The 230,686-nt window shown below is 55.3% G+C and carries 193 protein-coding genes, 1 tRNA gene, 1 other RNA gene and 2 pseudogenes (1 of these 197 running past the window's edge); 78 read left to right on the plus strand and 119 right to left on the minus strand.

The features are described from left to right. Positions 1-145: 145 nt before the first annotated feature. Positions 146-772 carry a serine protease gene (locus tag AC6I8A_RS15750; protein WP_256697283.1) on the plus strand — a complete coding sequence of 209 codons (627 nt, stop codon included), beginning with the start codon at positions 146-148 and terminating at the stop codon, positions 770-772. Between the two features lie 170 nt (positions 773-942). Here AC6I8A_RS15750 and AC6I8A_RS15755 read toward each other — a convergent pair whose 3' ends face one another. The 9 genes from AC6I8A_RS15755 to prfB form a co-directional block, all read right to left on the minus strand. Next, positions 943-1,614 (minus strand): DUF1989 domain-containing protein, encoded by a 672-nt coding sequence (locus AC6I8A_RS15755; RefSeq protein ID WP_061719875.1) that lies wholly within the window; start codon positions 1,612-1,614, stop codon positions 943-945. A 13-nt stretch (positions 1,615-1,627) separates the two neighbouring features. Continuing rightward, positions 1,628-2,293, minus strand: a complete 666-nt coding sequence (locus tag AC6I8A_RS15760) for an amino acid ABC transporter permease (RefSeq protein WP_265299299.1) — start codon at positions 2,291-2,293, stop codon at positions 1,628-1,630. Then, positions 2,293-2,943: an amino acid ABC transporter permease gene (locus AC6I8A_RS15765; RefSeq protein WP_497818755.1), complete on the minus strand. Its 651-nt coding sequence runs from the start codon at positions 2,941-2,943 to the stop codon at positions 2,293-2,295. Before AC6I8A_RS15765 ends, AC6I8A_RS15760 begins: the two co-directional genes overlap by 1 nt. Positions 2,944-2,946: 3 nt before the next feature. Then, positions 2,947-3,594, minus strand: coding sequence for an urea carboxylase-associated family protein (locus AC6I8A_RS15770; protein WP_497818756.1), 648 nt, complete (start codon positions 3,592-3,594; stop codon positions 2,947-2,949). Then, positions 3,578-4,210, minus strand: a complete 633-nt coding sequence (locus AC6I8A_RS15775) for a DUF1989 domain-containing protein (protein ID WP_008108219.1) — start codon at positions 4,208-4,210, stop codon at positions 3,578-3,580. The genes AC6I8A_RS15770 and AC6I8A_RS15775 overlap by 17 nt, the downstream gene beginning before the upstream one ends. Positions 4,211-4,212: 2 nt before the next feature. Beyond that, positions 4,213-5,049, minus strand: a complete 837-nt coding sequence (locus AC6I8A_RS15780) for a transporter substrate-binding domain-containing protein (protein ID WP_497818757.1) — start codon at positions 5,047-5,049, stop codon at positions 4,213-4,215. Between the two features lie 262 nt (positions 5,050-5,311). Beyond that, positions 5,312-6,163 (minus strand): MurR/RpiR family transcriptional regulator, encoded by an 852-nt coding sequence (locus AC6I8A_RS15785; protein WP_293794488.1) that lies wholly within the window; start codon positions 6,161-6,163, stop codon positions 5,312-5,314. A 249-nt stretch (positions 6,164-6,412) separates the two neighbouring features. Further along, entirely contained in the window at positions 6,413-7,933 is a 1,521-nt protein-coding gene (gene lysS, locus AC6I8A_RS15790; RefSeq protein ID WP_436333257.1) for a lysine--tRNA ligase, read from the minus strand. 9 nt (positions 7,934-7,942) lie between these two features. Then, a protein-coding gene (prfB, locus tag AC6I8A_RS15795) for a peptide chain release factor 2 (protein ID WP_102135998.1) occupies positions 7,943-9,041 on the minus strand; the annotation gives its coding sequence in 2 pieces (ribosomal slippage) (positions 7,943-8,965 and positions 8,967-9,041; 1,098 coding nt in all). 554 nt (positions 9,042-9,595) lie between these two features. Here prfB and AC6I8A_RS15800 point away from each other — a divergent pair. Then, a complete protein-coding gene (locus AC6I8A_RS15800; RefSeq protein ID WP_497818758.1) occupies positions 9,596-12,358 on the plus strand; it encodes an autotransporter domain-containing protein in 2,763 nt (920 codons plus the stop codon). Between the two features lie 52 nt (positions 12,359-12,410). Here AC6I8A_RS15800 and recJ read toward each other — a convergent pair whose 3' ends face one another. From recJ to xerD, 3 genes are read right to left on the minus strand one after another with little or no spacing between them, the layout of a single operon-like run. Then, positions 12,411-14,135, minus strand: a complete 1,725-nt coding sequence (gene recJ, locus AC6I8A_RS15805) for a single-stranded-DNA-specific exonuclease RecJ (protein ID WP_312183077.1) — start codon at positions 14,133-14,135, stop codon at positions 12,411-12,413. Between the two features lie 9 nt (positions 14,136-14,144). Beyond that, positions 14,145-14,858, minus strand: a complete 714-nt coding sequence (gene dsbC, locus AC6I8A_RS15810; protein WP_154155349.1) for a bifunctional protein-disulfide isomerase/oxidoreductase DsbC — start codon at positions 14,856-14,858, stop codon at positions 14,145-14,147. A 22-nt stretch (positions 14,859-14,880) separates the two neighbouring features. Further along, the gene (gene xerD / locus AC6I8A_RS15815; RefSeq protein WP_256697292.1) at positions 14,881-15,774 is read right to left on the minus strand and encodes a site-specific tyrosine recombinase XerD; all 894 of its coding nucleotides are present in this window, start codon (positions 15,772-15,774) and stop codon (positions 14,881-14,883) included. A gap of 100 nt (positions 15,775-15,874) precedes the next feature. Here xerD and fldB point away from each other — a divergent pair, with 100 nt between their 5' ends. Continuing rightward, a complete protein-coding gene (gene fldB / locus AC6I8A_RS15820) occupies positions 15,875-16,393 on the plus strand; it encodes a flavodoxin FldB (protein WP_265299272.1) in 519 nt (172 codons plus the stop codon). Here the strand turns inward: fldB and AC6I8A_RS15825 are convergent. Continuing rightward, a complete protein-coding gene (locus AC6I8A_RS15825; protein WP_265299268.1) occupies positions 16,390-16,809 on the minus strand; it encodes a protein YgfX in 420 nt (139 codons plus the stop codon). The genes fldB and AC6I8A_RS15825 overlap by 4 nt on opposite strands. Next, entirely contained in the window at positions 16,784-17,050 is a 267-nt protein-coding gene (gene sdhE, locus AC6I8A_RS15830; protein ID WP_061719865.1) for an FAD assembly factor SdhE, read from the minus strand. The genes AC6I8A_RS15825 and sdhE overlap by 26 nt, the downstream gene beginning before the upstream one ends. A 218-nt stretch (positions 17,051-17,268) precedes the next feature. Here sdhE and ygfZ point away from each other — a divergent pair, with 218 nt between their 5' ends. After that, entirely contained in the window at positions 17,269-18,252 is a 984-nt protein-coding gene (gene ygfZ, locus AC6I8A_RS15835; protein ID WP_256697295.1) for a tRNA-modifying protein YgfZ, read from the plus strand. 49 nt (positions 18,253-18,301) lie between these two features. Here the strand turns inward: ygfZ and trhA are convergent, their stop codons facing one another. From trhA to AC6I8A_RS15880, 9 genes are all read right to left on the minus strand, one after another. Next, a complete protein-coding gene (trhA, locus tag AC6I8A_RS15840) occupies positions 18,302-18,955 on the minus strand; it encodes a PAQR family membrane homeostasis protein TrhA (protein WP_256697296.1) in 654 nt (217 codons plus the stop codon). Positions 18,956-19,195: 240 nt separating this feature from the next. Then, positions 19,196-19,939 (minus strand): SDR family oxidoreductase, encoded by a 744-nt coding sequence (locus AC6I8A_RS15845; RefSeq protein ID WP_497818759.1) that lies wholly within the window; start codon positions 19,937-19,939, stop codon positions 19,196-19,198. Positions 19,940-20,003: 64 nt separating this feature from the next. Next, positions 20,004-22,877: an aminomethyl-transferring glycine dehydrogenase gene (gene gcvP, locus AC6I8A_RS15850; RefSeq protein ID WP_293794464.1), complete on the minus strand. Its 2,874-nt coding sequence runs from the start codon at positions 22,875-22,877 to the stop codon at positions 20,004-20,006. Between the two features lie 99 nt (positions 22,878-22,976). Further along, positions 22,977-23,363: a glycine cleavage system protein GcvH gene (gene gcvH, locus AC6I8A_RS15855; protein WP_008108250.1), complete on the minus strand. Its 387-nt coding sequence runs from the start codon at positions 23,361-23,363 to the stop codon at positions 22,977-22,979. 22 nt (positions 23,364-23,385) lie between these two features. Continuing rightward, a complete protein-coding gene (gcvT, locus tag AC6I8A_RS15860) occupies positions 23,386-24,483 on the minus strand; it encodes a glycine cleavage system aminomethyltransferase GcvT (RefSeq protein WP_265299256.1) in 1,098 nt (365 codons plus the stop codon). A gap of 421 nt (positions 24,484-24,904) precedes the next feature. Next, positions 24,905-26,107 carry an FAD-dependent 2-octaprenylphenol hydroxylase gene (gene ubiI / locus AC6I8A_RS15865; RefSeq protein WP_479486157.1) on the minus strand — a complete coding sequence of 401 codons (1,203 nt, stop codon included), beginning with the start codon at positions 26,105-26,107 and terminating at the stop codon, positions 24,905-24,907. 20 nt (positions 26,108-26,127) lie between these two features. Beyond that, positions 26,128-27,306, minus strand: a complete 1,179-nt coding sequence (gene ubiH / locus AC6I8A_RS15870) for a 2-octaprenyl-6-methoxyphenyl hydroxylase (protein WP_479486158.1) — start codon at positions 27,304-27,306, stop codon at positions 26,128-26,130. Further along, positions 27,303-28,625: a Xaa-Pro aminopeptidase gene (pepP, locus tag AC6I8A_RS15875; protein ID WP_497818760.1), complete on the minus strand. Its 1,323-nt coding sequence runs from the start codon at positions 28,623-28,625 to the stop codon at positions 27,303-27,305. Before pepP ends, ubiH begins: the two co-directional genes overlap by 4 nt. Before the next feature lie 50 nt (positions 28,626-28,675). Next, positions 28,676-29,257: a YecA/YgfB family protein gene (locus AC6I8A_RS15880; protein ID WP_008108255.1), complete on the minus strand. Its 582-nt coding sequence runs from the start codon at positions 29,255-29,257 to the stop codon at positions 28,676-28,678. Positions 29,258-29,427: 170 nt separating this feature from the next. On the opposite strand from AC6I8A_RS15880, the gene zapA reads away from it, so the two are divergent. The 3 genes from zapA (at position 29,428) to AC6I8A_RS15895 (ending at position 30,657) form a co-directional block, all read left to right on the plus strand. Continuing rightward, the gene (gene zapA, locus AC6I8A_RS15885; protein WP_007890288.1) at positions 29,428-29,757 is read left to right on the plus strand and encodes a cell division protein ZapA; all 330 of its coding nucleotides are present in this window, start codon (positions 29,428-29,430) and stop codon (positions 29,755-29,757) included. Positions 29,758-29,796: 39 nt separating this feature from the next. After that, a non-coding RNA gene (ssrS, locus tag AC6I8A_RS15890) (6S RNA) lies at positions 29,797-29,980 on the plus strand. Positions 29,981-30,060: 80 nt separating this feature from the next. Next, positions 30,061-30,657: a 5-formyltetrahydrofolate cyclo-ligase gene (locus tag AC6I8A_RS15895; protein ID WP_479486159.1), complete on the plus strand. Its 597-nt coding sequence runs from the start codon at positions 30,061-30,063 to the stop codon at positions 30,655-30,657. Positions 30,658-30,695: 38 nt separating this feature from the next. Here the strand turns inward: AC6I8A_RS15895 and serA are convergent, their stop codons facing one another. After that, positions 30,696-31,934 carry a phosphoglycerate dehydrogenase gene (gene serA / locus AC6I8A_RS15900; protein ID WP_008108257.1) on the minus strand — a complete coding sequence of 413 codons (1,239 nt, stop codon included), beginning with the start codon at positions 31,932-31,934 and terminating at the stop codon, positions 30,696-30,698. A 279-nt stretch (positions 31,935-32,213) separates the two neighbouring features. Continuing rightward, positions 32,214-32,873, minus strand: a complete 660-nt coding sequence (gene rpiA / locus AC6I8A_RS15905; protein WP_008108258.1) for a ribose-5-phosphate isomerase RpiA — start codon at positions 32,871-32,873, stop codon at positions 32,214-32,216. A 181-nt stretch (positions 32,874-33,054) separates the two neighbouring features. Here rpiA and AC6I8A_RS15910 point away from each other — a divergent pair, with 181 nt between their 5' ends. Next, positions 33,055-33,960 carry a LysR family transcriptional regulator ArgP gene (locus tag AC6I8A_RS15910; protein WP_007890292.1) on the plus strand — a complete coding sequence of 302 codons (906 nt, stop codon included), beginning with the start codon at positions 33,055-33,057 and terminating at the stop codon, positions 33,958-33,960. A 38-nt stretch (positions 33,961-33,998) separates the two neighbouring features. Here AC6I8A_RS15910 and AC6I8A_RS15915 read toward each other — a convergent pair whose 3' ends face one another. After that, a complete protein-coding gene (locus AC6I8A_RS15915; protein WP_061719855.1) occupies positions 33,999-34,727 on the minus strand; it encodes an oxidative stress defense protein in 729 nt (242 codons plus the stop codon). Between the two features lie 217 nt (positions 34,728-34,944). Between AC6I8A_RS15915 and AC6I8A_RS15920 the strand changes: the two genes are divergently transcribed. Then, positions 34,945-36,252: an MFS transporter gene (locus tag AC6I8A_RS15920; protein WP_497818761.1), complete on the plus strand. Its 1,308-nt coding sequence runs from the start codon at positions 34,945-34,947 to the stop codon at positions 36,250-36,252. Here the strand turns inward: AC6I8A_RS15920 and AC6I8A_RS15925 are convergent. Further along, complete coding sequence (locus AC6I8A_RS15925) at positions 36,239-36,937, minus strand: IclR family transcriptional regulator (RefSeq protein WP_293794450.1); 699 nt, start codon at positions 36,935-36,937, stop codon at positions 36,239-36,241. The two genes, AC6I8A_RS15920 and AC6I8A_RS15925, sit on opposite strands and share 14 nt — an antisense overlap. 57 nt (positions 36,938-36,994) lie before the next feature. Here AC6I8A_RS15925 and AC6I8A_RS15930 point away from each other — a divergent pair, with 57 nt between their 5' ends. Beyond that, entirely contained in the window at positions 36,995-39,253 is a 2,259-nt protein-coding gene (locus AC6I8A_RS15930; RefSeq protein ID WP_497818960.1) for an FAD-dependent oxidoreductase, read from the plus strand. On the opposite strand, the gene argO is transcribed toward AC6I8A_RS15930, so the two are convergent. The 6 genes from argO to tkt form a co-directional block, all read right to left on the minus strand. Then, the gene (argO, locus tag AC6I8A_RS15935; protein WP_061719851.1) at positions 39,250-39,873 is read right to left on the minus strand and encodes an arginine exporter ArgO; all 624 of its coding nucleotides are present in this window, start codon (positions 39,871-39,873) and stop codon (positions 39,250-39,252) included. The genes AC6I8A_RS15930 and argO overlap by 4 nt on opposite strands. 128 nt (positions 39,874-40,001) lie before the next feature. Then, positions 40,002-40,877: a small-conductance mechanosensitive channel MscS gene (mscS, locus tag AC6I8A_RS15940; RefSeq protein ID WP_256697311.1), complete on the minus strand. Its 876-nt coding sequence runs from the start codon at positions 40,875-40,877 to the stop codon at positions 40,002-40,004. Positions 40,878-41,065: 188 nt separating this feature from the next. Then, entirely contained in the window at positions 41,066-42,145 is a 1,080-nt protein-coding gene (fbaA, locus tag AC6I8A_RS15945; protein WP_256697312.1) for a class II fructose-bisphosphate aldolase, read from the minus strand. A gap of 104 nt (positions 42,146-42,249) precedes the next feature. Beyond that, on the minus strand, positions 42,250-43,413 hold the full coding sequence (pgk, locus tag AC6I8A_RS15950; protein ID WP_256697314.1) for a phosphoglycerate kinase: 1,164 nt from the start codon (positions 43,411-43,413) through the stop codon (positions 42,250-42,252). 51 nt (positions 43,414-43,464) lie between these two features. Further along, positions 43,465-44,484 (minus strand): erythrose-4-phosphate dehydrogenase, encoded by a 1,020-nt coding sequence (epd, locus tag AC6I8A_RS15955; protein WP_497818762.1) that lies wholly within the window; start codon positions 44,482-44,484, stop codon positions 43,465-43,467. Positions 44,485-44,824: 340 nt separating this feature from the next. Next, positions 44,825-46,816 (minus strand): transketolase, encoded by a 1,992-nt coding sequence (gene tkt, locus AC6I8A_RS15960; protein WP_497818763.1) that lies wholly within the window; start codon positions 46,814-46,816, stop codon positions 44,825-44,827. 273 nt (positions 46,817-47,089) lie between these two features. Here tkt and loiP point away from each other — a divergent pair, with 273 nt between their 5' ends. Then, positions 47,090-47,842 carry a metalloprotease LoiP gene (gene loiP, locus AC6I8A_RS15965; RefSeq protein WP_436333195.1) on the plus strand — a complete coding sequence of 251 codons (753 nt, stop codon included), beginning with the start codon at positions 47,090-47,092 and terminating at the stop codon, positions 47,840-47,842. A 175-nt stretch (positions 47,843-48,017) separates the two neighbouring features. On the opposite strand, the gene AC6I8A_RS15970 is transcribed toward loiP, so the two are convergent. The 8 genes from AC6I8A_RS15970 to speA all read right to left on the minus strand — a co-directional run bounded on the left by AC6I8A_RS15970 (position 48,018) and on the right by speA (position 74,243). After that, positions 48,018-48,422 (minus strand): YidB family protein, encoded by a 405-nt coding sequence (locus tag AC6I8A_RS15970; RefSeq protein WP_497818764.1) that lies wholly within the window; start codon positions 48,420-48,422, stop codon positions 48,018-48,020. Between the two features lie 54 nt (positions 48,423-48,476). Further along, a complete protein-coding gene (speB, locus tag AC6I8A_RS15975; protein WP_007890305.1) occupies positions 48,477-49,397 on the minus strand; it encodes an agmatinase in 921 nt (306 codons plus the stop codon). 146 nt (positions 49,398-49,543) lie between these two features. Beyond that, the gene (locus tag AC6I8A_RS15980) at positions 49,544-50,770 is read right to left on the minus strand and encodes an HlyD family type I secretion periplasmic adaptor subunit (RefSeq protein ID WP_256697320.1); all 1,227 of its coding nucleotides are present in this window, start codon (positions 50,768-50,770) and stop codon (positions 49,544-49,546) included. Next, positions 50,767-52,938, minus strand: a complete 2,172-nt coding sequence (locus tag AC6I8A_RS15985) for a type I secretion system permease/ATPase (protein ID WP_497818765.1) — start codon at positions 52,936-52,938, stop codon at positions 50,767-50,769. The genes AC6I8A_RS15980 and AC6I8A_RS15985 overlap by 4 nt, the downstream gene beginning before the upstream one ends. After that, on the minus strand, positions 52,935-54,386 hold the full coding sequence (locus AC6I8A_RS15990; RefSeq protein ID WP_256697322.1) for a TolC family outer membrane protein: 1,452 nt from the start codon (positions 54,384-54,386) through the stop codon (positions 52,935-52,937). Before AC6I8A_RS15990 ends, AC6I8A_RS15985 begins: the two co-directional genes overlap by 4 nt. 74 nt (positions 54,387-54,460) lie before the next feature. After that, a complete protein-coding gene (locus tag AC6I8A_RS15995) occupies positions 54,461-70,552 on the minus strand; it encodes an Ig-like domain-containing protein (RefSeq protein WP_497818766.1) in 16,092 nt (5,363 codons plus the stop codon). Between the two features lie 307 nt (positions 70,553-70,859). Continuing rightward, positions 70,860-71,549 carry an EAL domain-containing protein gene (locus AC6I8A_RS16000; RefSeq protein WP_293794360.1) on the minus strand — a complete coding sequence of 230 codons (690 nt, stop codon included), beginning with the start codon at positions 71,547-71,549 and terminating at the stop codon, positions 70,860-70,862. A 714-nt stretch (positions 71,550-72,263) separates the two neighbouring features. Next, on the minus strand, positions 72,264-74,243 hold the full coding sequence (gene speA, locus AC6I8A_RS16005; protein ID WP_101761914.1) for a biosynthetic arginine decarboxylase: 1,980 nt from the start codon (positions 74,241-74,243) through the stop codon (positions 72,264-72,266). Between the two features lie 782 nt (positions 74,244-75,025). On the opposite strand from speA, the gene metK reads away from it, so the two are divergent. The 8 genes from metK (at position 75,026) to ruvX (ending at position 82,394) form a co-directional block, all read left to right on the plus strand. Next, on the plus strand, positions 75,026-76,180 hold the full coding sequence (gene metK, locus AC6I8A_RS16010; protein WP_061720231.1) for a methionine adenosyltransferase: 1,155 nt from the start codon (positions 75,026-75,028) through the stop codon (positions 76,178-76,180). A 478-nt stretch (positions 76,181-76,658) separates the two neighbouring features. Continuing rightward, the gene (locus AC6I8A_RS16015) at positions 76,659-78,053 is read left to right on the plus strand and encodes a sugar porter family MFS transporter (RefSeq protein ID WP_256697325.1); all 1,395 of its coding nucleotides are present in this window, start codon (positions 76,659-76,661) and stop codon (positions 78,051-78,053) included. Between the two features lie 118 nt (positions 78,054-78,171). Further along, on the plus strand, positions 78,172-78,684 hold the full coding sequence (locus tag AC6I8A_RS16020) for a SprT family zinc-dependent metalloprotease (RefSeq protein WP_256697327.1): 513 nt from the start codon (positions 78,172-78,174) through the stop codon (positions 78,682-78,684). Positions 78,685-78,797: 113 nt separating this feature from the next. Continuing rightward, entirely contained in the window at positions 78,798-79,505 is a 708-nt protein-coding gene (gene endA / locus AC6I8A_RS16025) for a deoxyribonuclease I (protein WP_256697328.1), read from the plus strand. Between the two features lie 73 nt (positions 79,506-79,578). Continuing rightward, positions 79,579-80,310, plus strand: a complete 732-nt coding sequence (gene rsmE, locus AC6I8A_RS16030; protein WP_265299202.1) for a 16S rRNA (uracil(1498)-N(3))-methyltransferase — start codon at positions 79,579-79,581, stop codon at positions 80,308-80,310. Positions 80,311-80,387: 77 nt separating this feature from the next. Further along, positions 80,388-81,332 (plus strand): glutathione synthase, encoded by a 945-nt coding sequence (gene gshB / locus AC6I8A_RS16035; protein WP_008107250.1) that lies wholly within the window; start codon positions 80,388-80,390, stop codon positions 81,330-81,332. Positions 81,333-81,414: 82 nt separating this feature from the next. Beyond that, positions 81,415-81,978: a YqgE/AlgH family protein gene (locus AC6I8A_RS16040; protein WP_497818767.1), complete on the plus strand. Its 564-nt coding sequence runs from the start codon at positions 81,415-81,417 to the stop codon at positions 81,976-81,978. After that, positions 81,978-82,394: a Holliday junction resolvase RuvX gene (gene ruvX / locus AC6I8A_RS16045; protein ID WP_497818768.1), complete on the plus strand. Its 417-nt coding sequence runs from the start codon at positions 81,978-81,980 to the stop codon at positions 82,392-82,394. Before AC6I8A_RS16040 ends, ruvX begins: the two co-directional genes overlap by 1 nt. Before the next feature lie 51 nt (positions 82,395-82,445). On the opposite strand, the gene AC6I8A_RS16050 is transcribed toward ruvX, so the two are convergent. Beyond that, entirely contained in the window at positions 82,446-83,438 is a 993-nt protein-coding gene (locus AC6I8A_RS16050) for a type IV pilus twitching motility protein PilT (RefSeq protein WP_497818769.1), read from the minus strand. Between the two features lie 16 nt (positions 83,439-83,454). Here AC6I8A_RS16050 and AC6I8A_RS16055 point away from each other — a divergent pair, with 16 nt between their 5' ends. From AC6I8A_RS16055 to hemW, 4 genes are read left to right on the plus strand one after another with little or no spacing between them, the layout of a single operon-like run. Further along, complete coding sequence (locus tag AC6I8A_RS16055) at positions 83,455-84,162, plus strand: YggS family pyridoxal phosphate-dependent enzyme (RefSeq protein WP_497818770.1); 708 nt, start codon at positions 83,455-83,457, stop codon at positions 84,160-84,162. Positions 84,163-84,174: 12 nt separating this feature from the next. Further along, complete coding sequence (locus AC6I8A_RS16060) at positions 84,175-84,729, plus strand: YggT family protein (RefSeq protein WP_008107240.1); 555 nt, start codon at positions 84,175-84,177, stop codon at positions 84,727-84,729. A 20-nt stretch (positions 84,730-84,749) separates the two neighbouring features. Beyond that, positions 84,750-85,343: an XTP/dITP diphosphatase gene (locus AC6I8A_RS16065; protein WP_265299192.1), complete on the plus strand. Its 594-nt coding sequence runs from the start codon at positions 84,750-84,752 to the stop codon at positions 85,341-85,343. Continuing rightward, on the plus strand, positions 85,336-86,478 hold the full coding sequence (hemW, locus tag AC6I8A_RS16070) for a radical SAM family heme chaperone HemW (RefSeq protein WP_497818771.1): 1,143 nt from the start codon (positions 85,336-85,338) through the stop codon (positions 86,476-86,478). The genes AC6I8A_RS16065 and hemW overlap by 8 nt, the downstream gene beginning before the upstream one ends. A 34-nt stretch (positions 86,479-86,512) precedes the next feature. Here the strand turns inward: hemW and AC6I8A_RS16075 are convergent, their stop codons facing one another. The 3 genes from AC6I8A_RS16075 to trmB all read right to left on the minus strand — a co-directional run bounded on the left by AC6I8A_RS16075 (position 86,513) and on the right by trmB (position 88,468). Next, complete coding sequence (locus tag AC6I8A_RS16075) at positions 86,513-87,229, minus strand: YggN family protein (protein WP_256697339.1); 717 nt, start codon at positions 87,227-87,229, stop codon at positions 86,513-86,515. A gap of 193 nt (positions 87,230-87,422) precedes the next feature. Beyond that, complete coding sequence (locus AC6I8A_RS16080; RefSeq protein ID WP_008107231.1) at positions 87,423-87,749, minus strand: YggL family protein; 327 nt, start codon at positions 87,747-87,749, stop codon at positions 87,423-87,425. Further along, on the minus strand, positions 87,749-88,468 hold the full coding sequence (trmB, locus tag AC6I8A_RS16085; protein WP_008107230.1) for a tRNA (guanosine(46)-N7)-methyltransferase TrmB: 720 nt from the start codon (positions 88,466-88,468) through the stop codon (positions 87,749-87,751). The genes AC6I8A_RS16080 and trmB overlap by 1 nt, the downstream gene beginning before the upstream one ends. A 154-nt stretch (positions 88,469-88,622) precedes the next feature. Between trmB and mutY the strand changes: the two genes are divergently transcribed. From mutY to mltC, 3 genes are read left to right on the plus strand one after another with little or no spacing between them, the layout of a single operon-like run. Further along, positions 88,623-89,708, plus strand: coding sequence for an A/G-specific adenine glycosylase (mutY, locus tag AC6I8A_RS16090; protein ID WP_256697340.1), 1,086 nt, complete (start codon positions 88,623-88,625; stop codon positions 89,706-89,708). Next, positions 89,708-89,980: an oxidative damage protection protein gene (locus AC6I8A_RS16095; protein WP_007890330.1), complete on the plus strand. Its 273-nt coding sequence runs from the start codon at positions 89,708-89,710 to the stop codon at positions 89,978-89,980. Before mutY ends, AC6I8A_RS16095 begins: the two co-directional genes overlap by 1 nt. A gap of 54 nt (positions 89,981-90,034) precedes the next feature. Next, positions 90,035-91,114, plus strand: a complete 1,080-nt coding sequence (gene mltC / locus AC6I8A_RS16100) for a membrane-bound lytic murein transglycosylase MltC (RefSeq protein ID WP_008107227.1) — start codon at positions 90,035-90,037, stop codon at positions 91,112-91,114. 101 nt (positions 91,115-91,215) lie between these two features. Here mltC and AC6I8A_RS16105 read toward each other — a convergent pair whose 3' ends face one another. Continuing rightward, positions 91,216-93,366, minus strand: coding sequence for an ornithine decarboxylase (locus AC6I8A_RS16105; protein WP_265299182.1), 2,151 nt, complete (start codon positions 93,364-93,366; stop codon positions 91,216-91,218). Between the two features lie 289 nt (positions 93,367-93,655). Here AC6I8A_RS16105 and acuI point away from each other — a divergent pair, with 289 nt between their 5' ends. Beyond that, positions 93,656-94,639 carry an acrylyl-CoA reductase (NADPH) gene (gene acuI / locus AC6I8A_RS16110; RefSeq protein WP_256697343.1) on the plus strand — a complete coding sequence of 328 codons (984 nt, stop codon included), beginning with the start codon at positions 93,656-93,658 and terminating at the stop codon, positions 94,637-94,639. Positions 94,640-94,754: 115 nt separating this feature from the next. On the opposite strand, the gene AC6I8A_RS16115 is transcribed toward acuI, so the two are convergent. From AC6I8A_RS16115 to AC6I8A_RS16135, 5 genes are read right to left on the minus strand one after another with little or no spacing between them, the layout of a single operon-like run. Beyond that, positions 94,755-95,534: a heme ABC transporter ATP-binding protein gene (locus AC6I8A_RS16115; protein WP_479489214.1), complete on the minus strand. Its 780-nt coding sequence runs from the start codon at positions 95,532-95,534 to the stop codon at positions 94,755-94,757. Continuing rightward, on the minus strand, positions 95,531-96,529 hold the full coding sequence (locus AC6I8A_RS16120; protein ID WP_497818772.1) for a FecCD family ABC transporter permease: 999 nt from the start codon (positions 96,527-96,529) through the stop codon (positions 95,531-95,533). Before AC6I8A_RS16120 ends, AC6I8A_RS16115 begins: the two co-directional genes overlap by 4 nt. Continuing rightward, positions 96,522-97,343, minus strand: coding sequence for a heme/hemin ABC transporter substrate-binding protein (locus AC6I8A_RS16125; RefSeq protein ID WP_436333186.1), 822 nt, complete (start codon positions 97,341-97,343; stop codon positions 96,522-96,524). The genes AC6I8A_RS16120 and AC6I8A_RS16125 overlap by 8 nt, the downstream gene beginning before the upstream one ends. Then, positions 97,340-98,362 (minus strand): hemin-degrading factor, encoded by a 1,023-nt coding sequence (locus AC6I8A_RS16130; RefSeq protein ID WP_497818773.1) that lies wholly within the window; start codon positions 98,360-98,362, stop codon positions 97,340-97,342. Before AC6I8A_RS16130 ends, AC6I8A_RS16125 begins: the two co-directional genes overlap by 4 nt. A gap of 48 nt (positions 98,363-98,410) precedes the next feature. Then, entirely contained in the window at positions 98,411-100,744 is a 2,334-nt protein-coding gene (locus AC6I8A_RS16135) for a TonB-dependent receptor domain-containing protein (protein ID WP_436333184.1), read from the minus strand. Between the two features lie 221 nt (positions 100,745-100,965). Between AC6I8A_RS16135 and AC6I8A_RS16140 the strand changes: the two genes are divergently transcribed. After that, positions 100,966-101,253, plus strand: a complete 288-nt coding sequence (locus tag AC6I8A_RS16140) for an Rdx family protein (RefSeq protein WP_192412075.1) — start codon at positions 100,966-100,968, stop codon at positions 101,251-101,253. 59 nt (positions 101,254-101,312) lie between these two features. On the opposite strand, the gene AC6I8A_RS16145 is transcribed toward AC6I8A_RS16140, so the two are convergent. From AC6I8A_RS16145 to AC6I8A_RS16155, 3 genes are all read right to left on the minus strand, one after another. Then, a complete protein-coding gene (locus AC6I8A_RS16145; protein ID WP_256697352.1) occupies positions 101,313-101,852 on the minus strand; it encodes a PadR family transcriptional regulator in 540 nt (179 codons plus the stop codon). 89 nt (positions 101,853-101,941) lie between these two features. Beyond that, a complete protein-coding gene (locus AC6I8A_RS16150) occupies positions 101,942-102,724 on the minus strand; it encodes a siderophore-interacting protein (RefSeq protein WP_497818774.1) in 783 nt (260 codons plus the stop codon). Positions 102,725-102,967: 243 nt separating this feature from the next. After that, complete coding sequence (locus tag AC6I8A_RS16155; protein WP_162129952.1) at positions 102,968-103,111, minus strand: hypothetical protein; 144 nt, start codon at positions 103,109-103,111, stop codon at positions 102,968-102,970. On the opposite strand from AC6I8A_RS16155, the gene AC6I8A_RS16160 reads away from it, so the two are divergent. After that, the gene (locus AC6I8A_RS16160) at positions 103,112-103,168 is read left to right on the plus strand and encodes an SEC-C metal-binding domain-containing protein (RefSeq protein WP_137386906.1); all 57 of its coding nucleotides are present in this window, start codon (positions 103,112-103,114) and stop codon (positions 103,166-103,168) included. Positions 103,169-103,363: 195 nt separating this feature from the next. On the opposite strand, the gene AC6I8A_RS16165 is transcribed toward AC6I8A_RS16160, so the two are convergent. The 4 genes from AC6I8A_RS16165 to AC6I8A_RS16180 form a co-directional block, all read right to left on the minus strand. Continuing rightward, entirely contained in the window at positions 103,364-104,230 is an 867-nt protein-coding gene (locus AC6I8A_RS16165; protein WP_436333179.1) for a helix-turn-helix domain-containing protein, read from the minus strand. 222 nt (positions 104,231-104,452) lie between these two features. Continuing rightward, on the minus strand, positions 104,453-104,620 hold the full coding sequence (locus AC6I8A_RS16170) for a DUF2474 domain-containing protein (protein ID WP_101761885.1): 168 nt from the start codon (positions 104,618-104,620) through the stop codon (positions 104,453-104,455). A gap of 1 nt (position 104,621) precedes the next feature. Then, positions 104,622-105,626 carry a cytochrome d ubiquinol oxidase subunit II gene (cydB, locus tag AC6I8A_RS16175; protein WP_293794398.1) on the minus strand — a complete coding sequence of 335 codons (1,005 nt, stop codon included), beginning with the start codon at positions 105,624-105,626 and terminating at the stop codon, positions 104,622-104,624. Between the two features lies 1 nt (position 105,627). Next, entirely contained in the window at positions 105,628-107,049 is a 1,422-nt protein-coding gene (locus tag AC6I8A_RS16180; protein ID WP_101761884.1) for a cytochrome ubiquinol oxidase subunit I, read from the minus strand. 563 nt (positions 107,050-107,612) lie between these two features. Between AC6I8A_RS16180 and yghX the strand changes: the two genes are divergently transcribed. Then, positions 107,613-108,503 carry a YghX family hydrolase gene (gene yghX, locus AC6I8A_RS16185; RefSeq protein WP_293794400.1) on the plus strand — a complete coding sequence of 297 codons (891 nt, stop codon included), beginning with the start codon at positions 107,613-107,615 and terminating at the stop codon, positions 108,501-108,503. Between the two features lie 32 nt (positions 108,504-108,535). Here yghX and AC6I8A_RS16190 read toward each other — a convergent pair whose 3' ends face one another. After that, positions 108,536-108,898 carry a winged helix-turn-helix transcriptional regulator gene (locus AC6I8A_RS16190; protein WP_256697359.1) on the minus strand — a complete coding sequence of 121 codons (363 nt, stop codon included), beginning with the start codon at positions 108,896-108,898 and terminating at the stop codon, positions 108,536-108,538. Positions 108,899-108,995: 97 nt separating this feature from the next. Between AC6I8A_RS16190 and AC6I8A_RS16195 the strand changes: the two genes are divergently transcribed. Then, on the plus strand, positions 108,996-109,850 hold the full coding sequence (locus tag AC6I8A_RS16195; protein ID WP_265299155.1) for an SDR family oxidoreductase: 855 nt from the start codon (positions 108,996-108,998) through the stop codon (positions 109,848-109,850). 412 nt (positions 109,851-110,262) lie between these two features. Continuing rightward, positions 110,263-111,921, plus strand: coding sequence for an alpha,alpha-trehalase TreF (gene treF, locus AC6I8A_RS16200; RefSeq protein ID WP_052026007.1), 1,659 nt, complete (start codon positions 110,263-110,265; stop codon positions 111,919-111,921). Between the two features lie 122 nt (positions 111,922-112,043). On the opposite strand, the gene AC6I8A_RS16205 is transcribed toward treF, so the two are convergent. Next, positions 112,044-112,991 carry a sensor domain-containing diguanylate cyclase gene (locus AC6I8A_RS16205; RefSeq protein ID WP_256697362.1) on the minus strand — a complete coding sequence of 316 codons (948 nt, stop codon included), beginning with the start codon at positions 112,989-112,991 and terminating at the stop codon, positions 112,044-112,046. 311 nt (positions 112,992-113,302) lie between these two features. Here AC6I8A_RS16205 and AC6I8A_RS16210 point away from each other — a divergent pair, with 311 nt between their 5' ends. The 4 genes from AC6I8A_RS16210 to AC6I8A_RS16225 all read left to right on the plus strand — a co-directional run bounded on the left by AC6I8A_RS16210 (position 113,303) and on the right by AC6I8A_RS16225 (position 119,072). Next, positions 113,303-116,575, plus strand: coding sequence for a transporter substrate-binding domain-containing protein (locus AC6I8A_RS16210; RefSeq protein ID WP_497818775.1), 3,273 nt, complete (start codon positions 113,303-113,305; stop codon positions 116,573-116,575). Then, positions 116,572-117,282 carry a response regulator gene (locus AC6I8A_RS16215; protein ID WP_256697364.1) on the plus strand — a complete coding sequence of 237 codons (711 nt, stop codon included), beginning with the start codon at positions 116,572-116,574 and terminating at the stop codon, positions 117,280-117,282. The genes AC6I8A_RS16210 and AC6I8A_RS16215 overlap by 4 nt, the downstream gene beginning before the upstream one ends. A gap of 111 nt (positions 117,283-117,393) precedes the next feature. Further along, positions 117,394-118,458, plus strand: coding sequence for a mannonate dehydratase (uxuA, locus tag AC6I8A_RS16220; protein WP_497818776.1), 1,065 nt, complete (start codon positions 117,394-117,396; stop codon positions 118,456-118,458). A 200-nt stretch (positions 118,459-118,658) separates the two neighbouring features. Beyond that, a complete protein-coding gene (locus AC6I8A_RS16225; protein WP_265299143.1) occupies positions 118,659-119,072 on the plus strand; it encodes an ester cyclase in 414 nt (137 codons plus the stop codon). On the opposite strand, the gene AC6I8A_RS16230 is transcribed toward AC6I8A_RS16225, so the two are convergent. The 12 genes from AC6I8A_RS16230 to AC6I8A_RS16285 all read right to left on the minus strand — a co-directional run bounded on the left by AC6I8A_RS16230 (position 119,055) and on the right by AC6I8A_RS16285 (position 129,475). Continuing rightward, entirely contained in the window at positions 119,055-119,477 is a 423-nt protein-coding gene (locus AC6I8A_RS16230) for a MarR family winged helix-turn-helix transcriptional regulator (RefSeq protein WP_265299140.1), read from the minus strand. The genes AC6I8A_RS16225 and AC6I8A_RS16230 overlap by 18 nt on opposite strands. Before the next feature lie 43 nt (positions 119,478-119,520). Further along, positions 119,521-120,783 carry a beta-ketoacyl-ACP synthase II gene (gene fabF / locus AC6I8A_RS16235; protein WP_312179256.1) on the minus strand — a complete coding sequence of 421 codons (1,263 nt, stop codon included), beginning with the start codon at positions 120,781-120,783 and terminating at the stop codon, positions 119,521-119,523. 35 nt (positions 120,784-120,818) lie between these two features. After that, positions 120,819-121,361 carry a winged helix-turn-helix transcriptional regulator gene (locus AC6I8A_RS16240; RefSeq protein WP_312179254.1) on the minus strand — a complete coding sequence of 181 codons (543 nt, stop codon included), beginning with the start codon at positions 121,359-121,361 and terminating at the stop codon, positions 120,819-120,821. Positions 121,362-121,524: 163 nt separating this feature from the next. Continuing rightward, complete coding sequence (locus AC6I8A_RS16245) at positions 121,525-122,217, minus strand: amino acid ABC transporter permease (protein ID WP_497818777.1); 693 nt, start codon at positions 122,215-122,217, stop codon at positions 121,525-121,527. 15 nt (positions 122,218-122,232) lie between these two features. Beyond that, a complete protein-coding gene (locus tag AC6I8A_RS16250) occupies positions 122,233-122,919 on the minus strand; it encodes an amino acid ABC transporter permease (RefSeq protein WP_293794437.1) in 687 nt (228 codons plus the stop codon). Between the two features lie 82 nt (positions 122,920-123,001). Further along, the gene (locus AC6I8A_RS16255; RefSeq protein ID WP_256697371.1) at positions 123,002-123,817 is read right to left on the minus strand and encodes a transporter substrate-binding domain-containing protein; all 816 of its coding nucleotides are present in this window, start codon (positions 123,815-123,817) and stop codon (positions 123,002-123,004) included. Between the two features lie 20 nt (positions 123,818-123,837). Next, positions 123,838-124,575: an amino acid ABC transporter ATP-binding protein gene (locus AC6I8A_RS16260; protein WP_265299132.1), complete on the minus strand. Its 738-nt coding sequence runs from the start codon at positions 124,573-124,575 to the stop codon at positions 123,838-123,840. A gap of 10 nt (positions 124,576-124,585) precedes the next feature. Further along, entirely contained in the window at positions 124,586-125,152 is a 567-nt protein-coding gene (locus AC6I8A_RS16265) for a peroxidase-related enzyme (RefSeq protein ID WP_497818778.1), read from the minus strand. Next, positions 125,149-125,631 (minus strand): CMD domain-containing protein, encoded by a 483-nt coding sequence (locus tag AC6I8A_RS16270; protein WP_497818779.1) that lies wholly within the window; start codon positions 125,629-125,631, stop codon positions 125,149-125,151. Before AC6I8A_RS16270 ends, AC6I8A_RS16265 begins: the two co-directional genes overlap by 4 nt. Further along, positions 125,628-127,082, minus strand: coding sequence for an NAD(P)-binding domain-containing protein (locus tag AC6I8A_RS16275; protein WP_497818780.1), 1,455 nt, complete (start codon positions 127,080-127,082; stop codon positions 125,628-125,630). The genes AC6I8A_RS16270 and AC6I8A_RS16275 overlap by 4 nt, the downstream gene beginning before the upstream one ends. A 296-nt stretch (positions 127,083-127,378) precedes the next feature. Then, complete coding sequence (locus AC6I8A_RS16280; RefSeq protein WP_293794412.1) at positions 127,379-128,338, minus strand: LysR family transcriptional regulator; 960 nt, start codon at positions 128,336-128,338, stop codon at positions 127,379-127,381. A gap of 228 nt (positions 128,339-128,566) precedes the next feature. Beyond that, positions 128,567-129,475 carry a LysR family transcriptional regulator gene (locus AC6I8A_RS16285; RefSeq protein WP_265299123.1) on the minus strand — a complete coding sequence of 303 codons (909 nt, stop codon included), beginning with the start codon at positions 129,473-129,475 and terminating at the stop codon, positions 128,567-128,569. Between the two features lie 130 nt (positions 129,476-129,605). Here AC6I8A_RS16285 and AC6I8A_RS16290 point away from each other — a divergent pair, with 130 nt between their 5' ends. From AC6I8A_RS16290 to AC6I8A_RS16320, 7 genes are all read left to right on the plus strand, one after another. Further along, complete coding sequence (locus AC6I8A_RS16290; RefSeq protein ID WP_497818781.1) at positions 129,606-130,916, plus strand: MFS transporter; 1,311 nt, start codon at positions 129,606-129,608, stop codon at positions 130,914-130,916. A gap of 14 nt (positions 130,917-130,930) precedes the next feature. Beyond that, positions 130,931-132,019: a tartrate dehydrogenase gene (locus AC6I8A_RS16295; RefSeq protein WP_256697379.1), complete on the plus strand. Its 1,089-nt coding sequence runs from the start codon at positions 130,931-130,933 to the stop codon at positions 132,017-132,019. A gap of 140 nt (positions 132,020-132,159) precedes the next feature. Next, positions 132,160-133,566, plus strand: a complete 1,407-nt coding sequence (locus tag AC6I8A_RS16300) for an MFS transporter (protein ID WP_256697381.1) — start codon at positions 132,160-132,162, stop codon at positions 133,564-133,566. 411 nt (positions 133,567-133,977) lie between these two features. Next, positions 133,978-134,160 carry a con-10 family general stress protein gene (locus AC6I8A_RS16305; RefSeq protein ID WP_007893075.1) on the plus strand — a complete coding sequence of 61 codons (183 nt, stop codon included), beginning with the start codon at positions 133,978-133,980 and terminating at the stop codon, positions 134,158-134,160. A gap of 69 nt (positions 134,161-134,229) precedes the next feature. Continuing rightward, entirely contained in the window at positions 134,230-134,742 is a 513-nt protein-coding gene (locus AC6I8A_RS16310) for a ferritin-like domain-containing protein (RefSeq protein ID WP_265299114.1), read from the plus strand. 129 nt (positions 134,743-134,871) lie between these two features. Further along, a complete protein-coding gene (locus tag AC6I8A_RS16315) occupies positions 134,872-135,489 on the plus strand; it encodes a glutathione S-transferase family protein (RefSeq protein ID WP_256697385.1) in 618 nt (205 codons plus the stop codon). 10 nt (positions 135,490-135,499) lie between these two features. Next, positions 135,500-137,542, plus strand: a complete 2,043-nt coding sequence (locus tag AC6I8A_RS16320) for a 2Fe-2S iron-sulfur cluster-binding protein (RefSeq protein WP_497818782.1) — start codon at positions 135,500-135,502, stop codon at positions 137,540-137,542. 51 nt (positions 137,543-137,593) lie between these two features. On the opposite strand, the gene AC6I8A_RS16325 is transcribed toward AC6I8A_RS16320, so the two are convergent. Beyond that, positions 137,594-138,508 (minus strand): hypothetical protein, encoded by a 915-nt coding sequence (locus AC6I8A_RS16325; protein ID WP_479490390.1) that lies wholly within the window; start codon positions 138,506-138,508, stop codon positions 137,594-137,596. A 463-nt stretch (positions 138,509-138,971) separates the two neighbouring features. Here AC6I8A_RS16325 and AC6I8A_RS16330 point away from each other — a divergent pair, with 463 nt between their 5' ends. Next, positions 138,972-139,208, plus strand: coding sequence for a hypothetical protein (locus AC6I8A_RS16330; protein ID WP_256698478.1), 237 nt, complete (start codon positions 138,972-138,974; stop codon positions 139,206-139,208). Positions 139,209-139,217: 9 nt separating this feature from the next. Further along, entirely contained in the window at positions 139,218-139,376 is a 159-nt protein-coding gene (locus AC6I8A_RS16335; RefSeq protein ID WP_436333309.1) for a hypothetical protein, read from the plus strand. A 180-nt stretch (positions 139,377-139,556) separates the two neighbouring features. Here AC6I8A_RS16335 and AC6I8A_RS16340 read toward each other — a convergent pair whose 3' ends face one another. Continuing rightward, positions 139,557-140,243 carry a ZIP family metal transporter gene (locus AC6I8A_RS16340; protein WP_265299104.1) on the minus strand — a complete coding sequence of 229 codons (687 nt, stop codon included), beginning with the start codon at positions 140,241-140,243 and terminating at the stop codon, positions 139,557-139,559. A 148-nt stretch (positions 140,244-140,391) separates the two neighbouring features. Continuing rightward, entirely contained in the window at positions 140,392-140,964 is a 573-nt protein-coding gene (gene mntP / locus AC6I8A_RS16345; RefSeq protein WP_436333308.1) for a manganese efflux pump MntP, read from the minus strand. A 272-nt stretch (positions 140,965-141,236) separates the two neighbouring features. Between mntP and cybB the strand changes: the two are divergent. Next, positions 141,237-141,761, plus strand: a pseudogene (cybB, locus tag AC6I8A_RS16350) (cytochrome b561). A gap of 397 nt (positions 141,762-142,158) precedes the next feature. On the opposite strand, the gene AC6I8A_RS16355 reads toward cybB, so the two are convergent. The 3 genes from AC6I8A_RS16355 to AC6I8A_RS16365 are packed head-to-tail and all read right to left on the minus strand — an operon-like array spanning position 142,159 to position 144,711. Beyond that, the gene (locus tag AC6I8A_RS16355) at positions 142,159-142,596 is read right to left on the minus strand and encodes a hypothetical protein (protein ID WP_372340038.1); all 438 of its coding nucleotides are present in this window, start codon (positions 142,594-142,596) and stop codon (positions 142,159-142,161) included. A 49-nt stretch (positions 142,597-142,645) separates the two neighbouring features. Continuing rightward, positions 142,646-144,034: a sensor histidine kinase gene (locus AC6I8A_RS16360; protein WP_256697397.1), complete on the minus strand. Its 1,389-nt coding sequence runs from the start codon at positions 144,032-144,034 to the stop codon at positions 142,646-142,648. Further along, positions 144,034-144,711 carry a response regulator gene (locus tag AC6I8A_RS16365; RefSeq protein ID WP_265299096.1) on the minus strand — a complete coding sequence of 226 codons (678 nt, stop codon included), beginning with the start codon at positions 144,709-144,711 and terminating at the stop codon, positions 144,034-144,036. The genes AC6I8A_RS16360 and AC6I8A_RS16365 overlap by 1 nt, the downstream gene beginning before the upstream one ends. A 206-nt stretch (positions 144,712-144,917) precedes the next feature. Here AC6I8A_RS16365 and AC6I8A_RS16370 point away from each other — a divergent pair, with 206 nt between their 5' ends. Continuing rightward, positions 144,918-145,754, plus strand: coding sequence for a MipA/OmpV family protein (locus AC6I8A_RS16370; RefSeq protein WP_256697399.1), 837 nt, complete (start codon positions 144,918-144,920; stop codon positions 145,752-145,754). Between the two features lie 70 nt (positions 145,755-145,824). Here the strand turns inward: AC6I8A_RS16370 and AC6I8A_RS16375 are convergent, their stop codons facing one another. After that, entirely contained in the window at positions 145,825-146,709 is an 885-nt protein-coding gene (locus AC6I8A_RS16375; protein ID WP_256697400.1) for a LysR family transcriptional regulator, read from the minus strand. 129 nt (positions 146,710-146,838) lie between these two features. Between AC6I8A_RS16375 and AC6I8A_RS16380 the strand changes: the two genes are divergently transcribed. Then, positions 146,839-148,236, plus strand: a complete 1,398-nt coding sequence (locus AC6I8A_RS16380; protein WP_256697401.1) for an amidohydrolase family protein — start codon at positions 146,839-146,841, stop codon at positions 148,234-148,236. A 14-nt stretch (positions 148,237-148,250) separates the two neighbouring features. Then, positions 148,251-148,464 (plus strand): annotated as a pseudogene (locus AC6I8A_RS16385) (hypothetical protein). Between the two features lie 288 nt (positions 148,465-148,752). Here AC6I8A_RS16385 and AC6I8A_RS16390 read toward each other — a convergent pair. Beyond that, positions 148,753-149,436 (minus strand): hypothetical protein, encoded by a 684-nt coding sequence (locus AC6I8A_RS16390; protein WP_256697402.1) that lies wholly within the window; start codon positions 149,434-149,436, stop codon positions 148,753-148,755. Between the two features lie 215 nt (positions 149,437-149,651). Between AC6I8A_RS16390 and AC6I8A_RS16395 the strand changes: the two genes are divergently transcribed. Further along, positions 149,652-150,089 carry a VOC family protein gene (locus AC6I8A_RS16395; RefSeq protein WP_256697404.1) on the plus strand — a complete coding sequence of 146 codons (438 nt, stop codon included), beginning with the start codon at positions 149,652-149,654 and terminating at the stop codon, positions 150,087-150,089. A 298-nt stretch (positions 150,090-150,387) separates the two neighbouring features. Here the strand turns inward: AC6I8A_RS16395 and AC6I8A_RS16400 are convergent. Next, positions 150,388-150,463: transfer RNA gene (locus AC6I8A_RS16400), tRNA-Phe, on the minus strand. Between the two features lie 195 nt (positions 150,464-150,658). Between AC6I8A_RS16400 and AC6I8A_RS16405 the strand changes: the two genes are divergently transcribed. The 5 genes from AC6I8A_RS16405 to AC6I8A_RS16425 all read left to right on the plus strand — a co-directional run bounded on the left by AC6I8A_RS16405 (position 150,659) and on the right by AC6I8A_RS16425 (position 154,966). Beyond that, positions 150,659-151,981 (plus strand): methyl-accepting chemotaxis protein, encoded by a 1,323-nt coding sequence (locus tag AC6I8A_RS16405; RefSeq protein ID WP_497818783.1) that lies wholly within the window; start codon positions 150,659-150,661, stop codon positions 151,979-151,981. A 99-nt stretch (positions 151,982-152,080) separates the two neighbouring features. Continuing rightward, positions 152,081-153,304, plus strand: a complete 1,224-nt coding sequence (locus AC6I8A_RS16410; protein WP_312665301.1) for a SpoIIE family protein phosphatase — start codon at positions 152,081-152,083, stop codon at positions 153,302-153,304. Between the two features lie 9 nt (positions 153,305-153,313). Further along, on the plus strand, positions 153,314-153,865 hold the full coding sequence (locus tag AC6I8A_RS16415; RefSeq protein WP_497818784.1) for a SiaB family protein kinase: 552 nt from the start codon (positions 153,314-153,316) through the stop codon (positions 153,863-153,865). 7 nt (positions 153,866-153,872) lie between these two features. After that, positions 153,873-154,259, plus strand: coding sequence for a DUF1987 domain-containing protein (locus AC6I8A_RS16420; protein WP_008103278.1), 387 nt, complete (start codon positions 153,873-153,875; stop codon positions 154,257-154,259). After that, a complete protein-coding gene (locus AC6I8A_RS16425; RefSeq protein ID WP_265299481.1) occupies positions 154,259-154,966 on the plus strand; it encodes a GGDEF domain-containing protein in 708 nt (235 codons plus the stop codon). Before AC6I8A_RS16420 ends, AC6I8A_RS16425 begins: the two co-directional genes overlap by 1 nt. On the opposite strand, the gene mrdA is transcribed toward AC6I8A_RS16425, so the two are convergent. The 11 genes from mrdA to AC6I8A_RS16480 all read right to left on the minus strand — a co-directional run bounded on the left by mrdA (position 154,967) and on the right by AC6I8A_RS16480 (position 167,746). Beyond that, complete coding sequence (mrdA, locus tag AC6I8A_RS16430; RefSeq protein ID WP_497818785.1) at positions 154,967-156,841, minus strand: penicillin-binding protein 2; 1,875 nt, start codon at positions 156,839-156,841, stop codon at positions 154,967-154,969. Between the two features lie 223 nt (positions 156,842-157,064). After that, the gene (gene deoD / locus AC6I8A_RS16435) at positions 157,065-157,778 is read right to left on the minus strand and encodes a purine-nucleoside phosphorylase (protein WP_008103284.1); all 714 of its coding nucleotides are present in this window, start codon (positions 157,776-157,778) and stop codon (positions 157,065-157,067) included. Positions 157,779-157,811: 33 nt separating this feature from the next. Further along, positions 157,812-159,035: a phosphopentomutase gene (gene deoB, locus AC6I8A_RS16440; RefSeq protein ID WP_265299082.1), complete on the minus strand. Its 1,224-nt coding sequence runs from the start codon at positions 159,033-159,035 to the stop codon at positions 157,812-157,814. 94 nt (positions 159,036-159,129) lie between these two features. Further along, complete coding sequence (gene deoA / locus AC6I8A_RS16445; RefSeq protein ID WP_265299080.1) at positions 159,130-160,452, minus strand: thymidine phosphorylase; 1,323 nt, start codon at positions 160,450-160,452, stop codon at positions 159,130-159,132. Between the two features lie 62 nt (positions 160,453-160,514). Further along, complete coding sequence (deoC, locus tag AC6I8A_RS16450; protein ID WP_497818786.1) at positions 160,515-161,294, minus strand: deoxyribose-phosphate aldolase; 780 nt, start codon at positions 161,292-161,294, stop codon at positions 160,515-160,517. A gap of 292 nt (positions 161,295-161,586) precedes the next feature. Next, positions 161,587-162,366 (minus strand): TatD family hydrolase, encoded by a 780-nt coding sequence (locus tag AC6I8A_RS16455; protein ID WP_256697414.1) that lies wholly within the window; start codon positions 162,364-162,366, stop codon positions 161,587-161,589. Continuing rightward, positions 162,363-163,415: a patatin-like phospholipase family protein gene (locus tag AC6I8A_RS16460; RefSeq protein ID WP_497818787.1), complete on the minus strand. Its 1,053-nt coding sequence runs from the start codon at positions 163,413-163,415 to the stop codon at positions 162,363-162,365. Before AC6I8A_RS16460 ends, AC6I8A_RS16455 begins: the two co-directional genes overlap by 4 nt. A 179-nt stretch (positions 163,416-163,594) precedes the next feature. Next, entirely contained in the window at positions 163,595-163,756 is a 162-nt protein-coding gene (locus tag AC6I8A_RS16465) for a DUF1328 domain-containing protein (RefSeq protein WP_007893192.1), read from the minus strand. A gap of 93 nt (positions 163,757-163,849) precedes the next feature. Then, positions 163,850-164,464, minus strand: a complete 615-nt coding sequence (gene osmY / locus AC6I8A_RS16470) for a molecular chaperone OsmY (protein WP_101761824.1) — start codon at positions 164,462-164,464, stop codon at positions 163,850-163,852. 261 nt (positions 164,465-164,725) lie between these two features. Further along, positions 164,726-166,315 (minus strand): peptide chain release factor 3, encoded by a 1,590-nt coding sequence (prfC, locus tag AC6I8A_RS16475; protein ID WP_265299058.1) that lies wholly within the window; start codon positions 166,313-166,315, stop codon positions 164,726-164,728. A gap of 327 nt (positions 166,316-166,642) precedes the next feature. After that, entirely contained in the window at positions 166,643-167,746 is a 1,104-nt protein-coding gene (locus tag AC6I8A_RS16480) for a M20 peptidase aminoacylase family protein (RefSeq protein ID WP_265299056.1), read from the minus strand. Between the two features lie 238 nt (positions 167,747-167,984). Here AC6I8A_RS16480 and ftnA point away from each other — a divergent pair, with 238 nt between their 5' ends. Then, entirely contained in the window at positions 167,985-168,491 is a 507-nt protein-coding gene (gene ftnA / locus AC6I8A_RS16485) for a non-heme ferritin (protein ID WP_256697419.1), read from the plus strand. Between the two features lie 60 nt (positions 168,492-168,551). Here the strand turns inward: ftnA and AC6I8A_RS16490 are convergent, their stop codons facing one another. The 5 genes from AC6I8A_RS16490 to olsF form a co-directional block, all read right to left on the minus strand. Continuing rightward, positions 168,552-171,395, minus strand: coding sequence for an EAL domain-containing protein (locus AC6I8A_RS16490; protein ID WP_497818788.1), 2,844 nt, complete (start codon positions 171,393-171,395; stop codon positions 168,552-168,554). A 202-nt stretch (positions 171,396-171,597) separates the two neighbouring features. Continuing rightward, on the minus strand, positions 171,598-173,334 hold the full coding sequence (locus AC6I8A_RS16495) for an ABC transporter permease (protein WP_265299052.1): 1,737 nt from the start codon (positions 173,332-173,334) through the stop codon (positions 171,598-171,600). Positions 173,335-173,336: 2 nt separating this feature from the next. After that, positions 173,337-174,326 (minus strand): ABC transporter substrate-binding protein, encoded by a 990-nt coding sequence (locus tag AC6I8A_RS16500; protein WP_497818789.1) that lies wholly within the window; start codon positions 174,324-174,326, stop codon positions 173,337-173,339. A gap of 25 nt (positions 174,327-174,351) precedes the next feature. Then, on the minus strand, positions 174,352-175,419 hold the full coding sequence (locus AC6I8A_RS16505) for an ABC transporter ATP-binding protein (protein WP_497818790.1): 1,068 nt from the start codon (positions 175,417-175,419) through the stop codon (positions 174,352-174,354). A 142-nt stretch (positions 175,420-175,561) separates the two neighbouring features. Then, positions 175,562-177,262 (minus strand): bifunctional ornithine lipid synthase OlsF, encoded by a 1,701-nt coding sequence (gene olsF / locus AC6I8A_RS16510; protein WP_497818961.1) that lies wholly within the window; start codon positions 177,260-177,262, stop codon positions 175,562-175,564. A 277-nt stretch (positions 177,263-177,539) separates the two neighbouring features. Between olsF and AC6I8A_RS16515 the strand changes: the two genes are divergently transcribed. Both AC6I8A_RS16515 and AC6I8A_RS16520 read left to right on the plus strand, forming a co-directional pair. After that, entirely contained in the window at positions 177,540-178,160 is a 621-nt protein-coding gene (locus tag AC6I8A_RS16515) for a response regulator (RefSeq protein WP_293796224.1), read from the plus strand. An 85-nt stretch (positions 178,161-178,245) separates the two neighbouring features. Further along, positions 178,246-179,013, plus strand: coding sequence for a capsular polysaccharide synthesis protein (locus AC6I8A_RS16520; protein ID WP_265299043.1), 768 nt, complete (start codon positions 178,246-178,248; stop codon positions 179,011-179,013). Positions 179,014-179,056: 43 nt separating this feature from the next. Here the strand turns inward: AC6I8A_RS16520 and AC6I8A_RS16525 are convergent, their stop codons facing one another. The 6 genes from AC6I8A_RS16525 to AC6I8A_RS16550 all read right to left on the minus strand — a co-directional run bounded on the left by AC6I8A_RS16525 (position 179,057) and on the right by AC6I8A_RS16550 (position 184,890). After that, positions 179,057-179,761: a proteasome-type protease gene (locus AC6I8A_RS16525; RefSeq protein ID WP_497818791.1), complete on the minus strand. Its 705-nt coding sequence runs from the start codon at positions 179,759-179,761 to the stop codon at positions 179,057-179,059. 17 nt (positions 179,762-179,778) lie between these two features. Then, the gene (locus tag AC6I8A_RS16530; protein ID WP_265299041.1) at positions 179,779-180,579 is read right to left on the minus strand and encodes a transglutaminase family protein; all 801 of its coding nucleotides are present in this window, start codon (positions 180,577-180,579) and stop codon (positions 179,779-179,781) included. Further along, a complete protein-coding gene (locus AC6I8A_RS16535; RefSeq protein ID WP_256697427.1) occupies positions 180,576-181,505 on the minus strand; it encodes an alpha-E domain-containing protein in 930 nt (309 codons plus the stop codon). The genes AC6I8A_RS16530 and AC6I8A_RS16535 overlap by 4 nt, the downstream gene beginning before the upstream one ends. Then, positions 181,499-182,938, minus strand: a complete 1,440-nt coding sequence (locus tag AC6I8A_RS16540) for a circularly permuted type 2 ATP-grasp protein (protein WP_256697428.1) — start codon at positions 182,936-182,938, stop codon at positions 181,499-181,501. Before AC6I8A_RS16540 ends, AC6I8A_RS16535 begins: the two co-directional genes overlap by 7 nt. A gap of 110 nt (positions 182,939-183,048) precedes the next feature. Beyond that, positions 183,049-183,663: a cupin domain-containing protein gene (locus AC6I8A_RS16545; protein WP_256697429.1), complete on the minus strand. Its 615-nt coding sequence runs from the start codon at positions 183,661-183,663 to the stop codon at positions 183,049-183,051. Positions 183,664-183,975: 312 nt separating this feature from the next. Beyond that, positions 183,976-184,890, minus strand: coding sequence for a flagellar motor protein MotB (locus tag AC6I8A_RS16550; protein ID WP_372340028.1), 915 nt, complete (start codon positions 184,888-184,890; stop codon positions 183,976-183,978). Between AC6I8A_RS16550 and AC6I8A_RS16555 the strand changes: the two genes are divergently transcribed. Next, a complete protein-coding gene (locus AC6I8A_RS16555; RefSeq protein ID WP_256698448.1) occupies positions 184,865-186,577 on the plus strand; it encodes a flagellar biosynthesis protein FlhA in 1,713 nt (570 codons plus the stop codon). The genes AC6I8A_RS16550 and AC6I8A_RS16555 overlap by 26 nt on opposite strands. 184 nt (positions 186,578-186,761) lie before the next feature. Here AC6I8A_RS16555 and AC6I8A_RS16560 read toward each other — a convergent pair whose 3' ends face one another. Beyond that, entirely contained in the window at positions 186,762-187,097 is a 336-nt protein-coding gene (locus AC6I8A_RS16560) for an endonuclease domain-containing protein (protein ID WP_256697431.1), read from the minus strand. A gap of 174 nt (positions 187,098-187,271) precedes the next feature. On the opposite strand from AC6I8A_RS16560, the gene AC6I8A_RS16565 reads away from it, so the two are divergent. Then, positions 187,272-187,754, plus strand: coding sequence for a YlaC family protein (locus tag AC6I8A_RS16565; RefSeq protein ID WP_256697432.1), 483 nt, complete (start codon positions 187,272-187,274; stop codon positions 187,752-187,754). Here the strand turns inward: AC6I8A_RS16565 and AC6I8A_RS16570 are convergent. After that, positions 187,751-189,163 (minus strand): aminotransferase-like domain-containing protein, encoded by a 1,413-nt coding sequence (locus AC6I8A_RS16570; protein ID WP_293796233.1) that lies wholly within the window; start codon positions 189,161-189,163, stop codon positions 187,751-187,753. The two genes, AC6I8A_RS16565 and AC6I8A_RS16570, sit on opposite strands and share 4 nt — an antisense overlap. A 200-nt stretch (positions 189,164-189,363) precedes the next feature. Between AC6I8A_RS16570 and AC6I8A_RS16575 the strand changes: the two genes are divergently transcribed. Together AC6I8A_RS16575 and AC6I8A_RS16580 are read left to right on the plus strand one after the other, a co-directional pair. After that, positions 189,364-191,658, plus strand: coding sequence for an Ig-like domain-containing protein (locus AC6I8A_RS16575; RefSeq protein ID WP_497818792.1), 2,295 nt, complete (start codon positions 189,364-189,366; stop codon positions 191,656-191,658). Between the two features lie 286 nt (positions 191,659-191,944). Further along, complete coding sequence (locus AC6I8A_RS16580) at positions 191,945-194,236, plus strand: Ig-like domain-containing protein (protein WP_497818793.1); 2,292 nt, start codon at positions 191,945-191,947, stop codon at positions 194,234-194,236. A 73-nt stretch (positions 194,237-194,309) separates the two neighbouring features. Here the strand turns inward: AC6I8A_RS16580 and AC6I8A_RS16585 are convergent, their stop codons facing one another. Then, a complete protein-coding gene (locus AC6I8A_RS16585; RefSeq protein WP_256697436.1) occupies positions 194,310-196,412 on the minus strand; it encodes a putative bifunctional diguanylate cyclase/phosphodiesterase in 2,103 nt (700 codons plus the stop codon). A gap of 156 nt (positions 196,413-196,568) precedes the next feature. After that, positions 196,569-198,671: a putative bifunctional diguanylate cyclase/phosphodiesterase gene (locus AC6I8A_RS16590; RefSeq protein ID WP_497818794.1), complete on the minus strand. Its 2,103-nt coding sequence runs from the start codon at positions 198,669-198,671 to the stop codon at positions 196,569-196,571. A gap of 548 nt (positions 198,672-199,219) precedes the next feature. On the opposite strand from AC6I8A_RS16590, the gene AC6I8A_RS16595 reads away from it, so the two are divergent. From AC6I8A_RS16595 to AC6I8A_RS16615, 5 genes are read left to right on the plus strand one after another with little or no spacing between them, the layout of a single operon-like run. After that, on the plus strand, positions 199,220-199,789 hold the full coding sequence (locus tag AC6I8A_RS16595; protein ID WP_265298938.1) for a spore coat protein U domain-containing protein: 570 nt from the start codon (positions 199,220-199,222) through the stop codon (positions 199,787-199,789). A 38-nt stretch (positions 199,790-199,827) separates the two neighbouring features. Beyond that, positions 199,828-200,322, plus strand: a complete 495-nt coding sequence (locus AC6I8A_RS16600) for a Csu type fimbrial protein (RefSeq protein ID WP_246862566.1) — start codon at positions 199,828-199,830, stop codon at positions 200,320-200,322. A 24-nt stretch (positions 200,323-200,346) separates the two neighbouring features. Then, positions 200,347-201,045 (plus strand): fimbrial biogenesis chaperone, encoded by a 699-nt coding sequence (locus tag AC6I8A_RS16605; protein ID WP_497818962.1) that lies wholly within the window; start codon positions 200,347-200,349, stop codon positions 201,043-201,045. Next, positions 201,045-203,480: a fimbria/pilus outer membrane usher protein gene (locus tag AC6I8A_RS16610; protein ID WP_497818795.1), complete on the plus strand. Its 2,436-nt coding sequence runs from the start codon at positions 201,045-201,047 to the stop codon at positions 203,478-203,480. The genes AC6I8A_RS16605 and AC6I8A_RS16610 overlap by 1 nt, the downstream gene beginning before the upstream one ends. Beyond that, positions 203,477-204,442: a Csu type fimbrial protein gene (locus tag AC6I8A_RS16615; protein WP_497818796.1), complete on the plus strand. Its 966-nt coding sequence runs from the start codon at positions 203,477-203,479 to the stop codon at positions 204,440-204,442. Before AC6I8A_RS16610 ends, AC6I8A_RS16615 begins: the two co-directional genes overlap by 4 nt. A 167-nt stretch (positions 204,443-204,609) precedes the next feature. On the opposite strand, the gene AC6I8A_RS16620 is transcribed toward AC6I8A_RS16615, so the two are convergent. From AC6I8A_RS16620 to exbB, 3 genes are all read right to left on the minus strand, one after another. Beyond that, positions 204,610-205,956: an MFS transporter gene (locus AC6I8A_RS16620; RefSeq protein ID WP_497818797.1), complete on the minus strand. Its 1,347-nt coding sequence runs from the start codon at positions 205,954-205,956 to the stop codon at positions 204,610-204,612. 178 nt (positions 205,957-206,134) lie between these two features. After that, positions 206,135-206,557: a TonB system transport protein ExbD gene (gene exbD / locus AC6I8A_RS16625; RefSeq protein WP_008103349.1), complete on the minus strand. Its 423-nt coding sequence runs from the start codon at positions 206,555-206,557 to the stop codon at positions 206,135-206,137. Between the two features lie 5 nt (positions 206,558-206,562). Beyond that, positions 206,563-207,291, minus strand: a complete 729-nt coding sequence (gene exbB / locus AC6I8A_RS16630) for a tol-pal system-associated acyl-CoA thioesterase (RefSeq protein WP_071531643.1) — start codon at positions 207,289-207,291, stop codon at positions 206,563-206,565. 260 nt (positions 207,292-207,551) lie between these two features. Between exbB and metC the strand changes: the two genes are divergently transcribed. Together metC and AC6I8A_RS16640 are read left to right on the plus strand one after the other, a co-directional pair. Next, positions 207,552-208,742 carry a cystathionine beta-lyase gene (gene metC, locus AC6I8A_RS16635; RefSeq protein WP_497818798.1) on the plus strand — a complete coding sequence of 397 codons (1,191 nt, stop codon included), beginning with the start codon at positions 207,552-207,554 and terminating at the stop codon, positions 208,740-208,742. A gap of 98 nt (positions 208,743-208,840) precedes the next feature. Then, on the plus strand, positions 208,841-209,503 hold the full coding sequence (locus AC6I8A_RS16640) for a DedA family protein (protein WP_256697444.1): 663 nt from the start codon (positions 208,841-208,843) through the stop codon (positions 209,501-209,503). Here the strand turns inward: AC6I8A_RS16640 and AC6I8A_RS16645 are convergent, their stop codons facing one another. Beyond that, on the minus strand, positions 209,504-210,415 hold the full coding sequence (locus tag AC6I8A_RS16645; protein WP_256697445.1) for an AraC family transcriptional regulator: 912 nt from the start codon (positions 210,413-210,415) through the stop codon (positions 209,504-209,506). It lies immediately after the preceding gene. Between the two features lie 205 nt (positions 210,416-210,620). On the opposite strand from AC6I8A_RS16645, the gene dkgA reads away from it, so the two are divergent. Beyond that, positions 210,621-211,448, plus strand: a complete 828-nt coding sequence (gene dkgA, locus AC6I8A_RS16650) for a 2,5-didehydrogluconate reductase DkgA (protein WP_008103359.1) — start codon at positions 210,621-210,623, stop codon at positions 211,446-211,448. Between the two features lie 134 nt (positions 211,449-211,582). Here dkgA and ftsP read toward each other — a convergent pair whose 3' ends face one another. The 3 genes from ftsP to parC all read right to left on the minus strand — a co-directional run bounded on the left by ftsP (position 211,583) and on the right by parC (position 216,179). Further along, positions 211,583-213,010 (minus strand): cell division protein FtsP, encoded by a 1,428-nt coding sequence (ftsP, locus tag AC6I8A_RS16655; protein ID WP_154155114.1) that lies wholly within the window; start codon positions 213,008-213,010, stop codon positions 211,583-211,585. Between the two features lie 119 nt (positions 213,011-213,129). Next, complete coding sequence (locus AC6I8A_RS16660; protein ID WP_061720484.1) at positions 213,130-213,867, minus strand: 1-acylglycerol-3-phosphate O-acyltransferase; 738 nt, start codon at positions 213,865-213,867, stop codon at positions 213,130-213,132. A 41-nt stretch (positions 213,868-213,908) separates the two neighbouring features. Next, complete coding sequence (gene parC / locus AC6I8A_RS16665; RefSeq protein ID WP_256697446.1) at positions 213,909-216,179, minus strand: DNA topoisomerase IV subunit A; 2,271 nt, start codon at positions 216,177-216,179, stop codon at positions 213,909-213,911. 407 nt (positions 216,180-216,586) lie between these two features. Between parC and AC6I8A_RS16670 the strand changes: the two genes are divergently transcribed. The 6 genes from AC6I8A_RS16670 to AC6I8A_RS16695 all read left to right on the plus strand — a co-directional run bounded on the left by AC6I8A_RS16670 (position 216,587) and on the right by AC6I8A_RS16695 (position 221,932). Beyond that, positions 216,587-218,149, plus strand: coding sequence for a BglG family transcription antiterminator (locus AC6I8A_RS16670; protein WP_497818799.1), 1,563 nt, complete (start codon positions 216,587-216,589; stop codon positions 218,147-218,149). 17 nt (positions 218,150-218,166) lie between these two features. Beyond that, a complete protein-coding gene (locus AC6I8A_RS16675; RefSeq protein WP_061720482.1) occupies positions 218,167-218,637 on the plus strand; it encodes a PTS sugar transporter subunit IIA in 471 nt (156 codons plus the stop codon). A 24-nt stretch (positions 218,638-218,661) separates the two neighbouring features. After that, positions 218,662-218,976 carry a PTS fructose transporter subunit IIB gene (locus AC6I8A_RS16680; RefSeq protein WP_256697450.1) on the plus strand — a complete coding sequence of 105 codons (315 nt, stop codon included), beginning with the start codon at positions 218,662-218,664 and terminating at the stop codon, positions 218,974-218,976. A gap of 11 nt (positions 218,977-218,987) precedes the next feature. Further along, entirely contained in the window at positions 218,988-220,079 is a 1,092-nt protein-coding gene (locus AC6I8A_RS16685) for a PTS fructose transporter subunit IIC (protein ID WP_256697451.1), read from the plus strand. A 9-nt stretch (positions 220,080-220,088) separates the two neighbouring features. Beyond that, the gene (locus tag AC6I8A_RS16690; protein WP_497818800.1) at positions 220,089-220,940 is read left to right on the plus strand and encodes a class II fructose-bisphosphate aldolase; all 852 of its coding nucleotides are present in this window, start codon (positions 220,089-220,091) and stop codon (positions 220,938-220,940) included. A 128-nt stretch (positions 220,941-221,068) separates the two neighbouring features. Continuing rightward, entirely contained in the window at positions 221,069-221,932 is an 864-nt protein-coding gene (locus tag AC6I8A_RS16695) for a ketose-bisphosphate aldolase (protein WP_061720478.1), read from the plus strand. Between the two features lie 61 nt (positions 221,933-221,993). On the opposite strand, the gene AC6I8A_RS16700 is transcribed toward AC6I8A_RS16695, so the two are convergent. Next, entirely contained in the window at positions 221,994-222,755 is a 762-nt protein-coding gene (locus AC6I8A_RS16700; protein ID WP_256697454.1) for a transporter substrate-binding domain-containing protein, read from the minus strand. Positions 222,756-222,916: 161 nt separating this feature from the next. Between AC6I8A_RS16700 and AC6I8A_RS16705 the strand changes: the two genes are divergently transcribed. Together AC6I8A_RS16705 and AC6I8A_RS16710 are read left to right on the plus strand one after the other, a co-directional pair. Further along, positions 222,917-223,495 carry an NAD(P)H-dependent oxidoreductase gene (locus AC6I8A_RS16705; protein ID WP_497818801.1) on the plus strand — a complete coding sequence of 193 codons (579 nt, stop codon included), beginning with the start codon at positions 222,917-222,919 and terminating at the stop codon, positions 223,493-223,495. Between the two features lie 31 nt (positions 223,496-223,526). Further along, entirely contained in the window at positions 223,527-223,835 is a 309-nt protein-coding gene (locus AC6I8A_RS16710) for a putative quinol monooxygenase (RefSeq protein ID WP_256697456.1), read from the plus strand. A gap of 85 nt (positions 223,836-223,920) precedes the next feature. On the opposite strand, the gene AC6I8A_RS16715 is transcribed toward AC6I8A_RS16710, so the two are convergent. From AC6I8A_RS16715 to AC6I8A_RS16730, 4 genes are all read right to left on the minus strand, one after another. Beyond that, positions 223,921-227,073 (minus strand): Ig-like domain-containing protein, encoded by a 3,153-nt coding sequence (locus AC6I8A_RS16715; protein WP_497818802.1) that lies wholly within the window; start codon positions 227,071-227,073, stop codon positions 223,921-223,923. Positions 227,074-227,278: 205 nt separating this feature from the next. Next, entirely contained in the window at positions 227,279-228,148 is an 870-nt protein-coding gene (locus AC6I8A_RS16720) for an OmpA family protein (RefSeq protein WP_256697458.1), read from the minus strand. Positions 228,149-228,218: 70 nt separating this feature from the next. Continuing rightward, positions 228,219-230,408 (minus strand): Ig-like domain-containing protein, encoded by a 2,190-nt coding sequence (locus tag AC6I8A_RS16725; protein ID WP_265298898.1) that lies wholly within the window; start codon positions 230,406-230,408, stop codon positions 228,219-228,221. A 266-nt stretch (positions 230,409-230,674) separates the two neighbouring features. Continuing rightward, positions 230,675-230,686 carry the end of a LysR substrate-binding domain-containing protein gene (locus AC6I8A_RS16730; protein WP_256697461.1) on the minus strand. It continues 888 nt past the right edge of the window, so 12 of the gene's 900 nt are visible here — the last part of the coding sequence; its start codon lies off the right edge, out of view — the gene reads right to left on this strand; its stop codon occupies positions 230,675-230,677.

The following is a 230,686-nucleotide window of genomic DNA, read 5'->3' on the forward strand; positions in this document are numbered from 1 at the left end:
TCCGCGCTACGCTTGAAAAGGATGTGATCGTTATCACAGTGAGTCAGCTTTTGACGCAAAATCAAACAGTAAAGGATGGACGTGCACTGCCGATACCTCAATGGATTGCCCGGTTATGGGGTGTCAAAAATCGAGGGGAAAGCGTATGCGATGGCTCATCGCGCTAACGGTTGGCTGCCTGAGTGGCTGCTCTGTTGGGCATTACGAATACAGCAAAGAAGCAGCAAAACGCGTCGATATGACCGTCACCGGCATTCCAACGGTGCTGGGCATTGGTGCGCTTGGCACCACCATTCCTCTCACGCCCGAATACAGCCTGACGGCGGCCCACGTGGCCAGGTATTCGCTCTATCGGGTGAAAGCCTGGCATCCCGAATGCGATATCGCCGTGGTGTACCACAAAAACAGCGAAGCCAATCTGCCACCGCCGTTCCGCAATAGCCACATTGGCGATGACGTGAATCTGTATGGCTACAGCTTTATTTCGGCGATGCCGGTGGCGTCGAGCGGCAAGAATCTGATTAACACCACGCTGGCAAATGACTGGAACAAAGCCAGCTGCGTGGTGGTGGCGGCCAATGCCGGCGTGGTGAAAGGCATGTCCGGCGGCGCGGTGTATAACGCCAGCGATGATACGCTGGCGGGCGTGATTGTCGGTTACAGCAGCCAGATTGATGACAATAAAAGCGGTAAGACGCTGTTTAAGAATGTGGCGCTGTATGTGCCGTATGCACGGTTTCAGGCGTGGCTGGATGGGGTGGTGAAGTCTTAGAGCGTGCGCGCTGTCCCCCATCCCGGCCGGTGCTGGCTGTCCCCCTCCTCGGTCCTCCCCCATAAATGGGGGAGGAAGATGTTGCAATATGATAGTTGGGGAGCTGCATGTGGCAGCGTCTCCTTCCCCCGCGAGCGGGGGAAGGTCGGGATGGGGGACAGCGTGCACAGTCACGCCGGAACCCACGCCCCCTTCAACTGCACCTGCGGGAATCCGCTGGTCAAAATACGCAGTTCGGCATCGCGCGGGGTGTTGTCGCCCTGCCCCTGAATGCTGACGATATCCTGCGGACAGGCGGAAAACGCCACAAAACAATCCATCTCGGCGCGCAGCACAATATAGTCGCCCGGCTTCGTGACCACTGGCAGCGTCTTCAGCGTGATGCCATCCGGCTGCACCTGAATATTCATAAAGATATTAAACGAGGCCAGATTGCCGTGCGGCAGCGTCACGCCCAGCTCGCTCATGCCTTCAAACAGGTTGTCATGACAGTTGCGATGCGGTTCGGTGCAGCCGAGCAGCTCATAACGACGTGCGTCGCAGGCCGCCATAAAGGTGTCGTGCACGCCTGGCGAGGTATCTGCCACCAGCGTCAAAATCGGGTGGCGCTGGCTGGTGATAAAGCTGTCGCCCACTTTGGGATTGAGACGCTGATTCCACACGCGCGTCGCCTCCATACACATATATTCACTCACGTCTTCGGCGTTATACGCCCAGCAATCCACCACCTGCGTGCCGTGCAGATTAATCACCTGCACCGCTTCACCTTTCTGCAGACGCACCGCTTTGCCGTAGCGCGCCGGGATGGTCATCGCTTCACGATGCTGAAATTCAGCCGACATGTTGTTCTCCTGATTAATGCTGCATGGCACGACGGTAGCGCGTCATGCGAGATTCAAGGCAGCGCGCCAGCCAGTCGATAACGCTGTTGAGCAGCCAGTAACAGAGCGCCACCGTGAGATAGATCTCCAGCGGCGCGTAGGTATCCGAAATCGCCTGTTTGGCGGCGTACATAAACTCCTGCACCGAGACAATCGACAGCAGCGCGGAGTCTTTAATCAAACCAATCATCAGCCCAACCAGCGGCGACAGCATCTGCGGCAATGTTTGCGGCAGCACCACGTCGCGCAGTTGTTCACTGCGGCTCAGGCCCAGCACGCGACACGCTTCCCACTGCCCTTGCGGCAGCGCATCAATCGCCGAGCGGATCACCTGCGCAATATAGGGCGCGTAGTAGAGCGTTAGCGCCAGCACGCCCACCACCGGCGACGACAGCGTGATGTCATATTCCGGCAGCACAAAGTAGAGCAGATAGATCACCACCAGCAGCGGCAAGGCGAGCGTTAAACCACTATAAAGATTGAGCAAACGCAGCCAGAACGGCGAGGCGCGCATTAGCAGCACGGCCAATAGCGCGCCCCACAGCAGCGAGCAGAGCGCCGCCACCAAACAGAGCTGCAAGGTGGCGAGCAAGCCGTCACCCAGCGACGGCAAAGAGGTGATAATTGCCTGCCAATCCATTATGCCAACCTCCGTTTCGCTTCCAGACGACGCGCCGCCGCAATCAACGGCATGGCGATCAGCAGATAACCGGCCGCCACTAGCAGCAACACCTGCGTGGCTTCGTAGGTGCGGGCGATGACGATCTGTCCGGCGTAGGTCAGTTCGGTGAGCGCCACCACCGACGCCAGCGGCGTGGTTTTCAGCAGAATGGTGAACTCATTGACCAGCATTGGCAGACTGGCGCGCATCACTTGTGGGTTGATGACGTACCACCACGTCAACAAGCGGCTCAGGCCCAAGGTGCGCGACACTTCAAGCTGTCCGCGCGTCACCAGACTGCGATTGACGCGCAGGATTTCCGCCACGTAAGCGCCGCTGTTAAGACCAATGGCAATCACCGCCGCCAGCATTGGCTGACCGCCCAATCCCAGCCGTGGCAAGGTAAAAAACACCACAAACAGCTGCACAATCGCCGGCGTTCCGCGCATCACGCTGACATAGAAACGCCCGATGGCGCGCCAGATCCAGGCACGACGCAGTTGCAGGAAGCAGCCGAGCTGCCCCATTACTACGCTGACTAACGACGCCAGCACGGTCAGCACCAGCGTCATCAGCAGGCCGTGTCCGAGTTCCGGCAGCGCGGCCACTACCTGTTGATCCAGCCCCATGCGTTACTCCGCGTTAAAGTCGTGCAGGTTTTCCGCCACCGACAGCAGCAGCGGCGCGGGACGATCGTTGCCCTCAATGCCGGTGTTGCAGGCGGAGACGATGAACTGCGTGTCCATCACCACGCGACAGGTAATGCTGTCACCGGCTTTGGTCAGGTTGGTTTCCGGCAGAATATCGCCTTCCCGCGTCAGCTTGACGTGCATAAACAGGTTGATGGGATCCGGCAGCTTCGGTACCACCATGCCCAGACGCGCCAGCTCGCCACGCAGCGCATCGAGGCAACCTTCGCCCTGATGGCCGCGTTCAATGAGAAACGCCGTGGTGGAAGCCGGCAGCAGCAGGTCGTGACGTTTCACGCTGTCTTTACCCAGCACCATCATCGGACGGCGACGGTTATTCACCAGACGCATACCGGAACCGAGCAGGTAGCTGTTGCTGAACACCCGCGTGTGATGCACCGACAGCCACACGGCGGGATCGGCCAGGCTAAAGCCAAACAGCGAAGCCACCGCACCGTCGCCCTGTGCGGTGATGCGCAGTAACTGGCCACGCAGCACGCGAATCGAACCGATGCTGCCCGGCGCAACCTGCACCGGTTCAGCCAACGTGCGCACAGCGGTTTCTTCAAAACTTTCACGCATTAACAGCATGATTCATCTCCTGAGCGTGAAAATGGTCGCTGACCACGATGTCGATGGGCGTCACCTGCAGGCCGTTGCCGGGAATGATGTCCTGCGGGCAAGATGACACCGAGCAGATGAGATCGCACAGTGCTTCAAAGGTGATGCTGTCGCCCGCTTTGCTGTTGGGATCGGTGACTTCCATGCGGCCATCGGCGGTGACCGGGCCGTTCTGGAACAGGTTGAACGGCTCTGGCAGCGAGAAGTAGGTGACGCCAAACTCTTTCATCCCTTCCAGCAGGTTATCCACGCAGTTGCGATGCCCTTCTACGCCGAAATCGATGCTGAAACGGGTGCGATCGCAGGCGGGCACGTTGGCGTCGTGGATGCCGATGCTGTCGGCAAGGATGCGCAGCATCGGACGGTTTTCACTCGACCACAGCGCGTCGCCCGGCTTGAAGAACAGCGAGCGCAACTGTTGACGCGTGTGCACCGGCGACAGCTTCTCGTTCAGGTCATCGGCATTCACCGCGACGAAATCGGCCGCCTGCTGCCCTTCACTGTCAATCACGGTAATAAACTGGCCCTTGCGCACGCGGAAGGTTTTGCCAAAGCCGGCAGGCACCGTCAGGTTGGACTGGCACATAATTACTCCTGCGGAATGAAGTCGCTGGCGGGCACGGTAAAGGTGGTGCCGAGATACTGCTGCTGCAGCTTGGTCAGTTCGCCCTCTTTCTGCATCGCAAGGATGTGGTCGCTAATGGCTTTGTTCAGGCTGCCATCTTCTTTACGCGTCGCCCAACCCATCCACTGCGACGGGCCCACTTCGCCCACCTGCGCCACTTTACCGGCGTATTTTTTGGCTACCGGCGCTAACACCGAGATGTCGTCATAAACGAAGTCGGCGCGTTTAGTCATCAAGGTGCTGACGGTTTGATCCAGTGAATCGACGTTAATGATGGTGATCGGTTTTTTACCCTCTTTCTTCAACTGCTCGTTGAAGCCCTTCAGCAGTTGCTCTGGCACGCTGGCGGTTTTCACCGCGCCGCGCAGACCCGACAAGCTTTCCGGACTCAGGGTTTTGCCGCTGAAGGTTTTCGCCTCGGCTTCACGCACCAGCACGCCATTAACGGTTTTGCTGTACGGCACGGTGAACAGCACTTTTTTCGCGCGTTCCGCCGTGACGTTAAGGGATGAACCTTCGGCATTGAAAGAGCCGGAAATCAGGCCCGGCAGAATGCCGCTGAAGGCGGTTTTCTGAAACTCAAGTTTCACACCGAGCTCGTTGGCGAAGGATTGCATAATCGCCACGCTGTAACCGGTGATCTCACCTTTGTCATCGGTGTATTCGTAGGGAGGAAAGGTTGGATCGATACCGACGGTGATTTTGCCGCTGCTTTTGATGTCGGCCAGCGTGTCGGCTTGCGCCTGCGCTAAGGTGCCTACGGAGAGAAGAGCGGCAATCAGCAGTGCTGTTTTTTTCATTATGGTGTTTCCCTGGTGTTGGTGAAATGTCTTTTTCTACTGAGCATATTTTGTGCCAGTTTTTTCACCACTACGCAGGGAAACCCACAACAACTCATTCTTTAGGTAATAAAATCAACTGGAAACATTTGTTTCTTGTTTTTTATTTTTAATTTCTACTATTTCACATGATGCAGAATGGGGATGGATGGATTGGCGGAGGGTGGACAGAATTGCACCGTTTTGGTGATTTTTCTGGCGCACCCTGCGCCAGCACGGCGCATTATTCGAGTTCGTCGAGGGATTGGTGCAGCGCTTCGATTTGCGCGAGATGATCGTTGCTGGCTTTACCCATTTGTCGGGCCACCAGTGAACAGAGCAGATTACACACGCCGGAGAGCGCGGCGGTGCTGTCGAAGATAAGGCTGCTGTCGGTGTGACAGCGGATTACCCACTGCGCATGGCGCGCCGGTTTGCCAGAAAGTACATCGGCGATATACAGCATCGGCACGTTGCGCTCGGCTAGCGCGTTCATCGCCGCTTCCAGCGCGGGCATGCGTCGACGCAGACCGACGCAGATCACCACATCTTCAGCGGTCAGAGCCGCCATATGTTCCGCCAGCGAATCACCGGGACGCGGCAGCAGACGCACGTCGGAGTGAATATGGATCAGATCACGATAGATCAGATGCGCGATGGTTTGGCTGTGGCGCCAACCCATCACCACCACGCGACGCGCCTGGCTGATGGCGATGACCGCCTGCTGCAGCTGTTCGCTGTCCAGCGTGCGATAGCTGTTGACCAGGTTGGCAATCTCTTTTTCCAGATGCTGCTGCATGATGCTGGCCAGCGGCGACGCGCTGGGTGCCGGTTGCAGGTAGAGCGGTGATCCGCTGCTCTGCATTTCACGCGCCTGGCGACGTGCGGCTTCATAGTTTTCGTAACCAAGATGGCGGAAGAAGCGCGTGGTGGTGGCTTTGGACACGCCCGCGCTGTGCGCGAGCTCGGTGGCGGTGTTCATGGCTAACTGGCCCGGTGCGGCGAGTAGCACATCGGCAAGTCGCTGCTCGTGGCTGGAGAGTTGATCCCAGTGCTGACGAATCCGGCCCTCTAACGTTGCCGCTTTTGCACTCATGGTGATTCCCTGAAAATGAAAAAAACCATCCTGCACAGAGCGTGCCGGGTTGTCATCAGGAATTTTGTTTTGGGGGGAAGTGTGCTTGCTGTCCCCCATCCCGGCCTTCCCCCGCAAGCGGGGGAAGGAGACGCTGCCATATGCAGCTTAAGAACTAACATTTTGCAGCATCTTCCTCCCCCATTTATGGGGGAGGACCGAGGAGGGGGACAGCCAGCACAGATCGAAGTCGTTGACAGCGACTCCGTATTACTTACCGGTCGGGCGCAGTGCCGGGAACAGAATGACGTCTCGGATGGTGTGGCTGTTGGTGAACAGCATCACCATACGGTCGATACCAATGCCCAAACCAGCGGTTGGTGGCAGGCCATGTTCCAGCGCGGTGACGTAGTCTTCGTCGTAGAACATCGCTTCGTCATCGCCAGACTCTTTCGCATTCACCTGCTGCAGGAAACGCTCAGCCTGATCTTCTGCATCGTTCAGCTCTGAGAAGCCGTTTCCGATTTCACGGCCGCCGATGAAGAACTCAAAGCGGTCGGTGATTTCCGGGTTCTCGTCGTTACGACGCGCCAGCGGTGACACTTCAGCCGGGTATTCGGTGATGAAGGTTGGCTGAATCAGGTGCGCTTCGGCGGTCTCTTCAAAGATCTCCGTTACTACGCGGCCCAGGCCCCAACTCTTCTCGACTTTGATGTGCAGCGATTGAGCAATCGCTACCGCTTTATCGAAGTCTTCCAGATCGCTCAGGTCAGTTTCCGGACGGTATTTCTTGATCGCTTCACGCATGGTGAGCTTCTCGAACGGCTTACCGAAATCGAAGCTGTGATCGCCATACGGCACTTCGGTGGTGCCCAGCACATCCTGCGCCAGGGTACGGAACAGACTTTCAGTCAGCTCGATCAGATCTTTGTAATCCGCATACGCCATATAGAGTTCCATCATGGTGAACTCTGGATTATGGCGCGGCGAAATACCTTCGTTACGGAAGTTACGGTTGATCTCGAACACGCGATCAAATCCGCCCACCACCAGGCGCTTCAGATAAAGCTCTGGCGCAATACGCAGGTACATATCGATGTCGAGCGCATTGTGATGGGTGATAAACGGACGCGCAGACGCGCCGCCAGGAATCACCTGCATCATCGGAGTTTCTACTTCCATAAACTCGCGGTTAACCATGAACTGACGAATGCCGGCCATGATTTGTGAGCGAATTTTGAAGGTTTTGCGCGAATCGTCGTTGGAGATCAGATCGAGATAACGCTGACGATAACGGGTTTCCTGATCGGCCAGGCCGTGGAATTTGTCCGGCAGCGGACGCAGCGCTTTGGTCAGCAGACGCAGCTCAGTGATGTGGATCGACAGCTCACCGGTTTTGGTTTTGAACAGCTTACCGCGCGCACCGAGGATATCGCCGAGATCCCACTTTTTGAACTGCTCGTTGTAGACGCCTTCTGGCAGATCGTCACGTGAGACGTAGATCTGAATCTGGCCGCCGACATCCTGTAGGGTAGCAAATGACGCTTTACCCATGATGCGGCGCGTCATCATACGACCGGCCACGCTCACTTCTACGCCCAGCGCTTCCAGCTCTTCGTTCTCTTTAGCGTCATAGCTGGCATGCAGCACATCAGACGTGGTGTCGCGGCGGAAATCGTTAGGAAACGCCACGCCTTTTTCACGCAGCGCGCTGAGTTTTTCGCGACGCGCTTTCAGTTCGTTGTTTAACTCAAGGGCGGCATCAGCGCTCTGCGGTTGTTGTTCAGACATGTCGGTTCCTTATAGCCCTGCTTTTAAACTTGCTTCAATAAAACGATCGATATCGCCATCCAGCACCGCTTGGGTGTTGCGGGTTTCTACGCTGGTGCGCAGATCCTTGATGCGTGAATCGTCGAGAACATAAGAACGGATCTGGCTGCCCCAGCCAATATCAGATTTGTTATCTTCCGCTGCCTGCTTGTCCGCGTTTTTCTTCTGCATCTCATATTCGTACAGCTTGGCGCGTAACTGCTTGAAGGCCTGATCTTTGTTCTTGTGCTGTGAACGGTCGTTCTGGCACTGCACCACAATGTTGGTCGGCAAGTGGGTAATACGCACCGCAGACTCGGTTTTGTTAACGTGCTGGCCGCCCGCACCGGAGGCGCGGTAAACGTCGATACGCAAATCGGCGGGATTGATATCGATATCGATGTTGTCATCCACTTCCGGGTAGATAAACACCGAACTGAATGAGGTATGACGGCGGCCGCCGGAATCGAACGGGCTCTTACGCACCAGGCGATGAACGCCGGTTTCGGTGCGCAGCCAGCCAAACGCGTAGTCGCCGATGATTTTAATGGTGGCGGATTTGGTTCCGGCCACTTCACCGTCTGACTCTTCGATAATTTCGGTTTTATAGCCTTTGGCTTCCGCCCAGCGCAGATACATGCGCAGCAGCATGCTGGCCCAATCCTGCGCTTCGGTGCCGCCGGAACCGGCCTGAATATCCATGTAGCAGTCGGCGCTGTCATATTCGCCTGAGAACATACGACGGAATTCCAGTTCGCCCAGCTTCACTTCCAGTGCATCAAGCTCGGCAACCGCTTCGTTGAAAGTTTCTTCGTCGTCGGCTTCCACCGCCAGATCCAGCAAGCCTTGCACATCTTCCAGGCCCTGACGCATGTGATCTAAGGTTTCCACCACCGCTTCCAGTGAAGCGCGTTCTTTACCCAGCGCTTGCGCGCGCTCAGGTTCGTTCCAGACGTCAGGCTGTTCCAGCTCGGCGTTTACTTCTTCGAGGCGTTCTTTCTTGGCATCGTAGTCAAAGATACCCCCGAAGAACGTCGCTGCGCTCACTGAGGTCCTGGATACGATTTTTGACCGGATTAATTTCAAACATGGCTTTTCAGTCTTTTTTGACGATTCGGTGAAAGGAGATAAAAACTAACGCGCTAGTTTACCCGAAAGTGTGCGTACTTTGTAGCATTGCACGCAGTGTGAGTGAGTACGCACGCGCCGCGAGAAAAAAAGTTCTCAACCTTCTGGAAAGCCGCATTCGTTATGTTTTCCAAAACACCCCAGCAAACACCTCTCCCTCAGAACCTTCTTAGGAATTTTCCTGCAAATTTTAGGCGATTAGCGCTGAAAGACGTCATTAAAGATCATGATTTATAACGATAAATCATTAAGAATTGCCTTGTGAGAAATTTCCTGCAAGAAAGCAGACACGTCTCAAACAACGCCATTAAGCAGCTGATATTCAGCCTATCGATTTGTTAGCGCCCTTTTATCATTTTGCTCAATGACTATCCCCCCGATGGACATCACTAACGTCCAGACCGTTTGTCACCACGACCGCCAGGAATGCGCAGCTTTGACAGGGAATGACACAGTAATCAGCGCCCGTAAACGTGAGCGGGCACAACATGTCCTGAGAGACATGAAGGAGTATCGATGTTTATTCCCGGTTTGCGCACTTCTCCGCGCCTGCTTGCCTTGTTGATGCCTTTGTTACTCGCCGCCTGCGGTGGCGGAGGTGGAGGTGGAGGCGGCGGTAGCGCGACAACCTCGCCCACCACCGGCACGCCTGAGACACCCACGCCAGCTCAGCCCGGCGCGTCAGGCAATGCCAGCAAAGTGGGCATTATTGATTCGGGGTTATCGCCCGATCGCAGTGAAGTTAATTACGCCAATGTGCAGTTCACCAGCTACGTTGGCGGCGGTAGCAGTTTGAATGATAACCAGGGCATTAACGGTCACGGCACCGTGGTGGCGCTGACGTTATTGGGCCTGTCGCCGGGTAGCGCACTGTATGTGGCGCAGGCATCTCAAAACAATATTTTTCAATACGACGATACCGCGCGAGCGGTGAGCGGCCTGCTGAGCCAGGGCGTGCGGATTTTCAATATGTCGTACGCCTCCAGCGAACGTTTAACCACCGCGCAGGCGTTAACCGATGCGCAGCCGCACTATCAGGTACTGGTGCAAAGCATGCGTGAGATTGCGGCGGCTAACGGCCTGGCGGTGGTGATCACCGGCAATGGCGGCACCGCCACACCTTCTCCTAACGCCCAACTGCCGCTGATTTATCAGGACAGCGCGCTGCAAAAGAACATGCTGGCGGTCACCGGCGTGATGGACAGCACCTCATACGACACGGCGAACCGCGCGGCCTTAACCGGGCCGTTTGATGCCTGCGGCAACGCTGCCGCATGGTGCCTGAGCGCACCGGGTTACAGCGATTATCGTTTTCAGAATAGCGACGGCACCTGGGTGAATGCGCGTAGCTACGGCACCTCATTTGCCGCACCGCGCGCTGCAGCGGCGGCTTCGCAAGTGTTGCAGCGCTTTCCGTGGATGAGCGGCTACAACCTGCAGCAAACGCTGTTGACCACCGCCACTTATCATAGCGATGCGTATGCAGGCGCTGCGGATAGCGCCAACGGGAGGCCTTACAACGATACCTTCGGCTGGGGCGATCTCAACCAGGCGAAAGCGCTGAACGGTCCGGCGATGTTTTGGGCCAATGATTTTCACGCCAGCCTGGATGCGGGCAGCTATGTTTTCTCGAATGCCATCAGCGGCGATCGCGGTCTGATCCTTGACGGCGCGAATAATGGCGGCGTGCTGCAGTTAACCGGCAACAACAGTTACCTCGGCCAGACCAGTGTCTCGGCCAATACATTGCTCATCGATGGTGCGATTGCTGGCAGTGCCAACGTCAGCGGCAGCGGCATCCTGGGTGGCAGCGGCGTGATTGGCGGCAGCTTACTCAATCAGGGCTCGGTCAACGGCGGCTTGCAGGTGCACGGCGATTACCAGCAACGCAGCAACGGCGTGCTGAATATTGCGCTGAACAGTCCGCTGCGCGTAGCGGGCCATTCGACGCTGGACGGCATGCTAAACCTCGCGCCACCGTCATCGACCTATGTGGTGAAACAGCAGGAAACGCTGCTGACCAGCGATGCGGGCGTCAGCGGCCAGTTCAGTCAGGTCAACACCGGCGTGTTTCTTGAGGGTTCGGTCAGCTACAACGCCAACAGCGTCACCGGCCAACTGACGCGTAAAAATACTGCGGCAGCAGCGGCAGCGATGGGCATCAACGGCGCCAGCACCCAGCAAACGGCCGTGAATCTGGAGCAGGCATTTAGCGTGGCGGATAGCTGGCAGCAACAGGGATCGCTCAGCAGTGCGCAGCAGTCGGCGCTGGTCGCGGCCGGCGCGTTCCAGACGCTGGCGGATGCCAGCAATGCTCAGGCTGCCATCAATTCCCTTTCCGGTCAGGCGCACGCCTCCAGCAATGCGGTGCTGTTTAACGCGCTGGATTATCAAAGCCGCCTGTTAAGCAACCGTATCGCCGACGCCAGCGCCGACAATCGTTACGGTTTCTGGATCGAAAGCGGTCAACTGCGCGGTTCACTGGATCAGGCGGGCTACCTCGGTACCGATTATCGCAACACGCTTACTGCGTTGGGCGTAGATAGCGATTTGGGCGTTTCTGGTCTGCGCGTGGGCGTGGCGTGGACGCAGAACCAGATCGATTCCACCTACGACCAAACCGGCGGCACCAGCCGTAATCGCCTGCAAGGCGCGATGCTGTATGGTCGCTACGATCTAACGCCAGAATGGTATCTGCAGGGCAATCTAAGCTATCAACATGGTCGCGATGAGTTAAAACGCCTGATATTACTGGATGAAGCTTCGCCGGTGTCATCGACCACCAGCAGCAACAGCTGGCAGGCGGCACTGCAAAGCGGCTATCGCTGGACAATTGAGGATAACTATCGCCTCGAACCGTATCTCGGCTGGCGTGAGACCGGGCTGGATACCGGTGCATTTGAGGATAAAGGCAGCGCGTTTGGTCTGAGTGGTGACGGCGACAGCTATCGACGCAGCGTCGGTTATAGCGGTTTGAGTATCAGCGCACGGCAGGATTGGTCGGCTGGATTGTGGAGCATGCTGAGTCTGTATGGCGAATATCAGTACGCGTTCAACAATCCGTCGATGGATGTCAGCGCACGCTGGGGTGGCTTTGGCGATGACCAGAACCGTTTCACGATTCCCGGTATGCAGCTCGATCGCCGGTCGCAGTGGTTAGGTGTGCGGTTGGATGTGGCGCAGACGTCTCGTGCGCGCCTGTTCCTGCGCGCCGACCAGCACTTCGCCGATCATGGTGACGAGAAAGTGCTGCGCGGCGGTGTGGATGTGAGTTTCTGAGTGCTGCGCACCCAACGGTGTAGGGTCGCCATTCATGGCGACCTCACGCACCTTACATCGGCCAGATATGATCGATGATCAACTGCACCGAACGGTTACCACGATACTCGTTAATATCCAGCTTGTAGGCCAGTTGCACCTGACGCACGCTGCTGTCTGGCCACAGCGTGGTATCCACGTTGAAGGCAATCCCATCTAACAGCGGGCCGCCGCCGAGCGGCTCGACCATCACTTTTAAATGGCGCTCGCCCACTAACCGCTGTTGTAGCAGCTTGAACTTGCCATCGAACACCGGCTCCGGGAACGCCTGGCCCCACGGACCGGCTTCTCGCAGCATTTCGGCGGTGTGCAGCGTAAACTCCTGCGCATGCAGTTCGCCGTCCGACCAAATCACGCCCTGCAGCGCTTCGCCATCCAGCCACTCATCAATCAACGCGGCAAAACGCGCACGGAACTCCTCGTACTTCGCGGTTTCCAGTGACAATCCGGCGGCCATGGCGTGACCACCAAATTTGATCATCAAACCCGGGAACAGCGTGTCGAGACGCTCCAGTGCATCGCGCAGATGCAAACCGGCAATCGAGCGGCCAGAACCTTTCAGCGTGCCGTCTCCGGCAGGCGCGAAAGCGATCACCGGACGATGAAAGCGCTCTTTTAATCGCGACGCCAGAATTCCGACCACGCCCTGATGCCACTCTGGATGGTAGAACGCCAGACCCAGCGGCAGATCGGTGTGCTGGCGCTCCAGCTCATCGCACAGCGCCAGCGCTTCACTCTTCATGCCCTGCTCAATCTCTTTGCGCGTCTGATTCAGCGCATCGAGCTCATTGGCCAGCATGCGCGCCTCGGAGATATCTTCGGTGAGCAGCAACGCCACGCCAACCGACATATCGTCCAGACGACCGGCGGCATTAAGACGCGGACCGACAGCAAAACCGAGATCGCTGGCAGCAAGTTGACGCGCATCGCGATTGGCAATCTCCAACAGCGCGCGAATCCCGGCGCGGCATTTTCCGGCGCGGATACGACTCAAACCTTGCCACACCAGAATGCGGTTGTTGGCATCTAGCGGCACCACATCGGCTACGGTGCCCAGCGCCACCAGATCGAGCAGTTCCGCCAGGTTTGGCTCGGCGCGGCTATCGCTAAACCAGTTTTGCTGACGCAGATGCGCACGCAGCGCCAGCATCAGATAGAAGGCCACGCCAACACCCGCCAGCGAACGTGAAGGGAATTCGCTGTCGTTGAGGTTGGGGTTCACAATCGCTTCGGCGGCGGGCAAGGTTTCGCCCGGCAAGTGGTGATCGGTAACCAGCACCGGAATGCCGTGCTGATGCGCGGTATCGACTCCAGCATGTGATGAGATGCCGTTGTCGACGGTGAGAATCATCTCCGCACCGCGCGCTTTGGCCTGCTCGACCACTTCCGGACTTAAGCCGTAACCATCTTCGAAACGGTTTGGCACCAGATAATCAACGTTGCCACCAAGGCTGCGCAGCGCCAGCACGGTTAACGCGGTGCTGGTGGCGCCATCGGCATCGAAATCGCCTACCACCACGATGCGCTTGCCTGCCAACAGCATCTGATGCAGCAGCGTCACGGCGGCTTCGATGCCACCCAGCGTTTGCCATGGCAGCAGATGTTTAGCGCCGCGCTCCAGTTCCAGCGCCTGTTTCACGCCGCGTTGCAGATACAAGCGGCGCAGCAAAGGGGGCAAATCAGCGGGTAGGCTGGCTTCGGTCTCGGCTTCGCGCCGACGCAATTCAACAGAATGCATCACTGTGCGTTAACCGCCACGCTTCTGGCCGTCAAGCACCTGCTTCAGCTCTTGCGGTCCCTGATAGCCAGGAATCATCATGCCGCTATCCGTGAGAATGGCTGGCGTGCCCTGAATGCCAAACAGGATGCCGAGTTTGTACTGCTGCTCGATATTGATTTTGCAGGTCGCTGGCGCATCCATCTGCGGCGCATCGCCTTTCATCGCTGCATCGAAAGCTTTGTTACGATCGGCGCTGCACCAGATGGCGCGCATGGCTTTTTCAACCTGGCCGTTGAGACCTTCACGCGGGAAGGCCAGATAGCGCACGGTGATGCCGAGCGCGTTGTAGTCGGCCATCTGCTCATGCAGCTTGCGGCAGTAGCCGCAGGTGATATCGGTGAACACGGTGATCACGTGCTGCTCTTTTGGCGCTTTGTAGACAATCATGTCTGGCGCCAGCGCCGTGACTTTTTTGTCCAGCAACTGGTTAGTGACGTTGACCGGTTGGCTGCCGCTGACATCATACAGCGGCCCCTGAATCATGTGTTTGCCGTCTTCGGAGACGTAGAGCACGCCGCTTTCGGTCAGCACCGTTTTGATGCCCGGCAGCGGTGACGGCTGGATTTCAGCCTGCTGCAATCCCAGTTTTTTCAGCGTTTGCTGAATGGCGTTGTCATCGGCATGCGCCAATCCAGTGAATGCACTGACCAGCAGAGCCAGCATCGTTAGCTGCTTTTTCATCTTAAATCCTTGTTACCGCATCTCAAGCGCGCGGATGATGCTGTTGATGTAACAGACGCAGGCGCTCAGTGGCGACGTGCGTATAAATTTGGGTGGTCGAGAGGTCGCTGTGCCCCAGCAACATCTGTACGACGCGCAAATCGGCGCCATGGTTCAGTAAATGTGTGGCAAATGCGTGGCGCAGCACGTGCGGCGACAGCTTTTCGCTATCAATACCGGCAAGGGTCGCATAGTGTTTGATGCGATGCCAGAAGGTCTGCCGCGTCATTTGCTGTGCGCGCTGGCTGGGAAACATCACGTCCAGCGTTTGCCCGTTGAGCAGCCACGGCCGACCATGTTCCATATAGTATTCAATCCAGTACACCGCTTCTTCACCTAACGGCACAAGGCGCTCTTTGTTGCCTTTACCGATCACGCGCACCACACCCTGACGCAGGCTGATATCGCTGATGGTTAAGCCCACCAGCTCCGTCACGCGTAAACCGGTGGCGTACAGCAATTCCAGCATCGCCTTGTCACGCAGTTCAAGCGGCACATCAATGCTCGGCGCCTGCAACAAGCGTTCGACCTGGTTTTCACTGAGATCTTTCGGCAGACGCTGCGGCAGTTTCGGTGCCGACAGCAGCGCGCTGGGATCGTCACTGCGCAATTTTTCCCGATAGAGATATTGGCACAAGCGGCGAATGGCGCTGAGGGTGCGCGCCGAGCTGGTGGCTTTGTAACCTCCCTCAACGCGTTCGGCGAGAAACTGCTGCAAATCAAGCGCTTCCAGCGTTAAGAGCGTGCGATCGTGGTGATGCAGCCAACCGGTGAGCGTTTGCAGATCCTGCCGATAAGAGGCGAGCGTATTTTGCGCCAGATTACGCTCAATCCAAAGCGCATCCAGAAACTGTTCGATCAGATCGCTGTCCTGCACTGTACTCTCCGCCCGTGTGAAATCGTGCTCATTATGCCTGAAAGTAGCCTGCTTCTGGTACAATTGCCCCCGAGTCAGTTTCAGACAGAGCATTAATTGCATGAATATCGGTTTGTTTTATGGTTCGAGCACCTGCTACACCGAGATGACGGCGGAGAAGATCCGCGACTTTATCGGTGAAGAATTAGTCACGCTGCACAATTTGAAAGATGACGATCCGTCGCTGATGGAGCAGTACGATTTGCTGATCCTCGGTATTCCGACGTGGGACTTCGGTGAATTGCAGGAAGATTGGGAAGCGATTTGGCCGCAGATTCCGGCGCTGAACTTGCGCGGGAAAATCGTGGCGCTGTACGGCATGGGCGATCAGGGCGAATACGCCGAATGGTTCCTGGATGCGCTCGGCATGCTGCACGAACTGTTGCAGCCGATGGGCGTGCAGTTTGTGGGTTACTGGCCGCTGGAAGGCTATGAGTTTACCAGCAAAAAACCGCTGACCGCAGATGGCTCGCAGTTTGTCGGCCTGGCGCTTGACGATGTTAACCAGTTCGAACAGAGCGATGAGCGCGTCGAACAGTGGTGTGAACAGATTCTGACGGAAACCGCAGCGCTGCTTTAAGGCAGCGTTTGCCCCTCGCGCAGAAAACAGCAGGCGCGTAACGTGCGCCATTCACCGGGCGGCAGGTTGTCGTGCATCAACCACAGCCGCCAGCGCTTCCCCTGCTGGTTACGCAACACCAGCAAAACGCCATACGGTAACCAATCTGCCCTGCGTTCTGCTCGCCAGCGCACGCCGCGCCACAGCCAATTGCCCTTCATGTCTAGCGCCAGACGACCTACGCGCTGCACCAAACGGCGCTCGTTGCGCCAGCATTCTGCCAGCAGCAGCACTAACACCGGCGCTTTGCTCCACGCCCACGCCTCAGGCCACTCAAGCGCCAGCAGCAAACCGGCGCACAGTAGCGAGAGCGTCACATTCAGTGCGCGCGCACTGCGTGACGCCCGCAGATTACATTGCCACCGGACCGCGTTCACGGTTGCGCTGCTGAATCAGTTTCACCATGCGTTTGAACTCGGGATCGACCGGTTCACCGTGATTCATTAACCAGTTGAACAGATCGGGATCGTCACTCTTTAACAGCGCGATAAACACCTGCTTATCGGTGTCGTCCAGCGAATCATATTCGAATTTGAAAAACGGCATGATAGCGATATCCAGCTCCAGCATGCCGCGACGGCATGCCCATTGGACGCGGGCTTTGTCGTTAATTTCCATGTCTCAGGTTCCATGACTAAAAACAGTGGCGCTCAGTGTACCTGCTTTTTTTTCTCGCTGCAGGCGCTGTGCTTATCCCTGTGCAATGCCTCGGCGTTACATCCCCCAATTTGCAATGGGTATCACGCGATTTGTGCGCCATATTCAGTAAACAGGTTGCAAAGCCGCACTGCTCTTTTACCATTGCAACCTATTACCTCATTAATCAGGAAAGAGACATGTCGATTTTTACCCTTCCACCTCGCCAGCCTGCTGCATCGTCACGCCTGCCTTTGACCCTGATTTCGCTCGACGAATGGGCGCTGGTAAAGGTGCAGGGCAATGACAGCACGTCTTATCTGCAAGGTCAGCTAACGCTGGATGTCGCGGCGATGGGCGAGACGCAACATCGTCCCGCCGCGCACTGCGATGCCAAAGGCAAAATGTGGAGCAACATTCGTCTGTTCCATCGCACCGAAGGTTACGCGTACGTGGTGCGCCGCAACTTGCGTGAGCAGCAGCTTACCGAGCTGAAGAAATATGCGGTGTTCGCCAAAGTCACCCTCGTTGCGGATGATGAAGCGGTGCTGCTGGGCGTTGCTGGTTTCCAGGCGCGCGCCGCGCTGGCGGGCGTGTTCAGCACGCTGCCGGATGCCGAAACGCCAGTGGTGCAGCAAGGTGACAGCACGCTGCTGTGGTTTGCCCAGCCAGCCGAACGTTTCCTGCTGGTGACCACGTCAGAACAGGCGAATGCGCTGAAAGAAAAACTGGCGGGCGAAGCGCAGTTCAACGACAGCTTGCAATGGCTGGCACTGGATATCGAAGCGGGCATTCCGGTGATTGAAAGCGCCACCAGCGCGCAGCTGATCCCACAAGCCACCAACCTGCAGGCGCTGGATGCCATCAGCTTCAAAAAAGGCTGCTACACCGGCCAGGAGATGGTGGCGCGGGCCAAATTCCGCGGCGCTAACAAACGCGCACTCTATTGGCTGGCGGGCAAAGCCAGCAAAGTGCCGGACGTTGGCGGTTCGATGGAGCTGCAGATGGGCGATAAATGGCGCCGCACCGGCACGGTATTGAGCGGTGTGCAGCTGGATGACGGCAGCGTTTGGGTGCAGGTGGTGATGAACAACGATTTGGAGCCGGAAAGCGTACTGCGCGTGGAAGGCGATGAAAGTGGCAAGTTGACCATTCAACCACTGCCGTATTCATTGGCAGAATAATTGCGCACCAAGCCCGCAGGGTCGCCATTCATGGCGACCTGAATCGAACTTACATCACATAAAAATAAATTGCGCAGAAGTGCAGCACGCTGCCGCCGAGCACAAAACCATGCCAGATGGCGTGACTGTAAGGAATGCGGCGTGAGACGTAGAAAATCACCCCCAGCGAATAAACAATCCCACCGGCAGCCAGCAGCCAAATCCCGCCCGGCGACAGTTTGATCGCCAGCTGATAAATCACCACCAGCGACAGCCAACCCATACCAAGATAAGTCACCAGCGACAGCGCTTCAAAGCGATGAGCAAAGGCGATTTTGAACAGGATACCGGCCAGCGCCAGACTCCAAATCACCACCATCAAACCTTGTGCCAGCGGCGAATTGAGCCCCACCAACAAGAACGGCGTATAAGTGCCGGCAATCAACAGATAGATGGCGCAGTGGTCAAATTTCTTTAGCCAGTATTTGGCTTTTTGATGGGGAATGGCGTGATACAGCGTTGAGGCGAGATAGAGCAAAATGATGCTGCTGCCGTACAGGCTGTAACTGGTGATCGCGGTGATGTTAGCTTGGGATTCAACGGCTTGTGTCAGCATTAACACCAGCCCGATAATACCGAAAATGCAGCCGATTCCGTGGCTGATACTATTGGCAATCTCTTCTGCCAACGAGTAGCCCTGGGCAATAACTGGGGTTTGTACCATGAAGTGATTCCTGAACAACGGAAAAAGCAAGTGTGCTATTTCTGAGCAACCAGAGTAACCGGGATAATTTTCAGAGTACACATGTACGCTAAATTAAATCTGTGAGTGGGTGTGACAGGTGAGAGATTGATTAAGTCGGTCGCCATGAATGGCGACCCTACGGGGATTTGGAGGGTTTTATACGTAAAGGATCATCGTTTTTGGGTTTTGTAGGGTCGGTATTTATGCCGGCCTGGTTAATTATCGCCCGCCAGCCGCATCAATAAAGGTGCCCGTCACATACGACGCGGCATCGCTCGCCAGCCAGACAATCGCTGCAGCAATCTCTTCGGCCCGACCGCCGCGTCCCATTGGCAACATGCTTGCCAGCCGATCGACTCGGCCCGGCTCGCCGCCGTCGGCGTGCATTTCAGTATAAATAAGGCCAGGACGCACGCTGTTGACGCGAATGCCCTGCGCCGCCACTTCCAGCGATAAACCTGTGGTCAGCGTATCCATCGCTCCTTTTGAGGCGGCATAATCCACATATTCACCCGGTGCACCGAGACGTGACGCAGCGGATGACACATTGACGATAGCACCCCCTTTGCCGCCATGATGCGTCCCCATGCGTTTCACCGCTTCACGACAGCAAATGAATGTACCGGTGACGTTGGTAGCGAACACGCGTTGAATACGTTCGGCATCCAGATCTTCCACCCGGCATTGGGTAAACAAAATACCGGCATTATTCACCAGCACACGCAGTTCGCCCTCTTGCTGATCCAACTCGGCAAACATACGCATAACCTGTGTTTCATCGGCGATATCGGCCTGCAGCGCAATCGCACCGCCGCCCTGCGCTTCAATCTCTGCCACCACGCTTGCCGCTTCGGCTTGACGCTGGCGATAGTTGATCGCCACGCGATAACCCGCCTGCGCCAACAATAACGCGGTTGCGCGGCCAATCCCACGACTACCACCGGTAATCAAAGCCAGATCCATTTTTGCCTCCAAAAAAAAGGGCCGAACAGTCGGCCCTTTCATAAATACTTCCCGTAACTTTAGCCTAAATATATTCGCTCATTGGTACACACGAACAGAAGACATTGCGGTCGCCAAATACATCATCCAGACGTTTCACCGTCGGCCAGTATTTGTTAGCGCTGCCAGCCGGGAACACCGCCAGTTCGCGGGTGTACGGATGCGCCCAGTCGCCAACGATTTCTGTCTGCGTGTGCGGCGCGTTCACCAGCGGGTTATCTTCCAGCGGCCATTCGCCATCGGCAACGCGATCGATTTCCATGCGGATGGCCAGCATCGCATCGATAAAGCGATCCAGCTCGATTTTGCTTTCTGATTCCGTTGGTTCAACCATCAGCGTTCCCGCCACCGGGAATGACATGGTTGGTGCGTGGAAACCGTAATCGATCAGACGTTTAGCAATATCCAGCTCGCTGATGCCGGTCTGCTCTTTCAGCGGACGAATGTCGAGAATACATTCGTGCGCCACGCGGCCATCGCGGCCCGCATACAGAATCGGATAGGCAGACTGCAGACGGCTGGCGATGTAGTTGGCGTTCAGAATCGCCACCGAACTGGCTTGTTTCAGACCTTCTGCGCCCATCATGCGGATATACATCCAGCTGATTGGCAGAATCGATGCACTGCCAAACGGTGCGGCAGAAACCGCGCCCTGCTGCGTCAGCACGCCATCAATTTGCACCACGCTGTGACCCGGCACGAACGGTGCCAGATGCGCTTTCACGCCAATCGGGCCCATACCTGGACCGCCACCGCCGTGCGGGATGCAGAAGGTTTTGTGCAGGTTCAGGTGCGATACGTCCGCGCCAATGTAACCTGGCGTGGTGATACCGACCTGCGCGTTCATGTTGGCGCCGTCGAGATACACCTGTCCGCCGTGCTGATGCACGATCTGGCACACTTCGCGGATGGTTTCTTCATAAACGCCGTGCGTTGACGGATAGGTCACCATGATGCACGACAGCTGCTCACCGACCTGTGCGGCTTTCTCACGCAGATCGCCAAGGTCGATGTTACCTTGTTTATCGCAAGCCACCACCACCACCGACATGCCCGCCATTTGTGCAGATGCGGGATTGGTGCCGTGCGCCGAGCTTGGGATCAGGCAGACATTACGTCCACCTTCGTTGCGGCTTTCGTGGTAACGACGAATCGCCAGCAGACCCGCGTATTCACCCTGTGCGCCCGAGTTGGGCTGCATGCACAGCGCATCGTAGCCGGTCAGTTGCACCAGCCATTGCGACAGCTGGCCAATCATCTGCAGATAACCCGACGCCTGCTCAGCCGGGCAGAACGGATGCAGTTCGGCGAATTCCGGCCAGGTGATCGGAATCATCTCCGCCGCAGCGTTGAGTTTCATGGTGCACGAACCAAGTGGAATCATCGCCTGGTTCAGCGCCAGATCCTTTTTCTCCAGGCTGTGCATGTAACGCATCATCTCAGTTTCGCTGTGATGACGGTTGAACACCGGATGGGTGAGGAAGGCGCTCTCACGCACCTGACCGGCCGGAATCGCGCTGTTTTCCGCAGCAACAGCGGCATCCAGCGCATCAATGTCCTGGCCGTGCGCATCGCCCAGCAGAATCGCGAATAGCGCCAGCACATCTTCACGTGCGGTGGTTTCATCCAGCGTAATGCCGACGGCATTGTGGATATCGCTGCGCAGGTTGACGCCAAAGCTCTGCGCACGGTTCAGCACCGCCGCTTTATCAGCCACTTCAACCGTCAGCGTATCGAACCAGCTGTTGTGACGCAGCTTCAAACCACCGTTTTGCAGGCCTGCAGCCAGAATGCTGGTCAGACGGTGAATACGGGATGCAATGCGTTTCAGGCCAACCGGACCGTGATACACCGCGTAGAGACCGGCGATATTCGCCAGCAGCACCTGCGATGTACAGATGTTGGAATTGGCTTTCTCACGACGAATATGCTGCTCGCGGGTTTGCATCGCCATGCGCAGCGCGGTGTTACCGGCGGCATCGCGCGATACACCAATGATACGGCCAGGCATCGAGCGTTTATGCTCGTCGCGGCTGGCGAAGAACGCGGCGTGTGGTCCGCCGTAACCCATCGGCACGCCGAAACGCTGGGCAGAACCGAAGACGATATCTGCGCCCTGCTTGCCTGGCGCTTCTAACTGCACCAGCGCCATGAAATCTGCGGCTACGCTCACCACCACTTTGCGGCTTTTCAGCTCGGCAATCAGTGCGCGGTAATCGTGCACTTCACCGTGCGTGCCAACCTGTTGCAGCAACACGCCGAACAGATCGTCGTGATCTAATACCTTATCAGCACTATCAATAATCAGTTCAAAACCAAAGGTTTCTGCGCGGGTGCGCACCACATCCAGCGTCTGTGGATGAATGTCATTGGCGATGAAGAATTTGCTGGCGGTTTTCAGTTTGCTGACGCGCTTGGCCATCGCCATCGCTTCGGCTGCAGCGGTCGCTTCATCCAGCAGTGACGCGGAAGCGATATCCAGACCGGTCAGATCCAGCGTCAGGGTTTGGAAGTTCAGCAGCGCCTCAAGACGGCCCTGTGACACTTCTGGCTGATACGGCGTATATGCGGTGTACCAGCCTGGGTTTTCCAACATGTTACGCAGGATAACCGGCGGTGTAATCACCGCGCTGTAGCCCATGCCGATCCAGGATTTGTAGCGTTGGTTCTGACTGGCAATGGCTTTCAGCTCTGCCAGCGCTTGCTGCTCGGTCGCGGCGTCGCCCACTGCCGGCGGGCCAGGCAGTTGGATATCGGCAGGCACGATAGAACTGATCAATGAGGAGAGCGAACTGGCACCGATCGCTTTCAGCATTAAGTCCTGTTGTTCCTGCGTAGGACCGATGTGGCGCTCAATGAAAGCACCGTTGTGTTCAAGCTGGCTGAGAGTCTGGGTCATTTGCAGTAAATCCTGAATCGGGCTGGGTTACAAAAATGGCGTTAAATCAGGCAGATAAAAAAGAAGGTGGCGCAGCGCGTCACCTTCTAAAACTACCGGTTACTCGTCGATCGCGGCTTTGTAGGCATCAGCATCCAGCATGGCGTCGAGCTCTGACGCGTCGCTGGCTTTGATGCGGAACAGCCAACCATCGGCGTACGGCGCGCTATTCACCAGCTCTGGCGAATCGCCCAGTTGGTCATTCACCGCAACAATTTCACCGCTCAGTGGCGCATAGATGTCTGAAGCCGCTTTCACCGACTCCGCAACGGCGCAGTCATCACCGGCCGCGAAGGTAGCACCAACGTCTGGCAGATCGACAAACACCATATCGCCCAGCAATTCCTGTGCATGTTCGGTGATACCAACAGTAAAGGTGCCGTCGGCTTCTTTACGGACCCACTCGTGGCTATCGCGGTATTTCAATTCACTTGGCACATTGCTCATTGGCCATTTCTCCTGAAAAAAATTACTGGGCGACCGGCTTACCGGCGCGAACAAAAATCGGTTTGGTGACGTTTACTGGCATTTCACGGTTGCGGATTTCCACAATCGCCTGCTCACCAATTCCGGCTGGCACACGCGCCAGCGCGATGCTGTAACCCAGGGTTGGTGAGAAGGAACCACTGGTAATAATACCTTGCTGCGGCTGACCTTGTTGATCGGTGAAACGCACCGTTAAGCCGTTACGCAGCACGCCTTTTTCGGTCATCACCAGGCCAACCAGCTTCTCGGTGCCGTGCTCGCGCTGCGCCTGCAGGGCATCACGACCAATGAAATCGCGATCGGCAGGTTCCCAGCTGATGGTCCAGCCCATATTGGCGGCGAGCGGCGAAACGCCTTCATCCATCTCCTGACCGTACAGGTTCATGCCCGCTTCCAGACGCAGCGTGTCACGCGCACCAAGTCCTGCCGGTTTAACGCCTGCGGCCAACAGCTGCTGCCAGAAAGCGGCGGCCTCATTCGCAGGCATGGCAATCTCATAACCCGCTTCGCCGGTATAACCGGTAGTGGCGATAAACAGGTTTTCTGCCTGCACGCCAAAGAAGGGTTTCATGCCGTCAACGGCATCACGCTGAGCAGCGCTAAATAGCGTTTGTGCTTTCTGCTGCGCATTTGGGCCTTGCACCGCAATCAGCGCCAGATCGTCACGCTCGGTCAGCTCCACGCCAAACGGCTGCGCATGCTGTTTAATCCACGCCAAATCTTTCTCACGCGTGGCGGAGTTCACCACCAGACGGAAGAAATCTTCGCTCATAAAGTAAACAATCAAATCATCAATGACGCCAGCGGAGGCATTCAACATGCCGGTATACAGGGCTTTGCCCGGTTGGGTCAGCTTGGCGACATCGTTCGCCAGCAGATAACGCAGGAATTCGCGGGTACGTGCGCCGCGCAGATCGACAATGGTCATGTGGGAAACATCAAACATGCCGGCATCGTTACGCACCGCGTGATGCTCATCCATTTGCGAGCCGTAATGCAGCGGCATCATCCAACCGTGGAAGTCCACCATGCGCGCACCGCTTGCCTGATGCTGTTCGAATAGAGGCGTTTGCTGAGTCATAACCATCCTGTGAATACAAGTGAGTGTGACGCGCCTGCGTCGCCTTCGCAGGCTGACGCAAACGTTCTCTTTATGCTGAAGTTATCACCTAATGCGGCAATTAACCATGAGGAAAACGAGGGCGAAACACTACCACCTTTCGATGAGCCACCGAACAGCCACCAGCATAAATCACTGCATTATTGTGATTAGCCTCGCACAAAATACGACTAAATTACTTTCACGCAGCAAATTGAGGGAATAGACGCCGCAGGTTTAAGAAATGGTCCGGCATGTGAAAAGTTATTGCATGAATTAATCTAATGCGAATTAAGGGGTAAAATTAGAATAAATCAAATGAGGCGCGATTGCGGTGCAGCGCTGCATCATTGCGGTGCAGCAAAGAAAACGGCGCCTATTTAGGCGCCGTTGGCAGAGATGATTAGCGTATCCAGCTGGGTAGATCGTTAAGCCCCATCGCCTGTTTTAGCATCAGCGGTTTGACGCCCGGCAAAGTATCGGCGAGCTTGAGGCCAACATCACGCAGCAGCTTTTTCGCCGGATGGGTACCGGCAAACAATTCGCGGAAGCCTTGCATCCCCGCGAGCATCATCGCCGCGCTGTGCTTGCGGCTGCGCTCATAGCGACGCAGATAGAGATGCTGACCAATGTCTTTGCCTTCCTGATGCAGGCGGCGAATTTCACCAATTAATTCGGCTGCATCCATAAAACCAAGATTCACGCCCTGCCCGGCCAGCGGATGGATAGTGTGGGCGGCATCGCCGACCAGCGCTAAACGGTGCGCGGCAAAGTTACGCGCATAACGTGCCGTCAGCGGGAAAGTTTTACGTTCGCTCTCGACCTGACACAAGCCAAGACGCATATCAAACGCCACCGACAGTTGCTGATTAAATAGCGCTTCCGGCATCGATTGCACGCGCGCCGCTTCCTGCGGCGAGAGCGACCAGACGATTGAGCATAAGTGCGGATCCTGCATCGGCAGAAACGCCAGAATACCGTCGCCATGGAACACCTGACGCGCAATGGCGTCATGCGGCATATCGGTGCGGATATTTGCCACCAGCGCGTGATGCTCGTAATCCCAGAAGGTCAGCGGAATATCCGCTTTGTCACGCAGCCACGAATTCGCGCCGTCGGCAGCAACCAGCAAACGGGCGCTCATCATGCTGCCATCTTGCAGCGTAATAAAGGCTTCGTTGTCGCCAAATGCCACTTGCTGCAACTGCGCCGGGGCAAACAGCGTGATATCGCTGCTCTGACTGGCACGCTGCCACAACGCACTATGAATCACTTCATTTTCAATGATATGACCGAGATGCGATAAACCTTGCTGCTCATCATCAAAGCTGATCGAACCGAAGCTGTCCTGATCCCACACTTCCATGCCGTGATAGGCACTGGCACGCAGCGCCAAAATGCTCGACCAGACATCGAGCTTTTGCAGCAGACGTTCGCTGGCAGCGTTGATGGCGGAGACGCGAATCGACGCCTTGGCCGCCGGATCAAACTGTGGCTCGGGTGCTTTTTCCAGCACGGCAATGCGTAAGCCGCTACCTTGTAGTCCGCAGGCGACGGCCAAACCCACCATGCCGCCTCCGGCAATTGCCACATCAAAAGTTTGCATTGCTGCCCCTTAATTCGTGCTTAACGCTTAACCCAGCCGAGCGTGCGCGCGGCAAGCGGATTTCGTAGCCAAGGCAGATGGTCCATTGCCACCAGCCCAAGATTTCGTCCTGCTACCAACGGCGCATAGCGGTTAGCAAACAGTCGGACTAAACCGTCAGTGACGCCAATAGTGGCGGCACGATCGGGCTGACGTCGCGCGGCAAAATGCTGCAATATCGCGAAACTGCCGGGATCTTGCTGCTGACGATGTGCGCCCGCCAGCGTTTCTGCCAGTGACATCACATCGCGCAAACCCAGATTGAAGCCTTGTCCGGCAATCGGATGCAGCGTTTGTGCCGCGTTGCCCACCAGCGCCAGACGATGCGTCACCTGACGTTCAGCAGTTTGCAGCGCCAGCGGATAATGTTCGCGTTGACCGGTGTGCGTGAAACGCCCCAACCGCCAGCCAAATGCGCGCTGCAGTTCTTGCAGGAAGGTGGCATCGTCCCACTGCTTAACCGTTGCTTGCGCCTCAAGCGGATGGCACCACACCAGCGACATGCGGTTGCCGGACATCGGCAACAGCGCCAGCGGGCCGTGTTCGGTAAAGCGCTCAAAGGCGCGGCCCTGATGCGGTAACTGCGTCGACACGTTGGCAATCACCGCCAGCTGCTGATAATCGTCGCGCTGCCAGGTGATGCCGCAGGACGCGCCTAAAGGTGAACGCGCACCGTCGGCGGCCACCAGTAATGCGCCTTCCAGTTGTTCGCCGCTGTTCAGCGTGACCTGCACGTTATCTGCGGTGCGTGATACCGAAGTTACGCGATCCGGGCAGCGCAGCGTGACGCCAGGCGCTTTCTGCAGGCGTTGAAACAGTCGCTGGCCGACATCAAACAGTTCGACCACCTGGCCGAGCGCCGGAACCTGATGATCTTGCGCTTTAAGCGAAACAAAACCGGTATGACCGCGATCGGAAACGTGAATATCGGTAATTGGCGTGGCGCAATCGGCCAGCGAGCGCCACAGATCGATATCCGCTAACTGCTGACAGGTGCCTGCCGCCAGCGCAATCGCACGTCCGTCGAAGCCGGGATGTGCGCGGCTGTCGGGCTGGCTGCGTTCAATCAGCGTAACCGGCAGTTGGCCTTGCGTCAGATGTGAAATCGCCAGCGCAAGGGTCGCGCCGGTCATGCCGCCGCCGGCAATCAAAATGCTCATGCGTGACGTGCCGCCGCCATCAGAGCTTCAATCGCGTCGGCGTCTTTCACTACGCTGTCGGTGAGATTTTCGTTGCCGTCAGCGGTGATGACGATGTCATCTTCGATGCGAATGCCAATACCGCGATATTGTGCCAGCACTTTGGCATCTGGCGCGATATACAAGCCTGGCTCAACGGTCAGCACCATGCCCGGCTCAAGTAAGCGGTCGCGGCTTGGCGTGCCGTAATGGCCGACATCGTGCACATCCAGCCCCAGCCAGTGGCCCAAACCGTGCATGAAGAACGGACGATGCGCCTGCTCTTCAAACAGCGTATCGATGTTGCCATCCAGAATGCCGAGATCGACCAGCCCGGTGATCATGATGCGCACCACTTCGTCATTGACGTCATGGATGCTGATGCCCGGACGGAACATCGACAGCGCTTTGTAGAGCGAGGCCAGCACGATGTCGTAGATGGCGCGCTGCGGTTCACTGAAGGTGCCGTTGACCGGGAAGGTGCGGGTGATATCGCCCGCGTAGCCGTGGAATTCACAGCCTGCGTCGATCAGCACTAAGTCGCCATCACGCATTTCACATTCGTTTTCGGTATAGTGCAGAATGCAGCCGTTTTCGCCAGAACCAACAATGGTGTTGTACGAGGGGAAACGCGCGCCGTGGCGATTGAATTCGTGATGAATTTCGCCTTCCAGCTGATATTCAAACATGCCTGGACGACAGGCTTGCATCGCTCGCGTATGCGCCAGCGCGCTGATTTTGCCGGCGCGGCGCAGAATCTCAATCTCTTCTGCGCTTTTGAACAGGCGCATTTCATGCACCCACGGACGCCAGTCGGTAAGCGTATCCGGCGCGCTGAGGTTTTGACGGAAGCCGCGACGTAGTTTTTCCAGCGCGCTGAACACCAACTGATCGGCTTCTGCGTATTCGCCCTGCGCGTGGTAAACCACATCCAGCCCGTTAAGCAGTTGATGCAGCTGCTCGCCAATGTCATCCCACGGCAAAGCGCGATCGACACCCAGTTTCGCCGGTGCGGCATCCTGGCCTAGGCGGCGACCAAACCAGATTTCGGCCGTCAGGTCACGCACGCGATTGAACAGCACGCTGTGATTATGCTTATCATCGCTTTTGATCAATACCAGCAGCGCCTGCGGTTCGTTAAAACCGGTGAAGTACCAGAAGTCACTATTTTGCCGAAAGTTGTATTCGGTGTCGTTGCTGCGCGTCACTTCAGGTGCAGCAAAAATCAATGCCGCGCTGCCTGGCGCCATGCGGGCAATCAGCGCCTGACGACGTTGTTGAAACGTATCCAAGGTAATCATGTTTGCACTCCCTGTTGAAGACGGGCCACAACGCACCCGCATTGACGCGCTTAGTGTAACGTAGGCTTCTGTACTTCTGGTGCGGTTGGCTGATGCTGACGCGTGAAGGTGTCATGGCACAGCAGAGCGGCAACGCGCACGTATTCAATCACCTCTTCAAGCGACTGCTCCAGCTCTTCCTGATCTTCATCTTCGTCATAGCCAAGCTGTGCAATAGTACGCAGATCGTCAATCGCTTCGCCGGTTTCACCGGTCACTTTCTCCAGCTTAGGCTGAGTGACGCCCAAACCGAGCAGGAAGTGGTTTACCCAACCGGCCAGTGCATCCGCGCGATCGAATACCGTGATGTCATCATCTTCCGGCAACATCAGCTGGAACATAAAGCCTTCATCTTCCAGCGTGGTCGCCAGGCTTTCATGCAGCGCTTGCAACGGCTGAGACAGGCTCTGCGAAAACGCCATGCCTTCGTTGGTGAGATCGTGAACCATGGTTTTCCAGCTGGTATCCTGATTGCCGCCGCACAGAATCCCGGAAAGAAGACCATGCATTTCGGCTGGCGTCATGCCCACGCCCTGCTGTGAAAGGGCCGCGGCCAGCGCGTTGTAACTCGGCGTTGCGTTCTGTAAAGACATAAGCTTTGGTCGTCGTTGGCGGAATAAGTTCGTGTTATGCTACCACCAGGTGCCTCTGGGTTTCCAGAAAAGGGGTTGTAACTTATAACTCGGGTATATATAGTTTCGCACCTCCCAACCCATTGACCGGTAAGGGAGATGCGATCGAAGTAATCAGTTAGGATGGTGGCATGTCTGCACAACCAGTAGATATTCAAATTTTTGGTCGTTCGTTAAGAGTGAATTGCCCGCCTGAACAGCAAGATGCGCTGAATCTGGCCGCAGAGGATCTCAATCAACGGTTGCAAGATTTAAAAGTTCGCACTAGAGTCACCAATACAGAGCAGCTGGTGTTCATCGCCGCGTTAAACATCTGCCACGAGTTGGCACAAGAGAAAGGTAAGACGCGCGACTATGCAGCAAACATGGAACAACGTATCCGCATGCTGCAACAGACCATTGAACAAGCGTTAGTAGAGCAAGGTCGCATAACTGACCGCCAGGGCCCTAATTTTGAATAACACTTCATGGTCCTCATGCTAGAGTGACGGTGAAGTAAATTTTCTCTGAGATGTTTGCAAGCGGGCCAGTCCCCTGAGCCGATATTTCATACCAACAGAATGTGACGCTCCACAATTTGTGCGCATGCTCGGTCCGTCCGAGAAGCCTAATAGTTGTGACGGCATGTTCACCTTGAACCAAGGGTTCAAGGGTTACAGCCTGCGGCGGCATCTCGGAGATCTCCATTTAGTAGCAAGTCTGATTCCCCGGTTCGCATGATATAATCGCTTTTAAGAAGCGATTATTCCGGGGATTTAGATATCATGTCAGCGCCCTCACTTCTCGACCGTCAAGACATCCGACAGCATGTGCGCCATTTGCGCCGTAATCTCACATCTGAACAGCAAGAACAGGCCGCCGATCAGTTGGCTGAACACGCCATCAACATTGCGCCGATCGCTAATGCTCAACGCATTGCGCTGTTTTTGTCTGTCGATGGTGAGATCAATACCCGCCCGCTGATCGCCAAACTGTGGCAGCAGAAAAAGCAGGTCTATCTACCGGTGCTCCATCCCTTCTCGCCTGGCAATCTGTTGTTTATCCGTTACACGCCAGAAACTTCACTCACGCCAAATAAGCTACGCATTCCGGAACCGCCGTTAGACATCACGCAGTTGGCAACGCTGGATCAACTCGATGTGATGCTGGTGCCGCTGGTGGCGTTTGATCATGCGGGTCAACGTTTGGGGATGGGTGGCGGATTTTACGATCGCACGCTGCAACACTGGCAGCAGCATGGTTTTCTTCCGGTGGGGATCGCACATGATTGTCAACGCGTAGAAGCGCTGCCAGTCGCTGCATGGGATGTGCCGCTACCCGCGATACTGACGCCATCGAAACTGTGGCAATGGGAATCGTAAACAGGAAAAACAAAGGGCGCCGATGGCGCCCTAATTAATCAGTACAGCAGACGGGCGCGGATGGTGCCCGGAATCGCCTTCATCGCCTGCAGCGCTTTATCCGCTACATCTTTTTCCGCATCGATATCAATCACCACATAACCCATCACCGGCGTAGTTTGCAGATACTGAGCCGCGATGTTGATACCCTGCTCGGCAAAGATCAGGTTAATGGCCGTCAATACGCCTGGACGGTTTTCGTGGATGTGCAACAAACGGCTCGCGCTCGCCGCATGCATTGGCAGCGAAACTTCCGGGAAGTTAACCGCAGACAGCGTAGAACCGTTATCCGAATACTTCGCCAGCTTGCCAGCCACTTCGATACCGATGTTTTCCTGCGCTTCCTGTGTTGAACCACCAATGTGCGGCGTCAGAATCACGTTGTCGAACTCGCACAACGGAGAGTTGAATGGATCGCTGTTGGTGGCAGGCTCAACCGGGAACACGTCGATGGCGGCACCTGACAGATGTTTGTTCGCCAGGGCATCACACAGTGCCGGAATATCAATAACGGTACCGCGCGCGGCGTTGATCAGCAGCGCGCCTGGCTTCATCAGCGCCAACTCTTCGGCACCAATCATGTTCTGGGTCGACTGGGTTTCAGGAACGTGCAGGCTCACCACGTCGCTCATGTTAAGCAGATCGGAGAGATGACGCACCTGCGTCGCGTTACCCAGCGGCAGTTTGCTTTCGATATCGTAAAAGAACACGTGCATACCGAGGCTTTCTGCCAGCACACCCAGTTGCATGCCGATGTGGCCGTAGCCGATGATACCCAGTTTTTTGCCGCGTGCTTCGAACGAACCGTTGGCGACTTTATTCCAGATGCCACGGTGCGCTTTGGCGTTAGCTTCCGGAATGCCACGCAGCATCAGCAACATTTCGCCAATCACCAGCTCAGCCACTGAACGGGTGTTGGAGAACGGTGCGTTGAACACCGGCACGCCGCGTTTCGCCGCAGCACCGAGATCAACCTGGTTGGTACCGATACAGAAACAGCCGACTGCCACCAGCTTTTCTGCGGCAGCGAAGATCTCTTCGGTCAGTTGGGTACGGGAACGGATACCAATGAAGTGCGCATCGCGGATGGAGGATTTCAGCGACTCCGCATCCAGCGCCCCTTTGTGAAACTCGATGTTGGTGTAGCCTGCTGCACGCAGGTTTTCCAGCGCACTCTGGTGAACGCCTTCCACCAGCAGGAACTTAATCTTGTCTTTTTCCAGTGATACCTTTGCCATTTCCCGACCCTATTCAGAATTCAATGAGGACTACCATAAGGTAGCCTTCTGTCAAAATATCAAAAATTTCGTGCGCAGCAATACAAACGATTGCCTGGGAGCCAGCACGCGCCCACGCGGAGACAGCACAATGCCGTACAAAATCGTGACATCCTGAGTGGACGAAGTACGAACTCACTGCTGATGAATATTTTGTGACATAAGTCACCAAATTTCAGCCTGGCGAGAAAAGATGTTTTGCGGATGGAAATAACCGGCGCATGACGCGCGCCGGACAGATCATTTTACGATGGTTTTCACGCCGTCGGCGGTGCCAATCAGCGCGACATCGGCGCCACGTCCTGCAAACAGGCCAACGGTCACCACGCCAGGCAGCGCGTTGATGGTTTTTTCCAGTTCGATGGGGTCGAGAATTCGCAGATTATGCACGTCGAGAATAATGTTGCCGTTGTCGGTAATGACGTTCTGGCGATACTCCGGCAAGCCGCCGAGTTTAACCAGTTCACGCGCCACATAAGAACGCGCCATCGGAATCACTTCAACCGGCAGCGGGAAATTGCCCAGCACATCGACTTCTTTCGATGCATCGGCAATGCAGATGAATTTCTTCGCCACCGCCGCAACGATTTTCTCTCGCGTCAGCGCTGCGCCACCGCCTTTGATCATCTGCATCTGCGGATTGATTTCATCGGCACCATCGACGTAAACCGACAGCTCATCAATTTCGTTGAGATCGAAGACGTGAATGCCTAACGCTTTCAGTTTCTCTGTCGAGGCTTCCGAGCTGGAAACCGCACCTTCAATCTGATTCTTCATGGTGCCGAGTGCATCAATGAAATGCGCTGCCGTTGATCCGGTGCCTACGCCGACAATGGTGCCGGGCTCTACGTACTGCAGGGCTGCCCAACCTACCGCTTTTTTCAGTTCATCCTGGGTCATGGTATGTTTAAAACCTGTGCGACATCGAAGTGCGCGTAGTATAAAACAAGGCGCTGCAAAAAAGCGCGACTGTTAGACAGCCGATTTAACGCTTTGGAAGCCAGCCCGCAAAAATGCGCCGCAGCACAATTTGACAGTTTTATGGCATAGTAACGTCCACCCTGAACGAGAGAGAACAACAATGAAACGCCCGGATTATCGAACGCTTCAGGCGCTGGATGCTGTGATTCGCGAGCGCGGCTTTGAGCGTGCGGCACAAAAACTCTGCATTACCCAATCTGCGGTTTCGCAGCGTATTAAACAGCTGGAAAATTTATTTGGTCAGCCGCTGCTGGTGCGCACCGTGCCGCCGCGTCCGACCGAGCAGGGACAAAAATTACTGGCGTTGTTACATCAGGTTGAACTGCTGGAAGAGGAGTGGCTAGGTGATGACAACGGTGGAACCACGCCGCTGTTGCTGTCGCTGGCGGTCAACGCCGACAGTCTGGCAACCTGGCTGCTGCCCGCGCTGAAAGATGTACTGGCCGATTCGCCGGTGCGCCTGAATTTGCAGGTAGAAGATGAAACCCGCACGCAGGAACGTCTGCGTCGTGGTGAGGTGGTCGGCGCGGTGAGTATTCAGCCACAGCCGCTGCCCAGCTGCTTAGTGGATCAATTGGGCGCGCTCGATTATCTGTTCTGCGCCTCGCCTGATTTTGCTGCACGTTACTTCCCAAATGGCGTGACGCGCTCTGCGCTACTGAAAGCGCCGGCGGTGGCGTTTGATCATCTGGATGATATGCATCAGGCGTTTTTACAGCAGAATTTTGACCTGTCGCCGGGCAGCGTGCCCTGCCATATCGTTAACTCGTCAGAAGCCTTTGTGCAGCTGGCGCGTCAGGGTTCGGTGTGCTGTATGATTCCGCATCTGCAGATTGAGCGCGAGCTGGCGCAAGGTGAGCTGGTGGATTTGACGCCAGGCCTGTATCAGCGTCGTATGCTGTACTGGCACCGGTTTGCGCCGGAAAGCCGCTTGATGCGCAGCGTCACCGATGCGCTGATTGCGCACGGACATCGCGTGCTGCGTCAGGATGTGTTGCCGGCGTAAAGATCAGGTCGCCATTAATGGCGACCTGATATACAAACTTACGGTGTATTCGGTTTGATTTCGAACACCACATCCACCTGATCGTCAAAGTGAATGCTCTGCTGCTCGTAAGTTTGCTGCGCGGTGGTATCAGCGGGTGCAGCGGCGGCTTTGTACATGCGCGCCATCGGCATCGGCTGGTAGTTCGCAACGTGATAGCGGATGCTGTAAACCGAACCTAACTTAGCATTGAACCCTTCTGCCAGCGCATTGGCCTGCTGCGTAGCATTAGCGATTGCCACTTTACGTGCCTTCTCTTTATAGCTGTCAGGATTCGCCACACCCAACTCGACGGAACGGATTTCATTCAGGCCAGATTTTAACGCGCCATCCAGCAGCTCGTTCAGCTTGTCCAGCTGACGCAACGTCACCTGCACCTGACGCTCGGCACGATAGCCTTTCAGTACCGACTTACCTTCTTTGGTGTAATCATACTCTGGCTGAGTACTGAGGTTTGCAGCATCAATATCTTTTTTCTCGATGCCGTTCTTTTGCAGGAAATCGAAATATTGCGCCACGCGGTCATCAGCTTGTTTCTTCGCTTCTGCCGCGTCTTTCGACGAAACATTCACCACAATAGCGAGCGTCGCGAGATCTGGCGTGGCATCAACGCTTGCCTGTCCAGACGTCACCACATGCGGTCCATTCGGCAATTCGCCTGCCTGAACTAAACCGGACAGTGCGCCGGTGCTCATTACGGCGGCCAGCGCCAGTGCTTTCAGTTTCACGAAAGTCCTCCTTGAGGGATTCAATTTGCAGGTTGCCATTATGGCTAAACCCAAAACACATTAACATGTGTGCTTATCTGATTAGTAAACAGCTCAAAAGTTCGAGCAATCTCCTTTTTAACGTAGCCGCGATCGCAAATTCAGCTGTACGGATTCGCCTATTAAGCACTTATTCGTTTCTATTAAAGAAACACTTCTGGGTTCGGGAGAGTTGCCAATGACAGAACAGCCGCTTAGCCAAACAGCCGTCAGCGTTCGCGCTGGACGCACGCGCTTTCTGATGCTCGCTCTGGTGTTTATTAATATAATTATCAATTACATGGATCGTACTAACCTGTCGGTTGCCGCTACCGCAATGGCGGGTGAACTGCGCTTCACGCCGATGGAGATGGGATTGATCTTCTCTGCTTTCGGCTGGATCTACGCTGCACTGCAGATCCCCGGCGGCTTCCTCATCGACCGCCTTGGCGCGCGCGTGGTCTATGGCGTCGGTTTATTTGCCTGGTCATTGATTACCGCGCTGCATGCGCTTGCCAACAGCTTTGGCGCACTGTTTGGTCTGCGGCTCGGCGTGGGAGCGTTTGAAGCGCCGGTGATGCCCTCCAATAATCGGGTAATTTCCAGCTGGTTCCCGGAGCAAGAGCGCGCCAGTGCGATCGGTATTTACTCCTCAGCGCAGTTTGTCGGCCTCGCCTGTATGACGCCGCTGCTGTTTCATCTGCAGGATGCATTTGGCTGGCGCGGGCTGTTTTTGATTACCGGAGTCGCGGGGATGATTTGGGCGCTGGTGTGGTATTGGCTCTACCGCGAGCCAAATCAGCATCAAGGCGTGTCCGAAGCTGAGCTCAACTATTTGCGCGACAACGGTGCGCTGCTGGAGAGTCGGCAGAATACGCAGCAACCCAAAGCGCGCTGGAGTGATTTGGCGCAGATGTTCCGCAGCCGAAAATTGGTCGGCATCTATATCGGCCAGTTCACCATTTCTGCCACCTTCTGGTTCTTCCTCACCTGGTTCCCGACCTATCTGGTTGAGTATCGCCACATGGGCTTCATCAAAAGCGGATATGTGGCTTCGGTGCCCTATTTCGCCGCCTTCTGCGGCGTGCTGCTGGCCGGATTTGCCTCGGATCGCATGATACGCCGCGGCATTTCTGCCAGCGTGGCGCGCAAGCTGCCGGTAATCCTGGGTCTATTCCTGACGCTGTTTATTCTTGGTGCCAACTACACCGATGATTCCACGCTGATCATCCTGTTTATGTCGCTGGCATTTTTCGGCAACGGACTGGCAACCATTACGTGGGTGTTTGTCACGGCGCTGGCACCGTGCCATTTGATTGGTCTGGCGGGCGGCGTATTTAACTTTACCGGCGCGCTCTCCTCCATCGTGGTGCCGATTGCTATTGGTGCGTTAATCGACGGCGATAACTTCGCGCCAGCACTGGCGTTTATCGCCGTGCTGGCCGCGATTGGCATCTGCAGTTATCTGTTTATTGTCGGGAAAATCGATCATGTTAGCGCGGGGTGATGACGGTTTGCGCCAGCGATTGCAGCTGTTGCAGCCGCTGCGCGAGATGCGCCTCATCGTCCTGCCAGATTTTGGCAAACGCCAGTGCAGCGCGATTGTTATCGATCGGCTGCGCCATGCTGATTTCGCCGTCATCACGGTGCCAGATCAGGTAACTCTCAGCACGCTTACGCGCCAGCAGCGGCGCAATTTGCAACCACTGTTCGTCGTTAAAACGCGGGCGCAGCGCCTCATCGCTCTCCGCCGCCAGCAACGACACGCCAATCACCGATTTCCATGCGGGCAGCATGCGGAAACCGGCCAGCGCCTGGCTGGCGTTGATGCGTTCACCGGGTTCCGAGTGCCAGATGTAGATCACCTGATCTTCCCACAGCACGCCCAGCGCCACCACGATATCACGCGGCGCGTGCCGTTCCAGCTGCGGCAACGCCTGCGCAAACAGCGAAGATCCGCGAATCGCCTGTGCCGCCAGCGCGTGAATACCGGGGCCGGGCAAATAGCGTCGATGCTCATCCTGCGTGGTCAGTCCAATCGAGGCCATGGTCATCAGCAGGCGATTCACGCGCGTGCTGTTCATCCCCATCTGGCGCGCCAGTTCACGGCAACCCACGGCTTTATCACTGGACACCAGATATTGCAGGCAGCGAATACCGTCAATCAAGCTTTGGTTGGGTTGAGAAGACATAGATCACCTGCGGCGGGAAAAATCCAATCTTAGCCTTAGAGTCAGAGGAATGAAATGATGCAGACTTTCTCTACGCAAAATGTGCGCGACTTTCCGCAACAACGGCTACAAGCGGAGTTGCTGATCGTCGGCGGTGGACTGGCGGGCGTATGTGCCGCACTCGCCGCCGCACGCGATGGCCTTGATGTGGTGCTGATTCAGGATCGTCCGGTACTGGGCGGCAACGCCTCCAGCGAAGTGCGCTTGTGGGCCAACGGCGCCACTTCGCACATGGGCAATAACAATCGCTGGGCGCGCGAAGGCGGCATCATGGGCGAGATCATGGAGGAGAACCTGTGGCGTAACAAAGAGGGCAATCCGGTACTGTTCGATATGGTGCTGCTGGACATGGTGCAGGCACAGCCCGGCCTGACTTTGCTGCTCAATACGGTTGTTACTGAGATCGAAAAGTCGGGCCGCCGCTTGCAGTCAGTGCAGGCATTCAATGCCATCAATCAAACGCGTTATCAGGTTTCGGCGTCACAATTTATCGATGCCAGCGGCGATGGCGTGTTGGGCTATCTGGCCGGTGCGGCGCATCGTGTAGGTGCCGAATCCGTGGAGGAGTTCGGCGAGAAAATGGCGCCGGGCGAGAATTTTGGCCACAAGCTCGGGCATTCCATATACTTCTACACCAAGCGCGCAGCGCAATCAGTACGCTTCGTTGCGCCCACTTTCGCCTTGAAAGAGATTACCGCCATCCCGCGCTATAAACGCCTGAGTTCAGAACTGAACGGCTGCGATTTATGGTGGCTGGAATGGGGCGGACGGCTTGATACCGTGCACGAGAGCGAAACCATCAAGTGGGAGCTGTGGAAAATTGTCTGGGGAGTGTGGGATTACATCAAAAACTCCGGCGAATTCCCCGATGCCGATAACCTCACCATCGAATGGGTTGGCCTGATTCCCGGCAAGCGCGAGAGTCGGCGTTTTCTCGGCGATACCCTGCTTTGCCAGCAGGACATCATCGAACAGCGCGACCACTACGACGCGGTGGCGTATGGCGGCTGGTCGATTGATCTGCATCCGGCCGACGGCGTCTACAGCGAACACGATGGCTGTCGTCAGTTCCACAGCAAAGGCACTTACACCATCCCCTTCCGCGCGCTCTACAGCCAGTCGCTGGACAATCTGTTGTTAACTGGCCGACTAATCTCCGCAACGCACGTCGCCTTTGGCAGCGCTCGCGTTATGTGCACCTGCGGCGTGCTGGGCGAAGTGGTGGGTCGCGCGGCAGCGCTGTGCCAGCAAATGCAGAACACGCCCGCCGAACTGGCGCAGCCAGACCGCGTTGGTCAGCTGCAGCAGCATCTGCTGCGTCAGGGCGCGTTTTTTCCACGACATCCGTTGGCAAACCCCGCGCGTGATGCGCATGTCACGGTGAGCAGTACCTTACAGCTGCGCGCCCTGCCCGCTGATGCCGGTTGGCAGCCGCTAAAATCCCGCTGTGCATTACTGCTGCCACTTAAAGCGGGTGAACGCTTGCCGACGATTAGCGTGCAGTTACGCGCCGCATATGCGCAGAAATTACAGGTATCGCTGCTCTCCAGCGCTAATCCGGCCAATATCTGCGGCGATTGCCATCTGGCCACGCAAAGCATCACGGTTACTGAGCAAGGCACGTATCGACTGAGCTTTGATTATCGTGCCGATTGCGATCGCTATGTGTTTATCACCTTTGAGGAGAACGCCGCGATTGAAGTTGCGCTGACCAGCCAGCGTTTGCCGGGCGTGATGATGGTCTTCAATAGTTTGAATCCGCGCGTGGCGAAGCGCACCCGGCAGATTAACGATGGCGATTACGGCGTTGATGAGTTTGATTTCTGGCTGCCGCGCCGTGCCCCGCAGCAAATCCTGCTGGCCTTTGCGCTGGACATGCCGCTGCAACTCTGGCACCGCGACTACCTGCTCAACGGCAAGCTACGCCCGGAACAGCACACCAATTGCTGGGTGCCCGCGCAGGATGATGCGCATCCCTACGCGTGCTGGCTCTGGAACGAACCGCAACGGGCAAAACAGATTACCTTGCTGTTCGACAACGACTTCGATCATGCGATGGAAACGGTGCAAATGGGGCACGCACAGGCGGTGACGCCGCACTGCACCACGCATTATCGGGTATGGCTGGATGAGATGCTCTTGGCGGAGGTGACGGAAAATCATCACTCGCTGTGTCATCACGCGGTGCCAAAAGGCGTGAGTTTTAGCCAGATTCGGCTGGAGTTGCTCGCCAGCGCGGGCGCGCTACCCGCACTGTACGGATTACATCTGCATTAGAGAGCGGCAATGCCCTGACGCGCCAGCTGAATGGCGATAAACCACATCACGCCGCCGACCAGCAGATTGATAATGCGCTGCGCCCGCACGGTGCGCAGCCGCGGCGACAGCCACGCTGCCAGTAGCGCCAGGCCGAAGAACCAGATGATTGAGGCGCTCACGGTGCCAAATGCAAACCAGCGACGCGCATCTTCAGAGGGAAGCTGGCTACCGAGGCTGCCGAGCACCACAAAGGTGTCGAGATAGACATGCGGATTGAGCCAGGTGACTGCCAGGATGGTGGCGATAATGCGCCAGCGCCCTTGTTTCAGCTCTGCGTCAGAAGCCAATGAAACATCGCCCTTCCACGCACTGCGCAGCGCGCCCCAGCCGTACCACAGCAGAAACGCCACGCCCGCCCAGGTGATCAGCATCAATAAGATCGGCGATTGATTCAACAACGCGCTGCCGCCAAAAATCCCACCGCAGATCAGCGCAATGTCGCTAATGGTACACAGCGATGCGGTCATCAGATGGTAGTGGCGTTTGATGCCCTGATTCATCACGAAAGCATTTTGCGGCCCTAGCGGCAGAATCAGCGCAGCACCAAGAGCAAGCCCTTGTAAATAAACAGATAACACGGAAACAATCCTAAAAAATGGGGAGATGCGATGCAGTATAGTGACGCGAGGATATTAGAGGAAATTGAAATATTTAATCGGCCATTAGAATAAGTAATAAAAAAGGCACCCGCAGGTGCCTTTCTTATTTACTCAGTGCGCGCAGGTTGCTGTTGCTCGCTCTTCACCTGATGCAGATGCACATCCATCTGCGGATAAGGGATTCCGATGCCGTTCGCGTCCAGCGTACGTTTGAAGTTCTTCATCAGATCCCAATAGACGTTTTGCAGGTCGCTGCTTTTGCTCCAGCAACGCACCACAAAGTTGAGCGATGACGCAGCCAGTTCATTCAGGCCGATTTGGATACCCAAGTCTTTCAGTACACGCTCATCCGCTTCAACCACTTCACGGAAAAGTGCAATTACCTGATCAACATCCGCATCGTAAGCGACGCCAATAATGAATTCGTTGCGACGGATCGGTTCGCGCGAATAGTTAATGATATTACCCGCGATGATTTTACCGTTTGGTACCACGACAATTTTGCCATCAGCCGTTTTCAAGGTGGTGGAGAAGATCTGCACGTTTTGTACCGTGCCCATCACGCCACCGAGATCAACAAACTCACCGGTTTTGAACGGGCGGAAGGTCACCAGCAATACGCCTGCAGCCAGGTTGGATAGCGAGCCTTGCAGCGCCAAACCCACCGCCAAACCGGCAGCACCCAGCACGGCAATCACGGAAGCGGTTTGCACCCCAACGCGTCCCAGTGCAGCGATGACGGTGAAAGCGATAATTCCGTAGCGCACCATTGCAGAGAGGAAATCTGCCACTGTCGCATCAATGTGACGCGCCAGCAGAACGCGATTAATTGCATTGGAGACGATGCGGGCAATGAACATACCAATGATGATGGTAACAATCGCCGCCACAATATTGACCGCATAGCTCAGGATCAGCGCCTGATTACGTACCAGCCATCCACCCGCACTATTAATGCCGTCGACGACGTTTAAGTCTTCCATTTGTTAGCCCTGTTGTTGAGTTTCCCGCAGGAAATTGCCAAAAACTGCCAGATTGACTCCGGCATTCCGATTACAAGGGTAAACAAAAATAGGGCGAAGCGCCAAAAATGGCCTGAATTCGTGGGATTTTCCGGACGAGACGCATAAAAAAAGGCCCTTGCGGGCCTTTTTGCTACTGTAAGGAAAAATTACAGTACGTCGACAGCGTTAAGCTCTTTGAAAGCCTGCTCGAGGCGAACAACCATTGAAGCCTGAGCAGAACGCAGCCACACGCGTGGGTCGTAGTATTTCTTATTCGGGCTATCCACGCCAGTCGGGTTACCCAACTGCGCTTGCAGATAGTCTTCGTTCTTTTTGTAGTACTGCAGAATACCGTCCCATGTTGCCCATTGGGTGTCGGTATCGATGTTCATCTTGATCACGCCGTAGCCGATAGACTCTTCGATTTCTGCAGCAGAAGAACCTGAACCACCGTGGAACACGAAGTCTAGCGCGTTGTGCGGCAGATTGTGTTTCTTGGCCACGTATTCCTGAGAATCACGCAGGATGGTTGGAGTCAGTTTCACGTTGCCTGGCTTGTACACGCCGTGCACGTTACCGAATGAAGCCGCGATGGTGAAACGTGGGCTGATTTTGCTCAGCTCGGTGTAAGCGTAATCAACGTCTTCTGGCTGAGTGTACAGAGCAGAAGCGTCCATGTGGCTGTTGTCCACGCCGTCTTCTTCGCCACCGGTGCAACCCAGTTCGATTTCCAACGTCATATCCAGCTTGGCCATGCGCGCCAGATACTTAGCAGAGATCTCGATGTTCTCTTCCAGTGACTCTTCAGACAGGTCGATCATGTGAGAAGAGAACAGCGGCTTACCGGTTTTCTTGAAGTGCTCTTCGCCCGCGTCCAACAGACCGTCGATCCACGGCAGCAGTTTCTTGGCGCAGTGATCGGTGTGCAGGATAACTGGCACGCCGTACTGTTCAGCCATCAGATGCACATGGTATGCACCCGCGATAGCGCCGAAGATTGCCGCGCCCTGAGGTTTGTCGGTTTTGAAACCTTTACCGGCGATGAAGGCAGCACCACCATTGGAGAACTGAACGATGACCGGCGCTTTCACTTTGGCCGCAGCTTCCAATACCGCGTTGATAGAGTCCGTGCCGACGCAGTTAACTGCTGGCAGAGCGAATTTGTTCTCTTTCGCTACCTGGAAAATTTTCTGAACGTCGTCACCAGTGACAACGCCGGGTTTTACGAAATCAAAAATTTTAGACATGTTTGTGTCCCGTTTCGTTACCGTTCATCCCCGAAGGGATTGCGATTTGATTGCCCCATACAGGGCTAGCCTTCAGGCGACGCCAAAGCGCCGCCCCCAAAGAGTTACTGCTTGGCGCGCTCTTCCAGCATAGCAACTGCTGGCAGTTTTTTGCCTTCCACGAACTCGAGGAATGCGCCGCCGCCGGTAGAGATATAAGAGATCTTATCTTCGATACCGAACAGGTCGATTGCAGCCAGCGTATCGCCGCCACCTGCCACTGAGAACGCATCGCTATCGGCGATAGCATTCGCCACGATTTCGGTGCCTTTACGGAAGTTCGGAAACTCGAACACGCCAACCGGGCCGTTCCACAGAATGGTTTTCGCGCCTTTCAGAATCGCGGCCATTGCCTGAGCGGTTTCGTCACCGAAGTCCATAATCTCTTCGTTATCCGCTACTTCGGAAACCTTTTTCACGGTAGCCGGCGCAGTTTCAGAGAATTCCGTGCCTACGCGAGAATCGGTAGGAACCGGGATGCCATGCTCGTCACGCAGCTTTTTCGCTGCTTCAACGAAGTCTGGCTCAAAAAGTGATTTGCCGACGTTGTTGTCGATAGCCACGAAGGTATTCGCGATACCGCCGCCCACAATCACGGTGTCAGCAATTTTCACCAGCGACTGCAGCACATCAAACTTGGTCGACACTTTAGAACCACCAACCACAGCAACTAATGGACGCTCTGGGTTGCTCATCACTTTGCCCAGCGCTTCCAGCTCAGCTGACAGCAGCGGACCGGCACACGCGATTGGTGCGAACTTGCCTACGCCGTGGGTAGAAGCCTGTGCGCGGTGCGCAGTACCAAACGCATCCATCACAAACACGTCGCACAGCGCGGCATATTTCTTCGACAGGCCTTCTTCGTCTTTTTTCTCGCCTTTGTTAAAGCGCACGTTTTCCAGCACAACCAATTCGCCCGCGCCGACTTCAACGCCGTCGAGGTAATCTTTTGCCAGGGTAACGTTGGTGCCGTTCAGTTTGTCTTTCAGGTAGTTAACAACCGGCAGCAGGGAGAACTCTTCGTTGTATTCACCTTCGGTCGGACGACCCAGGTGAGAGGTAACCATCACTTTCGCGCCCTGTTTCAACGCCGCTTCGATGGTAGGCAGAGAAGCACGAATACGTGCATCTGACGTCACTTTCCCTTCTTTCACTGGCACGTTGAGATCGGCACGGATCAGAACGCGTTTACCAGCAAGATCCAGATCGGTCATCTTAATTACAGACATGGTGAACCCTCTCGTTGATTCTCATAAGTTTTGCCAGACGCAGTCCGCGTCTTACCTGAAACCGCTTGCGGTCATTGCTAACGTGGTGTCGATCATGCGGTTAGCAAAGCCCCATTCGTTGTCACACCAAACCAGCGTTTTGATAAGGTGATGACCACTGACCCGCGTTTGCGTGCCATCGACTATGGCACTGTGCGGATCATGGTTAAAATCTACTGAGACTAACGGTAATTCCGTATAGTCAACTATACCACGAAACGCCCCTTCTGACGCATTTCGCAACAAGGCATTAACCTCGCAGGCCTTCACCGCTTCGCGCACCGAGACGCTCAAATCAATGGCTGTCACGTTGATGGTGGGCACGCGCACCGCAATCGCCTCAAAGCGATCGTTAAATTTCGGAAAAATACGGGTAATGCCAGCAGCAAGACGCGTATCTACCGGAATGATCGATTGGCTGGCGGCGCGGGTACGACGCAGATCGCTGTGGTAGGCGTCAATCACCTGCTGATCGTGCATCGCCGAGTGAATGGTAGTCACGGTGCCCGACTCAATGCCAAAGGCGTCATCCAGCAACTTGATCACCGGAATAATGCAGTTGGTGGTACAGGATGCGTTGGAGACAATGTGGTCAGTTTGTTTAAGAGCTTGTTCGTTAACACCGAATACGACAGTAGCATCGAGATCGTTACCGCCCGGATGCGAGAACAACACTTTCTTCGCACCTGCTGCCAGATGGGCTTCGCCATCAGCGCGGCTGCCGTACACGCCGGTGCAATCCAGCACGATATCCACATTCAGTTCGCGCCACGGCAACACATCGATTTCCGCCTGATGCAGGATGCGAATGGTGTCGTCGCCAACAAACAGCTGATCGCGCTCCTGGCGCACATCAAAGGCAAAACGGCCGTGGCTGGTGTCGTACTTCAGCAGATGCGCCATCCCGGCGGCATCGGCCAGCTCGTTAATGGCGACCACGGTGATCTCAGCCCGGCGACCGGTTTCATACAGAGCGCGCAACACGTTACGCCCGATACGACCAAAACCATTTATTGCTACGCGAACGGTCATTTCTACCTTCAACAACACCCGAAAAAACGTGCCGATTAGCCTGAGCGTTTCACACCGTTTTGTACAGGGAATTATTGCCTGCTCTCACCGGCAAGATGCACGTTTTCGCTGGAGACTGAAACGGTTCAGCTAGAGTAATGCAAGAGAGGAATAACGGGAATGATTGCGATCAAGTGAGTGGCGGAATATTGGATCTACGTCACAATTTTTGCACTGCGGAATTATTACTACAGGAATAATTGAACCGTTTCAGGTTGGAGGTGGTGAATCAATAAGGGCGCCCCAGCTGGGACGCCCTTTATACCCGCTGTGTACGGTCGCCATTGATGGCGACCTCAAATCACAGAATCGATTTCGCCGTTTTAACCACGTTCTCAACGGTGAAACCAAACTCTTTGAACAGCTGATCCGCAGGCGCTGACTCACCGAAGGTGGTCATGCCGACGATCGCCCCGTTCAGGCCGGTGTATTTGAACCAGTAATCCGCGATCCCCGCTTCAATCGCCACGCGTGCGGCAACCGCTTTTGGCAGCACGGATTCACGGTACGCCGCGTCCTGCTTGTCGAAGGCGTCAGTGGATGGCATAGACACCACGCGCACTTTGCGTCCTTCCGCCGTCAGCTGCTCATAAGCAGCCACCGCCAGCTCCACTTCTGAACCGGTAGCGATCAGGATCAGCTCTGGTGTGCCTTCACTGTCCTTCAGCACGTAACCACCACGCGCCACGTTCGCCAGCTGCTCAGCGCTGCGATCCTGCTGCGCCAGGTTCTGACGCGAGAAGATCAGCGCCGACGGGCCGTCAACACGTTCAATGGCATATTTCCACGCCACCGCTGACTCAACCTGGTCGCACGGGCGCCACAGGCTCATGTTTGGCGTCACGCGCAGGCTGGCCATCTGCTCAACCGGCTGGTGCGTCGGGCCATCTTCGCCCAGACCAATCGAGTCGTGGGTGTAGACCATGATCTGACGGATTTTCATCAGCGCGGCCATACGTGCGGCGTTGCGCGCGTACTCGACGAACATCAGGAAGGTCGCAGTGTACGGCAGGAAGCCGCCGTGCAGCGCGAGGCCGTTGGCGATGGCGGTCATACCGAACTCGCGCACGCCGTAATGGATGTAGTTGCCCGCCGCGTCTTCATTGATTGGCTTAGAACCGGACCACATGGTGAGGTTGCTTGGCGCCAGGTCAGCGGAGCCGCCCAGATATTCCGGCAGGATTTTACCGAAGGCTTCGATGGCGTTCTGCGAGGCTTTACGACTGGCGATTTTCGCCGGATTGGCCTGCAGCTGCTCGATGAACTTCTGCGACTCAGTGGCCCAGTTAGCTGGCAGCTCGTTGTTTACGCGACGTTTGAACTCTGCAGCCAGCTCCGGATGTGCAGCGGCATAGGCAGCAAACTTCTGGTCCCACGCGGACTCTTTCGCCTGGCCGGCTTCTTTGGCATCCCACTGCGCGTAGATGTCGGAAGGGATTTCAAACGGACCGTGGTTCCAGCCCAGCTGCTTGCGGGTCAGCGCGATTTCGTCGGCACCCAGCGGCGCGCCGTGCGAGTCGTGCGTACCGGCTTTGTTCGGCGAACCGAAGCCAATCACGGTTTTGCACATCAGCAGCGAAGGCTTGTCGGAAACCGCTTTGGCCTCTTCAACCGCTTTCTTAATCGCGTCGGCATCGTGACCGTCCACGCCGCGCACCACGTGCCAGCCGTAGGCTTCAAAGCGTTTAGCGGTGTCGTCGGTGAACCAGCCGTCAACGTGACCGTCGATGGAGATGCCGTTGTCATCATAGAAGGCAACCAGTTTGCCCAGCTTCAGGGTGCCGGCGATAGAGCAGACTTCGTGTGAGATGCCTTCCATCATGCAGCCGTCGCCCATAAACACGTAGGTGTTATGGTCTACGATGTCATGACCCGGGCGGTTGAACTGCGCCGCCAGCGTGCGCTCGGCAATGGCAAAACCCACTGCGTTCGCAATGCCCTGACCCAGCGGGCCGGTAGTGGTTTCAACGCCTGCGGTGTAACCGTATTCCGGGTGGCCTGGAGTTTTAGAGTGCAGCTGACGGAAGTTCTGCAGCTCGCTCATTGGCAGATTGTAGCCAGTGAGGTGCAGCAGGCTGTAAATCAGCATTGAGCCGTGACCGTTCGACAGCACAAAGCGGTCGCGATCTGCCCACAGCGGGTTAGTAGGGTTATGGTTCAGGAAGTCACGCCACAGTACTTCGGCGATGTCCGCCATGCCCATCGGGGCACCCGGATGTCCCGAATTGGCTTTTTGTACTGCATCCATACTTAACGCGCGAATGGCGTTGGCAAGCTCTTTACGAGAGGGCATCTTCTACTCCAGGTCGGATTAATGCTCCGCCACGCTTAACTTATTGTAATTAATCAGTTATAAGGCGAAGCGAGAAAAAAGTCGCACATCAATGTACATGAAAATCAGGACAAAAGTACATGCATCTGGATGCTAAATCACGGGTAACCGTTTGCATTTCCGGCCTTGTCTGCTAGCCATTGCACAACATGCGAGCTATAACCAAATCGTTTAAACACCTGTGACGGTTTCAGGTGTTTGTTTTATTTACCTTGTTACCCAAAGGATGCCGATATGAAAATGAGAGCTACCATTGTTGCTCTGGGAATGGCTTCGTTGCTGAGCGGCTGCGAAGGATTTGATAACAACGCGCTGCTGCAATCTGGTGCGCAGGCTTATCAGGCCTACGCGCTGAATGATGCGCAAGTGAAAGAGTTAAGCGATCAATCTTGTGCGCAGATGGATAAAGACAATCAGGTTGCACCCGCCAACAGTGAATATCAGCAGCGCCTGAACAAAATCGCTGCGGCGTTGGGGGATAACATCAACGGCGTGCCTGCCAACTACAAGGTTTACCAGACCAAAGACGTCAACGCCTGGGCGATGGCCAACGGTTGTATCCGCGTCTACAGCGGGTTGATGGATATGATGACCGACAACGAAGTTGAAGGTGTGCTTGGTCATGAGATGGGCCACGTCGCACTGGGCCATACGCGTAAAGCGATGCAGGTAGCGCTGACGACCACTGCAACGCGCACCGCTGCGGCTTCCGTCGGCGGCGTGATTGGCTCGCTGTCACAATCGCAGCTGGGTGAGATGGGCGAGAAACTAGTGAATGCGCAGTTCTCACAAACCCAGGAAACACAAGCCGATGATTACTCGTTTGACCTGATGAAAAAGCGCAGTATTGATCCGATGGGATTAGCGACCAGCTTTGAGAAGCTGGCGAAGCTGGAACAGGGGCGCCAGAGTTCGATGTTTGATTCGCACCCGGATTCGGAAGCGCGCGCCCAGCATATTCGTGAGCGCATTGCCGCTGGGAAGTGAATTGTGCTGGCTGTCCCCCTCCTCGATCCTCCCCCATCAATGGGGGAGGAAGATGTTGCAATATGTACGCTCAGAGGCTGCATATAGCAACATCTCCTTCCCCCGTTAACGGGGGAAGGCCGGGATGGGGGACAGCAAGCAAAGACCAAGCAAGCAAAGATCAAGCAAGCAATAATCAACGCTTAAACAATCCATCCACCATCGCACCCAAATCCTGGGTATTCGACGTCTTAATGTGGCCCTGCGGCGATAGCTTATCAATCACCTGCGGCAATAAGGCAGCCAGCGTACCGGACGCACCATGTACATCGGTGCCGAGCTTATCCGCCAGCGACTGCAGCTGATCCTGGCCAAGCGCATTTTGAATCTCGCCGCCATCAACCGACTGATTACTGCCGCTGCCAAGCCAGCTATTCAGCACCTGCCCAAGTCCGCCCTGCTGAAATTTCTGCAGCAGCACTTCGACGCCACCCTGCTCCTGCACCCAGTTCCAGATAGCCATCAGCTGTTGCAGCTGATTACTCTGCCCGCTTCCGTTGCTGTTTCCCAGCGATCCCACTAAATCGTCCAGTAAACCCATAGTCGCCTCCGCAGATTAATTAACCGCCAGTAAGTGTAGCCGCAAGCAAAAGGATTAACCTTTATTTGCCGCCTGCACGTGCAGCATATCCAGCGCCAGTGTGGCTGCTGCCAGCGAGGTTAGATCGGCGTGATCGTAGCCCGGCGCCACTTCCACCAGATCCATGCCAACGATGTTCATGCCCTGTAAACCGCGAATCAGCTTAGTGGCTTTATCACTGCTCAGACCGCCAATCACTGGCGTACCGGTGCCCGGTGCATGAGCGGGATCGAGGCAGTCGATATCGAAGGTCAGATACACCGGCAGATCGCCAACGGTGCGCTTCACTTCCGCCAGAATGTCATCAACGCTGCGGTCATTGACCTGCGCGGCATCCAGCACGTTGAAGCCGAGGCTCTTATCGAACTCAGTACGAATACCGATCTGCACAGAGTGTTGCGGATCGATCAACCCCTCTTTCGGCGCGGTGAAGAACATGGTGCCGTGATCGAAGGTTGGGCCATTGGAATAGGTATCGGTATGCGCGTCGAAATGCACCAGCGCCATTTTGCCGAAGTGCTTAGCGTGCGCGCGCAGCAGCGGCAACGTAACGTAGTGGTCACCGCCAAAAGTCAGCATACGCTTACCGTTTGCCAGCAGTTTCTCGGCATGCGCCTGCAGTTTGTCAGAGAGATCCTGTGAATCGCCGAAGGCATAAACTAAATCGCCGCAGTCCACCACGTTCAGACGTTGACGCAGATCGAAGTCCCACGGCCAGCGGCAGCCTTCCCACGCCAGGTTGGTTGAGATCTGACGAATCGCGCCCGGCCCTAAACGACTGCCCGGACGGCCTGAGGTTGCGGCATCGAAAGGAACACCGGTGATCACCCACTCAGCGTCGCTGTCGTATGGCTGGAAGTTCAGCGGGAAGCGCATGAAACCGAAGGCGTTAGAAACCAGGGAGTTATCGTACTGATTGCCCAGGGTGTTATACATAATTCGTCCTCATTAAGGCGGTAATCGTTTCACCAGTTTAGGAGATAAATAAAAAATCCCCTCCGCGTCGTTAGGCCCGACGAGGAAGGGATTGATTGGCGCGATTATCGCGGAGATTTTAGCGCCCTGCAATCGGACAGCATCAATCACCGCTCCCGCATCGCCTCCTTCCCCTTATTAAACGGCTTGATCAGATAATCCATCACCGTCTTCTCACCGGTCTTAATATCCACGGTAGAAACCATGCCGGGACTGATGGAGAAGCGCTTACCGGCTTTATTCTGCACATAGTCGTTATCGGTGCGGATAAACACGCGGTAGTAGTAAATTTCCGGCTTCACCTCATCCTGAATGGTATCCGGCGAGATGCTCTCCACCACGCCGTTCAGGCCGCCATAAATGGCGTAGTCATAAGCTGAGATCTTCACTACCGCCCGCTGGCCGGGATGAATAAAGGCGATATCGCGCGGTGACAGGCGTGCCTCAATCAGCAGCCGATCGTTCATTGGCACGATGTTCATCAGCTCGCCATTCGGTGGCACCACGCCGCCCACGGTCGAGACTTTGATGTTTTTCACGATGCCGCGCATCGGCGAACGGATGGTTAATCGCGTCACCGTGTCTTCGCGTCCTCTCACTACTTGCGCCATGCTGTCTGCCTCGGCATTGGCTTTCGCCAGCTCCTCGCGCGCCTGCACGTAATATTGCGAACGCATATCGGTGAGTTTCAGCTCCAGATCCGACTTATCGCGCTGCAAACGCAGCACTTCCACGCTACTGGCGGCGCCGGTTTTCGCCAGGCGCTGCGTGATGGCCAGCTCGCGGTTGGCCAGCGCCAGCGACTCTTTGAACTGCGCGGTGGCATCAGTCAGCTGCGCGCGGCGGGTTTTGTACAGCCGCGTTTCTGAGGCGATCAGATCGGGAAACTTATTCAGCTCCGCCGGGAAACTCAGCGGCTGATCGTTCACTTCAGCATTAAGGCGCGAGGCGGCAGCCAATGCCGCACGATAGCGCGCCGCACTTTCGCCCACATTGGATTCCGATCGCGTGGCATCCAGACGCGCCACCACTTGTCCGGCCTGTACCTGATCGCCTTCATGCACATACAGCTCGGTGAGAATGCCGCCTTCCAGCGATTGCAGCACCTGATCGCGCGAACTGGGGATCACTTTGCCGGTACCGGTTGAGACTTCATCCAGCACGCCAAACCATGCCCAAATCACCGTAACGAGGATCAGTGCGGTACTGATGACGATCAGTCGCACCGCGCCGGTGTAATGGGTTTCGGATCGCAGTTCACCCAGCAGATCGTCGGAGGAATCCACTTCTGCCGCCGTGACTAAACGCAGTCTTGCCGGTAATTGTTTGATCATGATTGCGTCTCCGGCGGAATGCCGTTCGCACGCGGTGCCGGCAAGGCGTTCTCTTTCGGGCTATCCATCACCAGTTGTCCCTCTTTCAACACCAGCACACGATCCACCAACGCGAGGATCGCCGCACGGTGCGTCGCCACGATCAAGGTGCGGCCGTTGAGCCACTGTCCGAGCCGTTCGATAAACTCTTTCTCGGTATGATCGTCAAGCGCCGCCGTCGGCTCATCCAGCAGGATAATGTTGGGATCGCGCAGCAGCATGCGCGCCAATAGCAGCGACTGACGCTGACCACCAGAAAGCCCAACGCCGCCTTCCATGATCGGATGATCAAGGCCGAGCGGCAGACGACGAATGAAATCCGCGCCGCCGCTGACGGTGAGTGCGCCGAAGATGGCATCATCAGTGGCGTGCGCCGCGCCCATGGTGAGATTTTCTCGTAACGTGCCGTGGAACAAGCGCGCGTTTTGCGTCAGCAGGCCCACGTTGCGCCGCACATCTGCTACATCTATGTGCGGCAGGCTGAGGTTATCCAGCCGCAGTTCACCGCCGACCAAATCGATGCCGCCGATCATCGCCTGCAGCAAGGTTGATTTGCCCGATCCGTTACGTCCCAGCACCGCAATGCGCTCGCCCGGTTTGATGGTCAGGCTTTTAATGCGCAGCGCGATGTTCAGCGAATCGGTGTAGTAACGGAACATCGCATCGGTGAATTGGTAGTGACCAAACAGCACCGGCGTGTGAATGCGCGTTTCATCTTTGCTGTTTTCCACCGGCAAATTCATCAGCGCATCAAGACTGCCTTTCGCCGCTTTCACCTGTTGCCAGCGCGCCAGCACGCCGCACAGCGTGGCCATCGGCGCAATCATGCGGGAAGAAAGCAGCGACGCCGCCACAATCGCACCGGTGGTGATGTCGCCGTTGATCACCATCGGCGCACCGATCACAATCACGCTGGCATACACCAAGCCCTGCACGGTGACGCCCCAGGTAATCAACGAGTGCATCACTTTGCGCATCTCCACGCCGGATTGCGCGGTAATGCGAATGTAGCTGTTCCACTGTTGCAGGAAGCGATCTTCCGCCTGCATCAGCTTGATATCCTCCAACCCTTGCACGCTCTCCACCAGCACCGCATTACGCAGCGTCGACTCTTTCAGGTTTTGCTGCGCCAGCTTCGAAAGCTTTTTCTGGCTCAGCACGCCCGGCAAGATCATCAGCAGCACCGCCACCGGCGCAATCCACGCCAGCTGCGGCGCGATAATCGCCATCACCAGCATGAACAGCAGGAAGAACGGCATATCAACAATCGCGGTCACTGTGGTTGAGGTGACCATTTCGCGGATCGCTTCCAGCTCACGCAGCTGCGAGATAAAGGTGCCGGTCGAACGCGGCACCGCGCTGTTTCGCAGCCGCAGTGCGTGCCCAAATACCCGATCGGAGACGCGCATATCGGCGCGCTTGCCCAGCAGATCGGTCACGTGATCGCGCCCGACGCGCAGGATGTAAGTGAACACCACCGAGATGATCACGCCAATATACAGCACGTAGAGCGTGGGATAGGACTGCGCCGGAATCACCCGATCGTATACCTGCATTGAGAAGATAATGCCGACCAGCGCCAGCAGGTTGATCAGGAAGGATCCGAGCATCACGTAGCCGTACGGCCGCAGATCGTGCAGCACCAGACGGCGCAGCCAATCCGGTTTCACCGTGGCGAGATAGCGATCGACGCGGCTGTCTTTGGCCGCAGTAACCGGACGCAGCGCGGCGGCAAAACGGATTTCCGGCAGCAAGGTTTCCAGCGCAATCGGCGCGGGCTGTTCATCACCGGCGAAATGCACCCGCACTTCATCATCGCCATCAAACTGGGTGATCACGCCCACCTGACCGTCGGCCAGTTCGATCGCCAGCGGCAAGCGCCAGCTGGTGATCTCCCACTTGTTCTCTTCATACAGCTGCAACGATAAACCGGCCTGGCGCGCCAGATGGCGCAATGCTTTATCGCGCGACTGTTTGCCCTGCCATTCGGCAGCAGCCATGATCATACCCGGCGAACAGGGCAAGCGATAATGGGTGGCAATCAGGATGATCGCGGTGGCCCATCCGTGTAAGGGCACGTTTCCCCCGGACGCGCTGTCGGGCGCGTCGGGGATCTGTAATTGCGTCATGGCTGGATCTCCACGGACTGGATCCGCTGATTATTCAAGGCAAACGCCGACCGCATATGCCCGGTGCTGTAGAGGCAATCGAGCTGCAGTGAGCGCAACTGGCTGATGGTTTGCTGGAGTGTAAAACGGGTCTGGAACACTTCCTGCTCGGCGTTGAGTACATCCAGCAGCGGACGCGTGCCGAGTTGCAGATACTGATCCTGATAGAGCGACTGGGTTTTCTCACCCAGCGCCTGTTGCCGTCCCATGATCGCCAGGCTGAGCGACAGGCTTTGCGATTCGTTTTGCGACTCGCTCAGCTGCTGACGCGCTTTAAGCCGCGCCGAGTTAACCGCGGCATTGGCCGCCTGCAGCGCATTGGCGGCTGCGTCACGGCTGGCGGTGATGCCGCCGCCCTGATAAAGCGGCATTTCCACTTTCACAAATGCCGAATATTGCGTGCGATCCAGCGTTTCGCTGCCGGAGTAGTGATTGTTGAGATAATGCGTCACCTGCGGTTCCAGCGAGATGGTCGGCATGTTTTGCGCGTTAGCATTATCGAGTTTGGCCTGTGCCTGATTAGCCTGCGCCCAGGCGGCCAGCACCGACGGATTGAGCTTGTCATCGGCTTTCGCCACCTGACAGGATTGGGTGAGTTTGGTGGGGAAATCGTCGCTGACTTTTTTCACCAGCGGCCAGCCAAGATAGGTCGCCAGCGTGGCGCGCCAGCGGTCGAGGTTGGCTTGATACTGCGTTAAGGTGGTGCGTGCGCCTTCGATACGCGCATCGGTTTGCGTGGCATCCGAAAGCGATGCCGCGCCCTCTTCATTACGCTGGCGCGCCAGATCGCCAATCTTGCTCAACGCCGTGAGCTGCTGTTGCGCAATGATCACCAGTTGCTGATAACCCTGCACTTCCACCAGCGCTGCGGCGGTATCGTGCGCCACGGTATCAATGCTCACCAGCACGTTGGCCTGCTCCTGCGCCACGCCCGCTTCGGCGGATCGCACTGAACTGCTGACCTTGCCAAAGTCATACAGCATCTGTGAAACCGACAGCACAAACGACGGGCTGAAACCCTTTTCGCTGTAAGCGTTGCTGTAGCCGTTGTTCATGCCCGCGCTGATTTGCGGATAATATTTGGCTTTCGCCACATCAACCTGATTGGCCTGCTCCAGCATTTTCCCTACCGCCTGCGCGATATCGGGATGCCACTGAATGGCGCGCTGCACCGCCTGGTTGATGGTCAGAAAATCGGGGACATTAGCGAGGGCGGGTTCCGCCACCTCACCGGTTAATGAAGGCAGTTCTTGCTGTTGCGCTAAACCTGCTGAGGTGATTTGCCCCGCGCGGGTTAACGCCTCACTGGCCGCTAAAAGTTGAGAACTGTAAAGTAAAGCCATGCCCGCACAGAGAACGCCGAGCTTAAACGAACGGCGAAAAGTTGCGCCTGAGTGCATCAGTTCCATCGATAGTCCACCAGTCAATAAAGAGAAAGGGGCACATCCCTGTGCCCTCACTGCATCCCTGCATCACATAGCCATTAGGCCGTGTGGTTTTGGTGCGGCTGTTGCAGCAGTTCCTCCAGTGAAACGTTCACGCCTTCCAGCGTAATCAGTTGAGTACTGCTGTAACCCGTACCGGTACCATCACGATCGATCGAGAGCACCGTATTGCCATCTGAAGTATGGTCCACTTTCACGAAATCATTAATATTACTTGTGGAATCATTCCAGCCGATAAGCAAGTTACTGACGTCAATTTTGTCGCCTTGCGCAACATTGAAGTCGGTCCAGGTATCGTGACCGTTACCGCCAGTCGCATCCGCGCTCGCCAGCAAGTGATAAACCAGGGTATCTGCGCCGGCACCGCTGGTGATGGTGTCGTCGTAGGCACCGCCGGTCAGCGTGTCAGCCCCCGTGGTTCCTGTGATGGTTGGATGCAGCTCGATGGTGAACGACTGCGTGGTGATGGTGCCATCGCTCGCTGCCAGGGTGTAACTGAACACCTCTTTATGGGTAATGGATTGTCCATCCACGCCCGCATTCAGTGAGTAGGTGTAGCTACCGTTGGCCGCAATACTCAGCACACCAAAGTCTCCCGCAACCGACGTATTACCCACGCTGTGAACCGTGGTGATATCACCGTGTTCATTAGTGATACTCAAGGTTCCGGTATGCGTGCCGGTTGACGAGCCATAGATGCTGCCGCTGGCGTCGTGGTCGCTGGTGTTTTCCGCCACCAGGCTGTTAGTCGCCAGCAGCGTGCTGGTTGACGCACCGTTGTGCAGGTTCACCGTCAGGCTGGCCGAGGTCACCGCGCCGCTGGCATCACGCACCGAATAGGTGAAGGTGTCAGCGGCTGGCAGGGTATCGATGTTCAGGCCCGCCTTGAGGGCATAGGTATAATTGCCATGAGAATCAATGGTCAGCGTACCGTAGCTGCTATTGATTACCGTGTTACCCGTTGCACTCACCACATTGTCAGAGACCGTTGTCACCGCCGTTCCGGAAGGTATGGTGCCCGCCAGCGAACTGGTGTCGTTCGTCAGCAGGTTGCCCGTGACGGTCGCCGCCACGGTTACCGCCAGGGTGGTGATATCCGACACCGTTGAAATGGTGGAGGTCGGTAGCAGGCTAACGTTAACCGTTGAACCAACTATCACCGCATAGGTGCCGGTACCCAGGTTGTTATAGGTCACGTTGGCCCCTTTCAGGGTGCCAAGCGATAGCACGGCTCCAAGGTAGTTGGAGGTGATATTCACCAACAACCACGTGCCGTTGCTTTGCTGCTCGTAAAGGTTCAATGAGTAGTTGGTCAGCAAGCCAACACTGCTTATTGAGCCGTTCAACGTTACCGTACGCGTATCGTCAGGACCGACGTTGAAAATATAGGCATTGCCACTGGACAATACGCTCGCCTGCAGCACGTTACCGAGCCCCACAGTAAGTAGCGCGGTGTGTGAGACACTGGTGGTGCCATTGTTAAGGGTGCCAATTTGGGTGGTGTAATCCACTTCATTGACATCATTGGCCGCCACGATACGAATCGCACCGGTCAGTGACGAGCTGGTCGATACGTTGCCCGCGCGGTCGGTCTGAATCACCGACAGCGACGCTCCGGTGGTTTGCGCCGTGCTCAGGCTCACCGACCACGTACCGCCACTGCTAACCGTCGCCGTACCCAGCGCGTTACCGCCCGCATCACGTACCGTTACCGTTGCCCCCACTTCACCGCTACCGGTGACCGTGGTACCGGCATCGTTGATCGCCAGGCCGCTGACAGCCGCCGGTGGCACGGTATCAACGTTCACCGTCACCGCCGTGTTACCGGTACTGACGTTACCCGCCGTATCGGTAACCGTTACGCTCAACGGATGCGCGCCGTTCGCCAGTGCGGTTGTGGTGTAAGTCCAGCTGCCACCCGCACCAACGGTTACCGAGCCAAGCGCGGTGGTGCCATCATAGATAGTGACAATTGCCCCCACTTCCGCCGTGCCGTTCAATACCGGCGTGGTATCACGGGTGTACGCGCCATTGGTCAGCGTCACCGGCGTGCTGCCAGCGTCGTCGGTAATGGTGAGCGTACTGGCCGCTGGCGCAATGGTGTCGATGGTCAGCGTGGTTGAGGCATTCGGGCTCACGTTGCCTGCCGCATCGGTCGCCGTCACGTTCAGCGTGTGCGTGCCGTTGCTCAGGGTAGTCGAGACGAAGCTCCAGGTGCCGCCGCTGCCCACGGTGGTGGTGCCGAGCAATGTGGTGCCGTCGTACACGCTGATCCTTGCGCCGACTTCGCCGTTACCGGTCAACAACGGCGTGCTGTCGTTGGTGATGCCATTGTTCGGGATGGTCACCGCCGTGCTGCCGTTGTTATTGGCGGCAACAAGGTTGGTCACCGCCGCTGGCGGCGTGGTATCGATAATCACCGAGGCCGACGTCGTGCCGCTGACGTTACCGGCAGCATCTGTCACCGTCACGCTCAGTGGATGCGTGCCGGTGGCCAATACGCCAGTGGTGAAGGTCCATGCGCCGGTGCCATTGGCAATCGCCGTACCCAGCAGCGTGCTGCCATCGTAGATGGAGACACGGCTGCCTGCTTCCGCCACGCCACTCAAGGTTGGCGTGGTGTCATTGGTGGAACCGCCGCTCGGCACCGTGGTGTTGGTGACGTCGTTGGTGATCACCAGCGTTGACGCCGCTGGTGCCACGGTATCCACGGTAATGGAAACCGTCGCCGACGCGCTGCTGATGTTACCCGCCGCATCGGTCACGGTGACGCTCAGTGGATGCGTACCGTTGCTCAGCGTGGCGGTCGTGAAGCTCCATGCACCCGAACCATTGGCGGTGGTGGATCCAATAACGGTCGACCCGTCGTAGATAGTGACAATCGCGTTCGCTTCCGCCGTGCCGCTCAGGGTTGGCCTGGCGTCATCGGTGACTGCACCGTTCGCCAGCGCCCCCTGAATCGAGCCGACATCATCGGTGATCACCAGATTGGTTACCGGATTTGGCGCCACGGTATCAATCGTCAAGGTGGTTGAGGCGTTCGGGCTCACGTTGCCCGCCGCATCGGTTGCCGTGACGTTCAGGGTGTGCGCACCGTTGCTCAGCGCGGTTGAGATAAAGCTCCATGTGCCGTTGCTGCTCACCGTGGTGGTGCCCAGCAGCGTGGTGCCGTCGTAGACGCTGATGCGTGCACCAATCTCGCCAGAACCGGTCAACAGCGGCGTATTGTCGTTGGTCACGCCGTTGTTCGGAATGGTCACCGCCGTACTGCCGTTGTTGTTGGCGGCAACCAGGTTAGTGACAGCCGCTGGCGGCGTGGTATCAATGATTACCGAGGCCGAGGTGCTGCCGCTGACGTTTCCGGCAACGTCTGTCACCGTCACGCTCAATGGGTGCGTGCCGGTGGAGAGCACGCCGGTAGTGAAGGTCCACGCGCCCGTACCACTGGCAATCGCCGTTCCCAGCAAGGTGCTGCCATCGTAGATAGAGACACGACTGCCGGCTTCGGCCACACCGCTCAGGGTTGGCGTGTTGTCATTGGTGGAACCCCCGCTCGGCACCGTGGTGCCGGTGATGTCGTTGGTAATCACCAGCGTTGACGCCGTTGGTGCCACAGTATCCACGGTGACGGAAACCGTCGCCGATGCGCTGCTGGTGTTACCGGCCGCATCTTTGACCGTCACGCTCAGCGGATGCACGCCGTTGCTCAGCGTCGCGGTGGTGAAGGTCCATGCGCCGCCCGTTCCGGCTACCACTGAACCCAACACGGTAGTGCCATCGTAGATGGTGACAATCGCATTGGCTTCCGCCGAACCGCTCAAGGTTGGCGTGGCATCATCGGTCACCGCACCGTTCGCCAGCGGCCCCTGACTTAATCCCACATCATCGTTGATCAACAGGTTAATAACGGGCGCCGGTGCCACGGTATCCACCGTCAGCGTCAGCGTTGCATTCGGGCTAACGTTGCCCGCAGCATCTCTCGCCGTGACGTTGAAGGTGTGCGCACCCTCCCCCAGCGTTGGCGTGGTGAAGCTCCATGCACCGTTACTGCCGGCGGTGACAGAACCGATAATCGAGGTGCCATCGCGGATGATCACCAGGCTGCCCGCTTCTGCCGTACCGCTCAGCGCTGGCGTGTTGTCATTGGTGCTGCCGTTATTGGCAATCGCTACCGGCGTGCTGCCGTTGTTGTTGGCCGCAGCCAGACCGGTTACGGCCACCGGCGCGACGGTATCAATAATCACCGTCGCCGAGGTGCTGCCGCTGACATTACCGGCGGCATCTGTGACCGTGACGCTCAGTGGATGCGAACCTTGCGCCAGCTCTGCGGTGGTGAAGGTCCATGCGCCGGTGCCACTGGCAATCGCCGTGCCGAGCAGCGTGCTGCCATCGTAGATCGACACGCGACTACCGGCTTCCGCCGTACCGCTCAGCGTTGGCGTGCTGTCGTTGGTTGAACCGCCATTCGGCACCGTGGTGCTGGTGACGTCGTTGGTGATCAACAAGGTTGAGTTGGCTGGTGCCACCGTATCGACATTGACCGTAAAGTTGGTCGCCGCGCTGGTGTTGCCTGCCGCATCGCGCACCGTCACGCTCAACGGATGCGATCCGTCGCTCAGCGCAGCGGTGGTGAAGCTCCACGCACCGCCCGTTCCGACCACCACAGAACCCAACACCGTGGTGCCTTCCGAGATAATCACGATGTTGCCGGCGGTTGCGGTACCGGTCAGCGTAGGCGTGTTGTCATCGGTAGAGGCACCGCTGGTGAGCGGCCCTTGTGTCACGCCCACGTTGTCAGAAACCACCAGATTGGTGACCGGCGTTGGCGCAGTTGTGGTTACGGTGAAACTGATGGACGCATTCGGACTGACGTTACCGGCGAGGTCGGTAGCCGTCACGTTCAGAGTATGCAAACCATCCGCCAGCGTTGGTGAGGTGAAGCTCCACGCGCCGTTGCTGCCAGCGGTGACAGAGCCGATAACATCTGTGCCATCGCGGATCACCACTACGCTGCCCGCTTCCGCCGTGCCGCTCAGCGCTGGCGTGTTGTCGTTGGTGTTGCCTCCTGCAGCAATCGCCACTGGCGAACTGCCGTTGTTGTTGGCTGCCGCCAAACCGCTCACAGCCGTTGGCGCGACGGTATCCACGATCACCGTGGCAGTGCTGGAAGCCACGCTGGTGTTACCCGCGACATCGGTCACGCGAACGGTAAGTGGATGGCTGCCTTCGCCCAGCACCGGTGAAATAAAGCTCCATGCGCCGCCTGTTCCGGTAGCAACCGAACCGAGCAAAGTGGTGCCGTCATAAACGGTAATCACGCTGCCCACTTCCGCCGTGCCGCTCAGAGTTGGCGTATTGTCGTTGGTCGAACCGCCATTCGGCACAATCGTGCTGGTGACGTCGTTGGTGACCACCAGCGTCGAGGCGTTTGGCGCCACGGTATCGACCGTGAGATTCACTGCCGCTGAACGTGGTCCAATGTTCCCCGCCGCATCCGTCACGGTCACGCTCAGCGCATGTCCGCCCTGGCTCAGGGTTGGCGACGTGAAGCTCCATGCGCCGAGGCCATTGGCGGTGGTCGAGCCGATGACGGTATTGCCATCATAAACAGTGACAATGCCGTTGGCTTCGGTGGTACCGGTAAGCTGCGGTGTGCTGTCGTTCGTCGAGCCATTATTGGCAATCGGCACTGGCGAACCACCGTTGTTATTGGCGGCGGCCAGGTCAATGACAGCGACAGGGGCAACGGTATCGATGGTGATCGTAATTGGATCCGATGGCACCCCATTGTTACCGGCGGAGTCAGTGACAAGAACCGAAAGCGCATGAGAACCGTCAGGTAATGCCGCTGGCGTATAGCTCCATTGCCCGCCGGCACCGGCGGTGACACTTCCCAGTTCGGTTGCCCCATCGAAGATTCTGACAATGTTGCCCGCCGTCGTCAGCCCGCTCAACACTGGCGTGCTGTCTTTGGTATTTGCACCATCGCCCAGAGCCACCAAGGTGCTACCGCTGTTATCAGTGATCTGCAATGTGGTGGTTGCAGGCGGCAGGCCCGCTTCAACAGTGATTGTAAAGTCTGCGGAAGCAGGTCCCACGTTTCCGGCTAGATCTTTGACGGTAACCGTAAAGGTATGATCGCCATTACTGAGCGCAGTAGGCGTAAATGTCCAGGTACCATTAGTGGCAGTAACCGTGCCCAGTAACGTAGTGCCATCGTAAACAGACACCACGCTGCCAGTGGCGGCTGAACCACTTAATGTCGGTGTGTTGTCATCAGTGATTGCGCCATTAGTTAATTCGCCAGTGCTACCACCCACGTTGTCGTTAACCACCAAATCGGTGACCGCAGCCGGTGGCACGGTATCGATATTGATCGTAATCGGCGTGGCTTCTGGCCCGGTGGTACCGGCGGCGTTAGTGACCGACACGGTGTAGCTGTGTTGACCATCCGCGCGCACGCTGGTTTCGAAACGCCATACGCCGTTATCACCTACCGTGGTGGTGCCGAGTAAGGTGGTGCCTTCGTAGATGTTAATGGTGGTGCCCGCGACGCCGGTACCGCGCAACACTGGCGTGTTGTCGTTGGAGTAACCGTTATTCGCCACCTGCGAGGCGGTGGTATTGGCGTTGTTGTAGACGCCAAAGGTCAGCACCGCCGCTGGGGTAGAGGTATCCACCGTCAGGGATACCGAGGCATTGGCGCTAATATTGCCCGCCGCATCGGTCACAGTGACATTCAGTGTGTGAGTCGCATCAGTCAGCGTGCTGGTGGTGACGCTCCATGCGCCGTTGCTGCCTGCCACGGTTGAGCCAACTAAGGTGGTGCCGTCGTAAACCCGCACGATGGCATTGGCTTCCGCCGTGCCGCTGATGGCTGGCGTGTTGTCATTGGTGATACCGCCATCCGCAATGGTTATTGGTGAGCCACCATTGTTGTTTTGCAACAGCAGGTCGTCAGCAGGCTGTGGGGCGGTGGCATCCACCACCACGGTAAAGCTGGAGGATGGCGCACTGATGTTGCCGACCGCATCGGTCACGGTGGCAGTCAGCGTATGCGAACCGTCGGTTAGGACTGGAGAACTAAAGCTCCAGGTTCCGCCTGCCGTGGCCGTGGTGGTTCCGATTACCGTAGTGCCATCGTAGACAGTGACCAGACTGCCCGCTTCCGCATTCCCGCTCAGCAACGGCGTGTTGTCGCTGGTGGTTGCGCCATTCGGTACCAGAACAAGCGAGCCGCCATTGTCATTGTTAACCACCAATGTAGCGCCCGCCGGAACCGTGGTATCCACGGTGAAGCCAATTGCCGTTGATGCCGGGCTGGCATTTCCTGCCGCATCCACCACGGTGGTGGTCAGACTGTGCACACCATCGCCCAGCGTTGGCGAATTGAAGCTCCACTGGCCGTTGTTGCCCACCGAAGCACTTCCGATGATGTTGGTGCCATCACGAATAATCACCGTGCTGCCCGCTTCGGCAGTACCGGTGAGGAATGGCGTGTTGTCATTAGTGAAACCGCCGTTGGTAATCGCCACCGGTGACGTGCCTTCATCATTGCTGGCAACCACGTTCAACGCTGCAGCCGGTGGTGTGGCATCAATCACCACTCCGATGGTGCTCGGCGCACTGACGTTACCCGCCGCATCGCTGGCCGTGACGCTAAAGGTATGGGTGCCATCCGCCAGCGCAGTCGCCGGCGTGAAGGTCCAGGTTCCGCCCGCGCCAACGGTAGTCGATCCCAGCACGCCGTTCTGATCGGACACGGTGATGATGCTGCCCACCTGGCCAGAACCGCTCAGCACTGGCGTGCTGTCGTTGGTGAGACCGCCGTTTGGAATGTTCACTGGCGTGCCGATATCGTTGGTCAGCGTCAGCCCGGTTGCTGCTGGCGGTGCCACGGTATCAACGGTAACGGTGATGGTGCTGCTGGCCGGTCCGGTGTTGCCCGCCGCGTCACGTACGGTCACGCTCAGGTTGTGGGTGCCATCGGTCAGGTTCGGTGAGAAGCTCCAGGCGCCCTGCGCGTTGGCAACAGCGCTGCCGAGCACGGTGGTGCCGTCAGACACAATCACGATGCTGTTCGCTTCCGCCGTACCACTCAGCACTGGCGTGTTGTCGTTGGTGGTGCCGTTATTGGCAATCGGCACCGGCGAACCGCCATTATCGTTGTTCAGCGCCAGACCGGTCGCTGCAACCGGCGCTACGGTATCGACGGTAAAGGCAATCGCCGGAGATGCAGGACCCACGTTACCCGCAGCATCTGTGACAGTCGCCGTCAGGCTGTGTTCACCTTCACCCAGTGTTGGCGAAGTGAAACTCCACTGGCCGTTACCGCCGACAATCGCGGTGCCCAGCACGGTGCTGCCATCCAACACGGTGACTGTGCTGCCCACTTCGGCAGTGCCGCCCATCACAGGTGTCGCATCGTTTGTGGTACTGCCAGCGGCAATCGCCACCGGCGAGCTGCCGTTGTTATTGTTGAGCGTAATCGCGGCGGGTGCCACTGGCGGGGTGGTATCGATATTGAAGTTCAGGGCTGCGGACGGAGAACTGATGTTACCCGCAGCATCGGTCACGGTAGTGGTCAGGCTGTGCGCGCCCTCGCCCAGAACTGGCGAAGTAAAGCTCCAGGTGCCGCCGCTGCCGACTACCAGCGAACCCAGCACATTGCTGCCATCAGAGACAATCACGATGCTGCCCACTTCAGCGCTGCCGCTCAACACCGGCGTGGTGTCGTTGGTGGCACCGCCTGCAACAATCGGCACCGGCGTTTGGCCGGAATCATTGCTCAGTTGTAGACCGGTCGCCGCATTCGGTGCCTGCGTGTCGACGGTAAAGGTGATCGCCGCAGAGGGATCGCTGATATTGCCAGCCGCATCGGTAACGGTCGTCGTCAGGCTGTGTTCGCCCTGGCTCAGCGCTGGAGTGGTGAAACTCCATTCCCCGCTGCTGCCCACGATCACCGATCCCAGTACGGTGGTGCCATCACGCACGATAACAATACTGTTCGCTTCGGCAATACCACTCAGCACTGGCGTGGTGTCGTTGGTGGCGCCGCCCGTAGTAATCGGTGTTGGTGTACTGCCCTGATCGTTATTGAGGACCACCGCCGTTGCCGCTGGTGGTGGCGTAGTGTCGATAATCACAGCGATCGCCGTTGATGCCGGACCCACGTTACCCGCCGTATCGGTGACGGTCGCGGTCAGGCTGTGTGTGCCCGGATCCAGTGGCGTGCCAGGCGTGAAGCTCCATTTTCCATCGGTGCCCACGGTGGTGCTGCCCAACACCTCGGCACCATCACGCACGGTGACGACGCTGCCCACTTCGGCGCTACCGCTCAGCACTGGCGTGGTGTCGTTGGTGAGTCCTCCGGTATCAATCGGTACGGCAGTTCCACTGTTGTTGTTACTGAGCTGCAGATCGGTCGCGGCCGCTGGCGGTGTGGTATCCACGGTAAAGGTGAGAGGGGTAGACGCACCGCTGCTGTTGCCTGCCGGATCGGTGACGGTAGTGGTCAGGCTATGCGCGCCGTCGCCCAGCGCGGCGGCTGGCGTGAAGCTCCAGCTACCGTCGCTGCCCGCCGTGGCGGTGCCCAGCACCGTGGTGCCGTCGCGCACCGTGACGGTGCTGCCCGCTTCCGCCGTGCCACGCAATATCGGCGTGCTGTCATTGGTGATGCCGCCCGTGGCAATGAGGGTGCCGCCATCGTTGCTCAACTGCAGGCCGGTTGAGGTGGCTGGAGCCTGGGTATCAACGGTGAAGTTGATTGACGTAGACGGATCGCTGACGTTACCCGCTGCGCTGGTGACGGTGGTGGTCAGGCTATGTGCGCCTTCGCTCAACGCTGGCGTGCTGAAGCTCCAGCTGCCACCACTACCGACGACCACGGTGCCCAGCACGGTGCTGCCATCCAGCACCGTTACCGTGCTGCCCGCCGCCGCCGTACCGCTGATCACCGGCGTGGTGTCGTTGGTGGCGCCGTTATTCGCGATAGGCACTGGCGTGCTGCCATTATCGTTATTCAGCACCACGCTGCCTGCCACTGGCGGCTGTGTAGTGTCGATGTTGACAGTGATTGGCGTCGAGGTTGGACCGACGTTACCGGCTGGATCGGTGACGGTGGTGGTCAGCGTATGCTCACCCGCCGTTAACGGTGTGGTTGGCGTCACGCTCCACGATCCATCGCTGCCAACGGTCGCGCTGCCAATCACGGTGGTGCCATCACGTACCGTGACGATGCTGCCCGCTTCTGCGATGCCGCTCAGCGCTGGCGTGGTGTCGTTGGTGGTGCCGCCTGCGGCAATCGGTATCGGCGTCGTGCCTTCGTTGTTGCTGAGCTGCAGACCCGTCGCCGCTGCAGGTGGCGTGATATCCACGGTGACCACAATTGGCGTAGATGGCGCACCGGTGTTGCCCGCTGGGCTGGTAACGGTGGCGGTCAGGCTGTGACTGCCCTCGTTGAGTGCTGGCGTGGTGAAGCTCCATGTTCCGCCATTGCCAACGGTCACGGTGCCGAGCACGGTACCGCCATCAGAAACGGTAATGGTGCTGCCCGCCGCTGCGGTGCCGCTCAATACTGGCGTTGCATCGTTGGTGGCCGCGCCAGAGGTAATCGGAACTGGCGTACCGCTGGTGTCGTTACTCAGCTGCACACCGCCCGGTGCTGGCGGTGCCGTCGTGTCGATGGTGAAGGTTAACGGCGTGCTCGCCGCGCCGGTATTGCCCGCCGCATCGGTCACGGTGGTGGTCAGGCTGTGCGAGCCATCGCCGAGCGTTGGAGAGGTAAAGCTCCAGTTGCCATCGTTGCCGACGGTAACCGAACCCAACGGCGTGCCGCCATCGGAAACCGTCACAATGCTGCCCGGCTCCGCGCGACCACTCAATACTGGCGTCACATCGTTGGTGGTGCCGCCATCCGCAACCGGCACCAGCGTGCCGCTGCCATCATTGCTGAGTTGCAGGTCGGTGGCCGCCGCGGGTGGTGTGGTATCAACAATCACAATCACCACTGACGAGGACGGGCCGACGTTACCGGCCGTATCAGTGACGGTGGTGGTGAGATTGTGCTGTCCTTCAGCCAGCGGATCGGTTGGCGTAAAGCTCCAGTTGCCGTCGGTGCCGGTGGTTGTGGTGCCCAGCACGGTGGTGCCATCGCTCACCGTAACGGTACTGCCCGGTTCGGCGGTGCCGTTCAGGGTTGGCGTGGTGTCGTTGGTGGTGCTACCTGAGGCCAGCGGCGTTCCGTCATCATTGGTGAACTGCACATTGCCCGCCGCCGCAGGCGGTTGGGTATCAATGGTCACGGTCACCGGCGTTGAAGCCGGACCGGTATTGCCCGCAGGATCGGTAACGGTTGAAGTCAGGCTATGACCGCCATCGCTCAGCGGTGGCGTGGTGTAACTCCAGGTGCCGTCTGTACCCACTGTGGTAGTGCCGAGCACGGTGGTGCCATCCAAAATGGTCACAATGCTGCCAATTTCACCGCTGCCGGTGATCGTTGGTGTGTTGGTATTGGTGCTGCTGCCATCCGGGATCGGCTCGCCAGCACCATCTTCCAGACCCACGCCGGTTGGTGCGGTTGGCACCACGGTATCGATGGTGATGTTGATGGTTGGCGAATCGGTCTCCACGCCGGTGGTGGCATTGGTAGCGACAGCGTGGAAAGCGTAGTTGCCATCGGCCAGCGCGGCTGGCGTGAAGTTCCACTGCCCATCGCTGCCCGCGACGGTGCTGCCAATAACAGTGGTGCCGTTATACAGCGTGATGAGATCCCCCGCGCCCGCCAGTCCGCTGAGAATTGGCGTGGTGTCGTGGGTGCTGGCGTTGTTGGGCAGTTCAACCAGCGTGCTGCCGCTGTCGTCGGTGACCACCAGTAAGCTGCTGGTCGCCGGAACGCCGGCATCGACATTCAGGGTGAATACCGGCGACGACGGGCTCACGTTGCCTGCCGCATCGGTAACCGTGGTGGTCAGGCTGTGTTGGCCGTTCGTCAGCGCGTTATCTGGCGTAAAGCTCCAGCTGCCGTCGCTGCCTGCTGTCGCCGAGCCCAGCAATGTGGTGCCGTCATACACACGCACTACCGATCCCGCTTCGGCGGTGCCGGTCAGGGTTGGTGTGCTGTCGTCGGTGATAGTGCCAGAGGTCAACGGGCCGGTACTGCCGCCAACGTTATCGTTGACCACCAGTCCACTGACCGGCGCTGGCGCGAGGGTATCGACACTGAAAGCGATCGGTGTGGTCGCCGGGCTGACGTTACCCGCCGCATCGGTGACGGTGGTGGTCAGGCTGTGATTGCCCTCCGCCAGCGTCGGCGTGGTAAAGCTCCAGTTACCGTCGCTGCCCACAGTAACGGTGCCGAGCACGGTGTTGCCATCCAGAATGGTGACTTTGCTGCCTGCTTCCGCCGTGCCGCTCAGCACTGGCGTCGCATCATTGCTGGCCCCTCCCGCAACAATCGGCTGCGTAATGCTGCCCGCGTCGTTGGTGAGTTCCACACCGGATGCCGCATCCGGCGCGATGGTGTCCACGATGATGTTGATGGTTGCAGTATCAGTAACGTTGCCGTTGGCATCGGTGATGGTGCCATGCAGCGCGTGCGGACCATCCGTCAGACCGCTGAGGTAGAAGATCCATTGGCCGTTACTGCCCGCCGTGGTGCTGCCCAGCACGGTGGTGCCGTCATACAGTGTGATGATGTTACCGGCGCCCGCCACCCCGCTTAATACCGGGCTGTCGTTGTTGGTGCTGGCACCGTCAGTCAGTTGCGCCACGGTGTTGCCGTTTTCGTCCGTCACTTCCAGCGACGAGGTGGCAGGAGGAATCTCTGCATCGACGGTGATAACAATCGGCGGGCTGGCTGGGCCGACGTTACCGGCCGTATCGGTTGCCGTGACGGTAAAGGTGTGATCGCCGTTGCTCAGCGCTGGCGTGGTAAAACTCCATGTGCCATCTGTGTCCACGGTGGTGTTGCCCAGCAGCGTTGTGCCATCGTAAATGCTGATGGTGGCATTCGGCTCGCCGGTGCCGCTCAGGGTTGGTGCACGGTCATCGGTGGTGTCGCCGGAGGTTAACGGCCCTTGTACCGCACCCACGCTGTCTTCGATCACCAAATTGCCCACCACGGCTGGCGGCGTGGTATCTACCGTCACGGTGACCGGTGACGATGCCGGACCGGTATTGCCAGCGGGATCGGTGACGGTGGTGGTCAGGCTGTGATTACCCTCCGCCAGCGTTGGCGTAGTGAAACTCCAGTTGCCATCGCTGCCAACGGTTGCCGTGCCGAGCACGGTGGTGCCATCCAGCACCGTCACGGTGCTGCCCGGTTCGGCGGTGCCGCTGAAGGTTGGCGTATTGTCATTGGTGGTGCTGCCAGCGGCAATCGGCACCACGGTACTGCCATTGTTGTCGCTCAGTTGCAGATCGGCTGCCGCCGCAGGTGCAACGTTATCAATGGTGATAGTGAGCGTGCCGGAGTCGGTCACATTACCGGTGGTATCTGTCGCCGTGGCGTGGAAGGCGTAAGTCCCGTCTGGCAGCGCGCCAGGCGTGAAGCTCCATTGCCCATCGGCACCTGCCACGGTGCTGCCCAGCAGCGTGGTGCCGTTATACAACTCAATCACCGCGCCCGCTGACGCCAGGCCGCTGAGAATTGGCGTGGTGTCAGGCGTGCTGGAGCCGTCTGGCAGGATTCTCAGCGTACTGCCGCTGTCATCGGTGATTTGCAGCGTACTGGTGGTCGGCGCAACGCCCGCATCAACCGTGAAGTTCACCCCGGTTGTCGCCGGACTGACGTTGCCCGCCGCATCGGTCAGCGTCACGCTCAGCGTATGCTGGCCATTGTTCAGCGCTGGTGTTGTGAAACTCCAGGTGCCATCACTGCCGACGGTGACGCTGCCGAGCAGCGTGCTGCCGTCGTAAATTTTAACGATGGCATTAACTTCGCCGTTGCCGCTCAGCGTCGGCGTGTTGTCATCGGTCGTCGAACCCGCAGTGATTGGGCCAGTGGCTCCGCCGACGTTATCGCTGATCACCACATTGCTGGCCTCTGCTGGAGCCTGGGTATCCACGGTGAAGGTGATCGGGCTGGAAGTTGGACCGACGTTCCCTGCCGCATCGGTGACGGTGGCAGTAATGCTGTGGCCGCCCTCCGTCAGCGTTGGTGAAGTGAAGCTCCATGTGCCGTTGCTGCCCACGGTTGCGGTGCCGAGCACGGTATCGCCATCACGCACGGTGACGGTGCTGCCCGGTTCTGCGGTGCCGCTCAGTACTGGCGTGGTGCTATTGGTCGCACCACCGGAGGCGATCGGTTGCAGCGTGCTGCCATCGTTATCACTCAGCGTGACGCCACTTGCGGCAGCAGGTGGCACGGTATCCACGGTGATGGGGATAACCGGCGTTTGCGTCACGTTGCCAGAGGTATCCGTTACCGAGGCGTGGAACGCGTAACTGCCATCTGCTAATGCGGCTGGCGTAAAGGTCCACTGTCCATCGCTGCCCGCGACCACGCTGCCCAACACGGTGCTGCCGTTATACAGCGTGATCAGTGCGCCAGCGGTTGCCAGACCACTCAACGTTGGGGTGTTGTCGTGCGTGCTGCCGCCGTTGCTGAGCTGCACCAGCGTATTACCGGAATCGTCGGTGATTTCGAGCGAGGTGGTTGCTGGGGGAATACCGGCCTGCACGTTGATATCATAAGGTGCTGAAGGCGCACTGACGTTGCCCGCCGCGTCGGTTAAGGTCACGCTCAGGCTGTGGCTACCGTTGCTCAAGGCGGTGGTGGTGTAACTCCAGGTTCCATCGCTACCCACAACCGCCGTACCCAGCAAGGTTTGCCCATCGTAAATGCTGACAATCGCGCCCACTTCACCGCTGCCGGTAAGCGTTGGCGTGTTGTCTTCGGTAATGCCGCCATTGGTTACCGTACCGGAACTGCCGCCCGAGTTATCGTTGACCAACAGGTCAGTTACTGCTGTCGGAGCTTGCGTGTCCACAGTGAAGGTGATGGTGGTGGCTGGGCTGGTATTTCCTGCTGCATCGGTTGCAGTGATGCTTAATGTGTGACTGCCCTGACTAAGTTCCGGGCTGGTGAAGCTCCATGTACCGTTGCTGCCGACAGTGACACTGCCGAGCACCGTATCGCCATCGCGGATGGTGATAATCGAGCCCACTTCAGCGGTTCCGCTCAGCACTGGCGTGGTGTCTTTGGTCGCGCCGCCGTTGGTGATTGGCTGCGCAGTGGTACCGCTGTTGTTAACTACGCTCAAGCCGCCAACGGCGGTTGGCGCGACGGTGTCCACGGTGAAATCTACCGGATTGGTTGACGGGCTGGTGTTACCCGCCGCATCGGTGACGGTGGCGGTCAGGCTGTGCTGACCCTCCGCCAGCGCAGGCGTGGTAAAGCTCCAGCGGCCATCCGCGCCAACGGTCACCGTGCCGAGCAGCGTCGTACCATCGTAAATGCTGACAATAGCGCCCGCTTCAGCGGTGCCGCTTAAGGTTGGCGTGTTGTCATCGGTAATCGCGCCCGCACCAATCGCGCCCTGATACGGCCCAACCGTGTCGTTAATCACCAAATCCGTGATGGCGGTAGGCGGCGTAGTGTCATCGCCACCACCGGGATTGGTTGGGTTGGTAGGATTTGTAGGATTGGTCGGGTTGGTGGGATTGCCGCCGTTGTTACCGTCATCGGGATTGGTCGGCGAGGCATTACCGCCACCACCACCGCCCGAACCGGCAAACATCGCGCCCAAACCGGCCAGCGCCGCACCACCGATACCGAAGGCGGCGATGGTGCCGTCATTGGTGGTGTTTTCCGCTAACAGCCCTTCGGTGCTGTCGATTGAAACGTACTGGAAACCTTCTGTACCGGGATCTTCAACCCACCACATGGCGCCGCGATCGTCCTGCAGAACCAGATCGCTGTCACCATTCGGGCTATAAAAATTATGAATAACAACCACTTCACCAGATTTTGTGGTGACGACTAAATCATTACCATTGCGTGTGAAAGACTTAATATCAGACTGATTAAGATGCAGCTTCACCAAACTCGGAGCGGTCAAATTAACTTGATTTCCACTCAGCTCAGAAGCAACGGTCCCACCTTTTGGGGTTACTGAGATATTATTCATGTTATCGAGATCCCGCAGTTTCCATAATCACGCCCGGCATCAGCAGACACCGGCTTTTACAGCGAATAATCGCGACGATTATTCACTTCTTCTCTTGATCGATTTCATACAGGCTGAGAATGAAATCGCGTTGAGTTTTGTTTAGCCGCCATCCTGATAACTGATTGGTTTTATTTCTTAAAATCACCACGGGAAAAATATATTTATTCTCAAGCGGCCGGGCACAAATGACGTGAAACGCATAAAGCCCAGGCTTTGACATTTTTTTACTTCCCCGAGGGATGAAACCAACTCAATAATTTCAGGATTAAGCTAATAAATCATCGAGATAGACGCTCTGCCACAAATAGCCCTGCATGCCATAAATTGCTTTATGCGCCAGCAGGTCGACCTGTTGTTGATTTTCAACACCCTCAACGATGACGCCGTTGCATAATTCGTTGAGATGGTTGAGCAGAATGTCAAAGGTGCGACCGTTGCCAAATTGCCAAAAAAATTCTTTGTCAATCTTGACGATTTCAAATATTCCGCTATCAAACATGGAAAGGTTGGAATAACCCGGACCAAAGTCATCGAGCCATAAAGGGGCCGGCGTCACTTTCGCGACACCTTTTAAAATCAACAGATCGGCGCTATTAAATCGCGCAGTAAAGAATGCTGATATTTCCAGACGCAACAGCGTCAGTTGAGCCAGTTTTTCTTGCATTTCAGCATCTTTAAAAATGCTGGCTACGATATCTCTATCAACATTGACACTGACAATCTGGTCAAACCCTTTCTGGTATAGCTGAATAAGTTTTTCGATCTGGTGGAGGAATAACTGCCATTTAACGTCAGCAGAAAGCTGACTGAAGAACCCAACATCCCTTTCAGGGTTACGCTTATTATTGATATCTGCGTCGTCTGCAAGACGCGTTAACAATTCCCTGGCAATCACCTGGCCGGACAAATCGTAAACCGGCTCCAACAAGAACACTGTCTTCGGTTGATTGCTCATTTCATATCCTTACTGCAACTGCCTGACAGCCTTAAACTGTCAGGATTTCTCATGTAAGAAGTAAGGTAAACATTGATAAAACTTAATGTCTTAACTGAAGGTTAACGTACTACTTACACTTTGAGAAATAGATTTCAGTAAACACTTCAGGCAACTTCAATCGTTTAAATCAATCAATAACGTAAGTAAATTTCTCTAAAATTCACAAAAGCTCAGAAAATTCTTAATCTAATTTAACTTATCGTTTACTTTAATAGATCTGTAAAAACCTTATCGAATTGAAAAATAATGATAAAAAAAGATTCTGCACGATTTGATAGCTCTCCTTAACTCAAATTGCAAAATGTTTTATCTGGCATCTATGCTTCCAAAAAGCGCCAATAACCGCTAATTTCCATGGTGACTATTAAAACCTTAATGTTTAAATTTTTATTATGCATTGCAAAGAATACATAACAGAATAACTGCTTAATCCATGATGAATCAGTAAGTAAGTTAAGGATATTAAGAAAATAATCAGCGTTGCCGACTCGCTTTATTAGAGAAAAGAAGGAGATAGCATTTGGGGAGGTAAATGTGGGATTTACGTGGCGGGTTACAAATAAGCCAAAGGTGATCGTCTTCACAAATCAAATTAAATTATTGTTGCCAGGCGCGGATATAGCAGGAAAAGCGAAAACCGAGCCCTTGCGAGCTCGGTTTAAGAACAATTAATTACTCATCTTCTAAATAGGTATAACCGTACAAGCCACTCTCGAATTCAGACAAGAATTGCGCGCGCAGCTCTTCATCTATATCCGTTTGTTGCGTTACCTGATCGCGGAACAGCGTCATCAAATCGTTAGGATTCAGCTGCACGTACTCAAGCATATCCGCTACGGTATCGCCCTCATCCGACAGCTGCACTTCCACGCTGCCATCCGGGAACGCAAACACATCAACCGCTTCGGTATCACCGAACAGGTTATGCATGTTGCCGAGAATTTCCTGATACGCGCCCACCATAAAGAAGCCGAGCATCGGCGGATTGTCGATGTCGTATTCCGGCATCGGCATGGTGGTGGCAATGCCATCGCCATCGACGTAGTGATCGATGGTGCCATCGGAGTCACAGGTGATGTCGAGCAATACCGCGCGACGCTTCGGCATCTTATTCAGCCCTTCCAGCGGCAGCACCGGGAACAGCTGATCGATGCCCCACGCATCCGGCATTGACTGGAACAGCGAGAAGTTGACGTAAATCTTATCCGCCATACGCTCCTGTAGCTCATCAATGATCGGGCGATGCGCGCGGTTGCTTGGGTCGAGATGCTGCTGAATATAGTGGCAGATGCTCAGATAAAGCTGCTCTGCCCAGGCGCGCTGACCGAGATCGTAGGTGCCAGAAGAATAACCGGTATGGATGTCGAACAGATCCATTTGGCTATCGTGCAGCCATTCGCGCAGCGAACGGCGCACGTCAGGTTCGTGCATCTCTTGCCACGTATCCCACAAACTCTGAATAGGACGCGGTGAATCGGCATCCGGTGCCACCGGCGTGCTGAACTCATTACGCTCAACACCAATGATGTTGGACACCAACACGGTGTGGTGCGCCGTCACCGCACGACCTGACTCGGTGATCACGGTTGGATGCTCCAGACCGTTCTCTTCACAGGCATCGCCGATGGCCCAAATCACGTTGTTGGCGTATTCATTCAGACCGTAGTTGACCGAGCAATCTGACTGCGAGCGTGTTCCTTCATAGTCCACGCCCAAACCGCCGCCCACATCGAAACATTTGATGTTGACACCCAGCTTCGCCAGTTCAACGTAGAAACGCGCCGACTCACGCACGCCGGTGGCGATATCGCGGATGTTGGACATCTGCGAACCAAGATGGAAGTGCAGCAGCTGCAGGCTATCGAGACGACCCGCTTTGCGCATAATGTCGACCAGCTGCAACACCTGCGATGCCGCCAGACCAAACTTCGATTTCTCACCGCCGCTCGACTGCCACTTGCCCGAGCCCTGCGACGCCAGACGCGCGCGGATACCAAGACGCGGAATCACGTTCAGGCGCTCGGCCTCTTCCAGCACCAGACGTACCTCGGTCATCTTCTCGATCACCAGATAGACTTTGTGACCGAGCTTTTCGCCGATCAGCGCCAGACGAATGTATTCGCGGTCTTTATAGCCGTTACAAACAATCACCGAACGGGTTTTACCGGCGTGGGCCAGCACCGCCATCAGCTCGGCTTTCGAACCGGCCTCTAAGCCCAGCGGTTCGCCAGAGTTGACCAGCGACTCAATCACGCGCTTATGCTGATTCACCTTGATCGGGTAAACCAGGAAGTAGTCACCTTTATAGCCGTAAGATTCACGTGCGCGTTTGAAGGCGGCGTTAATCGAACGCAGACGATGCTGGAGAATCTGCGGGAAGCAGAACAGCGCTGGCAGACGTTGGCCGTCGGCTTCGCGCTCTTTCACCAGTTTCGCTAAATCAACGCGCACTTCCGGCTGATCCGGATCGGGACACACGCTGATGTGCCCCAGCTCGTTGACGTCGTAATAATTGTTTCCCCACCAGGCAATATTGTAGGTACGCAGCATTCTGCTCGCTTCCTGATCGTTCATTGCCACCTCCTGCATGGAGCGGAGTACACCTTGTTCGCCAGCTGACGAACCTTTGATATTCTTCATGTCGTCAGACATCGCGAACCTCAATTTTCCGTTTAAATATGAATGTGTTACCGAGTTTTGTCATGGTGGCGCCAGGTAAAAATTGCCTCATCCTGCTTGCTGCCTCTGTAAGGTTGCAATGTACAAAGCTGACTTTAAGTGTAAAACACCGCACCGAAGTCGGGGCAAATAGCCTGAGACTTCCACGGTCTGTAGACAGCGAAATGCAGTAATAGATGCAGAAAAATGTTAACCGGCGCGCGTGTCGGGAGAATGAACACAACGTCGATAGGAGAAAAGAACGGGTTTGCAGTGTGAAAGGAGTGCCAGCGCGCCGCAACAGCGCAGTGAACCAAAGCGAGAGAAAGAGTGGTTCATTACTTTAATCACCTCCATCGCCTGCTTAAAGCATGCGAGAAACGGCTTGGGTGAAGGTCAGATTAAATGGCATCTGACGGCGCGACGCACGGCGGCGTCATCCTTTGCGGCTGTGGTCGACAGCAGCGGCGTTTTATACAGCCACGCGGGGTAAATTGCAAAATCTTTGTCAGTAACTGCGCGCGGTGTCAGGAAATGATTCCACTTATGATGTTGCGGAAAATGCGGGATCGGAAAAAGCACTGGAAAAGTGCTCACTGAGTAACCTAGAATAGCCGTCCAGATGGTTTTCCATCTAAACTGATTAACATCCAGGCGGTGTGAGTTAATGCTCTCGCTGCCACTGCTTGCGGCTTTGCCTGAAGGGGCGTCGAGTTGGTCTGATCCCGCTTACGCTATGCAGTCGTATTCAAACCATTTTTAAGGTAAAGAACAGAATGGCTAAACACCTTTTTACATCTGAGTCCGTATCAGAAGGACATCCTGATAAAATCGCTGACCAAATTTCCGATGCCGTGCTGGATGCGATCCTCGAGCAGGATCCTAAAGCGCGCGTGGCCTGCGAAACTTACGTGAAGACCGGTATGGTGCTGGTTGGCGGTGAAATCACCACCAGCGCTTGGGTGGATATCGAAGAGATCACCCGTAATACCGTACGTGAAATCGGCTATGTCCATTCCGATATGGGCTTTGATGCGAACTCTTGCGCAGTGCTGAGCGCGATTGGTAAGCAATCTCCAGACATCAATCAGGGCGTTGACCGTACCGATCCGCTGGAACAAGGCGCGGGCGATCAGGGCCTGATGTTCGGCTACGCCAGCAACGAAACCGATGTGCTGATGCCAGCGCCGGTCACCTACGCGCACCGTCTGGTGCAGCGTCAGGCTGAAGTGCGTAAAAGTGGTTCACTGCCGTGGCTGCGTCCGGATGCAAAAAGCCAGATCACCTTCCAGTACGATGACGGCAAAATTGTCGGTATCGATGCGGTTGTGCTGTCAACTCAGCATGCTGAAGATGTGACCACCGCCGATCTGCGTGAAGCGGTGATGGAAGAGATCATCAAGCCGGTTCTGCCGACTGAGTGGATCACCGCCAGCACCAAATACCACATCAACCCAACAGGCCGTTTTGTCATCGGTGGTCCAATGGGCGACTGCGGTTTGACCGGTCGTAAAATTATCGTTGATACCTACGGCGGCATGGCGCGTCACGGTGGCGGCGCGTTCTCAGGTAAGGATCCGTCAAAAGTTGACCGCTCTGCCGCTTACGCCGCACGTTATGTGGCGAAGAACATCGTCGCGGCTGGCCTGGCTGACCGCTGTGAAATCCAGGTTTCTTACGCCATCGGCGTGGCTGAGCCAACCTCCATCATGGTTGAAACCTTCGGTACCGAGAAAGTTTCTACCGAGCAGCTGACGCTGCTGGTACGCGAGTTCTTCGACCTGCGTCCATACGGCCTGATTCAGATGATGGATCTGCTGAAACCGATCTATAAAGAGACCGCTGCATACGGTCACTTTGGTCGTGAGCACTTCCCGTGGGAGCAGACTGATAAAGCGGCGCAGCTGCGCGAAGCGGCGGGTTTGAAGTAACAGACTCCTCTGCGGGCTGATGCCCTCACCCCGGCCCTCTCCCACGGGAGAGGGAGACGCTGCAATATGTCAGATTGATTTTAAAAGCTCGCTTTAGGCGGGCTTTTTTTATGGCTTTGCATCGGCAGGCACATTTTTCTCCACTGTCTACACTTCTTTCACCTCGCTTACAACTTGGTGATAACGATTACATTTTGAAATCCATTAACAATCGGCAATTTAGAGATTTTTCAGCGTAGTTATTAACGTGAAAATGCGTTATTTTCAGCGTCCTCTGATTGCCGGTATTTAGTGCGATGTCAGAAACTTAAAGGGTGCTATACCTTACTGGTTACGTAACTATTTCGGGCGGAAAATGCTGGATTGCAGGGTTTCAGCGTGTGTAACCGATTACACTGATGTGATCTTACTCACTTTTTTCCGCCGACAGGTTTCATAACATTGATAACAACAACGATGGATAAACTTTGGAGGCTTCATGCCTGGTAATACTAATAAGAGCAGAACTTCAAATAAGGTCATGACCTTGTTTGTCTGCTTTTTAGCGGCGCTGGCCGGCTTGCTGTTTGGATTGGATATCGGTGTGATCGCCGGTGCGCTGCCTTTCATCGCGAAAGACTTCAACGTCACCGCACATCAGCAAGAGTGGATCGTCAGCTCAATGATGTTTGGTGCTGCTGTTGGTGCTGTGGGAAGCGGCTGGATGTCATCGCGTCTCGGTCGTAAAAAAAGCCTGATGGCCGGTGCGATTCTGTTCGTTATCGGTTCGCTGTGGTCTGCCGGCGCAACCAGCCCGGAAATGCTGATCGCCGCACGTGTGGTGCTTGGCCTGGCCGTTGGTGTCGCCTCTTACACCGCGCCGCTGTATCTCTCTGAAATCGCGCCAGAGAAGATTCGCGGCAGCATGATTTCGCTGTACCAGCTGATGATCACCATCGGTATTCTGGCGGCGTATCTCTCCGATACCGCGTTCAGTGATGCTGGCGCATGGCGCTGGATGCTGGGCATCATCACCATTCCAGCGGTGCTGCTGCTCATCGGGGTATTCTTCTTGCCGAACAGCCCACGCTGGCTGGCGGCTAAAGGTGATTTCCGCAGTGCTGAGCGCGTGTTATCGCGTCTGCGTGATACCAGCGAGCAAGCAAAACGCGAGCTGGATGAAATCCGTGAAAGCCTGAAAATCAAACAGTCAGGCTGGCAGCTGTTCCAGAGCAACAGCAACTTCCGCCGCGCGGTGTTCCTTGGCGTGCTGTTGCAGGTAATGCAGCAGTTCACCGGTATGAACGTCATCATGTATTACGCGCCGAAGATCTTCGAAATCGCTGGCTTCGCCAACACCACGCAGCAAATGTGGGGCACGGTAATTGTCGGTCTGGTGAACGTTCTGGCCACCTTTATTGCTATCGGTCTGGTGGATCGCTGGGGCCGTAAACCAACGCTGGTGCTGGGCTTCATGGTGATGGCGATTGGTATGGGCATCCTTGGCACCATGCTGCACATTGGCATTCACTCGCCAGAAGCGCAGTACTTCGCGGTGGCGATGCTGCTGATGTTTATCGTTGGTTTTGCGATGTCTGCCGGTCCGCTGATTTGGGTCCTGTGTTCCGAGATTCAGCCGCTGAAAGGCCGCGACTTCGGTATCACGGTTTCCACCGCGACCAACTGGATTGCCAACATGATCGTTGGTGCCACCTTCCTGACCATGCTGAATACGCTGGGCAACGCGCCAACCTTCTGGGTTTACGCCGGTCTGAACGTGTTCTTCATTCTGCTGACGCTGGCGCTGATTCCAGAGACCAAAAACGTCTCGCTGGAGCACATCGAGCGCAACCTGATGCAGGGCAAAAAACTGCGCGATATCGGTCAAAAGTAATCCCGATAAGCGAATGCAAGGGCTGCCAACTGGCAGCCCTTTTTTACAGGTTCGCCATTTAGGGTGACCGCTGCACACTCAGTTGATTCAACCGCTGCAACCTTTTATGCTGCCCCACATGAAAACACCACGCCTTCCCATCGCCTTACAGCAAGCCGTCATGCGTTCACTACGCCATTATTTGCAGCTGGCTAACGAAAAGCTGGAACGCCGATTTGATGAGCCCTCTTTGATCTATCAGCAGCGCGGTACCGCTGCGGGCACCGCATGGCTGGAGAGGTGGGAAATCCGCATCAATCCGGTGCTGCTGCTGGAGAATCAGCAGGCATTTGTTGATGAAGTAGTGCCGCACGAACTGGCGCATCTGCTGGTGTGGAAAACCTTTGGCCGCGTGCCGCCGCACGGCAAAGAGTGGAAATGGATGATGGAGAGCGTGCTGGGTGTGCCTGCACGTCGCACCCACAAGTTTGAAATCGACTCGGTGCGCAGCAACACCTTTCCCTATCGCTGCAGCTGCCAGCAGCATCAGCTTACGGTACGTCGCCATAACCGCGTGCTGCGCGGTGAAAGCGAATATCGCTGCGTACACTGCAAATCGCTGCTGCAACCCGGTGAGTTTTTATCGAAATAGTTTAGCAATATAGTTTGTAATATAGTTCAGCAACATAGCCTAATCTCATATCCCGTACGTCATCATTCTGTTACCCTGCCGCCCTTTTTCAGGACCAGGTTAATTTTTGGAATATGTCTCGCAAAACGCTGCTGTTACTTACCTTATTAGTTGCCCCGCTTAGCGCTTATAGCCTCAGTTTTACTCACTATCATCAAAACAATTTTAGTCAGGCCAAAACTTATGCCGCGCAGATCAACGCTGATGCGCCCGCCGACTTTTACTGCGGCTGCAAAATCAGCTGGCACGGCAAAAAGGGCGTGCCCGATTTAAACAGCTGCGGTTACAGCGTGCGTAAGAATGCCAATCGCGCCGAACGTATTGAGTGGGAACATGTGATGCCCGCATGGGAGTTCGGCCATCAGCGTCAATGCTGGCAGAACGGCGGACGCAAAAGCTGCAGCAAGGATGCCGATTACCGTCGCATCGAAAGCGATCTGCACAACCTGCAGCCCGCGATTGGTGAGGTAAACGGCGACCGCAATAACTTCCAGTACAGCCAGTGGAACGGCGGCGAACAGCAGTACGGTCAATGCAGCATGAAGGTTGATTTTAAGCAGAAACTGGCGCAGCCGCCGGAGCGTGCGCGTGGCGCCATTGCCCGCACTTACTTCTATATGCGCGACCAATATCATCTGCGCCTGTCGCGCCAGCAAACCCAGCTGTTTACCGCGTGGGATAAGCAATATCCGGTGACGACGTGGGAGTGCGAGCGCGACAATCGCATCGCCAAAGTGCAGGGAAATCACAATTCCTACGTACAGCAGGCTTGCCAGCGCTAAAAGCGCTACCCTACACTAACTTTTTTCGATTGCGCCGTGTCTGCTGACACGGCATAACGCTGGCAGGAACCGCATGCGTATACCTCGCATTTATCATCCCGAATCTCTCGAAGTTAACAGTGACGTCTTCCTCGATGAGGATGCCGCTAACCATGTTGGACGCGTGCTGCGCATGACGGCCGGTCAGCAAATTGAGCTGTTTGATGGCAGTAATCTGACTTTTAGCGCCGAAATCACCCAGGCTGATAAAAAGCGTGTAAAAGTAAGGGTCCTTGCCAGTCAGGCTGATGACCGTGAATCCCCGCTGCATTTACACCTCGGCCAGGTAATGTCGCGCGGTGAAAAAATGGAATTCACTATCCAGAAATCGATCGAACTTGGCGTGAATGTGATTACGCCCTTGTTTTCTGAACGCTGCGGCGTAAAGCTGGATGCCGAGCGACTGGCGAAAAAGATTCAGCAATGGCAGAAAATCGCGATTGCCGCCTGTGAACAGTGCGGCCGTAATCGTGTGCCGGAAATTCGCGAACCGATGACGTTACAAGCCTGGTGCGCGGAAGCCGAAGACGGTTTGAAGCTCAATTTGCATCCTCGCGCCAGCCACAGCATCAACACATTGCCGCAGCCGGTTGAGCGTCTGCGCTTGCTGATTGGCCCGGAAGGTGGCTTAACCGCCGAAGAAATTGCCATGACTGCGCAGCAGGGTTTTACCGATATTCTGCTTGGACCACGCGTGTTGCGCACCGAAACCACCGCACTCACCGCCATTACGGCACTTCAGGTGAGGTTTGGTGACCTCGGTTAAGCGATACTTTCGGGTTCGAACGTAACTTCACAGCACAACGCTTTCGGGGTAGTTGCTTCCCCATTTAGGAGAGAATAATGATTAAGCTTGGCATCGTTATGGACCCCATTTCGTCCATCAACATTAAAAAAGACACCAGCTTCGCCATGTTGCTGGAAGCACAGCGCCGTGGTTACGAAATTCATTACATGGAGATGAGCGATCTCTCCCTGCGCGGTGGCGTGAGCTATGCGCGCACCCGTCTGCTGAGCGTTGAGCAGAACTACGACAACTGGTACACGTTTGGCAGCGAGCAGAATATCCCGCTGGCCGATCTTAACGTGGTGCTGATGCGTAAAGATCCGCCGTTCGACACCGAATTTATCTACGCTACTTACCTGCTGGAACGTGCAGAAGAGCAAGGCACGCTGATCGTTAACAAACCGCAGAGCCTGCGCGACTGCAACGAGAAGCTCTATACCGCGTGGTTCGCCGACCTGACGCCTGATACGCTGGTCACACGCAATAAAGAGCAGCTGCGCGCCTTCTGGCAGGAACATGGCGACGTGATCCTGAAGCCGCTGGACGGCATGGGCGGCGCATCGATCTTCCGCGTGAAGCAGGACGATCCCAACTTCGGCGTGATCACTGAAACTCTGACCAATCACGGCCAGAACTTCTGCATGGCGCAGAACTATCTGCCGGCGATTAAAGATGGCGACAAACGTGTATTGGTGGTGGATGGCGAACCTGTGCCGTACTGCCTGGCGCGTATTCCGCAAGGCGGCGAAACGCGCGGCAACCTGGCGGCCGGTGGCCGTGGTGAAGCGCGTCCGCTAAGTGACAGCGACTGGGAAATTGCGCGTCGCGTCGGCCCAACGCTGAAAGCTAAAGGGCTGATTTTTGTCGGCCTGGATATCATCGGTGATAAACTGACTGAAGTTAACGTGACCAGCCCAACCTGCGTACGTGAAATCGAGGCCGCGTTCCCGATATCGATCACTGGCATGCTGATGGATGCCATTGAGAAACGCCTGGGCTGATGCCGTCGGAGTCTCCACTCCGTGAACACCCAAAACCGGCGCTGCCGCGGCTGCGCCGGTTATTTTTGGTATACGAGTGATAATGAATTTACAGCATCATTTTTTAATTGCGATGCCGTCGCTGCAGGACCCACTGTTCAAACGCTCGGTAGTTTATATCTGCGAGCACAATGAAGATGGCGCCATGGGTTTGATCGTCAATAAGCCGATGGATAACCTGACGGTCGAAGGCATTCTGAAAAAGCTAAAAATTAGCGCATCCGAACGCGATCCTGCCATTAAACTGGACAAGCCGGTGTTTGCCGGTGGTCCGCTGGCGGAAGATCGTGGTTTCATCCTGCACTCGGCGCAGCACATTTACTCCTCGAGCATTCGTATCTCAGACACCACGGTGATCACCACCTCGCGTGATGTGCTGGAAGCGATTGGTACCACTTCACAGCCCGATAACGTGCTGGTGGCGCTGGGATATTGCGCCTGGGAAAAAGGTCAGCTTGAGGATGAGCTGCTGGAGAATGCCTGGCTCACCTCGCCGGCTAACATCAATATTCTGTTCCAGACGCCCATCGCTGAGCGCTGGCGTGAAGCGGCACGCGGTTTAGGTGTCGATATTCACAACATTGCCACAGATGCAGGACACGCCTGATGGCCAGTGAAACCTTACTGGGCTTCGATTTCGGCACCAAAAGCATCGGTGTTGCGGTCGGTCAGCAGCTAACGGGCACTGCCGGCGCGCTGACGGCGCTAAAAGCGCAGGATGGCACGCCGGACTGGAAGCTGATCGAAAAGCTGCTGAAAGAGTGGCAGCCCGATTATGTGGTGGTGGGTTTGCCGCTGAATATGGATGGCACCGAACAGGAGCTCACCGCGCGCGCACGTAAGTTCGCCAATCGCCTGCATGGCCGCTTTGGCGTTCGCGTCGAGCTACAGGACGAGCGTCTGAGCACCGTCGAAGCGCGTGCCGACCTATTTGAACGCGGCGGCTTTCGAGCGTTGCAGAAAGGCCAGGTCGATTCCCAATCTGCAGTGATCATCCTCGAAGATTGGTTTGATACGCATTAAAGCCCGCATTTTCGTAGGGTCGCCATTCATGGCGACCGATATAACAACATGTTAAATCATCCCCGCCAACTGCCGCGCCTGCTCGCTCTGGGCAAAGGTCTGCATGCCCGCCTGCGCACCGGTTTGCAACACGCCAGGCAACTGATGCATCTTGCCTTCACGAATCAAATTCGCCACCGCCGGCGTCGCCACCAATACTTCAAACAAACCCACACGCCCGCCCGCTTTCGCCGGCACTAAACGTTGCGCCAGCACCGCTTTCAGGCTGCCCGCTAATTGGGTTCGCACCAGGTTTTTCTCCTCGGCGGGAAACACATCCACCAGCCGATCGACCGCCTGGGTTGCGCCGCGCGTATGGAGCGTAGCCAGCACCAGATGCCCGGTTTCTGCCGCAGTGAGCGCCAAACGGATCGTTTCACTGTCGCGCAATTCACCGAGCAGAATCACATCAGGATCTTCACGCAGCGCCGCTTTCAGCCCGTATTGAAACGACGCGCAGTGCGCGCCGACCTCGCGCTGCTGAATCAGCGAGCGCTGGCTGTGATGCACGAACTCAATCGGATCTTCCAGCGTCAGGATATGCCGCGCCTGCTGGCGGTTCAGGCAATCCACCATCGCCGCCAGGGTGGTGGATTTACCGCTGCCGGTGGCGCCAGTAATTAAAATTAGCCCCTCTTCCAGCTGTAACAGCTGGTTCACCACCTCCGGCAAATGCAGGCTGCTGAGATCGGGCGCCTGGCTGGCAATCAGCCGCAGCGCCAGCGATAAACCGTGACGCTGCATAAAGAGGTTGGCGCGTAGCCTTACGCTGCTGGCAAGGGTGATGGCAAAGTCAACGTGGCCATTCTCCTCCAGCTCGGCCTGTTGCGGTGGCGTGAGCCACTGCTGCATAAAGGCTTCCAGCCAGCCGCCATCCAGCGCGCTCTGCTGCGGAATCGGCTCCAGCACGCCTTGTCGCCGCCAGTGCGGCAAATGTCCGCTGCAAAGGTGCAGATCGGCGGCGTTATGCTTTACACTAAGGGCCACAATTTCATCCAACTCCATTTAACTTCTCCTGACTATGACTTCCATTGAGCACAACTTACAGCAAGTGCGTGAGCGTATCGCCGCTGCCGCCGCACGTTGCGACCGCGCGCCAGAAGAAATTACGCTGCTTGCAGTGAGCAAAACCAAACCTGCGAGCGCGGTCGCAGAAGCCATTGCCGCTGGACAACAAGCGTTCGGTGAAAATTACGTGCAGGAAGGGGTTGAAAAAGTGGCTGAGCTGGCCGCACATCCTGATTTGCAATGGCACTTTATCGGCCCGCTGCAATCCAATAAAAGCCGTCTGGTGGCGGAAAACTTCGCCTGGTGCCACACCGTTGACCGCCAGCGCATCGCGCAGCGCCTGAACGATCAGCGCCCGGCGTCGTTGCCGCCGCTCAACGTGTTAATTCAGGTAAATATCAGTGACGAGAACAGCAAATCTGGCATCATGCTGGAGGCGTTGCCGGAGCTGGCGCAGCAGATCGCCGCACTGCCGAATTTGCGCTTGCGTGGGCTGATGGCGATTCCGGCGCCAGAGTCAGACTACGCGCGGCAACTGGCGGTGTGTCAGCAGATGGCCGCCGCGTTTCAAACCTTAAAACAGGACTATCCTGACGTCGATACGCTTTCTCTGGGAATGAGCGACGATATGGACGCGGCTATCGCCGCGGGCAGCACGATGGTGCGTATTGGCACCGCCGTTTTTGGCGCGCGGGATTATGCGCGACCTTCACAACAATAATTGAGGAACCTCATGTTAACACTGACGTTTTTAGTCAAAACGCTGATCGATTTGTACGTGATGGTGCTGCTGCTGCGCATCTGGATGCAGTGGTCGCGCTGTGACTTCTACAATCCGCTGGCGCAGTTTGTCGTGAAGATCACCCAACCGATTATCAAGCCGCTGCGCCGCGTGATTCCGGCAATTGGGCCGATTGATACCGCATCGCTGCTGCTGGCCTTTGTGCTGACGACGCTGAAATATCCGATCCTGCTGCTGATTCAGGTTGGCGTGTTCTCGGTTGATCCCACCAACCTGCTGGTTGGCCTGTTGTCGCTGGTGAAATCCGCCGGTTATCTGGTGTTCTGGGTGATCATCATTCGTTCGCTGATGAGCTGGATCAGCCAGGGTCGCGGCCCGGTGGATCAGGTTTTGATGCAGCTGACTGAACCGCTGATGTCGCCAATTCGCCGTATTCTGCCGGCGATGGGCGGTATCGATTTCTCTGCCATGATTGTGATTCTGGTGCTGTACGCGCTGAATTTCCTCGGCATGGACCTGTTCCCAGGTCTTTGGTATTTGCTGTAATTCGTCTATCTGGAACTGTTATGCAAAAAGTTGTTCTCGCGACCGGTAATCCGGGCAAAGTTCGTGAACTGGCCGATCTGTTAGCGGCCTTCGGGCTTGATATCGTGGCGCAAACCGAACTCGGCGTTGAGTCGGCGGAAGAAACCGGCCTGACCTTTATCGAAAACGCCATTCTGAAAGCGCGCCATGCGGCGGAGATCACCGGCTTACCGGCGATTGCCGACGATTCCGGTCTGGCGGTCGATGCGCTGGGCGGCGCGCCGGGAATTTACTCCGCGCGCTATGCGGGCGTTGATGCCAGCGATCAGCAAAATCTGGATAAGCTGCTGCTAGCATTGGAAAAGGTGCCGGATGGCGAACGTCAGGCGCAATTCCACTGCGTGCTGGTTTACGTGCGTCACGCCGCCGATCCAACGCCGCTGGTGTTCCACGGTAGCTGGGCCGGCGAAATTACCCGTGCGGCAGCGGGCGCTGGCGGTTTCGGTTACGATCCCATCTTCTATGTCCCTGAATCAGGTAAAACGGCGGCAGAGCTGAGTAAAGACGAAAAGCGCGCCGTCTCTCACCGTGGTAAAGCATTGACGCTGCTACTGGAAGCAATGCGCAATGCCTGAGTTACCTCCTTTAAGCCTGTACATCCACATTCCGTGGTGTGTGCAGAAGTGTCCGTATTGTGATTTCAACTCTCACGCGTTAAAAGGCGAGGTGCCGCACATTGAGTATGTGCAGCACCTGCTTAACGATCTCGAACAGGATTTGCCGCTGACCGGCGGGCGTGAAGTGCGCACTATTTTCATCGGCGGCGGTACGCCAAGCCTGCTGAGCAGCGATGCAATGCAGATGCTGATGGACGGCGTGCGTGCGCGTTTGCCGCTGGCGGCCGAGGCGGAAATCACCATGGAAGCCAATCCAGGCACCGTGGAAGCCGATCGCTTTAGCGGCTACCAGAAAGCCGGTATTAATCGTATTTCGATTGGCGTGCAGAGTTTCAGTCCGCAGAAGCTGGAGCGCCTTGGCCGTATTCACGGGCCGGAAGAAGCGGTGCGCGCGGCACAGCTGGCGGAAGGTTTAGGCCTGCGCAGCTTTAACCTCGACTTGATGCACGGCTTGCCGGATCAGTCACTGGAAGAAGCGCTGGATGATTTACGCCAGGCGATTGCGCTCAATCCACCACATCTGTCGTGGTATCAGCTGACGATTGAGCCGAATACCTTATTCGGTTCGCGTCCGCCCAAACTGCCGGATGACGATGCGCTGTGGGATATCTTTGAGCAAGGCCATCAACTACTGAGCGCTGCGGGTTATCAGCAGTATGAAACCTCGGCGTATGCCAAACCGGGTTATCGCTGCGAGCACAATCTCAACTATTGGCGTTTCGGTGATTACCTCGGCATTGGCTGTGGCGCGCACGGCAAGCTGACGCAGGCCGATGGTCGCATTGTGCGTACGGTGAAAACCCGTCATCCGCGCGGCTTTATGAAAGGCACCTATCTCGATAAGCAGCACGACGTCGCCGAGAACGACAAACCGTTCGAATTCTTTATGAACCGTTTCCGCCTGCTGGAAGCGGCACCGCGCGCCGATTTCCGTCGCTATACCGGCATGGATGAGCAGGTGATTCGCCCGCAAATTGATGCGGCGATAAGTGCGGGATACGTGGTGGAAACCACTGAGAACTGGCAAATTACAGAGAAAGGGAAACTGTTCCTGAACTCGCTGCTGGAGCTGTTCTTAAGCGAAGATGAGTGAGTAAAAAAGGCCGGGAAACCGGCCTTTTAGTTTTTTAACCTTTAACGCCCTGCATCAAGCCTTTACGCTGATCTTCCAGCACGGTAACGCGGTTACACACTTCGTGGCCGAAGTTCTGGAAATCCTGTTCCTGCTTATTCCATTCCGCCTGCACCGACTGCTGTAGGCCGCCAAGGTTTCCCATGATCGCCTGCAGTGGATTGCTGCCATTTGCCGCCTGGCTGCTGCCCATTTCGTTGAGGCTATCCTGCATGATGCCGCCGAGCGTGCTCTGCACCAGCTTCTCGCCTTCCGCGCGCACCTGATCGATGGCCTGATGATGGAAGGTCAAACCGTCTGGACGATGCTCGATAATGCGGTTCATTTGTTGCTTAAGCTGACCATCCAGCTTGGTGAGGCGATTACGTACGTTGCTGTTCTCGCCGAGCTTCTCGACAATCACTTTATCCAGCGCCACGCGGCTGCGCTCCAGACGCGAGGTCGCGCCGCTATCGATCCACGGCAAATCGCGACGCAGCGCGTTTTGATAATCGATGGCTTTCTGGCGCGCGGCGTTATCCACGTTGATCTTCTGACCATTGAACTGCACATCGCCCTGCGGAGTGATTTCGAGGTTGCCGTTGGTTCCCACCACCTGCACGCTCTGCGGTTTAATGATCACATCATCCTGTGGCTTGACGCTGCACTCGTATGCAGCCTGAGCCTGAGTTGCCGCCAGCAGCAGCGCGGCGATAAGTGCCTTACGAACCATGAAATCTCCCATAAACGAAAAACCGCCGATGCCTTGCCTTTCGTACAGGTCAGGCGTCGGCGGCGCAGCGATTTTGGTGGCGGGAAGCCGCAAGCATCCGGAGCGTACATTAGTACGTGAGGAATGCGCGCACTGCCCGGTGCCAAAATAGCAAGTGAGCTAGCCTGAAGCGATTACTCAGAAGAGCAGTATATTAGTCCCACCAAACGTCGAAGAGTTCAGTCACCTGCACATCGGTCAGGTTGTGGGCTTCCAGCCACTTACGCACCAGCTCGCGGTGCTCATCAGTGCATTTGCCGGTTTCCTGCAAGCACACCAAACCTTCCCACACCAGATAACCGCTGCCGTCATACGCCAGACCATTCGGCGCGATCACTTCATTAATGAACTGATCAACAGTGGCGTCGATTTGCTCCTCGGTGGTGCCTTCGGCAAAACGCCAGGCGACGGAGAAACCTAATTCCTGAAACTCATCAATATGCAGTTTTTTACGCAAACGACGGCTACGCTGTACGGCCATTATTTCACCCTCTCAAACATCAGATCCCACACGCCATGGCCCAGTCGCTGCCCGCGCTGCTCAAACTTGGTTAACGGACGCGTTTCTGGACGCGGCACGTAATTGTTACTTTCCGACTGATTTTTATATCCGTCGATGCTGCTCATCACTTCCAACATATGTTCGGCGTAGGCTTCCCAATCGGTCGCCATATGGAACACGCCGCCCAGCTTCAATTTGCGCATCACCAGCTCAGCAAACGGCACCTGTACGATGCGGCGTTTGTTATGGCGCGCTTTGTGCCACGGATCCGGGAAGAACAGCTGCACCATACGCAGCGAGTTATCCGGAATCATCTTCTGCAGCACTTCCACCGCGTCGTGACACATCACGCGCAGGTTTTCCACGCCCGCTTCCTTCGCCGATGCCAGGCAAGCACCCACGCCCGGCGCATGCACTTCCAGGCCGAGGAAGTTCTGATGCGGATTATTCTGCGCCATGGTCACCAGCGAGGCGCCCATGCCGAAACCGATCTCCAGCACCACCGGCGCGTCTCGGCCAAACAGCGTCACCAGATCCAGCGGCTCCTGCTGGAACTCCACGCCCATCTCCGGCCATAAATTATCGAGCGCGAGCTGCTGTCCTTTCGTTAAGCGCCCCTGACGGCGCACAAAACTGCGGATACGGCGTAATGGCCGCCCGTTCTCATCAAATTCTGGGGTGATGACGTCATTAATCATGTTGAAGCCTGCTGGTTAGCCTGTTCTGGGAAACGGGCATTATGCAAAGTTAGGAAGCAGAAGCAAGCCTTTGCAATGTTCCGGTTTACACCCTGAGGTCTCTGTGCTGGAATTCCTGCCTGATTGTAGAGTAAACACGGAAAATTTCCTTCTTATGATGCAAGCGCCGACGTTCGCGCAACAAGTGCTGGATTGGTATCAGCGCTTTGGTCGCAAAACCCTGCCGTGGCAGCAGGAGAAAACGCCGTACAAGGTATGGCTCTCTGAAGTGATGCTGCAGCAAACCCAGGTTGCTACCGTCATTCCCTATTTTGAACGCTTTATGGCGCGCTTCCCAACGGTGGCCGATCTGGCGGCTGCGCCGCTGGATGAAGTGCTGCATCTGTGGACCGGTCTCGGCTATTACGCGCGTGCGCGTAATCTGCACAAAGCCGCGAAACAGGTGGTGGAGATGCACGGCGGCGAGTTCCCGCGTAACTTTGACGATGTTGCGGCGCTGCCGGGCATTGGTCGTTCGACTGCGGGCGCGGTGTTGTCGCTGTCGCTGGGTCTGCACTTCCCGATTCTGGATGGCAACGTAAAACGCGTGCTGGCGCGCTGCTACGCGGTGGGCGGCTGGCCGGGTAAAAAGGACGTTGAAAAACGGCTGTGGCAGATCAGCGAAGAGGTCACGCCAGCGGCAGGCGTCAGCCAGTTCAATCAGGCGATGATGGACCTTGGCGCGTTAGTATGTACTCGCTCACGCCCTAAATGCGAAATCTGCCCGCTCAATAGCGGATGCGTTGCTTATGCCAACAGCAGCTGGGCTGAATATCCCGGCAAGAAACCTAAGCAGACTTTGCCAGAACGCAGTGGCTGGATGTTGATGATGCAGGATGGTGATGATGTGTGGTTAGAGCAGCGTCCGCCGGTTGGCCTGTGGGGCGGATTGTTCTGCTTTCCGCAGTTTACAACTGAGCAAGCGCTAACTGACTGGCTAACCGAGCGCGGCATTCATGCCAAACCGCAGCAGCTCACCGCATTCCGCCACACCTTCAGCCATTTCCACTTAGACATTGTGCCTATGTGGCTCGCATGGCCTTCCGCTGGGTCGCTGATGGATGAAGCGGGCGGTCTCTGGTATAACTTAGCGCAACCACCGTCAGTGGGTTTGGCGGCGCCGGTTGAGCGCTTGCTGCATGAAATGCGCCATCCCCAGCAGCTTACGCGTCGAGCAGACGCGACCGAAGAGGAAGAGTAATGAGCCGCACCATTTTTTGTACTTATCTGCAACGCGACGCTGAGGGTCAGGACTTTCAGCTCTATCCTGGCGAGCTGGGTAAGCGCATCTTTAATGAGATCTCCAAAGAAGCCTGGCAGCAGTGGATGTCCAAGCAAACCATGCTGATCAATGAGAAGAAATTGAGCATGATGAACCCGGAAGATCGCAAAGTGCTGGAGAAGGAGATGATCAATTTCCTGTTCGAAGGCAAAGATGTGCACATTGAAGGTTACACCCCGCCAGAAAAATAACCGTTCAGGGCTTCCCTTTGAGGCCCTCTTTTTCGATTCAGGCACGCATTAACAATGAATAAAAAACTGATAGCGCTCTTGGTGATTGCACCACTTTTGGTCTCCTGCTCCGGACAAAAAAAATCGCAGTACCATGAAGAGTGGGTCAAGGACACCAACGGTTTTGATATTTTGATGGGTCAGTTTGCCCACAATATTGAAAACATTTGGGGAATCAATGAAGTTCTGATCGCCGGACCGAAAGATTACGTCAAATATAGCGACGGCTATTACACCCGCAGTCACATCAATTTTGACAGCGGTAGCATCACCATTGAGACCATTTCCGGCACCGATCCGATGGCCAGCCTGCGTCAGGCGATCATCACCACGCTGTTGATTGGCGAAGATCCGGGCAATGTCGATCTCTACTCCGATGCCAACGATATTCAAATCAGTAAAGAGCCGCTGCTGTACGGCCAGGTGCTGGATAATACCGGCCAGCCGATTCGCTGGCAGGGCCGCGCCGGTAGCTTTGCTGATTACCTGATTCAAAACAAACTGCAGAAACGCACCTCCGGATTGCACGTCATCTGGTCGGTTACCATTCCGATGGTGCCCAACCACCTCGACAAGCGTGCGCACAAATATCTGCCGATGGTGCGTAAAGCCGCTGAGCAATATGGCGTCGATGCGTCACTGATTCTGGCTATTATGCAGATTGAATCGAGCTTCAACCCGTATGCGGTGAGCCATGCTGATGCGCTGGGACTGATGCAGGTGGTGCAGCATACCGCCGGTGTCGATGTGTTCCGCATGAAGGGCAAAGGCGGCAAACCAAGCCGCAGCTATCTGCTTGATCCTGAGAATAATATTGATGCGGGCACCGCGTATTTATCGCTGCTGCAGAGAAGTTATTTAGGTGGGATACAGGATCCGACATCACGGCGTTATGCGGTGATTACGGCCTACAACGGCGGTGCGGGCAGCGTGCTGCGCGTGTTCTCCAGCGATAAGGATCGCGCGTTCTCGTCAATAAATAGTATGTCGCCGACGGAAGTTTACCAGACGCTGACCACCAACCATCCATCGGCGGAATCGCGTCGTTATCTGTATAAAGTGAGCCAGGCGCAGCGCAGTTATCGCCGGTTTTAAGCTGGTGCGGTTTGCCCGTCATCCCAACCTTCTCCCGCCTGCGGGAGAAGGAGCTAAAAATTCCCTCTCCCGCTAGCGGGAGAGGGTTAGGGTGAGGGCAATCAGCTCACCATCATATTCGCCACTAGACACAAACGCCCGCTCTCATCTTCTTCGGTGTAAACCCCTTGCAGCTCAGGCGAGAAGCCCGGCAGCAGGTTGATGCCCTCTTCCAGCGCAAGGAAATAGCGCTGCACCGCGCCGCCCCACACTTCGCCAGGTACTACGCACAACACGCCCGGCGGATACGGTAACGCACCTTCGGCCGCAATGCGCCCTTCGGCTTTGGCAATCGGCACCAGCTCCACTTCGCCACGAATGTAGGCCTGATGCGCATCCTGCGGATTCACTTTCACCGGCGGGAAGCAGGCTGAACGGAACATCGCTTTCTGCAGATCCTTAACGTCGAAACTGACGTAGAGATCGTGCATCTCCTGACACAAGCGGCGCAGCGTGTAACCTTTGTAGCGCTCGATATTCTTGCGATACACGCTCGGCAGCACTTCCGCCAGCAGCGCATCCTCGCGTACGTGCTGCTCAAACTGCACCAGCATCGCCACCAAATGCGCCATCTTCTCCGGCGTTTCCGCTGGCGTCAGCAGGAACAGAATCGAGTTGAGGTCGCACTTCTCCGGCACGATGCCGTTCTCGCGCAGATAGTTGGCCAGAATAGTCGCGGGAATCCCGAAGCTGGTGTACTCACCGCTGGCGGCATCGATGCCCGGCGTGGTAAGCAGCAGCTTGCACGGATCAACCAGATACTGTTGTTGCGCGTAACCTTCAAAGCCGTGCCACTTCGCGCCCGGTTCCAGGCTGAAGTAAGCGGGATCGGCGGCGATGGCTTCCGTTTCCGCCGCTTGCCACAGTTTGCCGTGGACCTTCTCCGGCAGGAACGGCTGGATCATCTCACAACGTTCCAGAATCGCTTTGCGCGCATCAATGCCGATAGTGACGCACTCGTGCCACATGCTGCGTCCCGCTTCGCCTTTGTGCATGCGGGCGTTGATATCCAGCGCAGCAAACAGCGGATAGAACGGGCTGGTTGAGGCGTGCAGCATAAACGCATTGTTGAGGCGCTTGTGCGGACAGAAACGCTTCTGCCCACGGATGTGATTGTCTTTCTTGTGGATTTGCGACGTCTGCGAGAAACCGGCCAGCTGCTTGTGCACCGACTGCGTGACAAAGATGCCCGGATCGTTCTCGTTCAACTCCAGCGTCAGCGGCGAACAGCCGGCCATCAGCGGAATAAACTGCTCGTAGCCGACCCACGCCGAATCGAACAGGATGTAATCGCACAGATGGCCGATGCGATCGACCACCTGACGCGCGTTGTACACCGTGCCGTCGTAGGTGCCGAGCTGAATAATCGCCAGGCGGAATGGACGCTGTTCGTTAGCACGATCGGGTGCCACTTTGGCGATTTCTTCACGCAGATAAGCATCGTCAAAACAGTGCGCATCAATGCCGCCGATAAAGCCAAACGGATTGCGCGCCGCTTCCAGATAGACCGGCGTCGCGCCCGCCTGAATCAGCGCGCCGTGATGGTTGGATTTGTGGTTGTTGCGGTCAAACAGCACCAGATCGCCGCGCGTCAGCAGCGCGTTGGTCACCACTTTGTTGGCGCTGGAGGTGCCGTTAAGCACGAAGTAGGTTTTATCGGCGTTAAACACTTTCGCCGCGAACTTCTGCGCGTCTTTGGCTGAGCCTTCGTGAATCAGCAGATCGCCGAGCTTAACGTCGGCGTTGCACATATCAGAACGGAACACGTTCTCGCCGTAGAACTCATAGAACTGACGTCCCGCCGGATGCTTGCGGAAGAAAGCGCCGCCCTGATGTCCCGGACAGGCAAACGTGCTGTTCTGCATATCGACGTAGCGCGTGAGCGTGTCGAAAAATGGCGGCAACAACTCGGCTTCATAGGCCTGCGCGGCGTCTTCCAGCGCGTCCCACTCTTCTGGCGCACCGTTAATTTCACCGGTGACGCCGGGCAGCTTCAGCACTTCTTCATCGAACGCATTGGCGACAAACACCGGCAGATTAAAGCCGATTTTGCGTAACAGCGTCAGCACGCCACTGCGCGTGTCCGACAAGGTGATCACGACCGCAGCGACATCGGTAAAGTCGGTATTGTCCAGCGTCACCACGTCGCGCGCAGTGTTCAGACTAAGGGTTGGCGCTACAGCAACGCTGGCAGCAATTTTCAATGGGTTCATAACACAAATCCCTGAGAGAGGATGAGTGGGTGCCGATGGCACAGCAATGAGGAGGTTTCCTCGGCGAAGTAAATCTGGGAGTTGATCACTAACTGGGGCGCAATCATGTCATCTTTTTTTTGCGGGAACAACCGCTGCGCGGCCCCTCACCCCAGCCCTCTCCCGTAAGCGGGCGAGGGAGCCGATTGAGCCGTTCTTAACATTCCCTCTCCCACTCGTGGGAGAGGGTTAGGGTGAGGGCAAAAAAGGAGTACTATTACCCCACTTTCCTCAACCAGCCGGAGGCTGCATGTTCAAGGCATTGGTCATTGAAAATGATGAACAGGGATACCGCACATCCCTGAAAGATCTGTCAGAAAAACAACTGCCCGATCAGGATGTCACCCTCGAAGTAAGCTACTCCACGCTCAACTACAAAGACGCACTCGCCATCTGCAACAAAGGCCCGATTGTGCGGCAATTCCCGATGGTGCCGGGCATCGATTTTGTTGGCCGGGTGATCAGCAGCCGCCATGCCGAATGGCAGCAAGACGATGTGGCGCTGCTCACCGGCTGGGGCGTAGGCGAAAAACACTGGGGCGGACTGGCGCAGAAAGCCAGCGTTTCGGGCGACTGGCTGGTGAAAGTGCCGGCCGCACTTAGCCCGCTACAAACCATGGCGATTGGCACCGCTGGTTTAACCGCCATGCTGTGCGTACTGGCGCTGGAAAAACAGGGCATCACGCCGCAGCACGGCCCGGTTTTAGTCACCGGCGCGAGTGGCGGCGTGGGCAGTTTCAGCGTCAGCTTACTGGCGCGTCTCGGCTATGAGGTTATTGCGTCCAGCGGTCGCGCCAGCGATAGCGATTACCTGATCAACACGCTTGGCGCTACATCGATCATCGATCGCGCAGAGCTGAGCGAGCCGGGCAAACCGCTGGCGAAAGAGCGCTGGGCGGCGGCGATTGATAGCGTTGGCAGCCACACGCTGGCCAATGTGTTAGCGGGCATCAAGCGCGATGGCGTGGTGGCGGCATGCGGCATGGCGCAAGGTTTGGATCTGCCGACCAGCGTCGCGCCGTTCATTCTGCGCGGCGTGGTGCTGGCGGGCGTGGATAGCGTGATGTGCGCCAAACCGCTGCGTCAGCAGGCGTGGCAGCGCCTGGCGGAACTGGTGGATGGCGACCTGCTACAGCAGTTAACCAAAGTGATTCCGCTGAGCGAAGCGCGTGAAGGTGCCGAGCAGCTGCTGGCCGGTAAAGTACGCGGCAGATTGATCGTCGATTGCCGCTGATGTTTTCGTAGGGTCGCCATTCATGGCGACCTTATACACATCAATCACGGCCTGGTGGGCATAAATGCCCACCCTACGAAAACCCTACGTGCATAAATGCCCACCCTACGAAACATTATGCACGTAACTGAATCTGCGGCCTGCCCTTCTCATCCTGCAGCATCACATCCAGCTCCGCCTGATACCAGCGCGTCAGCGTGCTTTCGGTCATCACTTCATGCGGCGCGCCTTCTGCCACCAGCTTGCCCTGATGCAGCAACAGCACGCGATCCGACCACAATGACGCCAGATTCAGATCGTGCAGCACGGTACAGACGCTGAAGCGTCCGTTGCGCGTCAGGCGATGCAGCAAGCGCAAACTGTGCTGCTGCCAGAACAGATCCAGCGCGGAAGTGGGTTCATCGAGAAACAGCCAGCCGCGCGGGCCATCGTCATGCCACAACTGCGCCAACACGCGCGCCAGCTGCACGCGTTGCTGTTCACCACCGGAAAGCGATCGGTAATCACGCGTTGCCAGCTCAAGGCTGCCGGTAATCTGCATCACCTCGTCAATCACCGCTTTGGATTGAGCGCGCGGCCAGGGCGCGCGGCCCATCGCCACCACATCGGCGGCGGGCAGCGGAAAACTCACGCTATTTTGCTGACGCATCACCGCGCGGCGCTGCGCCAGCGGTTCGCGCGGCCAACTGTTTAGCGGACGATCGCCGAGCCAGCACTCGCCCGCTTGCGGCGTGAGAAAGCCGGTCAGCAAGCGCAGCAGCGTGGATTTCCCCGCGCCGTTGGGACCAATCAGCGCAATCATTTCGCCAGGCTGTAAAGTCAGGGAAACGTCGTCGATCAAGGCGCGTGAGCCGTGGCTAAAACGCAGTCCGCGCGCCTGCATGCAGTCACTCATTCATCCCCCTTGGGCTCACGCAGAATCAGCCAGAGAAACCACGGGCCGCCCAGCAGACTGGTTAACAGGCCAACCGGCATTTCCGCTGGCACCACCACGGTGCGCGCCAGCGTATCGGCCAGCAGCAGCAAAATCGCGCCCGCCAGCGCCGAACCGGGCAGCATCCAGCGATGATCGCTGCCGAGACAGAAACGCATCAGGTGCGGCACCACTAAACCGACAAAGCCGATAATGCCACTCACCGCCACGGCGGTGCCCACCAGCAACGCGCTCAGCACCAGCAGCTGGCGCTGCGTGCGCTTCACGTCGATGCCCATGTAATGCGCGTCTTCTTCGCCGAGTTGCAGCAAATTGAGACGACGCGCGCGCAGCTGAATCGCTATCAGCGCCGGCAGAATCAGCACCGCGCACACCAGCAAACTCGGCCACTGCGCCGCGCTCAAACTGCCCATGCCCCACAGCGCCAGCTGACGCAGCTGCTGATCGTTACTCAGCCACGACAGCACCCCGACCGCTGCGCCACACAAGGCGTTGATGGCGATGCCGACCAGCAGCAAGCGCGATAAATTTCCCAACGCCAGACGGCTAAAACTGAAGATCAGCAGCGTCACCACCAAACTGCCCATAAAGGCAGCGAGAGTTGGCAGCCACAGCGCCAGCAGCGGCGGCAAGCCGAGCGGGATAACGATCGATATCGCCACCGCCAAACCGGCTCCGCTGCTGATGCCGAGCAAACCGGGATCGGCCAGCGGATTGCGAAACAATCCCTGCATCACCGCGCCGGAAACCGCCAACGCCATGCCGAGCAGCACCGCCAGCAGCACGCGCGGCAGGCGGATGTTGATCCAGATTTGCCACGCCATATCGCTGAGCGGCGCACGCAGCAAGGTGCGCATTGAAAGCGGCATCGCGCCGAAGTTGGCGGCCAGCAGCATACACATCACCATGCTGATGCCCATCACACACAGCCAGCGAAGCATGGAGGTATTAGTCATGTTTTACTGCTTCAGCGGCACGACGCAACTTCACAATCGCGCCCGGCGTATCAAGACCAAAGCTCAGCAGCGCCATCTCATCAACCACCAGTAAAGCGCGATGCTGACCGGCTGGCGTCAATGCCAAACCGGGCAGCGCCCACACTTTCTCTTCGCCGCCCAGCGTACGCAGGCCATCTTCACCCACCACGATCAAATCCGGTGCGGCGGCGACCACGCCTTCCTGCGACAGCTGCTGATAGTGCGGCACCGCCGCCATCGCGTTGATCAGACCGGCGCTGTGAATCGCGCCGTCCGCGCCGGTTTGCGCGCCCGCCGCTTGGGTGCGCATGCCGCCGTGCGCCATGATAAACAGCACTTTAACGGGCAACGGTTGTTGCGGGATCTGCGCGCGCTGTTTGTTGACCTTTTCGATCAACGCGTTGGCTTCATCTTCACGATGCAGCGCCTTGCCGATGGTGGCGATTTTTTCCGGGATGGCGTCGAGGCTGTTTTTGCCGGTGACATCCACCACCTTCACACCCGCCTGCTCCACCTGCTGCAACACCAGCGACGGTTTTGCCAGCTCGCTGCTCAGCACCAGCGTCGGTTTCAGCGCCAGAATCCCTTCGGCATTCAGCTGACGCATATAACCGACATCCGGCAGCTTGTTGGCCTGCGCCGGATGCTGGCTGGTGCTGTCGCGCGCCACCAGATCCTGTTGCGCATCCAGGGCGTAGATGATTTGCGTGACGTCACCGCCAATCGAGATTACCCGCTCGGCCGCTACAGCGGGCAGCGCCAGCGCCGTCAGCAGCAACAGAAGTTTTTTCATGCTAACGCCTCCAGCGACATTACCTGCTCGCGCCAGCGCGCCTGCTCCGGCGTGCCTTCGCTGCGCTGGCCGTACAGCTGCGCGATCTGCGTGCCGTCGGCAGCAAACAGTTCCAGGCTGGTGACGAAGCCGTCGCCGCTCGGTTTGCGCGTCACCCAGCTTTCGCTGATGTGATCCGCCATCAAATGCAGCGTGAAGGTCGGATTGAAGATGTTGATCCAGTTATCCATCGGCATCAGCTTCTCTACCGCGCCGGTGAAGATCTGCGTGCAGCCACGGTTACCGATGAAAATCATGATTTCGTTGCCATCCTGCTGCGCCAGATCCAGCAACTGCGCCAGCGAGTCATTGCTCACCTGACGTGCCAGATCGTCCGCCACCGCGCGGAACGCTTGCGGGCGCGAGATGTTGTGACGCTTCAGCAGACCAAAGAACTGATGCACATCGGTGATGGCGCGCCATTCGGCTTCAACTTTGCTGGCATCAATCGCACTGCTGTATTGCGGCGCGCTGGCGGGCTGCGGATCTAACGCCGCCGCATTCTCCAGCACAAATTCCGCAATCAGCGCATCCCATGCGGCCACATCAGTGTTGTCGGTGGTGTAGATTTTCAGCACCGCATCAGCGTGGCGATCAAAAATCTGGATACTTTGACGTTCTCCGTGAGCGCTCTGCTCGCGCAGGAAGAACGCGCTGTGCCACTGACTCGGGAACAGGCGCTGATCGAGCGCACGCGGGTTGAGGATCAGCCCGGCGTGTTCGCCGAGGTGCAGGTTTTCATATTTGCCCACCTGCTCATGGACCGCATATTCATTGCGGGTGATGCTTTTTGTTTCACCTACCGCCGCCAGTGCCGCCAGCAGCGCTGGGAAATCGGCTTTTAACGCCTTTGCATCATGGCCGACACGCGCTTCACACAGCTGCGCTTCGCCAATGCCCATCAATGCTGCGAGATCGCGCGCGTACTTTTTCGGATGCTCGCCTTTCAGCGCCAGATAGTGATCGTAACGTGGGTTCATTGCCTTGCTCCATGAAAATGCCCTGCGCTGCCGCAGGGCGAAAAGGGATTAGAAATCGACGTTCACACCCAGCTGGAAGGTGCGGCCTGGCATTACCGCCAGGTTGATGTCGTTGCGTTCCTGGGCATTGCTGCTGGTCAGCGTGCGGCTGCTGGTGTAATCCCAGTATTTGCGATCGGTAATGTTGTAGATGCCGCCGCTCAGCTTGACGTTTTTCGTCGCCTGCCAGTAAGCCGTCGCATCTACCATGCCGTAACCCGGTACGCGCATATATTCCGAGGTGGAGTCGGTGATCGCCGTGCCGGTATTGGTGTAGCTTTCGCGGTTGGTCGCCGTGGCCTGCTTACCTTTCACGAAGGTGGCGGTCAGCGCTGCGCCGTAGCCGCGCGCTTTGTCATCCCACGCCAGGCCGACAATCGCTTTCAATGGCGCGACGCTATCGAGATCGATGTACTTGTCACCGGCGTAGCTGGACTTGGATTTACCTTCGTTGTAGCCCAGCGCAAAGGTGCTGCTCAGGCCATCCACTTGCGGGAACCAGGTGCCGTAATTCACTTTGGTGGCGATCTCAGCACCATAAATGTAGGCCTTATCGCGGTTTTCGGCCTGATAGCTGGTGTAGATGTTGCTCGGGACGTTGAGGAACATCTCCGGATTTGCCGAGCGACGATAGCGGGTGTAAGCGATGAAGTTTTTGTACTGGTTGTAGAACACCGAGGTGTTGACCGTTACGCCTTCAGTCGCCTGGCCTTTCAGGCCCCACTCGAAGTTGTTGCTGGTTTCGGTTTTCAGATCGGTGTTACCAATCAACGCATACTGCGCGCTCCCCGCATAGCTGGAGCCAAGATTCCATGAACCATACAGTTGGCTGGTGGTAGGGAACTGCACGCCGCGTTTATATTGCAGATAGGTGGTCAGCGCTGGCGTTAAGTCGTACTGGAAGGTCAGCGATGGCAGCACCTGCGTATCGGAGTTGGTTTTGCCGTACAGCGCATCAACCTGCTCTTCGGTTAGTACTGTGCTGCCGTTAGTCAGATCGCCCAGATCCTTGGGTTTGGTGCTTTGATACATCATGCGTACGCCGGGAATAACCGCGAAGTTGTGGCTATCAACATCGAAATTGATCTTATCTTGCAGGTAACCCGCCACCGCGAAGGTGCGGCTGTCAGATTGTGGCTGCGTGATGGCGCTGAAGGTGCTCGGCGTTGGCTCCTGACGGAATGGACGCTCGCTGTTATCCAGGCGCGCGTTGACACCGGCACTCAGCTCGTGACGGCCCAGCGTTTTGGTGCCGCGTGTGTCGAAGCCATAGGTATCGACGTTGAAATCGGAATAGACAAAGCCGTATTGGCTGGCGCTGGTTGGCAAATAGGTATTGTCGTGCGCCTGCGTTTGCTGCCAGTAAAGGCGCGTGGTCAGCGTATCGATAACGTCGTTGTACGGCGTCCACTCATCCGCCAGATTGATACCCCAGCGGCGCGTATCACTCTGCTGCTGCGCGGTACCCCAAACCGTGTTGCCGCTGGTGTCCCAGGTATCGTAATGGCTGTGATTGGTTTTGTGATAGTAATCGAAAGTAGCGCTCAGCTTGTGCTGATCGTTCGGCTGCCAGATGCCGGAGGTCATAAAGGCGTCAGAGTGCCAGTTGGCCGGATAAGCATCGATCACGCCGCTGTTGTTCTCGGTTTCCTGACCGTCGCGACGGCTGTAAACAAACAGGCCGCGTAGCTCATCATCGCCGGCGGCGGCGGTGATGCCGTTGTGCCAGCTACGATTCGATGAGTCGTAACCGCTCTGATAACCGAAGTAGGTTTTTTTGTCACTGCTAAGGTAATCGTCGGCGCTTTTGTTATGGAATGAGACGTTACCGCCAATCGAGGTATTCGGTTGATCCACCGCCGTGGCGCCCTTCTCGATATCAACGCTGCCGAACATGTAGGGATCGATGTAATCACGGCCAATTCCAAAGGTGTTGTTGCCGGTTCGGCTGACGTAAGGACGGCCGGTGGCATCTGGAATCGGAATGCCGTCGATATCCATGCCGACGCGGTTACTCTCCAGACCACGAATGTTGTAACCGGTATAGCCCGCGCGGTCGAAACCGCTTTTGCCGGCCGAGGATCCGCCGCTGGATCCGGTGGCGCTGATCAGCGGCTCATAACGCATGATCGAACCGAAATCATTCGCACCGCGTTTTTGCAGCTCTTGTGCCGTGATGGTGGTTTTATTGCCGGCCTGCTGTTTTGGCGCGGTGACGGTGAGAACCGGTTCATTGCTGGTACTGTCGCTGGCGGCAAAACTGCAAGCGGCATGAATGGCTGAAGATAAGATGGCAACTTTGAAAAGACGTTGCTGGGCCGTTCCCTGAAAGAGTGAAGACATGCGCGAAATACCTGGTTAATTGTTAGTATTCGCTCACTTGCTTGCTGCCTGAAAGTACGGGCTTGGGTTAAAAGACCGTAAAAAAATATGGACTTATTTTATGTAATAAATGATGTCGACAGGAATGTAATGCAAGTGGTAATCATTATCAACTAGCAGTAAGCTAAGATGTATCTTGGACCGCACATTTTGTTAACTTATATATCTAAAAGAGACAGGTTATGTCACAGAAACCAGCGATTACCATTCATTACTGCACACAATGTAACTGGCTGCTGCGTTCCGCCTGGATGGCGCAGGAGTTGCTGCATACGTTTGCCGAGGATTTAAGTGCGGTAACGCTACAACCGGGAACCGGCGGCGTATTTGAGATCACCATTGATGGTCAGGTGATTTGGGAGCGTAAGCAGGAAGGCGGATTTCCGGATGCGGCCGCGCTGAAGCAGCGCGTACGCGATGTTTGCTGGCCGGATCGCGCGTTGGGGCATGTGGATAAGAAGAAGAGTTGATTTTGGTTGGTGCGATTTTCTGGACGGTCGCCATGAATGGCGACCCTACGTTCGTAATGCTAACTTTTGGCGATTTTTTCCGCCGCTTCGTGCAGCGCGCTAATGACTATCTCCAGCGCCTCATCCGAAATATCTTCCTGCGCCAGACGATGATTCAAGGTGTGTTTGATCAGGTGAATCGCCTGCTCAACCTGCGGAATGCTGCGGTTATTCACCAGAATCGCCAGTGAGGTTAAGCGCTCGATAATCGCATCCACATTGTCACGATTCTCTGCCAGCAGCGCCACGCCGCTCTCATTCAGTGCATAGGCTTTGCGTGATGCCTGCGCATCGACCACGCGAATCGCATCCATCTCTTCGAGCAGCGTCAGGTTGGGATAAATAATGCCGGGACTCGGGGAATATTCCCCTTTGGAGAGCTCTTCAACCGATTTGATCAGCTCATAACCGTGCGCAGAACTGTTGGCCAGAAAGTGCAGCATTAACAGGCGGATATCGCTGGCATCCAGCATCCGCTCCCGACGCTTCTTACGTGCGCCTGCACAGACGGTACGCTGTGCGTGATCGGATTGCCATGGAAAATCCCGCTGCTGTTTCATTGCCTTCCTGAGCGCTAATTAAGGGAGGTTGATAGTAGTCTGCCACCTGGCAAAATTCAACACAGGCGGCAGCGCGCGCAGCATTACCGTTATTTCTGATGCCAATAAGCTACGGCGCGCACGAAATCGGTATTTGCACCGCGTCCCTGGGTGAAGTAATCGCTCAGCAATTTCACCGCTTCGCCCTCGCCGGTCAGCCAGATGAAATATTCAGTGGCGGGCAGCGCAATCTGATCCAGCTGTGCCGTAATCGGTGCCAGGTTATCGGCCTGCATGTTGCCGCTTCCCAACCAGCTCACCTGCACATTTGGCAAATCACCGAGATAATCGCGGCCGGTGGCTTCATCGGCATAGGCCAGCAGGTGGATTTCCTGCGCCTGGATTTCGCTGTAACGACGTTTAAAGGCCGGCAAACCGGTCTCATCGCAGACGTAAATCTGGCAGGCATAATCCGTTGGTATCACCAACGAACCGCGCGGGCCGCCCATCGCGATTTGATCGCCCACTTTGGCTTGGTTTGCCCAGCTGCTGGCAACGCCGCCATCGTGGATGTAGAAATCGATGGTCAGGGAATCGACGCCGTTAAATTCCAGCGGCGTGTAATCACGCGCGGCAGGACGTACGCCATTCGGCCAAACGATGCCTTCGTCGGTGATCTGCGGCAGCGCCAGCTCAGCGCCGGCATGTTCCGGGAAGAATACTTTGATGTGATCGTCAAACGATGGGGAGTTGAAGCCGGCCAGATCGCTGCCGTTGAAAACAATGCGCCAGAATTCACCGGCAATCAGCGTTTTGCTGACCACGGTGATATGGCGGAAGCGCAGTTCATTGCGCACGCGGCGTGGCACGCGTTCGGAAGGGGTAGTTTGCACGTGGTGTCTCCCTAAAAGATAGTGAAAGTCATTCTCATCTGATGGGAAGAGAATAGTTATGATATATCTTCGATGCAATGCCGAAAAATGCTATCTGTGTGTTTGGTCGCCAGAATGGTACGCGCCATCGCAAAGGTCGCCATGAATGGCGACCCTACGGAAGGCATGTGCGAATGTAGGGGGGTCATTTATGACGACCTTCATAAAGGATGTAGCAGATTGGAATTTTGTGGCGGGACGAGATTACGCCTGGTGATTGCCGCAGGTTACGAAACTGCCATCATCCTGGCTGTGTTTCGGCAGCACATTGTCGCCCAGAATTTCATGCTGCGCGCAATGGGGTTGATGCGGATGCAGACCGCCCGGCGGTGAAAAAGGCTCGGCCATTTGTGCACTTGCCAGCGAAGAAAACGCTACAAGCGCTGTCATGAGGAACAACGGTAGAAGTCGCATAATTTTTTTGTCTGTTCACTATAGCGGCCCGGAATGGACCAGAAATGCAGGTGATTATCCAGCCTGATGTGTGGCGGCTGGTGATTTACGCGGCCAATCAGGTTTCGATGGAGAATTTTACGCCAATTACCGCCTTGAGTTTATAAAATCGTGCGGTTTGTCACGGTTTACCGCACGAATTATGCATTACATATCCGCCACCGGAATATAGAAGGTGCCCTGCAACAGATCAGGCGTACTGTATTTCAGATCCAGCTTGAGCAAATCTTTGCCCGCACGGCGTGCTACGCCCAGCGCTGGCAAGTGGTTGTAGTAAATCTCCGCGGTGAACGCGTTGATCTCTTCCGGCGCGCCATGCCAGTCAATCTCCGCATACAAACCACTTTCTCCGGTCCAGTTCTGCACATTGCGCGGCAGCACATCGGCGTACTGACTTTCCAGCGCCTGGAACAGGCTGATGTGCTGCTGATCGGCGGAATGTAGGCCCGGACTGAACTGGAAGCCCAGCCAGCCGCGATTCACGTGCTGACCCGCAAAAGCGATGAAATCACGCGTGTGCTGCGCCACCACATGGTTATGGTGATCGATGTATTCGCCGAAGCGGCATTCCCACTCAATCACTTCACCACACAGCTGAATTTCCGGCTTCTGCGCCAGACGCGCATTGACCCACTCGCGCTGCGTGGAGATGCGGCTGTGGAAATCCTTCATCAGCATCTCTGGAATGCGGCGATAGGCACCCGGCGTCATCGAGAAGTGACTTTTAAACACGCGGGTAAAATTCTGCTGATTATCAAAGCCAAAGCGCACCGCAATGTCGATCAGCGGCATGCTGGTCAAACGCAGCGCCATCGCCGCCATGGTCAGACGACGTTTGCGCGTGTAGGACGCCAGCGTTTGCCCGGTCATCTCTTTGAACATGCGCTGCATGTGCCATTTGGAGTAACCGGATTTCAGGGTAATCAGATCGATGTTGAGTTCGTCGGTCAGGTTCGCTTCTATCCAGTCCACCAGATCGTTGATGTACTGTTTTTTTACATTCAGGCTGAGCATGATTTTGAGAGTCGAATGAGGTGGTTAACGTCATGAATTTGCGTTATTCGTCACATAAATATAACAAAAACGTATTACTAACGTAAGGAAGAGTAAACGTACCGAAGCGGGAAAAGCATTAATTGCTTAGGTTACTAACGTTTTTTTGATCGCAGAAAAGAAAAAGGTCGCCATGAATGGCGACCCTACGGTGATATCAATGGGTTCTGTTAATGCGGGGACTCAATGCGAACGCATGCCCGCTGCCGTCATCATCATACGAAACAGTGATGCCACCACACCGAGTGCCAGCACGCTTGCGCCGTAAATGACTACCAGCCACATCACCTGCTTCCACCACGGAATCTTCGTTTCAGAGTGAGTTTTCATGTTGCTGACCTCGGTTTTCATCTCAATGGTATCCTTCGTCGGCTTTGATTTTTCCGCGGAACACGTAGTAACTCCAGAAGGTGTAACCCAGAATGACCGGAATAATCAGCAAGCCGCCCACCAGCATAAACGCCTGGCTGCTCGCTGGAGACGCCGCCTGCCAGATGGTGATGGACGGTGGAATGATGTTCGGCCAGATGCTGATGCCAAGGCCCGAGAAGCCAAGGAAAATCAGCGCCAGTGTCAGGATGAACGGCGAGTAATGCGCTTCACGCTTGATGGCGCGCACAATCCCCCACGAACAGAGCACCACCAGCACCGGAACCGGCAGGAACCAGAACAGGTTCGGACGCGAGAACCAGCGCTGCGCGATATCCGCATGCGTCAGCGGCGTCCAGATACTGATAATGCCCACCACCAGCAGCAGCGTCAGCGTCAGCGGTGTCGCCAGCGCAGACATCTTACGGTGCAGGTCGTGTTCGGTTTTCATGATCAGCCAGGTACAACCCAGTAGCGCATAAGCGATCACCAGACCAACGCCGCAGAACAGCGGGAACGGCGCTAACCAGCTCATCGCTGAACCCGCATATTCACGGCCAATCACCGGGAAACCATTCAGGATGGCGCCCACGGCCACGCCCTGACTGAAGGTGGCCAGCAGTGAACCGGCAATGAATGACTTATCCCAGAACGCACGGTGTTCTAGCGTGGCTTTAAAGCGGAACTCAAAGGCTACACCACGGAAGATCAGGCCAATCAGCATCGCCGTCAAAGGAATCGACAGCGCATCCAGCAGCACCGAATACGCCAGCGGGAACGCGCCATACAGCGCCGCGCCGCCCAGCACCAGCCAGGTTTCGTTGCCATCCCAAACCGGGGCAACGGTATTAACCATCATGTCGCGTTCGATGGGATCTTTATTAAACGGCAACAGCAAGCCAATGCCGAGATCGAAACCATCCATCACGATGTACATCAAGGTGCCAAACACGATGATGGCAAACCAGATAATTGAAAAGTCGATCATCTTAGTGCTCCCCACTCTTTTCGCTATGGGTTTTGGCCGCCGACAACGGACGCGCTGGCGTGTGATGCTGACCCGGACCACCGTGATCAACCTCTTTACCTTCGCCGGTCACCGGACCCTCTTTGATCAGACGCATCATGTAGAGGTAACCGACACCAAACACCGACGAGTAAACCAGAATGAACGCCAGCAGGCTGATGCTCATGTGCATATCGCCATGCGCCGAGACCGCATCAATGGTGCGCTGCACGCCATATACCACCCACGGCTGACGCCCAATCTCGGTGGTAAACCAACCGGCCAGAATGGCGATCAAACCCGATGGACCCATCAGCAGCGTGAACCACAGGAACGGACGCGAGTGATACAAACGGCCTTTGAAACGCAGCCACAAAGACACCACGCCGAGCGTAATCATCAGCAGGCCCAGCGCCACCATCACGCGGAATGACCAGAAGATGATGGTGGAGTTTGGACGGTCCTCTTTCGGGAAGCTCTTCAGCGCAGGAATTTGCTTCTCCAGGCTGTGCGTCAGAATCAGGCTGCCGAGGTACGGGATTTCCAGTGCGTACTTGGTGCGCTCCTGCTCCATATCCGGCACACCGAACAGAATCAGCGGCGTGGCTTCACCCGGCTTGTTTTCCCAGTGTCCTTCAATTGCCGCGATTTTCGCAGGCTGATGCTCAAGGGTGTTCAGGCCGTGCGCATCACCGATCATCGCCTGAATCGGTGCCACGATCAGCGCCATCCACAGCGCCATCGAGAACATCTTACGAATCGCTGGATTGTCGTTACCGCGCAGTAAATGCCATGCGCCCGACGCGCCGACAAAGAAGGCGCTGGCGAGGAAGGCACCCACCGACATGTGGAACAAGCGATAAGGGAACGAAGGGTTGAAGATGATTTTCAACCAATCTTCCGGCACTACGATGCCGTTCTGGATGATGTAGCCCTGCGGCGTATGCATCCAGCTGTTCGACGCCAGAATCCAGAAGGTGGAGAAGATGGTACCGAGCGCGACCATGCAGGTTGCAAAGAAGTGCAAGCCTGGACCGACGCGGTTCCAGCCAAACAGCATCACGCCAAGGAAGCCCGCTTCAAGGAAGAACGCAGTTAACACTTCATAGGTGAGCAGCGGGCCGGTAATACTGCCAGCAAACTGTGAGAAACCACTCCAGTTAGTACCGAACTGGTACGCCATCACCAATCCGGATACCACACCCATGCCGAAGTTAACGGCAAAAGCTTTCGACCAGAAATGGTAGAGATCGCGATAGGTCTCGTTACGGGTTTTCAGCCACATCCCTTCAAGCACCGCCAGGAAACTGGCGAGACCGATGGTGATGGCTGGAAAGATAATATGGAAGGAAACAGTAAATGCGAACTGAATCCTGGCCAGATGAAAGGCGTCTAATCCAAACATTGCTTACCTCATTGCCACAAATTACACCGAATTTTTACTTATAATTAACAAGCAGAGCGCAGCGGTTATTCGCCGTGCTTAAAGAAATGTCGCGCCAATGTAAAAGGAAGTGGTGCGAACAAAAAGATACAGGGGAGTTCGGTAAAACTATAACAGTGTTTTTTGATTTCGATCATTGTTTTCAGCAGAAACTAATACTTTAAAATCACCACGTTAAGGTTAAGCACCCTCACTCATTGTGACAATATTGTTATTGTTTTTCGCTTATTCTCGCTGTGCTCAGCTGGTAACCACTTCATTTATTTATTTTTTAGTGCAAAGCGAAAAGATGATATTTATGGCGCTTGACTAAAACATGTAAATATTTCCGGACAGCGCGAGGGGATCATAATTGTTAATTAAAAGATAATATTTTTATAATAAAAAGATATATTCCTGCTGATTAATTATGCCGTGATGTAAACGTGGTGACGTTAACCTGCTGCGGCATGGCATTTGCCAGCGGCGACAAGCTGTGCTTTTTTAGAGCAGTAATCAACCAGTTAAACAGCGAAGGAGAGGTTATGGCCCGTCTTACTGCACAGGATTTCCCTCAGGAACTGCTCGAGCTTTACGATTACTACGCCCATGGCAAAATCAGCAAACGCGAATTTATCTCGATGGCGGCGAAATTCACCGTTGCGGGTATGGCGGGCGCAACATTATTGAGCGCCATGAGCCCCAATTATGCGCTGGCGCAGCAGGTGGAATTTACCGATCCGGCGATCAAACCGGAGTACATTCACTATCCGTCACCGCAAGGTCACGGCGAGGTGCGCGGCTATCTGGTACGACCGGCCAATGCATCCGGCAAAGTGCCTGCGGTGGTGGTGGTGCACGAGAATCGTGGCCTCAATCCCTACATCGAAGACGTGGCACGACGGGTAGCGAAAGCCGGTTATATCGCGCTGGCACCGGATGGTTTGAGTTCGCTGGGCGGTTATCCGGGCAATGATGACGAAGGCAAAACGATGCAAGCCAAAGTCGATCCAACCAAGTTGATGAATGACTTTTTCGCCGCGATTGATTTCCTGATGCATCACGAGGAAGGCACCGGCAAAGTGGGCATCACCGGCTTCTGCTACGGCGGTGGCGTAGCGAATGCGGCAGCGGTCGCGTTTCCCGATTTGGCCTGTGCGGTGCCGTTTTATGGCCGTCAGCCTAAAGCCGAAGATGTGCCGCGCATCAAAGCGCCGCTGTTGTTGCACTATGCCGCGCTGGATAAAGGTATCAACGAAGGTTGGCCAGCCTATGAAGAGGCGTTAAAGGCCAATCATAAAGTCTACGAAGGCTACGTTTATCCCGGCGTAAACCATGGCTTCCATAATGATTCGACGCCGCGTTACGACAAAGCCGCCGCCGAATTAGCCTGGAGCCGCACGCTGGGCTGGTTTGAGAAGTATTTGCACGCGTAATGCCGCTGTGGTCGCCATTCATGGCGACCTTCTCAATCCGCCTTCAATATCCGATGTACATTGCTTTCCAGCCAATCTGCCAGCCCGGTCACCTGCCCTTCCACCTCGCGGCCTAACGACGTCAAACGATACTCGACGTGCGGCGGCACCACTTCATAGGCGATGCGCTCAACAAAACCATCCTCTTCCATATAGCGCAGCGTCTGCGCCAGCATGCGTTCGCTAACACCGCCAATCTTGCGACGCAGCTCGCTAAAGCGCAGTGTTTCTTCGCGCAGCGCCAGCAAAATCAGTACGCTCCAGCGGCTGGTAATGCGTTTTAGCACTTCGCGCGACGGGCAGTTTACGTTAAGCAACTCACCGCGCGTAAATTTTTCACTCATCTTTTCAGACATTTAACTCATTCACCTCAAACTAACAAATCTGTAAGTACTTACTAAAAGTTAGTTTATCGCTTAGGCTGTTTTCATACCAGTTCAAAAGGAGAACAAGATGATTGCGATTACAGGTGCCACCGGTCAACTGGGCCGTTTGGTGATTGACGCGTTACTGAAAAAAGTGCCGGCTAGCGAAATCATTGCAGCGGTGCGTTCGCCGGAGAAAGCAGCCGATCTGCAAGCATTGGGCGTGACGCTGCGTGCGGCGGATTACGGCAAACCGGAAACGCTGCACAGCGCGTTTGCTGGCGTTGATAAACTGCTGCTGATCTCCTCCAGTGAAGTCGGCCAGCGTGAAGCGCAGCACAAGGCGGTGATCGAGGCGGCAAAAGCCGCCGGCGTCGGCTTTATCGCTTACACCAGCTTGCTGCATGCCGATACATCGCCGTTGGGATTAGGCGTTGAGCATCGTGCGACTGAAGCGCAGCTGAAAGCTTCCGGCATTCCGTTCGCGCTGCTGCGTAACGGCTGGTACACCGAAAACTACGCGGCGAGTATTGCGCCAGCGCTGGCGCATCATGCCTTTATTGGTGCGGTCGGTGAAGGTCGTATTGCTTCGGCGGCGCGCGCTGACTATGCGGCGGCGGCAGCCGAAGTGATCAGCCGTGACGATCAGGCTGGCAAAGTGTATGAACTGGCTGGCGATGACAGCTACACGCTGGCGCAGTTCAGCGCCGAGATTGCCAAACAGTCTGGCGAGCAAGTGGATTACATCAACCTGCCGCAGGCCGAATTTGCCGCAGCGCTGAAAGGTGCCGGTTTGCCGGATGGCTTGTCCGAGATGCTGGCAGATTCAGATGCCGGTGCTGAAAAAGGTGGATTGTTTGATGATAGCCATACGCTGAGCAAACTGATTGGTCGCCCAACCACGCCGTATGCGGAAGTGATTAAGGCGGCGTTGCAGAAGTAAGGTGCGGCCTGATGCCCTCACCCCGGCCCTCTCCCACGGGAGAGGGAGACGCTGCCACATGTTAGCTCGATCGGTTCCCTCTCCCGCCTGCGGGAGAGGGTTAGGGTGAGGGAAATACAGCTCAGTTCCCGCTGCGTATGCCATCAATTGATCAAACCATCCCGCGCTTTTTCGCGCAAATTTTAGCGATTTTCTTAAATACAGATAATTCTGCGTACCTATTTAAACATCTATCTTAAACGCCGCTTTCATTTCCTGAAATATAGTCCGTTGTAATCGCTGAAAAATCGTAAAAACACCGGATCCATCGACATGATTTATTACGTTCATAGATAAATCGCATTGTTGTTTCGCCCGTTCAGAGCTCTATAATTTGTTCTTTACGCATTCAAGAATTTACCAGGAGGCTGCTATTAATACTAACCAACAGCAATATAACGCTTTCGAGGATCGACGCGCTGATGCTGAACTGGAGTATCAATATAATCCTCATGAGTTCGTTCGCGAAGGTATGCAGGATTCGGAGCCGGAACCTGAGCTGATTGAAGGTCTGCCCGCGCCGGATGCGCTGACGCCTGCCGATCGCTACATGGAACTGTTTGAGCAGGTGCAAACATCGCACATATTTGCCGACAGCAAAACGTTCCCGGATTGCGCACCAAAATTCGATCCGCTGGATATTTTAATTCGTTTTCGTCGTCGTAAACGCGCAGCTGATTTTGATCTGGAAGCATTCGTGCATGAACATTTTTATTCACCCCAGGTGAATGAGAGTTTTTATGTTTCCAATCCGGATAAAACCTTAACCGAACATATTGACGATCTGTGGCCGGTGTTAACCAAAATGCCGCAGCAACATTTAGCGCATTCATCGCTGCTGCCGTTGCCGAAACCGTATGTGGTGCCTGGCGGTCGATTCGGAGAAACCTATTACTGGGACTCCTACTTCAGCATGCTCGGTCTCGCCGATGCAGGCCGCGACGATTTGCTGCGTCACATGGCGGATAACTTTGCCTGGCTGATTGATAACTACGGTCACGTGCCGAACGGCAACCGGACTTACTACCTCAGCCGCTCGCAGCCGCCGGTATTTGCGCTGATGGTCGAACTGTTTGAAGAGGATGGCATTCGCGGTGCGAAACGCTATCTCGATCAGTTGATGAAAGAGTACCAGTTCTGGATGGATGGCGCGGGCGAGTTGATGCCGCATCAGGCCTATCGCCACGTGGTGCGCATGCCTGATGGTTCGCTGCTCAACCGTTACTGGGACGATCGCGACACGCCGCGCGATGAGTCGTGGCTGGAAGATATTGAAACCGCGAAGAAATCGGGTCGTCCGGCGAATGAGGTTTACCGCGATCTGCGTGCCGGTGCCGCATCCGGTTGGGATTACTCTTCCCGCTGGCTGCGCGATCCGCAGCGTCTGGCGAGTATCCGCACCACACAATTTATTCCGATCGATCTTAACGCTTTCCTCTACAAGCTGGAGCTGATGATTTCGACGTTGTCCCATGCCAAAGGCGAAGAATTGACGGCGCTGGCGTGGCAGAAAAAAGCCGATGCGCGTAAGCAGGCGATTCACCGCTATCTGTGGGATAACACCGCCGGTGTTTACCGCGATTACGACTGGCGCCGCGAGCGCTTTGGGGCCTTTACCGCCGCAGCAGTGGTTCCGCTGTTCCTTGGTCTCGCCTCACCCGAGCAGGCGCACTTGCAGGCCGTTGCGCTACGTCATCTGCTGTTGACGCAAGGCGGTTTGCTGACCTCGATGGTGGAAAGCGGTGAACAGTGGGATAAACCCAATGCCTGGGCGCCGCTACAATGGATGGCGGTTGTCGGTTTGAATCACTACGGTGAAGAGACGCTGGCGACAGAAATTGCCGTTAACTGGCTGAATACGGTGAACAATTTCTACTCACTGCATCATAAGTTGGTGGAGAAGTATGACATCAGCGGCGATCGCGCCCGTCCGGGTGGCGGTGGTGAATATCCGCTGCAGGACGGCTTCGGCTGGACCAACGGCGTGACGCGCAGATTGATGACCATGTATGGGCATTTGCTGGCGGATTAAGGATGGTGCGGTTTGATGCCCTCACCCTGGCCCTCTCCCACAGGGAGAGGGAAACGCTGCCACATGTAAGCTCGATCTATTCCCTCTCCCGCCTGCGGGAGAGGGTTAGGGTGAGGGCAAAGCTACCCCGCCAACCCGAATCCCTGCTTACCGTTCTTCTTGATCTGATACATCGCCTCATCCGCCCGCATCAGCGCTTCATCGAAGCTGTCGCGTTCCTGCACCTGAGCAATGCCCATCGATGCGCCAATCTGTGCGTGACCGTTATCAATATCAAACGGTGTTAGCGCGGCATCCAGCACCGCCTGCAGCAGAATGCGTACTTTCGGGTAGTCGATCAGGAACGGCATCAGCAGTACAAACTCATCGCCGCCCAAACGACCAATCACCACGTTTGGCGGCAGCACATCGGTGATGCGCTGACTCAGCTGAATCAATACCTCATCCCCGCTGCGATGTCCCAGCGTGTCGTTGACGTGTTTGAAGTTATCGAGATCGATAAACGCCACGCATAGCGGCCCCAGCGCTTTCATCTTGCTGTACTGCGTGTGCAGCGCATGGCGGTTGGTCAGTCCGGTAAGCGGATCGTGATGCGCCAGCGATGAGAGCTGCGCTTCATACTGCTTCTCTTTGGTCATGTCGATGTGCGTGCCAGTGACTTTGATCGGATTGCCCGCTTCGTCCCATTCGGTGACGCGTCCGCGATCCAACACCCATTTGATGCTGTCGTCCTTGCCCAGCATACGGTGCAGCGCTTCGTAGTAAGGCGCGCGCCCTTCGATGTGATCGTAAAAGGCTTTCAGCACTTCGTCTGCGTCATCCGGATGCAAGCGATCGCGCCATACATCGAACTGGGCTTTGGTCTCTTTCGGCTGGAAACCCAGCATCGCGCCCCAGCGACGGTTAAAAATCACCAGTTTGCCGCTGGGAATATGCAATTGCCACAAACATAAACCGGTTCCATCCAGCGCTGCACTCAGCTTATTACGCGCGTCATGCGCTATACGCTTTAATCGCGCATTATGCTTTTTCAGGTTCTGAATCTGCTGACGCAGCGCTTCTTCTGACATGGTCGGCTGAAGGAGAGGAAATAAGCGCTATTTTGCCTGCCGGGAAATTTCTGTAAATAAAACAAATGAAAAGCCGATTAGCAGCGGTAAATTGGAGAAATTTCAGGAGTTACGTCGAAAGTTTCCAGTGAAAACAGCTGACTAAACTTACTTAAGTGCCAGCCTTAACTAAGCCCCCGCCTACAGACGTAAGAATTTTCCTAAATACCATTTAATAACTGTTTAGTTTCGTGCCGCTGTGAGGAGTCAACTGGCGCATCAAAGCACCGCCAGAAGGCCGCACCGCCGCACGGCAGTGCCTGACTGCAACAATGAAAACTGAGAATCAACTCGTGGGCAAACGCATTCTAAGCATGATGTTTCTGTTGGGGTTTTGCCTGTCGGCATGGAGTGCCACCACTCTAAAATTCACGCCGCGTTATGGACTGGTTTCCCCCGAAGTGACTTTGGATGTTGAAAGCCATCGCTGGCTACAACGCCATCCAGTGCTGCGCGTTGGCGTGTGGAGCCACACGTTACCCCCCTACTCGGTTGAATTCGAAGAAAATACCTTTGAAGGTTTATCCGCCGATTATCTGGCTATCATCGCGAAAACGCTGAATCGCCCCGTGGAAGTAAAGCGTTATAAGACCCGTATTGAACTGGTTAACGCGCTCAGTAACAAACAAGTAGATTTAATCCCTTACTATCCGCAGGCCGCCAATCACGAGAGCAAACTGGCGCTGAGTACGCCCTATTCGCTGGCGCAGAGCGTGTTAATCAGCCGTCGCCAGGCAAAATTTGATCGTCAGTTAAACGACCGTCACTATCGCCTGATGTACTACGGTGACGACGAACTCAAGGCGTTGCTGCATAAACGCTATCCCAAAGCGATCCTGGAGCCTGCCTCACCGCCGCTTTGGGCGTATACGGATACCGCATTTAACGAAAACACCGTGTTCTGGAGTAACTCCGCCACACAACGCTATCTGTCACAGCGCGGCTTGCAGAACATCATTGAAGGGCATAGTACGCCTTACATTAATGATGTCGATGCACGCTTTGCCACCCGCGCCGATAACTCATCGCTCATTGATGCCATCAATGAAATCCTCAAAAACATTCCTCTGCGCAACGCCGTACAGATCGCCGAAGCGTGGGGGCTGGATTATCAGTCGGTGGTGAAAAACCATCCGCTGGATCTTACTGAAGCGGAAGCCAACTGGTTGGAGCAGCACCGCGATATCACGGTGCATTACGATCCTACACATCTGCCTTTCACTTTTCTGGATGGCAAACAGCGCGTCGCCGGATTAAGCGTTGATCTACTAAATCTTATCTCGCAGCGCACCGGGATCCGCTTTCATTACAATGAGATACACAGATTAAGTGCCATGCGTGATGCGCTGGTGAGTCAACGTAATTCTCTGATTGTCGTGAGTGACGGCGCGTCAAAACAGAATCCTCAGATTCAATACACGCGTTCATACCTCTATTCGCCGTGGGTGGTGATGACGCGCAGCGACAGTAACTGGCGCAGTTTCGATGAGATGGCGGGCAAGCGTATTGGCATCTACGAGCGCTCATACTATCGCTTCGATTTACGCCGTCGCTGGCCTGAAATCGATTTTAATGAAAATGCCGTTTCTATTGATTCACTCGGACAGCTGCAGGATAAGCAGGTTGATGGCTTTATCGTGCCCTATGAATCCGCGCAGTATTTGCTGAATAACCACTTCAACGATCGCTTCAAAGTGGCTTTTGTCGCGCCGTTGCCGATGTTTCGCATGGCGATAGCAACCAACGTTGCTGATGAACATCTGAACGCGATCCTGAATAAAGCGTTATCCGATATTCCCCAGCCCACCATGCAGTCGCTGATGGAACGCTGGATCAAGTACACGCCGCCCGCCACCAGCACGTCCTGGCAGAGCTATCGCAGTTACGTGCTACGTATTATCGGCGTGGCTGGCATATGCCTGTTGTTCTTCTTATGGCGTAATCATTTACTGAAGTCGTCACTATCGAAGCAGCGTCAGCATGAGCGCGAAATAAGCAGCCAGCTGCATTACATCGAAACGCTACTGGAGGATGTGCGTAAAGCCAAGCGCGCGGCGCTGCGCTCAAGCGAGGCCAAAAGTACTTTCCTTTCACATATGAGCCACGAAATTCGCACGCCGCTGGCGGCGCTGATTGGCCTGCTGGAAATCGAACACCTGGGTCAAAGCGACGAACCGCAGCGCCAGAAGAATATCGATTTGGCGTGGGAATCCTCACGCTCGTTACTCTCGCTGGTAGGCGATATTCTCGACCTGGCAAAAATCGAATCCGGTCATTTCAGCATTCGTCATGTACCGATGTCGCTGAGTGACGTGGTGCACGATACCGAAGCACTGTTCCGTCAGGTAGCACATAACAAAGGGCTATCGCTCAATGTGATGCTGGAAATTGATCAGGACTGCGTGCTGTTTGATCCGGTGGCGTTAAAGCAAATTCTCGCCAATTTAGTGAGTAACGCCATCAAGTTCACCGCTCAGGGTGAAGTCGAGGTGGCGTTGTATCAGGCCGATCCCAGTAAGCCCGAATACGTATTGGAAGTGTGTGACAGCGGCATTGGCCTGACGCCTGAACAGCAGAAAGCCATTTTCGACCCCTTTATTCAGGTTGAACAAAGTACTAATCGCGTTAGCGGCACCGGGCTAGGTCTCAATATTTGTCGCCGTTTGGCGGTGATGTTGGGAACCGAACTGCACGTTGAGAGCGAGCCCGATGCCGGCAGCGTATTTATGCTGCGCTTCACTGCCCAACCTGCCGCTGTGCTGGAGACCGAAAGCCAGCATCAGCCGCTGGAGGAGCTGGCACAGATTTCGTTACGCATGCTCATTGTTGACGATAACGCCACCAATCGTCTGTTGCTTGCACAGCAATTGCGCTATGCCGGACACCACGTTCTGGTGGCTGATGGTGGTGAAACGGCGCTGACGCTGTGGCGAGAACACGAGATTGATCGTGTCATTACCGATTGCAATATGCCCGGCATGGATGGCTTCGAATTTACCCGCCAGCTTCGCATCGAAGAGAAATTACTCAATCGCCGCGCAGTACCGATTTATGGCCTGACGGCGATGGCGGAAGAGCGTGTCGCGCAGCTTGCCACACAAGCAGGTATGGATGGTTGTCTGTTTAAACCGCTGGAGCGCACGCAGCTGCTTAAAGTGTTAACCGGAGCGCCAACCAACCAGATACGTTCTGACACGTTACTCACGCTGGAAAACCTGGCCGCCAACGATCCGCAAGCCTGGTGCGATCTGGTGGCAACAGCCCGACAGCAAAATGCACGCGATCTGGCTCAGTTGCAGCAGGCTGTAGCGGAGACGAATTTCGCCAGCGCGCGCCATGCGGCACATCAACTGCTGGGCAGCGCAAAATTGCTGCGCGCCGAGGCATTACAACGCAGTTGCCTTGCGGCGGAGCAAGCTGCAGAGCAACAAGATGGTGCATGCTTAGCGCAACAATTGCCAGGCGTGATCGCTGCTGTCGCTGAATTGGAAAAACTGTTCCAGAACGCACTCGAAAATACCCCCATTAATGAGGTGAACCCATGAAAGATAGCGCCATTTGGCAAGTTGCCGTATTAGATGATCACCCGCTGATTGGTAAAGCGATTCAGTATCGATTAGCGCAAGAGCCCGAGTTGGCGTTGGTCGGCGCTTTCGCGCAGCGCCAACAGTTGATGACTTTCCTGCAGCGCAATGCTGTGGATGTGTTAGTGCTGGATTACATCCTCGGCGATGATGAACTGGATGGCTTACAGATGGTGAAACAGCTGCGAATGCGCTATCCGCAACTTAAAATCCTCATCTCTTCCGCTGTCGAAAAACCGGCGATTGTGCAGCTGTTGTTGAAAGCCGGTGTGCAGGGTTTTGTTGGTAAAAGCGAAGATCAGGAAGTGTTGATCAAAGCGCTACATCAGGTGTGCCGCAACAAACTTTTCCTCACGGCAGACATGCTGCTGGAGATGGACAAATTCAAGGAAAGCGACAAAGAGATGCACGATTATCTGCTGCCACGAGAGATGGGCGATGACATTACGCTGTTACTGCGCGAATTGAGCCCTCGCGAGATCGAAGTGATTCGCTGCTATCTGGATGGATTAAGCATCACGCAAATCGCCGGCAAATATGCACGCAGTCGTAAAACCATCAGCGGGCAAAAACAGACAGCCTTGCGCAAATTGGGTCTGCGATCCGATCTTGAATTATTTAAATACAAAGAGCATTTCAGCGGAATTGTGCTGAACCATAATGCTTAAATTGTGTTCTGTGACGCGGATCAAGGCTTATTCGCCGCATCACACTGTCATGATGTTTACTAGAATGGTAGTTTACCAGTCATCACAGATACGATAACGGTGGATGACAGTATGCAACTGACAATGCGTTGGTTTGGTCCGAAAGAAGATAAGGTTTCGCTGGAATATATTCGTCAGGTGCCGGGCGTGCGCGGCGTAGTGGGCGCGCTGTATGACGTGCCAGTGGGCGAAACCTGGCCGAAAGAGAAGATTAACGCGCTGGTTGAGCAGGTGCATGCCGCCGGGCTAACCGTGGAAGTGATCGAAAGCGTCAATATTCACGACGACATCAAAATCGGTTTGCCGAGCCGCGATCGATATATCGAAAATTATAAGCAGAGCATCCGCAACCTGGCCGAGGTTGGCGTGAAGGTGATTTGCTACAACTTCATGCCGGTATTCGACTGGATGAAGACCGACATGAACTACGTGCTGCCGGATGGCTCGCTCACCATGGCGTTCGAGAAGAAAGGCATCGATAAGAGCCTCGACGAGGTGGTGCAGGAAGTGCTCGGCAACTCCAATGGTTTCGCCCTGCCGGGCTGGGAACCGGAACGTCTGGCAAAAGTGCAGGATCTGTTTGCCCAGTATAAAGATGTGGATGACGCGAAACTACGCGAAAACCTCGCTTACTTTCTGAAAGCGGTGATCCCGGTATGTGAAGAAGTGGGCGTGAAGATGGCGATCCACCCGGACGATCCACCGTATTCGATCTTCGGCCTGCCGCGCGTGGTGAAGAACCGCGACGATCTCGACTGGATCTGTAACGTGGTCGATTCTGAGGCCAACGGCATCACGCTGTGTACCGGATCGATTGCCGAAGATCCGGGTAATGATGTGTACGCCATTCTGGCTGAATTCTCGCGCCGCAAACGCATTCCGTTTGCCCATGTACGTAATATCAAGATTATTCAGGACAAAGATTTCTACGAGTGCGCGCACCCAACGGAATACGGTTCGCTGGATATGTATAAAGTGCTGCAGTCGATGCATGACAACGGCTTCGATGGTTACATCCGCTCGGATCACGGTCGCTTTATCTGGGGTGAAACCGGTCGTCCGGGCTACGGTTTGTACGACCGCGCGCTGGGCACCACCTATCTGCTGGGATTGTGGGAAGCGCTGAGTAAGCGCTGAGTTGAGTGCGCTTTGTCCCTCACCCTAGCCCTCTCCCGCAAGCGGGAGAGGGGATTTTTTGCTCCCTCTCCCCGTGGGAGAGGGCCGGGGTGAGGGCATCAACGCGCAGCAGCCTTCACCGCACAAGCTATCAAACTCCCCCTTCCCACTTGCCGTTAAATATATACAGTTAAACTGTACATATTCAGCGGGGACTCACCATGTCAGAACATAACAAAGCCGTTGTGCGTCGATTCAATCAGCAGGTGATTGCCGAAGGCGATCGCCAGGCTTTCGATCAACTCGTCGGCGAAAACTTCATTAACCGCTCAGCGCCAGCCGGCGCGCCCAGCGATCGCGAAAGTCTTTGGTACACCTTCGATCAGATCCTGCGCCCTGCTTTCTCCCATCTTCAGGTGCACATTGAAGATCAAATCGCCGAGCGCGATTGGGTCACCACGCGCAAAACAATAACCGGCGTTCACAGCGGATCGCTGATGGGCATCGCGCCCACCGGTTTACCTGTAACGATCGCGGTGATCGATATGGTGCGAATTGAAGAGGGAAAATACGCGGAACATTGGGGCATGAACACGCTGGCGGCGGTGATGACGCAGTTAAAGCAGTTTGCGTAACGCAGCCAGCCCTTTTTGCAGATCGTCGCGATCCTGCTGGTCGAGTGTTTGATTGATGCGCGCCGCAAGCCAGTCGGCACGCTGTTGACGTGCGGCCGCCAACGCAGCGCGCGCCTGATCGCTCAGCACAATCACCTGCGCCCGCGCGTCCTGCGCGCTTTTTTGTCTCAGCACCAAATCTTGCGCCTCGAGTTCGTTAATCACTAATCGCATGCTTTGATGCTTCACGCCGCGCAGCCTCGCGAGATCGGCGATAGAAAGCGCGTCATGGCTGTCGAGCAGATCTAAGGTTTCATATTGCGAGGTGCGCACGGTCGCGGTGCTGACGCGGACGTTACGTACCAAATGACTGACCATCTTACGGAGCTCTTCCGCCAGCTGCTGGGTTTCATTTTCAGTGCTCAAAGGGGCGATTCCTGCGCGCTATCGTCGGTCCATTATAGGAAACCTATTGCCAGGCTTTAAACAACAAACTGGCATTCACGCCGCCAAAGCCAAAACCGTTGGAAAGCGCATAGGTCATCGCCGTCGGCTGTGGTTTCAGCGCCACCAAATTCAGGCCAGCAGCCGCTTCATCCGGATGCTGCAGATTGAGCGTCGGCGGTGCAACCTGATTGCGCAGCGCCAGAATCGAGAAGATCGCTTCCACGCCGCCCGCCGCACCAAGCAAATGTCCGGTGGCCGATTTGGTGGAGGTAATCGCCACCTTGCTGCCAGCGAACAGCGCGCTAATTGCGGCCAACTCGCCCTTGTCGCCAACCGGCGTCGACGTGGCATGCGCATTGATATGCTGCACCTCGCGCGCGGTAATACCCGCCTGCGCCAGCGCGGTTTCCATCGCCCGACGCGCGCCCTCACCATTTTCCGGACCGGCGGTGAGATGGTAAGCATCCGCGCTGGTGCCGTAGCCCACCAGCTCCGCCAGCGGTGTCGCGCCGCGCGCCTGCGCATGTTCCAGCGATTCAATCACCAGCAATCCCGCGCCCTCGCCCATTACAAAGCCGTCGCGGTCGCGATCGAACGGACGCGAAGCCTGCTCGGGACGATCGTTAAAGCCGCCCGACATTGCTTTCGCCGCCGCAAATCCGGCCAGGCTCACGCGATGGATCGCCGCTTCAGTGCCGCCGCACAGCGCGATATCCGCTTCGCCGCTGCGAATCATTCGTGCCGCATCACCAATCGCCTGCGCACCCGCCGCGCAAGCCGTCACCGGCGCGCCAATCGGCCCACGAAAACCGTGCGCAATCGAAACGTGTCCGGCCGCCAGATTGGCGAGGAACGAAGGAATGGTAAACGGCGACAGACGGCGCGGCCCACGCACGGCGGTGGTTTCTACCGCGTTAGCGATCTCGTTAAACCCGCCGATGCCGGTGGCGATTACCGTGGCGGTGCGCTGCTGTTGCACGTTGTCCTGTGGGAACCAGTTAGCTTGCGTCAGCGCTTCATGCGCGGCCACCAGCGCGAACTCAATAAAGCGATCCATCTTCTTACGATCTTTGGCGGCAATAATGCCGTCGGGATTGAAACCGTGCAGCGCATCCTGCTCCAGCGTCGGCACCTGTCCCGCCACTTTGCAGGCGATGTCTTGCACCATTTCCGCTGGCAAGGCGCTGATGCCCGATTTTCCCGCCAGCAGCGCCTGCCAAACCGCTTCCGTGCCGCATCCCAGCGGCGATACCAGCCCCATGCCGGTAATGACAATTCGTTTCATCTTTAACTCCTTAATCTGCAGGTGCTCGTTGCACGTCAGCGTGATGATTGCAGCGCCGGCGGCGCAAATTTTTGGGTGCTATCTCCAGCGCGTTTTTTCTGCAGATAATCATGGCGATAGTGCATCATCGGCTCCGCTGCCGGGCCGGGCACCATCTGATATTTATCCAGCGTCAGCGGCTGTCCGTTTTCGCTATCAACCAGTTGCATCTTCACCGGACGCTGCGTGGCGGTTTCCACCAGCTGCATCTGACGACCTTCCGGCGAGAAATGGGTGCTGCCCCATTCGGCGAGCGCCAGAATCACGCCGCGAAAATCGCGGCCTACAGCCGTCAGGTGATATTCAAAGCGTGCCGGGCTGGTGCTGTAACACACCTTCTCCAGCAAACCATCGTCCACCAGCGCTTTCAGCCGCCGCGACAAGATGTTGGGCGCCACGCCGCTGCTTTTCTGGAATTCATCAAAGCGGGTAAAACCGGCCAGCGCGTCGCGCATGATCAGCATGCTCCAGCCATCGCCAATGCGCCCAAGGCTGCGCGCGATGGGACAAGGCATGTTGTTGAGCGGTTGGTTTTTCATGACTGGGTATCCGACATCGGTATGATGGCGGATACTGTTGCAGAGTGACTTTCATTTTGCAAGTGACTTGCAGAATGAAAGTTTATAGCGAGCATAAAAAAAGGTGCGCATGAATGCGCACCTTACAGGGTTTCGTAGGGTCGCCATTCATGGCGACCTGGCTTTACGTCCGCACCCGCATCCTCGCCTCGATTTTGTCGGCGATCTTGGTCACCACATAGGCAATCACCATGTAAAACACCACCGCCACCAGGAAGGCTTCGAGGTAATAGAAATTCAGCGCCGCCGTCAGCTGCGCCTGGGCAAAGATATCCACCACTTCAATGGCAAACGCCAGCGACAACGCTTTCATGATCACCATAAAGGCGTTGGCCAGATCGGGAATCGCCGCCACGATAATCTGCGGGAACATCACGCGGCGGAACAGCTGACCGCCGCTGTAACCCAGCGACAGCGCCGCATCCGATTGTCCGCTATCAAACGAGTTAAGTGCGCCCTTCCACACTTCCGCCTGAAACGCCGCGACGCAGGCACTCAAGGCGACGATGATGATCACCCAATTCGGCAGTGAGTGCGCATTCACTTTCACGCCAATTAGTGTGGCGACGAAGTCCAGCGCCGGCGGCAAACCGTAATAGGCGAGGAAAATCACCACCACCATCGGCACGCCTTTGAAGGCAATCTTGTACGCGATCACCAACTGGCGCAGCACTGGAATGCGGCGATGTTCAATAAAGGCAAACAGCCCGCCGAGCAGCGTCGAGCAGATAAACACCGTCACCGCCATCAGCAGCGTCACCGGCACCGCATCGAGAATGCTCCAGAAGTCCGGCAGCAAAACCTCAAGATCAAACATGGTTTCTCTCCCTTATCAGACGCTGGTGAATTTGACGCGTGCAGCGGTTTTCGAGCTGTACTTCGCGTGACGTTGTTCGAAGAAACGGATAATCAACCAGGCCACGCCGCACAGCAGCGAATAGAGCACCGCCAGCACCAGATAAGTGCCGAACTGATATTGGTTGTAGTCGCGTTCCATGATCAGATGCGCCGTCGCCATCACATCTGCCGCACCGATGTACATCACCAGCGCCACGTTATGAATCAGATAGATAATCGCATTGCCGTAGCCCGGCAGCGCATAGTGGACCGCTTGCGGACCGACAATGCGCAGCATTTTCTGGCGGAAGCTGTAGCCCATGCTGTCGGCGGCGTCATGCTGGCCGTTCTCCACGGCGAGAAACGCCGGGCGCATCACTTCCGACAGATAACCGCCGTGATACAGGCTCAGGCCAATCATCGCCGCGATATTGGCGGTGACAAAATCGCTGAAGCCAAACTGCTCGGCCACCAGCGGCAAGCCATAAAAAGCGACAAACAGCTGTAGCACCACCGGCACGCTGCGCGCGTACGAGACGTACAAATCGACACACTGGCTGATGACCGGGATGCGGCGCACGCGGAATACGGTGGCGATTAGCGCCAGGAAGAACCCGACGATCATCGCGACAAACATTATGCCAAGCGTCAACGGCAGTGCCGAGAGCAGCTCGGGAATCATCGAAGTCAGATTCACGGTGAAACACTCCTGCTAACAATGAAGCTGCGCCCGGCTCAGCGCCGGGCGCAGCTTTAATGAATCCTTATTTCATGTACTTCGTGACGTCTTCGCCAAACCACTTCTGCGCCAGCTTATCCAGCGTGCCGTCGGCTTTCAGCTGCTGCAGCGTTTTGTTGATGTCATCATTCAGCGCCTGGTTCTCGGCGGAACGATGAATCAGCACGTAAGTGTTGTTGATGGCCACCGGCTCGCTGGCTTTGATCGCCAGTTTCTGGTTGTCGATCACCGTTTGCTCGCCGAGGTTCGAAGGCAGAATCAGCGCATCATATTTGCCACGCTGCACCTCTTTCAGACGATCCGGATAAGGCACGCCAGCGCTCGAGGCTTTGATCTCAACCTTGTCGTTCGGGTTTTCCTGCTGCCACTGGGTCACGAATTTGTACACGCCGCCGCCAGCGGTGACCGGTACGATGTTCTTGCCGACCAGATCTTTCATGCTGTTGATGGTGCTATCGCTGCGGCTGTAGATCTTCATCAGGCTGGCACCGATTGGCGCATCCGGGATCAGGAACTGTTTGCTGCGCGTTGGCGCTTTGTAGTAACCGCCGGTCGCCATGTCATATTTGCCGGTGGCAAGGCCGGTTTCCTGGGCGATATCCGCCGCACCTTCCATCACAAATTTGTACTGCGGCAGTTTGGCGTTGATGGCTTTCAGCACGTCCGGCTCGTAGCCCTGCGGCTCGTGACCAATCGCGCCCCACGACAGCGGTTTAGATTCCGCTGCGGTGGCAATTTTGATGGTGCGCACCGCGTCGGCGAAGCTGTTACCGCTGATCAGTGCCAGCGCGATGATGCCAGGCGCGGCCAGGCGACGTAAGGTGGTTTTGATTGCAGGCATGTCGTTGATTCCTTTAATTATTAGAATACACGTTCTGAATTGAGGAACTGAGCAAGTCGCGGCAGGGTTGGATTATCGAACATCTCGGTCGGGCTGCCCTGCGCGGCCACCACGCCCTGATCCATAAAGACGATGCGGTTCGAGATGCTTTTGGCAAATTGCATTTCGTGCGTCACCAGCAGCGAGGTAATGCCGGAGGACGCCACATCTTTAATCACTTTCAGCACCTCGCCCACCAGCTCTGGATCGAGCGATGAGGTCGGTTCATCAAACAGCATCACATCAGGTCGCACCGCCAGCGCACGGGCGATGCCGGTACGCTGCAGCTGGCCGCCGGAAAGCTGCGACGGATAGTGATCCAGCTTGGCACCCAATCCCACGCGATCCAGCTCCTGCACGGCGATATCGCGCGCTTGCTGCTTGCTTTTGCGTTGAATGACGATCAGCGGATCCATCACGTTTTCCAGCACCGTCATGTTTTTGAACACGTTGAACTGCTGGAACACCATCGCGGTGCGCAGGCGGATCGCCTGGATCGCCGCTTTATCCGGTGACTGATAATCCATGCGGATCTGATCGAGCTGAATGGTGCCCGAAGCCGGTTTCGCCAGATAGTTAATGCAGCGCAGCAGCGTGGTTTTACCGGTGCCGCTTGGCCCGATGATCGACACCACATCGCCGCGTTTCACCGACAGATCGACACCTTTCAGGATCGGCGTGCTGCCGTAAGCGAGCGTAATATCGTTGAGTTCTAACATGCAGCAGCCCTTATTTGTTCAGGTCAGCATGGCCAAGCACATGCATCAGACGGTTGGCCCAGCCAAAAATGGCGATGGCGTGGATCAGATCGACAATCTCCTGATCGTTCATGCCGACCGCGCGCAGTGCCGCCATATCCTCGGCGCTGGCTGCGGACGGCGTCACCGACAGGCGACGGGCAAAACGGTAGATCGCCGCATCACGCTCGCCGAGCACATCCGCACGATCAAAGTAGATGGCGCTCACCACCGCATCACTCTCGGCCAGCTGCGCATGGCGACGCGCGTGTACCACCGCGCAATATTTGCAGCCGTTGACGATCGACGCGCCCAGCGCGCCGAGTTCACGATCCGCACGATCCAGCCCGCCACCGACATACATAATGGCGTTGAACAGCACGGTACGCGCTACGTAGCTGTCGGGATCGTGCGCTAACGTGCGCACATATTCGGAGATATTCTTGTTGGATGGCGTCACTTTCATCGCATCGAGCTGCGCGGGCGTGGCATCTGCCACCTCAACCGGCGCGATATACGGGTGCCAATGCAGTGGCTTGAGATTAACCGACGGAATCATGCAGACCTCAACAAACGTAATCCGGCCGCGACGCGCGTCTGGAAGTTAACAAAAGCGATCAGTTCGGAGAGCGCCACAATCTGCGGATTGCTCAGTCCGGCCTGCTCCAGCAAGCGAATGTGCTGCTCGGTGGCGTTCATCGGCTGCTGGGTAACGAGATCGGCGTGGCGCGCAATCGTCGCCAGCGGTTCTGGCAGATCGCTTGCGCCTGCCGCCAGCGCCAGCAAATTATCCGAAGGCTGCAACGTCGCCAGCTGCGCCTGATAGTCCTGTTGCAGCGCGGCATCATGATTGAGCTGTGCCATACGCTGCGCCAGCGCCAAACGCACATCCGGCGCTAAGCCCTGATCGTCGTTTGGTGCCAGCACCGATATGCGGCACTGTTCCGCGCCGTCAACAAATTCCGGGCGCAGGCGGCGCGTGCCATACAGCGCATCTTCAGCGTTTAAGCCAACTGCGCGATCAATTGCGTCACTCACTGCGCGTTCTCCTGGTTGAGTAAGGGCGTGGAATCCACCCATTCATCACCCTGCAATTCAGGGGTATCAAAAGCCTGTAAGTTGGCGTAATGCTGCTCGACGTCTTCGGCAAACAGCGAAGCGGTGATGCCGCGCACCAGACGATCGGCACCGGCGCTCACCGCCGGAATATCGCCGGAGACTTTGCCGTGCGTCAGCATCGCCGCATCGTTGAAGCAGTGAATGTGCGCCAACAGCGGACATGCGCCTGGCGTCAGTTCGCGGAATTCAAAAGCGGGGCCGAGATCCGGCGCTTCCAGCAAACCGGGACGCGGCGCGCCCATTTCTGGTTGATAGCGTCCATCACGCCAACTGCGGATATGCGGTGCGATGGCGGCAAACTCCGGGCGGCCGTGGAAATCGTTGCTAAAGCCGGTCGCAGCAATCAGGTAGTCGTAGCGCAGCGAGCCTTGTGTGGTTTCGATCAGCAGGCCATCGGCTTCTTCTTTCACCGCTTTGATGCCGCAATCAAGCAAGAAGCGCGCATTGGCATGACGCGACACGCGCAGCGTTGAGGAGCGCGGCGGCGGCGTTTGCGTGGTGGCGGTGTAATCGACAAACTTCCACTTCCACGCGTCCGGCAGCTGATGCATGCCGTGCACCACGCCCTGACTGCCGATGCCGGTCATTTTGTTGATGCGCGGCATCTGCTTACGACGAATCAGCAGATCCACCGCGCCCGCACCGTGTTCCAGCGCGGTGGCGGCGTTATCCATCGATGATGCGCCCGCGCCAATCACCGCAATGCGTTTGCCTTTTAGGGCTGAGAAATCAATGTCTTCGGCGGAGTGCGCCCAGAACTGGCGGCTAACACCTTGCAGGAAATCCGGCACGGCGAAACCGCCAAGGCCAGAACGTCCGGTAGCCAGCACCAAACGGCGGGTGTAAATGCGGCCGGTTTCGGCACCGCTGAGATCGAGAGCAATCAGATCATCGGCAAAGGCAATGTTGTTGACGCGCACATTGTTGCGCACCGGCAGATTCAGCACCTTGCGATACCAAATCAGGTAATCCATCCACTGCGCTTTAGGAATTTTATCCAGCGCTTGCCAGGCTGCTTTGCCCCATTGCGCGGTGAACCACGCGCGAAACGTCAGTTGCGCCATACCAAGCGCCGGGCCGTGCAGGGATTTCGGTGAACGCAGCGTTTCCATGCGCGCAAAGGTCACCCACGGACCTTCCAGCCCGGCGGGTGCGGCGTCATACGCCACCACATTGCTGATGCCGGTGAACTGCAATTTCGCCACTGCCGCCAGCCCGCACATGCCCGCGCCGATCACCACCACGTCACGCACCGGCGCGCCGTCCTGCGTGCGCTCGGGCACCCAGGATTTCGCGGGCAGTTCAAGATATTCCAGATCCTGCTGAAGCTGAGCTTCCAGCACGGCAAGGCCATCGGCGGCATAAGTCATACACGTTTTCCCAGAAATAAGCGGCAGCCAGAGTGCGGACGAAACCACTAAAGCATGTTAGTGATTGTGCATTTTCATTATCCTAATAACACATAGTTAATGGGTAATAATCACCAAAACACATAGTAAGAACTAAGGCTTTGCATAATCCTCTTGCCCCAAAACAGAGTCAATAATCTCGCTCAGCTTTTGACCAATGGATTTCTTATATCTTATGCCGAAAATGTTATAAGCGGATTTGATGGTCATACGTAGGGTCGCCATTCATGGCGACCTTGCTGATGACCGCACAAACTTTAATCCTGATTAATCAGTCGCATAATACGCGGATGCTCGCTGGCGGGCAGACGCTCAAAACCCGGCAACAGAGTGGCGGCAGCATCTGCCAAAGCCTCAACCAGTGCCTGCGCAGCAGCAGAAATCTGGCGCCCCTGCGGCGTAATCACGCCAAAATAATAAGGAATATCCTCCTCCAGCGGACGAATCGCCACACCGGCCAGCGGCATGCCCCATGCGGTGACCGGTTCGAGGATCGCCACGCCCAGCCCGGCGCGCACACAGCCGAGAATATTGGCGGAGGAGTTGGTTTCGATGGTTTCGTGCAGCGGCGTTTTGACCTTTCTCAGCGCTTTTTCGTAGCGTCCGCGCAGCCGCTGCGGGCTCCACGGCGCAATCAATCGCCGTCCCGCCAGGCTGCTCAACGACAGTTGAGATTGCGCCGCCAGCTCATCGTTCTCCGGCAGCGCCACCACGCACTGCGATTGCCCAATCCAGTGCAGCTCCACCGCGTGATGCTCCAGCGGCAAACTGCATAAACCGAGATCGGCTTCGGCAGTGATCACCGCATGCGCCGTCTGCACTGCGGATTCACTGATGATCTGCACTTTGTTCTGCAAATTGAGCGCGGCCAGCGCCTGCGGCAGCAAACCCGCCGCCAGTGCAGGCGTGGCGGCAATGCTCAGCGGACGATGTTGTTGATGGGCGATCTCCTGCGCACGCAGGCGAATCTGCTGCAATGAGAGCAGCGCTTTCTGCACGTATTGATGCAGCTGCAGCGCCTCTTCCGAGGGATGAATACGCGGCCCGTTGCGGATAAACAGCGGATAACCCAGCGATTGCTCCAGCTCCTGAATCAAACGCGACACCGCCGGCTGCGAGCGATTGAGCGCCTTCGCCGCCGCGGTGACGCTACCGGCAGAGATCACCGCCGAGAAGGCTTCCAGCTGCCGCAAATCCAGGTCGTTTAAAATGGTCATCGCGCGATTTTTCCCTAACTCATTGATCAGTCCCGACATTGGTGCGGGAAAGTTTTCATCATAGAGAGAGTCGTGGGAATTAGCCACAGGGGGAAAGTGCGCGTTGTCCCTCACCCTAGCCCTCTCCCGCAGGCGGGAGAGGGAACAATTAGGTGGGAGAATATGCCACCCCGCAGCAGACAGTTCCCTCTCCCATTTATGGGAGAGGGTTAGGGTGAGGGCCAGCGATCACAACTTCGCCGTCAGCTCACGCTGATGCTCATGCAGCAAACGCAGCATATCCAGTAGAAAACGATCTTCGTTGCCCTTCTGCCAGGCAATGCTCAGCGGCAAACCTTTAATCTTTTCCGGCAGATCCAGCGCAATATAACTGACGCTGTCGCTGTTCATGGTGCGATAGGAAGCGGGCACCACCGCCAATCCCAGCCCGGCAGAAACCAGGCTCAGAATGGTTTGCTTCTCTTCAGCAAACTGCGCGATGTGCGGCGTGAATCCCGCCAGTTTAAACAGGCTCATGGTGAGATCGTGACTGTGCGGGCGTGTGCGGCGATCGGGAATGATCATCGCTTCATGCTGAAAATCGGCCACCGCCACGCGTTCGCGCTGCGCCAGCGCATGCTGGATTGGCACCGCCAGCACGCAGCTTTCGCGGGTAATAAAGCGCACTGCTAATGTCGCATCAATACTTTGCGGCTCGCGAATAAAAATCATATCCAGCCAGCCCGACTTTAATTTCGGCATTAAATTAATGGTCTTGTCTTCAATAATATGAATATCGCTGTGCGGATGCAGCGGAACAAATAAATTAAGTAACGCCGGAACTAATCCACGCGCGGCACTATCAATTGCGCCAATACGTAATGTGCGACGTTCATCTTTTAATCCCACTTTAAAACGTTTAGCCAGCGCATCAAATTGATCGATTAATTTGCTGGCGTCGTCAAAAAAGAGTGCGCCTTCGGCGGTTAATGAAACATTACGCGTCGAACGATTTAACAGACGCACGCCAAGGTCCTCTTCAAGTAAACGAATGAAGCGAGAAAGTGACGCAGGCATCATTTCCATCTTTTGTGCGGCGCGGCCAAAATGCAGTTCTTTACCCACCGCAACAAAGCAACGCAATTGATTTATATCCACATTCCCCTCACCCGTTGATTATGCAAATAGTTTATATAATCCACATCTGATGATAAGCCAAAGCAAAACTGCATACTGAACTCGATTACAAAAAAATAACACCACCCTACACAATCTGGAGCACTTTAATATGAACTCTCACCTCGAAAAAAGGGTGATGCGTAAAGTGACGTTACGCATTGTGCCCTTCATCATGCTGCTCTACTTCATCGCTTTTCTCGATCGCGTCAATATTGGTTTTGCTGCATTAACCATGAATCAGGATTTAGGTTTCTCGCCCACGGTATTTGGCTTTGGCGCCGGAATATTTTTCCTCGGTTATTTTCTGTTTGAAGTGCCGTCGAATTTAATTCTGCATAAAGTCGGCGCCCGCATCTGGATTGCGCGCGTGATGATCAGCTGGGGATTGGTTTCCGGCTGCATGGCTTTTGTGCAGGGCACCACCAGCTTTTACGTGTTGCGCTTTCTGCTGGGCGTGGCGGAAGCCGGATTCTTCCCCGGCATCATCCTTTATCTCAGCTACTGGTTCCCGGCGGCGAAACGGGCGCAGGTTACCGCCATCTTTATGGCTGCCGCGCCGCTTTCCACCGCGCTGGGATCGCCCCTCTCCGCCGCCCTGCTGCAGATGCACGGCCTGCTGGGCTACGCCGGTTGGCAATGGATGTTTGTGCTGGAGGCGGTTCCGGCGCTGCTGTTCGGCTTCGTGGTGCTGTTTTACCTCACCGACCGCCCGGCAAAAGCCAAATGGCTGACCGATGAGGAGCGTGCGTGGCTGGAAACCACCATGCAGGCCGAAGAGCAGGCGCGCGCCGTCAAAAATAGCCACAGCAGCGCATGGCGCGGATTGATGGATAAACGGGTGTTAGCGCTGGCGCTGGTTTACTTCGGTACGTCAGCGGGTTTGTACACGCTCGGCATCTGGTCGCCGCAGATCATCCGCAGCTTCGGCGCATCCTCGATGGAGATCGGTTTCCTTAATGCCTTCCCGGCGGTGATCGGCGTGATCGCCATGATCCTGTGGGCGCGCCACTCCGACCGCACCAAAGAGCGTAGCTGGCATGTGATTGGTGCCTGTTTGCTGGCGGCGGCTGGCCTGATTTATGCCGGTAACGTCAGCACGCTGTTCACCGTGATTATCGCCCTGACGCTGGTCACCGTCGGCATCAGCGCCTCAAAACCGCCGCTGTGGAGCATGCCGACCTTGTTCCTGAGCGGTCCGGCGGCGGCGGCGGGCATCGCCACTATCAACTCCATCGGCAACCTTGGCGGCTTTGTCGGCCCGATGATGATTGGCGTGATCCGCCAGCAAACCGGCAGCTATACGTGGGGCCTCTATTTCGTGGCGGGACTGCTGGCGCTGTCGGCCATTGTGGTTCTGCTGCTCGCCACCAGCGGTAACCGACCGCAAACGGCGAAAATCCCCTATCCTCATACTCATTGATCTGGAGAAACAACATGCGTAACTATTCGATTGCCGCGATTCCTGCGGATGGTATTGGCCCGGAAGTGATCTCTGCTGGCGTGGAAGTGCTGCACGCGTTGACGCGTCACGATCCGCAGCTCAAGTTCAACGTGCAGACGTTTGACTGGGGCTCGGATTACTACAAGCAACACGGCATGATGATGCCGGAAGATGGCCTGCAAACGCTGAAGACGTTTGATGCGATTTACTTTGGCGCGGTCGGTGCGCCCGACGTGCCGGATCACATCACCTTGTGGGGTTTGCGTTTGCCGATTTGTCAGGGCTTTGACCAGTACGCCAACGTGCGTCCCACCAAAATTCTGCCGGGCGTCACCTCACCGCTGCGCAATCGCGGCCCCGGCGATCTCGATTGGGTGATTGTGCGAGAAAATTCAGAAGGCGAATATTCCGGTAACGGCGGCCGCGCGCATCGTGGTTTGCCGGAGGAAGTTGGCACCGAAGTGGCGATTTTCACCCGCGTTGGCGTGACGCGCATTATGCGTTATGCCTTCAAACTGGCGCAGTCGCGTCCGCGCAAGCTGCTGACGGTGGTGACCAAATCCAACGCCCAGCGTCACGGTATGGTGATGTGGGATGAGATTGCCGCCGAAGTTGCGCATGAGTTCCCGGACGTGCAGTGGGACAAAATGCTGGTAGATGCGATGACGCATCGCATGACGCTGCATCCGCAGAGCCTTGATACCATCGTCGCCACCAACCTGCACGCCGATATTCTGTCAGATCTGGCCGGTGCGCTGGCGGGCAGTTTAGGCGTTGCGCCTACCGCTAATATTGATCCTGAACGTCGCTTCCCGTCGATGTTTGAACCGATTCACGGCTCGGCGTTCGATATCACCGGCAAAGGCATCGCCAATCCCATCGCCACGTTCTGGACAGCGGTGCAGATGCTGGAGCACCTCGGCGAGCGCGACGCGGCGGCGCTGATTATGCAAGGGATTGAATATGTCTGCGCGCAGGGCATTCTGACACCGGATGTTGGCGGCACGGCGAATACCGCAGAAGTGACGAAAGCGGTGGTGGCGTTTATTGAGGCCAAAGCTAGCGTGGCTGAGGCCGTCTGATTTAACCACGTGCGTATGGTTGTGGTCGCCATGAATGGCGGCCCTACGACGGCATCAACATTTTGCTAAACAATTCGGTTTGCACCTGCCGCGCTTTTCATTAAAAGTCTTTGCATCCTTCTGTTTTCGCAGGTCCACGCATGATCGACTCAGGCAGAGAAGCCAAACCGAATTCCTATCGCACCCTGCTGTTAGCATTATTGGTCGCAGTAACCTTCTTTATGGAAAACCTTGATGCCACGGTGATCACCACCGCGCTTCCGCAGATGGCGCGCGATTTCGCCTCCAGCCCGGTGGCGCTGAACATTGGCGTCAGCGCCTATTTACTGGCGGTGGCAGTATTTATTCCGATGAGCGGCTGGCTGGCGGAGCGCTTTGGCGCGCGAACCGTGTTTGCCAGCGCCATCCTGATTTTCACCCTCGCCTCAATTTTGTGTGGCTTCAGCGAAACGCTGGCGATGTTCACGCTGAGCCGTATTTTGCAAGGTATTGGCGGCGCGATGATGGTGCCGGTCGGTCGCATGGTGGTGCTGCGCGTCACCGAAAAAAAGGAGATGGTGAAAACCATCGCCTTTATTACCTGGCCGGGTTTGATTGCGCCGGTGCTCGGCCCGCCGCTGGGCGGTTTGATTGTCACATACGGCCATTGGCCGTGGATTTTCTGGCTCAATATTCCGCTCGGCATCCTTGCCATCATCGCCACTGCTTATCTGGTGCCCCAGTTCAAAGCCGAACAGCGGCGGCCGTTTGACGTGCGCGGCTTTGCGCTGACCGCCACCGCCTGCACCTCTTTGATTATTGCGCTGGAAGCGCTCGGGCAGATGCATCTCAATTTTGGTATTCCGTTGTTGCTGCTGGGCGTGTGGTGCAGCTGGCTGGCGTATCGCCACAGCTTCCAACATCCGCAGCCGCTGCTGCCGTTTAGCGCGATGAAAATTGCCACTTTCCGCAATGCGGTCATTGGCGGCTCCTTCTTCCGCGCTTCGATCAATGCCGTGCCCTATTTGCTGCCGTTGCTGTTTCAGCTGGGCTTTGGCTGGAGCGCGGCGCAGGCCGGTGCGATGGTGTTGTGGGTATTTGCCGGTAATCTGGCGATGAAACCGGCGACAACCTGGCTGATGAAACGCTGGGGCTTCCGTCGCGTGTTGATGATCAATGGCGTAATCAGTTTGGTGGCGATGCTCGGCTGCTTGCTGCTCAAGCCGTCGCTGGGTTACTTCGCCATCGCCGCGATTCTGTTTATCGGCGGGCTGTCGCGCTCGCTGCAGTTCAGCTGCTACAACAGCCTGGGCTTTGCCGATGTACCGCAAAACAAAATGAGCGATGCCTCAGTGGTGTTCAGCATCTTCTTCCAGTTCAGCATGAGCGCGGGCATTGCGCTGGCGGCGCTGTTCTTGCGCGCATCGATGTTGTGGCAGGAACATAGCGAAATCGCGCAGAGCGATATTCATATCGCCTTCGCCGGTGTGGCGTTGTTGGTGCTACTGTCACTCTTTGACGTGTTGAGGCTGGAAAAAAATGCCGGTGCGCAAGTGCTGGTAAAATAATATTCGCGCATAGATTAACGTTAAAAACATTAATCTATGCGCTTCGCTAAAAATAATCACCCTTATATAAGGATTTATATTTTTTATATCCATTTTGAGATAATGGCTAATGATGAGAATGTTAATCAAACCTTAAGTAAAAAAAACAAAAATCAGGAATATTGATTCATTTCATCACATTGAAGAGTAAATATTTTAAATTCGAAGCGTAAATTTATTTTCAATAAATAATGGTCACGAAAAAATAATTATCACCCTCTTAATTTACCCTCCTTGCCGAAGAAAAATACCTGAACAATATCAACACAGATAAGATAAATCCTAATAACCCTTGATGCGCGTTAGGCTTTAACGACTAACCTTAAAGGGTAAGTGAAATATGCGTTATCCCCATTATCTGAGGTATTCATGATGACAACACCAAGAGGCGGTTCTGGCAATTTTGCCATGGACCCGGAAAGAGCCCGCGAAGCGGGAAAAAAAGGCGGCCAATTAAGTGGCGGCAATTTTCGCAATAATCCAGAACGTGCAATTGAAGCCGGGCGAAAAGGCGGGAAGAAAAGCCGTCGCGTCGTCGATAAATCTCCCGAATAACGTTATTGCGGCGGGCCGTTAATTTGGCTTACCGCCGCATTCTCGCACTCTTAAACAGGACCACATATTATGAGTAATAATAGCGAAGCACACTTTCTGGATTGGGTGAGAGATGCCCACGCCATGGAAAAACAAGCCGAGAAAATGCTGGAAAAAATGGCCTCGCGCCTCGAACACTATCCCGACCTGAAGCTGCGCATCGAGCAGCATATTGTTGAGACCCGTGAACATCAGACGTTGGTGCAAAGCGTGATCGATCGCTACTCCACTTCTCAGTCGGTATTGAAAGATATTGCCGGCAAAATCTCTGCCTTTGGTCAGTCGATTGGCGGCGTGATGGTGGAAGATGAAGTGGTGAAAGGCGCGATCAGCGGCAATGTTTTCGAACACCTTGAGATCGCCAGCTACACCTCATTGATCGCGGCGGCACAGCACCTAAACGACCATGAAAGTGCCGATATCTTCTCACGCATTCGCGAGCAGGAAATCGCCATGGCCGACTGGACCTTGACGCATTTGCCTGACGTGACCGAACAGTATTTGATTCGCTCCGCTACGCCTGGCGTTGAAGCCAAAAAGTAGTCCGCCTCTGATTCTTCCATTTTTCGCAACAATGACTTCGCTAACCCAGCTATTCTGCCGCTAAATTGTCTGTGCGAACCTTATGGCAAGGCTCGGGATCATCCCGAGCAACACCTAAGGAACCGCAATATGAAACTCTATCACTTCCCGCTTTCTGGCCATGCTCACCGCGCACGTCTGTTCCTGTCGCTGCTGGATTTGCCGCATGAGGTTATCGATGTCGATCTCAAAACTGGCGAAAACAAAACGTCGGAATTTCTCGCCATGAATCCGTTTGGTCAGGTGCCGGTGCTGGAAGATGACGGCGTGTTTATTGCCGACTCCAACGCCATTCTGGTCTATCTGGCGAAGAAAAGCGGTCGCAGCGAATGGCTGCCGGAAGATGCGCTGGGCGCGGCGGCGGTACAGCGCTGGCTCACCGTGGCAGCCGGTGATATCGCCTTTGGTCCGGCTGCGGCGCGTTTGATTACCGTATTTGGCCGCCCGTTCAATCCAGAAGAGGTGATTGCCCGCGCGCATCTGGTGCTGTCACGCATTGAGCAGCATCTCGAAGGCCGTGAATGGCTGGTCGGCGATGGCCCGACAATCGCCGACATTGCGCAGTACAGTTATATCGTCGGTGCGCCAGAAGGCAATGTCGATCTCTCCGGCTATCCGGCGGTGAACGCGCTGTTGCGTCGTATCGAAGCGCTGCCGGGCTTTATGCCCTTCCCGCAAACTGCGGCTGGCCTGCGCAGCATCGCCTGAGTCCACCATCATGAGCAAGAAACTATCGGTTTGGCATCAGGGTGAAATCGCGCTGCAGCAGCAGGCGGGCGTGGCGGAACGCATGGCGGACGTCGGCCAGCGCGTAATCCGCGATCACATGCCCGATCAACATCGAGACTTCTACGCACAGCTGCCGTTTATTGTGGCGGGCAGCGTTGATGCGCACGGCGATGCGTGGGCCACGCTACTGGAAGGCCAACCCGGTTTTATCTTCTCGCCGAATGCCAGCACGCTGGATATTGAGGCGCGTCCGCATCAAGGCGATCCGGCGGCGGCGGGCATGCAGGATGGCGCGCCGGTTGGGCTGCTCGGCATCGAGCTGCACACGCGGCGTCGTAATCGCATGAACGGCGTGCTGCAGACGATTGGCGGTGGCTTTCGCGTGCAGGTGGAGCAGAGTTTTGGCAACTGCCCGCGCTATATCCAGCTACGTGATTTTCACTATGCACGCGATCCCGCCGAGCCTTATCGCGGAGAGGTGGAAACCCTGAGCGCGCTGGATGATGCCGCCCACGCCACCATCGCTGCAGCCGATACCTTCTACGTCGCCACCTATGCCGAACGTCAGGTTGATGCCTCGCATCGCGGCGGTAAAGCGGGCTTCGTGCGCGTCAGCGAAGATGGCCTGCTGACCATTCCCGACTTCAACGGCAATCTGTTCTTCAACACGCTCGGCAACATTCACCAGAATGGCAAAGCGGGATTGCTGTTTGTCGATTACGCCAGCGGCGACACGCTGCAACTGAGCGGCGATGCCGAAGTGATTCTCGACTCGCCAGAGATCGCCGCCTTTCAGGGTGCCGAACGGCTGTGGACGTTTCGCCCGCGCCGCATCGTGCGTCGTCGCGCTGCCCTCGCCTTGCGCTGGTTCACGCCGCCGGATGGTATCGCACCCAGTTCGCTGATGACCGGCGACTGGCAAGCTGCCGACCAGCGCCTGCGTGCGGTGGAGCTGGCAGCGCGCTGGCGCCCGTTCAAGGTGATGAAGGTGGTGGATGAGAGCGCCACCATCCGCTCGTTTCATTTACTGCCGGATGATGGCGCGGGTTTATTGCCGCATCTGGCCGGTCAACATCTGCCGATTCGCGTGCAGCTGCCTGGAAGCGAAAAGCCGCTGATGCGCGCCTATACACTTTCGGTCGCGCCGTCGGATGGGTTTTACCGCATCAGCGTCAAGCGTGATGGCGCGGTTTCGCGCTACCTGCACGCTCATCTTCACATTGGGGCTACGCTGGAAGCGCGTGCGCCGGCGGGTGATTTTACTATCGATGCCAGCGAACCGCGTCCGGCGGTGCTGCTGGCGGCTGGCGTGGGCATCACGCCGATGATGGCGATGCTGCGACATCTGGTATACGAAGGACAGCGCAAACAGCGCCTGCGCCCCACGTTCCTGTTCCAGTCGGCGCGCAGCAAAGCCGAACGCCCTTTCGTGCGCGAACTCGACCAGTTGCTGGCGGCGGCGCAGGGCGCGGTGAAACTGGTACGCGTGCTGAGCCAGACGGCGGATGCAGAAGCGGATGTTGATTACGATTTTGCAGGCCGCATTGATATGGCGCTGCTCTCGCAGGTGCTGCCGTTTAACGATTACGACTTCTATCTGTGTGGTCCACCGCAGTTTACCCAAGCGCTGTACGACGGGCTGCGCGCCTTCAATATCGCTGATGATCGCATTCACGCCGAGGCTTTTGGCCCGTCGTCGCTGCAGCGTTCCCGCGATGTGGTGGCCGAAGAAAACCCGCTATTGCCGGTAGCAACGCAATCGGTGCCGGTGAAGTTTATGGATTCGCTGAAAGAGGCACGCTGGACGCCAGATGCCGGTTCGCTGCTGGAACTGGCGGAAGCGCGAGGCCTGAGTCCGGCATACAGCTGTCGCGCCGGACATTGCGGCAGCTGTAAAACCAAACTGCTGCAAGGCGCGGTGACTTACCCAACGCCTCCGAGCGCGCAAGTGGCGGATGATGAAGTGCTGATCTGCTGCGCTAGACCGGCGCAGCAGGAAGGTGAAGTGCAGGTGATTCAGCTGGCGCTGTGAGTGACGAGGTTTACCGCACTTTGCCTTTATAGATGGTAATACTAATTTTCATTAAAAACTCATGGCAAGCCCCACGCCATATCCCTGCGTATTATTTCCAAACATATAACGTGCCACTATTCGTGTACGACTGATAAAAACCGGATATTTACTACTATCAAGCTCGAGCCCAACACCTAATGAATTTAAACTATCGAATCCTAATTGGCCACGCTGCTCACCCAAATATTCAGTGCGTGCAGCTTCAAGCACATAGCGCAAAGGACTTCCTAGTAACGTCCAATCTGAAATTGGGGCGCGCCGACGTAAATAGAGCCCGAGATTTTGCGCAGTAGCACTTCCGCTTACCGCCTCCGAACTATTACCAAAACTATTGAGCTCTTGATAGGAATATCGCAACTCAACATCAATATCCTGCTCTTTGCTAAATAATTCATAATCCAGCATTAGCGATCCCCCCAAGCCATACGCATTGAGTCGGCCACCATCCAAAAATTTGTAGTCTGCATCATTAAATTTTTTTTGCAGAACAAAAGCGCCAATACGCAGATCACTGGCCATTGTACCTAAGGTGAAATTTGCGATGGGTCGCAGCACCCAATTGCCGCCGAGCTTATCCGTATGAAGTTTTATATCCCAGCCAATACCGCCAGTTGCAGTTAAGCTATTCCATTTAACCGGAATTTTGCGGCTTTCATTGCCATTAGAAACAACAAATTGAGGATCATAACGGCTGTAACCGAGTGTACCTTCGAGATAGAGAGGAAATTCTTCACTAAGCGTTGCACCGCCGCCAAACTGCGTAATTGAAAGCGAGTTTTTTTCTTTGGTGTCAGCACCGATATTGAGGTCACTTGCGGTGACATCCGGTACCACCGTGTAGCTCATCAGAGAAAGAACGGCATTCGCGCGACTTTTTAGAGGGGTATCATCTGCAGCAAAACTGGTATAACTCGTTAAAAGCATTACGCTAATTTGAATAATTGTTATACGAGACAAGAAAAGAGCCATGTTTTACCCCAGATGTCACACCTCATGAGTGATGTTTTCTTATTGCATTGCAGCACCGCATATTTACTAATCAATCATTTACTTTATTTTAGACCGACCTTTCTAATCGAAGGTTATTTTCATCATTATTTTTCCATAAAGTGACAATAATAATAATAAGTATTCACTTATTGATAAGCGTTTGATCGAATGTCGCTCTCAGAATCGGAGATGATGACTTTAGTGATTTTTATTTGCTATGTAAGGTAATTATTGAAACCTGGAGAATTTAGAAGTTTTTTCACTAGCGATGACTAAGGAACGAAATTAGGTCACAACGTTAGATGCCTTCCCGTAATGAACTCTAACAAATATTGGCACTGAACCCTGCCAGGCAAGCCTTCAATGATGTTCCGAGGATAAATTGAGGTTGTTACCAATGGCTCAAACACATGCCCGCTGGGTAGTTAAATGCGCATTCTTCCTTCTGGTATCGCTTGTCGTGGGGAGGTCACTCGGTGGCGAAGAAACCTACATTTCTCACGATTTCGCCCGGAAGGTGGCTGTATTGATAACCGGTGAATCCAATATCGAACCCCTCTATGACGCCTATTTCTACATGGATTTTGCCATCGTGTTGTTGGAGCAGATGTTTGAGAATCTGTCTTTGCCCTGACTGTCATCAATGATTTCAGCCGATACGCCACTGAACCCGGTTGGCGACAATCTGGCACTACAGGGTATTAAGCCGAAAGAGCGCGGTGTATTGATGGATCTCCGTGATCGTGTTGGGCATACGTTAGGGGTTGGCGAAACGCTGCTGAAAGAGTTGCTGATCACGTAAGATATTCGACACGGCAGATTCACATCCTTTTAAGAAAGAATATTATTTTTTCCAGAATAGCCTCAACCTAATGCAACGAACGTGAATGACAGCTCACAGCGAATAGCGGACCTTTTCTCTGGATGAGAAGCAGATTTAGAATCATGTATTAAGTCGCAGTCATCCATTTATATATTCGTTTCAGAGCCCTTCCTCTATAAGCATCAGGATCATGAATCCCGCAAAAAACATAGCGGTTCCAAGTGGCGTATCACGATCACCTTTGTGAGCTTCCACCAATAGTTCTTCTGTCACCAGATAGAGCAAAGCCACGAGACCAAATGAGAGAAAATAGGTCAGCCAGAACTCGCCCAATTGTGCCACCGGCGTGCCTAACATGGAACCGATTGGTAGTAGGAGCGCGATACCGGCTACGGCAACCAGCACTCTCATTTTGCTGCCCAGCAAAGCTTTCAAATTGCCAACGACCGAAAGCCCAAGAAAAAGGATTTCAAGCGTCAGTGCCAGCGTAAGCATAATGCCGGTCTTCGCGCCTGCAGCGAAACTGATGCCCAATACTAAACCGTCAATAAAGATGTCTATGCCGATGGCTATCAGCATGCCTGATTTACTGGCCACCTTCTCTCCGTAGTGTTGAATAAGCATCATCAGAACGACACCTGTCACACCTCCGGCAATGACTGCCATCATTGAATGCTGTTTTAGCCCTGGTAGCACTTCGGTAGCTGCTGCTGAGAAGATCACTCCAGCGGTAAAGTGATGTATCAGACTCATGGTTTTTTCGCCGGGCTGGCGGAAAAGCGCAGCACCGGCACCCGCTACAGCAGCGCTGACAGGAAAGAGGGTGTAAAGTAGCGTCATGAGCATGCGAAGGTCCTTTGGATGATAGTCAAGTTCCAGCGAGGAAGGGATATCACGATGTCAGGCTATTATTTACCAAAAGAAAGGCACGAATCATCGCGCCTGACATCGCTACTTGCTGAGTCAAATAGCGTTAAGAAAGAGAGGGAGTTCTTTAGTTAAGCAAACCCAGATGTTCAACGAGGATCGAGCTGCCAATACCGATAAGCACCAGGCCGCCGAGAATTTCCGCCCATTTACCAATTTTTGCGCCAAGAAATCTACCCAGCAACATGCCGCTTGCCGCCATCAGTGTTGTCGCTGCACCGATCGCCAGTGCCGTTACCACGATGTTTACCTGCAGAAATGCCAGCCCTACGCCAACAGCCATGGCATCAAGGCTGGTGGCAATGGCTGTCGTGACAAGAAGCCAGAAACCATGACGATGTTGAACCACTTCTGGTTCGTTTGGATCTTTTCGGATGCCTTCCACGATCATGCGTGAACCCAGCACAAAGAGGAGTATGAACGCCACCCAGTGATCCCAGTTCATAATGAACTGGCTGGCCGCAAGCCCAATACCCCAGCCAATTACCGGCGTAATCGCTTCAATTATCCCGAAGATAAGTCCTGTGCGTAGCACTTCTTTAAAAGGTGGACGATGAAGTGCGGCACCTTTGCCAATGGCGGCGGCAAAAGCGTCCATCGACATACCAAAAGCCAGAATGATCACAGCATAAAAGCTCATAACTGATTCCAGGGACAGCTCTCGAAATGGAAAAAGAGAGCGTTAGATTTTAATAGGTCGCTATCCTGCCATAAATTAACAAATAAAAAAACCTTAAAATTCATCATCTTATAGACACGGCTAAGTTTAATAGCCCGTGCTATAGATGCCTGCAAATCAATCAGATTGGGAACTTTTTACTGGGCCATGAATGGCAATTGCCATTTAGCCCTTAATCTTGAGATAAGAATTGGCTGATATAGTGAGATAACTTTTCAGGTAGGAACCAATCAATGCTGAACAAATATGCTCGCCCACAAATCTATTTTCACTGGCTAACGGTACTACTACTCATCATTGCTTACGCCACAATTGAGTTACGCTGATTGGCAGATAAAGGTACCTGGCAGCGTAATGCTGTCATCATCACACATTTCTCCGCCGGTTTTTGCGTGCTGATTTGTATGGTTGCTCGTCTGTATATGCGCAGCCGCTACATTACCCCTGCCATAACGCCGCCGGTGTCGCGCTGGCAGACCGGGCTATCGCATCTCGTACATTCGCTGCTTTATGTGCTTTTCATTGTTTTACCTGTGCTGGGCCTGACGTCACGCTATCTGCGCGGCAAAGAGTGGTCACTGTTTGGACTGAATATGCCGGTCGCAACAATTCCCGATCCCGCCACAGCGTCAACACTCATTAGCTGGCATGAAACGTTAGCGCCATTGGGCTACTGGCTGATCGGTCTTCATGCGCTGGCGGCCATCTTCCACCACTACTTTCTGCGGGATAACACTTTGCGCCGGATGATGCCCTAAATAGACGGCTTTACTGATAGCGAATGTGAAGGATCGCATTATTTTAAAGCCGGTAATGAAGAATGGTCGGTTCTCTTCTCAAATCTATTAAAAAGAAATACGGCACGTGAGCGTTAATGAAGCCTGGTAACAGGATGGGCATTGTAATTGGCGTAAATAATACGCTCAGGTTGCAGGCCCAATTCTTCCACGAATCTGCCGAAGCGGTGCCCATCGCTGGAGCCGCGATGGGCAAAATAGAAAAAATCTGCCAACGCCCTATGCAATTAACGCCGGGTCTGCAGTCGAGAAGCGGAAGTTTGAAGTGGCTCTCACCTCTGATGAAGGTATGACTTAAAATTGCGGTGTTAATCAATGTGGCGCAAGTCATATAACTGGGATGCTTCGCGGTGTCGCGCTAGCACGTTTTATCGCCGTCAGCCCAGCGCTTGATATCAATTATCTTTGGCGACCGAATTCCCGTGCTCAAGACGTTCTTGGTTGTATACAGGGAGACCTGTGCGTTGTCACCATGCCGGCTTTCGATCTCAATTAGCGTGTTATTTATCAACAATCCCTGTGAAAGGAACTTTTGATTAATCTCCCCTGCTTTGCGCTCACCATCAAATTCGCTCAGTACGATGACCGGATTTCCTGAATATGCCTCATATTCGAGGCACTGTCTTGCCATGTACCTTAGGGTTCGATAAGTATCAGATGAGCCTGCCTTGTTCACGAAACTGCCGTCAAAAGAGGATTGGCTGCTTTTTAGTTCACTGACCGTAATAGCGCACCCGCTGAGTGAGAGCGAAATTAACAGGCTTGCAAGAACAACGTATTTCACGTTTAACTCCATCATTCAGGTAAAGGCCCTCCGCCTGGGCGGATCAACGTTGTCTTTGCTTTCAGGCGGACTTGTGATTTGGGAAATCAACCGAAACCATCAGCCCACCTTCTGCCGACGTACTGAGGCTTACGCTGATGTTGTGTTGCTGCGCAACGGCTTTAACGATGGCAAGCCCCAGCCCACTCCCGCTTTGCATCTGGTTAGGATCCCGAAAAAATCTGTCAAACACGCGCTCCCTCAATTCAACGGGAATGCCAGGCCCTGCATCTGAAACACGTAACTGCGTGGATTGATTTAAGGATCGTAATTCCACCTCAATGCTCCCGCCCCAGGGGCTATACTTCACGGCATTTTCAACTACGTTATCGATAAGCGACATCAACCGTTCCCTGACGCCAGTCACCCAGATTTCCTCTTCGGCGTAAAATTCAAGTTCAATCCTGCGTTCCGCCGCGAGCGGTACCAGCCCGGCCATGCGTTCTTGTATCAGTGTTGTCAGCGGCAAAGGCTCCATAACCATGTCAATGCGCGCTTCACTGTGCATCAACAGCAGCAACTGATTGACCAGACGAGCCGCACGGCTGTTGCTGCGAACAATGCCCGCAAGCAACTCTTTATGGCTGTCACTGCTCACATAAGACTCCAGCGCCTCAACATTGATTCGCATCGCCGCCAGAGGGGTACGTAACTCGTGAGCAGCATCGGCAATGAAAACGCGCTCCCGTTCAGTGCTTTCCCGCACCCTGGCAAGAAATCCATTAACCGCGTCAACCATCTGACGAAGCTCCCTGTGCTTTGGCACTGCTTTTAAGGGCGAGAGATCGTCAGGCGTGCGCAAGGACACTTCATTTACCACCTTATTCCATGGGCGCATTGCAATGCGGATCGACAGCCACGCGGGGAACAAGAGAAAAGGAATGCATACCAGCAGCGGCATCACGTAGTAGCCACGCGAGTTCAAGTAGATAAAGAAATTCCAGCCTCCAGCAGGGGTGATAAGCGTGACCTCTGTGTCGGCGTTCCCGGACTTTAAGGTACGGCTGTTCCAGGCGCGACCATCACTCTCCACTCGCTCAATTTTTCCATAACGGCTATTTATCACTCCGACTGGCGCACCATCAGAGGCATAAATTATCTCTTTATTCTCGCGTACGATAAGGCTGATTGAGAGTGCTGGATCTTCACCGCCGCCATAATTTTCCCGTACTGCCTTACTTAATGCAGCCAGCACATACGTTCGCTCCTGCGGGCGATCGTCCATACTCTTAACCACCGTAAAAATGGTTTCGTACGTCTTACTGCCCGTTAATATCGGCGGACTTCGTAAGTCCTCCCACAAAACGTAAGTCAGAAAAAGACACCAGAGCAGAGTGAGCAATAGCATCTGCGCTACCATAATTCGCCGTACGAACGTTGGGGTTCTCAGATGGCGCCAGACATTTCGCATCAACCTGCTCCCTTCTGAATGGCTACGGTATCAATGACATACCCAACGCCCCTCACCGTTCGCACATAGCCTTCGCCGATTTTGCGACGCAAATTCCCCATATGCACATCAAGCGCATTACTCATATTTTCTTTTGCGCCGAAGATCCTTTCTTCCAGAAAACTACGAGTCAGCACGCGGTCAGTGCGTAACATCAACGTTTCAAGCAGCGCGTATTCACTTGCCGTCAACTCAACATGCCGTGCATTCACGGTCACGCGTCGTGTGGGCACAAACAGTGATAATCCGCGAAGTTCTATCGCCTCGTTCTGAAAACCATAACTGCGGCGCGCAAGCGCTCTCACCCTCGCCAGCAACTCGGCGAGAACAAACGGTTTGACGAGATAGTCGTCTGCACCCGCGTCCAGCCCGGAAAGGCGATCGTGCAGTGTGCCTCGCGCCGTCAGGATGATGACGGGAATGCTCTTAAGCTGCTGACGCAAGCACCCCATCAGGCTCATGCCATCGCCATCGGGTAATCCGAGGTCGAGCAACACAAGTTCAGGCACACAGACATCAAGCTGATGCTGCGCATCCTCTTTGCGGCGAACCCATATAACATCAAACCCTTGATCTGCAAGGGCAATACGTATGCCGTTACCGAGATCCAGGTCGTCTTCAATTAGGAGTATTTTCACAATGGTTACGGTATCAGCAGTGAATGAAGAACGTCTGAAGAAAAAAACGGTATCAGGAAATCTATCAGCTTTGCAGCATCTGTGGTTGCTTCACCCTTTCTTCATTTTTGGCTCATGAGAACTTTAGCGGGCGCATCCAAAATGAACGTTCTGGCGGTTACAACCCGCTTGCATCGTAATCATTTGAATGCATAAGGACTTCTTTAATGAGAAATAGCACACTGCGTCATAAGTTCCCCCTTTCACTCACGGGGTGCAGCCTGAAAAAAATGTTGTCGGGCGCAGTCCTGGCGTTACTGGCCACCCCGATACTGGCGGCAGCACAGAATCAGGGCAACGCGTTGACGGTGGGAGGCGGCGCGAACGTGACGCCACGCTATTCTGGTTCGGACAAAAGCCGCGTCACGACTTCCCTGGTGCTTGATTACACCATGGAAAATGGTTTCTTCGTCAGCTCCACGCGGGGCATCGGTTATGGCAATAACATCGGCAAATTTGATTACAACGCGGCGGTGAGCTATCGCGCAGGCCGTAAGGATCGCGACGTGGACAGTGACTCCCTCAGCGATGGCAGCGACTATTTGCGTGGTATGGGCGATGTCAAAGGCTCGGCTCTCGGTGTGCTTGGCCTGGGATACGGGGTGACCGACTGGCTCAATTTGCAATTGCAGGCTGAAGTGCCATTTTCTGAACAAAACAATGGCACGGCACTGCATTTTGGCATTCATAGCCCGCTTTATACTTCACCGAATAATACGGTAACGCTGGCGCTGACCGGCAGTTGGGGGACGGACAAATACATGCAGACTTACTACGGAGTCAGTGCATCTCAATCGGCCGCATCAAGGTTTATCCGATATGATGCCGGATCGGGAATTTATGCCTGGTCGATGAATCTTGACTGGACACACAAGTTCAATGAAGACTGGAGCGTGATTGCCGCAGCAGGCGTTACGCAGTTAACGGGAGATGCGCGCAATAGCCCGTTTGTGCAACGAGAAACATCACCCACCGGAAGCCTGCTGGTAACATACCGCTTCTGATCGTTATTCAATGTGTGTTTCCCGCCAGCTTAGGGCACTAAGCGGACACGCAGACATCGTAGCGGCGATTTTAAAGGATGTCGGTCATCCATTCAGTAAAGGCACGCACCGTGGGAGAAAGGAAGCGTTGATGCGGGTATAGCAAAGTGACCGGGACTGAAGGCGGCTGCCAGTCGGCCAACACTTCGACCAGCGCCCCCTTCTGCAGATGTTCAGAGACAATATTCTCAGCAAGCTGCGCCAGTCCGAAGCCTTCAAGACACATTTTTATATAAAGACCCGTTTCATTCACAGCGGCGTTTCCATTTACTGCTACAGACCGTGTTTCATTGCCACGAACAAAATGCAGTTCATTTACGCGCCGGGTCGAGGCGGAAAAATAATGGATCGCACGATGCTTTAGCAACTCTTCAGGTGTCTCGGGAATCCCGTATTCATTGAGATAGTCTGGAGAGGCACAGGTTATCCATCGAAACCGGCCAAGCGGTCGGGCAACCAGCGAGGAGTCATTGAGCTCACTGGTTCTAATCACACAATCCACGCCCTCCTGAACCAGATCGACTTGTCGGTCACTTACACCGATCATCAGATAAATATCCGGATAATGTCGGTAAAAATCCTTGAGCTTCGGCATAACAATGAACTGAGCGATCCCACCGGGCATGTCAACTCGTAGACGCCCCTGAGGACGTTTGACAGACGCTGCAAGGCTGGATTCCGAGTGTTCTATTAATGACAGGATCTCCCGGCACTGTGCAAGATACTGTAGGCCTTCAGGGGTGAGGCTGACGCGCCTTGTCGTCCGGTTAAGCAGACGCACCTTCAGGTATTTCTCCAGGTTTTTAATCGTACTGGTGACGGTGGAAGAAGGCAGTGACAGTGTTTCTGCAGCGCGTACAAAACTCCCGGCTTCAGCAACCCGTGTGAAAACCTGCATAGCCTGAATCCGATCCATCGTGTTTCTCCCGGATGAAGTTAGTCTGATTGTTCGGGAATTATGAATTATGAAAACGTTTTACGCATCTTTTTAAGGTCAATGGCGTGGCGTATCGTTTCCCCATTAATCAGAAAAGAGGCCGGTTTAATGACCGATTACATCAGAAATATTATTCATAATCAGAATGTCACTTCACAGGCCACGTTGATTCGTGGCGCTACCCTACTGAGCATGGACGAGAACGTCGGTAACATTGAACGCGGTGATATTCTTATTAACGGCTCAATGATTACCGCAGTGTGCCAGCACCTTGAAGCCCCGGGTGCGCAGGTCATTGATGCCACCAACATGATCGCCATGCCGGGAATGGTCGATTCTCATCGTCACGCATGGGAAGGACAGCTGCGCCGAATTAACCCAAACGCTACCTGCCTGGACGACTACAGCAACGCCACGCACTTCTCCTTCGCTAAATATTACCGTCCTGCCGATATCTATGTTGGCAATCTGCTGACGGCGCTGGGCGCGATTGACGCGGGCATTACCACGATGATCGATAACTCACACAACAGCCGAACCGCAGCGCATTCCGATGCCGCCGTCGAAGCCTTGCTTGATGCCGGCATTCGTGCCATTCATGCTTCCGGCGCACCGGTTGCTGGCGAATGGGATAAAGCGCACTGGCCGGGAAACTGGCAGCGTCTGCAGGATAAGTATTTCAGCGACAACCCTGAAAGCCTGGTCTCTCTCGCCGTCATGGCTCAGCTGGAGCCGGAGTTATGGGCCGAGGCCCGCAGGCTGGGACTGTCGATTGTCACTGAGTTCTTTGGCGCTGAGATGGGGTCTGAACTTGAGTCGCTGCATCAGCAGGGGCTGCTGGGTCCGGATAATATTTTCAATCACTGCACGGCGCTGCCCGACCGGGGATGGAAAATTCTCCAGGAGGCCGGTGTCCGGGTTAATGTCTGCCCGCGCTCAGATTCGCACTATGGCATCGAAAGTGGGATGTTCGCCATTGAGGCCGCGCAGCGTCATGGCATCAATCCTGGCCTGAGCGTAGACAATGAAACCTCGTACAGCACCGATATGTTTATGGAGATGCGCGTCGCCTTTTACCTGCAGCGCGTGATGGGCATGCATCAGCAGCAGTGCTGCGATTCTGAACATGCGCTGAAAACGCTTCCGGCGGCGCAACTTCTTAAAGCTGCGACTCTTGATGGCGCTGCCTGTGCAGGGCTGCAGGACAAAGTGGGCAGCCTGACGCCGGGCAAACAAGCCGACCTGGTGCTGATTAGCGTCAGTGATCTCAATCTTTACCCGTCCGGCAATGCCTTTGGCACGGTGGTTCATGCCGCCGAGCGCAGCAACATCGATACTGTCATGATTGGGGGACGCATCGTTAAACAGAACGGTAAGGTGCTGGGCGTAGACAGCGCGCGACTACGAGCGGCGATTGATGAGTCGCGTGAGCACCTTTTTGCAGCCTCTGGCTACCAGCCTGACATTTTTGCTGACACCTTCCTACCGCTGGTGCAGGCCGACTGACCAGGATGAAAAGTATGGGTATGATCTATTACGTAATCGCGTTTGCCGCAGGTCTGGGGATCACCCTGCAGACGCCCCTGAACAGCCAGCTGGCAAAGGGGTTGGGCGGCGGCCCGGTCACTGCGGCGTCCGGTTTCGTTACTCAGGCTGGGGGGTATGGTTGTCATGCTGTTCGGACTTGCCGTCATGCTTTTCGGCGATCGGCTCTCTGCACGTTTTCTGCAGTAACAGCGTTATCCACTTTTGCCATCGTGCAGGACCTTTCATATCTGAAGGATTATCATGTTTTCAATTGCAGCTGAGGTCAGGAATACGCTCGGAGAGTGCCCGCTGTGGTGTGAAAGAACTCACCGGCTCCTTTGCACTAACTTAACGAGGCTGGCTTTCTATAATCTCAACAGCAGGTTAATTAGTCCAATAGCCGCCTCTCCGGGAGACACCGGCACCAAACTCACTCACCTTTAAAGCCAGAACATGCGGGAAGGACGTTTTTGTCATGCTGTTACAACGTATCCATTAATTCTCCAAGGGAAAACATTTTGTCCAGTTGTAATTGACCTTAGCCAATATAAGTTCTTCGGCAACATCGCCGAAATTCATAGCCTGACGTTCAATGAAAAATTGACGCACGGTTGCAGGTAAAAAAGCAGCGCGGTAGCGCAGAATTGTGCTGTGCCAGAAGGGGGCGGGTAAAGGGCCACCGGTGTGCCGCGTCAGCAACTCATTATTCCACTGTGAATCCAGAACTTTTTCACAAAACGACCGGCGCATATCTATCGCAGAACAATCAGGAATCCCAGCAAGCAATAACTGACTGGGCAACGCGACTAACCGGAGTTGCCGGATAATAATTTTTTTCGCGTGATATTCGGTCCAAATATTCGTTAATTGATCCACTTTCTCTGGCAATGGTTCGTTCACTTTATACAGGGGAAGGGTCAGGGGTAAGAAAGTAAAATGAAAACCCTGAGTTGGCAGCGTGTCGGCGAGAGAATCATCCTTTGTGAGACCATTCAGTTCATCAATTAGCTGTGAGACACAATCTGGCACAGTAGGCTTAATGCCCGCTGCAAGAGCGAGTTTTAGCGGATCGTAATAGTGATCTTTTTTGCTATCCCCAATCCCACGATTTTTCATCCAGCTAGCGATAGTGTTCTGGTTTGTAGAAAGATACATCTTTTGCAGGCTTTCTGATTGCATAACAGACCTTATGATAGAAGTGTGAAAACAGGTAGCAGATGGCCAATCATATTTCTTTCAGCCATAGCTGTCGTTGTGTATGAATCGTAAATATATAATTTAGACCGCACTTAATTTTAATTTTCCCTGAAAATCTCCCGGCACTTATCGTGAAGAAATAAAACCAGGATATAAGATAGTTAGATGATAATTTTCCAAGCCCAGCAGGTAATCTCATGATCTTAAGTGCCAATCACGTCGGTTTTTCAGTTAAAAATGTTGAAGAATCATTATTCTTCTGGACTCATATTCTTGGAGGTAAAGTATTACGCGAAGGAAAAATGTCTGGACCGATTATTGATGAAGTAACAGGCGCAAGAGGTGCTGATGTACGAATGGCTTTGCTTGAACTGGCTGGGATGAAAATCGAATTACTGCAATACAATAACATTGAACAGCCAGAAGAGCCCTCAGCACCCTACATTCCTGGCTACGCTCACCTTGCGTTTATAGTCGAGGATCTTGATACGCTTTTGAGCAAAGTTTCGGACTATGGCTGGAAGACGCCAGGGAAACCTCAGACAGTCCTGGCAGGGCCCCTGCAGGGGACCAGAGTAATATATTTACAAAGCCCCGATGGTCAAACGCTTGAATTGATGGAATGCAGTCAATGAAGTCCACATGTTATGACCCGTTAACTTCTTATTAGAAAGTGATACTTGCAATGTCCGTTTCTGGCACTTAGCGGACATTTTGGGGCTTCTTATCGAATTAGAGTATTGAACTCAAATGGCCGTTGAAATGATGTTCGCAGATATGGGGACAATAGATTAAAAGTATTAGCCAGGGATAAATAAATTGGTATCGATCAATGCTGAATAATCAACGTGTAGGGAAGGAAAGGAGGCAGTGGTTGAGATTAGCAAACGCAGAAAAGCAAAAACCCAGCCATAAGCTGGGTTTTCAGAATGTTGGTGCCCGGACGCGGAATCGAACCACGGACACGGGGATTTTCAATCCCCTGCTCTACCGACTGAGCTATCCGGGCAACGGGGCGCATTAAACCCTACTCGCGCGGCACCGTCAAACGCTTTTCGGCAAAAATCAGCTGACTGATGCCTTTTACAGCAACCTCCAGACCAACAGGTAAAAATTTATTCACCTATCGCTGCTATAGGTGAATTTTTAATCTCTTGTGCCGATAACCGTGCTGACATCCTATACCAATAATAAGGTTCGCCCCATGTTCAGCACAATTGCATCAGGAATCTTGTCACGCCTTGCGTGGCAAAAACGCGGTCACAGCAAGGCAACGCTCAGTTCATTACAAGATGCCATCGCCATGGTCGAATTCACCCCAGAAGGGAAGATCCTTACCGCCAACGAGCTGTTTCTCGAGCGCATGGGTTACACGCTCAAAGAGATTGTTGGTCAGCATCACAGCATGTTCTGCACCGCAGATTTGCTCAACTCGCCGCAATACCGCGACTTCTGGCGACGCCTGAATCGCGGTGAAGGCTTCAGCGATAAGTTCCTGCGCGTGGCAAAACACAGCCGCCCTATTTGGCTGGAAGCGAATTACGTGCCGGTGCAGGATCGCAGCGGTCGGGTGATTAAAATCGTCAAACTGGCGAGCGATATCACCGCGCGCATCATGGATGCACAAGAGCAGCGCGCCATGACCACCGCGATTGAGCGTTCGATGGCGGTGATTGCCTTCAATCTCAAGGGCGAAGTGTTGATGACTAACGACAACTTCCTGAAAACCATGGGATACAGCGCGTCAGAAGTAATCGGCGTACATCACAGCCACTTCTGTCCGCCAGAAATGCGCAACAGCGACGAGTACCGCCGTTTCTGGCACAAGCTGAATCAGGGCGAATTTATCTCCGGCCAGTTCCAGCGCGTGAATAAACGCGGCCAAACGGTGTGGCTGCGCGCCACATACAACCCGGTGTTTAACGAAACCGGCGAGCTGTACAAAGTGGTGAAGTTCGCCACCGATGTCACCGCGCAGGTGGAGAAGAATCAGCAAGAGCGCGAAGCCGCGCAGCAGGCGTATAAAACTGCGCTGCAAACCAGCGAAAGTACGCGCATCGGTGCCACGGTGATTGAGAACAGCGTGCAGACCATGAATGATTTGGCGGGCGAGCTGCACGGTATTTCCGGCGACATCAACGACCTGAGCGAGTCTTCAGACCGCATCGGCGCGATTGTCGAGAGCATCCGTCGTATTGCCGATCAAACCAACCTGCTGGCGCTGAACGCGGCGGTGGAAGCGGCGCGCGCCGGTCAACATGGTCGCAGTTTTGCCGTGGTCGCCAATGAAGTCCGCACGCTGGCGGCCAACATCAACCGCGCCACCACCGAGATTGAGAACAGGGTGCAGCAGAACCATACGCTGGCGGAGAAAGCGCTGAAAGGTATTGCATCGAACCTGAAACGTGCCGATCAAGGCGTGGTGCTGGCGAAAGAGGCTGGCGGCATGATGGCGGATATTCGCGGCAGCTCCAGTGAAGTGGTGCGTGCAATTGGGCACGTTACGGCGGCGTTGAAGGAAGAGTGATTTGTAGCCAGGTCGCCATGAATGGCGACCAACAGATCATAAAAGTGTCACAGGGGCGCAGTAACCTAAGATAATTCCTAATCAACGTCAGATTCTTCTATGCAGCTGCCTGATTTACGCGCAGGCCTTGCCTCCTTGTCGAGTCGTTCTCGTGCGCGTTCGCTGTGCATTGCCGTGCCGTTTGTCAGTCCCGCGATGGACAACACTGCAGTGATGGCGTTGTTTACCGAGCACAAAGATCTGATTGGTTTGCCGGTGATCGAAAACGGTACGCCGTTTGGCATGATCAACCGCCATATCTTCCTGTCGCAAATGTCGCGCCCGTTTTTCCGCGAACTCTACGATCGCAAAAGCTGCATCGCCTTTATGGATAAAGAGCCGCTGGTGATCGATGCCGACACCGAGCTCGATCAGGTAGCGCAGCAAGTGGTGGCGACCGGCGATAAGTCGGTCACCGACGGCTTTATCCTCACCGAGCAAGGCCGCTACATCGGTATCGGGCTGGGTATCGATCTGATCCGCACCGTGTCGGATTTGCAGCATCAACAGCATCAGCAAATTTTGCAAAGCATCGATTACGCGCGCGTGATTCAGGACGCGATGCTCGATCGGTCCAGGCAGCAGATGGCGCAGCAGCTCAGCGATTGGTGCCTGCACTGGCAGCCGCGCGATGGCGTCGGCGGCGACTATTACGCTTTTCATCAGGATCAACACGGTTGGCTGGCGCTGATTGCCGACTGCACCGGCCACGGCATTCCCGGCGCGTTTATGACGGTGATCCTGCAATCGGCGCTGGAAAATGCGCTGCAGCAGAATCGACGCGCGCCGTCCGACGTGCTGCAATCGCTCAATCGCCATATCAAGCAAACCCTTGGCCAGCTCAACGCTTCACAGCAAACCTCGCTGTCGAACGACGGTTGCGATGCCATCGCGCTGCGTCTGGATAGCGAAAATCATCAGCTTTCATGGTCGAGCGCGCGCATGCACGCGCTGCTGCATAGCGCTGGCGGCGAGGCGGAATCGCTGAAGGCCGACCGCGTTGGCGTTGGCTATACCGATACGCCGCAGGATTACGTCTGGCCGCAGCAGCAACGCACGCTCAATCCCGGCGACATGCTGCTGGTGATGACCGATGGCGTCACCGATCAGCCCGGCGGTGAACGTCACATTATGTTTGGCAAAAAGCGCATCCAGACGCTGCTGAATCATTATCAAACGCTGCCGATGCCGGCGCTTTCCACGGCATTCGAGCAGGAATTTCTTCGTTGGCAAGGCAACCAGCCGCGACGCGATGACGTCACCTGGTTTGGCTTCCGCTATTAGAGTCACGTTATGACACCAGCTTCGAACCTCAGCCGCGTCCCACCCGACAGCGTGGCGCTGCACTACACCGGCCTCTTTTCGCCGCAGAACATCACTGCGATGGGCGAAGTGATCAAAGTGTTTCTTGAGAATCAGCAGGCGCCGGTCAAAGTTCGGCGTCGCTTGTTCTCCAGCTTTGTCGAGATCGTGCAAAACATCCTGCGCTATTCACAAGACAGCCGCAGCACCAGTCACGCCGAGCAGGATTTCCGCTTCGGCACGGTGACGCTGCACGTTGAAGGCGACAACTACGTGCTGGAGAGCAGCAATCAGGTGGATGAAGTCGCCTGCCAGCAGCTGCGCTACTGGCTCGATTTGCTGCGCACCATGAGCAACGAAGAGATCAAACAGGCGTATCGCGTGGGATTGCGTGCCGAGAGCCCCGCCACCAGCAAAGGGGCCAACATTGGATTATTAACGCTGGCGCGCGACGTCAGCGAACCGCTGGAGTATGAACTGCGTCCGTTGGCCGCCAACGGTTACGCCACGTTTTGGCTGAAAGCCACCATTCACCAGGATTGATCGATTGATGCAAAACCTTGTTATTGCTGCCACAGAGAGCACGCCCGAAGTGAGTTTTGATTTTGCCGCCGGTCAGTTTGCCCTGCGCGGTGAATCCTGGCCGGAGAACGCGGCGGCGTTTTACCGTCCGCTGCTGGACGCCTTAGAGAACTGGCAGCCGCAGCCGGGCGGCGACGTTGAAGTGAATATCGCGCTGCGCTACTTCAATAGCTCGAGCACTAAAATGCTGTTCAGCCTGTTTGATCTGTTCAACCAGCGTGCGCAGAGCGGGCAAACCGTGGCGCTCAACTGGTTCTTCGACGCCGAAGATGATGTCTCAGAAGAGTTTGGTCAGGAGCTGGCGCTGGACTTCACCGATCTGCAGGTGAATCTGCAGGCGGAAATGGCATCGTGATGGACCTCAACGAGCTGTTCCGCGAAGAGAGCGATGTGCTTAATCGCTCGCAGGATGTGGCGGCTCAAACCACGCTCAGCGCTGAGGATTATCGCGATGCGCTGCTGATGGTGAATCGTCATTATCAGCGCCTGATGCGTGAAACCTATCGCATGATCTCGCGCAGCGACCGCGCCGAGCGTGAGCTTAATCGCGTCAACGAACAGCTGCATCAGCTGGCGCAGGAGCTGGAGTACAAGGCCAGCCACGATCCGTTAACGGCGGTGTGGAATCGTGGGGCGATTATTCAGCGCATTACGCAAACATTGAGTAACGGCGCAGCGGCGCTGATCATTCTGGATATCGACCACTTCAAACGCATTAACGATGAGTTCGGTCATCCGATGGGCGATAAGGTAATTTGCGCGCTGGTGTCGCGCATTCAGGCGCACTGCCCGGAAGAAGCCAGCATTGGTCGCATTGGCGGTGAAGAGTTTACCGTGCTGCTGCCGCACTATCGCCTATCCGATGCGGTGATTGTGGCGGGCGCGATTCACGCCTCGCTGAATGCTTCACCGTTGGCAGTGTTGCCCGGCCAGCTAGTAACCGCCAGCCTTGGCGTCAGCTACGGCAAGCCGGGTTCCGATTTCGAGACGTTGTATAACAACGCCGATGTGGCGCTGTACGACGCGAAAAATCACGGCCGCAATCGGGTGTTCTTCCGCTGATTATTTTGCCACTGTCGCCACCGGCGGCGGCGTGGCTTCCGGCACAAAGATGTGGTCGAGAATATTGCGCATCAGCGGCGCCGCCGTGACGCCTTCGTTGCCGCCATTTTCCAGAATCAACGCCACCGCCACTTTGGGATCGTTAAACGGCGCAAACGCGGTGTAGAAGATATGGTCACGCAGGCGCATTGGCGTCATTTTGGCGTTATAGATCTGGTTCTTTTTCAGGCTGAATACCTGCGAAGTACCCGATTTCGCCGCAATGCCGTACGGCGCGGTGTGGAAGTATTTGTAGCCGGTGCCGTTTGGCGCATTCGCCATGCCGAACATGGCATGGCGCACCAGCGACCAGTACGGCGATTTGGCATCGCCAATCTGCGGCTGCGGCAATTTTGCCTGATACGGCTGCACCACCGTGCCGCGCTGCGATTTCTCCAGCAGATGCGGATTGATGACGCGGCCATTATTCAACAGCGCTACCAGCGCTTTCACCATCTGAATCGGCGTCGCCACCCAATAACCTTGCCCAATCCCAACCGACACGGTATCGCCCTGATACCACATCTTTTTGTGCACTTTTTGCTTCCATTCACGGCTTGGCAATAATCCAGCGTACTCTTCGTTGAGATCGATGCCGGTGGATTTGCCGTAACCAAACTGGCTCAACATGGTGTGGATGCGATCGATGCCCATCATGAACGCCACCTGATAGAAGAAGCTATCGGCCGACTCTTCGATGGCTTTCGTCACGTCCAGCATGCCGTGACCGGTTTTTTTCCAGTCGCGATATTTACGATCGGTGCCCGGCAGCGTCCAGGTGGGCGCGCCAAAGATCGTAAAGCTCGGCGTGATGACTTTGGTCAGCAGCGCCGACATTGCCATATAAGGTTTTACCGTGGACGCCGGCGGATACAAGCCTTGGGTGACGCGGTTGATCAGCGGCAGGTCTTTATTCTGCAGCAGGGTTTTATAGGCTTTGTAGCTGATGCCTTTGACGAACGGGTTGGGATCGTAGCTCGGCGCGGACACCATCGCCAGCACGCTGCCGTCGTGCGGATCTTCAATCAGCGCCGCCGCACGTTGCCCGGCCAGTTGGCTCTCGACGTATTGTTGCAGATGCAAATCGAGCGTCAGCGTGATGTTCTGACCGGCCACCGGCGGCACCTCTTTCAGCACGCGCACGATGCGCCCGTGGTTATCCACTTCCACTTCCTGATAGCCGGTTTTGCCGTGCAGCAGCGATTCGTAATAGCCTTCAATGCCCTGCTTACCGATGTTGTGGTCCGCCGCGTAGTTCTCGCCAACGCCTTCTGCATTCAGGCGTTTGTAGTCGTTATCGTTGATTTTCGAAACGTAGCCGAGTACGTGCGCCAGGTCGGCGCCGTAAGGATATTCGCGGTCCTGATAGGTATCGACGGTAACGCCGGTAAAACGGAATTGATTGACGGCGAAGCGCGCCACTTCTTCGTCAGTCAGTTCCGCTTTCAGTTCAACCGGCTTGTAGCGGCTGTTCTGTTTGAGCTCGTGCTCGAAGGTTTCAATCTCTTCCGGCGTGAGATCGACAATCGGCGTCAGCTCCTTCAGCGTTTCCTGCATGTTGTCAATTTTGTACGGCGTGATGTGAATGTCATACCAGCTGACGTTGCGCACCAGCGGAATGCCGTTGCGATCAAAGATCAGCCCGCGCGTGGGCGCGATGGGGATCATTTTGATGTCGTTCTCGTTGGAACGCGTCTGGTAATAGCTGTGCTGATCGACCTGCAGGCGATACAGGTTGATGCCTAAAATGGTAAAGCAGATGACAACCAGGGCAAAAGCGACAATCGCACGGCGGGCAAACAGCTTTTCTTCTGCTTCGAAATTACGGAAATTCATCAGGTGGGCTTAGTCTCTTTGTTATCACGCTAATGATAAGCAGAGATTGCTTTAGAGCCAGCACGAAGATGCACAAGCCTGGGTAAAAGTGTGTCAGATGTTTACGGGATGGTGCGGTCTGGTGCCCTCACCCCGGCCCCCTCCCACGGGGAGAGGGAGAAAAACGCTCCGATCTGTCCCCTCTCCCGCTTGCGGGAGAGGGTTAGGGTGAGGGAAAAAGGAATCAATCGCCCAGCAGCACGGACTCCAGCGCGATTTTAATCATATCGTTGAAGGTGGTCTGACGCTCAGCCGCGGTGGTCTGCTCGTGGGTGCGGATGTGATCCGACACGGTACAGATGGTCAGCGCTTTGGCACCAAACTCTGCTGCCACGCCGTAAATACCCGCCGCTTCCATCTCCACGCCCAAAATGCCGTACTTCTCCATCACGTCGAACATCTGCGGATCTGGCGTATAGAACAGATCGGCGGAGAAGATGTTACCCACGCGCGCATCAACGCCCAGCGCTTTCGCGGCATCAACCGCATTACGCACCATGTCGAAGTCCGCAATCGCGGCGAAGTCGTGATCCTTGAAGCGCATGCGGTTCACTTTGGAATCGGTGCAGGCACCCATACCAATCACCACGTCGCGCAGTTTCACGTCTGCACGCACTGCGCCGCAAGAACCCACACGGATGATCTTCTTCACGCCGAAATCGGTGATCAGCTCTTTGGTATAGATCGAGCAGGATGGAATGCCCATGCCGTGACCCATCACCGAAATTTTGCGGCCTTTATAAGTCCCGGTGTAACCCAGCATGCCGCGCACGTTGTTCACTTCCACCACATCTTCAAGGAAGGTTTCAGCGATGTGCTTAGCACGCAGCGGATCGCCCGGCATCAGTACGACGTCCGCGAAATCACCCATTTCTGCATTAATATGAGGCGTTGCCATGGTTATTTTCCTTATTAAATTTGGGGCGCTGTTTTACAGCATGCTCTTGCCGTAGTCCATGCTGGACAGGCCGAAATATTTTGCGATGGTCTGGCCGATATCAGCGAAGGTATCGCGGTATCCCAGCGATCCCGGCTTCACATTCGGGCCGTAGATCAGAATCGGGATGTGCTCACGCGTGTGCTCGGTGCCTTTCCAGCTGGGATCGCAGCCGTGATCGGCGGTGAGGATAAGAATGTCACCCTCTTTCACCAACTCCATCAGCTCTGGCAAGCGACGATCAAAGAATTCCAAACCGCCTGCATAACCGGCGATATCGCGACGATGTCCCCACGTTGAATCAAAATCAACGAAGTTCGTGAACACAATCGAGTTATCAGGCGCTTTCTTCATCTGCTCGATGGTGGCGTTGAACAGCGCGTCTAAGCCGGTGGCTTTGACTTTCTGCGTGATGCCCTGCTCGGCGTAGATGTCGGCGATTTTACCCACCGAAATCACTTCACCGCCCTTCTCATCGACCAGCTTTTTCAGCATGGTCGGCGCTGGCGGTTCCACAGCCAGATCATGACGGTTGCCGGTACGCTCGAAGTTGCCCGCTTTGTCGCCGACGAACGGACGCGCAATCACGCGACCGATGTTATAGCCGCCATTGGTCAGCTCTTCACGGGCGATTTCGCACAGTTCGTAGAGGCGATCGAGGCCAAACGTCTCTTCGTGGCAGGCAATCTGGAACACCGAATCCGCCGAAGTATAGAAAATCGGCTTGCCGGATTTCATGTGCTCTTCGCCGAGCTGGTCGAGAATCACCGTGCCCGATGAGTGGCAATTACCGAGATATCCCGGCAGATCGGCACGTTTCACCAGAATATCCAGCAACTCCTGCGGGAAGCTGTTCTCTTTGTCGCTGAAGTAGCCCCAATCAAACAGCACCGGCACGCCGGCGATTTCCCAGTGGCCCGACGGCGTATCTTTACCGGACGACAATTCGCTGGCGTAAGCGTACGCACCGATGATTTCCGCGTTGGGATCGAGGCCTGGCGGGAAACGACCGGTGGAGAGCTCAGCCGCTTTGCCGAGGCCCAGTTTAGTCAGGTTAGGTAAGTGCAGCGGGCCTTCGCGGCCTTCATTGGCGCGGCCTTCGAAACAGGCTTCGGCGATATGGCCGAGCGTGTCCGATCCTTCATCACCGAATTTATCGGCGTCTTTACTGGAGCCGATCCCAAAGGAGTCGAGAACCATAATAAAAGCACGTTTCATGCAAGTCTCCTGCGCAATGCGCGATGACAAGTCAAAAAAAAGCGATCAGATCAGTATACCCGAACGGCCGCTGCCTGGCACGAAGAAGCGCCAGTTATTCGCTGACGCGGCGATAAACCACCGGCGTGATCGCTGGCGCAGTATCGCTGAGCGTAATGGCCGCTTTAACGGCGGCGGCGGCCTGTTGCCACTGCGCTTCCGACGCGGCATGGATAATCGCCAGCGGGCGCTGCGCATCTACTTGCGTGCCGAGCGTGATCATGTCGCTCAGACCCACGCTGTAATCAATGCTGTCGCTGGCGCGCTGGCGTCCACCGCCGAGCGCAACCACCGCCATGCCAAGCGCACGCGTATCCATCGCGCTGACAATACCCGCACCATCGGCGTACACCGCTTTGCTCAGCGTTGGCGCTGGCAAATAGCTGTCCATGCGCTCGATGAAATCGACCGGACCATTTTGCGCCGCCACCATGCGGGCAAACACGTCAGCGGCTTTGCCGTTATCCAGCACCTGCTGCAGTTTTTTACGTGCATCGGCGTCGTTTTCAGCCAGTTTGCCGGAGATCAGCATTTCCGAGCACAGCGCCATCGTCACGTCCAGTAAGCGTGGATTGCGCGCTTCGCCGGTCAGGAACTGCACCGCTTCACGCACTTCCAGCGCGTTACCCGCAGTGGAAGCCAGCACCTGATTCATGTCAGTGAGCAGTGCGGTGGTTTTGCAACCTGCGCCGTTCGCCACGCCCACAATCGCCTGCGCCAGATTTTCTGAGGCTTCAAAGGTCGGCATAAAGGCGCCGGAGCCCACTTTGACGTCCATCACCAGCGCATCCAATCCTTCCGCCAGCTTTTTGGCGAGGATCGACGCGGTGATTAGCGGAATGGAATCCACGGTGGCGGTGATATCGCGCGTGGCGTAGAAACGTTTGTCGGCCGGTGCCAGTGAGTTGGTCTGGCCAATAATCGCGATGCCGACGTCTTTAATAATCTGGCGGAAACGATCGTCGCTCGGGAAGATATCGAAGCCCGGAATCGCTTCCAGTTTATCCAGCGTGCCGCCGGTGTGGCCGAGGCCGCGCCCGGAGATCATCGGCACATAACCGCCGCACGCCGCCACCATCGGGCCGAGCATCAGCGACGTGACATCGCCGACGCCACCGGTGGAGTGCTTATCAACAATCGGACCGTTAAGATTCAGCGATTTCCAGTTCAGCACCGTGCCGGAGTCACGCATCGCCATGGTCAAGGCCACGCGCTCGTCGAGCGTCATATCATGGAAATAGATGGTCATCGCCAGCGCGGCAATTTGACCTTCCGAAACGCTGTTGTCGCGCACGCCGTTGATAAAGAAGCGGATCTCCGCTTCACTCAGCGCCTGACCGTCGCGTTTTTTACGAATAATTTCTTGTGGCAGGAACACAATGGCCTCCCCGGAATAGAGAGGTCGCCATAAATGGCGACCCTACGAACATCGATATGAACTTAATAACCGGCTTTGCTGGTCGCGGTTTCGTGGCCCAGCGTATTCAGCAGGCTTGCCAGCAGGCTGGAGGCACCGAAGCGGAAATGACGCGCATCCGCCCAGCCTTCACCCAGAATGTCGTCTGCCAGCTGCAGATAAAGCGCCGCGTCTTCTGCAGTGCGCACGCCGCCCGCCGGTTTGAAACCAACCTGCTGCTTCACGCCTTTGTCGCGGAGCACTTGCATCATGATCGCCGCCACTTCTGGCGTCGCGTTGACCGGCACTTTACCGGTGGAGGTTTTGATGAAATCGGCACCCGCATCGATAGCGATTTCCGAAGCGGCACGAATCAGCGCTTCGTCTTTCAGCTCGCCACTTTCGATGATCACTTTCAGCAGCACGTTCGCCGCCGCGCAGGCTTCTTTACAGGCTTTCACCAGCTCGAAACCGATATCGCGGTTGCCGGCAATCAGCGCACGATACGGGAACACCACATCCACTTCGTCAGCGCCGTAGGCGATGGCCGCGCGGGTTTCAGCCAGCGCGATCTCAACATCATCGTTGCCGTGCGGGAAGTTGGTGACGGTGGCGATGCGGATTTCCGGCGTACCCTGCTCGCGCAGCGCTTTACGTGCCGCTGGGATGAAACGCGGATAGATGCAGATGGCAGCGGTGTTACCGGCTGGCGATTTCGCCTGACGGCACAGCGCGATCACTTTCTCGTCGGTGTCATCTTCGTTCAGGGTGGTTAAATCCATCAGTTGCAATGCGCGCTGTGCTGCTGCTTTCAGGTCGGTCATGATGCTCTCCAAAATTCAGATCGGCGGGCACAACCCACCGGGTAATGTGATAATTCTAACAACTACCGTGACAACGAATTGCGCTTCATGTCACACGAAAAAGAAAACCTGTTATTTAAATACAGTTATTTAGTGATTCTAATCACAAATAATCACCAGTCAGGCCGAAATGCGCCGCGATGGCTGTTGTTATTATTATCACAAAAATGGGCGAGAAAGTGTACTCTCAGCTTTATCAATGTAGCTAATCAGGCGTAAGGCAGCGTAAATGCAGAATCTGTCGGGGGGAGAATCAGGCAGGCAAGGCGAACAGTTGCTGGCTGTTATGCCACAGCGCGTCGGCAATCACTTCGGGGGATTCACTGCGTAACTGGCACAACACGTCAAACACATTGCGCGCCCGCTCCGGACGATTGGGCTGGCCCTGAAAACCGTGCAACGGCATATCGGGCGCGTCGGTTTCCAGTAATAACGCACTGAGCGGCAGGCTGGCGATGGTGTTGCGGGTTTTACTGGCGCGTTCATAAGTGATGGTGCCGCCCACGCCAATCGCGTAGCCGAGCTGAATAAAGCGCTCCGCCTGCTGCTGGCTGCCAGCAAAGCCGTGTACCACGCCACGTCGCGGCAGATCGTGACGACGCAAATGCAGCGCCAGCTGATCGTGGGTGCGGCGCGAGTGCAGGATCACCGGCAGATCGTACTGCTTCGCCAACCTGAGCTGCTTATCGAGCAGCCGCGTCTGTTTGGCGAATTGCGCATCGTCCATATAGAGATCGAGACCTATCTCGCCGATCGCCACCCGCTTGCTATCTGGCTTTTTCAACCAGCGCTCTAACTCATCAAGGTGTGCATCTTCCTGATGCTCAGCAATGTTGATTGGATGCAGGCCCAGCGCGGCATACAGCGACGGATGCTGCTGCGCCAGTTGCGTCACAAGCGCGAAACGGCTGGCATCCACGCTCGGTACAATGATGCGTTCCACGCCGGCCTGCGCAGCGCGTGCAATGCTGGCGTGCGCATCATCAACGAACGGCGGGAAATCGAAGTGGCAATGCGTGTCGATAAACTTCATGCCAGCGAACCTTTATCAAAATCGGCATCGTTTTCCGCCAGCGCGGGCGTAATCAGTGGGCGATTGTCGGGCGCATTCGCCACCGCTGCCGGCGGCGTAACCGTGGTTGAACGCACCAGCGGCTCAGCATCACTCAACCATTGACCAAGCGTGGCGAGGAAATAGCGCCCGCTGCGTCGGCCTAAATGGTAATCCTGATTCAGCGATGACAAGCGGCTGCCAAGCGCCATGCTCGCCAGCGGTTTTGGCGGACAGATTTCGATGATGCGCAGATTATCCGGCGGCTGCTCGATGAACTGCTGAATCTCGCGATAGCTCTCTTCATGCTGATGCAGGATGTTGATCATCGGCTGCAATGCGCTGTCGGACAAAAAGCGTTCCATGCGTTTAAACCACTTCGGCGTGTAGGACACCTGCGACGGCACGGTGCGGATCACGACAATGGTATCCGCGCCGCGGCGTGCAGCTTCGCGTACCGGAATTGCATCACTGATGCCGCCATCCAGATAACTCACGCCATCCATTTGCACGCCGCTGCGGTAAAAGCCGGGAATCGCGCTGGACGCTTTTAGGATGTCGTGCCAGTTGGTGCTGATCGGGTTGAAGTACTCGGCGCGGTAATCGTCGCTGCGGCAGGCACACATATAGAATTCGCTGCCTTTGGCAAACAGCCCTTCGGCGGTGTTGAGCGCCAGCGGGAATTCCTGTTTGGTGATATCGATTAGCCAGTCGAGATCGATAAGATGCCCGCCGCGCACGAATCGTAGCGGATCAAAGAACAGTTTGCTGGTGGTGTAACGGGAGATCACGCGTCGCGCGTAGCCAGGCTGGCCACAGACAAACGCCGACAGATTTTGTGCCCCGGCCGAGGTGCCGAGTAACAGTTGAAAGGGGTTGAAGCCTGCGCGTTGAAACTCATCCAGTACGCCTGCGGTAAAGATGCCGCGCTGGCCGCCGCCTTCGCACACCAGGGCGATTTTACTGGATTTGAAAGGGATTAAAGCTAGCGGTTCAATTGAACCTAACGTCAACGGAATACGTGTTCCCAATGGATGTCCCTCAGTGTTGCTTGCTCTGAGGGAGTCGCCGAAGCAGCATCCCGGAGAACCAGTCATTGTCGTTCCCTGACCAATTGCTTCTGCAATCGTTGCGGCTTCATAGTATGCCGCAAAAGACCGGTCTCCGCTTTAGGTGACTCGCGGGTTAGCGTCTATTGAGACGCAAGTAGTCAGGGTCGTTTGCGCCCGGTAAACAGGCTCACGAGGAACAGAATAATACCGACAATGAAGACAATTTTAGCTGCCCATGCTGCCGTACCCGCCAGACCGCCGAAACCTAATGCTGCAGCGATCAGAGCGATGACCAGAAAGATAATACCCCAACGAAACATAAGCCTCTCCTTTACCATTGTGAAAATCGAACTGCTTATTTACACCTTTGTTTTTATTACGAAACGGCACCAGCGGGTGCCGAGTCGCTCGCGTTAAGATTTCACCTTCAGGTCATTCTTCACGCTTTTCACGCCTTCAATGGCTTTGGCGATTTTCTCAGCACGATCGGACTGTGCCTGGTTCGCCACTTCCCCTGATAACTGCACCACGCCGTCGGTGGTTTCCACCTTAACGTTGCGTGATGGCACGATGTCATCTGCTAACAGCTTAGCTTTAATTTCGCTGGTGGTTGCTGTATCGCCCGCATAACCTTTGAGAGAAGCATTTTTGCTGTCTTTAACGTGTAGTTTGTCGCTGACGGATTTCACACCTTCGACTTTCTGCACCAGCGCGACGGCTTTTTCAGCCTGATCCTGAGAAGCCACAAAGCCGCTCAGTGTCACCACGCCATCATGCGTCTTGACGGAGATATCCGTACTTTTGATCGCGTCATCATCCACCAGCGCCGCTTTGGCTTTCGCAGTGATGCCGCTGTCATCCATATAACCATCGACTTTTTTCATAGAGCTATCGATCTTCGCACCCGCGCTGTCGGAGGTTTGCTGTGCTTTCTGCGACAGTGATTCATCTGCGAACGCCGCGCCGCTCAGCAGAGCAGAACCGGCCAGGGCAGCAATCAGGGTTTTGGCAATCTTAGTCTTATTCATCGATATCATCCTTCTATCAGTTAACTCATCCGTTATCGCGGATGCGCCAGCAACGAACGGCGTTGCTGAGTTACTGGACGTAATGAAACCCGAAAGGTCTCTTTTCTCGTCCGACAGAATAATAGTAGTAGGGATTACAGCTTTTGCTGGCTCTTGTGGTTGATATATCGCCAAAAAGGGAAAAAAGCAGCGGAATTAGGAGGAGTCTGTAACCAATAAAACAGGGCCAGTAAAAATCACAGGCCCTGCTTCCAATGCCGATTAGTGCTCGCGCGTTTTGCGGAATCGCACGTCAGGATAGCGTTCCTGAGTGATGTTGAGGTTCACCATGGTCGGCGCGATATACGTGAGGTTATCACCGCCATCAAGCGCCAGGTTCACTTCATTTTTACGTTGGAAATCGTCGAATTTCTTCGCGTCATCACACTCAACCCAGCGAGCAGTTGAGACGTTGATGGCTTCGTAAATCGCCTCAACGTTGTATTCGCTTTTCAGGCGCGCCACCACCACTTCGAACTGCAGCACACCGACCGCGCCCACGATCAGATCGTTGTTATGCACCGGACGAAACACCTGCACCGCGCCCTCTTCCGACAGCTGAACCAGCCCTTTCAGCAGCTGTTTCTGCTTCAGCGGATCGCGCAGACGGATACGACGGAACAGCTCTGGCGCGAAGTTCGGAATGCCGGTGAACTTCATGTTTTCACCCTGGGTAAAGGTGTCGCCGATCTGAATGGTGCCGTGGTTGTGCAGACCAATGATGTCGCCCGGATAGGCTTCTTCCACGTGCGAACGGTCACCGGCCATAAAGGTCAGTGCATCGGAGATCACCACGTCTTTACCGGTGCGCACCTGACGCAGCTTCATGCCTTTTTCGTACTTGCCGGATACCACACGCATAAAGGCGACGCGGTCGCGGTGTTTCGGGTCCATGTTTGCCTGGATCTTAAACACGAAGCCGCTGAATTTCTCTTCTTTCGCTTCCACCAGACGCGTGTCGGTGTTGCGTGGCATCGGACGTGGCGCCCACGAAACCAGGCCATCCAGCATATGATCAACGCCGAAGTTACCCAGCGCGGTACCGAAGAATACCGGCGTGATTTCGCCGCTCAGGAACAATTCCTGATCGAACTCGTGCGACGCGCCCTGCACCAGCTCCAGCTCATCGCGCAGCTGCTGTGCCAGATCTTCGCCTACTGCCGCATCCAGTTCTGGATTTGCCAGACCTTTAACAATGCGCACTTCCTGAATGGTGTGGCCTTTACCGGTTTGATACAGGTAGGTTTCGTCGTTGTAGAGGTGATAAACCCCTTTGAACAACTTGCCACAGCCAATTGGCCAGGTAATGGGCGCGCAGGCGATCTTCAGCTCGCTCTCCACTTCATCCAGCAGCTCCATTGGATCGCGGATGTCACGGTCAAGTTTGTTCATAAAGGTGATGATTGGCGTGTCACGCAGGCGCGTCACTTCCATCAGCTTACGGGTACGATCTTCAACCCCTTTCGCGGCGTCGATCACCATCAAACAGCAGTCCACCGCCGTCAGCGTACGGTAAGTATCTTCGGAGAAGTCTTCGTGTCCTGGGGTATCCAGCAGGTTCACGAGGCTGTCGCGATACGGGAACTGCATCACCGAGGTGGTGATGGAGATACCACGTTGTTTCTCCATCTCCATCCAGTCCGATTTCGCGTGCTGGTTGGAGCCGCGGCCTTTGACGGTACCGGCGGTTTGAATCGCCTGTCCGAACAGCAGCACTTTTTCGGTAATTGTGGTTTTACCGGCATCCGGATGCGAGATGATCGCAAAAGTACGGCGGCGCGCCACTTCTTCTAAAAAGGGAGCATTAGACATTGAGTGAATTCTTCTTCAAGGGCAACACGCGGGCGGCGCGCTGCGAATAAATCGTTTCGGGGTCATTGCGCAGGATAACGCGGCCAATGGCGACGCAGTGGCGTCAGTTCACAGCAAGAGGTGTGCGATCTACATTGGCGGCAGTTCCGATTATCCCGGCAGCATTGAGGCGGCATAGCATACAATATTTCGCAGAAAGGGGGAATCGGTGCCCTTAATGGCCCTCACCTTAACCCTCTCCCAAAGGGAGAGGGAATAAATAGGCAAACCCGCATGGACAGTTCCCTCTCCCTCTGGGAGAGGGCTAGGGTGAGGGAAACCCTCTAATCACCCCAACACCCGCACCACCGCCGCTTTAAAGATCTTCACGCCAATCTCCAGCGAGCTCAGCTCAAAGCGCATCTCGGGATGATGCAGGCCCGGCACCAGATTGGTTCCCAGTCCCCAGAAACCGGCTTTCACCTGCGGATTTTTCACCGGGTAATAGAAGAAATCTTCGCTGCCCGGCGTGGTTTTGGTATCCAGCAAACCGTCTTCACCCAGCACATCGACAATCGCCGCACGAATCACCGCCGTGGCTTCTTCATGAATTTCTGCTGCCGGCATCTCCTTCAGCACCGCCACGTCCGCCGTGGCACCCAACGCCGCCACGCTGTGCTGAATCGCCAGCGTGACTTTCTCTTTCAGCACCTCCATTGGCGCGTTTTCCTGCGAACGCAAATCCCACACCACGCGCGCCTCATCCGGCACCGAGTTGGTCACGCCCGCATCGCACAGAAAACGCGTGGCTTTCACGCTCCAGGTCAAACCCGGCGGCAGATGGATGGCGTTGACGGCCTGCACCGCTTGCACCGCCGCATCCAGCGCGTTAACGCCCAAATGCGGACGCGCTGCATGCGCCGGCGCGCCTTTGATGGTGGCTTCCAGCGTGCTGCAGGCGGAGTAAATCACCGCTGGCGTCGCTTGCCCCACATGGCACTCTTCCAGCGGACGCACATGGAAGCCGAGAATCATCTCCACATCCTCCAGCGCGCCGCCCTCAATCATCGCCAGCGCACCGGCACCGAGTTCTTCCGCTGGCTGGAACAGCAGCTTCAGCCGCCCTTTCTTGATCGCGCCCTCTTTCAACAGCTCTTGCGCCGCCGTCAGCACCACCGACGAATGGCCGTCGTGGCCGCAGGTGTGACGCGCACACGCCACGCCGTCAATGATATGACCGAGCGCATCCATATCCGCACGCAGGGCCAGCACCGGACCGGGCACGCCGCTGTCGATTTCCGCCACCATGCCAGTGGTGTTATTGATGCCGCGCGTCACCTTAATTCCGGCGCTTTCCAGCTGATCGGCAATATAAGCAGAGGTTTTGAATTCCTGAAAACCCAGCTCGGGGATTTCATGCAGAAAATGGTAATGCTCTAAGACGTTCGACACCACTAAGCTCCTGACAAGTAAAGGCAAGCCTCAGCATCGCCCGATGCGCAGCTATAATCAATCCAGCGTGAATGAAAATTAGTCAAAAGTGAGAACTCTTCGCATTCAACATGTGGAATAATTCCATTTACAATCAATAAGATAAATTCAAATTTTTTAAGGAAAGTCCTTCACAAAAAAGTATAGATTGATGCATAATTCGCCGTACTTCACCTGACAAATTAAAAAGGACTCAGCCATGTTAACTGCTGAAATGACCTCGCGTTTGAACGACCAACTGAATCTCGAATTCTTCTCTGCCAACCTCTATCTGCAGATGAGCGCCTGGTGCAGCGATAAAGGCTATGAAGGCGCCTCTTCATTCCTGAAAATGCACTCTCGCGAAGAGATGCAGCACATGCAGAAGCTGTTTGATTATGTCAGCGATGCCGGTGCTCTGCCGGTGCTGGGCAGCATTGCGGCTCCGGCCATTAGCTGGACGTCACTGAACGACGTGCTGGAAGAAGCGTTGAAGCATGAGCAGTTGATCACCAAAAAAATCAACGAGCTGGTGCACACCGCATTAACCACGCAGGATTACTCGACCTTTAACTTCCTGCAGTGGTACGTTGCCGAGCAGCATGAAGAAGAGAAGCTGTTTAAAACCGTGCTGGATAAACTGGCGATGGTGGGTAATAAAGGCGAAGGCCTGTTCCTGGTGGACAAAGATCTCGGCCACATGTCTGTCGACGGCCACAGCGCATAATAATAAAGATGACACACAGCAAAACAGAGAACGCCCGACATGTCGGGCGTTTTTTTATGCCTATTCCAACTCTTTCAACCGCAATTCCGATGGCTGCGGACGGCCAAAGAAATACCCCTGGAACAGCGTACAACCCTCTTCACGCAGTTTGGCGTACTGCTCGCCGCTCTCCACGCCTTCGGCGGTGATCTGAATATCGAGACTGCGGCTCATGCCAGTAATGGCGCGGATGATCGCCAGCGCCTCGCGGCTGTCGCCCATATCGTTGATGAACGACTTGTCGATTTTGATCTTGTCGAACGGGAACGATCGCAGATAGCTCAGCGATGAGTAGCCGGTGCCGAAATCATCCAGCGCAATCTGCACGCCAAGCGTTTTCAAACTCTGCAGCGTACGGATATTACCGAGCGTATCGTCCAGCAGCACCGATTCGGTGATCTCCACTTCCAGCCGATGCGGTGCCAGTCCTGATTCACGCAGCGCGCCCTCCACCACGGACACCAGCGAGCTGTTCTTAAATTGCAGTGGCGACAGGTTTACCGACACCGATTGTTCGGTATTCCAGCTTTGCGCTTCGCGGCAGGCTTCATACAACGCGTAAGCACCCAGCATATGAATCAAGCCGGTCTCTTCGGCGATCGGGATGAAATCGTTTGGCATAATCAGCCCTTTAATCGGGTGATGCCAGCGCATCAGCGCTTCATAGCCGATGATGCCCTTCTCGTCGGTGATCGGTTGATAATAGAGTTTGAGCTGACGGCCGGAGATCGCCTCGCGCAGATCGTTCTCAATCACGCGACGACTACGCGCCTGATCGTCCATTTCTATGGTGAAGTGTTCGAAGCGATTGCGGCCATTACGTTTTGCTTCGTACAGCGCCATATCGGCGCAGCGCAACATATGTTCCGGCGTGTTGGTGGCTTGCGAGGTGAGCGCGATGCCGACGCTCAAACCCACCGACAGGTTATGTCCTTCAACGTTAATGGGCGGACGGATTCCCTCGATCAGCCGCTGCGCCACCACCGCCGCTTCATCAGCAGAACGGACATTGGGCAGCACGATGGCAAACTCGTCGCCGCCAATACGCGCCAGCGTATCGTGATCGCGCAGCGCGCTGCGCAGGCGTTTCGCCACCACGCGCAACAGGTCATCACCAATCTGGTGGCCGAGCGCATCGTTAACGTTTTTGAAGTTATCGAGATCGAGACACAGCGTGGCACTAACCTGATTATTTTGATTATCCACGCGCAGCGCTTCACTCAGTTTCTGGCGGAACAGCACGCGGTTCGGCAGGCTAGTGAGATTATCGTGATGCGCCATATGACGGATGCGCGCATCGGCTTCGCGCTGGTCGGTCACGTCTTCGACAATCAGCATCACGTAGTTCTGACGCATATCTTTGCCGCTGATGGTGGTGGCACGCGTATGCAGAATACGCTCGCCGCCCGCCGTCAGCAGCAGCTGTTCGCGCGAGTGAATGCCCTCGCTGCGCAGCGCCACATCCGCCAGGCTATTAAAGTAATCGCCCAGCTCCGCCGACATACATTCGTGCGGGCGTTTATGCATGATCAGCGCTTTGTTGACGCCAAACAGCTGCTCGGCTTTGTCGTTCACCATCAGGATTTCACGGCTGATGGCATCTTCCACAATCACGCACGAAGGGATATTGCTGATGATGGTGTCGAGGAAGCCCGACAGCTCCGACATTTTGGCACTCTGCGACTGCGCCAGATCCCGCGCGCGCAGCAGCTGCTGCTCGTTTTCACGGCGTTCGGTGATATCGCGGGTAATTTTGGCGAAACCGATCAGTTTGCCGGTATCATCCCGGATTGCCTCAATGACAACGTGCGCCCAAAACGCCGATCCATCTTTACGGTAGCGCCAGCCTTCATCTTCGAAACGGCCGGTTTTCAAGGCGATGCCAAGGTTGGCTTCCGGCGTGTTGGCATTACGTTCCGCTGAACTGTAAAACACCGAAAAGTGCTGACCGACAATTTCGTCAGCCAGATAACCTTTGGCGCGCTGCGCCCCATTGTTCCAGTTCACTACGCGGCCCTGCACATCCAGCATATAGATGGCGTAATCGCGCACGCCTTCCACCAGCAGGCGGAAATTCTTCTCCTGCTCGTGCTGTTTACGCAGCAGCGCCTGCTGTTCGGTGCAGTCACGGGTAATTTTGGCGTAACCGATCAGTTTGCCCGCATCATCGCGGATCGCGTCAATGATGACATGCGCCCAAAACGCGCTGCCATCCTTGCGGTAACGGTAGCCTTCGTCTTCGAAACGACCGGTTTTAAAGGCGGTGGTGAGGTTTTTTTCCGGGATATGGTTGAGTCGATCCTGCGCGCTGTAGAAGCGTGAAAAGTGCTGTCCAACGATCTCTTCGGCCACGTAGCCCTTCGCGCGCTGTGCGCCCACATTCCAATTTTCAACGTTGCCGTCCAGATCGAGCATGTAGATAGCGTAATCGCTGACGCCTTCCACCAGCATGCGGAAACGCTGTTCCTGCTCACGCTGTTTACGCTGCTGCTCCTGCTGCTCGGTGCAGTCGCGGGTGATTTTCGCAAAACCCAGCAGCTCACCAAACTCATCGCGGATAGCGTCGATCACCACATGCGCCCAAAACGCGCTGCCATCTTTACGATAGCGCCAACCTTCGGTTTCGAAGCGTCCGGTGGCCGTCGCTGTCGCCAGCCCGCGCTGCGGCGCGCCGTTTTTACGATCCTCTTCGCTGTAAAACAGCGCAAAATTCTTCCCCACGATTTCATCGGGGGTATAGCCTTTGGCACGCTGCGCGCCGGCGTTCCAGTTCGCCACGGTGCCATCGGGTTTGAGCATGTAAATGGCGTAATCCACCACGCTCTGTACCAAAAGTCGGTACATGACGTCAGAGTTATTATTCATTGTTATTCGCCTATTGCTGGCCTGGTATCGTCAAGTTGATTAAGAAAATTCTTAATTATCATGCAGACTTAAGCGCAAATACGCAGCGCTGACAAGCGCTATTCATCCGCAGACAAATGTTGGTAGGTCAGTTATCGGCAGTGGCGAGAAAATGTTCAGCGGGATACTTTATAAATCATGATGCGTTGACGGCAGGCTGGCGTTACGTTTGCCACGGCAAAGTGCCGTGCGGCAGGCGCCGGGTCAGACATGTGGCCAACGCCATTAATAAACACACCACCACAATCATCAGGCAACCGACCGCCGCCGCCAGCGAAGCGGAACCGCCTTCATCGAGAAACACAATGGTCGGCCCGATGGTTTGCGTTTGCGAGGTGACCAGCAGCACCGAAACCTGGATTTCATTCAGCGCGGTGAGAAACACCAGCACGCTGCCTGCCAGCGCGGAGGGTGCCGCCAGCGGCAACAAGATGTCGCGCATGCGGCGCAGAAAACCGGCGCCGCACAAGCGTGCGGCTTCATCCAGTGCCGGTTCCAGCTGGGCAAATCCGGCCAGCGTGGGGCGCAACACCAGCGCGAGGAAGTTCGCCAGATAGGCGGCGAGAATGATCCACACCGTGCCATACAGCGAAATATTGACGATCGGCAGCGGGCGCAGGAAGAACAACATCGCCGCCACGCCGGTGACAATGCCTGGCAGCGCATAGGTCAGTTCACTCGCCAGCCACAAACCGCGCACCAGTTTGGTACGCCGCCAGTTGAGGAAATAGGCAAGAAACAGCGCGCAAACCGTCAAAATCAGCGCCGTCAGCGTGGTTAATCCGAGGCTGGTGAGAAACGCGTGCCGCACCGCCGGATAGCCCCACAACGCGGCGTGGAAGTTCTCCAGCGTCAGCGTTTGCCAGCTGAGCGCCTGACCAAAACCGCTGGTGAGCGCGGTGATTAGCAGCGCGCTGAGCGGTAACAGCAAGGTCAGCGCCATCCACAGCCAGGCAACGCCTTCAATCGCCACTCGCCCGCGCCCCAGCGATTGCTGCCATAAACGTGGCGCACCGTTGACGCGCACATCATGGCGTCCGCCCAGCCAGGCGCTGGCCGCCATGCCCGCTAACGTGATCACCGCAATCAATAACGCATACACCGCCGTGTTCGGCAGCGCGCCTGGGCCAATACCATTCAGCTGCTGATACACCAGCGTGATCAGCGTGGGCACGCGCGCCGGGATCCCCAGCATCGCCTGAATGCCGAAGTTGCCCGCCGCCGCGACAAAGGTCAGCGCGGCTCCGGCAAAAATCGCCGGGCGCGCCAGCGGCAGCACAATGGTGAACAGGATGCGCGCGCGAGACGCCCCGCTGGCCTGCGCCGCTTCCACCAAATCAGCAGGCAAACGGCGCAAACCGGCGCGCACGGTGAGAAACACTAAAGGCGCATTGTGCGTGCCGAGCAGCAGCACAATGCCGGTTAAGGAGTAAAGCGGCTGCTCGCCGGGGGCAAACCATGGCAATCCAAGCGTGGCGAACAGCAGCGCCAGCGGACTGCCTGGTGCCAGCGCCTGCAGCCAGGCCAGCGCAGTCACCTGCGGCGGAATCATCAGCGGCAGGATAAACGCAAACACCCAGGCGGTTTTAGCACGCAGATCGCTGAGCGCCACCAGCCATGCGGCGGCGGTGCCGAGCACCACGGAAATCAGGGTAGAACTGAGCGCGATGAGCAAGGTATTGCCGCTGGCGATCAACACGCGATCGCTCGCCAGCAGGCGCGTTAAGCGCGCGATATCCGGTACGCCGTTGGGCGCGATGGCGGTCCACACCAGCCGCATCAGCGGAGCGACCGACAGCAAACCAATCAGCAGCACCATCAGCGCCAGAATCAACCGCTCGCTGTTAACGCGCGGCGCTTTGCGCGCCGCACTGCGCCATTCGTTGCTCAACACGCTCATGCTTAGCCACCGAACAGTGCGGTGAACTGATCGCGCACTGCCGCATCTTCTTTAATCGCTTTCGCCACGTCCGGCGACAGCAGCTTAATTTTGTTGATCGGCGTGAAACCTTCCGGTGCTGAGACACGATCGTCCACCGGACGGTTGCCCTGCTCGACCACCAGCTTCTGGCCTTGCTCTGACAGCATAAAGTTGACGAAGGCTTTGGCGGCCGGCAAGTTGTGCGCGGTTTTCATAATGGCAACCGGCTCGGTGACGTAGGAAACGCCCTCTTTCGGATAGACCAGATCCACCGGCGAACCCTTTTTCTTCGCCAGAATCACGTCAGCGTCGGTGATGATGCCGTACTTATCCAACCCGCTGGCGACCGCTTTTAGCGCCGGGCCGTTGCCGCCCTGCGGCGCTACGCCGATGGCCGCCAGCTTCTTATAGAAGCTCCAGCCAATCGACGGCGTATTGATATCGGTGTGCAGCTTGTAGAGCGCCGCGCCGGAGTAGAGCGGGCTTGGCACCGCAATCTGCCCTTTATTGGCATCAACCGCCAGCGCGTTCCAGCTATCAATCGGCTGCGCGTGCTGGGTGTTGTAAGCAATCACCGTGGCGATGATTTTGGTGCCGAAGAAGGTTTTGTCTTTTTCGTAGAACGACGGATTGATGTGGCTGAGCGGCGCATCACTGTAGCTATAAAGATGGTTTTCGTTTTTCAGCGCGCCAAGGTTGATGGCATCGGCAATCAGTAACACATCCGGCTTGGCTTCACCGCTCATCATTTCGGTGCGCAGCACGTTCATTAACTGCGTGGTGCCGTTGCGCGTCCATTCGACCTGCACATTGGGATAGGCGGCTTTAAAGGCATCCATGGTTTGCTGGGCAATTTCCGGTGCCTGCGAGGTATAAACCACCAATTTTCCGGCCGGTGCCTCGTCGGCAAGGCTGGCGGCAGACATCACTAAACCACTGACTAACATCAACACGTTGAACGACGTACGCATAGCATTTCCCTGAAGGTTTAAGAAGTTAAGAAGGAAGAATCCAGCCGTCGCGCAGTGCCACACCGACAGTGGCATCGACAGCGGGTAAAGGTTGATCGGCCAGCAGCAGCGTGATGCTGCACTCGGGCGCATCCAGCGGTGTGACATTCAGTTGATGGTGGCCGCCGCGATAAATCACCCGCTGCACGCGCGCGGCAAACTGCGGTTCGCCCGGCGCGGCTAACTGGAAATCGACGGCATGAAAACTGGCTTGCGCCTGTGGCTGCGGGCGCTGATCCCGCGCGCAGCGTAACGGCACGCGCAGGCCGCAAAGCGTGGCAAAGGCGCGGCCCTCGCCGAGTGGTTCGATATCGCTGATCGGCAGTACTTTGCCGTCATCAATAAAGCGCGCGACCATGGCATTCGCCGGTTCGCGCCACAGCGTTTGCGGCGTGGCGAACTGCATCACGCGGCCAGCATCCATCACCACGATGCGATCGGCCAGCGCCATCGCTTCATGCTGATCGTGGGTGATGTAGAGTAAGGTGGCGCGGCTGTGATGATGGAAGCGGCGGAACTCCTCTTCCATGGTGGCGCGCAGGTGGACATCAAGGTTGGCGAGCGGTTCATCGAGCAAAACCAGCGTTGGCTGCGCCACTAAACAACGCGCCAGTGCCACACGCTGACGCTGGCCGCCAGAGAGATCGGCAGGACGACGTGCGGCGAACGCCTCTAATCCCACCAGCTCCAGCGCCTGCTGCGTGCGGCGCTCGCGTTCGGCACGCGCTACGCCGTTAACTTTCAGGCTGTAGGCGACATTCTCCGTCACCGTCATATGCGGCCACAGCGCGTAGCTCTGGAACACCACGCCAAGCTGACGATCTTCCGGCGGCAGATGCACGCCCGGCGCGGCGAAGCAGCGATCGCCAACGTGAATTTCTCCGCCATCGGCGGTTTCAAATCCGGCCAGCAGGCGCAGCAAAGTGGTTTTGCCGCAGCCCGACGGACCCAATACGGCGATGAATTCTCCCTGCGCAATCTGCAGCGAGATGTCTTGCAATACCGGCTGCGCCGCAAAGGATTTGCGCAGCCCGCGCAGTGTGATTGATGCCATGTTTCTGGCCTTTCGCTAACAGTCCGGCTAAGACCCTACGACACTGTGATGACGATTCCATGACATTGGGCCAGGTCGCCATAAATGGCGACCCTACAAATGCTCGGGTGCCGTCGTAGGGTCGCCATTTATGGCGACCAATTCACAGGTGCATGCCGATATACCGCTCATAACGCGCAGGCTTCACCCGCGTCAGATCCACCAGCACCAAACCATCGATACAATTATTGAAATCTGGATCGCTGCCGAAATCGATAAACTGCACGCCGCCCGGCTCGCACACCTCGGAATATTGCTTGTACAGCGTCGGAATCGCGGTGCCGAGATTCGCCAGCAGATGCTTCAAGCGGCGTAAATCTTCGCTGTAGTTATCGCCGGTGAACTGCGCCAGCACTTCCGGCAGCGAGGCCGGATAAGGGCGGCGTGAGGTTGCCAGCGGCAGTTCGGTGGGGAAATACAGGCGATAGAACGCCACCAGCAGATCGCGCGCCGCCAATGGCATGCCGCCCGAGATCGATACCGGGCCAAACAGATAGCGGGTGTCCGGATACCTGGCGATGTAGGCACCAATGCCCATCCACAAATAATCGAGGCCGCGTTTACCCCAATAGGCGGGCTGAATAAAACTGCGGCCCAGCTCCAGACCCTGATTGATGATCGGCAACATGCGCTCGTCGTAGTGGAACAGGCTATCGCTGTAGATGCCTTCCAGCCCGCGGCGCTCCAGCTGCTCAGCGCCGGGAATAAAGCGATAAGCACCGACGATCTCCAGCGCATCGTCATCCCACAGAATCAGGTGATAGTAATCGTCATCGTATTTGTCGAGATCGCGACGTCGCCCGCTGCCCTCGCCCACTGCGCGGAACGCCACTTCGCGTAAACGTCCAAGCTCACGCAGCAACGGCACCCAGCTGGCGCCGTTGCGTCGCCACAGGTAGATCTGCTTGCCATCCGGCAGCGTGCCGAGTCGCTCGCTTTCCATCAGCGCTTTTTTCAGCTCGGCGCGATCTTCCGGACGCGCAATCGCCGCTTCGGTCTGAAATAGGCCGCGCCGCCCTTGTCCAATGCGATACAGATGTTTGCGCAGCCGCTTCGCCAGCTCTTTGCCCGGCGTGTGGCCATCATGCCAGTTGGCAAAGGGGATCTGCTCGCCGATGTGCAGTTTGATGCGCGTACCGCGCTGGCGAAACATTTCGCGTACCAGCATTAATAACGCCAGCGGCGAGGCTATTTTAGCGGCGGCGTAGAACGCCAGGCTGTTGCGCCCCACCACATGCACCGGCACGATCGGCGCGCGAGCGCGGGCGGCGAGGCGTAAGAAGCTGTGGTGCCAGTGACGATCGCGTACGCCACGGCTGGAAAGGCGCGACACTTCGCCCGCCGGGAAGATGATCAGCACGCCCTGATTATCGAGATGCTGCTGCATATGTGTCAGCTGTTCGCGGCTGGTGCGGTTGCCCATGTTATCCACCGGCAGCATCATGTTGCTGATCGGCTCCAGCATCATCAACATCCGGTTAGCGACAATTTTCACATCGCGCCGCACCTGCGAAACCGCCGCCAGCAGCGCCAGGCCATCCAGCGCACCAAGCGGATGATTAGCAACAATCACTGCCGGCCCGCGCGTTGGGATCTGCTCCAAATCGCGTTCGCTCAGTTCACAACGCACATCCAGGTGCTCCAGCACTTGCTCCACCATATCCACGCCTTTGAGATGGCGATAGCGGGCGGCAAATGCCTGGAACTCATGTTCACGGACTGCCCATTTCAGGGCGCTTTTCTGCCAGTTCGCTGGTTGATGGCCAGGCCAGTAAGTATCGAGAAGCTGATCAACTGAAAACATCATTCACCTTTTTATGCGCAGCGGTTTATCGCCTCGACGTTAAAACGGCTTGTTTTCAGATTTATGACTGCTCTACAGCCAGAGCGTAAAAAGTAGCAGCCTGCTTTGTTCTAACGCATAAAAAACAGCAACTCCCCTTAAAATCCTAAATTCAAGACATGGCTTAAAGCTTATTCTTAAGCAGCGTGAATTAATCTGGTCACACCACTATTTAGTGTTTAGTCATTGGTGTTTTAACTTTGCATTTATTTTTTATTTTCTCCTTTGGACTACACATATGATTCACTCAGTTTTTATTGTGGACGATCACCCATTAATCTGTACGGGTATCCAGGCGCTGTTACAGTCATTTAACTACTCCATTGTCGGAATAGCCGAAAAAGGCGATCTTTTGATTACTCAGCTTCATCAGTCACGCCCGGATGTCCTTTTACTCGATCTCACCATGCCAGGCCGCGCAGGAATTCCGCTAATTGCAGATATTAAGCGCGCCATGCCAGAGCAAAAAATCATTGTCTTTTCTGCTTCAGAAAGCCTTTTTTATCAACGCTGTTGCCTGCAACTGGGTGTGGAAGGATATGTTTACAAGCGCGGAGAGTTAGAGATGCTTCTTAGCGCAATTAAAGAGGTTGAGCGCGGAAACCGCTTTTATCCTGTCACGCATACGGCTGCAGACATGAATGAGTTCATTGAAAGTGAAAAATTGATGAGCCTCACACGCCGGGAATTGATGGTATTAGTTAAGCTCGCATCAGGAATGAGTAATAAAGAGATTGCCTCCCAATTGCAGCTGAGCAGTAAAACTGTGAGTACTTATAAAATAAAAATCTTGCACAAGCTTGGATTGAAAGGGATAAGCGGGATTAATATGACAGCGAAGATCAACGAACTGGTGTAATCGATCGGTGCTCTTTTGAACCCTGCCACTTAAGTTTTTTCACAGCGTGTCGCCTATGCTTTTCATGCCACTCAGGAGACACGAAATGATTATTTACACCTATTGGGTTGACCTGCCAGGGAAAACCAAACCGGCCTATCTTAATTTATGTATGAAGAGTTGGAAAAACAACATCCCCAACCTGGAAATAAAAATCATTAATCATAAAAATATCTATGATTTCATACCTAAAAAGATACTGCCGCCGGTTTTCTTCCAGTTCTCTTTAGCAATGCAATCAGACATGGTTTCAGCATGGGTATTAACCATGTTAGGCGGTGTTTTTATTGATGCCGACACCATAATCACAAAAAACATCAGTGATATGAATTTTCTCAAAGGGGATAAACTGTATACTTTTGGCTATCCAGCATCGCGAGGCATTCATCTTGCCGTGTTATCTGCTAATAAAAGAAACAAACTGACTGCCGCGTGGTTCATGGGGATCATCGCGCGTCTTAATAACATTAGCGGCGAAATTTCATGGAACTATGTCGGCAACGGCATTTTAGATCCCCTGATCAAAAGTGGTGAGTATGATGATTACCTTCATATTCTGGATGCCGTTGAAGAGGGAAATATTTTAGAGGCCAGGCAACCTGAGAAAGAGCCATGGGAACGCTATTTTTCATACTATTTCATGCCAAAATCGCAGAAGGATTTTTCCAGCGAACTGGCAAAGTGTAAATGTGGCATTATTTCACTGCATAATTCATGGACACCAGAAGTCTTTAAAGATTTCTCTGAAGAGAAAATTACAAGCATGAAAAATGATTACTTGCTTCCTTATATTCTGATGGAAGCGAATAGCTAGATATAACGTAATAATATCCAGCTTCGCTTTCATAACGCCCAGCTTATAGCTTCAACGGCGGCAGTTGCGAAAAAACGCTCAGCAGCCCTTTACTCCACAGCTGACGAATTTGTGAAAAATAGGGATGGTGCTCGGTGATGTGATATTGCTCGCTGTCGCTGAAACTGTCAGTACGGTAGACCATCACATCCAGCGGTAAACCCACTGAAATATTACTCGCCAGCGTCGAATCCATCGAAATCAGCGCACACTGCATCGCCTGACTCAGCGGCGTTTCATAGCGCAGCACGCGGTCAATAATCGGTTTACCGTACTTACTCTCACCAATCTGAAAATAAGGCGTATCGACGCTGGCTTCGATGAAGTTGCCCTGCGGATAGATCTGGAATAGACGCGGCTCCTCACCACGAATCTGCCCGCCCAACAGCAGCGTGCCGCCAAACTCCTCGCCATCGCGCTTGATCACCTCGCGCAGCGTTTCGCCCACCATCAGCGCGATGTCATACAGCGATCGCCCATTGAGCAAATTCGGTTGATCGCTATCGTCGTTGTTGCGTCGCAGCAGGCTCAGCACGCTCTGCGTGGTGGCCAGATTGCCGGCGCTTTGCAGCACCAGCGTGCGTTCATCATCGACCTGAAATACATGCAATTTACGGAACGAGGAAATATGATCGACGCCCGCATTGGTGCGTGAATCGGATACAAAAATCATCCCTGACGATAAACGCATTGCCACACAATAAGTCATAGTCACGCCTGTTCTGATTACTGCTGCGCATGCACCTGAAGCACCGCAGCCACCGCCAGCATATCTTCACCGCCGCCGCCCAGCCGCATACCGCGCACCGGACACGCATCGAGATAATCCACACCGACCGCCAGACGTAAATGCTGGCGCGTGCTGCGAGTATTATTGGTGATATCAAAGCTGTGCCAACTGCCATCCAGCCAGGCTTCAACCCAGGCGTGAGTGGCGACGTGCTCAACGTTTTCAGTATAGAGATAGCCGCTCACATAGCGCGCCGGAATCCCCAGACTACGACAGCAGGCGAGAAACACGTGACTGTGATCCTGGCAAACGCCGCTGCCGGCGGCAAATACTTTCGTGGCGGCATCAGTAACCAACGTGCTGCCCGGACGATACGGCATCTTCAGCAGCAGTTCATCCATGAGTTTTTCCAGGCTGGCCAGCGGTTTTTCCGGTCGCCAGTAGCGCTTGGCGAACTCACGGATCTCACCGTCCGGCTGCGTCAGCGGCGATGAGCGCAGAAACACCAACGGCGACAATAATGATTCCGGATCGGGCGCCCATTCGCCATCATCAAGGATCTCCACCACGCCACGCGCGGCGATATCCAGCTGCTGATGCGGCGTATCCAGCGTCAGCACATGCATCACATTGCCGTACGCATCCTGCGTGCAGGTGGCTTCACACGGCAGCTCGAGCTCCCACGAGATTATCTGCTGATGCACCGAATTTTGCGGCGTCAGGCGCAGATATTGGGTGCTGAGTGTCACCTGATGCTCGTAGGCGTAACGGGTTTTATGCTCGATGTTTAGTCTCATTTCGCCTCCAGATAGGTGTGATTGATGCTGTCGGCCAGCGCATTCAGGCGCGTCAGGAATGCATTGAGCCAGTGATACAAGCCTTCCTGAGTCAGGCTTTCCCAGGTACTGAAGCGCATTTCGGCCAGCAGCACGGTGATCAAATAGCGCGGGCGATCTTCGCCGCTGCTGCCGATGTTCTCTAACTGTGTGGCGATCTCATCAATACAGGAGTGCAGCGATCGCGGACTTTCACTGCGCAGGATCAGCATCTCATTGACCAGATCGGGCAACAGCTGCTGCTTGAAGATGGCGTTGTAAGCTTCACGCGCTGAAACCGCGCGCAGCAAGGTGTCGAGGCAATAATATTCGCGTACCGAATCCGACTGCTGCTCCAGCAATTGCTGATTCACACTCAGCAAACGCGCAGTGCCGTCGCTGCGCTCCATCAGCGTGCCAATGCGGATAAAACTCATCGCATCGCCGCGCAGCAAGGTGCCGAACATCGCGCCACGAAACAGGTGCGAACGCTCTTTCACCCAATCGAAAAAGGTGTCGGCGTTAGCGCTGGTAATACCGCGTCGCCGCGTGTTACGCATCTCAATCCACGTCGAGTTGATGCTCTCCCACACTTCCGACGACAAGCTGCCGCGCACCGCATGCGCGTTGTTCCACGCCTCCTGCCAGCAGCTGAAGATGCTGCACGGATTGCGGTCATCGAGGGCGAAGAAGTTGAACAACTGCGGCATGGTGCAGCGGCCATTCAGGGTTTCAAACAGTTCACGTGTGCCGGTGAGATTGAGCGGCAGCAGCAGCTCATCGCCCTGGCTGCCGCGCACCGGCATTAATGACAAACGGTTGGTCACGTCCAACACGCGTGCGAGTTGTTCTGCGCGTTCGAGATAGCGCGCCATCCAATAAAGGCCACTGGCCGTGCGGCTTAGCATGATGCGTCATCCTCCAGAACCCACGTGTCCTTGGTGCCGCCGCCCTGCGACGAATTCACCACCAGCGAACCTTCGTTCAGCGCCACGCGGGTTAAGCCGCCGGGCACCAGACGAATATCCGCGCCGCACAGCGCAAACGGACGCAGATCGATATGGCGTGGCGCGAGGCCGTTGTCGATAAAGGTCGGGCACGTCGAGAGCGACAGCGTGTCCTGCGCGATGTAGTTTTCCGGCCGCGCTTTGAGGCGATCGCGGAAATCACTCAGCTCCTGCTGGCTCGCCACCGGTCCAATCAACATGCCGTAACCGCCCGCGCCGTGTACCTCTTTCACCACCATTTTCGCCAGATTAGCCAGCACATAGGTAAGATCCTGCGGTTTGCGGCATTGCCAGGTTGGGACGTTATTGAGGATCGGATCTTCATCGAGGTAGAAGCGGATCATGTCCGGCACATACGGGTAGATCGATTTGTCATCGGCGACGCCGGTGCCGATCGCGTTCGCCAGCACCACGTTGCCAGATCGATATACCGATAATAAGCCCGGCACGCCGAGCATCGAATCCGGGCGGAATGCCAGTGGATCGAGGAAGGCATCATCCACGCGACGATAGATCACATCGACTTTGCACGGCCCGGCGGTGGTACGCATCATTACTGCGCCATCTTTCACAAACAGATCGGCGCTCTCCACCAGCTCAACGCCCATCTGCTGCGCAAGGAAGCTATGTTCAAAATAGGCGCTGTTAAAGCGGCCCGGCGTCAGCACCACCACCACCGGATCGTTGACCGGCGAGCTTTCCCGCAGGGTTTGCAGCAGATGCGAGGGATAGCGCTCAACCGGCGCGATGTGCTGCCCGGCGAACAACTCCGGATAGAGGCGCATCATCATCTTGCGGTTCTCCAGCATGTAGGAGACGCCAGACGGGGTGCGCAGATTGTCCTCCAGCACGTAATATTCGCCATCGTTATTGCGCACCATATCCACGCCGACAATATGCGCGTAGATATTGCGATGCAGATCGACGCCTTGCATACAGGGCTGATATTGATCGTTCACCAGCACCTGTTCGGCAGGCACGATGCCCGCTTTGAGGATCAGTTGCTGATGATAGATATCGTGCAGGAAGGCGTTGAGGGCTTGCACGCGCTGGCGAATGCCGCGATCGAGCATCGCCCACTCGCTGGCAGGAATGATGCGCGGCACGCTGTCGAAAGGAATTAAACGTTCCGCGCCGCCATCATCACCGTAAACGTTGAAGGTGATGCCGACGCGATGAAACAGCAGTTCCGCCTCTTCACGCTTGCGCGCTACGGCATCGACGTCCGCCTGTTGTAACCATTCCCAGTATTGCTGGTAGTGAGCGCGGTGTTGGCCATCGCTCAACAACATCTCATCATAGAAGTGCGATGCTATCTGGTAGCTTTCTTTCATGATTTACCCGGCGCTTGTCTAGAGATATTTCTCTCCTGCACAAACTGTGCCAGAGGCTTGCCCCCGGCATGTCACACGCGCCGCGTCTACGGAAATGGCTGTTATGCACTTTACTGGTGCATCAGCTGCTGCGCGATTGGCAGCCAGATCTCCGTCATCGCGCCTTCGCCACCGGTAAAGGGATCGCGGTGCGGCAGGGGAACATGCTGGATCGTCTCCTTCGACGCACGTAAACGCGACGGCTCATCACGCACGGTTTCCGGGGACATGCCTTCAGGATAGGCGCCAACGGTGAAAAAATCCTCTGAGGCAAAGACCTGTTTGTGGCCAACGCCTGCGGGGATCAACACCGCGTCGCCTTCGCGCAACGTCACCATGCGACCGCTGTCGCCGCCGAACAGTACTTCCGCCCAACCGGCAGCGACGCCCAGCACTTCATGGGTGTTCGGATGGTAATGCGTATACGGGAAAATCGGCGCACGCCACGCGGCAGGCCAACCGTTGCGGGTAAAGGTGGTTTCAAACCAGACGGCGCTGTCTTCGGTGGGATTTTCAGCGTCATACGGCACGATGCCAGGCCAGATGATCAACGGTAACGGGCTGTTGGGCACGCCGCCGGAGGGCAGCGACAGCATCAAATGTTGCGGATTGCTGGAGGATCCAGCAGAAAAGGTGCCGGCGGCGAAAGACATCAGTAACAGCAGGCTGGAGTGGTTGGCAGTCATACTCTTTCTCCGGTTAATCACGATGCTTAATTGTGGCTTACCAAAGCGGCATTGCAATGTGCGCCCGGCGACAAAATTCACAAAAAAGAATGATTTAGCTAACTAAAGCCAAATTTATTGGTAACATTTTTAACATCGCGTGCGGGAAATGAGTGGTCGCCATGAATGGCGACCCTACGATGCATTATCACGATTTTGTAGGGTCGCCATTTATGGTGACCCGGCGGCAAAGTGCAGGAATTTTAGGCGAAAAAAAACCGGTGGATTTCGCCACCGGCCGAATCAAAAAAACGATTCAAAGGCACTGACAGGTTATCGCAGGCGCTCAGCGATGGGCTTCACAACGTTCTCCCCTTCGCGGCCATAAAATTGGAATAAGGTTTCAGCAGCGGCATCGGTTAACACCAGAATTTCGATGCGACGATTGCGCGCACTCATCGGATCGTCTCGATCGCGTGGCATACGTGATGCCATGGCATTAACCTGCAATACACGCGCACTCTCTAATCCGCCACGCTCCAGCGCACGGCGCGCCGCCAGCGCGCGATCGCCAGACAGGTTCCAGTTGTTGTAGGAGGCTTGGCCGCTATATTTCGCAGCATCGGTATGACCGCTGATCATGATTTTGTTGTCGATACGGTTAAACACCGGACCGAGTTCGGTCAGCAATTTCTGGAAGAACGGGGTTAACACCGCGCTCCCACGTGGGAACATCATGCGATCCTGATCGTCCTGAATCAGAATGCGCAGCCCCTGTGGCAAGGTTTCCAGCATCAGATAATTTTGCGCGTTATAGCTGTTGATCATTCGTTGCAGCTGGCTATGTAACAGCGCCAGTTCCGCATCCGAACGCGACAGCACACTGTCTAAATCTTCCTGCGGTTGGTTGCCCGCGTTCAGGCTGATGTCATCCTGAGATGAACTGACGGTCGCAGCTTGCGTCGGCGGAGAAACCGCCATGGTTTCGCCAATGATCGCCGATGAGCCCGCGCTCTCAACATCAAAGGGATTGAAGTTGGTCCCAGTAAAAACGGAAGTGCCGTTCAATTGCGCGACGATCTCTTTACGTTCCTCTTCGCTCACCGCGCCCATAATCCACAGCACCATAAACAACGCCATCATCGCCAACGTAAAGTCGGCAAACGCCACTTTCCACGCGCCGCCATGATGCGCATGGTGCGCCTTTTTGCCGCCGCGTTTGATGATCAACTTTGTGGTGGTCACCAAAGGTGCCGAGCGTATTTCCGAAGTCTCGGCACGTTTTACCCTCGATGCCTTGCCGGGCAAGCAGATGGCGATCGATGCCGATCTGAATGCCGGTTTAATCAATCAGGAACAGGCCGGTCTGCGCCGTAAAGACGTTGCCAACGAAGCCGACTTCTACGGCGCGATGGACGGAGCCTCTAAGTTCGTGCGCGGTGATGCTATCGCCGGGATCATGATCCTGATGATCAGCGTGATCGGCGGGATTCTGATCGGCGTGTTCAAGCACGGTTTACCGGCGGGACAAGCATTTGAACAGTATGTCCTGCTGACCATCGGTGATGGTTTGGTGGCGCAGATTCCATCACTGCTGCTCTCAACCGCCGCGGCCATCATCGTGACGCGCATCAGTGATGGCGCGGACATGGGCGATGACATCAAGACGCAGCTGCTGGCACGACCGGGTACGCTGTACACCGCTGCCGCCGTAATGTTTGTGCTGGCGATTGTGCCGGGCATGCCGCATCTGGTGTTCCTGATTTTTACCGCCATGCTGCTGTTTGCCGCCTGGCGTCAAAGCCGTGGCGTGAAAGCACCGACGCAAGATCACCACGATATGGCAGCGATCAATCAGGCGCTGATGCAGCCGGAAGAGCAGCCCGCCATCGGTTGGGACAATATCCCGATGGTTGAGCCCATCGGCCTGAATCTCGGCTACAAGCTGGTGACGCTGGTGGATAAAGGCAAAGGCGCGCCGCTGACGCTGCGTATGCGCGGCGTGCGCCAGGTGGTATCGGAAACCAGCGGCGTGCTGCTGCCGGAAATTGCGCTGCGTGAGGATTTCCACCTCAAACCGGCGCAGTATGCGATCAAGATCAACGGTGTGCGCACCGCCGTCGGCGAAGTGCATGCCGATCGTTTAATGGCGATCCCGACGCCGGAACAGTACGGTGAGATCGATGGCGTATTGGATACCGATCCCGCCTACGGCATGGCGGTGACGTGGATCCTGCCCGAGCAGAAAGCCAAAGCGCTGAACCTCGGTTATCAGGTGGTGGATTGCGCCAGCGTGGTCGCCACCCATGTGAATAAAGTGGTGCGTGAGAATCTGCCCGAGCTGTTTAACTACGATGACATTACCCAGCTGCATCAGCGTCTGGCGAACGTGGCACCTAAACTCTCTGAAGATGTGAATGCGGCGGTGAACTACAGCTTGCAGCTGAAAGTGTATCGTCTGCTGCTGAACGATCAGGTCTCGCTGAAGGACATCACCACCATCGCAACGACTTTGCTGGAGAGCGTGGCGATCACCAAAGATCCGATCCTGCTGACGTCCGATGTGCGCTATGCATTGCGCCGTGCGATGGTGGCAGCGATTGCGCCGGATAATAAACCGCTGTCGGCGTATACGCTGGAGAACAGTCTGGAGAACCTGCTGCTGGCGGCGCTAAATCAGGCGCAGCAAGCCGGTAAAGTGGCGCTGGATAGCTTCCCGGTGGATCCGAATATCCTGACGCAGTTGCAAAGCACGCTGCCGGTGATGATGGAGCAGCTGAAAGCGCAGAACCTGACGCAGGTGCTGCTGGTGACGCCGCAGCTGCGTCCGCTGATTGCGCGCTACGCGCGTCTGTTTGCCAATGGGTTGAATGTGCTGTCGTATAACGAAGTGCCCGATGAGGCGAATTTGCAGATTGTGGGGCAGGTGAGTTAGAGCGTACTGGCTGTCTTGGAACGTGCTCGCTGTCCCCCATCCCGGCCTTCCCCCGCTAGCGGGGGAAGGAGACGCTGCCACATGCAGCTTCAGAACTAACATATGGCAGCATCCTCCTCCCCCATTCATGGGGGAGGACCGAGGAGGGGGACACCGAGCACCGACCCAATTCTAACAGCCAGCACTATCCCATCAACGCCGCCATAATCACTGCAAAAACCGTGTCCGGCTGCAGCATCACCTCATGATTCCAAAACCTCAGCACACGCCAGCCCTGTCTGTTTAACCGTTGCGTACGTTCATCGTCATATCTGACAGTTTCGCCATGGTGCGATCCATCGAGTTCAATCGCTAGCCGCTTCTCCAGGCAGGCAAAATCCAGGATATACGGGCCATAAGGATACTGGCGGCGAAATCGCAAGCCACCACATTGTCTGGCGCGCAGCAGAATCCAGAGCTTTCGCTCTGCTGGCGTCATGTTATTTCTCAGTTCCTTAGCGCGCAGCACATGATGTCGCATCAATATTCATCCTGAAAAAGCGCATCGTGTTCCCGCTGGTGCCCAATCACAACGCATGGAGTGCCATCTTGAGCAGTAGATTCCAACTGTTATAAAAAAACACACCGAATCTGTCTCTAATTCGCTTCACTGTTATGTGCTTTACTGGCAGGCAGTGATAATTAGAGGTGAACAATGGACGCGATCAAACAAATCCTGCTCGACGAAATCGCCACGCTGAACCGTGAAGGACAGCGTGATAATTTGCCGCGCTTTAGCTTTTCCTTCCTTAAAACCCATCCGGGACTCTGGGCCATCATGTACTTATGCTACGCGCTGTGTGTGGCGTTGATCTTCTCAACCGAGATGCTCGGCTGGCCCGCGTTCTGGTTTGCCACGGTGTTTGTGGTGGTGATGAGCGTGCTGATGCTGATGGATATCAACCCGAAATACCGCTTCGAAGATATCGATACGCTGGATCTGCGCGTGTGCTACAACGGCGAGTGGTATTACGTGCAGCCGGTTTCGCAGCAGGCGCTGGACAAAATTCTTGATAATCCGCACACGCCGGATCGCGTGCGCAGCGGCATTGATCGTCTGATGAAGCAGAAAGGGGAAGTGGATTTCTACGACGTCTACTATCTCACCTGGGGCCACCAGCAGGCAGCCCACGTTTAATGGTTTAATCCGGCAATCAGTTTTCCCAACATCTCCACCGCCGCTTCAGCGCGTGCATCCCACGGCCAGGCGGTGTTAAAGCGGAAACAGTGGCTAAAGCCTTCGCTGCTGGAAAACAGCTGGCCGGGCGCGATGCTGATCCCCTGGTCTAAGGCCAGGTGGTAGAGCTCAGTGGTGTTGATCTGCGCTGGCAGCGTGATCCACAAAAAATAGCCGCCCGGCGTATCGCTGATGCTGGCATCCGCGGGCAATAGGCGGCGCAGCGCCTGTTGCGCCAGCTGTTTACGTTTTGCCAGCGTCTGACGCAGCTTCTTCAGATGCGTATCATAGCTGCGCGTGCTGAGGAAATCCGCCAGCGCCAGCTGCATCGGCGCGCTGGTCGACAGCGTGCTCATCAGCTGAATGCGCTGCACGCGCTGGGCGTGACGTCCCGCCGCCACCCAACCGACGCGAAATCCCGCCACCAGATTCTTCGAAAAACTGCCGCAGTGCAGCACGTTGCCGTCACGATCAAAGGCTTTGGCCGGCAGCGGTTTGTCATGGCCTTCATACAGATCGCCGTACACGTCGTCTTCAATCATCGCCACATTGTAGCGCGCCAGCAGTGCCACCAGCTGCTGCTTACGCTCGGCGCTCAGGGTAAAGCCGAGCGGATTTTGTCGGTTGGTCATTAGCCAGCAGGCTTTCACCGGCCAACGCTGCAGCGCCTGCTCCAGCTCATCCAAATCCATGCCGTGTTCCACATCGCTGGCGATGGCAATCGCGTTCAGCTTAAGGCGTTCGATAGCCTGCAATGCGCCATAAAACGACGGATTTTCAAGGATCACCCAATCGCCGGGTTCGGTAACGGCTTGCAGGCTGAGATTGAGCGCTTCCATCGCGCCGTTAGTGATGACGATGTCATCCGGCGACAGCGTGATGCCCTGTTGCGCATAGCGCTGGGCGAGAATTTTACGCAGCGCTTCATTGCCTGGCGGCAGGTTGTTGAGCGCATCGGTGGGTTTCAGGTTGTGTGAGACTTTCACCAGCGAGCGCATTAGCTGGCGCTGCGGGAAGAGTTCGGGATCGGGAAACGCCGAACCAAACGGCATGATGGCGGGATTGCGCGTGGCTTGCAGCACATCAAACACGAAGCTGTTGGTATCGGCCTGGTCGGTTTTGGCGATCTCCTGGGTGGGCAAGCGCGGACGGCTCTCGGCGGCGCGCGGCGCCACGTAATAGCCCGATTGCGGCTTTGAGACAATCCAGCCCTGGCTCTCCAGCACTTCATAGGCGTGCATCACCGTCATCAGGCTTAATCCACTCTGTTCCGCCTGCTGCCGCAGAGAAGGCAATTTCTCACCCGGCGGCCAGATGCGCGCTTCCATTTGCGTGCGCAGCCTGTCTACCAACTGCTGATATTTCGCCACCCGAACTCCGATGTAGAGGATTTGGCGGCTATTTTAGCGCAAATCGCTGGCGCCTGAACGCCTGTGGTTTGTCAGCGACCGTTTGTCCGCTCTAAGAGTTTTCCTACTTCGAGACATTTCTGCTAAGTCAACGTTAGCAACCTCACTAACATCACGGGTTTTCAGGCCTACCCAACATCAGATAGACAAGGATATTTATCATGCAAGAAACAGTGCAAAAATGGACCACGAATCCTAAACCCTCTCTCAGCACAACCATTCCTGAGGAGAAAGGCGGGATTATGGAAATCGTGCTGAATGGCACCATTTACAAGGCGGATATTGACAAGGTGACGGGCACATGGAGCTGGACACCGGATGCCGCACTCGCCGATGGGCCCTATAACATCACCTTCCGGGTGATTGACGACGCGGGCAATTATGGTGATCCCACGCAGTTAATTCTTCACGTTGATACCACGGCGCCTTCTAAACCTGAAATTCTGCGCGTATTGGATGATGAAGGTTCAGAGCAAAGCTGGCTGATGCCGGGTGCCAAAACCGATGATAAAACGCCGGTCCTGAGCGGCTACGCTGAACCCGGTTCGATTGTGCGCCTGTACGACGGCAGCAATGAAATTGGCAGTGCTAAGGCTGCTCAAAACGGCCGCTGGGAAATTACTCCAGCAACCGAACTGCCAGAGGGGGCGCACAGTTTCACGGTAACCAGCACCGATCGTACGGGCCACACCAGCAAGGCGTCTGATGCCTTTAGTCTAACGATTGAGCCTGACAGCGTGCCACCGATTGGCAACCAGGCAACCATTACCCATGCCAGTGATGATGTGGGGGCCATAACGGAGATGCTGCGTGATGGTGCCATCACCGATGACACCACTCCTACCCTGAACGGCACTGCTATGCCTGGTAGTTATGTGCGCATACAATATCGTACTGAAAACGGCAGCTGGACTGAGGGCGGCCTGGCAACACTGAACGGCAGTGACTGGACGTGGACACCCAACCCGGCGCTGACCGAAGGTAAATACGAATTCCGTGCTAATGACGGTAGCGGCTGGAGCGACTCTTTCTCACTGGACATTGATCTAACACCCGCCGACCGTTACGAGATTACGCACGCCTACGATGATTTCGGTACTTATACTGGTGAACTCGGCAACGGCGCGATCACCGACGACCGTACGCCAACGCTGCACGGTCGCGGCGAAGCAAACAGCGTGGTCTATATTCACTGTCTCAATCTGCAAGGCGCATGGGTACTGCTGGAGAGCGTCACCGTCGGGGCGGATGGTCAGTGGCGCTATGACCCGGATTTGCTGGATGCGGGCAATTATGAATTCAGCGCAGAGAGCAGTGCCGTTCATGATACTACTGCGAAAAACTTTGGCCTGAAAATTGTGCCTGAAGGCAGCTTTGCCCCAAAAATTATTGGAGCCTTAGATGATGCAGGTTCAATAACCGGATATATAAAGAATAATGCAAAAACGGATGATACCACGCCCACATTGATAGGCACGGCTGAAGCTAACAGCCTGGTGGTGATTTCATGCAAATCGGATACAAGTACTTATGAACACTACATTATGGCTGATTCCCGTGGCAAGTGGACCTTTACACCCGAAGAATTATCGCCTGGCATGTGGGAATTCAACGTTAAACACCCTGAAGGTGATTTTTTATCAGACGCTTTCAATTTATCTATTGTGCTGGATGAAAGAGAGGCTTACTCGTATAGTTTTGAAGACAAGAATACTGAAGTTTTAATTAAAGACACTCCCTACTCTCTGACTGAGGATATTTCACTAAGAATAATTGAAGGATTTGGAAGCTTTAGCAGTGTTTCAAAAGATCCAAACATTAAAAACTTTGCATTGCTTACTTCTGGTAGTGAAAATTCTACAATTGAATTTGATTTAACTGATATCAGAACTTTTTCGTTTGACATCGGTCACGGTAACGGAGGCTCCGTTTTCATTAATATTTACGACCTGTCCAACAACTTATTATTAAATAGGCCATACGGATTAACTGACACTCCGAAATTTGGATACAATTACCACGACCATTTTTCTTTTAACTTCGACGACCAGCCAATTGGCAAGGTATTAATAACCATCGATGACCCATATGGAATTTACCTTGACAATCTGTCATGGGAACCCTTATCAGATCCAAATTATCTTTCAGAAGAAAATAATATTAATAATGGATTGTTCATTATTGACGACACTAACCCGTTATCACTGAACATTTCCGACGTTCTGACATCCGGCCAAAAAGATCTTTATATTGATGACGGTAAAACCCAGTTAATGGTCAACGGTAAAGCGGATGACATCCTGCAGCTGGATGATATTCTGCCAGCGGGCAATGAAACCAGCGGCTGGACGGCGCTGGCGGGTACCGTCACCATCGCCGGCTGCGAATATCAGGTTTACAGCAATGGCGATGCCGAATTACTGGTGCAGGAGGGTGTGAAAACCGAACTGGTGTAATTGCTGACATCACCACCCTGAAGGCCGGATTAACAACCGGCCTTTTTTTTATAAACCGCACTGTCTTGCCCCTGCCGCAGCAACGGCCATTTCTCATCCTGCGTCCTCATTCGTGCTTCCTTTTGCCTGTGCAGCCTGGCCACCCACTGCTGATTTTTCAGCGGCCGCTTGTCCGCTCTAAGAGTTTTCCTACTTCAAGACATTTCTGCTAAGCCAACGTTAGCAACCTCACTAATATCACGGGTTTTCAGGCCTACCCAACATCAGATAGACAAGGATATTTATCATGCAAGAAACAGTGCAAAAATGGACCACGAATCCTAAACCCTCTCTCAGCACGACCATTCCTGAGGAGAAAGGCGGGATTATGGAAATCGTGCTGAATGGCACCATTTACAAGGCGGATATTGACAAGGTGACGGGCACATGGAGCTGGACACCGGATGCCGCACTCGCCGATGGGCCCTATAACATCACCTTCCGGGTGATTGACGACGCGGGCAATTATGGTGATCCCACGCAGTTAATTCTTCACGTTGATACCACGGCGCCTTCCAAACCTGAAATTCTGCGCGTTGTGGATGATGAAGGTTTACATCAAAGCTGGCTGATGCCGGGTGCCAAAACCGATGATAAAACACCGGTCCTGAGTGGCAGCGCTGAAGCCGGTTCGATTGTGCGCCTGTACGACGGCAGCGTTGAAATTGGCAGCGCCAAGGCCGATCAAAACGGCCGCTGGGAAATTACTCCAGCAACCGAACTGCCAGAGGGGACGCACAGTTTCACGGTAACCAGCACCGATCGTACGGGCCACACCAGCAAGGCGTCTGATGCATTTAGCCTAATGATTTATCCTGACAGCCCGCCACCGATTGCTGGCGAGGCAACCTTCACCTACGCCATGGATAATGCGGGTAGCATAACGGGCATGCTGCTTGATGGTGCCATCACGGATGACACCACTCCTACCCTGCACGGCACTGCCTTAGCTGGTAGCGCTGTACGCATACAATATCGTGCAGAAGACGGCAACTGGATTGATGGCGGCCTGGCAACATTAAACTGTACGGAGTGGACCTGGACACCAAGCCCAGCGCTGCCTGAAGGAAAATACACATTTCGCGCCAATAGCGGAAAAGGATGGAGTTGGGAGTTCAGACTGGACATTGATCTGACACCTGGCGATCGTTACGAGATTACGCACGCTTACGACAATTCCTACAGGTATCTTGGAGAACTCGGTGACGGCGCGATCACCGATGACCGCACGCCAACGTTGCACGGTCGTGGCGAAGCGAACACCATAGTTTATATTCACTGGCTTAATCTGCAGGGCGCATGGGTATTGCTGGAGAGCGTCACCGTTGGGGCGGATGGTAAGTGGCACTATGAACCTGAAATGCTGGAGATGGGAAATTATGAATTTAGCGCGGAGGGAAGTGCTATTCATGATGCCAATGCGAAAAGCTTTGGCTTGAAAATTGTGCCTTATACCAGCTTTAACCCAACCATTGAAGGATTCATTGATGATGCAGGGCAGATACAAGGATTTATAAAAAAGGATGGTGCAATAACGGATGATACGACACCCACGTTGACAGGCATAGCTGAAGCCAACAGCGAGGTCATTATCAGATACAAATCGGGCACTAGTAATTTTGAACAATACGTTGTTGCTGATTCCAGTGGTAGGTGGACCTTCACACCCGAAGATTTAACGCTTGGCATGTGGGAATTCAAAGTCAAACGCGTGTATGGTCACTCAGAAGAAATAATAAATTTATCTGTCGTGCAGGATGACAGTGAAGCTTACTATTATGGTTTTAATGGGAAAATAGCTGGTGAAAAATTAGTTACAGATACACCCTGTCATCTTACCGGGGACATTTCATTAACATTATTAGAGGGAAACGCAGAGTTTCATTTCCCCGTTCTTACTCCGATCCCTGATAAATCCATGCTATTATGGGCACAAAATAATAGTCAACTTGAGTTTAATTTAACCGATACCAGAACATTTTCCTTTGACGTCGGCCTTGGTAATGGTGGCAACCTTAATATATCGGTATTCGACACATCCAATAACCTTATATCAAGCGTAAGTCACCAATTAACTGATAACTATGCAACTGGATACCTTTTAGAAAATATTTCGCTTAATGTCGATAACCAACCAATTGGCAAGGTAGTTATAGATGTTGATGACCTGGGTGGAGTTTTCATCGATAACCTGACATGGTTACCGTTAATAAACCCCAATCAAATTTTAAAAGATAATACCAGTGACAGTGCATTATTCATTATTGACGACGCTAACCCGTTATCACTGAACATTTCCGACGTGCTGGCATCCGGCCAAAAAGATCTTTATATCGATGACGGTAAAACCCAGCTAATGGTCAACGGTAAAGCGGATGACATCCTGCAACTGGACGATATTCTGCCAGCAGGCAATGAAACCAGCGGCTGGACGGCGCTGGCGGGCACCGTCACCATCGCCGGCTGCGAATATCAGGTTTACAGCAATGGCGAAGCCGAATTGCTGGTACAGGAAGGTGTGAAAACCGAACTGGTGTAATTGCTGACATCACCACCTTGAAGGCCGGGTTAACAACCGGCCTTTTTTTATTAACCGCACTGGTGCCGCAGAATTAAGGCATCTGCTCCACTTCCCGTTCGTCCTCTTCCACCGCCGCAAAAAAATTCGGCAGCTCCTCAATACGTTCCGGCGGCACCGGTTTTCCCAACAAGTAACCCTGCAACGTATCGCAACCTAAACCGGTAAGAAACGCCTGCTGATCCTGCGTTTCTACCCCTTCAGCCACCACTTTCAGGTGCAGCGACTGCGCCAGCGCAACAATCGCGGAAACGATGGTGGCATCTTCGGAGTGCGCCTGTAACTCGTTAACAAAGGCGCGATCAATTTTCAGCTCGCTGGCCGGTAAACGCTTGAGATATAACAAGCTGGAGTAGCCGGTGCCGAAATCGTCAATCGAGGCTTTTACGCCCATGTTGGTGAGTTCGGTGAGGATACGCACACTCTCTTCCGGATCGCGCATCGCCGTGGTCTCGGTGACTTCCAGCGTGAGCAGCTCAGCCGGAATCTGGTGCTGCGCCAGCGCCTCGGTAACGGTTTCCACCAGATTGCTTTGCTCAAACTGTACCGCCGACAAATTGACCGCCACCGACCAGTGCGGATGGCCCTGCAGATGCCAGGAACGCAGTTGGCGACAAGCTTCGTTAATCACCCAGTTGCCGATGTTAATGATCATGCCGGTCTTTTCCGCCATCGGCAGGAAGGCATCCGGCGCCAGTAAACCGCGTGAAGGATGCTGCCAGCGCAGCAGCGCTTCAAAGCCCAGGATCGGGCCGCTCGGCGCGCAGTATTTTGGCTGGTAGAACAGGCGTAACTCTTCGTTATCCAGCGCTTGCCACAGATCGTTATTCAGCTGCAATTGTGACTGCGCCAGCGTGTTCATCGACGGCTGAAAGAAGGTATAGCCGTTGCGACCGTTGTTTTTAGTGTGATACATGGCGGCATCGGCGTTGAACATCAGCTCGCGATCATCTTTGCCATCGCCAGGGTAGACCGCAATACCAATACTCAGCGACACCACCAGCTCATAGCGCGAGATATCGAACGGACGATCCACCGCTTTCACCAGCGTATCGGCGACCGCTGCGGCATCGTTGGGTTCATCGATTTCCAGCAGTAGTACAAATTCGTCGCCGCCCATGCGTGCCAGCGTATAGTGCCCTTTCATCTGTTCGGTCATGCGCTCGGTCACACCAATCAGCAAATTGTCGCCCACGTGATGACCAAAGGCATCGTTGACCGCTTTGAAGCCGTCAAGATCCATAAACATCAGCGCAAACTGCGACTTCTCACGATTGGCTTTATTGAGGGCTTGTTCGAGGCGATCTTCCAGCAAAATACGGTTGGGTAAGCGCGTCAGGTTATCGTGCAGCGCCAGCTGCGCCAGTTCGCGGTTGGCCTCCGCCAGCGAATGCGCAAGGATCGAGGTGCGTGCCTGCAAACGCGCATCCAGCATCGAGACCAGCAAGGTAATGCCGAGGATCGCCAGCGTCACCACCGTCACCACAATCGCCAGCCAGTTGCTGTTAACGCCCATTTGCGTCGCGTGGCTGTGCATCGGGAAGTCGGCCGCCGCCATGCCGGTGTAGTGCATGCCCGCAATCGCGCAGCCCATTACCACTGATGCACCTAAACGCAACACGGTGACACGGCCGTGGCCTTCGCGCAGGTTAAACGCCAGCCACAGCGCGGCACCCGACGCCACCAACGCAATCGCCACCGATGCCGCCACCCAACCCCAATTCCACGTAATGCCAGGCGCAAACATCAGCGCCGCCATGCCGGTGTAGTGCATCGCCACCACGCCGGACCCCAGCACCAATGCACCGCCACACAGTCGCGGCCACGGTAACGTCGGCGTTGAACACACCAGCCACAGCGCAAATACCGAGGCTAATACCGCCACCACCATGGAGGTGACGGTGAGCATGGGATCGTAGCTCATCACCATATCAAGGCTCATCGACAGCATGCCGATGAAGTGCATCGCCCAAATGCCGACGCCCATAGCGAATCCACCGCCAAATAACCAAACCAGCGCCACCTTGCCAGTTGAGGAAGCCACGCGCCCTGCCATATCAAGTGCAGTAAACGAGGCCAGCATCGCCACCAGAATCGAGACGATGACGGTAAACGAGTCGTACGAAGTCACTAACATAGTGATTTACCAAGTAAAAGCCGGTTTGAATCAGCTGTGGTGTTGTGATTAAAAGTGAGATCTATGGGTTTTATTGTAGGAATTATCGGCAGCATCACTGCCGATCTGAGTTTTTGAACGATGAAACCTTCCGATGGGGAAGAAACTAAAAATTGTTTATTGCGCGCCTGCCAGCGGCACCAGGTTATCGCTATACGCCAGCGGCACGTTAAGCGCAGCGGTAAATTCACCGATGCGGTCGGCGGGCGTGGGCTTGCCGAGCAGATAACCTTGCAGCGTGTCGAAGCCTAAACCGGTGAGCAAACGCTGCTGCTCCTCGGTTTCGACGCCTTCCGCCACCATGCGCAGGTTGAGCGTTTGCGCCAGCGTCAACATCGCGGTGACCACCGTGGCGTCTTCGCTACCGGCGCGCAAACTGTTTATAAAGGCGCGGTCGATTTTTAGCTCGCTGGCTTCGAGGTGTTTCAAATGCAGCAAGTTGGCGTAGCCGATGCCGAAGTTATCAATCGCCACTTTTACGCCAAGACGATGCAGCTCGGCAATGCGCTGCTGGCTGAACTGCGGATCGCGCATCGCGATGTTCTCAGTAATTTCCAGCATCAACGCCCCTTCCGGGATCTGATGGTGCTGCAACGCCTGGCGCACGCTCTCAATCAAATCGCGCTGCTGGAACTGTAGAGCCGAGAGATTGACAGAGACGGTCCAGTCACCGTTGCCTTCATCGTGCCACTGCTTAAGCTGGCGGCAGGCTTCATTGATCACCCAGTTACCCAGCGCGACAATTTGCCCGGTTTTCTCGGCGCGCGCCAGAAACATATCCGGCATCAGCAGTCCGCGACGCGGATGCTGCCAGCGCAACAGCGCCTCAAAACCGATTAATACCGTGCCGCCCGCGCGGAATTTTGGCTGGTAGAACAGGCGCATCTCCTGATATTCCAGCGCGTTCCACAAATCGTTGGCCAGCGCCAGCTGATGCTGCGCCACCGCGCTCATCGCCGGTTCAAACAGACACCAGCCGTTACGGCCGCTGTGTTTGGTGTGATACATGGCGGAGTCGGCGTTAAACATCAGCTCCTGCTGGCTGCGGCCGTGCAGCGGGAAGATCACAATGCCAACGCTCAGGGAGACGCGCAGCGAATAGCGATCGAGATTGAAAGGCGCATCAATGACCTGCACCAGCCGCTGCGCCAGTTTGGTGGCCTGATGCAGATGGAATTGCGGACACAGCAGTACGAATTCATCGCCGCCCAGACGCGCCAGCAGAATCTCTTCAGCGAGTTCACTTCGTAAACGCTCAGCCACCGCAATCAGCAAGCGATCGCCGACGTGATGGCCCCATGTGTCATTAATGGCTTTGAAACCATCGAGATCCATGAACATCAGCGCAAAGTTCTCATCCTGCATCGTCGCCTGTTTGATCTCCGTGGTGAGTTGCTGCTCCAGCATCACGCGATTTGGCAGCGCGGTGAGGTTGTCATGCATCGCCAGCTGGCGCAGCTCGCTGTTGGCGCGCTTGAGTTTAGCGGCGAGGCGCGCGGCACGGATCTGCGCATCCAGCATCGAGATCAGCAACATGAATCCCAGAATACTCAGCGTGATAATGGTGACCCACACCGCCAGTCCCTCTTCGCTGGCACCGTGATGTTGCATGCTTACCGGCATAACGAACTCTGCTGCCGCCATGCCGGTGTAATGCATGCCGGCAATCGCAATCCCCATCACTAACGCTGCGCAGGCGCGCAGTAATAACAGGCTTTCGCCCTGGCGCAGATGAAACGCCAGCCACAACGCCGCGCCTGATGCCGCATAGGCAATCAGCACCGAGAGCGCCACCAGCGGCAGATTCCAGTCAATTGGGCTTTCAATCATCAGCGCGTTCATGCCGAGGTAATGCATGACAATGATGCCGCTGCCCATGATCAGGGTGCCGCGAATTAAGCGTCGCCGGGTGAGATGGCTGCCCTGCACGCCCTGCGCAAAGGCAAAGATGGCGGTGACAATCGCCACCAGTAATGAGATGGCGGTGAGCTCGACGTCGTAGCGCATGGTCATTGGCATCATCATCGCCAGCATGCCAATAAAGTGCATCGCCCACACGCCGATGCCCATCGCGGTGCCTCCGCCGATTAACCACAGTTTTGCCAGACAGCCGCGTGAAACGGCTACGCGCCCGGCGGTATCTAAGGCGGTAAACGCGGCAATGAAGGCCACGATCAGTGAAACGGTAACCAGAACGCTATCCCAGGTAACCAGCAGCATGTGCGCTCCTAAACTTCACCCGCTACGGAGCAGGTGCGGTGTCGTCAAATTAGAACAAGGATGATAAAGCGCCGATCAAGGGCGATTCATGACCGCCTGCGGCGAAGTTCAACTTAGAACCGATCCGGACAAATCTTGAGTCATGGTGCGGATTTTTTTTATTTTCATCGTCAGTCGTTAAGCGAAAAATTAATAATATCTGATTAATGCACGAACATAACATTGAACCGTAGCGTGCGGTAGAGGGAGAAATCATCGGCTGTTTAGTTTTTCTAACCGCTCGCTACCCCTTGTGTTTACTGAGTTATCGGCGAAAAGTGTGAATTGATTAGGGAAAAATTGAACCCTCGGCGTACAAGTGCCGATTTGCTGATCTATAGTAAAGAAAACTGATATAAATCATTAATCCGTCATCTAGGAATTTTCTTAGATGGCAGGCGCTTACGCTGTCGAGTCCATTGCGGCTCTTGTTTGATTTCGGATGTATTTCCATAAATGTCTGACCAGGTGAAAAAGCACTGACCTTGGATAATCAGTAAGGAATGATTATGAAACTCAAGCTTTTTCTTATGGCTACTAGCCTAAGCGCCGCGCTAGCCCCTACTGCTGTTTTTGCCGCCACCACCACGGGAACCATCAATGCGACGTTGACGCTGACCACCGGTTGTTTGGTAAACGGCCAGTCTGCAACGACGGGGGTTAACTTCGGTACCCTGAACTTTGGTAGCAGCGCCGCCACCTTTGATACGCTCAATGCCACGCTGGTCGGCGCGTCCGGTAACGGTATCTATGTCCGCTGCACCACTGGACAAACCTTCAACGTGCAGGTCACCAGCAGTAATGCCGCTCCGGCGACCATTTACGGCACGGTGAGCGGCCAGCCACGCTATCTGATCCTCGGCTCCAACAATACGCAGGGTATTGCCTATACGTTGTATAGCGATGCCGCTTTTACCACTGCTATCGCCAACAACACCAATATCGCCGCCAGTGGCACCACGGATCCAACGTTGGGTACCAACTACGCCATTTATGGTCGCGTGGTCGGCGGCGGTTTTAACCCGTTGATTCCCGCAGGGACTTACACCGACACCATTAACGTGGCGGTGAATTACTGAGGGAAAGGATAATCAGGGTGGCCGTGGTGCAGCGGTTGATGCACAGTGCAGGCGGCCTTGCCCTGCTGATAGGGAGCGTCTCCGCCTGGGGGTTGCCCACGGCAACGTTTCAGGTTTCAGCATCAGTAGTGGCAGGCTGTGTTGTTTCCGGTACCAATACCGGGGTCTTTGGCACGCTTAACTTTGGTACCCAATCTGGCGTGGCAGCGAGCAGCGTCAGCGCCAGCTATGTGCAAAGCACCACTATCACTCTCGCCTGCACGCCAGGCACCGCCGTCAGCATGAGCATTAACGGCGGTAGCAATTACACCTCCACGCGCAACCTCAAACATACCAGCAACACCAATACCGTGGCCTACAGCCTGTATACCAATGCGGCACATACCACGGCGATTCCAGTGAACAGCCCGATGGCGTTGAGTTACAGCAATGCCAATAACATCACGTTGCCGATTTACGGCTTATTAACGCTGCCCGGCCCCACGCGCGCCGGGACGTATACCGACACCTTAACCGTCACGCTGAGTTGGTGACGGCGCCAATAAGAAGGATGAATGATGATGAACCTGCGCGCCCTGATTCTGTTGTTATGTGTGGCACTAACACCTGCGGTGCATGCCGCCAATTCACTGATGGTGTGGCCAATCGATCCGGCAATCGATCCACAAGATAAAGCCAGCGAGCTGTGGCTGGAGAATCGCGGCAATGCCACCACCATGATGCAGGTGCGCATCTTCAGCTGGCAGCAGGTCAACGGTCAGGAGCAGTATCAAACCCAGCAGCAAGTGGTAGCGAGCCCGCCGATGGTACGCCTTGAGCCAGGGCAAAAGCAGCTGGTGCGTTTAATCAAGCAAACGCCGCCTGAAGCCGGACGTGAGATGTCCTATCGCGTGGTGCTGGATGAAATCCCCACGCCGCGCACGCCGGGCGAGAATCAGGCCGGGCTGACGTTCCAGATGCGCTATTCGGTGCCGCTGTTTGTTTACGGCAACGGCGTAACACGCGACACGGCGAAACCGCAGCTGAGCTGGCAGGAAGTGAACAGCGGCGGCAAGCGCTGGCTGGAGCTGACCAATCACGGTAACGGCCACGCGCGTTTAAGTAATGTGACCATTGGCGGGCGCAAAATGGGCAACGGCTTGTTTGGCTACGTGCTGGCCAACAGCAGCCATCGCTGGCCGTTAACCCGCAGCGTAAGCGGTGAACTGTCGGCCGAAATGAACAAAGGCAACTGGAGCAGCGCTGCCGCGCGTTGATGAAGTTAACGCCGCATCCCTGCGCGCTGGCCGTTGCCAGCGTGCTTTGTATTAGCCCGATGAGTAGCAGCGCGGAGACTTTCTCCGAACTGCCGCCGCCGCCTGCGCTGGAGAATAACGCCAGCGGTCAGCAATACATGCTGGAACTGGTGGTGAATCAGGGCGAACGCGGCGACATCGTACCGGTTGAGCGCAAGAACGGTGATTTCTGGCTGCGACGCGGCGATCTGCAACGCGCCGGTATTCCGGCCGAGAAGTTGCAAGGGCAGCAGATCGATGTCAATCAACTGAGCGGAGCGAAAGTGGAGTATGATGAACGACGCCAACGCCTGTTATTGACGGTGCCGCCCGCCTGGCTGCCGGGCCAAACCATTGGCCAACTGCAGAATGCGCCGCGCTTTCCCGGCCGCGCCAGCAATGGCGCCCTGCTCAACTATGACTTCTACGCCACGCGCACCGATAACGCCGGTTCGCGCCTCTCCAGCTGGAATGAATTGCGCCTCTTTGGCCCGGTTGGGCAGTTTTCGACCAACGGTGTTTATGTGCAGCAACTGGAAGGTGGCGTTGCCGGTCAGCAGGAAGGCTATATCCGCTACGATACCTGGCTCAGTAATGAAAACGAGAACGCAGCGATCAGCTGGCGCGCCGGGGATTTGGTAACTGATGCGTTGAGCTGGAGCAACAGCGTGCGGCTGGGTGGCGTGCAGATTGGCCGCGACTTCAGCGTGCGTCCGGATCTGGTGACCTATCCGCTGCCGGCGTTTTCCGGTCAGGCGGCGGTGCCCTCGTCGGTCGATCTGTTTATTAATGGTTATCGCAGCACCCAGGCCGATGTGCAGCCGGGTCCGTGGTCGCTCACTAACGTACCTTTCGTTAACGGCGCAGGCGATGCGGTGATCACCACCACCGATGCAGTGGGCAGACAAGTCACCACCACGCTGCCGTTTTACGTCTCCAGCAGTTTGCTGAAAACCGGGCTATCCGATTACTCCTTTTCCGCCGGTGCCATTCGCGAAAACTACGGCATCAACAATTTTGATTATGGCGCGGCGGCGGCCAGCGGTTCGTATCGCTACGGTATCAACGATTGGCTAACGCTGGAGAGTCACGCAGAAGGCAGCGACAGCGTGGCGATGGGCGGCGCAGGTGGCCTGGTGAAGCTCGGCAGTTTTGGCGTGGTGAATGGTGCGCTGGCACAAAGCCAGATGGACGGCAATCCGGGTACGCAATACAGCTGGGGCTATCAGTACAACAACAGCTGGTTCAGCCTCGGAACTCAGCACATCATTCGCAGCGCCGATTTCGGCAACCTCGCGCTGGTTGGCAGTCGCGGCGACAGCGCGAACACCAGCTATTCACTGGCTCGGCGCAGCGCGCAGTACACCGCCAGCGTATCGCTGAATGATTACGGCAGCCTGGGATTGGCCTATTTTGATATCTCCGGCGGCAACGGTGACCGTACACGGTTACTCAATCTGTCGTGGAGTAAAAATCTGTGGGGTAACAGCAGTTTGTACATCTCCGCCAGCCGCGATCAGGAACAGGGCAACTGGAGCGGCGCGATTTCGCTGGTCATCCCGTTTGGCGAGCAGAGCAGCGCCTCGGTCAGCACCGAACGCGATCAGCAAGGCAATAACAGCCAGCGACTATATGTGTCGCGCGCCATGCCAACTGACGGTGGCTTCTCATACGATGCCGCGTGGGCCAATCAGGCCAGCGACAGCGGCGATTATCGCCAGGCCAGCCTGCGTTATCGCAACAATAAAATCGATACCTCAGCCGGTTTCTACGGCGATAACGACAACACCACGCAATGGGCTGATTTCACCGGTTCGGTGGTGTTGATGGATAACCGCGTGTTCGCTGCCAACGATATCAACGATGCCTTTGTGGTGGTGAAAACCGATTATCCCAACGTAACGGTGCGTTATGAGAACCAGACCATGGGTCGCACTGATAAACAAGGCTATCTGCTGGTGCCCTCAATCAGCAGCTATTACGGCGCGAAGTACGATATCGATACGCTGGATCTGCCCGCCGATCGCACCGCGCCGAAGGTTGAACAGCGCTTTGCCGTGAAGCGTAAGAGCGGTTATCTGCTCAACTTCCCGGTCGAGCGCCTACGCGCCGCCAGCGTGGTGCTGCATGACAGCAATCATCAGCCGCTGCCGATTTCCAGCCAGGTGTTACGTCCGAATCAGGCCACCGAATATGTCGGCTGGGACGGCATTGTATGGATGGAAGATCTGGCTGCCAGCAACCCGATTCACGTGGTGACGCCAGATGGACGCAGTTGCGATACGCAACTGGAGATCGCCAACGGCCAGCCAAAAGCGCTGGAAACCTACGGACCGCTTACTTGCCCGCTGCCACCGCCGCCGCAAGGTTCTGCGGTGAGCAGCGCGGATAATTCACAGTCAGGGATTTCACCATGAGAAAGCTTCTGCTCCTGCTGGCGCTGTTTTTACTGCCGGGCACCAGCTATGCGCTTTGTAGCTTATCGGCGCCGACTGCGACCTTTGGCTCGGTCACCACATTTTCGGTGGCGTCAACGGTGAATAACACCTCCAGTACCACCAATGTTAACTGTGGCTCAGGTACGCTTTCGCTGCTGGGCTCCGATAACATCACCTATGCCTTTACCACCGCCTCTAACCTCAGCGGCACGCGCGCCGTGTTGAAAACCGCCAGCGGCGGCACCGATAACATTCCGATCCAGCTGTGTATCGATAGCGCCTGCGCCACTGAATTACAGCAGGGCGTCAGCTATCGCTGGAGTTCCGCCTCACTGCTGGCGTTGGGTAACACCCTCAACTTTAATATTCCGCTCTACTTCCGCACCCTTACCGGACAAGTGATCGCCGCCGGCACCTATACCACCACCATTACGCTGACCGTCAGTTATACGGTGTGTGCCGGGTTGAACGTGGCAGGATTGTGCGTGGGAACGGTGCAGAGCAGCACCGGTACGGCGATGCCAATTACTGTGAATCTGCTGGTCACCAATGATTGCACCACCATCACCGCGCCGAACGTCAGTTTTGGCAGTGCGCCTTTAGTAGGCAGTTTCTCAACCGTGCAGCAGACGATTAACGTGGTGTGTTCAAAAGGCAGTACTTACACCGTGGGTTTGAGCAACGGCAGTTACTACAGCGGCACCACGCGACAGATGGCGAGCGGAACCAATCGGTTGGCGTATGACATCTACAAAGGCACCACCACCACCTCACGCTGGGGACCGACCGGCACCGATCGCTGGAGCAGCACCACCTCGACCTCGTTGAATGCGGATACCGTGACGCGCAACTTTACTTATACGGCGCAGATTTTGACGACGCAGAATACGCCCGCGGCGGGGAATTATACTGATAGCGTGGTGGTGGATGTGTCGTTTTAGGTGGGTGCGCGCTGTCCCTCATCCCAGCCTTCTCCCGCAAGCGGGAGAAGGAGCCGATCGAGCGGATACCTAAACATTCCCTCTCCCGCAAGCGGGAGAAGGAGCCGATCGAGCGGTTACCTAAACATTCCCTCTCCCGCAAGCGGGAGAAGGAGCCGATCGAGCGGTTACCTAAACATTCCCTCTCCCGCTTGCGGGAGAGGGTTAGGGTGAGGGGAACGGTGTTGCGCTTGATATTGCTTCACCATACGGCCAATCAGCAGCGTACCAACCAGCCCGCACACTGCCGCAAAAGAGAGCCACACGCCCGGCATCGCTTTGTCGCCGGTGGCATGAATCAGATAGCTCGACACCGCTGGCGTAAAGCCGCCAAACAGCGCGGTTGCCAGGCTGTAAGCGAGCGAAAAGCCCGAAGCACGCACTTCTGCCGGCATGATCTCAGCCAGGTAAACCACCATCGCGCCGTTGTAGCTGGCATAGAGGAACGACAGCCACAGTTCGGCTTCAACCAGACGGGCAAAGGTCGGCGCGCCCACCAGCCAATGCAGCACCGGCCAGGTGGTTAGAATCATCAAGATAGTGCAAACAATCAGCAGCGGACGACGACCAATGCGGTCCGACAACGAACCCATCACTGGCAGCCAGAACAGGTTGGAGATGCCGACAAACAGCGTCACCAGGAAGCTCTCTTTATCGCTCATCATCAGCACCGTTTTACCAAACGTCGGGGTAAACGCGGTGATCATATAGAACATCACGGTGGTGGTAACCACCATCAACATCCCTGCCAGCACCAGCGCCCAATTCTGCCCGACTGAACGCATAATCTGGCTCATGGAAGGATGATGTTTGCGCTGGCTGAAGGCTTCGGTCTCTTCCAGCATGCGACGAATGTAGAACAGGAACGGCACGATCATACATCCCACCACAAACGGAATACGCCAGCCCCATTCGGTAACCGCATCTTTCGCCAGCAGATGATTCAGACCCAAACCGAGCAGCGCGGCGAAGATTACCGCCACCTGCTGGCTGCCCGACTGCCAGCTGACATAAAAGCCTTTGCGTCCTTTCGGCGCCACTTCAGCCAGATAAACCGACACGCCGCCCAGCTCAACGCCCGCCGAGAAGCCCTGCAATAAACGACCAAGCAGAATCAAAATCGGCGCGGTAGCACCCAACGTGGCGTAACCGGGTACCAACGCAATGGTTAAGGTGCCGATCGCCATCAGACCAAGCGTTAACAGCAAGCCTTTACGACGACCATGATGGTCGATGTAAGCGCCGAGAATAATCGCGCCGAGCGGGCGCATCAGGAAGCCTGCGCCGAAGGTCATCAGCGTGAGCATCAGAGAGGCAAAGGGATCATCGCCGGGGAAAAAGGTTTTGGCGATTGCGGTGGCGTAATAGCCAAATACCATGAAATCGTACATCTCAAGGAAGTTACCGCTGGTAACGCTAAAGATGGTTTTGGCACCGCCTTGCGACGACTTTTGTAAAGAGTGACTCGAGCTCATATTGTCCTTCCTGGTTTTTTCTTCCGTTTTAACGTGCCGGGCCAGGAATAAACGTGATCCTCTTCACCATTGCAGTTTACAAAAATAAGACCAATGGTAACAATAAATTAACAAACTGAGTATCAGATATAAAAAAAGGTCGCCATGAATGGCGACCCTACGATTGAGCTGAGAAACGTTACTTTTTGACCGTTTCCATGCCCATCAAGCCAATCTTCAGATAACCAGCTTCACGCAGCTGATCCATCACTTCCATCAAAGTAGCGTAATCAACCGATTTATCCGCCTGGAAGAAGATGGTGGTGTCTTTCTTGCCTTCGGTTTGTGCCGTCAGCGCGTTCACCAGTGTCTCTTTGGTGACCGCATCGTTACCGATGAAGATCTGCTTATCTTCCTTGATGGAGAGATAAACCGGCTTTTCCGGACGCGGCTGCGGCGCGCTGGTCGATGCTGGCAGATTTACGCGCACATCGACGGTGGCTAATGGCGCGGCGACCATAAAGATGATCAGCAGAACTAACATGACGTCGATAAACGGCGTCACGTTGATTTCGTGCATTTCGCCATCGCCGACCGAGTCATCGTTTAAACGCATCGCCATAATACTTATCCTACGCGCAGTTTCTGTGCCGCCGCTGGACGGTTGGCTTCTTTCGCAGTATCGACGTTGCCGAGGTCAAGGTCGCGGCTCTGCAGCAACATCACCTGCGCGGCGACATCGCCCAGCGACGCTTTGTAGCTGGCAATCATACGCGCGAAGACGTTGTAGATAACAACTGCTGGGATTGCTGCAACCAGACCAATCGCGGTGGCCAGCAGCGCTTCGGCGATACCGGGCGCAACAACTGCGAGGTTGGTGGTTTGCGTTTTAGCGATACCGATGAAGCTGTTCATGATGCCCCACACGGTGCCGAACAGACCGATAAACGGCGCAACCGAACCGATGGTGGCGAGGAAACCATTGCCGCGACCGGCATGACGGCTGAATGCGGCCACGCGGCGATCGAGACGGAAGCTGGTGCGCTCTTTAATGCCATCCAGATCTTCGGTGCCGGCAGACAACTCCAGCTCATTCTGCGCATCGTTAAGCAGCACAGCGCTGTGGCTGTTGGCTTTGAAGGTTTCAGCAGCACGGTAAGCATCGTTTAACGAGCGGGCTTCGCCCAGCGCTTGCTGCTCGCGTTTCAGGCGACGTTTCGCCCCGCTCAGCTCAGCAAACTTACCGAAGAAAATTGCCCAGGTGACAACGGAAGCCAGTAACAGGCCAATCATCACTATCTTTACCACGATATCGGCATGCTGATACATGCCCCAAACAGAGAGATCCGTTTGCATCAAATCACTGGCTACCACGCTGCATCTCCAACTTCTGTTGCACAGTTCACGATTGAAGCGCGGATCATAGCAAAAAAAACGCCCGAAGTGATAGTGGTTCTCATTACTATTTACAAAGCAAAGAGACCAGCAATTTCCACAATTTAGCGGATGTTATGCGCAATACTGGCCTCACTCTGATAATCCGCAATCAGGCTCAACCCACTACGCTGATTCGTGGTAACGTGGATGTTTTGTGGGAAATGTCAGGAAAGGCAGTGATGGCAACGAAGAAAATAGACACCACGCTTGTCAGCGCGGGACGCAGTAAACGTTACACTCAAGGCTCAGTTAACAGCGTAATTCAACGCGCTTCATCCCTGGTTTTTGACACGGTCGCCGACAAGAAACGTGCTACCGCCGGTCGCGCTTCAGGCGAGCTGTTTTATGGCCGTCGCGGCACCCTCACCCATTTCTCGCTGCAAGACGCCATGACCGAGCTGGAAGGCGGCGCAGGTTGCGCGCTCTATCCATGCGGCGCGGCGGCGGTCTCCAATGCCATTTTGTCCTTTGTCGAAGCCGGCGACCATATTCTGGTCAGCGGCGCGGTCTATGAACCGACGCAGGATTTCTGCTCGAAAATTCTCAGTAAGCTGAACGTTACCACCACCTATTTCGATCACTGCATCGGCAGCGAAATTGGCGAGCTGGTAAAGCCAAATACGCGCGTGGTGTTCCTGGAATCCCCGGCGTCAATCACCATGGAAGTGCAGGATATTCCGGCGATTGTTGCCGCCGTGCGCGCCAAAGCGCCGGATGCGATCATCATGATCGATAATACCTGGGCGGCGGGCGTGCTGTTTAACGCGCTGGATCATGGCATCGATATTTCGATTCAGGCCGGCACCAAATACATCATTGGTCACAGCGATGCGATGATTGGCACGGCGGTAGCGAATGAACGTTGCTGGCCACAGCTGCGCGAGAACTCCTATCTGATGGGCCAGATGGTCGATGCCGATACCGCCTATATGGCGAGCCGCGGCATTCGTACGCTGGGCACGCGTTTGCGTCAGCACGAAGAGAGCGGATTGCAGGTGGCCGAATGGCTGGCAACGCAGCCGGAAGTGGCGCGCGTGAATCATCCAGCGCTGGCGCAGTGTAAAGGCCATGAATTCTGGCAGCGTGATTTCAGCGGCAGCAGCGGTTTGTTCTCCTTCATCCTGCATGAAAAACTGAGCCGTGAGCAGCTGGCGAATTACCTCGATCACTTCCACCATTTCAGCATGGCGTATTCGTGGGGCGGCTATGAATCCCTGATTCTGGCAAACCAGCCTGAAGAGCTGGCGGCGATTCGTCCGGCGGGCGGCGTGGATTTTGACGGCACTTTGGTGCGTCTGCATATCGGCCTCGAACATGTCGACGACTTGTTGGATGACCTTAAAGCCGGTTTTGCACGTTTAAGAAGTTAAACAGAAGATAAACCACGCTGTGGCGGCGATGAGAGATCAACGTATGTGATGCCACAGAAGGTTAAAATTAGACTCCTTGTGACTCGATGGAATAGCTGATGGGTGTTTTACATGAGATTGTCCAGGCGCTTTGGCATCAGGATTTTGCCGCGCTCGGCAATCCGGATGTCGTTTGGATTGTTTACGGCGTGATGTTTTTAACGCTGTTTCTGGAAAACGGTTTGCTGCCCGCCTCATTCCTGCCGGGCGACAGCCTGCTGTTACTGGCGGGCGCGATGGTCGCCAAAGGTGTGATGGATTTCGTGCCGACGATTGTGATTTTGACCACGGCGGCCAGTCTCGGCTGCTGGCTCAGCTATCTGCAAGGTCGCTGGCTCGGCAACACCAGACTGGTGAAAAGCTGGTTACTGCATCTGCCCGCGCAATATCACCAGCGCGCGTGGAATATGTTTAACCGCCACGGTTTGATGGCGTTGCTGGTTGGCCGCTTCCTCGCTTTTGTGCGCACCTTGCTGCCCACCATGGCCGGCATTTCCGGTTTGAACAATGGCCGCTTCCAGCTGTTTAACTGGCTGAGCGGTTTGTTGTGGGTTGGGATTGTGGTGACGCTGGGCTACGGCATCAGCCATGTGCCCTTTATCAAGCGCCACGAAGATCAGGTGATGGCGATCCTGATGATTCTGCCAATCGCGCTGCTGTTTATCGGCCTGGCCGGCAGCATTGTGGTGATTTGGAAAAAACGCCGCCAGAAAGTTTCCTGATTACGACGCGGCGTCAAACGGTAAGGTTTGACGCACGCGGCTCGCCTCCTCTCCCGGCGTCACGCCGAAATAGCGCTTAAACTCACGCGAAAACTGCGACGGACTTTCATAGCCGACGCGCACCGCCGCCGCGCTGGCTTTCATGCCATCCTGCAGCATCATCAGGCGCGCCTGATGCAGGCGATAGCGCTTGAGGTATTGCAGCGGCGAGGTTTGCGTCACCGCTTTGAAGTTGTGATGAAACGCCGAAACGCTCATGTTCACTTCAGCAGCCAGCATGTCGACGCTCAGACTTTCCGCAAAGTGACTTTCGATGCGACGCAGCGCGCGCGCAATCTGGCTGAACTGCGTCTGGCGATTGACCAGCGACAGCAGCGCGCCGCCAATCGGTCCGGTTAACACGTAATAGATCATCTCGCGCACCAGCTGCGGACCGAGCACGCGGGCGTCACGCGGATTGTTCATCACATCCAGCAAGCGTTCGGCCGCACACAGCATCTCTTCGCTCATAAACGCCGAATGGATGCCGGAGGTTTGCGCTGGCGGCTGGAACTGCTCGTCATCGCCGATATCCATCAGCAGATCCTGCAGGCTGGCGACATCCACGCTCAAACACATGCCGGCCAGCGGCTCCGCCAGCGTGGCTTCGGTTTCGCACTCCACCGGCAGCGGCACGGTGAGCATCAGATATTTGGTAGCGTCGTAGTGGAAAACCGTGCTGCCGAGATAACCGGTTTTACGCCCCTGAAACAGAATCACAATGCCGGGTTGATACATCATCGGCGTACGCGGCAAGGTTTCGCAGGCGTAAATCAGCTTGACGTTTTCTACCGCGCACAGCGGCTTATGCAGGTCACTCATCAGCGCGACTACACGCTGCGCCAGCTGGCGGCAAAGGGCGTCGTTTGGCATGCATCTCTCTCGGGCAGCAAAAAAGTCAGTTTGCCGTAAGGCTGTGCAAAGCTCCACCATCCTGGAGAATCAGGCAAGATTCTTGCAGAAATCCATCAGGCAAAAGTGCCGCCCGCTTGCCACAATGATCCTGAGGTGAGGTTTGTTGACTAGACTTAAGCACATCTTTTCTACGGTAAGTCACTGCAACAGATAAGGAGCAACTATGGCAGAGCAACCCATTATTAAATTGCGCGACGGCAACATGATGCCGCAGCTTGGCCTCGGCGTGTGGCAAGCGAGCATTGAGGATGCACGTAACGCCATCCTGGAAGCGTTGAAAGTCGGCTATCGCTCCATCGATACCGCCGCTATCTACAAAAATGAGGAAGCGGTTGGGCAAGCGCTGCAAGAGACCGACGTGGCGCGTGAAGACATTTTTATCACCACCAAGCTGTGGAACGACGATCAAACCAACTGGCAGCAGGCGATGGAAACCAGCCTGAAGAAGTTGCAGCTGGAGCAGGTGGATTTGTATCTGATGCACTGGCCGTGCCCGGAAAAAGACAACTACGTCGAAGCCTGGAAAGGGTTGATTGAGCTGCAGCAACAGGGCTTAACCAAGAGCATCGGCGTATGTAACTTCCACGAGGCGCACCTGAAGCGTTTGATCGATGAAACCGGTGTGTCGCCGGTAGTGAACCAGATTGAGCTGCATCCGATGCTGCAACAGCGCACGCTGCATGCGTGGAATGCGCTGCACCAGATTCAAACTGAATCCTGGAGCCCGCTGGCGCAAGGCGGGAAAGGCGTGTTCGATCAGGAGATTATCCGCGAGCTGGCGAAAAAGTATGGCAAGACGCCGGCACAAATCGTGATCCGCTGGCATCTGGATAGCGGTTTGGTGGTGATTCCGAAGTCGATTACCCCGGAACGTATTCGTGAGAATTTCCAGGTGTTTGATTTTAGATTGGATAAAACTGAAGTGAGTGAGATCAGTAAGCTGGATAGCGGTAACCGTTTGGGGCCGGATCCGGAAGCGTTTAACGGGTAGGATGGTGCGCTTTTCCCCTCACCCTAGCCCTCTCCCGCAGGCGGGAGAGGGAACAGATTGAGCGCTGATGTAAAGCTGAAATCCACCTAAACGTCCCTTCTCCCACTTGTGGGAGAAGGTTAGGATGAGGGACATCAGGACACCGAGTTAACCAACAACTGCCCCGCCGTACCGCGATCCGCCATCTCTAGCGTCTGGCTGTAATAAACAAACGGGAAGTGATCCGATGAACTCTGCGGGAAGCTCACCAGTAACTCCACGCTGCCATCCACCCACACGGTATCTTTCCAGCCGCGATCTTCACCCATCGGCTGCGCGCCATTGACGTTCTTAATCAGGAACATCACGCCCTGAATATGCAGCGATTGCGGGCGATCGGCGTGGATAATCCAGCGCTCAAAGGTGCCCTGCTGCACAGTGGTATCGATGCGGTTCATGTCCCACAGCACGCCGTTAATGCCCGGCTCGCTGTCGCCAATGCGGAATTCACGCGTGCGAGTCGCTACGCCATCAAGAATCTGATCCGCCAGCAAACGCATCGGCAGATTGTCGGTGACCAGCGGCAACAAACCGGTTGGGCGCAAGCTCAGCACCAGCGTGTTGGTCAGAATTGATGACGGCTCAAACAGCCCGCGCAGGCGATCCATCAAACCCGCCGCCGTACCGGCCGTAATCGACACTTCATCGCCCTGCGACATATCCACCAGCACTTCGCGACGCTCGCCGGGTGCCAGCGTCAGCAGCTGCACCGCCACCGGCGCAGGCAGGAAGCCCTGATCGCTGGCGATCACCGTAAAGGGACGATTATCGGAGAAGCTGAGATCGAAGCGCCGCGCGTTCGATCCGTTCAGCAAACGCAGGCGCACCCAGCCGCGTGACACTTCGACATACGGATTTTGCACGCCGTTCACCAGCAGCACATCGCCGATAAAACCGCCGCTGGATGGCGGGTTATAAACCGGCGTGGCGAAGTTATCGAGGCGCTTGTCTTGAATGATCAGCGGGAAATCATCGACGCCATAATGCTTCGGCAGCGGCAGCGATTTACTGACGTCATCTTCCACCAGCCACATACCGGCGAGTCCGTTGTAAACGTGCGGCGCCATGCGGTTTGGCGTGTTGGCGTGATACCACAATGTGCCCGCGCCCTGACGAATCGGCAGCACCGGTGCCCAGTCGGCCCCCGCCGACATCATGCGCGGCGCACCGCCCATTAATGCGCCCGGCACCTGCAAACCGCTGACGGTCATTGAGACCGGTTCGTTGAGGCGATTGCTGTAGATCAGCTTCACATCGTCGCCGCTGTAAACGCGCACCGTTGGGCCGAGATACATGCCGTTAAAGCCCCACACCGGCACTTTATTGCTGTTGCCGCTGAACGACCAATGGCTGCGCTGCAAGGTGAGAAACAGCGGCTGACCGCGACGGGATTCAATCAGCGGTGGAATAGGAAGTGGCGTATCGCCCAATGGCGCGGCGGCGCGGGCGGCGAAAGGCATAGCGCCGGAAGCCAGTGCGACACCGGCAGAAAGCTGAATAAACTGACGTCTGCTGCAAGACATAAAACTTCAGACCTTTTGAGCGTGGCGTGAGGACGCCGTGTCCATGTTGTTTTAATTAATGATGAGTTGCTGTGTGGCTTGAGAACGGGGCAGATGATCACCTGCCCCATTTTGGCTGGTCAGAGTTTACCGCTTTTTTCGCGCTCGGCGACTTCGGCGTTCAATTCTTCCAGTTTAGTCGACATTAATTCACGGCAGTGCGTGGCGAGCTTGCGCACCGAGGTGGTAGCAAACTGCGAGGTATCAACCGGCGGCAACATCTCAACAATCACCAAGCCGTTGTTCCAGCGGTTCAGCTTGATCTTGTCGTGGGTGTTAGACACTACGATCGGGATGATCGGCACACCAGCCGCGACCGCCGCATGAAACGCACCGGTTTTGAACGGCAGCAGACCACGTCCGCGGCTGCGCGTCCCTTCCGGGAACATCCAGAACGAGATGCGCTTTTTGTTGAACTGATCCACCAGCTCACCGATGGTGCCGTGCGCTTTGGAGCGGTTATCACGGTCAATCAGCAGGTTACCGGTCAGCCAGTAGAGCTGGCCAAAGAACGGAATCCACAGCAGGCTTTTCTTGCCCACGGTCACGGTGGTCGGCTGCACGATTTTGGCTGCCGTGATCATGTCGTAGTTGTTCTGGTGGTTCGCGATATAGATCGCGTTACCGTAATGCGCGGCTTCCGCCGGTTTACGCAGTTCCACCTTGAGACCAAATACCGTCGACAGGCGACCAAGCATATGGCCGAACGTCGCAACATGACGCGGGTTGCGCGGTGAAAACAGACACCAAATACTGCCGAAGATACAAACCAGAATCGAATAAACAATAACAATAATTGCTCGTAAAATTAGTAACATAGATTCCTCAAATTGGGCATTCCGTCGCCTGAATAACAGCGTTACTCTTCACTCGCGTCGGCTTTCGGACGCGCTGGTGCATTCACTTCTACGCTATCGATACGTTGCAGACCACGCGCCACGCTGCCGCGACGACCGCGCTCGGCACGCACTTTCTGCAGATCTTCATCACGCATGATCAGCTTACGTTTACCGACATACACGGTGATCGAGGCGCCTGGCGGCAGAATCAGCAACCATTGTAGTTTGTCGGTGCCCGCAGCGGCTTCCGCTGAAGGGATCGAGATGATCTTGTTGCCTTTGCCTTTCGACATCTGCGGCAGATCGCCAACCGGGAACATCAACATGCGTCCGGCCTGGGTAATCGCCAGCAGCATATCATCGCCCGAATGCACCGCCATTGGCGTCATCACTTTGGCGTTTTCCGGCAGCGTCAGCAGCGCTTTACCGGCACGGTTGCGCGATACCAGATCGGCAAAGGTACAGATAAAGCCATAACCGGCATCAGAGGCCATCAACAGCTTCTGATCATCGGGTTCCATCAGCACCTGCTCAATCACCGCGCCCGGTGGTGGCGTCAGTTTGCCGGTGAGCGGTTCGCCCTGCCCGCGCGCGGACGGCAATGAGGTTGGATCCAGCGTGTAGCTGCGTCCGGTGGAGTCGATAAAGGCGACTGGCTGATTGCTCTTACCGCGTGCGGCGGCCAGATAGCTGTCGCCCGCTTTGTAACTCAGGCCCGCTGGATCGATATCGTGACCTTTGGCGCTGCGTACCCAACCCATTTGCGACAGCACGATGGTCACCGGCTCGGCGCTCACCAGCTCGGTTTCGCTCAGCGCTTTGGCTTCTTCACGCTCGCGCAGCGGCGAACGACGATCGTCGCCGTAGGTTTGGCTGTCGGCCAGTAGCTCTTTCTTCAGCAGATTGCTCATCTTGCGTTCGGACGCCAGAATCGCCTGCAGCTGATCGCGCTCTTTTTCCAGATCCGCTTGCTCACCGCGAATCTTCATCTCTTCCAGTTTGGCGAGATGACGCAATTTGAGTTCGAGAATCGCTTCGGCCTGGGTTTCGCTGATATCAAAGCGCGACATCAGCACCGGCTTCGGCTCATCCTCGGTACGGATGATGTGGATCACTTCATCAATATTGAGGAACGCCACCAGCATACCTTCAAGGATATGCAGGCGGCGTAGCACGCGATCTAAACGATAGTTGAGGCGGCGCGTCACGGTATCGCGACGATACACCAGCCATTCAGACAAGATTTCCAGCAGGTTCTTCACCGCCGGACGGTTATCCAGTCCGATCATGTTCAGGTTAACGCGGTAGCTTTTTTCCAGATCGGTAGTGGCAAACAGGTGATTCATCACCTGCTCGAGATCCACACGATTGGAGCGCGGCACAATCACTAAACGCGTTGGATTTTCGTGATTGGACTCATCACGCAGATCTTCCACCATCGGCAGCTTCTTGTTGCGCATCTGGTTAGCGATCTGCTCCAGCACGCGGGCGCCCGACACCTGATGCGGCAGCGCGGTGATGACCACATCGCCATCTTCTTTCTTCCACACCGCGCGCTGGCGAATCGAACCGCGCCCGCTTTCATAAAGCTTACGGATTTCGTTGCGTGGCGTGATGATTTCCGCTTCGGTCGGGTAATCCGGACCTTGCACAATATCCAGCAGCTCATGCAGCGTGGTGTTCGGGTTGTCGATCAGCTTGACCGCCGCTTCCGCTACTTCGCGCAGGTTATGCGGCGGAATGTCCGTCGCCATACCCACGGCAATGCCGGTGGTGCCGTTCAGCAGAATGTTGGGCAGACGCGCCGGCAACATCTTCGGCTCCTGCATGGTGCCGTCGAAGTTCGGAATGTAATCGGACGTGCCCTGGCCGAGTTCACCCAGCAGGATTTCAGCGTATTTCGACAGGCGCGATTCGGTGTAACGCATCGCGGCGAAGGATTTCGGATCGTCCGGCGCACCCCAGTTTCCCTGACCATCCACCAGCGGATAGCGGTAAGAGAACGGCTGCGCCATCAATACCATTGCTTCATAACAGGCGCTGTCGCCGTGCGGATGGTATTTACCCAATACGTCACCGACGGTACGCGCCGATTTTTTGAATTTGGCATTGGAATTGAGGCCCAATTCCGACATGGCATACACAATACGGCGCTGCACTGGCTTGAGGCCATCGCCGATGTACGGCAGCGCGCGGTCCATGATCACGTACATGGAGTAGTTCAGGTACGCGTTTTCCGTAAACGTGTGCAGGGCAAGACGCTCTGCACCATCCTGCGTCAATTCGCTCATTCAGCTCGCATCCTCACTTCGTGGCCCGCAACGGCGGGACATCCGGCGGTCATTTGGCGAGGATATTACCTTATTCGTGCGGTTTAGTCACAGAGAAGCCCGCTCAGCAAACAGAATCGTCTTGCATTAAATAGCGTGATATTGGTCAGAGAATTAAAACGGAATGGGAGCCCTGTCACAGTGAATATCGCCCATAATCTGTGAGTAACGTCGCAATTAATATCCCGATGCGCCTGGCGTATTAATCGTGTCCGCAAGCCGGGACAACATTTAGTATTGTTGCCTACTGATTACTCTCCTAAGTTCATACTCCACCAGCACCACATTTTTGCGCGTCTGATTTCTGGCATGGGATAAATATAAACATCAATTAGCCATAAACGTTTTGCCAAAATAAGGGTGAACGAATGCAAATACTGACTTCGCGACAACACCGATTAGTAAAATTGCTGCTGCATCATGCCGCGCCGCAGCCAACAAAAGAATTAGCGTTACAGCTTGGCGTGTCGGAGAAAACCATTCAGCGCGATTTACAGTGGCTGGAGAGCTGGCTGAGCGACTGGTCGCTACAGCTGGAAAAAATGCCGGGACGCGGCGTGCGCCTGCGGGTGGACGATCTGCAGCAGTGTCTGCAACTGGAGCAGCAGCTCAACGGCGACGAAAGCCGTTCGGATGCGCTGAGCCACAATAGCCGACGGGTGAAGATTGCTTCGCAGCTGTTGAGTGATGCGCCACGCGCCACCTCAATCAGTAAATTGTCGGAGCGCTACTTCATCAGCCATGCGTCGATCGTGAATGATCTGAAGGTGATTGAAGAGTGGCTACAGCCGTTGGGATTAATGCTACAGCGCGGCCCCGGCGGCACGCATATTGAAGGCAACGAGCAGACGCTACGCCAGGCGATGGTATCGCTGATTAATGATGTGATGCAGCAGAACGTCGCCGGCACGCCGCTGCTACCGCGGCTCGATCCAGGCAGCCAACAGGCGCTGGTGCACTATTTTGGCGATGAGGATGTGACTTTTGTGCAGGCGCTGCTGGAGCAAATGGAGCAGCAGCTGAGTTATCCGCTGGGCGATGCGTGGTACCTCAATCTCTGTACCCATATTCTGATCATGATGCATCGCATGGCGCAAGGTAATGCGCTGGCGCTGGAAACGCTGACCAGCGCGCAGGATCTCGACCAGCGCATTCTGAACATTGCCCAGCAGATGGTGGTGCAGATTGAACAGCGCATGTGCTGCGCATTGCCAGCCGATGAAGTGGGTTTTATTTATCAATATATTGTTTCGTCCGGCATTGTGGTGGAAGAGCGTGGCGATAATGCGCCGCTGCATAATCAATTTTCCACCGCTGAATCGGTGAAAATAACTTGTGAATTAATCGATCGCTTCGCCTCATTTATTCAGCAGGACTTAGCACAGGACCGATTATTATTTGAAGGCTTATTAGTCCATATAAAGCCATTATTAAATCGACTCAAATATCATATTCATATTCGTAATCCGTTGCTGGACGATATTCAGCAGGAGATGAAGGCAATATTTTCCTTAACTCAACAGGCGATGCAATTAACCGCGCGCAGTCAGGGACTTTCATCGGTGGCGGATGACGAAATAGGTTATCTGTGCGTGCATTTCCAGGCGGCGCTGGAGCGACAAATTGCCCACAAACGCATTCTGGTGGTGTGCTCGAGCGGCGTAGGGACTTCGCATCTGTTAAAGAGTCGCATTCTGCGCGCCTTCCCGGATTGGGCGATTGTCGGCGTGGTTTCCGCCAGCAATCACGCGGCGTTTTGCCAGCGAGAAACGGTGGATTTGGTGATCACCACCATTCACCTCAATGCCGGATCGGTTCCGGCGGTGTATGTCAGTGCCTTTTTTAACGATGACGATATTCGGCGGGTGACAGACGCCATGATTGGCAGCCAGCTGCCCGACGGCGCCTCCTGCGCTTTGGCTGAACATTAATTGAATGAGGATTGATCATGGATATTTCGCGCATTCTGACGCCACGCCGCGTTAACCTGGCGCTGACCGCCACCACCAAAGAGCAAGCGATTCATGAGCTGACCGATTTGCTCTACCACGACGGCGCCATCAGCGACCGCGCCGCCTTTATCGAAGACGTCTGGCTGCGGGAAGCCGAGGGTTCCACCGGCTTCGAAAATCATATCGCCATTCCGCACGGTAAATCTGCGGCGGTGAAACAAACCACGCTCGCCATCGGCCGCACCCAACACGACATTCCGTGGGAAACACTCGATGGCAGCCAGGTGCGCTGCATCATTCTGTTCGCGGTGCGACTGGAAGATCAGAACACCACCCATATTCGCCTGTTGTCGCAGGTGGCCAGTGCGCTGGCCGATGATGAGGTGATAGCCCAACTGCTGGTCGAAAATGATGCCAGCAATATCATCCGGCTGTTTAGTCAGTACGCCGAAACCGACCTCTGTTAACACCCTAACTCTTTGAGGTGACACATGAATATCGTCTGTGTAGCGGCCTGCACGGCAGGCATCGCGCATACCTATATTGCGCGCGAAAAACTGATTAAAGGGGCCCACGCGCTGGGCCACACCATCCACGTTGAAACCCAGGGCACCATTGGCACCGAAACGGCGCTGACGCAGGAAGAGATCGCCGCCGCTGACGTGGTGATCCTCGCCGTTGACGTGAAGATCAAAGGCGAGGAGCGCTTTCAGGGCAAACCCATAGTGCGAGTGAAAACCGAAGTGGTGATCAAATCACCGGTGAAATTCCTCGAAAAAGTGGCGGATTCACTGGCGCGCGCCTGAGGAGATCCATCATGAGTGACAACAAACGTCAGTACGGCCAGGAGATCAAAGGGCACTTGCTCACCGGGATCTCGTGGATGATCCCGCTGATCGTCGCCGCCGGGATCTGCATCGCGCTCGGCCAGGTGATTGGCGGCCCGGATGTCGGCAAGCAGACCGGCACTGTCGCCTGGATGCTCAACCAGATCGGCGGCTGGGGCATGGGCTTAATTGTGCCGCTGATCAGCGCGGCGATCGCCTACTCCATTGCCGATCGTCCCGGCTTCGCGCCCGGCCTGATCGTCGGGTTTATCTGCGGGCAGATCGGTACCGGCTTTATCGGCGGCATCTTCGGTGGCTTCCTGGTCGGTTACACGGTGCTGCTGCTGCGCCGCACCATTAAGTTACCGAAATCGATGCAGGGTTTAATGCCGATTATGGTGCTGCCGGTGCTGAGCACCATCATCGCCGGGCTGCTAATGATGACCTTTATCGGCCAGCCGATTGTCTGGCTGCAGAAGGCGCTGATTGCCCTGCTGGAGTCGATGCAGGGTGGCTCGAAGTTTGTGATGGGCGCGATTCTCGGCGCGATGGCCACCTTCGATTTCGGCGGTCCGGTGAATAAAACCATGTCGCTGTTCGCCGACGGCATGCTGGTTGACGGCATTTACGGGCCGGAAGCAGTGAAGTTTGTCGGCTCGATGATTCCGCCGTTCGGCATCACGCTCTCTTATCTGCTGAGCCGTAACAAATACACCAAAGCGGAAAAAGAGGCGCTGAAAGCCGCCTTCCCGATGGGCATCTGCATGATTACCGAAGGGGTGATTCCGATTGCGGCGCGCGACCTGTTCCGCGTGGTCGGCAGCTGCGTGGTGGCCTCCGCTATCGCCGGTGGACTGATTATGGTGTGGGGCGTTGGCGCACCGGTGCCGCACGGCGGCATGTTTGTGGTGCCACTGTTCACCAAACCCTGGCTGTTCTGTTTAGCGCTCGGCATCGGCACCACGGTGTGCGGCGTGATGCTGTCGGTACTGAAAAAGCCGGTTACGCAGGCGGATGAAGAGTTCGATGACGTGGAAGCCCCCGGCGTTCGCGATGAAGAGATCAAATTCACTCTGGAATAAGGAGCCACCATGTTTGCCATGATGAACGACCTGATTCAGGCCGCTGCCCAACAGCGTTATGCGGTGCTGGCGATCAACTGCTTCAACCTGGAAACCGCGCGCGCCGCCATTCAGGCCGCGGAACAGCAGCGCGCCCCACTGATCCTCAACGTGTATCAGGGACATAGCGCGCACTTCCCGCCCACTGTCGCGGTGCCGTTAGTGCGAGCGCTGGCTGATGTCGCCAGCGTGCCGGTGGCGCTGGCACTCGATCACGGCAAAGCCTTTCCGTTGATTGGTCAGGCGTTTCGCGCCGGTTTTACCGGCTTGATGATCGATGCCTCGTCTGAGCCGCTCGCCGAGAACATTCGCCAGACCGCTGCCGTAGTGAAGATGGCACATACCGCTGGCGTATGTGTGGAAGGCGAGCTGGGGCATATCGCCGATGCACCAACCTACGAGCTGGCCGATGCTTCAGTGAAGATGACGCAGGTGGCCGATGTGCTGCCGTTTATCGAACAGACCAACATTGATCTGCTGGCGATCTCGGTCGGTACCGCGCACGGACTTTATCCGGCTGGGGTGACGCCGAAAATCGATTTTCAGCGCCTGCAGGCGCTGCATGCGGTCTCCACGCGACCGTTGGCGCTACATGGCGGATCGGGCACGCCGGCCGAGGATATCCGCCGCGTCAGTGAGTTTGGCGTCGCCAAGATCAATGTCGGTGCGGCGGTGTTTGATGCCGGGAAAATGGCGGTGGAGCAGGCCTTGAAGCAGCATCCGCATGTTGAACTGGCCGACTTGCTTGGGCTGATGGAATCCGCCTGCCGCGAAGTGGTCGTCGAGTATCTAAGCTGGTCGGGATCGGCGGGCAAGGGTTAGCCATCGGGTTAGCTGGCGGTCGCCATGAATGGCGACCCTACATCGTTTTGTAAATTTCACATTCATATCCACTATCGGGCCGGCGCGTGCGTCGGCTCCAGTAAAACTCACGTTGAGGAAATATTAACATGTTGATTTCAATGAAAGAGATGTTGGCACCGACTCGTGAACACCGCTACGCGATTGGCGCATTTAACGTCGCAGACAGCTGCTTTATCCGTGCAGTGGTTGAGGAAGCCGAAGCGACAAACACCCCGGCGATTATCTCCATTCACCCGAGCGAACTGGAATTTGTCACCGATGAGTTCTTTGGCTACGTGCGCGAACGCACCCTGAAAAGCAAAGTGCCGTTCACCATCCACCTCGATCACGGCGCGTCCATTGCTCAGGTGCTGCGCGCCATTCAGTGCGGTTTTACTTCGGTGATGATCGATGGCTCGCTGCTGCCTTATGAAGAGAACGTGGCGCTGACCAAAGAAGTGGTGAAGCTGGCGCACGCGGTGGGCGTTTCGGTGGAGGGGGAACTCGGTACCATCGGCGATACCGGCACTTCAGTAGAAGGCGGTGTGAGTAAAGTGATTTACACCGAACCGGCGCAGGCAGAGGATTTTGTGCAGCGCACCGGCGTAGATACGCTGGCGGTGGCGATTGGCACCGCACACGGCATCTACCCGAAAAATATGAAGCCTGAGCTGCAGATGCATATTCTCAGAGACATTTCACAGCGCACCACGATTCCATTGGTGCTGCACGGCGGTTCAGCTAATCCTGATGCTGAGATCGCGGAAGCGGTGACCCTGGGCGTGGGCAAAATCAATATTTCCAGCGACATGAAGTTCGCCTATTTCGACAAGCTGCGTGAGATTCTGGCGCGCGAAACATGGTGGGATCCGAACGTGATTTATCCGGATGCGATTGCTGCGGCGAAGTCAGTGATTCGTTACAAGATGAATCTGTTTGGTGGGCTGGGTAAGGCGAGTTTGTATCGTTGAGTTCTGTTATCTGGTGCGCACTATTGCGCACCAGTAACACAGGTCGCCATGAATGGCGACCCTACTTCTCGCCTAACCATTTCTGAGTAATCTGGGCGTATTCGCCGGTGGCGGTGCTGAGATGCAGCCACTGATCGACATACAGCTTCCAGCTCATATCATCGCGCGGGATCATGTAGGCCTTCTCGCCGTACTGCATCGGTTTGTCCGGATTGATGGCGCACAGCGTGGGATAATGCTGCTGCTGGAACAGCGCTTCAGACGCATCGGTGATCATCACATCCGCTTTGTTATCGACTAACTGCTGGAAAATCCCCACGTTGTCAGCCAGCTGCAGCGTTGCCTGTGGTAAATGGCTGTGTACGAAGGCTTCGTTGGTGCCGCCCGCTGGTTCTATAACCCTCACGCTTGCCTTGTTGATCTGCTCAACCGTCTGGTATTTCGCTTTGTCATCGCAGCGTACCAGCGGAATTTTGCCATCGACGCCGAGCGGCTGGGCGAACCAGGCAATCTGCTGACGCTTAAGCGTGACCGATACGCCGCCCAGTGCGATATCACACTGCTTCGCGACAAAATCCTCGCTCAGGGTTTTCCAGGTGGTTGGCACCCACTGCACTTTCGCGCCAAGGCTCGCCGCCAGCGATTGCGCCATGCTGATATCCAATCCTTCGTATTGGCCATCGCTGCGCAAATAGCTATAAGGCTTGTAATCGCCGGTGGTACAAACTTTTAAGGTCTTGCTTGCGCGGATGTCATCAAGGTGGGATTGCGCCTGAGCAGCGCCAGTCACCAGAAGTAATGCACTCAGTATCGCGGTTTTCATGGTTTCTTCTTTTATGAGTTGATGTTGGTTTGCATGCGGATTGTTTCATAATCATCCGCATTATTGCTTTCTTAGCAAAAGTGTTGTGATCAATCACGCATTTTTCTCGCTCCTGCGCGCGCGTAGAGTGTGCGGCATCAACCAGAAACGGAGCGGATTAGATGAATTTTTTAATTATCGATGGCGGCAAAACCTTCGCCCATTCGAAAGGCGAGCTGAACCATACTTTGACTGACGTTGCAGCCAGCCAGCTGCGCGACCTTGGTCATCAGGTACAGGTGACTATCGCTGATAACAATTACAACGTGGCAGAAGAAGTGCAGAAGTACCTCGACAGCGATGTGGTGATTTATCAGATGCCGGGTTGGTGGATGGGCGAGCCGTGGACGGTGAAAAAATACATCGATGATGTCTTCACTGAAGGTCACGGTTCACTGTACGCCAGCGATGGCCGCACGCGTAGCGATGCCGGTAAAAAGTACGGTTCTGGCGGCCTGATTCAGGGCAAGAAATACATGTTGTCATTGACCTGGAACGCGCCGCTGGAAGCCTTTAACGATCCTGAGCAGTTCTTCGAAGGCGTGGGCGTGGATGGCTTATATCTGCACTTCCATAAAGCCAACCAATTCCTCGGCATGGAAGGTTTGCCGACCTTTATTTGTAACGATGTAATTAAAATGCCGGACGTGCCGCGCGATATCCAACGTTATCGGACTCATCTCAGCCAGATCTTTGCTTAACTGTAAGCACCCAGGGAAAAGAGGAAGCACTATGTTAACCGTCGTTGCAGAAATTTGTGTCAAACCGGGCCGCCGTCAGGTGGTGCTAGATGCGATTAATCAGCTGATTCCAACCGTGCTGAAAGAAGATGGTTGTCATCAATATGACGCATTAGTGGATCATCAGGCACAAGTGCCGTGGAAACAGAATTCACCCGATTCCATTTTCATGCTGGAACTCTGGGAATCGCTGCGCCATCTGGAACAACATCAGCAGATGCCGCATATGGATGCGCATCGCGCACTGATTAAAGATGACGTGGTGGATGTGAAGATTCTGGTGCTGGAAGCGGCTAAATAAGTCGATTTAGTTTGTCGCTCAGCATCATGCATAAAAAAAGCCCCGATCTCGCGACCGGGGCTTTTGTTTAGCAGCTCATCAGGGATTAGTGCTGTTCTTGAATCAGGTGCTGAGGAACCATTACTTCAGCATCGCCACCGTTGTTCTGGTAAACGTTATATTCAACGCCTGCCACGGTTACGGTGCCATTTGCCTGGCTCCAGTTACTCACTTCTTCACCTTTCGGCAAGATGTCTTCCAGAGCAACTTCTTTACCTGCGTCAGCAATCATCAACTGGGTTTTACCGTTGTCAATGAACAGGGAATCATCGCTCATTCCCAGGATGTCATTCAGAGACATAGTCATCAGAATGTCATTCACTGAATCCGGGAACAGATCGCCCGGATCAACAGCGCCAGGAGGCGTAACGTCAATGACCAGCGTGAACGTTTCGCTACCCGCAGTTTCATTACCGGCTAAATCGCGGTAGCCGAAGGAGAAGTCATAACTGCGTTCTTCAAGCTCAATGGTCTCCAGTTTCCACTCGCCATTAGTCACTACAGCGCTGCCGAGTACTAAAGTGCGCGCAGCATCGCCATAAAGTACAACAGTGGTGCCATCTTCTACACCGCTACCGTTCAGCGTCAGCACCTGGCCATTAACCGGTGTTAAGGTACCGTCTTTTCTGGGTGTTAAATCCAACGGTTTAGTAAATCCATCTTTGTCAACGAAAGTACCGTCCAGGAAGCTACCACCGCCAGGAGGAGTCACATCCACCTCAAAGTTGATACCAGCGTTAATTGGGCCAGGAACGCCTGATGCGCTGACAGGCTGAACACGGATGTTATGCGCGCCTTCAGTCAGATCTTGCAGCTCATAGCTCCACTCGCCATTGGTGACCACGGCAGAACCAATTTCTGTGTTGCCATCCCAGATAATGACTTTAGAACCCTCTTCACCAGTACCGCGCACGGTTGGGGATTTATCGTCGGTGAAACCACCTTCATGAATTACACCGGTTTCGATGCCAACATCATCCCACAGTTCAAAATTGACAATTTCATCTGGTACTTGGGTATCAATGATCAGATCAATGGGGTCTGAACGATCGGATGTGTTACCTGCTGGATCGGTGATATCAACGACTACCTCATATTCACCATCATCAATTGGATCCGTTGGTGTCACTGTCCAGTTGCCACCTGCATCTACGATGCCGGTTCCAATGACTTTCTCATCTCCATTTTCGTCAATGATAACGACTTCAACGGTATCACCCGGGTTAGCGCCACCCCCCTTGAATTCAGGTTTGGTTTCGTCAATTGGCGTTCCTGGCTGCACCGGGCCATTGTCCCCACCGGTATTATCAATAATTTCAGGTACACCCGGTTTATTTGGTGGCGTGAGATCCACCACGATAATCACTGGAGTAGAGAAATCAGACTCTTTTCCGGTTGCAGGATCCTCGATTTTAATCTTCAGCTCATGTGAACTCTCATCCAGCGGATCCAGTTCGATTTCCCATGTGCCGTCAGCTTTAACCACCGTTGAATTAATAACATCATCACCGTCATAAACGTGAACAATCTCACCTTCTTTACCGGTTCCGCGCAGTACAGGCGTGTCATCATTGGTTGCATCTCCGCTAACCAGAGGACGCTCGGTACTCCCGTTGTTAGCAACAATTTCACTGATTTCCGCTGGTGGTGGAGATGAGGTATCAACGATCAGAATAAATTCATCGGATTTAGCAGAAGCACTCCCCCCTTTTGAGACCGAGTCTACACGCAGGGAGTGTGAGCCTTCAGCCAGTTCCTGATCCACCTCATAGCTCCATTGACCGCGACTATTAGCAACAGTGCTACCAATGAGTTGATTACCATCCCAAATACGCACAATGGAACCGGCATCCGCTACGCCAGAGAGCTTAGGCGTGGTGTCATCGGTTTTATCTCCCGAATGCAATATGGCGGTTTTATCAAAATCATCAAAAGCTTCACTAATCTCTGGTGCGCTGGGTGCCGTTGCATCCAGCTTCAGGATGAAGTTGTCAGATTTCGGGCTCATACGACCATAGCTATCCTCGTATGCCGCGCTGAAGACATAAGTATCATCAGTAGTCAGCGTTGGGGTAAAGCTCCAGCGGCCATCATTGCTTGCTGTAACACTGCCAATTGGGGTAGCAGTGGCGCCATAGATGAATACCAGCGATCCCGGTTGAGCAACGCCTGACAAGGTTGGCGTTTTGTCATCGGTATATTGACCTGACGTTAAATGGTCAATTTGGCCTTCATCGTCAATGACGCGCAAAATTTGTGGTGCTTCAGGATTTTCAGCTTCAATGTGGAAAATCATTTGAGTTGGTATAAGACCCCAGTTACCTGCATCATCACGCACTCGATACTGGAAGAAGTAGACGCCATCAGGCAGTGCATCAGAGCTGAATGACCATTTTCCATCTGCACCTGTTTCGATGAGGGTTACGGTATTGTTAATCGTGATCTCAATCGTGTCATAAGGGTCGGCGGTACGAGATATACTGATCACGTTGCTCTTTTGGTGTCTTTCAAACGCGTTTGCGAAAGTGCCGAAATCGTTAGTGGTTGCTGCTGGCTCAATGTGATGCTCAACCTCTGACGCTGAATTTTCGGCCATGACCACGATGCCCGCTTCAATTTTAAGATTAAAAGCTGCAGATGCGGGACTTTCATGTTTACCCGCATCTTTTACGGTAGCGGTCAGGCTGTGGTCGCCATCGGCCAGATCTGGTGTAACGGTCCATGCACCCATGCCATTCACTTTCGCGGAAGCAATTGGAGTTGTGCCGTTATTATCGTAGATATAAACGGTTGAACCCGGTTCTCCTACACCTGAAAGTACTGGTTGAGCCTCATCAGTAATATCGCCTGGATTCAAATTACCTTTATCACTGCCGGTGTTATCTGCTACACGCCAAATTTCGGGGGCTACTGGCGGTTTGGTATCCAGATTAACAATTGATGAAGTTGCCGGTCCACGGTTACCTGCTTCATCAATAATGGTGATTTGAACGGTATGCATGCCTTCAGCCCACTCAGGAGGAGTGAATGACCACTTACCTTCTGCGTCAACTTTCACATAAGTCGTAACGCCGTCGATGATAATTTCAGCTTTTCCATTTTCACCTTTTGGAGCAGTGATATCTTTCCAGCCAAAATCTTTTTTGTTGATGGTCTCTATTTTCTGCACTGCAATTTCATTGATGCTGCTATTAGCCATGATAACATTCCTTTTATGATATTTCGGTTTAAGGTTCCGGTTCCCTCCCGGAACTCAAACATTCTGAGCCAGTTAGTGAAATAGCTAACACAGGACATGTCTCAATTAATTGGGAATAAATAACAATTAATTGAATACAAATGTTTAAAAAATGGTTCGAATCAATAAATTTTAGACCGCGTAATAATTACAGGAAAGAATAAAATTATTTATTCTCTACACTGATTATTACTCGACGCTCGCTTGCATAGCACAAACGCTGCTGTTTTAATGACCCAGAGCACTGTTTAGAAACCTGGCTTTCACCCATACTTTGCGATTGAATATTGTCACTACTTAAACCATTATTGACTAATAATTTCTTAATTGTATCAGCGCGGCGTTGGCCTAATTTTAGGTTACTCTCATTATCACCAATAGGATCGGTAAAACCTGTAACGATAATATGCGGATTCAATTTACCATTGCGTTTCATTTGATGCGCGAATTGCTGAATAGCGTTATGGCCTTGAGCAGAAATATCGTTACCGCTGGCACTGGCGAAATTAAATAACAGATCAGATGAAAACTCGTAATTATCGTAAGATTGAGCAGCGTCCACCTTACATGAGATAACGGACGAGGCACGGGAAAGCAAATGCGCTTGCTGCCGGGCACCCATCAACTGTTGCTGCGCCACAGAGGTTTCTACAACATGTGGGCGGCCAGAGCCATCAAGACTTGCAGTGACATAGTAGGTTTTTCCCGCAGCCAATGAATCCCGCCACTGCTGTTGTTGTTTACCTCGATAGCGTGGCGCATCATCGGTGTAGCTTCCTAATGAATGCATACCTGGCTTAAGACAAAACACCGTGTATCCTCCCGATAAAAGGGCGGTTTGGAATTCACCATCCACATAGATATGTGCAGCTTTTTTATTATTATCAGCAGTGCGATAATACACAACTTTGGTTTGATCGGACGCCGCTGCTGGCATTGATTGCCATGATTTCCCAAAAACAGTTTGCGCTTGAATTCCCGTCGTTACGGACAATGATGCAAGAACAGCGACAATAGCAATACGTTTAATCTTCATTACAACTCCCTGGAAGAAAGTGCCAAATGGCACTTTCTTTTATTCCAAATTAAAATTAGCAGTGTGGTGATTATTCAGATAAGTCACGAAATTCCAGGTGATTATCAACTGAAGAGACATCTAAAGAAACCACTCCATTAAGGGTGGAATGATTGACATTAAAATCAGACATAATGTTATTTAAAGCACTTTCATCAAGATGTTGAGACAGCACATTTCCTTCCTGGGGTTCGCCAAACAGTGTGTCTTGTTGATCTGAAAGTAGATCAGCAATATTAATATGACCTATTGAATCAGGGAAAAGATCACCTGGATCAACAGCTCCTGGCGGTATAGTGTCAATTTTAACTTCAAATGCAGGCGTTTTAGACGTTACAACACCTTCTGCATCCTTGAAAGCAGCCTCAATGCTATATTTATCGTCTGGAAGATCTGGTGTTGCGATGCTCCACTTTCCTTTAGCATCGACTGTGGAAGAAAGATAAAAGTGGTTATCAGCCCCATTTATCCAAATATAAACGATATCTCCGGCAACTCCGGTACCACCAACAAAGATGGTCGAATCATTTACTGCTTCACCGCTCGCAATAGGTGTCTTACCGATATGGAATTTTTGACCACCTTCCAACTTCTCATCGCGATAAACATCACCAATCACACCGGTTACTGGCACATTTGGATCGGGAATAACTTCATCACCGGGTACGGGATCGATGGGTGCATTTGGATCATTGATATCAACGACGACTTTTTCAGAAAGCTGAGATTCATTACCGGCGGGATCAACAACGATGATTTGGAATTCATGTTTACCGTTTTCTAAAGCTTTTTCCGGTGTAAAGGTCCACTCGCCTTTGTCATCAATAACGGTGCTTCCTATAACTTTGCCGTTGTCGATTATTTTGACGATATCACCTTTCTCACCCACACCAGAAAACGTCGGCGTGCTGTCTTCAGTTTCATCACTGTTTTCAATCGGTTTTTCATTGCTATCTTTAATTGCACCAATACCTTTATTTTCAGGCGCAATGGTATCAATCTCAACGATCCAGGCATCTGACGGCAAAGATTTATTACCTACCTGATCAACGACCACAATGCTGAAATCATGTTTTCCGTCGGCTAATTTTGGGCAGGTGAATTTCCAATTACCTTCACTATCCGTTTTCGCGGTGCCCTGCAATTGACCATTTTTCCAGATTTCAACCGTAGAGCCAGCTTCAGCTTTACCTGAAAGACTTGGCGTACTGTCTTTGGTCACGCCATCTTTTGTAATTTCTTTTGGTGGATTCGTACTGTCGTCGAACATGCCACCAATGGTACCTTTTGCTGGTGCAGTCAGATCAATGACAAAACCCCATGCTTCACTTGATTCGCCCACTACGCCTTTTTCATTGCGCTCACGGGTAGTAATGCTGTGGCTACCTGCGCCCAAGGCTTTTCCTGGTGTGAAAGACCAGGTGCCATTTTCACCAACGGTCGTTTCACCAATTTTGATGGTGCCATCCCATACTTCAATCACGTTTCCTTTGGTACCAGTACCATTCAGAGTTGGCGTGGTGTCATCAGTTCGGCTACCTTTAGCGATCAGCCCAGTGATGCTACCTACATCGTCGAATATGCCATTCACCACCGGAACGCTTACATTACCGCCACCGTTGTCACCGCCACCTTTGCCGTCATCGCCACCTTTACCGCCGTCTCCGCCTTTACCACTCTTACCGCTATTGTTGCTGTCCTGATACTGTTCTTTCGCGGCTACGTAACCAAGGCCTGCGGCGGCGGCAATAGCAGCCAAACCACCCAAAGCAATCAGCGCTGGTGACCATTCAAAGCCCGAGGCCAGCGCATAACCAGAATCGGTATCAACAGTGCCTTCGCTCAGAGCTAGCGCGGCGGTTTCGCCATCGACAAGGGCTGCAGCTTCGTGGTCAGCATGTCCATCGGTTGCAACGTATTCATGCATTTCGCCATCTTCTGCTTTCCCTACGAGGGAACCCGATTTGGCGAAGAAGTCTTCGATGATCAAATCCGGGTTATTGCTATCTGAACCTTCCAGCATGACTAACAAGTTTTTTCCTACGCGTTTAACGGTAATGTTTTCTGGCGCAACGCCGTCATTACCCTGCGTAAGAAGATATTTGCCATTGGTAATAGCTTGAATTTTTGCTGATTTTCCATCTTTGCCAGCACGCATGACTTCTGCTTTTGTTATCGTTTTTTTGTCGATAACCGCAACACTTACGGGCGAAACGTTCATGATTAATCCCTTTAAAACATTTGATTTTGATTGCGCATTTGCAAGCAAGAGCAGCAATCTCCCTGGCTTAGCCCAGCAGTGTGGGCTCAAAGTGAGCGACATAATCAGGAAAGAGAGATTTCCGAGACATAAGAAATGTCCCGTTAGGGCATAAAAAACTTCCCAACATTACCAAAAGGTAAGTTAGTTAATTAACCAACTGAAATTGTGAGTTTTTATGGCTGATAATGTGATAAGAGATGGGAAGTAATTGAATTAAAATAGGACTATAACAGATG

It is taken from the genome of Pantoea sp. X-Soil-ISGK-275 (assembly GCF_059730795.1).

Bases quoted from the DNA above. Each gene is read 5' to 3' on its own strand.
- AC6I8A_RS15750 (WP_256697283.1), top strand. From the start codon at position 146: ATGCGATGGCTCATCGCGCTAACGGTTGGCTGCCTGAGTGGCTGCTCT.
- AC6I8A_RS15755 (WP_061719875.1), bottom strand. From the start codon at position 1,614: ATGTCGGCTGAATTTCAGCATCGTGAAGCGATGACCATCCCGGCGCGC.
- AC6I8A_RS15760 (WP_265299299.1), bottom strand. From the start codon at position 2,293: ATGGATTGGCAGGCAATTATCACCTCTTTGCCGTCGCTGGGTGACGGC.
- AC6I8A_RS15765 (WP_497818755.1), bottom strand. From the start codon at position 2,943: ATGGGGCTGGATCAACAGGTAGTGGCCGCGCTGCCGGAACTCGGACAC.
- AC6I8A_RS15770 (WP_497818756.1), bottom strand. From the start codon at position 3,594: ATGCTGTTAATGCGTGAAAGTTTTGAAGAAACCGCTGTGCGCACGTTG.
- AC6I8A_RS15775 (WP_008108219.1), bottom strand. From the start codon at position 4,210: ATGTGCCAGTCCAACCTGACGGTGCCTGCCGGCTTTGGCAAAACCTTC.
- AC6I8A_RS15780 (WP_497818757.1), bottom strand. From the start codon at position 5,049: ATGAAAAAAACAGCACTGCTGATTGCCGCTCTTCTCTCCGTAGGCACC.
- AC6I8A_RS15785 (WP_293794488.1), bottom strand. From the start codon at position 6,163: ATGAGTGCAAAAGCGGCAACGTTAGAGGGCCGGATTCGTCAGCACTGG.
- lysS (WP_436333257.1), bottom strand. From the start codon at position 7,933: ATGTCTGAACAACAACCGCAGAGCGCTGATGCCGCCCTTGAGTTAAAC.
- AC6I8A_RS15800 (WP_497818758.1), top strand. From the start codon at position 9,596: ATGTTTATTCCCGGTTTGCGCACTTCTCCGCGCCTGCTTGCCTTGTTG.
- recJ (WP_312183077.1), bottom strand. From the start codon at position 14,135: ATGCATTCTGTTGAATTGCGTCGGCGCGAAGCCGAGACCGAAGCCAGC.
- dsbC (WP_154155349.1), bottom strand. From the start codon at position 14,858: ATGAAAAAGCAGCTAACGATGCTGGCTCTGCTGGTCAGTGCATTCACT.
- fldB (WP_265299272.1), top strand. From the start codon at position 15,875: ATGAATATCGGTTTGTTTTATGGTTCGAGCACCTGCTACACCGAGATG.
- sdhE (WP_061719865.1), bottom strand. From the start codon at position 17,050: ATGGAAATTAACGACAAAGCCCGCGTCCAATGGGCATGCCGTCGCGGC.
- ygfZ (WP_256697295.1), top strand. From the start codon at position 17,269: ATGTCGATTTTTACCCTTCCACCTCGCCAGCCTGCTGCATCGTCACGC.
- trhA (WP_256697296.1), bottom strand. From the start codon at position 18,955: ATGGTACAAACCCCAGTTATTGCCCAGGGCTACTCGTTGGCAGAAGAG.
- AC6I8A_RS15845 (WP_497818759.1), bottom strand. From the start codon at position 19,939: ATGGATCTGGCTTTGATTACCGGTGGTAGTCGTGGGATTGGCCGCGCA.
- gcvP (WP_293794464.1), bottom strand. From the start codon at position 22,877: ATGACCCAGACTCTCAGCCAGCTTGAACACAACGGTGCTTTCATTGAG.
- gcvH (WP_008108250.1), bottom strand. From the start codon at position 23,363: ATGAGCAATGTGCCAAGTGAATTGAAATACCGCGATAGCCACGAGTGG.
- gcvT (WP_265299256.1), bottom strand. From the start codon at position 24,483: ATGACTCAGCAAACGCCTCTATTCGAACAGCATCAGGCAAGCGGTGCG.
- ubiI (WP_479486157.1), bottom strand. From the start codon at position 26,107: ATGCAAACTTTTGATGTGGCAATTGCCGGAGGCGGCATGGTGGGTTTG.
- ubiH (WP_479486158.1), bottom strand. From the start codon at position 27,306: ATGAGCATTTTGATTGCCGGCGGCGGCATGACCGGCGCGACCCTTGCG.
- pepP (WP_497818760.1), bottom strand. From the start codon at position 28,625: ATGATTACCTTGGATACGTTTCAACAACGTCGTCAGGCGCTGATTGCC.
- AC6I8A_RS15880 (WP_008108255.1), bottom strand. From the start codon at position 29,257: ATGTCTTTACAGAACGCAACGCCGAGTTACAACGCGCTGGCCGCGGCC.
- zapA (WP_007890288.1), top strand. From the start codon at position 29,428: ATGTCTGCACAACCAGTAGATATTCAAATTTTTGGTCGTTCGTTAAGA.
- AC6I8A_RS15895 (WP_479486159.1), top strand. From the start codon at position 30,061: ATGTCAGCGCCCTCACTTCTCGACCGTCAAGACATCCGACAGCATGTG.
- serA (WP_008108257.1), bottom strand. From the start codon at position 31,934: ATGGCAAAGGTATCACTGGAAAAAGACAAGATTAAGTTCCTGCTGGTG.
- rpiA (WP_008108258.1), bottom strand. From the start codon at position 32,873: ATGACCCAGGATGAACTGAAAAAAGCGGTAGGTTGGGCAGCCCTGCAG.
- AC6I8A_RS15910 (WP_007890292.1), top strand. From the start codon at position 33,055: ATGAAACGCCCGGATTATCGAACGCTTCAGGCGCTGGATGCTGTGATT.
- AC6I8A_RS15920 (WP_497818761.1), top strand. From the start codon at position 34,945: ATGACAGAACAGCCGCTTAGCCAAACAGCCGTCAGCGTTCGCGCTGGA.
- AC6I8A_RS15925 (WP_293794450.1), bottom strand. From the start codon at position 36,937: ATGTCTTCTCAACCCAACCAAAGCTTGATTGACGGTATTCGCTGCCTG.
- AC6I8A_RS15930 (WP_497818960.1), top strand. From the start codon at position 36,995: ATGCAGACTTTCTCTACGCAAAATGTGCGCGACTTTCCGCAACAACGG.
- mscS (WP_256697311.1), bottom strand. From the start codon at position 40,877: ATGGAAGACTTAAACGTCGTCGACGGCATTAATAGTGCGGGTGGATGG.
- fbaA (WP_256697312.1), bottom strand. From the start codon at position 42,145: ATGTCTAAAATTTTTGATTTCGTAAAACCCGGCGTTGTCACTGGTGAC.
- pgk (WP_256697314.1), bottom strand. From the start codon at position 43,413: ATGTCTGTAATTAAGATGACCGATCTGGATCTTGCTGGTAAACGCGTT.
- epd (WP_497818762.1), bottom strand. From the start codon at position 44,484: ATGACCGTTCGCGTAGCAATAAATGGTTTTGGTCGTATCGGGCGTAAC.
- tkt (WP_497818763.1), bottom strand. From the start codon at position 46,816: ATGCCCTCTCGTAAAGAGCTTGCCAACGCCATTCGCGCGTTAAGTATG.
- loiP (WP_436333195.1), top strand. From the start codon at position 47,090: ATGAAAATGAGAGCTACCATTGTTGCTCTGGGAATGGCTTCGTTGCTG.
- AC6I8A_RS15970 (WP_497818764.1), bottom strand. From the start codon at position 48,422: ATGGGTTTACTGGACGATTTAGTGGGATCGCTGGGAAACAGCAACGGA.
- speB (WP_007890305.1), bottom strand. From the start codon at position 49,397: ATGTATAACACCCTGGGCAATCAGTACGATAACTCCCTGGTTTCTAAC.
- AC6I8A_RS15980 (WP_256697320.1), bottom strand. From the start codon at position 50,770: ATGATCAAACAATTACCGGCAAGACTGCGTTTAGTCACGGCGGCAGAA.
- AC6I8A_RS15985 (WP_497818765.1), bottom strand. From the start codon at position 52,938: ATGACGCAATTACAGATCCCCGACGCGCCCGACAGCGCGTCCGGGGGA.
- AC6I8A_RS15990 (WP_256697322.1), bottom strand. From the start codon at position 54,386: ATGGAACTGATGCACTCAGGCGCAACTTTTCGCCGTTCGTTTAAGCTC.
- AC6I8A_RS15995 (WP_497818766.1), bottom strand. From the start codon at position 70,552: ATGAATAATATCTCAGTAACCCCAAAAGGTGGGACCGTTGCTTCTGAG.
- AC6I8A_RS16000 (WP_293794360.1), bottom strand. From the start codon at position 71,549: ATGAGCAATCAACCGAAGACAGTGTTCTTGTTGGAGCCGGTTTACGAT.
- speA (WP_101761914.1), bottom strand. From the start codon at position 74,243: ATGTCTGACGACATGAAGAATATCAAAGGTTCGTCAGCTGGCGAACAA.
- metK (WP_061720231.1), top strand. From the start codon at position 75,026: ATGGCTAAACACCTTTTTACATCTGAGTCCGTATCAGAAGGACATCCT.
- AC6I8A_RS16015 (WP_256697325.1), top strand. From the start codon at position 76,659: ATGCCTGGTAATACTAATAAGAGCAGAACTTCAAATAAGGTCATGACC.
- AC6I8A_RS16020 (WP_256697327.1), top strand. From the start codon at position 78,172: ATGAAAACACCACGCCTTCCCATCGCCTTACAGCAAGCCGTCATGCGT.
- endA (WP_256697328.1), top strand. From the start codon at position 78,798: ATGTCTCGCAAAACGCTGCTGTTACTTACCTTATTAGTTGCCCCGCTT.
- rsmE (WP_265299202.1), top strand. From the start codon at position 79,579: ATGCGTATACCTCGCATTTATCATCCCGAATCTCTCGAAGTTAACAGT.
- gshB (WP_008107250.1), top strand. From the start codon at position 80,388: ATGATTAAGCTTGGCATCGTTATGGACCCCATTTCGTCCATCAACATT.
- AC6I8A_RS16040 (WP_497818767.1), top strand. From the start codon at position 81,415: ATGAATTTACAGCATCATTTTTTAATTGCGATGCCGTCGCTGCAGGAC.
- ruvX (WP_497818768.1), top strand. From the start codon at position 81,978: ATGGCCAGTGAAACCTTACTGGGCTTCGATTTCGGCACCAAAAGCATC.
- AC6I8A_RS16050 (WP_497818769.1), bottom strand. From the start codon at position 83,438: ATGGAGTTGGATGAAATTGTGGCCCTTAGTGTAAAGCATAACGCCGCC.
- AC6I8A_RS16055 (WP_497818770.1), top strand. From the start codon at position 83,455: ATGACTTCCATTGAGCACAACTTACAGCAAGTGCGTGAGCGTATCGCC.
- AC6I8A_RS16060 (WP_008107240.1), top strand. From the start codon at position 84,175: ATGTTAACACTGACGTTTTTAGTCAAAACGCTGATCGATTTGTACGTG.
- AC6I8A_RS16065 (WP_265299192.1), top strand. From the start codon at position 84,750: ATGCAAAAAGTTGTTCTCGCGACCGGTAATCCGGGCAAAGTTCGTGAA.
- hemW (WP_497818771.1), top strand. From the start codon at position 85,336: ATGCCTGAGTTACCTCCTTTAAGCCTGTACATCCACATTCCGTGGTGT.
- AC6I8A_RS16075 (WP_256697339.1), bottom strand. From the start codon at position 87,229: ATGGTTCGTAAGGCACTTATCGCCGCGCTGCTGCTGGCGGCAACTCAG.
- AC6I8A_RS16080 (WP_008107231.1), bottom strand. From the start codon at position 87,749: ATGGCCGTACAGCGTAGCCGTCGTTTGCGTAAAAAACTGCATATTGAT.
- trmB (WP_008107230.1), bottom strand. From the start codon at position 88,468: ATGATTAATGACGTCATCACCCCAGAATTTGATGAGAACGGGCGGCCA.
- mutY (WP_256697340.1), top strand. From the start codon at position 88,623: ATGATGCAAGCGCCGACGTTCGCGCAACAAGTGCTGGATTGGTATCAG.
- AC6I8A_RS16095 (WP_007890330.1), top strand. From the start codon at position 89,708: ATGAGCCGCACCATTTTTTGTACTTATCTGCAACGCGACGCTGAGGGT.
- mltC (WP_008107227.1), top strand. From the start codon at position 90,035: ATGAATAAAAAACTGATAGCGCTCTTGGTGATTGCACCACTTTTGGTC.
- AC6I8A_RS16105 (WP_265299182.1), bottom strand. From the start codon at position 93,366: ATGAACCCATTGAAAATTGCTGCCAGCGTTGCTGTAGCGCCAACCCTT.
- acuI (WP_256697343.1), top strand. From the start codon at position 93,656: ATGTTCAAGGCATTGGTCATTGAAAATGATGAACAGGGATACCGCACA.
- AC6I8A_RS16115 (WP_479489214.1), bottom strand. From the start codon at position 95,534: ATGAGTGACTGCATGCAGGCGCGCGGACTGCGTTTTAGCCACGGCTCA.
- AC6I8A_RS16120 (WP_497818772.1), bottom strand. From the start codon at position 96,529: ATGACTAATACCTCCATGCTTCGCTGGCTGTGTGTGATGGGCATCAGC.
- AC6I8A_RS16125 (WP_436333186.1), bottom strand. From the start codon at position 97,343: ATGAAAAAACTTCTGTTGCTGCTGACGGCGCTGGCGCTGCCCGCTGTA.
- AC6I8A_RS16130 (WP_497818773.1), bottom strand. From the start codon at position 98,362: ATGAACCCACGTTACGATCACTATCTGGCGCTGAAAGGCGAGCATCCG.
- AC6I8A_RS16135 (WP_436333184.1), bottom strand. From the start codon at position 100,744: ATGTCTTCACTCTTTCAGGGAACGGCCCAGCAACGTCTTTTCAAAGTT.
- AC6I8A_RS16140 (WP_192412075.1), top strand. From the start codon at position 100,966: ATGTCACAGAAACCAGCGATTACCATTCATTACTGCACACAATGTAAC.
- AC6I8A_RS16145 (WP_256697352.1), bottom strand. From the start codon at position 101,852: ATGAAACAGCAGCGGGATTTTCCATGGCAATCCGATCACGCACAGCGT.
- AC6I8A_RS16155 (WP_162129952.1), bottom strand. From the start codon at position 103,111: ATGGCCGAGCCTTTTTCACCGCCGGGCGGTCTGCATCCGCATCAACCC.
- AC6I8A_RS16165 (WP_436333179.1), bottom strand. From the start codon at position 104,230: ATGCTCAGCCTGAATGTAAAAAAACAGTACATCAACGATCTGGTGGAC.
- AC6I8A_RS16170 (WP_101761885.1), bottom strand. From the start codon at position 104,620: ATGAAAACCGAGGTCAGCAACATGAAAACTCACTCTGAAACGAAGATT.
- cydB (WP_293794398.1), bottom strand. From the start codon at position 105,626: ATGATCGACTTTTCAATTATCTGGTTTGCCATCATCGTGTTTGGCACC.
- AC6I8A_RS16180 (WP_101761884.1), bottom strand. From the start codon at position 107,049: ATGTTTGGATTAGACGCCTTTCATCTGGCCAGGATTCAGTTCGCATTT.
- yghX (WP_293794400.1), top strand. From the start codon at position 107,613: ATGGCCCGTCTTACTGCACAGGATTTCCCTCAGGAACTGCTCGAGCTT.
- AC6I8A_RS16190 (WP_256697359.1), bottom strand. From the start codon at position 108,898: ATGTCTGAAAAGATGAGTGAAAAATTTACGCGCGGTGAGTTGCTTAAC.
- AC6I8A_RS16195 (WP_265299155.1), top strand. From the start codon at position 108,996: ATGATTGCGATTACAGGTGCCACCGGTCAACTGGGCCGTTTGGTGATT.
- AC6I8A_RS16205 (WP_256697362.1), bottom strand. From the start codon at position 112,991: ATGTCAGAAGAAGCGCTGCGTCAGCAGATTCAGAACCTGAAAAAGCAT.
- AC6I8A_RS16210 (WP_497818775.1), top strand. From the start codon at position 113,303: ATGAAAACTGAGAATCAACTCGTGGGCAAACGCATTCTAAGCATGATG.
- AC6I8A_RS16215 (WP_256697364.1), top strand. From the start codon at position 116,572: ATGAAAGATAGCGCCATTTGGCAAGTTGCCGTATTAGATGATCACCCG.
- uxuA (WP_497818776.1), top strand. From the start codon at position 117,394: ATGCAACTGACAATGCGTTGGTTTGGTCCGAAAGAAGATAAGGTTTCG.
- AC6I8A_RS16225 (WP_265299143.1), top strand. From the start codon at position 118,659: ATGTCAGAACATAACAAAGCCGTTGTGCGTCGATTCAATCAGCAGGTG.
- fabF (WP_312179256.1), bottom strand. From the start codon at position 120,783: ATGAAACGAATTGTCATTACCGGCATGGGGCTGGTATCGCCGCTGGGA.
- AC6I8A_RS16240 (WP_312179254.1), bottom strand. From the start codon at position 121,361: ATGAAAAACCAACCGCTCAACAACATGCCTTGTCCCATCGCGCGCAGC.
- AC6I8A_RS16245 (WP_497818777.1), bottom strand. From the start codon at position 122,217: ATGTTTGATCTTGAGGTTTTGCTGCCGGACTTCTGGAGCATTCTCGAT.
- AC6I8A_RS16250 (WP_293794437.1), bottom strand. From the start codon at position 122,919: ATGATTCCCGAGCTGCTCTCGGCACTGCCGTTGACGCTTGGCATAATG.
- AC6I8A_RS16255 (WP_256697371.1), bottom strand. From the start codon at position 123,817: ATGCCTGCAATCAAAACCACCTTACGTCGCCTGGCCGCGCCTGGCATC.
- AC6I8A_RS16260 (WP_265299132.1), bottom strand. From the start codon at position 124,575: ATGTTAGAACTCAACGATATTACGCTCGCTTACGGCAGCACGCCGATC.
- AC6I8A_RS16265 (WP_497818778.1), bottom strand. From the start codon at position 125,152: ATGATTCCGTCGGTTAATCTCAAGCCACTGCATTGGCACCCGTATATC.
- AC6I8A_RS16275 (WP_497818780.1), bottom strand. From the start codon at position 127,082: ATGACTTATGCCGCCGATGGCCTTGCCGTGCTGGAAGCTCAGCTTCAG.
- AC6I8A_RS16280 (WP_293794412.1), bottom strand. From the start codon at position 128,338: ATGACCATTTTAAACGACCTGGATTTGCGGCAGCTGGAAGCCTTCTCG.
- AC6I8A_RS16290 (WP_497818781.1), top strand. From the start codon at position 129,606: ATGAACTCTCACCTCGAAAAAAGGGTGATGCGTAAAGTGACGTTACGC.
- AC6I8A_RS16295 (WP_256697379.1), top strand. From the start codon at position 130,931: ATGCGTAACTATTCGATTGCCGCGATTCCTGCGGATGGTATTGGCCCG.
- AC6I8A_RS16300 (WP_256697381.1), top strand. From the start codon at position 132,160: ATGATCGACTCAGGCAGAGAAGCCAAACCGAATTCCTATCGCACCCTG.
- AC6I8A_RS16305 (WP_007893075.1), top strand. From the start codon at position 133,978: ATGACAACACCAAGAGGCGGTTCTGGCAATTTTGCCATGGACCCGGAA.
- AC6I8A_RS16310 (WP_265299114.1), top strand. From the start codon at position 134,230: ATGAGTAATAATAGCGAAGCACACTTTCTGGATTGGGTGAGAGATGCC.
- AC6I8A_RS16315 (WP_256697385.1), top strand. From the start codon at position 134,872: ATGAAACTCTATCACTTCCCGCTTTCTGGCCATGCTCACCGCGCACGT.
- AC6I8A_RS16320 (WP_497818782.1), top strand. From the start codon at position 135,500: ATGAGCAAGAAACTATCGGTTTGGCATCAGGGTGAAATCGCGCTGCAG.
- AC6I8A_RS16325 (WP_479490390.1), bottom strand. From the start codon at position 138,508: ATGCTTTTAACGAGTTATACCAGTTTTGCTGCAGATGATACCCCTCTA.
- AC6I8A_RS16330 (WP_256698478.1), top strand. From the start codon at position 138,972: ATGGCTCAAACACATGCCCGCTGGGTAGTTAAATGCGCATTCTTCCTT.
- AC6I8A_RS16335 (WP_436333309.1), top strand. From the start codon at position 139,218: ATGATTTCAGCCGATACGCCACTGAACCCGGTTGGCGACAATCTGGCA.
- AC6I8A_RS16340 (WP_265299104.1), bottom strand. From the start codon at position 140,243: ATGCTCATGACGCTACTTTACACCCTCTTTCCTGTCAGCGCTGCTGTA.
- mntP (WP_436333308.1), bottom strand. From the start codon at position 140,964: ATGAGCTTTTATGCTGTGATCATTCTGGCTTTTGGTATGTCGATGGAC.
- AC6I8A_RS16355 (WP_372340038.1), bottom strand. From the start codon at position 142,596: ATGGAGTTAAACGTGAAATACGTTGTTCTTGCAAGCCTGTTAATTTCG.
- AC6I8A_RS16360 (WP_256697397.1), bottom strand. From the start codon at position 144,034: ATGCGAAATGTCTGGCGCCATCTGAGAACCCCAACGTTCGTACGGCGA.
- AC6I8A_RS16370 (WP_256697399.1), top strand. From the start codon at position 144,918: ATGAGAAATAGCACACTGCGTCATAAGTTCCCCCTTTCACTCACGGGG.
- AC6I8A_RS16375 (WP_256697400.1), bottom strand. From the start codon at position 146,709: ATGGATCGGATTCAGGCTATGCAGGTTTTCACACGGGTTGCTGAAGCC.
- AC6I8A_RS16380 (WP_256697401.1), top strand. From the start codon at position 146,839: ATGACCGATTACATCAGAAATATTATTCATAATCAGAATGTCACTTCA.
- AC6I8A_RS16390 (WP_256697402.1), bottom strand. From the start codon at position 149,436: ATGCAATCAGAAAGCCTGCAAAAGATGTATCTTTCTACAAACCAGAAC.
- AC6I8A_RS16395 (WP_256697404.1), top strand. From the start codon at position 149,652: ATGATCTTAAGTGCCAATCACGTCGGTTTTTCAGTTAAAAATGTTGAA.
- AC6I8A_RS16405 (WP_497818783.1), top strand. From the start codon at position 150,659: ATGTTCAGCACAATTGCATCAGGAATCTTGTCACGCCTTGCGTGGCAA.
- AC6I8A_RS16410 (WP_312665301.1), top strand. From the start codon at position 152,081: ATGCAGCTGCCTGATTTACGCGCAGGCCTTGCCTCCTTGTCGAGTCGT.
- AC6I8A_RS16415 (WP_497818784.1), top strand. From the start codon at position 153,314: ATGACACCAGCTTCGAACCTCAGCCGCGTCCCACCCGACAGCGTGGCG.
- AC6I8A_RS16420 (WP_008103278.1), top strand. From the start codon at position 153,873: ATGCAAAACCTTGTTATTGCTGCCACAGAGAGCACGCCCGAAGTGAGT.
- AC6I8A_RS16425 (WP_265299481.1), top strand. From the start codon at position 154,259: ATGGACCTCAACGAGCTGTTCCGCGAAGAGAGCGATGTGCTTAATCGC.
- mrdA (WP_497818785.1), bottom strand. From the start codon at position 156,841: ATGAATTTCCGTAATTTCGAAGCAGAAGAAAAGCTGTTTGCCCGCCGT.
- deoD (WP_008103284.1), bottom strand. From the start codon at position 157,778: ATGGCAACGCCTCATATTAATGCAGAAATGGGTGATTTCGCGGACGTC.
- deoB (WP_265299082.1), bottom strand. From the start codon at position 159,035: ATGAAACGTGCTTTTATTATGGTTCTCGACTCCTTTGGGATCGGCTCC.
- deoC (WP_497818786.1), bottom strand. From the start codon at position 161,294: ATGACCGACCTGAAAGCAGCAGCACAGCGCGCATTGCAACTGATGGAT.
- AC6I8A_RS16455 (WP_256697414.1), bottom strand. From the start codon at position 162,366: ATGAAGTTTATCGACACGCATTGCCACTTCGATTTCCCGCCGTTCGTT.
- AC6I8A_RS16465 (WP_007893192.1), bottom strand. From the start codon at position 163,756: ATGTTTCGTTGGGGTATTATCTTTCTGGTCATCGCTCTGATCGCTGCA.
- osmY (WP_101761824.1), bottom strand. From the start codon at position 164,464: ATGAATAAGACTAAGATTGCCAAAACCCTGATTGCTGCCCTGGCCGGT.
- prfC (WP_265299058.1), bottom strand. From the start codon at position 166,315: ATGTCTAATGCTCCCTTTTTAGAAGAAGTGGCGCGCCGCCGTACTTTT.
- ftnA (WP_256697419.1), top strand. From the start codon at position 167,985: ATGTTAACTGCTGAAATGACCTCGCGTTTGAACGACCAACTGAATCTC.
- AC6I8A_RS16490 (WP_497818788.1), bottom strand. From the start codon at position 171,395: ATGAATAATAACTCTGACGTCATGTACCGACTTTTGGTACAGAGCGTG.
- AC6I8A_RS16495 (WP_265299052.1), bottom strand. From the start codon at position 173,334: ATGAGCGTGTTGAGCAACGAATGGCGCAGTGCGGCGCGCAAAGCGCCG.
- AC6I8A_RS16500 (WP_497818789.1), bottom strand. From the start codon at position 174,326: ATGCGTACGTCGTTCAACGTGTTGATGTTAGTCAGTGGTTTAGTGATG.
- AC6I8A_RS16505 (WP_497818790.1), bottom strand. From the start codon at position 175,419: ATGGCATCAATCACACTGCGCGGGCTGCGCAAATCCTTTGCGGCGCAG.
- olsF (WP_497818961.1), bottom strand. From the start codon at position 177,262: ATGTTTTCAGTTGATCAGCTTCTCGATACTTACTGGCCTGGCCATCAA.
- AC6I8A_RS16515 (WP_293796224.1), top strand. From the start codon at position 177,540: ATGATTCACTCAGTTTTTATTGTGGACGATCACCCATTAATCTGTACG.
- AC6I8A_RS16520 (WP_265299043.1), top strand. From the start codon at position 178,246: ATGATTATTTACACCTATTGGGTTGACCTGCCAGGGAAAACCAAACCG.
- AC6I8A_RS16525 (WP_497818791.1), bottom strand. From the start codon at position 179,761: ATGACTTATTGTGTGGCAATGCGTTTATCGTCAGGGATGATTTTTGTA.
- AC6I8A_RS16530 (WP_265299041.1), bottom strand. From the start codon at position 180,579: ATGAGACTAAACATCGAGCATAAAACCCGTTACGCCTACGAGCATCAG.
- AC6I8A_RS16535 (WP_256697427.1), bottom strand. From the start codon at position 181,505: ATGCTAAGCCGCACGGCCAGTGGCCTTTATTGGATGGCGCGCTATCTC.
- AC6I8A_RS16540 (WP_256697428.1), bottom strand. From the start codon at position 182,938: ATGAAAGAAAGCTACCAGATAGCATCGCACTTCTATGATGAGATGTTG.
- AC6I8A_RS16545 (WP_256697429.1), bottom strand. From the start codon at position 183,663: ATGACTGCCAACCACTCCAGCCTGCTGTTACTGATGTCTTTCGCCGCC.
- AC6I8A_RS16555 (WP_256698448.1), top strand. From the start codon at position 184,865: ATGATCAACTTTGTGGTGGTCACCAAAGGTGCCGAGCGTATTTCCGAA.
- AC6I8A_RS16560 (WP_256697431.1), bottom strand. From the start codon at position 187,097: ATGCGACATCATGTGCTGCGCGCTAAGGAACTGAGAAATAACATGACG.
- AC6I8A_RS16565 (WP_256697432.1), top strand. From the start codon at position 187,272: ATGGACGCGATCAAACAAATCCTGCTCGACGAAATCGCCACGCTGAAC.
- AC6I8A_RS16575 (WP_497818792.1), top strand. From the start codon at position 189,364: ATGCAAGAAACAGTGCAAAAATGGACCACGAATCCTAAACCCTCTCTC.
- AC6I8A_RS16580 (WP_497818793.1), top strand. From the start codon at position 191,945: ATGCAAGAAACAGTGCAAAAATGGACCACGAATCCTAAACCCTCTCTC.
- AC6I8A_RS16585 (WP_256697436.1), bottom strand. From the start codon at position 196,412: ATGTTAGTGACTTCGTACGACTCGTTTACCGTCATCGTCTCGATTCTG.
- AC6I8A_RS16590 (WP_497818794.1), bottom strand. From the start codon at position 198,671: ATGCTGCTGGTTACCTGGGATAGCGTTCTGGTTACCGTTTCACTGATC.
- AC6I8A_RS16595 (WP_265298938.1), top strand. From the start codon at position 199,220: ATGAAACTCAAGCTTTTTCTTATGGCTACTAGCCTAAGCGCCGCGCTA.
- AC6I8A_RS16600 (WP_246862566.1), top strand. From the start codon at position 199,828: ATGCACAGTGCAGGCGGCCTTGCCCTGCTGATAGGGAGCGTCTCCGCC.
- AC6I8A_RS16605 (WP_497818962.1), top strand. From the start codon at position 200,347: ATGATGAACCTGCGCGCCCTGATTCTGTTGTTATGTGTGGCACTAACA.
- AC6I8A_RS16610 (WP_497818795.1), top strand. From the start codon at position 201,045: ATGAAGTTAACGCCGCATCCCTGCGCGCTGGCCGTTGCCAGCGTGCTT.
- AC6I8A_RS16615 (WP_497818796.1), top strand. From the start codon at position 203,477: ATGAGAAAGCTTCTGCTCCTGCTGGCGCTGTTTTTACTGCCGGGCACC.
- AC6I8A_RS16620 (WP_497818797.1), bottom strand. From the start codon at position 205,956: ATGAGCTCGAGTCACTCTTTACAAAAGTCGTCGCAAGGCGGTGCCAAA.
- exbD (WP_008103349.1), bottom strand. From the start codon at position 206,557: ATGGCGATGCGTTTAAACGATGACTCGGTCGGCGATGGCGAAATGCAC.
- exbB (WP_071531643.1), bottom strand. From the start codon at position 207,291: ATGCAAACGGATCTCTCTGTTTGGGGCATGTATCAGCATGCCGATATC.
- metC (WP_497818798.1), top strand. From the start codon at position 207,552: ATGGCAACGAAGAAAATAGACACCACGCTTGTCAGCGCGGGACGCAGT.
- AC6I8A_RS16640 (WP_256697444.1), top strand. From the start codon at position 208,841: ATGGGTGTTTTACATGAGATTGTCCAGGCGCTTTGGCATCAGGATTTT.
- AC6I8A_RS16645 (WP_256697445.1), bottom strand. From the start codon at position 210,415: ATGCCAAACGACGCCCTTTGCCGCCAGCTGGCGCAGCGTGTAGTCGCG.
- dkgA (WP_008103359.1), top strand. From the start codon at position 210,621: ATGGCAGAGCAACCCATTATTAAATTGCGCGACGGCAACATGATGCCG.
- ftsP (WP_154155114.1), bottom strand. From the start codon at position 213,010: ATGTCTTGCAGCAGACGTCAGTTTATTCAGCTTTCTGCCGGTGTCGCA.
- AC6I8A_RS16660 (WP_061720484.1), bottom strand. From the start codon at position 213,867: ATGTTACTAATTTTACGAGCAATTATTGTTATTGTTTATTCGATTCTG.
- parC (WP_256697446.1), bottom strand. From the start codon at position 216,179: ATGAGCGAATTGACGCAGGATGGTGCAGAGCGTCTTGCCCTGCACACG.
- AC6I8A_RS16670 (WP_497818799.1), top strand. From the start codon at position 216,587: ATGCAAATACTGACTTCGCGACAACACCGATTAGTAAAATTGCTGCTG.
- AC6I8A_RS16675 (WP_061720482.1), top strand. From the start codon at position 218,167: ATGGATATTTCGCGCATTCTGACGCCACGCCGCGTTAACCTGGCGCTG.
- AC6I8A_RS16680 (WP_256697450.1), top strand. From the start codon at position 218,662: ATGAATATCGTCTGTGTAGCGGCCTGCACGGCAGGCATCGCGCATACC.
- AC6I8A_RS16685 (WP_256697451.1), top strand. From the start codon at position 218,988: ATGAGTGACAACAAACGTCAGTACGGCCAGGAGATCAAAGGGCACTTG.
- AC6I8A_RS16690 (WP_497818800.1), top strand. From the start codon at position 220,089: ATGTTTGCCATGATGAACGACCTGATTCAGGCCGCTGCCCAACAGCGT.
- AC6I8A_RS16695 (WP_061720478.1), top strand. From the start codon at position 221,069: ATGTTGATTTCAATGAAAGAGATGTTGGCACCGACTCGTGAACACCGC.
- AC6I8A_RS16700 (WP_256697454.1), bottom strand. From the start codon at position 222,755: ATGAAAACCGCGATACTGAGTGCATTACTTCTGGTGACTGGCGCTGCT.
- AC6I8A_RS16705 (WP_497818801.1), top strand. From the start codon at position 222,917: ATGAATTTTTTAATTATCGATGGCGGCAAAACCTTCGCCCATTCGAAA.
- AC6I8A_RS16710 (WP_256697456.1), top strand. From the start codon at position 223,527: ATGTTAACCGTCGTTGCAGAAATTTGTGTCAAACCGGGCCGCCGTCAG.
- AC6I8A_RS16715 (WP_497818802.1), bottom strand. From the start codon at position 227,073: ATGGCTAATAGCAGCATCAATGAAATTGCAGTGCAGAAAATAGAGACC.
- AC6I8A_RS16720 (WP_256697458.1), bottom strand. From the start codon at position 228,148: ATGAAGATTAAACGTATTGCTATTGTCGCTGTTCTTGCATCATTGTCC.
- AC6I8A_RS16725 (WP_265298898.1), bottom strand. From the start codon at position 230,408: ATGAACGTTTCGCCCGTAAGTGTTGCGGTTATCGACAAAAAAACGATA.